The sequence below is a fragment of the Mesorhizobium sp. WSM4820 genome (assembly GCF_055811075.1).
Map to the genome: position 1 here is coordinate 56,783 of NZ_JBVVQN010000014.1, position 169,950 is coordinate 226,732.

153 protein-coding genes, 1 tRNA gene, 6 pseudogenes and 1 riboswitch (1 of these 161 running past the window's edge) are annotated in these 169,950 nt (G+C 62.8%); of the genes and pseudogenes, 67 read left to right on the forward strand and 93 right to left on the reverse strand.

The window, feature by feature from the left end:
* Positions 1 to 244, reverse strand: partial view of an adenylate/guanylate cyclase domain-containing protein gene (locus tag AC0L2R_RS22060; protein WP_473511532.1) — the start only. It extends 2,225 nt beyond the left edge of the window; only the first 244 of its 2,469 coding nucleotides appear in the window; its start codon is at positions 242 to 244; its stop codon lies beyond the left edge, outside the window.
* An 83-nt stretch (positions 245 to 327) separates the two neighbouring features.
* Positions 328 to 1,428 (reverse strand): branched-chain amino acid ABC transporter substrate-binding protein, encoded by a 1,101-nt coding sequence (locus tag AC0L2R_RS22065; protein WP_473511534.1) that lies wholly within the window; start codon positions 1,426 to 1,428, stop codon positions 328 to 330.
* Between the two features lie 297 nt (positions 1,429 to 1,725).
* On the opposite strand from AC0L2R_RS22065, the gene AC0L2R_RS22070 reads away from it, so the two are divergent.
* Positions 1,726 to 2,307 carry a glutathione S-transferase N-terminal domain-containing protein gene (locus tag AC0L2R_RS22070; protein WP_473511535.1) on the forward strand — a complete coding sequence of 194 codons (582 nt, stop codon included), beginning with the start codon at positions 1,726 to 1,728 and terminating at the stop codon, positions 2,305 to 2,307.
* Positions 2,304 to 3,166 (forward strand): annotated as a pseudogene (locus AC0L2R_RS22075) (alpha/beta fold hydrolase). Before AC0L2R_RS22070 ends, AC0L2R_RS22075 begins: the two are co-directional and overlap by 4 nt.
* Before the next feature lie 274 nt (positions 3,167 to 3,440).
* On the opposite strand, the gene AC0L2R_RS22080 reads toward AC0L2R_RS22075, so the two are convergent.
* From AC0L2R_RS22080 to AC0L2R_RS22110, 7 genes and pseudogenes are all read right to left on the reverse strand, one after another.
* Positions 3,441 to 4,547 carry a tetratricopeptide repeat protein gene (locus AC0L2R_RS22080; protein WP_473511536.1) on the reverse strand — a complete coding sequence of 369 codons (1,107 nt, stop codon included), beginning with the start codon at positions 4,545 to 4,547 and terminating at the stop codon, positions 3,441 to 3,443.
* Between the two features lie 185 nt (positions 4,548 to 4,732).
* The gene (locus tag AC0L2R_RS22085; RefSeq protein ID WP_473511538.1) at positions 4,733 to 5,158 is read right to left on the reverse strand and encodes an adenylate/guanylate cyclase domain-containing protein; all 426 of its coding nucleotides are present in this window, start codon (positions 5,156 to 5,158) and stop codon (positions 4,733 to 4,735) included.
* Between the two features lie 213 nt (positions 5,159 to 5,371).
* Positions 5,372 to 5,689: pseudogene (locus tag AC0L2R_RS22090) on the reverse strand (IS91 family transposase); the annotation flags it as partial.
* A gap of 83 nt (positions 5,690 to 5,772) precedes the next feature.
* Positions 5,773 to 6,366: pseudogene (locus tag AC0L2R_RS22095) on the reverse strand (aldose epimerase family protein); the annotation flags it as partial.
* A 26-nt stretch (positions 6,367 to 6,392) separates the two neighbouring features.
* The gene (locus AC0L2R_RS22100; protein WP_473511540.1) at positions 6,393 to 7,118 is read right to left on the reverse strand and encodes a gamma-glutamylcyclotransferase; all 726 of its coding nucleotides are present in this window, start codon (positions 7,116 to 7,118) and stop codon (positions 6,393 to 6,395) included.
* Positions 7,119 to 7,278: 160 nt separating this feature from the next.
* Positions 7,279 to 8,373 carry an alpha/beta hydrolase gene (locus AC0L2R_RS22105; protein ID WP_473511541.1) on the reverse strand — a complete coding sequence of 365 codons (1,095 nt, stop codon included), beginning with the start codon at positions 8,371 to 8,373 and terminating at the stop codon, positions 7,279 to 7,281.
* Positions 8,374 to 8,460: 87 nt separating this feature from the next.
* Positions 8,461 to 8,841 carry a hypothetical protein gene (locus tag AC0L2R_RS22110; RefSeq protein WP_473511542.1) on the reverse strand — a complete coding sequence of 127 codons (381 nt, stop codon included), beginning with the start codon at positions 8,839 to 8,841 and terminating at the stop codon, positions 8,461 to 8,463.
* Between the two features lie 243 nt (positions 8,842 to 9,084).
* On the opposite strand from AC0L2R_RS22110, the gene AC0L2R_RS22115 reads away from it, so the two are divergent.
* Positions 9,085 to 10,797, forward strand: a complete 1,713-nt coding sequence (locus AC0L2R_RS22115; protein WP_473511544.1) for a winged helix-turn-helix domain-containing tetratricopeptide repeat protein — start codon at positions 9,085 to 9,087, stop codon at positions 10,795 to 10,797.
* Positions 10,798 to 10,900: 103 nt separating this feature from the next.
* On the opposite strand, the gene AC0L2R_RS22120 is transcribed toward AC0L2R_RS22115, so the two are convergent.
* From AC0L2R_RS22120 to AC0L2R_RS22130, 3 genes are all read right to left on the reverse strand, one after another.
* The gene (locus tag AC0L2R_RS22120) at positions 10,901 to 11,932 is read right to left on the reverse strand and encodes an aldose epimerase family protein (protein ID WP_473511545.1); all 1,032 of its coding nucleotides are present in this window, start codon (positions 11,930 to 11,932) and stop codon (positions 10,901 to 10,903) included.
* 86 nt (positions 11,933 to 12,018) lie between these two features.
* On the reverse strand, positions 12,019 to 13,476 hold the full coding sequence (locus tag AC0L2R_RS22125; RefSeq protein ID WP_128246872.1) for an NAD-dependent succinate-semialdehyde dehydrogenase: 1,458 nt from the start codon (positions 13,474 to 13,476) through the stop codon (positions 12,019 to 12,021).
* Positions 13,477 to 13,794: 318 nt separating this feature from the next.
* The gene (locus AC0L2R_RS22130) at positions 13,795 to 14,742 is read right to left on the reverse strand and encodes an AEC family transporter (protein ID WP_287219327.1); all 948 of its coding nucleotides are present in this window, start codon (positions 14,740 to 14,742) and stop codon (positions 13,795 to 13,797) included.
* A 167-nt stretch (positions 14,743 to 14,909) separates the two neighbouring features.
* Between AC0L2R_RS22130 and AC0L2R_RS22135 the strand changes: the two genes are divergently transcribed.
* The gene (locus AC0L2R_RS22135) at positions 14,910 to 15,458 is read left to right on the forward strand and encodes a histidine phosphatase family protein (protein WP_023802971.1); all 549 of its coding nucleotides are present in this window, start codon (positions 14,910 to 14,912) and stop codon (positions 15,456 to 15,458) included.
* 69 nt (positions 15,459 to 15,527) lie between these two features.
* Here the strand turns inward: AC0L2R_RS22135 and AC0L2R_RS22140 are convergent, their stop codons facing one another.
* The 3 genes from AC0L2R_RS22140 to AC0L2R_RS22150 all read right to left on the reverse strand — a co-directional run bounded on the left by AC0L2R_RS22140 (position 15,528) and on the right by AC0L2R_RS22150 (position 17,379).
* On the reverse strand, positions 15,528 to 16,517 hold the full coding sequence (locus AC0L2R_RS22140) for a DUF2332 domain-containing protein (RefSeq protein WP_473511546.1): 990 nt from the start codon (positions 16,515 to 16,517) through the stop codon (positions 15,528 to 15,530).
* A 95-nt stretch (positions 16,518 to 16,612) separates the two neighbouring features.
* The gene (locus tag AC0L2R_RS22145; protein ID WP_473511548.1) at positions 16,613 to 17,002 is read right to left on the reverse strand and encodes a cupin domain-containing protein; all 390 of its coding nucleotides are present in this window, start codon (positions 17,000 to 17,002) and stop codon (positions 16,613 to 16,615) included.
* A 197-nt stretch (positions 17,003 to 17,199) separates the two neighbouring features.
* Complete coding sequence (locus AC0L2R_RS22150; RefSeq protein ID WP_473511550.1) at positions 17,200 to 17,379, reverse strand: hypothetical protein; 180 nt, start codon at positions 17,377 to 17,379, stop codon at positions 17,200 to 17,202.
* A gap of 200 nt (positions 17,380 to 17,579) precedes the next feature.
* Here AC0L2R_RS22150 and AC0L2R_RS22155 point away from each other — a divergent pair, with 200 nt between their 5' ends.
* The 6 genes and pseudogenes from AC0L2R_RS22155 to AC0L2R_RS22180 all read left to right on the forward strand — a co-directional run bounded on the left by AC0L2R_RS22155 (position 17,580) and on the right by AC0L2R_RS22180 (position 22,646).
* Positions 17,580 to 17,861: an acyl carrier protein gene (locus AC0L2R_RS22155; protein ID WP_006335407.1), complete on the forward strand. Its 282-nt coding sequence runs from the start codon at positions 17,580 to 17,582 to the stop codon at positions 17,859 to 17,861.
* A gap of 54 nt (positions 17,862 to 17,915) precedes the next feature.
* Positions 17,916 to 19,103, forward strand: coding sequence for a beta-ketoacyl-ACP synthase (locus AC0L2R_RS22160; RefSeq protein WP_473511552.1), 1,188 nt, complete (start codon positions 17,916 to 17,918; stop codon positions 19,101 to 19,103).
* Positions 19,104 to 19,121: 18 nt separating this feature from the next.
* Complete coding sequence (locus AC0L2R_RS22165) at positions 19,122 to 20,393, forward strand: beta-ketoacyl-ACP synthase (protein WP_236386415.1); 1,272 nt, start codon at positions 19,122 to 19,124, stop codon at positions 20,391 to 20,393.
* 140 nt (positions 20,394 to 20,533) lie between these two features.
* Positions 20,534 to 20,717, forward strand: a pseudogene (locus AC0L2R_RS22170) (zinc-binding dehydrogenase); the annotation flags it as partial.
* Positions 20,718 to 20,797: 80 nt separating this feature from the next.
* Positions 20,798 to 21,612 (forward strand): annotated as a pseudogene (locus tag AC0L2R_RS22175) (zinc-binding dehydrogenase); the annotation flags it as partial.
* 38 nt (positions 21,613 to 21,650) lie between these two features.
* Positions 21,651 to 22,646 (forward strand): lipid A biosynthesis lauroyl acyltransferase, encoded by a 996-nt coding sequence (locus tag AC0L2R_RS22180; protein WP_473511554.1) that lies wholly within the window; start codon positions 21,651 to 21,653, stop codon positions 22,644 to 22,646.
* Between the two features lie 129 nt (positions 22,647 to 22,775).
* Here the strand turns inward: AC0L2R_RS22180 and AC0L2R_RS22185 are convergent, their stop codons facing one another.
* A complete protein-coding gene (locus tag AC0L2R_RS22185; protein ID WP_473511555.1) occupies positions 22,776 to 23,399 on the reverse strand; it encodes a TetR/AcrR family transcriptional regulator in 624 nt (207 codons plus the stop codon).
* 120 nt (positions 23,400 to 23,519) lie between these two features.
* Between AC0L2R_RS22185 and AC0L2R_RS22190 the strand changes: the two genes are divergently transcribed.
* On the forward strand, positions 23,520 to 24,113 hold the full coding sequence (locus AC0L2R_RS22190; protein ID WP_473511556.1) for an SDR family NAD(P)-dependent oxidoreductase: 594 nt from the start codon (positions 23,520 to 23,522) through the stop codon (positions 24,111 to 24,113).
* Positions 24,114 to 24,246: 133 nt separating this feature from the next.
* Here AC0L2R_RS22190 and AC0L2R_RS22195 read toward each other — a convergent pair whose 3' ends face one another.
* Positions 24,247 to 25,143 (reverse strand): LysR family transcriptional regulator, encoded by an 897-nt coding sequence (locus AC0L2R_RS22195; protein WP_473511557.1) that lies wholly within the window; start codon positions 25,141 to 25,143, stop codon positions 24,247 to 24,249.
* Between the two features lie 95 nt (positions 25,144 to 25,238).
* Here AC0L2R_RS22195 and AC0L2R_RS22200 point away from each other — a divergent pair.
* Positions 25,239 to 26,424 (forward strand): annotated as a pseudogene (locus tag AC0L2R_RS22200) (MFS transporter); the annotation flags it as partial.
* Positions 26,425 to 26,895: 471 nt separating this feature from the next.
* Here the strand turns inward: AC0L2R_RS22200 and AC0L2R_RS22205 are convergent.
* The 3 genes from AC0L2R_RS22205 to AC0L2R_RS22215 all read right to left on the reverse strand — a co-directional run bounded on the left by AC0L2R_RS22205 (position 26,896) and on the right by AC0L2R_RS22215 (position 31,090).
* Entirely contained in the window at positions 26,896 to 27,678 is a 783-nt protein-coding gene (locus tag AC0L2R_RS22205) for an ATP-binding cassette domain-containing protein (RefSeq protein WP_473511558.1), read from the reverse strand.
* A complete protein-coding gene (locus tag AC0L2R_RS22210) occupies positions 27,671 to 29,926 on the reverse strand; it encodes an ABC transporter permease (protein ID WP_473511560.1) in 2,256 nt (751 codons plus the stop codon). The genes AC0L2R_RS22205 and AC0L2R_RS22210 overlap by 8 nt, the downstream gene beginning before the upstream one ends.
* 81 nt (positions 29,927 to 30,007) lie before the next feature.
* The gene (locus AC0L2R_RS22215) at positions 30,008 to 31,090 is read right to left on the reverse strand and encodes a substrate-binding domain-containing protein (protein WP_473511561.1); all 1,083 of its coding nucleotides are present in this window, start codon (positions 31,088 to 31,090) and stop codon (positions 30,008 to 30,010) included.
* 248 nt (positions 31,091 to 31,338) lie between these two features.
* Between AC0L2R_RS22215 and AC0L2R_RS22220 the strand changes: the two genes are divergently transcribed.
* A complete protein-coding gene (locus AC0L2R_RS22220; protein ID WP_473511668.1) occupies positions 31,339 to 32,742 on the forward strand; it encodes a selenium-binding protein SBP56-related protein in 1,404 nt (467 codons plus the stop codon).
* Positions 32,743 to 32,859: 117 nt separating this feature from the next.
* Complete coding sequence (locus AC0L2R_RS22225) at positions 32,860 to 33,408, forward strand: hypothetical protein (RefSeq protein ID WP_473511562.1); 549 nt, start codon at positions 32,860 to 32,862, stop codon at positions 33,406 to 33,408.
* Here AC0L2R_RS22225 and AC0L2R_RS22230 read toward each other — a convergent pair.
* The gene (locus AC0L2R_RS22230) at positions 33,405 to 33,833 is read right to left on the reverse strand and encodes a L,D-transpeptidase (RefSeq protein ID WP_023802989.1); all 429 of its coding nucleotides are present in this window, start codon (positions 33,831 to 33,833) and stop codon (positions 33,405 to 33,407) included. The two genes, AC0L2R_RS22225 and AC0L2R_RS22230, sit on opposite strands and share 4 nt — an antisense overlap.
* 229 nt (positions 33,834 to 34,062) lie before the next feature.
* Here AC0L2R_RS22230 and AC0L2R_RS22235 point away from each other — a divergent pair, with 229 nt between their 5' ends.
* The 5 genes from AC0L2R_RS22235 (at position 34,063) to AC0L2R_RS22255 (ending at position 40,833) form a co-directional block, all read left to right on the forward strand.
* Positions 34,063 to 35,343: an acetylornithine deacetylase/succinyl-diaminopimelate desuccinylase family protein gene (locus AC0L2R_RS22235; RefSeq protein ID WP_473511563.1), complete on the forward strand. Its 1,281-nt coding sequence runs from the start codon at positions 34,063 to 34,065 to the stop codon at positions 35,341 to 35,343.
* A 130-nt stretch (positions 35,344 to 35,473) separates the two neighbouring features.
* Positions 35,474 to 36,949 (forward strand): ABC transporter substrate-binding protein, encoded by a 1,476-nt coding sequence (locus AC0L2R_RS22240; protein WP_473511565.1) that lies wholly within the window; start codon positions 35,474 to 35,476, stop codon positions 36,947 to 36,949.
* Between the two features lie 439 nt (positions 36,950 to 37,388).
* The gene (locus tag AC0L2R_RS22245) at positions 37,389 to 38,336 is read left to right on the forward strand and encodes an ABC transporter permease (protein ID WP_473511566.1); all 948 of its coding nucleotides are present in this window, start codon (positions 37,389 to 37,391) and stop codon (positions 38,334 to 38,336) included.
* Entirely contained in the window at positions 38,333 to 39,202 is an 870-nt protein-coding gene (locus AC0L2R_RS22250) for an ABC transporter permease (RefSeq protein WP_473511567.1), read from the forward strand. The genes AC0L2R_RS22245 and AC0L2R_RS22250 overlap by 4 nt, the downstream gene beginning before the upstream one ends.
* On the forward strand, positions 39,199 to 40,833 hold the full coding sequence (locus AC0L2R_RS22255; protein ID WP_473511568.1) for an ABC transporter ATP-binding protein: 1,635 nt from the start codon (positions 39,199 to 39,201) through the stop codon (positions 40,831 to 40,833). Before AC0L2R_RS22250 ends, AC0L2R_RS22255 begins: the two co-directional genes overlap by 4 nt.
* Positions 40,834 to 40,855: 22 nt before the next feature.
* Here the strand turns inward: AC0L2R_RS22255 and AC0L2R_RS22260 are convergent, their stop codons facing one another.
* Positions 40,856 to 41,287: a TerB family tellurite resistance protein gene (locus AC0L2R_RS22260; protein WP_023802995.1), complete on the reverse strand. Its 432-nt coding sequence runs from the start codon at positions 41,285 to 41,287 to the stop codon at positions 40,856 to 40,858.
* Between the two features lie 538 nt (positions 41,288 to 41,825).
* On the opposite strand from AC0L2R_RS22260, the gene AC0L2R_RS22265 reads away from it, so the two are divergent.
* The 3 genes from AC0L2R_RS22265 (at position 41,826) to AC0L2R_RS22275 (ending at position 43,436) form a co-directional block, all read left to right on the forward strand.
* Positions 41,826 to 41,996 carry a hypothetical protein gene (locus AC0L2R_RS22265; RefSeq protein WP_023798964.1) on the forward strand — a complete coding sequence of 57 codons (171 nt, stop codon included), beginning with the start codon at positions 41,826 to 41,828 and terminating at the stop codon, positions 41,994 to 41,996.
* Positions 41,997 to 42,095: 99 nt separating this feature from the next.
* Positions 42,096 to 42,929 carry a helix-turn-helix domain-containing protein gene (locus AC0L2R_RS22270; protein ID WP_473511569.1) on the forward strand — a complete coding sequence of 278 codons (834 nt, stop codon included), beginning with the start codon at positions 42,096 to 42,098 and terminating at the stop codon, positions 42,927 to 42,929.
* A gap of 84 nt (positions 42,930 to 43,013) precedes the next feature.
* The gene (locus AC0L2R_RS22275; protein WP_473511570.1) at positions 43,014 to 43,436 is read left to right on the forward strand and encodes a VOC family protein; all 423 of its coding nucleotides are present in this window, start codon (positions 43,014 to 43,016) and stop codon (positions 43,434 to 43,436) included.
* Here the strand turns inward: AC0L2R_RS22275 and AC0L2R_RS22280 are convergent.
* Both AC0L2R_RS22280 and AC0L2R_RS22285 read right to left on the reverse strand, forming a co-directional pair.
* Positions 43,433 to 44,905 carry a cobyric acid synthase gene (locus AC0L2R_RS22280; RefSeq protein ID WP_473511571.1) on the reverse strand — a complete coding sequence of 491 codons (1,473 nt, stop codon included), beginning with the start codon at positions 44,903 to 44,905 and terminating at the stop codon, positions 43,433 to 43,435. The genes AC0L2R_RS22275 and AC0L2R_RS22280 overlap by 4 nt on opposite strands.
* The gene (locus AC0L2R_RS22285) at positions 44,905 to 45,519 is read right to left on the reverse strand and encodes a dimethylsulfonioproprionate lyase family protein (protein ID WP_473511572.1); all 615 of its coding nucleotides are present in this window, start codon (positions 45,517 to 45,519) and stop codon (positions 44,905 to 44,907) included. Before AC0L2R_RS22285 ends, AC0L2R_RS22280 begins: the two co-directional genes overlap by 1 nt.
* Positions 45,520 to 45,670: 151 nt before the next feature.
* Between AC0L2R_RS22285 and AC0L2R_RS22290 the strand changes: the two genes are divergently transcribed.
* From AC0L2R_RS22290 to AC0L2R_RS22305, 4 genes are all read left to right on the forward strand, one after another.
* Complete coding sequence (locus AC0L2R_RS22290) at positions 45,671 to 46,840, forward strand: isobutyryl-CoA dehydrogenase (protein WP_473511573.1); 1,170 nt, start codon at positions 45,671 to 45,673, stop codon at positions 46,838 to 46,840.
* Positions 46,841 to 46,864: 24 nt separating this feature from the next.
* Positions 46,865 to 47,239: a four helix bundle protein gene (locus tag AC0L2R_RS22295; RefSeq protein ID WP_473511574.1), complete on the forward strand. Its 375-nt coding sequence runs from the start codon at positions 46,865 to 46,867 to the stop codon at positions 47,237 to 47,239.
* 56 nt (positions 47,240 to 47,295) lie between these two features.
* Positions 47,296 to 48,180, forward strand: a complete 885-nt coding sequence (gene mmsB, locus AC0L2R_RS22300) for a 3-hydroxyisobutyrate dehydrogenase (RefSeq protein ID WP_027154477.1) — start codon at positions 47,296 to 47,298, stop codon at positions 48,178 to 48,180.
* Between the two features lie 807 nt (positions 48,181 to 48,987).
* Positions 48,988 to 51,012 (forward strand): ABC transporter ATP-binding protein/permease, encoded by a 2,025-nt coding sequence (locus tag AC0L2R_RS22305; RefSeq protein WP_473511669.1) that lies wholly within the window; start codon positions 48,988 to 48,990, stop codon positions 51,010 to 51,012.
* 101 nt (positions 51,013 to 51,113) lie between these two features.
* Here the strand turns inward: AC0L2R_RS22305 and AC0L2R_RS22310 are convergent, their stop codons facing one another.
* The 3 genes from AC0L2R_RS22310 to AC0L2R_RS22320 form a co-directional block, all read right to left on the reverse strand.
* Positions 51,114 to 52,493, reverse strand: coding sequence for an aspartate aminotransferase family protein (locus AC0L2R_RS22310; protein ID WP_473511575.1), 1,380 nt, complete (start codon positions 52,491 to 52,493; stop codon positions 51,114 to 51,116).
* A 70-nt stretch (positions 52,494 to 52,563) separates the two neighbouring features.
* Positions 52,564 to 52,686 (reverse strand): capsid protein, encoded by a 123-nt coding sequence (locus tag AC0L2R_RS22315; RefSeq protein WP_091599613.1) that lies wholly within the window; start codon positions 52,684 to 52,686, stop codon positions 52,564 to 52,566.
* 44 nt (positions 52,687 to 52,730) lie between these two features.
* Complete coding sequence (locus AC0L2R_RS22320; RefSeq protein ID WP_473511576.1) at positions 52,731 to 54,800, reverse strand: prolyl oligopeptidase family serine peptidase; 2,070 nt, start codon at positions 54,798 to 54,800, stop codon at positions 52,731 to 52,733.
* A 140-nt stretch (positions 54,801 to 54,940) separates the two neighbouring features.
* Between AC0L2R_RS22320 and AC0L2R_RS22325 the strand changes: the two genes are divergently transcribed.
* Positions 54,941 to 55,498 carry a hypothetical protein gene (locus tag AC0L2R_RS22325; RefSeq protein ID WP_473511577.1) on the forward strand — a complete coding sequence of 186 codons (558 nt, stop codon included), beginning with the start codon at positions 54,941 to 54,943 and terminating at the stop codon, positions 55,496 to 55,498.
* 91 nt (positions 55,499 to 55,589) lie between these two features.
* Here AC0L2R_RS22325 and AC0L2R_RS22330 read toward each other — a convergent pair whose 3' ends face one another.
* Positions 55,590 to 56,750 (reverse strand): MFS transporter, encoded by a 1,161-nt coding sequence (locus AC0L2R_RS22330; protein WP_473511578.1) that lies wholly within the window; start codon positions 56,748 to 56,750, stop codon positions 55,590 to 55,592.
* A 124-nt stretch (positions 56,751 to 56,874) separates the two neighbouring features.
* Positions 56,875 to 58,743: a phospholipase D-like domain-containing protein gene (locus AC0L2R_RS22335; RefSeq protein WP_473511580.1), complete on the reverse strand. Its 1,869-nt coding sequence runs from the start codon at positions 58,741 to 58,743 to the stop codon at positions 56,875 to 56,877.
* 229 nt (positions 58,744 to 58,972) lie between these two features.
* Here AC0L2R_RS22335 and AC0L2R_RS22340 point away from each other — a divergent pair, with 229 nt between their 5' ends.
* The 3 genes from AC0L2R_RS22340 to AC0L2R_RS22350 all read left to right on the forward strand — a co-directional run bounded on the left by AC0L2R_RS22340 (position 58,973) and on the right by AC0L2R_RS22350 (position 64,752).
* Positions 58,973 to 60,550, forward strand: a complete 1,578-nt coding sequence (locus AC0L2R_RS22340; protein WP_473511581.1) for a trimethylamine methyltransferase family protein — start codon at positions 58,973 to 58,975, stop codon at positions 60,548 to 60,550.
* Between the two features lie 178 nt (positions 60,551 to 60,728).
* The gene (locus AC0L2R_RS22345; protein ID WP_473511582.1) at positions 60,729 to 63,314 is read left to right on the forward strand and encodes a GcvT family protein; all 2,586 of its coding nucleotides are present in this window, start codon (positions 60,729 to 60,731) and stop codon (positions 63,312 to 63,314) included.
* 70 nt (positions 63,315 to 63,384) lie between these two features.
* Positions 63,385 to 64,752, forward strand: coding sequence for a M24 family metallopeptidase (locus AC0L2R_RS22350; RefSeq protein WP_473511583.1), 1,368 nt, complete (start codon positions 63,385 to 63,387; stop codon positions 64,750 to 64,752).
* A gap of 4 nt (positions 64,753 to 64,756) precedes the next feature.
* On the opposite strand, the gene AC0L2R_RS22355 is transcribed toward AC0L2R_RS22350, so the two are convergent.
* Both AC0L2R_RS22355 and AC0L2R_RS22360 read right to left on the reverse strand, forming a co-directional pair.
* On the reverse strand, positions 64,757 to 65,557 hold the full coding sequence (locus AC0L2R_RS22355; RefSeq protein ID WP_473511670.1) for a phosphate/phosphite/phosphonate ABC transporter substrate-binding protein: 801 nt from the start codon (positions 65,555 to 65,557) through the stop codon (positions 64,757 to 64,759).
* An 85-nt stretch (positions 65,558 to 65,642) separates the two neighbouring features.
* Complete coding sequence (locus AC0L2R_RS22360; RefSeq protein ID WP_473511585.1) at positions 65,643 to 66,653, reverse strand: fatty acid desaturase; 1,011 nt, start codon at positions 66,651 to 66,653, stop codon at positions 65,643 to 65,645.
* A gap of 228 nt (positions 66,654 to 66,881) precedes the next feature.
* On the opposite strand from AC0L2R_RS22360, the gene AC0L2R_RS22365 reads away from it, so the two are divergent.
* Positions 66,882 to 67,724 (forward strand): helix-turn-helix domain-containing protein, encoded by an 843-nt coding sequence (locus AC0L2R_RS22365; protein ID WP_027154489.1) that lies wholly within the window; start codon positions 66,882 to 66,884, stop codon positions 67,722 to 67,724.
* A gap of 90 nt (positions 67,725 to 67,814) precedes the next feature.
* Positions 67,815 to 68,831, forward strand: a complete 1,017-nt coding sequence (gene bmt, locus AC0L2R_RS22370) for a betaine--homocysteine S-methyltransferase (protein WP_473511586.1) — start codon at positions 67,815 to 67,817, stop codon at positions 68,829 to 68,831.
* Between the two features lie 111 nt (positions 68,832 to 68,942).
* On the opposite strand, the gene AC0L2R_RS22375 is transcribed toward bmt, so the two are convergent.
* The 4 genes from AC0L2R_RS22375 to AC0L2R_RS22390 all read right to left on the reverse strand — a co-directional run bounded on the left by AC0L2R_RS22375 (position 68,943) and on the right by AC0L2R_RS22390 (position 74,087).
* On the reverse strand, positions 68,943 to 71,033 hold the full coding sequence (locus AC0L2R_RS22375; protein WP_473511588.1) for a vWA domain-containing protein: 2,091 nt from the start codon (positions 71,031 to 71,033) through the stop codon (positions 68,943 to 68,945).
* Positions 71,034 to 71,035: 2 nt separating this feature from the next.
* The gene (locus AC0L2R_RS22380; protein ID WP_473511589.1) at positions 71,036 to 71,596 is read right to left on the reverse strand and encodes an RNA polymerase sigma factor; all 561 of its coding nucleotides are present in this window, start codon (positions 71,594 to 71,596) and stop codon (positions 71,036 to 71,038) included.
* Positions 71,597 to 71,733: 137 nt separating this feature from the next.
* Positions 71,734 to 72,405, reverse strand: coding sequence for a hypothetical protein (locus AC0L2R_RS22385; protein ID WP_473511590.1), 672 nt, complete (start codon positions 72,403 to 72,405; stop codon positions 71,734 to 71,736).
* 107 nt (positions 72,406 to 72,512) lie between these two features.
* The gene (locus AC0L2R_RS22390; protein ID WP_128166887.1) at positions 72,513 to 74,087 is read right to left on the reverse strand and encodes a trimethylamine methyltransferase family protein; all 1,575 of its coding nucleotides are present in this window, start codon (positions 74,085 to 74,087) and stop codon (positions 72,513 to 72,515) included.
* Positions 74,088 to 74,357: 270 nt separating this feature from the next.
* Here AC0L2R_RS22390 and AC0L2R_RS22395 point away from each other — a divergent pair, with 270 nt between their 5' ends.
* Positions 74,358 to 75,056: a corrinoid protein gene (locus AC0L2R_RS22395; protein WP_095494578.1), complete on the forward strand. Its 699-nt coding sequence runs from the start codon at positions 74,358 to 74,360 to the stop codon at positions 75,054 to 75,056.
* Between the two features lie 129 nt (positions 75,057 to 75,185).
* Here the strand turns inward: AC0L2R_RS22395 and AC0L2R_RS22400 are convergent, their stop codons facing one another.
* Entirely contained in the window at positions 75,186 to 75,395 is a 210-nt protein-coding gene (locus AC0L2R_RS22400; RefSeq protein WP_473511592.1) for a hypothetical protein, read from the reverse strand.
* 274 nt (positions 75,396 to 75,669) lie between these two features.
* Positions 75,670 to 75,810, reverse strand: a complete 141-nt coding sequence (locus AC0L2R_RS22405) for an EncA/B family entericidin (RefSeq protein ID WP_473491323.1) — start codon at positions 75,808 to 75,810, stop codon at positions 75,670 to 75,672.
* Positions 75,811 to 75,866: 56 nt separating this feature from the next.
* Here AC0L2R_RS22405 and AC0L2R_RS22410 point away from each other — a divergent pair, with 56 nt between their 5' ends.
* Entirely contained in the window at positions 75,867 to 76,496 is a 630-nt protein-coding gene (locus AC0L2R_RS22410) for a DUF1638 domain-containing protein (RefSeq protein ID WP_473511593.1), read from the forward strand.
* A gap of 8 nt (positions 76,497 to 76,504) precedes the next feature.
* On the opposite strand, the gene AC0L2R_RS22415 is transcribed toward AC0L2R_RS22410, so the two are convergent.
* A complete protein-coding gene (locus AC0L2R_RS22415) occupies positions 76,505 to 77,428 on the reverse strand; it encodes an NAD-dependent epimerase/dehydratase family protein (protein WP_473511594.1) in 924 nt (307 codons plus the stop codon).
* A gap of 124 nt (positions 77,429 to 77,552) precedes the next feature.
* On the opposite strand from AC0L2R_RS22415, the gene AC0L2R_RS22420 reads away from it, so the two are divergent.
* The 10 genes from AC0L2R_RS22420 to AC0L2R_RS22465 all read left to right on the forward strand — a co-directional run bounded on the left by AC0L2R_RS22420 (position 77,553) and on the right by AC0L2R_RS22465 (position 87,114).
* Positions 77,553 to 78,125, forward strand: coding sequence for a DUF4893 domain-containing protein (locus AC0L2R_RS22420; RefSeq protein ID WP_473511595.1), 573 nt, complete (start codon positions 77,553 to 77,555; stop codon positions 78,123 to 78,125).
* A 381-nt stretch (positions 78,126 to 78,506) separates the two neighbouring features.
* Positions 78,507 to 78,899, forward strand: a complete 393-nt coding sequence (locus tag AC0L2R_RS22425; protein ID WP_473511596.1) for a GFA family protein — start codon at positions 78,507 to 78,509, stop codon at positions 78,897 to 78,899.
* 332 nt (positions 78,900 to 79,231) lie between these two features.
* Positions 79,232 to 80,143: a fatty acid desaturase gene (locus AC0L2R_RS22430; RefSeq protein ID WP_473511597.1), complete on the forward strand. Its 912-nt coding sequence runs from the start codon at positions 79,232 to 79,234 to the stop codon at positions 80,141 to 80,143.
* Positions 80,144 to 80,390: 247 nt separating this feature from the next.
* Positions 80,391 to 80,693 carry a virulence factor gene (locus AC0L2R_RS22435; protein ID WP_091594457.1) on the forward strand — a complete coding sequence of 101 codons (303 nt, stop codon included), beginning with the start codon at positions 80,391 to 80,393 and terminating at the stop codon, positions 80,691 to 80,693.
* Positions 80,686 to 81,285, forward strand: coding sequence for a methylenetetrahydrofolate reductase C-terminal domain-containing protein (locus AC0L2R_RS22440; protein WP_027154500.1), 600 nt, complete (start codon positions 80,686 to 80,688; stop codon positions 81,283 to 81,285). Before AC0L2R_RS22435 ends, AC0L2R_RS22440 begins: the two co-directional genes overlap by 8 nt.
* Positions 81,282 to 82,373, forward strand: coding sequence for a methylenetetrahydrofolate reductase (locus AC0L2R_RS22445; protein WP_027154501.1), 1,092 nt, complete (start codon positions 81,282 to 81,284; stop codon positions 82,371 to 82,373). The genes AC0L2R_RS22440 and AC0L2R_RS22445 overlap by 4 nt, the downstream gene beginning before the upstream one ends.
* Positions 82,374 to 82,451: 78 nt before the next feature.
* A complete protein-coding gene (locus AC0L2R_RS22450) occupies positions 82,452 to 83,426 on the forward strand; it encodes a methyltetrahydrofolate cobalamin methyltransferase (protein WP_473511598.1) in 975 nt (324 codons plus the stop codon).
* Positions 83,377 to 85,506, forward strand: a complete 2,130-nt coding sequence (locus AC0L2R_RS22455) for an ASKHA domain-containing protein (RefSeq protein WP_128167262.1) — start codon at positions 83,377 to 83,379, stop codon at positions 85,504 to 85,506. The genes AC0L2R_RS22450 and AC0L2R_RS22455 overlap by 50 nt, the downstream gene beginning before the upstream one ends.
* A gap of 190 nt (positions 85,507 to 85,696) precedes the next feature.
* Positions 85,697 to 85,882, forward strand: a complete 186-nt coding sequence (locus tag AC0L2R_RS22460; RefSeq protein WP_091594529.1) for a hypothetical protein — start codon at positions 85,697 to 85,699, stop codon at positions 85,880 to 85,882.
* 248 nt (positions 85,883 to 86,130) lie between these two features.
* Positions 86,131 to 87,114: an alpha/beta hydrolase gene (locus AC0L2R_RS22465; RefSeq protein ID WP_473511600.1), complete on the forward strand. Its 984-nt coding sequence runs from the start codon at positions 86,131 to 86,133 to the stop codon at positions 87,112 to 87,114.
* Position 87,115: 1 nt separating this feature from the next.
* Here AC0L2R_RS22465 and AC0L2R_RS22470 read toward each other — a convergent pair whose 3' ends face one another.
* Positions 87,116 to 88,015, reverse strand: a complete 900-nt coding sequence (locus tag AC0L2R_RS22470; protein ID WP_091594450.1) for a LysR substrate-binding domain-containing protein — start codon at positions 88,013 to 88,015, stop codon at positions 87,116 to 87,118.
* A gap of 207 nt (positions 88,016 to 88,222) precedes the next feature.
* On the opposite strand from AC0L2R_RS22470, the gene AC0L2R_RS22475 reads away from it, so the two are divergent.
* From AC0L2R_RS22475 to AC0L2R_RS22485, 3 genes are all read left to right on the forward strand, one after another.
* Positions 88,223 to 88,411 carry a hypothetical protein gene (locus tag AC0L2R_RS22475; RefSeq protein ID WP_077383673.1) on the forward strand — a complete coding sequence of 63 codons (189 nt, stop codon included), beginning with the start codon at positions 88,223 to 88,225 and terminating at the stop codon, positions 88,409 to 88,411.
* Between the two features lie 314 nt (positions 88,412 to 88,725).
* Complete coding sequence (locus AC0L2R_RS22480; protein ID WP_198032808.1) at positions 88,726 to 88,872, forward strand: hypothetical protein; 147 nt, start codon at positions 88,726 to 88,728, stop codon at positions 88,870 to 88,872.
* Positions 88,873 to 89,153: 281 nt separating this feature from the next.
* Positions 89,154 to 90,155 (forward strand): GlxA family transcriptional regulator, encoded by a 1,002-nt coding sequence (locus AC0L2R_RS22485; RefSeq protein WP_128246512.1) that lies wholly within the window; start codon positions 89,154 to 89,156, stop codon positions 90,153 to 90,155.
* 53 nt (positions 90,156 to 90,208) lie between these two features.
* On the opposite strand, the gene AC0L2R_RS22490 is transcribed toward AC0L2R_RS22485, so the two are convergent.
* The 11 genes from AC0L2R_RS22490 to AC0L2R_RS22540 form a co-directional block, all read right to left on the reverse strand.
* Positions 90,209 to 91,057 carry a DUF1194 domain-containing protein gene (locus AC0L2R_RS22490; protein ID WP_473491300.1) on the reverse strand — a complete coding sequence of 283 codons (849 nt, stop codon included), beginning with the start codon at positions 91,055 to 91,057 and terminating at the stop codon, positions 90,209 to 90,211.
* Positions 91,058 to 91,267: 210 nt separating this feature from the next.
* Positions 91,268 to 93,829, reverse strand: coding sequence for a GcvT family protein (locus AC0L2R_RS22495; protein ID WP_473511601.1), 2,562 nt, complete (start codon positions 93,827 to 93,829; stop codon positions 91,268 to 91,270).
* A gap of 156 nt (positions 93,830 to 93,985) precedes the next feature.
* Complete coding sequence (locus AC0L2R_RS22500) at positions 93,986 to 94,744, reverse strand: FkbM family methyltransferase (RefSeq protein WP_473511603.1); 759 nt, start codon at positions 94,742 to 94,744, stop codon at positions 93,986 to 93,988.
* Positions 94,741 to 95,976, reverse strand: a complete 1,236-nt coding sequence (locus AC0L2R_RS22505) for a hypothetical protein (protein WP_473511604.1) — start codon at positions 95,974 to 95,976, stop codon at positions 94,741 to 94,743. The genes AC0L2R_RS22500 and AC0L2R_RS22505 overlap by 4 nt, the downstream gene beginning before the upstream one ends.
* Before the next feature lie 21 nt (positions 95,977 to 95,997).
* Entirely contained in the window at positions 95,998 to 97,470 is a 1,473-nt protein-coding gene (locus AC0L2R_RS22510; protein WP_473511606.1) for an aspartate aminotransferase family protein, read from the reverse strand.
* Positions 97,471 to 97,493: 23 nt separating this feature from the next.
* Entirely contained in the window at positions 97,494 to 98,501 is a 1,008-nt protein-coding gene (locus AC0L2R_RS22515; protein ID WP_473511608.1) for an NAD-dependent epimerase/dehydratase family protein, read from the reverse strand.
* On the reverse strand, positions 98,498 to 98,974 hold the full coding sequence (locus tag AC0L2R_RS22520) for an EamA family transporter (protein WP_473511609.1): 477 nt from the start codon (positions 98,972 to 98,974) through the stop codon (positions 98,498 to 98,500). Before AC0L2R_RS22520 ends, AC0L2R_RS22515 begins: the two co-directional genes overlap by 4 nt.
* A 119-nt stretch (positions 98,975 to 99,093) precedes the next feature.
* Positions 99,094 to 100,446, reverse strand: a complete 1,353-nt coding sequence (locus AC0L2R_RS22525) for an FAD-binding oxidoreductase (RefSeq protein ID WP_473511611.1) — start codon at positions 100,444 to 100,446, stop codon at positions 99,094 to 99,096.
* A 2-nt stretch (positions 100,447 to 100,448) separates the two neighbouring features.
* Complete coding sequence (locus tag AC0L2R_RS22530; protein ID WP_473511612.1) at positions 100,449 to 101,882, reverse strand: UbiA family prenyltransferase; 1,434 nt, start codon at positions 101,880 to 101,882, stop codon at positions 100,449 to 100,451.
* A gap of 260 nt (positions 101,883 to 102,142) precedes the next feature.
* Positions 102,143 to 102,406, reverse strand: coding sequence for a hypothetical protein (locus tag AC0L2R_RS22535; RefSeq protein ID WP_473511613.1), 264 nt, complete (start codon positions 102,404 to 102,406; stop codon positions 102,143 to 102,145).
* A 184-nt stretch (positions 102,407 to 102,590) separates the two neighbouring features.
* Complete coding sequence (locus AC0L2R_RS22540) at positions 102,591 to 105,080, reverse strand: mechanosensitive ion channel domain-containing protein (RefSeq protein ID WP_473511614.1); 2,490 nt, start codon at positions 105,078 to 105,080, stop codon at positions 102,591 to 102,593.
* Positions 105,081 to 105,296: 216 nt separating this feature from the next.
* On the opposite strand from AC0L2R_RS22540, the gene AC0L2R_RS22545 reads away from it, so the two are divergent.
* From AC0L2R_RS22545 to AC0L2R_RS22560, 4 genes are all read left to right on the forward strand, one after another.
* Complete coding sequence (locus AC0L2R_RS22545) at positions 105,297 to 106,556, forward strand: sarcosine oxidase subunit beta (protein ID WP_473511615.1); 1,260 nt, start codon at positions 105,297 to 105,299, stop codon at positions 106,554 to 106,556.
* A gap of 88 nt (positions 106,557 to 106,644) precedes the next feature.
* On the forward strand, positions 106,645 to 106,941 hold the full coding sequence (locus tag AC0L2R_RS22550; RefSeq protein WP_473511616.1) for a sarcosine oxidase subunit delta: 297 nt from the start codon (positions 106,645 to 106,647) through the stop codon (positions 106,939 to 106,941).
* Entirely contained in the window at positions 106,938 to 109,931 is a 2,994-nt protein-coding gene (locus tag AC0L2R_RS22555) for a sarcosine oxidase subunit alpha (RefSeq protein WP_473511617.1), read from the forward strand. Before AC0L2R_RS22550 ends, AC0L2R_RS22555 begins: the two co-directional genes overlap by 4 nt.
* Positions 109,924 to 110,511 (forward strand): sarcosine oxidase subunit gamma, encoded by a 588-nt coding sequence (locus AC0L2R_RS22560; protein WP_473511618.1) that lies wholly within the window; start codon positions 109,924 to 109,926, stop codon positions 110,509 to 110,511. The genes AC0L2R_RS22555 and AC0L2R_RS22560 overlap by 8 nt, the downstream gene beginning before the upstream one ends.
* Positions 110,512 to 110,548: 37 nt before the next feature.
* Here the strand turns inward: AC0L2R_RS22560 and AC0L2R_RS22565 are convergent, their stop codons facing one another.
* Entirely contained in the window at positions 110,549 to 111,253 is a 705-nt protein-coding gene (locus AC0L2R_RS22565) for a nitroreductase (protein WP_473511619.1), read from the reverse strand.
* Between the two features lie 310 nt (positions 111,254 to 111,563).
* On the opposite strand from AC0L2R_RS22565, the gene AC0L2R_RS22570 reads away from it, so the two are divergent.
* From AC0L2R_RS22570 to AC0L2R_RS22590, 5 genes are read left to right on the forward strand one after another with little or no spacing between them, the layout of a single operon-like run.
* The gene (locus AC0L2R_RS22570) at positions 111,564 to 112,151 is read left to right on the forward strand and encodes a helix-turn-helix domain-containing protein (RefSeq protein ID WP_473511621.1); all 588 of its coding nucleotides are present in this window, start codon (positions 111,564 to 111,566) and stop codon (positions 112,149 to 112,151) included.
* Between the two features lie 16 nt (positions 112,152 to 112,167).
* The gene (locus tag AC0L2R_RS22575; protein ID WP_473511623.1) at positions 112,168 to 114,621 is read left to right on the forward strand and encodes a GcvT family protein; all 2,454 of its coding nucleotides are present in this window, start codon (positions 112,168 to 112,170) and stop codon (positions 114,619 to 114,621) included.
* Positions 114,618 to 115,517 (forward strand): homocysteine S-methyltransferase family protein, encoded by a 900-nt coding sequence (locus tag AC0L2R_RS22580; RefSeq protein WP_473511624.1) that lies wholly within the window; start codon positions 114,618 to 114,620, stop codon positions 115,515 to 115,517. Before AC0L2R_RS22575 ends, AC0L2R_RS22580 begins: the two co-directional genes overlap by 4 nt.
* Complete coding sequence (locus tag AC0L2R_RS22585) at positions 115,517 to 116,698, forward strand: pyridoxal phosphate-dependent aminotransferase (protein ID WP_473511625.1); 1,182 nt, start codon at positions 115,517 to 115,519, stop codon at positions 116,696 to 116,698. Before AC0L2R_RS22580 ends, AC0L2R_RS22585 begins: the two co-directional genes overlap by 1 nt.
* Entirely contained in the window at positions 116,695 to 119,169 is a 2,475-nt protein-coding gene (locus tag AC0L2R_RS22590; protein ID WP_473511626.1) for a GcvT family protein, read from the forward strand. The genes AC0L2R_RS22585 and AC0L2R_RS22590 overlap by 4 nt, the downstream gene beginning before the upstream one ends.
* A 47-nt stretch (positions 119,170 to 119,216) precedes the next feature.
* Here AC0L2R_RS22590 and AC0L2R_RS22595 read toward each other — a convergent pair whose 3' ends face one another.
* The 7 genes from AC0L2R_RS22595 to AC0L2R_RS22625 are packed head-to-tail and all read right to left on the reverse strand — an operon-like array spanning position 119,217 to position 125,822.
* The gene (locus AC0L2R_RS22595; RefSeq protein ID WP_473511628.1) at positions 119,217 to 119,804 is read right to left on the reverse strand and encodes an NAD(P)H-dependent oxidoreductase; all 588 of its coding nucleotides are present in this window, start codon (positions 119,802 to 119,804) and stop codon (positions 119,217 to 119,219) included.
* Positions 119,804 to 120,385 carry an NAD(P)H-dependent oxidoreductase gene (locus tag AC0L2R_RS22600; RefSeq protein ID WP_473511629.1) on the reverse strand — a complete coding sequence of 194 codons (582 nt, stop codon included), beginning with the start codon at positions 120,383 to 120,385 and terminating at the stop codon, positions 119,804 to 119,806. The genes AC0L2R_RS22595 and AC0L2R_RS22600 overlap by 1 nt, the downstream gene beginning before the upstream one ends.
* A gap of 47 nt (positions 120,386 to 120,432) precedes the next feature.
* Complete coding sequence (locus AC0L2R_RS22605) at positions 120,433 to 121,833, reverse strand: FAD-binding oxidoreductase (protein WP_473511630.1); 1,401 nt, start codon at positions 121,831 to 121,833, stop codon at positions 120,433 to 120,435.
* The gene (locus AC0L2R_RS22610; RefSeq protein ID WP_473511632.1) at positions 121,830 to 123,140 is read right to left on the reverse strand and encodes a cytosine deaminase; all 1,311 of its coding nucleotides are present in this window, start codon (positions 123,138 to 123,140) and stop codon (positions 121,830 to 121,832) included. The genes AC0L2R_RS22605 and AC0L2R_RS22610 overlap by 4 nt, the downstream gene beginning before the upstream one ends.
* The gene (locus AC0L2R_RS22615) at positions 123,140 to 123,991 is read right to left on the reverse strand and encodes an ABC transporter permease (RefSeq protein ID WP_473511633.1); all 852 of its coding nucleotides are present in this window, start codon (positions 123,989 to 123,991) and stop codon (positions 123,140 to 123,142) included. Before AC0L2R_RS22615 ends, AC0L2R_RS22610 begins: the two co-directional genes overlap by 1 nt.
* Entirely contained in the window at positions 123,978 to 124,808 is an 831-nt protein-coding gene (locus AC0L2R_RS22620; RefSeq protein ID WP_473511634.1) for an ABC transporter ATP-binding protein, read from the reverse strand. The genes AC0L2R_RS22615 and AC0L2R_RS22620 overlap by 14 nt, the downstream gene beginning before the upstream one ends.
* 9 nt (positions 124,809 to 124,817) lie before the next feature.
* Entirely contained in the window at positions 124,818 to 125,822 is a 1,005-nt protein-coding gene (locus AC0L2R_RS22625; RefSeq protein ID WP_023798892.1) for an ABC transporter substrate-binding protein, read from the reverse strand.
* 255 nt (positions 125,823 to 126,077) lie between these two features.
* Here AC0L2R_RS22625 and AC0L2R_RS22630 point away from each other — a divergent pair, with 255 nt between their 5' ends.
* The 3 genes from AC0L2R_RS22630 to AC0L2R_RS22640 all read left to right on the forward strand — a co-directional run bounded on the left by AC0L2R_RS22630 (position 126,078) and on the right by AC0L2R_RS22640 (position 128,165).
* Positions 126,078 to 126,461 carry a RidA family protein gene (locus tag AC0L2R_RS22630; RefSeq protein WP_473511635.1) on the forward strand — a complete coding sequence of 128 codons (384 nt, stop codon included), beginning with the start codon at positions 126,078 to 126,080 and terminating at the stop codon, positions 126,459 to 126,461.
* A 212-nt stretch (positions 126,462 to 126,673) separates the two neighbouring features.
* Entirely contained in the window at positions 126,674 to 127,477 is an 804-nt protein-coding gene (locus tag AC0L2R_RS22635; RefSeq protein ID WP_473511637.1) for a creatininase family protein, read from the forward strand.
* A 265-nt stretch (positions 127,478 to 127,742) separates the two neighbouring features.
* Positions 127,743 to 128,165: a GNAT family N-acetyltransferase gene (locus AC0L2R_RS22640; RefSeq protein WP_473511638.1), complete on the forward strand. Its 423-nt coding sequence runs from the start codon at positions 127,743 to 127,745 to the stop codon at positions 128,163 to 128,165.
* A gap of 69 nt (positions 128,166 to 128,234) precedes the next feature.
* On the opposite strand, the gene AC0L2R_RS22645 is transcribed toward AC0L2R_RS22640, so the two are convergent.
* Positions 128,235 to 128,744: a tyrosine phosphatase family protein gene (locus tag AC0L2R_RS22645; RefSeq protein WP_473511639.1), complete on the reverse strand. Its 510-nt coding sequence runs from the start codon at positions 128,742 to 128,744 to the stop codon at positions 128,235 to 128,237.
* Positions 128,741 to 129,796, reverse strand: a complete 1,056-nt coding sequence (gene cobD / locus AC0L2R_RS22650) for a threonine-phosphate decarboxylase CobD (RefSeq protein WP_473511640.1) — start codon at positions 129,794 to 129,796, stop codon at positions 128,741 to 128,743. Before cobD ends, AC0L2R_RS22645 begins: the two co-directional genes overlap by 4 nt.
* Between cobD and cbiB the strand changes: the two genes are divergently transcribed.
* The gene (gene cbiB / locus AC0L2R_RS22655) at positions 129,795 to 130,763 is read left to right on the forward strand and encodes an adenosylcobinamide-phosphate synthase CbiB (RefSeq protein WP_128166958.1); all 969 of its coding nucleotides are present in this window, start codon (positions 129,795 to 129,797) and stop codon (positions 130,761 to 130,763) included. The two genes, cobD and cbiB, sit on opposite strands and share 2 nt — an antisense overlap.
* Positions 130,764 to 130,935: 172 nt before the next feature.
* Here cbiB and cobO read toward each other — a convergent pair whose 3' ends face one another.
* Genes cobO through AC0L2R_RS22675 form a run of 4 tightly spaced genes read right to left on the reverse strand, consistent with a single transcriptional unit; the run spans position 130,936 to position 133,031 of the window.
* The gene (cobO, locus tag AC0L2R_RS22660) at positions 130,936 to 131,550 is read right to left on the reverse strand and encodes a cob(I)yrinic acid a,c-diamide adenosyltransferase (protein WP_473511641.1); all 615 of its coding nucleotides are present in this window, start codon (positions 131,548 to 131,550) and stop codon (positions 130,936 to 130,938) included.
* A 1-nt stretch (position 131,551) separates the two neighbouring features.
* Positions 131,552 to 132,049, reverse strand: a complete 498-nt coding sequence (gene cobU, locus AC0L2R_RS22665) for a bifunctional adenosylcobinamide kinase/adenosylcobinamide-phosphate guanylyltransferase (RefSeq protein WP_473511671.1) — start codon at positions 132,047 to 132,049, stop codon at positions 131,552 to 131,554.
* A gap of 22 nt (positions 132,050 to 132,071) precedes the next feature.
* Positions 132,072 to 132,836: a CbtA family protein gene (locus AC0L2R_RS22670; RefSeq protein WP_473511642.1), complete on the reverse strand. Its 765-nt coding sequence runs from the start codon at positions 132,834 to 132,836 to the stop codon at positions 132,072 to 132,074.
* A gap of 15 nt (positions 132,837 to 132,851) precedes the next feature.
* The gene (locus AC0L2R_RS22675) at positions 132,852 to 133,031 is read right to left on the reverse strand and encodes a CbtB domain-containing protein (protein WP_023798882.1); all 180 of its coding nucleotides are present in this window, start codon (positions 133,029 to 133,031) and stop codon (positions 132,852 to 132,854) included.
* A 37-nt stretch (positions 133,032 to 133,068) separates the two neighbouring features.
* Positions 133,069 to 133,278: riboswitch (cobalamin riboswitch) on the reverse strand.
* A gap of 301 nt (positions 133,279 to 133,579) precedes the next feature.
* Between AC0L2R_RS22675 and AC0L2R_RS22680 the strand changes: the two genes are divergently transcribed.
* Entirely contained in the window at positions 133,580 to 134,572 is a 993-nt protein-coding gene (locus AC0L2R_RS22680; RefSeq protein ID WP_473511644.1) for a heparan-alpha-glucosaminide N-acetyltransferase, read from the forward strand.
* On the forward strand, positions 134,569 to 135,075 hold the full coding sequence (locus tag AC0L2R_RS22685; RefSeq protein ID WP_473511645.1) for a methyltransferase family protein: 507 nt from the start codon (positions 134,569 to 134,571) through the stop codon (positions 135,073 to 135,075). The genes AC0L2R_RS22680 and AC0L2R_RS22685 overlap by 4 nt, the downstream gene beginning before the upstream one ends.
* 12 nt (positions 135,076 to 135,087) lie before the next feature.
* Here AC0L2R_RS22685 and AC0L2R_RS22690 read toward each other — a convergent pair whose 3' ends face one another.
* Together AC0L2R_RS22690 and mgtE are read right to left on the reverse strand one after the other, a co-directional pair.
* Positions 135,088 to 135,474 (reverse strand): MerR family transcriptional regulator, encoded by a 387-nt coding sequence (locus tag AC0L2R_RS22690; RefSeq protein ID WP_023685221.1) that lies wholly within the window; start codon positions 135,472 to 135,474, stop codon positions 135,088 to 135,090.
* A gap of 136 nt (positions 135,475 to 135,610) precedes the next feature.
* Positions 135,611 to 137,023: a magnesium transporter gene (gene mgtE / locus AC0L2R_RS22695; protein ID WP_023798879.1), complete on the reverse strand. Its 1,413-nt coding sequence runs from the start codon at positions 137,021 to 137,023 to the stop codon at positions 135,611 to 135,613.
* Between the two features lie 398 nt (positions 137,024 to 137,421).
* Between mgtE and AC0L2R_RS22700 the strand changes: the two genes are divergently transcribed.
* Both AC0L2R_RS22700 and AC0L2R_RS22705 read left to right on the forward strand, forming a co-directional pair.
* Complete coding sequence (locus AC0L2R_RS22700; protein WP_091594364.1) at positions 137,422 to 138,753, forward strand: glycosyltransferase; 1,332 nt, start codon at positions 137,422 to 137,424, stop codon at positions 138,751 to 138,753.
* Positions 138,750 to 139,505: an HAD-IIB family hydrolase gene (locus AC0L2R_RS22705; RefSeq protein WP_473511647.1), complete on the forward strand. Its 756-nt coding sequence runs from the start codon at positions 138,750 to 138,752 to the stop codon at positions 139,503 to 139,505. The genes AC0L2R_RS22700 and AC0L2R_RS22705 overlap by 4 nt, the downstream gene beginning before the upstream one ends.
* A gap of 22 nt (positions 139,506 to 139,527) precedes the next feature.
* Here AC0L2R_RS22705 and AC0L2R_RS22710 read toward each other — a convergent pair whose 3' ends face one another.
* Complete coding sequence (locus tag AC0L2R_RS22710) at positions 139,528 to 141,240, reverse strand: GH32 C-terminal domain-containing protein (protein ID WP_473511672.1); 1,713 nt, start codon at positions 141,238 to 141,240, stop codon at positions 139,528 to 139,530.
* 410 nt (positions 141,241 to 141,650) lie between these two features.
* Between AC0L2R_RS22710 and AC0L2R_RS22715 the strand changes: the two genes are divergently transcribed.
* Complete coding sequence (locus AC0L2R_RS22715) at positions 141,651 to 142,580, forward strand: dihydrodipicolinate synthase family protein (RefSeq protein ID WP_473511648.1); 930 nt, start codon at positions 141,651 to 141,653, stop codon at positions 142,578 to 142,580.
* A 281-nt stretch (positions 142,581 to 142,861) separates the two neighbouring features.
* On the opposite strand, the gene AC0L2R_RS22720 is transcribed toward AC0L2R_RS22715, so the two are convergent.
* Positions 142,862 to 142,946, reverse strand: a tRNA-Leu gene (locus AC0L2R_RS22720).
* Between the two features lie 180 nt (positions 142,947 to 143,126).
* On the opposite strand from AC0L2R_RS22720, the gene lipB reads away from it, so the two are divergent.
* On the forward strand, positions 143,127 to 143,870 hold the full coding sequence (lipB, locus tag AC0L2R_RS22725; RefSeq protein WP_473511649.1) for a lipoyl(octanoyl) transferase LipB: 744 nt from the start codon (positions 143,127 to 143,129) through the stop codon (positions 143,868 to 143,870).
* Positions 143,871 to 144,204: 334 nt separating this feature from the next.
* Here lipB and AC0L2R_RS22730 read toward each other — a convergent pair whose 3' ends face one another.
* The 25 genes from AC0L2R_RS22730 to AC0L2R_RS22850 all read right to left on the reverse strand — a co-directional run bounded on the left by AC0L2R_RS22730 (position 144,205) and on the right by AC0L2R_RS22850 (position 168,303).
* Positions 144,205 to 144,885, reverse strand: a complete 681-nt coding sequence (locus AC0L2R_RS22730) for an ABC transporter ATP-binding protein (RefSeq protein ID WP_036269595.1) — start codon at positions 144,883 to 144,885, stop codon at positions 144,205 to 144,207.
* Positions 144,885 to 146,171: a lipoprotein-releasing ABC transporter permease subunit gene (locus AC0L2R_RS22735; RefSeq protein ID WP_023798872.1), complete on the reverse strand. Its 1,287-nt coding sequence runs from the start codon at positions 146,169 to 146,171 to the stop codon at positions 144,885 to 144,887. Before AC0L2R_RS22735 ends, AC0L2R_RS22730 begins: the two co-directional genes overlap by 1 nt.
* Positions 146,168 to 147,496: a proline--tRNA ligase gene (gene proS, locus AC0L2R_RS22740; RefSeq protein WP_473511651.1), complete on the reverse strand. Its 1,329-nt coding sequence runs from the start codon at positions 147,494 to 147,496 to the stop codon at positions 146,168 to 146,170. The genes AC0L2R_RS22735 and proS overlap by 4 nt, the downstream gene beginning before the upstream one ends.
* A 556-nt stretch (positions 147,497 to 148,052) precedes the next feature.
* Positions 148,053 to 148,337 carry a DUF1467 family protein gene (locus AC0L2R_RS22745; RefSeq protein WP_023798870.1) on the reverse strand — a complete coding sequence of 95 codons (285 nt, stop codon included), beginning with the start codon at positions 148,335 to 148,337 and terminating at the stop codon, positions 148,053 to 148,055.
* The gene (gene mce / locus AC0L2R_RS22750) at positions 148,334 to 148,738 is read right to left on the reverse strand and encodes a methylmalonyl-CoA epimerase (RefSeq protein WP_023798869.1); all 405 of its coding nucleotides are present in this window, start codon (positions 148,736 to 148,738) and stop codon (positions 148,334 to 148,336) included. Before mce ends, AC0L2R_RS22745 begins: the two co-directional genes overlap by 4 nt.
* 88 nt (positions 148,739 to 148,826) lie before the next feature.
* Positions 148,827 to 150,497 (reverse strand): ribonuclease J, encoded by a 1,671-nt coding sequence (locus tag AC0L2R_RS22755; protein WP_287174687.1) that lies wholly within the window; start codon positions 150,495 to 150,497, stop codon positions 148,827 to 148,829.
* Between the two features lie 117 nt (positions 150,498 to 150,614).
* Positions 150,615 to 151,436, reverse strand: a complete 822-nt coding sequence (locus AC0L2R_RS22760) for a biotin--[acetyl-CoA-carboxylase] ligase (RefSeq protein WP_091594342.1) — start codon at positions 151,434 to 151,436, stop codon at positions 150,615 to 150,617.
* Positions 151,437 to 151,440: 4 nt separating this feature from the next.
* Entirely contained in the window at positions 151,441 to 152,877 is a 1,437-nt protein-coding gene (nuoN, locus tag AC0L2R_RS22765; protein WP_473511652.1) for an NADH-quinone oxidoreductase subunit NuoN, read from the reverse strand.
* A gap of 19 nt (positions 152,878 to 152,896) precedes the next feature.
* Complete coding sequence (locus tag AC0L2R_RS22770) at positions 152,897 to 154,402, reverse strand: NADH-quinone oxidoreductase subunit M (protein ID WP_473511654.1); 1,506 nt, start codon at positions 154,400 to 154,402, stop codon at positions 152,897 to 152,899.
* A complete protein-coding gene (gene nuoL, locus AC0L2R_RS22775; protein WP_287214147.1) occupies positions 154,402 to 156,375 on the reverse strand; it encodes an NADH-quinone oxidoreductase subunit L in 1,974 nt (657 codons plus the stop codon). The genes AC0L2R_RS22770 and nuoL overlap by 1 nt, the downstream gene beginning before the upstream one ends.
* Before the next feature lie 11 nt (positions 156,376 to 156,386).
* Entirely contained in the window at positions 156,387 to 156,695 is a 309-nt protein-coding gene (gene nuoK, locus AC0L2R_RS22780) for an NADH-quinone oxidoreductase subunit NuoK (RefSeq protein WP_023798863.1), read from the reverse strand.
* Between the two features lies 1 nt (position 156,696).
* Complete coding sequence (locus AC0L2R_RS22785; RefSeq protein ID WP_091594336.1) at positions 156,697 to 157,317, reverse strand: NADH-quinone oxidoreductase subunit J; 621 nt, start codon at positions 157,315 to 157,317, stop codon at positions 156,697 to 156,699.
* Between the two features lie 121 nt (positions 157,318 to 157,438).
* Positions 157,439 to 157,930 carry an NADH-quinone oxidoreductase subunit NuoI gene (gene nuoI / locus AC0L2R_RS22790; protein WP_287198832.1) on the reverse strand — a complete coding sequence of 164 codons (492 nt, stop codon included), beginning with the start codon at positions 157,928 to 157,930 and terminating at the stop codon, positions 157,439 to 157,441.
* Positions 157,927 to 158,178, reverse strand: coding sequence for a hypothetical protein (locus tag AC0L2R_RS22795; protein WP_473511655.1), 252 nt, complete (start codon positions 158,176 to 158,178; stop codon positions 157,927 to 157,929). Before AC0L2R_RS22795 ends, nuoI begins: the two co-directional genes overlap by 4 nt.
* Positions 158,178 to 159,221, reverse strand: a complete 1,044-nt coding sequence (gene nuoH / locus AC0L2R_RS22800) for an NADH-quinone oxidoreductase subunit NuoH (RefSeq protein ID WP_023798860.1) — start codon at positions 159,219 to 159,221, stop codon at positions 158,178 to 158,180. Before nuoH ends, AC0L2R_RS22795 begins: the two co-directional genes overlap by 1 nt.
* 1 nt (position 159,222) lies before the next feature.
* Positions 159,223 to 161,304, reverse strand: a complete 2,082-nt coding sequence (gene nuoG, locus AC0L2R_RS22805) for an NADH-quinone oxidoreductase subunit NuoG (RefSeq protein WP_473511656.1) — start codon at positions 161,302 to 161,304, stop codon at positions 159,223 to 159,225.
* The gene (locus AC0L2R_RS22810) at positions 161,304 to 161,615 is read right to left on the reverse strand and encodes a pentapeptide repeat-containing protein (protein WP_473511658.1); all 312 of its coding nucleotides are present in this window, start codon (positions 161,613 to 161,615) and stop codon (positions 161,304 to 161,306) included. Before AC0L2R_RS22810 ends, nuoG begins: the two co-directional genes overlap by 1 nt.
* Positions 161,616 to 161,623: 8 nt before the next feature.
* Complete coding sequence (locus AC0L2R_RS22815; RefSeq protein WP_473511659.1) at positions 161,624 to 162,316, reverse strand: NADH-ubiquinone dehydrogenase; 693 nt, start codon at positions 162,314 to 162,316, stop codon at positions 161,624 to 161,626.
* A 198-nt stretch (positions 162,317 to 162,514) separates the two neighbouring features.
* Positions 162,515 to 163,819: an NADH-quinone oxidoreductase subunit NuoF gene (gene nuoF / locus AC0L2R_RS22820; RefSeq protein WP_128166987.1), complete on the reverse strand. Its 1,305-nt coding sequence runs from the start codon at positions 163,817 to 163,819 to the stop codon at positions 162,515 to 162,517.
* 10 nt (positions 163,820 to 163,829) lie between these two features.
* Positions 163,830 to 165,161 carry an NADH-quinone oxidoreductase subunit E gene (locus AC0L2R_RS22825; RefSeq protein WP_473511660.1) on the reverse strand — a complete coding sequence of 444 codons (1,332 nt, stop codon included), beginning with the start codon at positions 165,159 to 165,161 and terminating at the stop codon, positions 163,830 to 163,832.
* Between the two features lie 22 nt (positions 165,162 to 165,183).
* Complete coding sequence (locus AC0L2R_RS22830; RefSeq protein ID WP_236377065.1) at positions 165,184 to 165,555, reverse strand: hypothetical protein; 372 nt, start codon at positions 165,553 to 165,555, stop codon at positions 165,184 to 165,186.
* A 2-nt stretch (positions 165,556 to 165,557) separates the two neighbouring features.
* Positions 165,558 to 166,748 carry an NADH-quinone oxidoreductase subunit D gene (locus tag AC0L2R_RS22835; RefSeq protein ID WP_287235742.1) on the reverse strand — a complete coding sequence of 397 codons (1,191 nt, stop codon included), beginning with the start codon at positions 166,746 to 166,748 and terminating at the stop codon, positions 165,558 to 165,560.
* A gap of 9 nt (positions 166,749 to 166,757) precedes the next feature.
* Complete coding sequence (locus AC0L2R_RS22840; protein ID WP_473511662.1) at positions 166,758 to 167,360, reverse strand: NADH-quinone oxidoreductase subunit C; 603 nt, start codon at positions 167,358 to 167,360, stop codon at positions 166,758 to 166,760.
* Positions 167,361 to 167,365: 5 nt separating this feature from the next.
* The gene (locus AC0L2R_RS22845; RefSeq protein WP_023798851.1) at positions 167,366 to 167,947 is read right to left on the reverse strand and encodes a NuoB/complex I 20 kDa subunit family protein; all 582 of its coding nucleotides are present in this window, start codon (positions 167,945 to 167,947) and stop codon (positions 167,366 to 167,368) included.
* Complete coding sequence (locus AC0L2R_RS22850; RefSeq protein WP_023798850.1) at positions 167,938 to 168,303, reverse strand: NADH-quinone oxidoreductase subunit A; 366 nt, start codon at positions 168,301 to 168,303, stop codon at positions 167,938 to 167,940. Before AC0L2R_RS22850 ends, AC0L2R_RS22845 begins: the two co-directional genes overlap by 10 nt.
* 335 nt (positions 168,304 to 168,638) lie before the next feature.
* On the opposite strand from AC0L2R_RS22850, the gene AC0L2R_RS22855 reads away from it, so the two are divergent.
* Positions 168,639 to 169,838, forward strand: coding sequence for a winged helix-turn-helix domain-containing protein (locus AC0L2R_RS22855; RefSeq protein WP_473511663.1), 1,200 nt, complete (start codon positions 168,639 to 168,641; stop codon positions 169,836 to 169,838).
* Positions 169,839 to 169,950: the final 112 nt, after the last annotated feature.

Here is a 169,950-nt window from a genome sequence, read left to right on the forward strand (position 1 = left end):
CGTTATGCTGAGCCTTGCTGGTCGAAGCAAGTGCGGCGGGCGCAGTGGCGGCGACCCGCTCAGCCTGGCGCGACAGCTGGAGGGACGCGAGCGCCGACGGCACACGCTCCTTGGTGATGTGGTTGACGACCTCCCCCACCTCGAGGAAGGCATAAAGAGCGGCTGTTGTCGCGAGCACCGCGAAGGTGCTGATACCGAAAAAAGCGAGCAACAGACGGCCGCGTATGCCGAGACGCTTAAGCATCGCGGCGACGCATTGATTCAGGTGGCGCGGCCGATATGGTCTGCACAGATTGGCTCAAGGCGATTCGCCGGATCGGTGGTCCATTACTCCAACGGCACGTATTCGCCACCCTTCCAGACATACCATACCCAACTCTGAACAGTGAGGTCGCCTTTATTATCAAAGTCCATACGGCCCAACACAGTGTTAAATTGATTGCCGCGCAGCGATGCAATCACGGCTTGGAGTTCTAGTGAGCCTGCCTTCTCGACCGCCTGCGCCCAGGTCTGGGCGGCGCCGTAACTGTGCAGCGTCCAGGAATCGGGTTCGAAGTTCTCGGCTCGGAATCGTTCGACGACTGTGGCCGCTTCGGCGTTTCGACGCGGGTCGGGGACAAAGGTGAAGAGCGTGCCCTCGGCGGCAGGGCCGGCAATCAGCCCAAATGCCTCGGTCGCTGTATCGTCACCCGAGATCAGCTGAACCGAGTAGCCCCGGTCGCGCGCCGCACGAACCATGAGCGCGGCCTCGGTATGGTACCCGCCCAGATAGAGCACGGCGATATCCGCAGCCTGCAGCGTGGCGATCTCGGCCGAGTAATCGTCTTTCCCGGGAGCGTAGGCTTCGAAAATCGCTTCGGTCGTGCCGCGCTTGTTCAGCTGCTTCCTGGTTTCATCGGCGAGACCTTTTCCGTAGATCGTGTTGTCGTGGAGGATCGCGATCTTCTTGTCGCTCCAATGATCGGCCAAGTAGTTGCCGGCCTCGAAGCCCTGCGCATCGTCGCGACTGCAGACGCGGAAAACGTTGTCGCGGCCTTGTTCGGTCAACATCGGATTGGTCGAGGACGGCGAAATCTGCAGAATTCCCGCCGCCTCGTACACCTCCGATGCCGGAATCGAGGCTCCAGAGCAGTAGTGCCCGACGACGAACACTACACCGTCAGCCACCAGCTTTTGGGCAGCAGCCACCGCTTGCTCGGGATCGCAGAAGTCGTCGACCGTGATGAGTCGCACCGGCTCGCCGAGGACGCCGTCCGCCGCATTGATATCGGCCACAGCCACCTCTGCGCCGCGCTTCAATTGCGTGCCAGTCCATTCGAGCTTTCCGGTCATCGGGCCTGCGACCCCGATCAGCACCTCCGCCCGCGCAGGACAGCTAAGCGCCGCGGCCACGAGCGCGACAATAGCTACGGTGATGATACGGTGCATGGATGCACCCCAAAGGCCGTAGCTTACGCCAATCCCGTCAGCGCCGACAGTCTTTTTCCGCGAGCGTCGCATGCGCCCCGACAACCAGAGTCGAGGAAGATACTCGCGTCCCGTCCTGTGCCTCTGCATGTGCGAGCAATCAGCGAGCAGCTGAGGGGCATCGTGGAACCGCGTTCCCCGCCGCTCGTTTCTTGGTCAAACCGAGGTGGGAGTATCCAATTGTCGGCACGTTGTTGAGCAGATGACCTAGGATGCAACTGGTTGTGAAACCAAGCAGCAGCAGAAGGAGTTGGATCGATGAAGCTTTATTCTGCACCCGGGTTCACCAGCCTGGCCGACCATATCGCGATGCTGGAGGCTGGAATTCAGTTCGACGTGGTCACGGTCGATATCGAGACCAAGCAGATCGAAGGGGGTGGCCGCTATATCGATATCAATCCGAAGGGCTATGTGCCCGCTCTCGTGTTCGACGACGGTGAGGTGCTGACCGAGAATGTCGCGATCCTGGCTTGGGTCGCGGATCGCGCGCCGGAGCTCGCGCCGCAGGGTCATCTGGGCCGCTATCGCCTGCTTGAGATGCTGAGCTTCATCGCGACCGAGATTCACAAGCGCTTTCCCACCTACCTAATGCTTCCTGAAGACGTCAGGGAGCCGATCGCCCAGGAAATACTGCGATGGTTCCGCTTCGCCGCAGGCCGGCTGGAGCGGGGGTATTTGTTCGGAAAGACTTTCACCGTCGCGGATCCCTATCTCTTCCAGCTGGCGCGCGGCGCGGCGGAGATCGGATTTCAACTGCCCGAGCCGCTTCGCGATTACATCGCGCGCATCGAAGAGCGGCCTGCCGTACAAGCGGCTCTGCGCCGCGAAGGACTGGCATGAACGAGCTGGTGATCCGTGCCGATGGGGTCGAGCTCGCAACGCAGAGCTTCGGCAATCCGGCCCAGCCGCCGATACTTCTCATCATGGGCGGGATGGCCTGATGCTCTGGTGGCCGGAGGAATTCTGCCGCCGACTCGCCGCACGGGGCCGCTTCGTCATCCGCTACGACCAGCGAGACTCCGGTCTTTCGACCAAATATCCGCCCGGTCGGCCGGGCTATGGCTTTGACGATGCGGTCGAAGACGCCCTTTGCGTGCTCGACGGCTACAGGATCACGGCGGCGCACGTCGCGGGCTTCTCCCAAGGCGGAATGGTCGGCCAGGGTACGGCGCTCAAGCATCCAGAGCGGGTGCTTTCACTGACGGCGATCAGCACCTCGCCGATCGGGGTGGACCGGTCCAGCCTCCCCAAGAGCGGTAAGGCCTGGTTGGAACATATGGCTGTGGACGTGGACTGGTCGAACCGGGCGGAGACCGTCGCATATTGCGTCGAGGACGCGCGACTGATCGCAGGAACAGCACACCCGTTCGACGAAGCCGAGACCAGAGCCTTCATCGAGCGGGACTTTGACCGTTCTGGCGGCTATCTCAGCGCCACCAACCACAGTGTTCTCTTCGAGATCGGCAAGGCCTGGCAGGGCAGGCTCGCCGAGATCAAGGTACCGCTGCTCGTCATTCACGGCACCGCCGATCCAGTCTTTCCGGTTGAGCACGGCGCAGTACTGGCCGAGGCAGTCGCGGGCGCACGGCTCCTGAAGCTCGAAGGCGGCGGGCACGAGCTGAACCCCGGCGATTGGGACCGGATCGTCGAGGCGATCGCCGAACACACGGGTTCGAAGCGAGCCATCGACCGGCGCTGACAAGACTCTGCCATGCGGCGCGAAGCGGAAATCCAACGCGAACGCAGGGAAGACGGCAATGGGTCATCATCGTTGGTTGCGCCCAATGATAGCTATCGGGGAAGGAAATCGGCACATAAAGGTCCGGACCGGAGACAATCCTTCGCGTTCGGCAAGGACTCGGATGCGCGCCAGAAGGAGCCTTCAGTGGAAGGCAATCACGCTCAGGATGACGCACACCTCCAGACTAGGTAGTCGGGCCGGGCCACGTCGGGGTCAGGGCTACGAGACTGCGTCATATGGGCAGGCCTGCCTTGCGGTAGCCCTCAAGCCAGCGTTCGCGGTCTTCTTGATGAGCGATCATGCGCATCTGCGAAGCAATCATGGTCTTTGGGTCCGGCTTGGGGCCTGGACTTCGATGGAAAGCCGCGACAGCCGCTTTCGACTCCTCGATGCGACCCAGCTGTGCGTACGCTGCAGCTTCGATCAGGTGCATATAGGCCGGCACATCGTGCCTGTGCCTGAGGATCCCAATTACTGTCTCGTATTCTCCCAACATGAAGTGGCAGTCGCACAGCACCTCTGATCTGGCATCATCCGGCGCCAAAGGGTCGATCCTCTGCATTTGGGAGAAGATTTCGATCGCCTCGGATGGTCGACCCAGATGGGCGAGAACAAATCCGCGGCTGAAGAGAGCCGATGCATCATTCGGATTGCTCGCCGTTGCACGCGCGGAGTGAAGATCGGCAAGCTCATGCATGCCGCTCGTGATATAGGCGGAAGCGGCAGCCGAATTGACTTCGGTATCGCCGCCGTCGAGCGCCACTGCGCGCGCCGCATGATGGCACGCGCGTTCGATCGCAATCTCCGGTTCAAGGCCCAACGCATAGATGCCATAGGCAAAGGCGGTGGCGATCTGCGCGTGCGCGGCCGCATAGTTCGGATCGGCCTCGATCGCTTTCTCCAGATGAACCAAGGCACTTTGCAGACCATCAGTGGAGTGAAACAGAGCCCAACGTCCCCGCAGCAAATGGTCGAAGGCTGTGAGGTTCGCCGGCGGCCTCCGGCGCGCGTGCTCGACTGCGATTCGACCAAGATGCCCCGGTATTGTACCGACGATTGCTTGCACGACCTCGTCCTGGACCTCGAAAATGGAGTCGAGCGTGCGGTCATAGCGTTCCGCCCACACGTGCGCCCCAGTCGTTGCGTCGATTAGCTGGGCCGTTATGCGTACCCAGTTCCCGGCCTTGCGCACGCTGCCTTCGACTATCCAGCGCACGCCGAGTTCGTGCCCGACGTCCTGGATCCTAGGCGACCGCCCTTTGTATAAAAATGAGGAATTGCGCGCGATGACCAAGAGGCTCTTGAAGCGCGAGAGTTCCGTGATGATGTCTTCGGTCATGCCGTCCGCGAAGTACTCCTGCTCGGGATCACTGCTCATGTTCACAAACGGCAAGACGGCGATGGCAGGCTTCTCGGCTGTGACTCGGGGCGTCACGACCGCAACAGCCGGTGTTCCGGCGACCCGATAGATCCGAACCGGCTCGGCGATGTTCTTCAGGTTCTGCGTACCGAGATCGTCGAAGCCTACTTGGACTTTGTTCCTGATGTGGTCATGCGCGGTCCCGGAGACCAGGATGGAACCCGGTTCGGGATGCTTTCGAGCCTCGCGGCGATGTTGACGCCGTCGCCATAGAGATCACTGCCTTCGACAATGACGTCACCCAGATTGACGCCGATGCGCAGCACGATCCGCCGCTCCTCAGGCTGATCGCTGTTTGCGGCGGCCATGCCCTCCTGGAGCTCGACCGCGCATTGCACGGCGTTAACAGCGCTGGCGAACTCCACCAGCACGCCATCGCCGGCGACCTTGAAGATGCGTCCGCGATGCTTGGCAACCAGGGGCCTCAGCACCTCCTTGCGGCGGATCTTGAGGGCAGCCAGCGTGCCGGCTTCGTCGACCTCCATCAGGCGGCTAAAACCGACTACATCCACTGCCAGAATCGCGGCCAAACGGCGTTCCATGCTTATCCCTGGAAAGGCTGACCAGACGGGCACCATACCATCTAACCGTCGTGCTGTGTGCACCGATGCGGTGGGCTCTCATTCTGTTTCGATCGCCACGTCCGCCTCAGGTCACGGCCTGCCGTCGGGCGGCCGCGAAGGGAAGTAGAGAAGCGTCATATCGTCTCGTGGGACTGGTTGTGATGGATGGCGACCCGGCACCCCGGGGCGGCCGCCGATCCAGCGGGTACTATCCGGCGACAGTCCCCCGCCAGGCACGATAATGTGAACATGCGGGTGATGCGTCAGCGCCGATCCCCAGATGTGCAGCACGCTGGTCATGCCGATGCGTGCGCCGAGGCGCTTGGGATCGGCCGTGATCGTGGTCAGCGTCTCGGCCGATGCCCGAAACAGCAGGTCATAGACAGCCTTCTTGTTCCAATAAGTGATCTGCGCGATCTCGGCAGGCAGGGTGAAAACCACGTGGAAATACTCCACGGGCAGCAGGTCTTCGGCACCGGCGGCCATCCAGTCCCGCGCCGCAAAGGACGCTCTTTGAACTTTGCGCACGGTCCTGTCCGGACCGAAGGTAAGCACAGCAAAGCCGGTACCGGCTTCCGGCGTCAAGCGCCAGGCAGTCTGAACCGGTATTCCGTCACATGGTGGTAGATCTGGCCCGGCCATAGCGTGGCCTGCGGGAAATACGGCCGGTTCGGTGCGTCCGGCCAGACCTGCGGCTCCAGGCAGAAGCCCGAATAAGCCTTGTAATGAACTCCCCCGAGCCCCGGCGAAGCTGGCGCCAGATACTGGCCGGTATAGAGCTGCACGCCCGGTTCCGTGGTCCACAGCTCCATCTCGACGCCGGAATTCGCGCCTTGCGCCCATGATGCCAGCTTGAGTGACCCGCGCGTCGAGGCAAGACAGAAATTCTGGTCGTAGGGGAGCTGCCTGCCCTCGCTCTCCATGCGCAGCGGCCGCGCCTGACGGAAATCGAACGGCGTGCCGTCGACCGGCTTCACGACGCCGGTCGGGATCAGGTCGCCATCGACCGGAAGATAGGCGCCGGCGTTCAGCATCAGCCGGTGATCGAGGACATCGCCGGCGCCGCCGTCATCCAGGTTGAAATAGGAATGCTGGGTGAGATTGCACAGCGTCGGCTCCTCGCAGGTGGCGGTCAGCTCGACGCTGAGCGTGCCTGGGATTTTCAGCCTATAGGTGCGCTGTTCGCGAAGATCGGCAATGGTCAGCTTGAAATTGGTGTTACGATGGAACCCAAAATGCGTTCGGCGACCAGACGCTGTAGCCGCCATAGATTGCTGTCGTGGATGCCGCGCTCTTCCAGATGCGTGATGGTATTATAGAGATACTCGGCGCACGAGCCCAAGTGGCCGCATGCCTTGGCCATAATGTCCGCCACCTCATCAGGCGGGAGCCTGCCGGTGTATGCGCCCGCCTCTCGGTTCATCACGAAGGCTAGGGCGCGGACAGGCCCCTGATCCGTCTTGACGGCAAGCCAACGGGGCGGGTTGCTGGGTGGTTTCGCCTTCATCTCTCGGCGGACCAGCTTGCCGAGGTGCCATTCCACTGTGTTGCCGGCGAGCCTATAGAGCATCCCCCGGCACTGGCCGCCTCGGTCGAGGGCCATCATCAGGCCAGGCTGCTCCCTCGTGCCCCGCCACCGGGTCATCTTTAGGCAGAATGAACGATGCCAGCCGTGAGCCGTGCCAATGCGCTCCTCAGTGTGCTCAACTTCCGGCTTCCAAATCAGTGAGCCATAGGCGAACAACCAAAGGTCTTCGCCTCGGGGATGCGAGGCGAGCGTCTCATGCACCGCCGCATCGTAGTCCTCCTCGGTGTGGTAATCGAGACCAGGTGCCGAGCCGGGGTCCTCTAACACCCGATGAACGCGCGCAATAATCTCCGGCGTAAGCGCCATCTTCCGAGCCAGCCTGGGCATCTTCTCCCTCATATGCCGTTCCGTTCTTTTGCTGCCCCGCGCTTCTTGTAAGAGCCACGTTTCGCTGGGCTTGCTTAGCAGTCCAAGAGCGCCATGATATCATCAGTCTCCCAACGGCGAACCGTCACCAAAAGCCAGCTGGTGTCGCCCAGCTAGATTTCAAACTGACCCACTACCGAACATTGCGGTTGGGTGGATTCGCCAGTTTGGTTTCAGGTAGAAACGTGCCCCGCTCCCCGTCATCAGGTGCGCCGCGGCCAAGCATCATGAATCCAGTTTCATCAGCGCCAGCGCTGCTCGGCCGTTGGGCCAGTAGGGGTTGCCGAGCGATTCCGCCATCTCCTGATGGTGGTAATTGAGTGCCTCTATTATCCCGACCGTCTTTCCTGCCGCCTCCGCTGCAGCGGCAAAATCGCGACTTTGGTGCTGGAACTCCGGCGTTTCGTAAGTGCCGTAAGTAACAACTACCGGCGCGTTCAACTCGTTGATATGCCGCTGCGGGCTCATTTTCCTCCGCCATCTCATCGGTGAAATTGACATAGCCGCCACGCCATGAAAGTCGCACCGGCTTCATCTCAAACAGGCCACTCATGCAGAGACCGCCTTTGATCGTGCCGGTGGGCAAGCCGAATTCCTTCATCCAATCCGTAGTGAGAGCAACGCCGCACAGATGGCCGCCGGAGGAATGACCCCCAACGTAGAGGCGATCTGGATCGCCGTCGAAAGTTGCCGCGTTTTCGTGCACCCAGGCGATCGCTCGGCGCACCTGCGCAGCGAGCACGCCGAGATCGCCATTCACGTTGGTCACTGAGGCGAAATCGATCGCGATAAAGTGCGCACCGGCCTTGACGAACATTTCCGCAGCATAGGCGCAATCCCTCGCCGAGCCGCCGCGCCAAGTGCCCCCGTGAACAAACAGGAAGATTGGCGCCTTGGGGCGATCGGTACGGAAAATATCGAGCTTCTCGACTTCGCTTGGTCCGTAAGCGACGCGAAGTGGCAAGCCAATCCGGTCCCGGGCGGCTGCGCTGTTCGCGAAGATCCGATTGGTTGTCCGGCCTTCCAGCGGCTCGTAATGTACTTGGCTGTACGCTGCGTCGAGCTCGACCTGGTCATAGTCCCTGAAAACGAGCGGACCCTTCTGGTGGGATGGTGGTCCGATCTGGCAGCGCTGCGCCGCAGCTGGTGTCGCGACTGTGGCAACGGCAACCGCGAGCAGTGTCCTGCGCGTGATATTTCCATTGTATGATCCGAATCTGATCTGCATCATATCCTCCCTGTGCACGGATGGTCCGAGAGCTACGGAAGCATACTCGACAAACCCGTGCGCTCCCCTCGAACTCTACGGCAGCACTCACTCCCCCAACGCCGCCGGGGTCGGCGCCACGTCCACGAGATCGACCACCGCAGCGGGAATGGCGTCGCTGACAACGAGCGCATCACCATCGCGCAGAATCTCGAAATCGATCGACGGCTGGCCGGCCGACTGGGGCACGGAAATGGTCACGCGCTGCCCGGGGGCGAGCGTGGAGATCATCCGCAGCGGCAGCGCGTCTGCTCCCGATGCCAACGTCGTCACGATCCGGTAGCCGTCCCGCTCGACTGTATAGTAGACGATGCCGTCGAAGGCGGCGAGATGAACGCTATGCCCGTTGCCTGGCGCCAGTTCGGCCGCAGCCGAGATCCCGGTCCAGGCGAGGCCGGCGAATGCGAATGCTGCGAAAAATCTGGTCATGGTCATTTCCTCCATCGGGCGGACGCACACAGACAATCGTTGCGTTCCGCCTCTTTCTCGACTCCACGCAGGATGAGCCCGACGGCACCATTCGTAACGAGAGCAGCACGATGGGCTGACGAAATCGGACGAAATCTTCCGATCGCCGACTAAATCCTCGACGATTGCTGGAATGACGGCGGGCTTTGCTGTAGATTGACCGCAACGAGACCCAACCGGCCTCGCCCCGCGGGGAACGTTCCGATGGACAGTTCGGCGCTGACGCCGATTCGCCTGAACGGCCGCACGGTCGACCTTCAGCGCGGCTGCATCACGGACCAGAGCGGGCATGTTATAGCCCTGCGGCCGCAGGCCATCGAGGTACTGAAGGTGCTGGCCGCCCGGCCAGGAAAAATCGTCACCAAGGATGAACTGATGCAGGCGGTGTGGGGAAACCTCGCCGTCACCGATGATAGCCTTGTCCAGTGCGTCATCGAGATCAGGAAAGCGCTCGGCGACGAGCGGCACGAGATCGTCCGGACCCTGCCGAAGCGCGGCTATGTGCTAGAGGCGGAAAAGGCGATCGAAGATAGCAGGAAAGTTGCCGGCGCTCGGTTGCGCGGGCTACGCAGCAAATCCTGGCTGGGCCTCGCCGCCGGTCTCATGATCCTGATCGGTGCAGCCGCCGCCTATCTCCTTCCGACAACGAAATCTGGCGCCGAGGCACCGGCTATCGCCGTGCTGCCCTTCGAAAACATCAACGGCGACGACAGGTGGGACCGTTTCGCCACCGGCGTGACTGAGGACATCATCACCGATCTGGCCCGCTACCGCGATATATCGGTAATCGCCCGGACCTCCGCCGAATTCTATCGCGGCAAGGCCCACGATGTGCGCGAGATCGGCGAAGCGCTTGACGTCAAATATGTGCTGGAAGGCAGCCTGCAAGTAGATGGCCACCGCATGCGGGTGACGGCACAGCTGATCGATGCCGAGACAGGAGCACATGTCTGGTCGGAGCGCTACGATCGCCTCGCAGCGGAACTGCTCGAAGTTCAAGACGAGATCACGCAGAAAATTGCGACCACGCTTACCGGCTGGCAGGGTCAGGTGACGGAGGCCGAGCGCACGCTGGCGCGACGCAAGAATGCAACTGGCCTCAATGCGTATGATTACTGGCTGCTGGGCATCGAAGCGAAGCACAAGATGACCGTGGCGAGTCAGCTCGAGGCGCGGGCGTATTTCGAGAGGGGGCTGAAGCTCGCTCCCGATTTCATGCCGCTGGTGCGCGACATGGGGATCACCTATGCGATCGAGATGGAAATCGGCTCGGTCATCGACTTTCCAGCATGGGTCGATGCCCAGCGGAAGTATGCAGAAAGAGCGCTCGCCCTAGACCCGAACGACTCCACCGCAAATTTCACGATGGCGGTGGCCTACGCCTACCAGAACGACAGTGAACAGGCGGAACGCTATCAGAAGCTCGCGCTGCAGTTTGGTCCTAATAATGCCGACACAATGATGCAGCTGGCCTGGACTTACGCCGGCTGGCAGACGGAGCGCGCCCTGGAGCTTGTGGAACGGACGCTGAAGCTCAACCCGCGCTATCCCTCCTGGTGGAATTTTCCGATCACGCAAACCTATTTCGCGGCGCGCCAGTTCGATGAAGCTTACACGACGGCGAAGCAGCTCGGCGAGTCGCCCAGTCAGGCCGCCTTTGTCGCCATGAGCGCCGCGCAGATCGGAAAGAAGCAGGAAGCAGCCGCCGCCGCGGCCAAGGTGCTGCGTATGAAGCCCGACTGGACGGCGGAGAGCATGTTTCCGTATCCAGCCTTCTCGGACGAAACCCTACTGGCCGAAAGCGCCGCCAAGGCCGGACTTCCGGTCTGCATGACGGTCGAGCAGGCCAAGACCGATACCGGCATGTTCCGCATGAAGCAGTGCGAAGCGGAGCGCGTGAGGACCGCGCTGAATTAGCGCCGGTCTCGCTGTATCTGGGAAAGACTGGCCCAGACCGACACAGACGGCGGACATGACCCTTTCCAAACCGAAGGTGGAATCGAAAGACCGGCTTCCAGCGTTAGGCGTCAGGCAGTCGGAACCGGTATTCCGTCACATGGTGGTAGATCTGGCCCGGCCATAGCGTGGCCTGCGGGAAATACGGCCGGTTCGGCGCGTCCGGCCAGACCTGCGGCTCCAGGCAGAAGCCCGAGTAAGCCTTGTAATGAACCGCCCCGAGCCCCGGCGAAGCTGGCGCCAGATACTGGCCGGTATAGAGCTGGACGCCCGGTTCCGTGGTCCACAGCTCCATCTCGACGCCGGAATTCGCGCCTTGCGCCCATGACGCCAGCTTGAGCGGCCCGCGCGTCGAGGCAAGGCAGAAATTCTGGTCGTAGGGGAGCTGCTTGCCCTCGCTCTCCATGCGCAGCGGCCGCGCCTGACGGAAATCGAACGGCGTGCCGTCGACCGGCTTCACGACGCCGGTCGGGATCAGGTCGCCATCGACCGGAAGATAGGCGCCGGCGTTCAGCATCAGCCGGTGATCGAGGACATCGCCGGCGCCGCCGTCATCCAGGTTGAAATAGGAATGCTGGGTGAGATTGCACAGCGTCGGCTCCTCGCAGGTGGCGGTCAGCTCGACGCTGAGCGTGCCTGGGATCTTCAACCTGTAGGTGCAGGTCACGTCGAGCGCGCCGGAAAAGCCCATCGTGCCGTCGGGATCATGCAGCGTCAGCGTGACAAAATCCCTGCCATGCAGCGAAACCTCCCACGGCCGGTGCGAAAAACCTTGCGAGCCGCCATGCAGCGTGTGCTTGTCGAGGAAGTTGCGCTCGGTCTGGTAGCGCTGGCCGGCGATGGTGAAGCGGCCATCGCGGATACGGTTGGCATAGCGTCCGACGACGGCGCCGAAGAAGGCCGTATCCGTTTCATAGGGCTCAAAACTGTCATAGCCGAGCACCAGCGGCGCATCGTGGCCGGCCAGCCGCAGATCCTGAATGATGGCGCCAAGCCCGATGATGTTGGCGGTGAGGCCGCCGCCGCGGATGCTGAAGCGGCGGATGGCCTCGCCCGCTGGCGTCGTACCGAAAACCTCGCCGTCCTTCATCGCCATGCCCGAAACGCCAGTTGGTTGATCGATCCCCGCCCGGCCTCTCGGGCCGGTTTGGGTCCATTGGCAGTCAATGGACCCCTGCCCAATCAGAGGCCGAGGCCGCCGATGCAGACATATTTGGTGTCGAGATAATCCTCGATGCCCTGATGTCCGCCTTCCTTGCCGAGGCCCGATTCCTTGACGCCGCCGAACGGCGCCTCGGGCGTGGTGATGAGGCCTTCATTGACGCCGACCATGCCGTATTTCAGCCCTTCCATGACCCGGAAGGCGCGGCCGAGATCGCCGGTGTAGAAATAGCAGGCGAGGCCGAACTCGGTGTCATTGGCGAGTGCGATCGCCTCCTCTTCGGTTTCGAACTTGAACACGGGTGCTACCGGGCCAAAGATCTCTTCCTTCATGAAGCGCATCTTCGGCGTGGCGTCGGCGATCACCGTCGGCTGGAAGAACGAACCGCCGAGCGCATGGCGCTTGCCGCCAGCGACGACCTTGCCGCCCTTGGCGGTGGCGTCGGCGATCAGTTCCTCGACCTTCTCGACTGCCTTCTCGTCGATCAGCGGCCCCTGCTGCACGCCGTCATCGAGGCCGGAACCGACCTTCAGCCCGTCGCTGGCGGCGGCGAGCTTTTCGACGAACTTGTCGTAGACACCAGCCTGGACCAGGAAGCGGTTGGTGCAGACGCAGGTCTGGCCGGAATTGCGGTATTTGGCGGTGATCGCGCCGGCGACGGCGCGCTCGATATCGGCGTCGTCGAAGACCAGGAACGGCGCGTTGCCGCCGAGTTCCATCGACACCTTCTTGACGGTGACGGACGACTTCTGGATCAGGATCTTGCCGACCTCGGTCGAGCCGGTGAAGGTGATCTTCTTGACCAGCGGGTTGGCGCAGATCTCGTCGCCGATCTCGCCGGCTGCGCCGGTCAGGATGTTGATGACGCCCTTGGGGAAGCCGACCTCCTCGGCGAGCGCGCCCCAGGCGAGGCCGGAATAAGGCGTCTGCGACGCCGGTTTGACGACCGCGGTGCAGCCGGCGGCAAGTGCCGGGCCGAGCTTGCGGGCCAGCATCGAGGACGGGAAATTCCACGGCGTGATGGCGGCGATGACGCCGACCGGCTCCTTGGTCACAAGGATGCGGCGGTCCGCCCAGGGCGACGGCACGACATCGCCATAGGTGCGGCGGCCTTCTTCGGCGAACCACAATATGTACGAGGCCGCCGAACCGATCTCACCCTTCGATTCGAACAGCGACTTGCCCTGCTCGATGGTCAGCAGCTCGGCCAGCACATCCTGGTTGTCCATCATGGCGTCATGCAGCTTGCGCAACAGCTTCGAGCGCTCGAGCGCGGTGGTCTTGCGCCATGTCTGGAAGGCGGCGTCGGCAGCTTCGATGGCGCGGCGCGTCTCGACTTTGCCCGACTTCGGCACGGTGCCGATCTTGAGGCCGGTGGCCGGATTGTTGACGTCGACCGTCTGGCCGCTGTCGGCCTGCACCCACTCGCCGTTGATGAGATTGGCCTGGCGCATGAAATGGCTGGTTTTCTGAAGCATGGTCTAGCCTCCGTTCGGCGCGCTGACGGGCCGCTATCTGGATTTCCTTGACGGGCGTGCGCACTGGCATCGATGCCGGCACGCCTGGAGCCACTGCTCTTTACCTAGGGCAAGCCCCGCAATCAATCGCAAGATGGCATATAGGGTTTGGGCCAGCACAAGGCGAGGCCGATTTGCGCTCCCGTTGTTGCTTGGGGATGTGTGAGGAAACGACCGGACCGGTGGCTCCCGAGAACCGGAACGGATCGTAACGTTTGGGTATATGAGTACCGGAAGCACCAGGAAACCGCCCTTCGCAGGCATCAATATCGATCATACCTATCCAAACACGTGGACCACCACCGTCAGCCAAAAGGCCGTGGTGACGACCGCGCAGGCGGTGGCGATGGTCATCTGGTTCGATGCCAACGCCTGGCCGGTGTTGAACTGCGTCGCAATCAGGTACGAATTCACCCCAGATGGCAGCGCGGCGGCCACGACGGCAACTTTCGCCGACAGCGGCGGCAGGCCAAGCAGCCAGACCAGGCCGAGCGCGACGGCCGGCATCAGCATCAGCTTCAGCGCCGACAGCGCCAGCGCCGGCCGTACATTGCCGGAGATGCCGAAACGGCACAGGCCCAGCCCCATGGCAAACAGCGCGACCGGTCCGGCGATGTTGGCCAGCGCGTCGACCAGCCGGACGGCCAGCGCCGGCAATGGCAGGCCGGTGATACGCCACACCCATCCGGCCAGGATGCCGATGATCAGCGGATTGGAGAGCAACTTTCGAAAGAAGCGCCGGATGATGCGCAGCGGATGCACATGCTCGTCACCGCGGCCAAAGATCTCAAACAGGATGATCGATGCCATGATCATCGTCGGCAGATGCACGGAAATCAGCAGCGACAGCACTTCGAATCCACTTGGCCCGAATGTGCCGAGGAAGAACGGGATGCCGAGCAGGACGAGGTTGGAAAAAGCCGACGACACGCCGCCGACGACCCCGGCACGCGAGTCGCGCCCGAACACCCGGGTGATGACCAGGTGGCCTGCGGCCCACGTCACTGCGGCAGCCGTAAAATAGGCTCCCCAGAACAACCAGGGCGCGGTGCCATGGAAATCGGCGTTGACCATGGTGCGGAACAGAAGCAGCGGCATCGCCACCCCGACGGCGAATTCGGCGATGGCCCCACCCGCCTCGGCCTTCAGATAGCCGGTGAGCCCGGCCAGATAGCCGAGCGCGACAAGGCCGAAGACAAAAAGGACGGTTTCGATGAGTGGGGACATTTTTCCCCTGATAGGCGAGCCGGGATTTGAGCGCAACCGCCCCGCCTTGCAAGGCGGTCCGTTCTCGCAAACAGCCGGGATAGGTGATGCCTTGTTTTTCAGCCGGCTTTGCCGTCCCTATATGCGGTCACCGGAACCCACCTCCGGTGACCGGAAAAGGACGCCTGATGCTTCGATCTGTGCTGGCTCTATTGCTGCTCGTCATTCCCGCCGCGGCCCACGCGACCGAAGCCGGCTGGGCGCTGTTGCGCGACGGCGGACATGTCGTGCTGCTTCGCCACGCCATGGTCACCGGCACTACCGATCCGGCGAATTTCGACATCGAGAAATGCGCCACCCAGGTCAATCTCTCGGTGCGCGGCAAGCAGCAGGCACGCAAGATCGGCGCGCTTTTCGACGCCCGCGCGGCGCCGGTCGAGCGCGTGCTGTCCAGCCGCTATTGCCGCGCCCTCGACACGGCTCGCACCGCTTTCAGAGAAGAGCCCGAACCCTTCGCTCCGCTTGACCTGCTGAAGACCGACGCCAGCGAGAAAGCCGCCCAGCTCGAGGCGATCATGAACGAGATCAGCGCCTATTCCGGCTCCGACAATGTGGTCATGGTCACCCATCTGGAGAACATCATGGCGCTCACCGGCATCTCGCCGCGCGAAGGCGAAGCCGTGATCGTCGAGCCGCAAGGCGACGGCCTGCGCGTCCTCGGCCGCGTCACCTTTTGATCAGTGCTGGAGCCGGACCTATAGCTGACCTTGGGCGAGCGGTTTGAAGACGTTGTCATTGCCAGCCGCCTACGCCTCGTCCGCGATCCATTCGAGCGAGGCGCCATGCGGGTCGGTCCAAGCGACAGGGGAGCCGTTCACAGATAGGAGGAAGCGGCCTGGCGGCCAGCTTTTTCCGGCGCGTGTGGCGATGGACGGGAACACGCGAGGGAACTCGTTCGATACCCAATACGGAGAAAGACGCATCACCTGTTCTGCGAAGGCCTCTCTGTCTGCCGGATCGGAGACATAGTCGAGGACGGCCGTGTGAAAGACAACGAGGGTAGCGTCCTTTGGCGCTTCGCTGCAGAGCCGCACGAGGTGGCTTCCGCGCAGGTCGCCCTTCACCACCCGAGGCTTGACTGTGGCAGCGATCTTTAGGGCCGCCCGCAGATTGGCAAGCCGCGCCGTCTGCTCCGGCCAGACCAGCGTCTCAAGCCATGCGACTTGCGAGGGGTTTGAAGCATCGATCGGACTCAGGTCCAATCCCGCTCGCCAGACGACATGCGGCGGGGCCGTCGGCAATGGCGTTGTCTCGCTGGCCGAGCATCGGAAGACAGGCGGTTCCGAGGCCATGACGGGTGCGCGGAGCACCGTGCGCCCGTAGTCGTAGCTGTAGAGGTCGGGCATAAGGCAGAGCCCTGCGGAAGTCCCGACCTCCAGGAGGGCCAGCGGCTGCGGCAGGCGCGCCAGGACGGGCAGCAGTGTGGCGCACCTTCCCGGCTCGTTGGTTTGCGTCGAGCGCTCGAGCATGAGCGAGCGGACAAGCTCGGGGTGCGCCAGAAGCGCATGGCGAAACTCGGTCCACCCTGTCGGTGTGCCGAACAGGTGACGCACCACGGCAAGCAGAAGATTCGGTTGCCGCTTCATGTCCGGGAGGGTCGACAGGAAGCCGAGTGTCTCACGGTCCCCTGCGACAGCACGAGCCAACTCCTCATAGAGCGGTGAGCGACTGCGAGCTTCCGTGTCGGCGAAGCGAAGATACCGGGTTGAGATCTCTGCCAAGCCCTCCTCGCCCATGTCCGCTGATCCCCGATCCCGACGTCTCGTCGCAGCACACGATCCACGGATCAGATTGGAGCCAGGCGCGGGTCCCGTCGTCAAGATGGCGGGTGCTACGCTTTTGCGGTAGCCCAATGCCTCGTCACTTCCGGCTGCCCCTCGAAAGAGGCCTCGAAGGTTGGCGCGGCCAGTATGGCCTGCATGTGCAATGTCGCGCTTCCGGTATTGCGAAAGCCATGCCAGCGGCCGGCCGGCACGATGACTGATTGTCCCGTCGATACTGTTTCTCGTTCATCATCCAACCACAGCTCGGCTTGGCCTTCCAGCACGGTCAAGACTTCCTCGACGGGATGGGTGTGAGTACGTGTGCCACTTCCTGGTGCGACCCACTGTTCGAATATGCACAGCGTGGCTGCCTCGGTGACCGCAGAAACGCGCATTCTGGTCGACACGCCGGGACGCCACTCTTCTGTCGGCTGAAGGTTATGATCGGTAATCTGCATGATCCCCTCTGTTGGCAGAGTAGCACGCCGCGTCAGCCGGGTCTCCCCAGTCGGCGTGAACAGCGGAAAAACGCGGTCGACCGGCCCCGACAGCACGATGCTGTGCTGCGCTCAAGATGCTTCGTGATCCCCCTCCCCGCTCGTTTCCGCCAGACGGTGGCTGTCTGCCGCACTGAGTTCCAACCCGTAGATGCGCTTCAATTGGCCGATTGTTTCCAGGGTCGCCGGGAAAACGGCGTCTGGCCTTCGAAGGCATGCCGCACGATGCCCTCGATGAGGTCACCCAGGCTCATGTCGAGATACTCGGCCGGGGCCCTGGCCACCGTCACCAATCGTTTTTCGAGGCGCACTCCGGTCTGCACGCGTCCTATGGTCATAGATTTCTGTACCACGGGTACACCAGCGATGGGATGGTTGCGGCAAATCGCCAGGAGGGTCGCCAACGGCTCTTCTTGCGTTTACGGAGTGGGTATCCCATCTGCGCCCGGCGTTCAGGCCTTTTCCTGCTCGGAAAAACCGATTAGACAGCGCGCAAACACCAGCGGACAGATTCCGCCCGCAACCGAAGGAAAAGCCCTTGTCCACCACGTTCGACAAAGTCGCCAAGATCATCGCCGACACCAGTGAGATCGATATCGACACGATCACCCCCGAAAGCCACACCATCGACGATCTCGGCATCGACAGCCTCGACTTCCTCGACATCGTCTTTGCCATCGACAAGGAATTCGGCATCAAGGTGCCGCTTGAAAAGTGGACGCAGGAGGTCAATGACGGCAAGGCCTCGACCGACGATTACTTCGTCATGAAGAACCTGTGCGCCAAGATCGACGCGCTGGTCGCGGCCAAGAACGCCTGAAAATGGCTTGTTTTCCAGCCTGATCCACAACAGCCGCCCCATGAACCCTCGCCCATGAGCCCCCACGACGTCGTCATATCAGGCATCGGCCTTGTCTCTTCGCTGGGAGAAGGTCCGGATGCGCATTGGCGCAAGCTCGTCCAGCCCGGCCTGGAGCCGGTGCTCGAAGCCGCCCGCTTCTCGCCCTACACCGTCCACCCGCTGCCGGAGATCGACTGGAACCTGCAGATCGCCAAGCGCGGCGACCAGCGGCAGATGGAAACCTGGCAGCGGCTCGGCACCTACGCCGCCGGCATGGCGCTGGACGACGCCGGCATCAAGGGCAATGACGATCTCTGCACGACGATGGACATGGTGGTGGCTGCCGGCGGCGGCGAGCGCGACGAGGCGGTCGACGCCGACATTCTCGCAGCGTCCGAAAGCCGCAACGACCGCGACGTGCTGCTCAACGAGAAACTGACCACCGAATTGCGGCCGACGCTGTTTCTGGCGCAGCTTTCCAACCTGCTCGCCGGCAACATCTCGATCGTCCACAAGGTAACCGGCTCGTCGCGCACCTTCATGGGCGAGGAAGGTGCCGGCGTCGCCGCCGTCGAGACAGCCGCCGCGCGCATCCGCTCCGGCCAATCGACGCATATCCTGGTCGGCGGAGCGTTCCAGACCGAACATTCCGACATGCTGCTTGGCTATGAGCTGGCCGGCTACCTGCATCGCGGCCCCTGGAGGCCGGTCTGGCAGAGACAGGGCCTGGACGGCGGCGGCGTGGTGACTGGATCGGGCGGTGCGTTTCTCGTCCTGGAACAGCGCGAGCACGCGATCAGCCGCGGGCGAAAGATCTATGCCGAACTCGGCCCGGTCGTATCCGGACGCGCCATACGCCGGCAGGGCGAGCTCGATGCCGAGATTGCCGCGCTGCTCAGCCAGGCGGCATTGCCGAACGGCGAGCTGCTGACGATTTCAGGCGCTTCGGGTGCCCATGCCGCTACCGCTGCCGAGAAATCGGCGCTCGACGCCAATCCGGCGATTGCGGCACGCGGTTTTTCGACGCTGACCGGCCACATGAAGGAAGCGCAGTTTCCCTTCGCCGTGGCGCTGGCTGCACTGGCTGTCGAACGCAAGGCCGCCTACCCGGTTTTTGACGCCGCCACCGAGAAGCCGTTCAACGGCATTCCCACGACCGTACTTGCAACGGCGATCGGCTATCACCAATTCGAGGGCATGGCGTTGGTCAACGCCGCCTAGAGGGTTCGGGACAAAAATATGGCCAATCTGAACGACCACATGGGCAGGCCGATCGTTGCCGTCACCGGCATCGGCGTGGTGACGTCGCTGGGCGTTGGCAAGGCCGACAATTGGGCAGCGCTCACCGCGGGCACGTCCGGCATCCATCCGATAACCCGCTTTCCGGTCGACCATCTGAACACCCGCATCTCCGGCACGGTCGATTTCCTGCCGTCGAGCTCCAAGGGCGCTTCCCTTCTTACCTACGACCTCGCCGAGATCGCCGCGCAGGAAGCCGTGGCCGAAGCCGGCCTCGATTCGGGCGATTTCGGCGGGCCGCTTTTCCTCGCCTCGCCGCCGGTCGAGCTCGACTGGAGCGAGCGCTTTTCGCTGTACAATTCCGACAAGCACGACATCGGCGCCGAACGGTTGCTTCGCGTGGCGCGCGGCTTGAAGGGGCTCGATGTCTTTGAGACCACCCAGTTCGGTTCGATCGCCGACCGGCTCGCCGACCGTTTTGGCACGCGTGGCCTGCCGATCACGCTGTCGACGGCCTGCGCCTCGGGCGCCACCTCGATCCAGCTCGGCGTCGAGGCGATCCGCCGCGGCGAATGCGACCGGGCGTTGTCGATCGGCGCCGACGGCTCGGCGACCGCCGAAGCGCTGATCCGTTTCTCGCTGCTTTCAGCGCTCTCCACGCATAACGACATCCCCGAAAAAGCGTCAAAACCCTTCTCCAGGGATCGCGACGGTTTTGTCCTCGCAGAGGGTTCTGGCGCGCTGGTATTGGAATCGCTGGAGGCGGCACTCGCCCGTGGTGCAAACATCCTCGGCATCCTGCGCGGCTGCGGCGAGAAGGCCGACGATTTCCACCGCACCCGCTCGAAGCCGGACGGCTCGCCGGCGATCGCGGCGGTTCGCGCCGCGCTCGCCGATGCCGGCTTGGGCGAGGACGAGATCGATTATGTCAATGCCCATGGCACCTCGACGCCGGAAAACGACAAGATGGAGCATTTGTCGCTGTCGACCGTGTTCGGCGAGCGGATCGGCTCGATGCCGATCTCGTCGAACAAGTCGATGATCGGCCACACGCTGTCGGCCGCCGGCGCCGTCGAGGCGGCGTTTTCGCTGATGACCATGCGCGAAAGCGTCATCCCGCCGACCATCAATTACGACAATCCCGATCCGGCGATCGTGCTCGACGTGGTGCCGAACCAGAAGCGCAACGCCGAGGTCGGCACGGTGCTGTCGAACTCCTTCGGCTTCGGCGGCCAGAACACCTGCCTTGTCATGGCGCGGGAACCGGTCTAATGCATGTCGCCCAAAAGTGCGAAGCGGTTTTGGGACAACGACATGCATAAAAAACAAAAGCTTAAAGCGCGTCGGCTGAATCCGTTTCAACGCGGCGCGCTTTAAGCGACCGTTCTTCGCCAACAGAACCGACAGGCTCCATGCGTGCATTGCAACTTATCGAGGACCGCCGCCTTGAAACGGTGGACCTGCCGCTTCCGCCGCAGCCTGCGCTCGGCGAAGTGACGCTGCGCATCAAGGCCGTGGCGCTCAATCATATCGACGTCTGGGGCTGGCGCGGCATGGCCTTCGCCAAGCGCAAGCTGCCGCTGGTCGTGGGCGCCCCCCCCCCGGGGGGGGGGGCGGGGGGGGGCGGCGGGGGGGGGGGGGGGGCCCCGCGGGGGGGGGGGGGGGGGGGGGGGGCGCCCGCGTCTCCGGTCTCGTCCCCGGGCAGCTTGTATCGATCTACGGCGCGCGCACCTGCGGGCTTTGCCGCGCCTGCCGCGAAGGCCGCGACAATCTCTGCGAGCATGTTTCGGGCGTGCACGGCTTCCATCTCGACGGCTTTGCGCAAGAGAAGATAAACCTGCCGGCGCGCCTGCTGGTCCCTGCCCCGCCCGGCGTGACCGACGTCGGCGCCGCGGTCGCGCCCGTCACCTTCGGCACGGTCGAGCACATGCTGTTCGACAATGCCAGGCTGCAGCCCGGCGAAACCATCCTGATCCATGCCGGCGGCTCGGGCATCGGTTCCGCCGCGATCCAGCTGGCGAAGAAGATGGGCTGCACCGTGATCACCACGGTTGGCTCGAACGACAAAATCGACAAGGCGAAGGCGCTTGGCGCCGATCACGTCATCAACTATCGCGACGACCGTTTCGAAGGCGTCGTGCGCAAGCTGACGAAGAAGAAGGGCGTCGATGTCGTCTTCGAGCATGTCGGCGCCGACACCTTTGCCGCCTCGATGCTGTGCCTGAAACGCGGCGGCCGCCTGGTGACCTGCGGCTCGACCTCGGGCGTGTCGACGCAGATCAACCTGATGCAATTGTTCCAGCAGCAGCTGAAGCTGCTCGGCTCGTTCGGCTGTCGCATGCAAAACATGGCCGACGCCATGCAGAAAATGGCGGCGGGGCTGGTTTCTCCGGTTATCGACACCGAAGTCGGCTTCGACGGCATCGAGACCGCACTGAAGCGCATGGAAGGCCGCGACGTGTTCGGCAAGATCATCCTGCGCGTCGGCTAGACCATGATGCTGCTGTCTGAAAACATCATGGTCTAGGAATGGTCGGCAACGCCTTCAAGAAGCTCCGCCGGGACCTGGCGTTCCGCCACGGCAGGCGACTGCGCCAGTTCAACTACTGGCTGCTGGCGCGCCTCGCGATGACGATGATTTGGCTGCTGCGTCTGCTGCCGGTCGACAGTGCGCTCAATTTCGCCGACCGCGCCGCCCGCCGCATTGGCCCTTGGGTGGGGCGCCATAACGTCGCCATTTCCAATCTGCGCAAGGCTTATCCGGAAAAGAGCGACAAGGAGATCCAGGCCATCGCCTCCGACATGTGGGGCAACATGGCTCGCCTTGCCGCGGAATACGTCTTTCTCGATGCCCTGTTCGACTACGATCCCGCCGCGACAAAACCGGGCCGCATCGAGGTCAAGGGGGTCGAGCACTTCGTGCAAATCGCCGGCGAGCAAAAACCGCATATCATCTTCACCGGACATCTCGGCAATTTCGAGCTGCTTCCGGTGGCGGCAGCCACGTTCGGCATGAACATCACGGCGCTGTTTCGTCCGCCCAACAACCCCTACCTTGCCGACTACATCCTCTCGACGCGCCGCTCGACCATGGGCTCGCTGCTGCCCTCCGCGACCGGCGCTTCATTCGCGCTGGCGGCCATCCTGGAGAAAGGCGGCAATATCGGCGTGCTCGTCGACCAGAAATTCTCGAGCGGGCTCGAAACGACTTTTTTCGGCCGCCCATGCGAGAGCAACCGGGTCCTGGGCACCCTGGCGCGGCACTATGACTGCGATGTCTATCCGGCGCGCTGCGTGCGCCTGCCGGGCAACCGCTTCCGGCTCGAGATCGAGGACAAACTGATCTTGCCGCGCACCGCCGGCGGCAGTGTCGACGTCCATGGCACCACCCAGCTGCTCAACGACGTGGTCGAGCGCTGGGTGCGCGAGGATCCCGGCCAGTGGATGTGGTTCCACAAAAGATGGGAAATCAGCGGCCCGCGCGGGCAGCACAAGCGGGCGAGGAACCGCGGCGAAGCCGCCTGAGTAGAAGTGAGTGACAGCAATTATGCTATTGTTGGCAATGTTCTAATTGCGCCACCGACCCCGCCCGGTTGCCGAGGCGGGTTTTTGTTTAGTCACCGATCACTCTGTGGCCTGTCCTGGCAAGACCAATCAGCCAACCGAAGGGGCGCCATAGCGAAGCCCATCCACCAGCAAGCCAACCATCCGTCGTGCCTGGTCGGGGCCTCCACCATAGCGGTCTGGTGAGCAGAGCCTGGCAATCGCGAACAATAGTTCTTTCGCATCAACGTCCGAGCGAACGTCGCCCGCTTCGGTCGCGGCATCCAGCAAGGCCTGCAGCGCGGGCCGAAGTTTCTCAAGAAAATACAGCGGCAAGGACTCATATGCCGGATCGCCGGAGGAGAAGGCCGCGGCGAGTCCACGCTTGGCAGCGATAAAGTCCACGTAACGCTGCATCCATCGGGCAAGCGCTTCGCCGGGTTCATATTCGGCGGCAATGGCAGATGCAGCATTTGCGCAGGCATCCACTTCGTTACGGAAGACCGCCACGATCAGGTCCGAACGCTGCGGAAAATGCCGATAGAGCGTACCCACGCCAACGCCGGCCTTATCGGCGATCTCTCGCACCGGAGCATCGACCCCCGAAGCCGCAAACACTGCCATTGCTGCTTCGAGCAGCGCCTTGGAGTTGCGTTGCGCGTCCGCACGCACGCGTCGATCCGTCGAGTTTACGGGCTCCAAGCCACCACCCCGCTCCTCCGATTTGTCGTCCATGATTTTTCCACTTGATAAACGGAACGATGTTCCGTATAAAACGGAATGCAGTTCCGATTGGGAAAATTAGCACAGCATGGCGCCGTTGCCTACACGTCAATGCAAAAAGAGGAGATCACCATGCGGGTCAAACCTATTGCCCTGGTCACTGCGGCCAACAAGGGAATCGGACTCCAAATCGCCAGGGACCTGGCGACGCACGGCCTCACGGTGCTCGTAGGGTCGCGCAAGTTCGAGCATGCGGAGACGGCTGCAAACAGCATCGGCGCGGATGCCCGCGCCGTCCAACTCGATGTCACGAAACAGGCCTCGATTGCCGCCGCGGCAAAGCGCATCCGTAACGAGTTCGGTCGCCTCGACGTCCTGGTGAACAATGCAGGCACTTCCGATGCGGGAAAGCAGGGCATCTCGCATGCGGCGCCCCTCGAGGGACGCGCGGTGTTCGAGACCAACGTGTTCGGCGTCGTCGCCGTCACGCAGGCGATGTTGCGGCTGCTTGGTGAAGCGCCGGCGGCACGCATCGTCAGCGTCGACCCGTCCAGTCCACAGCGCGCGTTGTTCGGCCCTGTTTACAGCCCCTCGGAGACTGCCCTCGATGCGACGACGCTCGCCTTCGCCATCGAATTTGAGGATGCCGGCGCCGACGCTGCCTGCCCCGGCTTCACTTCGACGAACCTCAACAGCTTCGAGGGCACGGCCGAACGGGCCGCGTGAGTCCTTCGCCTCGCGCTCCTCGACGCTAACGGGTCCGATGGGCATGTTCCCCCAGGATCAGGCGGCGCACCCTGGCTCCGGTGCCGATCGAGCCCACGTCGTGATCTGCGATCTTGGGGCGGGTCGAAAGGGTCTATCGAGATTGATACCGGAAAGCCGCGACAAAGGCCGCAAAGGCGGGCGATTGATTGCGTCGGCTGGGGTAGTAAAGATGATAGCCCTGGAAGGTCGGGCACCAGTCGGCAAGGACTTCCTCGAGCCGACCACTCACAACATAGGGTTGAACAAGATCCTTCGGTGCATAGGCCAAACCAATGCCGTCGAGGGCCGCGTCAAGCGCCGGCGCGATATTGTTCAGGGTCAGCTGGCCGTCCACACGGACGCTGAACTCGCGTCCGTTTTTCCTGAATTCCCACGCATATAGCGCGCCTGAACTGGGAAGCCGCAGATTGATGCAGTTGTGGTCGGTCAAGTCCTGAGGGCTTTTCGGCGCAGCCCGACGAGCGAAATAATCGGGTGAGCCGACGACGGCATAACCGACATCGGGACCAATGCGAACGGCCACCATGTCACGGGCGATTGCCTCGCCAAGTCGAACGCCGGCATCGAACTGACGCTCGACGATGTTGGTGAAGCCGTTGTCGACAATGAGCTCCACGTTGATGTCCGGGTAGTCTCGCAGGAACGCTGGCAGCCTGGGGCGAAAGACCAGATTGACGGCATCATCGGGGCACACGATACGGATCTGGCCCGAGGGCTGGCCGCGCAGGGCGCTGATCGCGCTGATCCCGGCGGCAATGCTTTCGAAATGCGGCTCGATGCTTTCGACGAGGCGTTCTCCGGTCGCCGTGGGCGCCACATCGCGGGTCGTGCGAGAGAGCAGACGGACGCCAAGCCGTTCCTCCATTGCCCTGATCGTGTGGCTGAGGGCCGATCGGGTAACACCCAATTTGGCCGCCGCTCGCGTAAAACTACGCTCCCGAGCGACCTCAAGGAAGGCTCGCATCTCACTGAACTCGTCACGCGGCATTGGTGAGCTCCGTTCACTACGACATGCAGATTATAGCTGCTAGTCTGACAAGACCAGCCCGGCTACCTAGTCTGTCGACGGACAGGAGCGCACGAATGGCTATCGAACTGACACTGGATGACACGCTGGCGGCCGAAGGGGCGGTAACGCCATGGGCCGCCGTCACCTGCCTCTCGCTTTTGACCTTTCTCCTCGTCGGCCTGGAGTTCATGCCGGTGAGCCTGTTGACTCCGATTGCGCAGGACCTGGCCATCTCGGAAGGCCAGGCCGGACAGGCGATCGCCGTGTCGGGGCTCTTTGCCGTGATCACCAGCCTGTTCGGCAACGCACTCCTGGCCAGGTTCGACCGGAGAACGGGTCGTCCTGCTGTACACGGCAGTGCTGGTCGCATCGAGTTTGGCTGTTGCCCTCGCTCCCAACTTCCTGGTGTTTCTGGCCGGACGGGCCCTGGTCGGGATCGCGATCGGCGGCTTCTGGTCGCTCTCCACGGCCATTTTGGCGCGCCTGGCCTCAGGCTCCGACCTGCCCAAGGCGATCGCCCTGCTGCAGGGCGGAACTGCATTGGCGATCGTCATCGCCGCACCGCTCGGAAGCTTCCTCGGCGAATTGATCGGGTGGCGGGGCACCTTCTTCGTCACAGTCCCGGTCGGCGTCGCGGCGCTCGTCTGGCAACTGGCCATTCTGCCGAAGATGCCGCCGATGGAGGCCGTTTCGGTATCCAGCATGTTCCGTCTGCTGCGCAATCGGACATTCACCATCGGCATGGCCGCAACTGGGTTCGCATTCATGGGAATGAATTCGCTGTCGATCTATCTGCGCCCATTCCTTGAAAGCGTCACCGGCCTCGATGTGAACGTCCTGTCGCTGGTGCTGCTGGGCCTCGGCCTAGGCGGCCTGGCGGGACTGTCCATCGCCGGCTTTGTTCTCCGGCGACACCTCACCGCCGTGCTGATCGGGCTGCCGAGCGCGCTTGCGCTCCTCGCCCTGCTCCTGATCGCAGTGGGACCGGTGCTTTGGGCCACGGCTTCGCTTCTGGTTCTTTGGGGGCTGTTCAACACCCCGATTCCGGCGGCGTGGGGTACATGGATGGCTCAGATCATTCCCGACGATCTTGAAGCTGGAGGCGGGCTGCAGGTCGCATTGATCCAGTTCGCCATCGCCGGCGGCGCTTCCGCGGGCGGCATGCTGTTCGACGCTGCCGGCTGGTGGAGCGCCTTCCTGCTCGCCGCCGCCCTGCTGGCGGGCTCAGCCCTGCTCGCCGCTGCCGCCAGCCCTCGCGCTGCTGCGGTACCTTTGATCGCGGAGGGACAGCGCCCGGACAGCGCCCCCCTCTGTCCTGCCGGACAGAGGGGGGCGCGAAGGATCACTACAGAGCGCTTTTATTCTGAACCGCCGCATTGTTGGCTGGGCTGGGCATTGCTGCGCTGCCCGACTTCCTTACCGACGTGCCGAGGGTACATTGAGACAAGTGATGGCGGATTATCCCTCGCCAGAGGCGGGGATCTATGTGGTGCGGCCACCTGGCGGGATTGCGCCCAGAAAGGTGCGTGCGCTGATTGACATCCTAATCGAATGGTTCGGCGCCCGTTGAGCGCAATCATTGCGACCTTCGGGTGGTGATCGCGGCGCAACGGCGAGAAAGCGCAGCCGACACCGGTCCCTTCGCCATCTCGGGCCACAATCTCGATGGACTTAGAGCGGGTGGTTTTAGCCGCATTTCTGCGACGCCAGGAGAAAAGTGATCCTGATCGGTCAAAGCATTGCCTCATCGGCCGTAAGTGCATGCTCTCGCGTGCCGGAGACGATGATCTCCAGGACCTCATGCTCGTCGGTGTTTTTGATGTAGCGATCGCCGACGTTCTCGCCGCGCTTAAGCACCATCACGCGGTCGCCCACAGCGAAGATGTCAACGAGGCGGTGAGAGATGATGATCTGGGCAACGCCCTGCTTTTTCAGTTCCAGCATGGTTTCGAGCAGCCGCTCGGTCGCCATCACCGAGAGATTGGCGGTCGGCTCGTCGAGTATCACCACGCGCGGCTGAAAGGAGATAGCGCGGGCAATCGCCACCGATTGCTGGCGGCCCCCCGAAAGGCTCTCGACCCTTTGATAGACGGAGTTCACGTCGACCTTGAGCCGCTTCAGCACACTGTCGGCTTCCGCGTACATTTTCCGCCGATTGACGAAAAGGCCCCTGCGCGGCCAACGGCCAAGAAAGATATTCTGACCGACATCCATATTCCCGCAAAGAGCGAAATCCTGATAGATCATCTCGATGCCGGCGTCGCGGCTTTCGTGCGGGCTCTTGAAGTGCACCGGCTGCCCGGCGACGAAGATCTCGCCGCCCGCGTCGCGCTGGTAGGCGCCGGTCAGGATCTTCATCAGCGTCGACTTGCCGGCCGAGTTGTCGCCGACGAGGCCCAGGATCTCGCCTGGATAGAGCACGAGGTCGACGTTGCGGAGCGCCTGCACCGCACCGAAGGCTTTTTCGATGCCCCGCATTTCTACGATCGGTGCGGGCCTGGTCGCGTCACGCATGGGTCGTTTCCGCCGTTCTTGTGCGCCGCGCGAGGCGCGCCCGCAGGCGGCCGAAGATGTTGGCCTGGCGCACCCAGATGTCGATCAGCACCGCCACGATCAGGATGCCACCGATGAAGACGTTGATCCAGTGCTGCGGCATGGTAAAGCCTTGGACGTTGAGCTGCAGCAGCGCCCGGATCAGGGTGATCACCGCCGCCCCGGCGAGCGCCCCGATCACGGTGCCGTAGCCGCCGAAGATCGAACCGCCGCCGATGATCACCGAAGCGATGGCGTCGAGCTCGCGGAACTGGCCGGCTACCGGGTTGAAGCTGCGGAAGTAGGCGACGTTGATGATCCCGGCCATTGTCGCGCAGAGCGCCGCCAGCATGAGCGCGAAGAACCGCACCCGGTTGGTGTTGATCCCGGCATAAGCGGCGGCGCGAATGTTGCCGCCGGTCGCATAGACCTTCTGCCCGAACGGCATGTAGGCGAGCACGACGCCGGCAATGAGGGCGACCAACAGCATCCAGATAGTCTGGACGCTCACCACCTCGGCGATCGAGCGCAGCAGCCCGTCCGGCAGCGAGATGCGGTAGTGCAGCAGGATGTCGTTCACCTTGCGGCCAAGCAGGTTGTAGCCCTCGGGCCAGCCGGTGAGCTGCTGCCCGGCGACGAACCAGGCGGCGAGGCCGCGGGCGATGTAGAACATGCCGAGCGTGGCGATAAAGGCCGGCAGCTTGAAGCCGACGGTGACGATCGCGTTGACGAGGCCGGCGCACATGCCCGCCAGCAGGCCCATCGCCACGGCGGTCACGGGGTCGGCGCCGAGGACCTTGAGGAAATAGGCGGCTGTGCTGCCGGCGAGGGCAAGCACCGCCCCGACGGAGAGGTCGATATCGCCGGTGGCGATGACGTAGGTGAGCCCGATGGTGATCAGCGCAAGCTCGGTGTAGTTGAGCAAGATAGCGAAGCTGTTGGACAGGTTCCACCAGTAGTCCGGCCGGAGCGCGAGGCCGGTCAGCCACAGGAGCGCGGTCAGGATGATGGCGAGCGCGTCGCGCCGGGCGAGGAACTTGCCGAACCCAGTGGCCGACAACGCCATGTCGGTCGCCATCGCGCCCTTGGTCTGCACCCCCTCGATCGCGATGCCGCCGATCTCGTAGGCCGGTGGCGGCGGCCGGCCGCGGAGCCAGGCCCAGAGGCGCCCTGCCACCTGGCGGCGGATGAGATAGGGCTCGATGAGCACAGCGACGACGAGTAGCAGCCCGAGGAACACCGGCACCGCGCCGACCGGTAGCGAGAAAACGGCGTTGACCGTGATCTCCTCGTCGCCGATCTTGATGATGCGCGTGATCGGCCAGCCCTCGCGCAATACCTTGTCGAGCAGCACCACCAGAAGGGCGCCAAGGCAGGATCCGGCGACCCGGCCGCGGCCGCCGAGGATCGAGGCGCCGCCGATGATCACGGCGGCAATGACGGTCAGCTCACCGCTGACGCCGTAGAGCGGCGTCACGCCCTTGTTCTGCGCAGCTGACATCAAGCCGGCCAGCGCCGCGCAGAGCGAGGAGATCAGGAAGGCTCGGATGCGCACCCAGTTGGTCGGGATGCCGGCATAGGACGCCGCCTGCTCGTTGCCGCCGGTGGCGAAGGTCTCGTAGCCCCAGCGCGTCTTGGCAAGCACATAGGCGCCGATCACGGCGACAACGAGGAAGATCACGATCTGGTTGTTGAAGCCGAGGAGGTTGGTCTCGCCGAGGTGAAAAAAACCCGGATAGCCGGTCGCCTTGGCAGGGTAGTAGATCGCCTGGCCGTGAGTGAGCGCCAGCACGAAGCCGCGGCCGATGAAGAGGACGGTCAGCGTGGCGATGAACGCCGGCACCTTCAGGATGGTGACGAGCACGCCGTTGATCAGCCCGATCAGCGTGCCGAGCAGCAGGCAGAGGATCGCCGACGTGACGACGCCGAGGTCAAGGAAGTTCGGCGCGAACAGCCTGGCAAAGACGACGGCGACTAAGCCGTAAGTTGAACCGACCGAAAGATCGAGGTCCTTGTTGACGATGACGAAGGTCACTCCGACCGCGATGATGGCAACCCGCGAGGTGTCGCGGAGCAGCGAGTGAAACGCTCCTGTTGACCCGAAGAACGCGGGATTGACGAGAGCGCCGCCGAGATAGAGCAGCAAAAGCAAGGCAACGAGCCCCACCTCCCAGCCGCCGACAATCTGGGACGGCGCACGGCCGAGCGATGTGGTCGCGGTAGGCGCCATGGTCTCTTCTGGTCGATTTCCCTGCTGCCGCACCGCGGGAGAGCCTGCGCCCTCCCGCAGTGATTTCAGACGAGCGGACTCTCAGTTCTCGAAGCGCTTGCCGACGTCCTCGACGGTCTCCTTCGTCACGAGTTGGGCGCGTGTGTCGAGGTTGGCCGCCGCGATGCCGCGATCGATCTCCAGATAGAGCTGCATGACCGGCCAGAAGCCCTGCAAGAAGGGCTGCTGCCCGAGCGCGCCGGTCAGATCGCCGCTCTTCATCGCATCCTGCTGGGCCGGGCCGAGGTCGAAACCGTAGGCGCAGATCTTGCCGGTCAGTCCGGTCTGAGCGACGGCCTTGGCAAGCGCCGGCGTGAACACGTTGTTGCCGGCGAACGCGCCAACGACGTCGCCGCGCGATTCAAACAGCGTCACGATGCCGTTCACCGGATCATTCGGATTGGTGTCGATACCGGTGTTCTCCGGACCCGCGTCGACCTTGAAGGCATCAAGCTTGCCGGCATCCCTCAAGCCCTTGACGATGGCGTTGAAAGCCGAAGTGACGCGGTTGTTCACCTCGATGTTGCCCATTGCGGTCGACGACGGCAGGACGATCGAACCCTTCTCGATACCCTTGTCCGCGAGGCACTTGACGAGCGCCTCGCCGGCGATTGCGGCAGCGGAGGCGTCCTGGCCGGTGTGGCCGATGCCGCTGCGGTTGAGGAGCGTGCCGTCAAAGGAATTGGTCGTAGCGACCGGTATCCCCTTCGCCTCGGCGGCCTTGACGATGTCGTTGTAGGCGCCGACCTGGGGCGTTGTCATGATCAGCCCGTCGATCGTCGGATCCTGCACGATCTGGTTCAGGATTTCGATCTCGCGGGCAGGGTCGTCGGTCGGCGATTCCGAGCCGAGCAGCAGGACCTTGGCGCCGATCAGGTTGCCGGCGACGGTCGCGCCGACGTAGACCGGATCGAAGAAGCCATTGCCGGCAGTGTGTGTCACGATAGCGAATGTGAGGTGACCATCGGCCGAATGGAAGTCCTTGGTACCGGGGGCCTCCTTTGCGGCTTCTTCGAAGCTGTAGCCGCCGACCGCCTTGTCGACGCCGCCCGATTGTGCGTAGGCGTTCGATACGCCGAGCGATAACGCCGCGGCACATGCCGCGAGCGAGAAAATACGTTTCATGATTATCCTCCCTTGCAACCAACGGTCGGAAGCCGTTCGGGCGCATTTATTCAGGATTCCGAATGCTCCCTCCCACCCGGTATATTCTGCCCAAAGTCTGCCCACGTAAATAGTGCTAGCGCGACGCGGTGTCAGACAGACGAGGAGACTTGGTGTATTGTGATCCCTACCTGGGCCGCATTTCAAAAATGAGCGACACGGAGAGCACCAAAAATAAAGTTTCACAAACGCGTAGGGAGGATACCGCGATGAATCTGCGACCAGACCCCACATTCTATCCGTCACCTCGGCTGGCTATGGAAGGGCCGCCGGAAACTCTGGCCTACACGTTGATGCTTAGCCCGGACTTCTCGCAACCCGACGGTTTGGCTGTGGTGAATGTCGATCCAAATTCGCCGGATTTCGGCAAGATCGTCCACACTGTGATCATGCCAAACAAGGGCGATGAGTTTCATCACTTCGGCTGGAATGCGTGTTCTTCGGCGCTATCACCACTGACTGGCCACGCCTTTTTGGAGCGTCGTTATCTGATCATTCCGGGCATTCGTTCGTCGCGCATCTACATAATTGATGTGAAGGGCGGGCCGACAGCCGCCAAGATTCACAAGATCATCGAACCCGCAGAAGTCTTTGCCAAGACGGGCTATTCCCGCCCGCATACGATCCACTGCGGACCCGAGGGCATCTATGTCTCGACCCTCGGCGGCGGTGGCAAGGACGGTACCGACGGTCCTCCGGGCATTTTCATCATGGATTGCCAGACCTTCGATGTCATTGGCCGCTATGAGATAGATCGTGGCGCCCAGGATAAGCACTACGATTTCTGGTGGAACCTGCCGCGCGACTACATGGTCAGTTCCGAATGGGCCCTGCCGCCGCAGTTCGAAAACGGCATCGTCCCTGAGGATCTACTGTCCAACAAGTACGGCCACCGCATGCATTTCTGGGATCTGCGTGCGCGTAAGAACATTCAGACCATCGATCTGGGCGCCAATCACCAAATGGCGCTCGAAATCCGCCCGGCGCATGATCCAGTCCAGCAATACGGCTTCTGCGGCGTTGTGGTCGATACCACCAATCTCGAAGGCTCGATCTGGACTTGGTGGCGCGACGCAGATGGCAAGTTCCAGGCCAAGAAGACGGCGGTCATCCCGCCTCAACCGGCCAATGCCGACGATCTGCCGGATCTTCTGAAGGGTTTCTCGGCGGTGCCCCCTCTGGTCACCGACATCGACCTCAGCCTCGACGACAAGTATCTCTATGTGGCTTGTTGGGGTACGGGTGAAATGCATCAATACGATGTCAGCGACCCGATGAAGCCGGTTCTGGCGGGCAAGGTCGAACTGGGTGGGATCGTCAAGAAGACCAAGCACCCCTGTGGCAAGGACTTCGGCTATGGGCCACAAATGGTCGAGATTAGCCGCGACGGCAAGCGTGTCTATTGGACCAATTCGCTCTATTCGACCTGGGACGATCAGTTCTATCCCGGTGAGCGCGGCGGGGCGATGGTGAAGGCCGATGTTGGCGCCAATGGTGGCCTGACGCTCGACACCAACTTCTTCGTCGAGTTCCCCAAAGGCTATCGAACGCACCAGATCCGGCTTGAAGGCGGCGACTGCTCTACCGACAGTTTCTGCTACCCATCGGCCTAGGTGTCGCCCGAACTCCTTTCGACCACAGCCGGCCTCTGGCTTGCTGTGGTCGCCAGCGGGATTTACCATGGCGTAAACCCGGGTATGGGCTGGCCGCTTGCTGTTTCGGCCGCCCTGATGGAACGGCGAGCCCATGCGCTGCCGGGCGCACTCCTGGCGCTGGCGTTCGGGCATCTTGTCGCCATGACGGTGGTCCTCTTGCCCTTCGCGCTAATGACCATGCTGGTTGATTGGCAAACCGAGATCCGCGTTGGCGCAGGTCTAATTGTCGTCGCGCTCGGAGTCTGGCTGCTCTTCAACCGGCGGCATCCTAGATTTCTGGCGCGCGTGCCGCCGTCGCGACTGGCGCTCTGGTCCTTTCTCGTCGCCGTCGCGCATGGCGCCGGCCTGATGCTGGTGCCGATCTACCTCGGCCTGTGCGGCGTCGTTGAAACGGATGCCGGGCACCGTGCCGCGACCGCCCTCATTGCACGAACTGCAGCGCTCTCGATCGGCGTGGCAGCGGTCCACACCGGCGCGATGATCACTGCGGGCGGCGCTTTGGCCTTCGGCGTCTATCGGTGGCTGGGATTAAGGTTTCTTTCGAAAAGCTGGTTTGATCTGGATGTGATCTGGGCGCTAAGCCTGGTTCTGGTCGGGGCGATCGGCGTGTTTTCCGCGCTCTAGTTGGTCACCACGATCCGCGTGTTGCGAAAGCCGGCCTGCCGCACCATCGAATAGAAGGCGGCGGCATTGGACGGGTGCAGCCGCACGCAGCCATGCGACGCCGGGCGCCCGAGAGATTTTACCGCCCCTGTGCCATGGATGGCATAGCCGCCACGGTAGAACACCGAATGAGGCATCGGCGACATGTCGTATTTGCGCGAATACCACATCCGTGCCGTTCGTTGCGGCCGGTAGCTGCCGCGCGGCGTGATATAGCCTTTGCGCGCCGTGGATACGCGCCATCGGTAGACCGCCCGGCCGTACCTTACAGTCATCGTCTGCGATGACACGTCGATTCTTGCAACCAGCTTGGCTGCCCAGCCCTCGACCGAAGAACCGAACAGCATCGTTGCCAGTGCCGCTGCCATGAGAACGGTCTTTTTCATGCGATCAAACCCCTTTGATTGCCCTTGCCTGCCTGCCTTCACGCTATTCTTCATCCTTTAATCGCAAGTGAATGAGGTAACCACACACCTCTGACGAATTCACCAATCCAAAGCAGCGAATTTGAACGATTTCCCGCGATAGTTGCCGTGGCGACATGTAACCACATAACTAGGGCGCGACCCGCCAACAGGCTTGCCAAAACGCACCGTTGGCTGCTCAATTCGTCGAATGAACGAACTCCTGCTGAAAGCGGTCGATGATCGGGTCGACGACCTGGTCGCGCTGACTGCGGACCTGATCCGCTTTCCGACTATCAACCCGCCCGGCGAGGCCTATCGGCCATGCGCCGAATACGTCGGAGCGCGGCTGAAGAAGCGCGGCTTCGAAGTCGAATTCATCCGCGCCGAAGGCACGCCCGGCGACACCGACCGCTACCCGCGCGTCAACGTCGTCGCCCGCTTCGATGGCCGCTCGCCCGGCGCCTGCGTGCATTTCAACTCGCATATCGACGTGGTTGAAGCCGGCGACGGCTGGAGCCTCGATCCCTTCGCCGGCATCGTCAGGGATGGCAAGGTCCATGGCCGCGGCGCCTGCGACATGAAGGGCGGCCTCGCCTCCTCGATCATCGCCGCCGAGGCCTTCATGGAGGTTTTCCCCGACTTCCCGGGCGCCATCGAGATTTCGGGCACGGTCGACGAGGAGTCCGGCGGCTTCGGCGGCGTCGCCCATCTGGCAAAGCTCGGCTATTTCTCCAAGCCGAAGGTCGACCACGTCATCATCCCCGAGCCGTTGAACAAGGATCGCATCTGCCTTGGCCATCGCGGCGTCTGGTGGGCGGAGATCGAGACCAAGGGCGAGATCGCGCACGGCTCGATGCCGTTCCTCGGCGACAATGCGGTGCGCCATATGGGCGCCCTGCTAAGGGCTTTCGAGGATGAGCTGTTCCCGGCGCTCGACCGCAAGGTGACGCGCATGCCGGTCGTGCCCGACGGGGCCAAGCGCTCGACCATGAACATCAACTCGATCCATGGCGGCCAGACCGAGGATTTCCGGCCTGGCCTGCCCTCGCCCAATGTCCCCGATTCCTGCCGGCTGACCATCGACCGCCGCTTCCTGCTCGAAGAGGATCTTGGCACGGTCAAGCGCGAGGTGACCGATATCCTCGACCGGCTGAAGCGCGAGCGCAAGAAATTCGACTACGAGATCCGCGATCTCATGGAGGTGCTGCCGCTGATGACCGAGCGCGATGCGCCGGTGGTCAAGGCGGTGGCGCGGGGCATCATGGAGGTATTCGACCGCGAGCCCGACTACGTGATCTCGCCCGGCACCTACGACCAGAAGCACATTGCCCGCATCGGCCACATCTACGACTGCATCGCGTATGGCCCGGGCATTCTCGACCTCGCCCACAGGCCCGACGAATGGGTGGGGATATCAGACATGGTCGAATCGGCCAAGGTGATGGCGATCGGGCTCAACGTGCTGCTGAGGGGCGCGGGCGCTCGGTAGCCGGTGATGGGCGGAAAAACATTCCTGCCGGCGCCGCCGGAAAGCACGAAACGCAATTTACTCCTTGGTGAAATCACGCTTCTATCCACCGGGTTTCGAGCATGTTTTTGAGCATTTCGGGAGTTGCACGATGAAATTGTGGAAAACCATTCTCACCGCTGCGGCCCTGGTGCTGGCCAACGGCGCTTCGGCGCTTGCCGCGCGCGATCTGGTCATCGGCATCACGCTCGAACCTCCGCATCTCGATCCGACCGCAGGTGCTGCGGCGGCGATCGACGAGGTGCTTTACGCCAACGTGTTCGAGGGGCTGACCCGCATCGGTGCGGACGGCGAGGTGCTGCCGGCTCTGGCCGAAAGCTGGACCGTTTCCGACGACGGCAAGGTCTACACCTTCAAGCTGCATAGCGGCGTGAAATTCCATGACGGCACTGACTTCAATGCCGACGACGTCAAATTCTCGCTCGACCGCGCCCGTGCCGACAACTCCGTCAACGCACAAAAGGGCCTGTTCGCCGCCATCGATACGGTCGAAATGGTCGATCCGGCGACGGTCAGGATCACGCTGAAGAACCCGCAAAGTTCGTTCCTCTACAATATGGGCTGGGGCGACGCGGTCATCGTCGCGCCGGAGACAGCCGACACCAACAAGGAAACGCCTGTCGGCACCGGCCCGTTCAAGTTCCAGACCTGGGCCAAGGGCTCGTCGATCACGCTGATCAGGTCCGACGCTTACTGGGGTGCCCCGGTCTCCCTCGACAAGGCCGAGTTCCGCATCGTCACGGATGCCGCAGCCGCCGTTCCGGCGCTGCTTTCCGGCGATGTTCAGGCCTTCCCGTTCTTCGATCCCGACAGCGTCGCCCAGATCCAGGGCGACCCGCGCTTCAAGGTGGTGATCGGCGCGACCGAGGGTGAGACCATCCTTTCGATGAACAACAAGAAGCCGCCTTTCGACCGGCTGCAGGTCAGGCAGGCGATTTCGTTTGCGCTCGACCGCAAAGCGATCATCGACGGCGCCTCGGCCGGCCTTGGCGTGCCGATCGGCTCGCACATGTCGCCTGCCAACAAGGCCTATGTCGACCTCACCGGTCTCTATCCGCACAATGTCGAGAAGGCCAGGGAACTCTTGAAGGAAGCCGGCCTGGAGAACGGCTTCAAGGCGACGCTGAAACTGCCGCCACCCCCCTATGCGCGACTTGGCGGCGAGATCATCGCGTCGCAGCTTCGCGATGTCGGCATCGATCTGCAGATCGTGCCGGTGGAATGGGCGCAGTGGCTGGACCAGGTCTTCACCAAGAAGGACTACGACCTGACCATCGTTTCCCACACCGAACCCAACGACATCGATATCTATTCGCGCAAGGATTATTACTTCAACTACGACAACCCGACCTTCGACAAGATCATCGCCGACCTGAACCTCACCTCCGATGAGGCCAAGCGCATGACGCTGCTCGGCGAGGCGCAGAAGATACTGGCCGACGATGCCGTGGTCGGCTTCCTCTACGAACTGCCGAAAGTCGGCGTCTGGGACGCCAAGCTCGAGGGTTTTTGGGCAAATGCGCCGATCCAGGCCAATGATTTGACCAAGGTGAAGTGGACGGAGTGAGGGGCTGCTGGCCAAAGGGGCGAAGCTTGCAGCCGGTGGCACCCCCCTCTGTCCTGCCGGGATGCCTGGCCCGAGCCGCAGGGCAATCGCTTCAGTTCTGCGCTGCCCCTCATCGCCCTGCCGGGCACTTCTCCCCGTATAGTGACGGGGAGAAGGACGCCTTCGCAAAGGATTTCGCCAATCTCCAGCGTTGCAGAAGGGGTGCCAAGGTTGCGGCCAGCCCCCTTCTCCCCGTCACTATACGGGGAGAAGGTGCCGGCAGGCGGATGAGGGGCGGCGCCGGCATTAACAGTTGGCCGGTCGAGCGCTATCTTTTGTCTGAAGCAACTGCCCTGCCGAGACCCGTGGCTCGGGCCGGCGCGTCCGGCAGGACAGACGGGGACGTGAAAGAGCACTGTCGCCGGGTCTTTGCGTCCCGCAGCGCTGCGGTCCTCCCCCCATGACCGCCTATCTCCTCAAGCGTCTTGCCATCGCGCTCATCACGCTGGTCCTGGCCTCGATGGTGGTCTTCGCCGTGCTGGAGATCATTCCCGGCGACCCGGCGCGGCTGATGCTGGGCATGAATGCCAGCGCCGACCAGGTCGAGTTGCTGCGCAACCAGATGGGCCTCAACGCGCCGCTCGCCGCGCGCTATCTGCACTGGGCCGGCGGCTTGCTGAGCCTCGATTTCGGCCGTTCCTACACCTATTCGGTGCCGGTCATCGACCTGGTCCGCGAGCGCATCGTGGTCTCGCTGCCGCTGGCCCTGATCGCGCTGGCGCTGTCCACCATCATCGCCATTCCGGTCGGGCTGTTTTCCGCCGGCCGGCACGGGCGGGCCGGCGACACGATCGCGATGGGCGCCGCCCAGCTTGGTGTTGCCGTGCCGAACTTCTGGTTTGCGCTGATGCTGATCTACCTGTTTGCCGTCTGGCTGCGGCTGGTGCCGGCCGGCGGCTTTCCGGGATGGAGCGCCGGCGTCTGGCCGGCGCTGAAATCGCTGGTCCTGCCGGCGATCGCGCTCGCTCTGCCGCAAGCGGCGATCCTCGCCCGAGTCACCCGCTCGGCGCTGGTCGAAGTGCTGAACGAGGACTATATCCGCACTGCCCGCGCCAAGGGCCTGCCCTATCGCGCGGTGCTGTGGCGGCACGCGCTGCGCAACGCGATGATCCCGGTGCTGACCATTCTCGGCCTGCAGTTCGCCTTCCTGCTCGCCGGCACCATCATCATCGAGAACGTCTTTTATCTCCCCGGCCTCGGCCGGCTGGTGTTCCAGGCGATCACCCAGCGCGACCTGATCGTCGTCGAAAGCGTCGTCATGCTGCTGGTCGCCGCCGTCATCGCCGTCAACCTGCTTGTCGATCTCTCCTATGCGGTCGTCGATCCGCGGCTGAGAAGCCGCCAATGACGCTGCGCTTCGATATCCCGGAGGAAAATTTTGCCGACATCCTCGTCAAGGCTTTCACCAACCGCTCGTTCCTCACCGGCTTCGTCATCACTGCACTTGTGGCGGCGGTCGCCATCGTCTCGTTCTTCTGGACGCCTTTTGACGTCACCAGGCTGATCATCGCCGACAAGACCCAGGCGCCCTCGCCGGCGCACTGGTTCGGCACCGATCATTTCGGCCGCGACATTTTTTCCATGATCATGGTCGGGGCCCGCAATTCGATCGCCGTGGCGCTGGTGGCGGTCGGTATCGGCATGGGCGTTGGCGTGCCGCTCGGCGCCCTTGCCGCGGCGCGCGGCGGCGTCATCGACGAGGCGGTGATGCGGCTGAACGATCTCGTCTTCGCCTTCCCTGCCCTGCTGTCGGCGATCATGATCACCGCCATCTTCGGCCCGGGCGCGCTCAACGCCATCATCGCCATCGGCATTTTCAACATCCCGGTCTTCGCCCGCGTCGCCCGGGCCGGAGCGCTGGCGATCTGGCCGCGCGAATTCATCCTCGCCGCGCGTGCCGCCGGAAAAGGCAAAGCACTGATCACCATCGAACACGTGCTGCCCAACATCGTTACTTTGCTCCTGGTGCAAGGCACCATCCAGTTCGCGCTCGGCATCCTGGCCGAAGCCGGACTTTCTTATGTCGGGCTCGGCACACAGCCGCCGATGCCGAGCTGGGGGCGGATGCTGTTCGACGCCCAGACGCGCATGGGGATGGCGCCGTGGATGGCGATCTTTCCAGGCATGGCGATCGTCGTCACCGTGCTTGGACTGAACCTGCTCGGTGACGGTATTGCCGACATCCTCGACCCAAAATCGCGGCGGCAGCGATGAGCCTGCTCGAAATCGAGAAATTGTCGCTGACGATCGGCGACACGCCGATCCTGAGGGATGTCGAGCTCGCCGTCGCGCCCGGCGAGGTGATGGGGCTGGTCGGCGAATCCGGCTCGGGCAAGTCGATCACGGCATTGACGGTGATGCGGCTTCTGCCCTGGGCGGCGCGCGCCAGCGGGCGCGTCGTCTTCGACGGCATCGACATCCTCGCGGCCCGCGAAGACCAGATGTGCGCGCTGCGCGGCGATGATATCGGCATGGTTTTCCAGGAACCGATGACGGCGCTGAACCCGGTCAAGACGATTGGCGAGCAGGTCGCCGAAGGCATCCGCTGGCACACCAGGGCAAGCCGCGCCGACGCCGAGGACCGCGCTCGAAAAATGCTCGACCGGGTCGGCTTGCCCGCAGCGCAATTCCCGCTGTCGCGCTATCCGCACGAGCTTTCCGGCGGCCAGCGCCAGCGCGTCGTCATCGCCATTGCCTGCGCGCTGAAACCAAAACTGCTGATCGCCGACGAGCCGACGACGGCGCTCGACGTCGTGCTGCAGGCGCAAATCCTCGACCTGTTGCGCGACCTGGTTTCAGAAAACCGCATGGGTCTGCTGTTGATCTCGCATGACCTCGCGGTGGTGACCGAAATGGCGGAGCGCATCACCATCCTGCGCCACGGCGAAGTGATGGAGGCCGGCGACACGGCGCGCACCTTGTCCGAGCAGCTTCATCCCTACACAAGACAACTTGCGCAGGCCTCGATGCATGTGCCGGCGCGTGCCAGGACAAACGAGGTCGGCAACCCCATGCTCCAGGCCAAGCCTCTTCTTCAGGTAGAGAGCGTGACGCGGGACTATCAGGGACGGCGCAAATCGCTGCTGCAGCGCGCGGTTCCGACCCGCGCCGTCGACGATGTCTCGTTCTCGATCGATCCTGGGCAGTCTGTGGCGCTGGTCGGGCGTTCCGGTTGCGGCAAGTCCACGCTTGCCCGCATGGTCCTGGCGCTGGACGGGCCGACATCGGGAACGATCCGGTTTCGCGGCGAAGTCATCACCGGCAAGAGCGAGGCTGAGCTCAAGCCGGCGCGCCGCGACATGCAGGTGGTGTTCCAGGACCCTTACGGCTCCTTCGATCCGCGCCAGAAGGTGGAAAAACTGGTCGCCGAGCCACTGCATGTCCTGGAGAAAAGGCCGACCAATGCAGAGCGGCGCGAGATGGTGGCAAAGGCCTTGCACGAGGTCGGCCTTGGTCCACGCGACATGGACAAATATCCGCACGAATTTTCAGGCGGCCAGCGCCAGCGCCTGTCGATCGCCCGCGCCATCATCACCCGCCCCAAGCTGGTCGTCGCCGACGAGCCGGTCTCGGCGCTCGACGTCTCGATCCGCGCCCAGATTCTCGATCTGTTCGCCGACCTCAACCAGAAGCTCGGCGTTGCCTATCTGTTCATCACCCACGATCTGACCGTTGCCCGCGCCATTACCGACCAGGTGATGATCATGCATGCCGGCAAGATCGTCGAGCGCGGCAGGACGAGCGACGTTCTCGACCATCCGCAGTCCGAAGCCGCCAAGGCGCTGGTCGCTGCGGCCCCGGACCTGCACCGCGCGATTGCCCGGCGGTTACAGGAACAGGGGTGAACAGCCGACCGTCGGGAGAGGCTTACTCTTCGGCCTTCACCACATCGGCCGGGCTGATGTCGAGCAAGTCGAGGGTGCGGCGCAAGAGCTGCATCTCTGTCCCGGCAAGTTGCGAATCGGCCTTGGCGATCTCGGCCATATGGCGGGCAAGCAGGCTGCGCCTCTCGACGTCGAGGTCACGGAACTGCGCGATGGCTTGCGAGCCGTTGGTCTCGTAGCCGAACTCGTTGAGATACTCGATGACGCTGTCGATGCTGGCTTCCGGAATGCCGAAGGCTTCCCGGCAGATGCGCCTGAAGGCGGCCATTTCACTCTCGTTGACCGTGCCGTCTGCCAAAATCATGCGAAACAGCATCAGCAGTTCCGCCGACAGCACCGGATCGTCCGCGACCTTGCGCACGCCGGGGTCGCCGTCGAAGATCGAGCGTATCTGCTCCAGCAATGCGAATGCCATCAGCGACCCCTTTCCGATTCGTTGCAAATAGGTAGCGCGGAATCGGCCTTGCGCAAATGGTCGGCTGTGGTGGAGAACGCCATATTTTCCCACTGGCCGGAAGCCCCCTCCCGCAACCCATCGCATGTTCGATCTCGCCATCCAGACCCGTCGTCGTCCTCGGCGCCTCCTTCAACGTTCCGGAGTAGGTGCTGTCCGCAAAACTGCCGATCTCCCCCCTTGCGGGGGAGATGCCCGGCAGGGCAGAGGGGGGTGCTGTCCCTCCGACCTGTCAACCAGTTTAGCCAAGCCCTCAGGCTGTTTCCGGTTGGGATGGATAAAGCCGAAGTTGGCGATCCTTCCCACCCCCCTCTGTCCTGCCGGACATCTCCCCCGCAAGGGGGGAGATTGGATGTCGCTTCAGCTTTCGCCAACCATCAGCGCTGGAAGGCAGCGCAAACCTGAAGCAATGCCTTGAACCCGCTGCGCACGCTGATTGGTGTGTGAACGAGGCGCCTGATAGGATGCGGTTGTACGAATCATGTCGGAGGAGCCACACATGAATCTCAGTGCGCCTACGCAGCTTATTTTCATCATATCCCTTGTTATCGCCATCATCGGTCTTCTCGCCGCTCTCGGCGTTTTTGCGTTCATTCCCCTGGCCGCGGTGTGGATCGTCCTCATTGCTTATGTCGTGCTTGCCGGCGGCTGCCTGGTTCGCGGCGCTTAAGCCCTCAGATCTCTCAGGCAACTCGGAGCGCCCGGCCACAGGCGGGCGCTTTTGATTCTGAGGGTTGGTCTGCTACCATCCGCGGGCGGAGGAAAGCTCATGTCTGCCCAGAGCGAAGACGGCAGCAACCAGCACAGTCCTGGCCTCGACCGGTTCGAGATGGTTCGGCGTGCGCCTGGCCCTTGGCTCCAGGGTTCAGTCACTGACATCTGCGGCTACCGCGAAACCATGCCCGGCCGTTTCCGCAACGTCGAATACGCATCGCTGACCGTGCCGCTGGTCATCAGCTTTGCCGAACCCTTCGCCATCGGGCTCGGCAAGGAGCCGGGCGACAACGACCGCTTCGCCAGTTTCGCCGCCGGCCTCTATGCCGGTCCGGTGGTGATCGAATCCCGCGGCGGCGCCTGCTGCATCCAGGTCAATTTCACCCCGCTCGGCGCCCGACGCTTCTTCGGCCTTGCGATGAGCGAACTGACCGACCGCATGGTCGGCCTCGACGATGTGCTCGGGATCGAAGGCATCGCGCTGCGCGAAAGACTTGGCAATGCGCACGGCTGGAGCGCACGTTTTGCAATCGTCGAGACGTTCGTCGCCGCGCGGCTGACTGACGCCCGCGAAATGCAGGCCGAAATCGCCTGGGCCTATAACCGGATCATCGTCTCGGGTGGCCGCATTCGCGTCGCATCGCTCGCCGACAGGCTGGGCTGGAGCCGCAAGCATCTCGCGGGAAAATTCTCCAACGCGATCGGCGTCGGCCCCAAGACGCTGTCGCGCATCGTCCGCTTCAACCGGGCGCTCGGCCTGTCAAGGCAGGACAAATCCGATTGGGCTGATATCGCCGCCGATTGCGGCTATGCCGACCAGGCGCATCTGGTGCGCGAATTCCGCGACCTTGCCGGCGAAACGCCGACGGCGCTGGCCGCCCAGGCATAGAGGCGCAGGTAACATTTCTTCAAGACGTGGGAAAAGCCTTCGCCCAGACTGGATTATCGTCCAATCCAATTGAAGGAGATCGCCATGACCATATCAGTCGAACCGCCCAGGCTCTATCCGACCTTGCGCTACCGCAATGCCGCGAAAATGATCGACTGGCTGGGTGAAGCCTTCGGCTTTGCCGTTCATGCCCGCTACGGCGAAGGCGACATCGTCCAACACGCCGAACTGACTTTCGGCTCCTCGATGATCATGCTGGGCACCGCACGCGACGACAAGTTTGGCCAGATGGTCGGCGCACCTGGCCCCGGTGGCGGCAGATCGATCTATGTTGCCGTCGACGATGCCGATGCCGCTTATGCCAGAGCAAAAAAGGCCGGCGCCGAAATACTGGAAGAGCTCACCGACCGCGACTATGGCAGCCGCGAATTCATCTGCCGCGATCCGGAAGGCAATGTCTGGTCGTTCGGCACCTATTGGCCAAAGGCCGGTGAGCCCGCCAGCTAACGCGCCAGACCAAAGATGGCGTCGCAGTCGAGGTGGGTTTCCAGTTCGGCTGCGACCTCGTCCAATGCCCGTTCGACCTCGGCGCGATAATCGATGCCGCCGCCTTTGACGCCGAGATTTTCCAGGAATTTCGCCCGAAAAGCGTCGGCGGAAAACAGCCCGTGCAGATAGGTCCCCGACACCTTGCCGTCGGCGGAGACGGCGCCGTCATCGGCGCCGTTGATGACGGAGGACGGCCGCAGCGTGTCGGGACCGGTGGTGCGGCCGAGATGGATCTCGTAGCCCTCGAGCGGCAGGTCGAACTGGACCGAGCGCGCGCTGACATTGCGCACCGTCTTTTCCGGTTGCATCACCGTTTCGACGTCGAGCAGGCCGAGCCCCTCGGTCTCGGTGGCGCTGCCCTCGATGCCGTCGGGATCGCGCACGACACGGCCGAGCATCTGGAAGCCGCCGCAGATGCCGACGACGTGGCCGCCGCGCTTGCGGTGGGCGACAAGGTCGCGGTCCCAGCCATTCTCGCGGAATCTTAGCAGATCGCCGATCGTCGACTTCGAGCCGGGAATGACCACCAGCCCAGCGTCGGCCGGCAAATGCTGGCCGGGCGGCACGAAGACGACCACGACCAGCGGCTCGGCCTTGAGCGGGTCGAGGTCGTCGAAATTGGCGATGCGCGAAAGCATCGGCACGGCCACCTTCAGCGCGCGCTTCTCGCCGGACGCCAGGCGTTCGAGCACAACCGAATCTTCCGAGGGCAGCCGCGCCGCCGCCTTCAGCCACGGCACGACGCCAAAACAGCGCCAGGCGGTGAAGCTCTCGATCGCCTTGATGCCGTCATCGAACAGCGAGATATCGCCGCGGAACTTGTTGATGAGATAGCCGACGATCATGCGCCGGTCCTCTTCCGGCAAGATCAGATGGGTGCCGGCGACCGAGGCGATGACGCCGCCGCGATCGATGTCGCCGACCAGAATCACCGGCACGTTGGCGCGCGTCGCAAAGCCCATATTGGCAATGTCGCGGCTCCTGAGATTGATCTCGGCCGGCGAGCCGGCGCCTTCGACGATGACGAGGTCGGCACCCTCGCCGACCTTGGCCCAGGAGTCGAGCACGGCATCCATCAGCCGGGCTTTCAGCGCCTGGTAGTCGCGTGCCCGCGCCTCGCCGAACACCTTGCCCTGCACCACCACTTGGGCGCCGATATCGGTCTGCGGCTTGAGCAGCACCGGGTTCATATGGACGGTGGGCACAACGCCGCAGGCGATCGCCTGCAGCCATTGGGCGCGGCCGATCTCGCCGCCGCGTCTGTCGCCCGGTATATAGGCGACGGCGGCGTTGTTCGACATGTTCTGCGGCTTGAACGGCCGCACCTTCAGCCCACGCTTTTTCGCCACGCGGCAGAGGCCCGCGACCAGCACCGTCTTGCCGACATCGGAGCCTGTGCCCTGCAGCATGATCGCCTTGGCCGCCATTAATTCCTGCCCTGTGAAACGCTGCCGGTGATCGTGGATTTCGCGGCCAGTGGTCCGCCGCGCCAGATGTAGAGCGCCAGCAGAGGCTCCTTGCCGGTGCGCATGGCATGGCTGACATCAGAGGCATGGTGGATCACCTCACCCGCCTCTCGCTTACGAAAGTCGTCTTCGTCCATGCGCCATTCGGTGCCGCCGGTCAGCGGAATGTAGATCTCCTCGGCGACATGATGGTGGTCGGGATAGACGATTTCAGGTCCGAGGATCAGCAAGCCGGCCGCGACCTCGTCGTTGACGAAATGGCCGCGTGTGCCGAAGACCTCCAGCCAGCCGTACTTGTCGATGAATGTCTTGCCGAGATCCGCCTCGCTGTAGGTCTGCCCCCAGCGCAGCTCGCCGCGACGCTCCGCAAGCAGCCGCGCCAACGGCTGGGCGTTGGCCGGAGCGAGCTCGACGATGCGGTCGAGCTGGCGCAGGCAGGTAAGCGGACGCGGCTCGAGCGGACGCGCCGGCATGGCCCAGCCGATCCGGGCCACCGCATCGCGCACCAGCGCATCATCGAATGTTTCGAGCGTGGCGTGGAACCTTTCAAGCAGCTCATCGAAATTTGTCGTCACGCCCTGCCCCAGACACGCATTATCACACAGCCGCCCCCAGATCGTTGGATGGAGCTAGTCGGCTTGCGCGGCGGCATCATTGGTCTAGATTGAACCGCGCGCAAAGCCAAAAACGACAGGCCGGCCGGCCGAAGACATCACGGAGCACGCCATGGACGCCGCTGTCGATGCGGGCACCAGCCAGTTCGAACTCAACGAGGACCAGCGCGCCATCCAGCAAATGGCCGAGGCCTTCGCTGCCGATCGCGTTGCGCCGAACGCGCTCGACTGGGACCGCAACAAGCATTTTCCGGCGGACGTGATCCGCGAGACTGGCCCGCTCGGGCTTGGCGGCATCTATGTCAGTGACGATGTCGGCGGCTCAGCGCTCGGCCGGCTCGACGCGGTGCTGATCTTCGAGGCGCTTTCGCGCGCCGATCCGGCCTTCTCCTCCTTCATCTCGATCCACAATATGGTGGCTTCGATGATCGACCGCTTCGGCAGCGACGAACAGCGCCAGCACTTCCTGCCGAAGCTGACCTCGATGGAATGGCTGGCGAGCTATTGCCTGACCGAGCCGGGTTCGGGATCGGATGCTGCGGCGCTGAAGACGCGTGCGGTGAGGAGCGGCGGCGACTATGTGCTGAACGGCGTCAAGCAGTTCATTTCGGGCGCCGGCGACAGCGACCTTTACATCGTCATGGCGCGCACCGGCGCCGACGGTCCGAAGGGCATTTCGACCTTCGTCGTGCCGAAAGATGCGCCCGGCCTGTCTTTCGGCGCCAACGAGCACAAGATGGGCTGGCACATGCAGTCGACCCGCCAGGTCGTCTTCGAGGACTGCAAGGTGCCGGTTGAAAACCTGCTCTCGGACGAAGGCGCCGGCTTCGGCATCGCCATGGCAGGGCTCGACGGCGGCCGGCTCAACATCGCCGCCTGTTCGCTGGGCGGGGCGCAATCGGCGCTCGACAAGGCGCTGTCCTACACCGCCGATCGCAAGGCCTTCGGAGCCAAGATCAACCAGTTCCAGGCGCTGCAATTCAAGCTGGCCGACATGGAGACCGAGTTGCAGGCAGCACGGATATTCCTTTACGCCGCTGCCTCGAAGCTCGACCGCAAGGCCCCGGACGCCTCGAAATGGTCGGCGATGGCGAAGCGCTTCGTCACCGACGTCGGCTTCAACGTTGCCAACGACGCGCTGCAACTGCATGGCGGCTATGGCTATCTGCACGATTACGGCATCGAGAAGCTGGTGCGGGATTTGCGCGTTCACCAGATTCTCGAAGGCACCAACGAGATCATGCGCGTCATTATCGCGCGCGCGCTGATTGGGCGGCAGTAGGGCAGTAGGCAGTAGGCAGTAGAAATGACCGGCAAGATCAGTTCGTACAAGGATCTCATCGTTTGGCAGCAGGCGATGGATCTGGCCGTCACCACCTACGCCTTGACCAAGGCATGGCCAAAAGAGGAATTGTATGGGTTGACCAGCCAGATCCGCCGCTCGGCGACCTCTATCCCTGCAAACATCGCGGAAGGTTATGGCCGAGACAACAGGGGCTCTTATCAGCAATTTCTCCGGATAGCCCAAGGGTCGTTGAAGGAATTCGAGACGCACCTCCAGATCGCTGAACGCATTGGCCTAGCTACGCAAGATCAAGCTTGTCAGGTGCTGCTAGCGACCGAGGGCATCGGAAAAATGCTTCGCCAACTTATTAGCAAACTCGCGCCCGCGCCCGAATAGGCTGCTACCGCCTACTGCCTACTGCCTACTGCCTAACCTAACCACGGAGTGCCATCATGACCACCATCGCCTTCATCGGCCTCGGCAATATGGGCAATCCGATGGCAGCCAATCTCGTCAAGGCTGGATATGCCGTTCACGGCTTCGACCTGATCCCGGAAAATCTCGCCAACGCCAAGGAGCATGGGGTCGTCGTCATGGCCAATGCCGTTGCCGCGGTGAAGGAGGCCGATGTGGTCATCACCATGCTGCCGGCCGGCAAACACGTTCTGTCGGTCTATGAAGACATCGTGCCAAAAGCGAAAAAAGGCGCGCTGTTCATCGATTCGTCGACCATCGACGTCGAATCGGCACGAAAAGCCCACGCCATTGCCGCCAGACACAAGCTGCTGTCGATCGACGCGCCGGTTTCCGGCGGCACCGGCGGCGCCGCCGCCGGCACGCTGACCTTCATGGCCGGCGGCGCGAAGGAAGCTTTTGCCAAGGCCGAACCAATCCTCAAGCCGATGGCCGGCCGCATCGTCCATTGCGGCGATGACGGCGCCGGACAGGCGGCAAAGATCTGCAACAACATGATCTTGGGCATTTCGATGATCGGCGTCGCCGAAGCCTTCGTTCTGGCGGAAAAGCTCGGCCTGTCGCACCAGGCGCTGTTCGACGTCGCCTCGAACTCGTCGGGCCAGTGCTGGTCGCTGACCACCTACTGCCCGGTCCCTGGTCCGGTGCCGACATCGCCGGCCAACAATGGCTACAGGCCGGGGTTTGCCGCGGCACTGATGCTGAAAGACCTGAAACTGTCGCAGGAAGCCGCGCAAAGCGCCGGTGCGGTGACGCCGCTGGGCGCCGAGGCCGCCCAGCTTTATGCGCTGTTCAACGCCCAGGGGCATGCCGCTGCCGACTTCTCCGGCATCATAAATTTCCTGCGCGGCACCCCGGCGTAATGCATGTCGCCCAAAAGCGTGCCCTTCAGACGCGACGCGCTTTCAGCCTCGAACTCGACCGGCTTTCGTTTCCGGCAAGAAACGCGGAAATTTAGATTTGCTTAAACTATCGATAACCACCCGGTAACGATGTCCCTGTAGAACGGAGTGCGAGGCGGCCTATCGCAACCGCCCGGCGCTCCGGATCAGGTCTCGCGTACCGGAGCCCGTAAGTTTCGCCAAGTGTTCAGTCAGCGAAGCGCCATGCGTATCTGGCAAAGCCGCGTTCCCGATGGAGCGCGGTTTTTGCATTTCGCATTCTTCAACGACAGTGAGACGATCGCCCTGGCGCGTCTCCAGACGGTCGTCGGCCTGGTGGCGGCGGTCCTGACCGACGTCGACCCACAGATGGTCGCTGCAACGCTCCCCAGCCCGGCAGGGCTATCGCAGGTGGATGGCCGAGGTTTTCGCTCTACGACGGAACCCCCACCCCTGACCCCTCCCCACAGGGGGGAGGGAGACTTCCGCTGGCGCGGACCTTGGCAACTTGCCTGCCTTCGGCGCCAAAGGGGAGAAATAAAGGCGCGCGGCAGCTTCCCTCCCCCTTGTGGGGAGGGTTAGGGTGGGGGTCCTCTTCGCAAGAATCCAAATGCGATTGCCCTGCCCCGCGCGAGGGTTCGGTGAGCGCGATCAGAGATCTCCTGAAGCGCATCAGTCCTGTGGCAAGATTGTCGACAGGCTCACGACCGCATCCGCGCTGACGTGGAGATCAAGCGGCTTGAGCCGACATCATTGAAACCTTCTGATTTCCAAGCCGTTATCGCCGGTATGTCCGGGGCTAAATCCAAGCCGAAATCGGTCTCCAAATCACGCGATGCCGAGAAGTCGCGCCAGGAGAAGCAATCGACCGTCGAAGCCGCGTCTGAGACCGTCGGCGCGGCCCCGCCGCCGCTGGAGTTCGTCGAACCCGATCCGGAGCTGACCCCTGAGGAGGCCGAGCAGGCGCGCAAGAGATACTTGCTGAGGCGTTTCTGGATCAGCGCGCGCGGTTACTGGGGCCGCGGAGGCGATAGGCGGGCTTGGCCGTACACGATCGGGTTATTGCTCCTGATCGTCATCAATGTCGGCTTCCAGTATGGGATCAATGTCTGGAATCGCGCAATTTTCGATGCCCTTGAGCAACGCAATGCGCGCACCGTCTATGTCCTGAGCGCCGTTTTCGTGCCGCTCGTGCTCGGAAGCGGAAGCCTTGTCGTTGCACAGGTCTTCCTTCGCATGACGATGCAGCGCCGCTGGCGTTCCTGGCTCACCAACGCGGTCATCGCGCGGTGGCTTGCAAGCGGCCGCTACTTTCAGTTGAACCTCGTCGGCGGCGACCACCAGAACCCTGAAGCACGCGTCACGGAGGATTTGCGGATTGCCACCGAATCCCCGGTCGACTTCATCGCCGGTGTCATCAACGCGTTTCTGTCGGCCTCGACCTTCATCGTGGTGCTCTGGACGATCGGCGGGGCCCTGACCCTGACGATCGCAGGTTCGACGGTGACCATTCCCGGCTTTCTCGTCATCACCGCGGTGCTCTATGCGGCGATCACATCCACCTCGATGGCGGTCATTGGCCGCCATTTCGTCCACCTCTCCGAGGAAAAAAATCAGGCGGAAGCCGAATTCCGCTACACGCTGACGCGCGTGCGGGAAAACGGCGAGAGTATCGCATTGCTCGGCGGCGAGGAGGAAGAGCGCAGCGGCATAGACAAGACGTTCGCCTATGTGCTCAGGCAATGGGCGCTCCTTACAGGTCAGCACATGCGCACAGCGCTGGTATCGCAGGGGGCGAGTCTGTTTGCGCCTGTCGTGCCGGTTTTGCTTTGCGCTCCAAAGTTTCTCGAAGGCGGCATGACACTTGGCCAGGTCATGCAGGCTGCCTCTGCCTTTGCCATCGTGCAGGGCGCGTTCGGATGGCTGGTCGACAACTACCCCCGTCTCGCCAATTGGAACGCCTGTGCACGGCGCATCGCCTCGCTGATGATGTCGCTCGACGGGCTCGAGCGCGCGGAACAGAGCAACACGCTCGGACGCATAAAGCGCGGCGAAGCTGCAGGCGATGCGATGCTCAGCCTGAACAATCTGTCGGTGTCGCTCGACGACGGCACCGCCGTGGTCAAGGAAACCAAGGTCGTGATCGAATCAGGCGAGCGGGTGCTCGTCGCCGGCGAATCCGGCTCAGGCAAGAGTACGCTGGTGCGGGCCGTCGCAGGTCTGTGGCCGTGGGGCGGCGGCAGCGTCAACATCCACGCCGACAGACGGCTGTTCATGTTGCCGCAACGGCCTTATGTCCCCACCGGGACGCTTCGCCGCGCAGTCGCCTATCCAGGCGCCGCCGATCGCTGGACGCTGGACGAGATCAAGGCTGCCCTCGACAAGGTCGGGCTCGATTATCTGAACGACAAGATCGAGGACGACGCGCCATGGGACCAGACCCTCTCGGGTGGCGAAAAGCAGCGGCTCGCCTTCGCGCGTCTTCTGCTGCACAGCCCCGATATCATCGTGCTGGATGAAGCAACGTCAGCACTCGATGAAAAGAGCCAGGACAAGATGATGGAGATGATCGTTCACGAATTGCCGAAGGTCACCATCATAAGCGTGGCACATCGCGCCGAGCTGGAAGCCTTTCATAGCCGCAAGATCACCTTGGAGCGGCGCGAGGGCGGCGCAAAGCTTGTCAGCGATATCGATCTTGTGCAGCGCAAGAGAAGACGGAACTTGCTTGAGCGGTTTATGCGGCGCCGGCGCGCCGCACCGAAGCGCAGCACGACCTCGAGCAAAGCGGCGCTGCCCGAGACAAAAAAGTGAAATCCGCCGATCGGGCCTTGGTGAGCGGCTCCTCCGGCTGGCAGAATCCGGCATTCAAACGCCGGGCGTCCGGTTGCAGGACGCCCGGCGATCGTTTTATCTCACAGCTTGCGCAAATCCGCCTGCGCCAGATCAAGCGCCTTGGCGATGCGGCCGCAGGCCATATCGATCGTCTCGCGCGTCCAGATCAACGGCGGCGACAGGATCATCGTATCGCCGGTGGCGCGCAGCATCATGCCTTGGGCAACTGCGTGGTCGCGAACAGTCACGGCCGCGCTCCCGGCCGGCAGGAAGCGCGCCTTGGTCGCCTTGTCGCTGACGATCTCGATCGCCCCCATCAGGCCGATCGAGCGCACCTCGCCGACCAGATCGTGACCGCCGACGTGCTCCTGCAGCGCCTTGGCGAAATAGGGTCCGGTGTCGTTCTTGACCCGATCGACCAAACCCTCCCGCTCGATGATCTCGAGGTTCTTCAGCGCCACGGCACAGGCCACGGGGTGGCCGGCATAGGTATAGCCGTGATTGAACTCGCCGCCCTTCTCGACCAGCGTCGCGGCGATGCGGTCACCGACCAGCAGCGCCGACAGCGGCTGATAACCGGAGGTCAGCGCCTTGGCGGTGGTGATGGTATCGGGCTCGATGTCGAAGGTCTGAGCTGCGAACCATTCGCCGGTGCGGCCATAGCCGGTGATGACCTCGTCCAGCATCAGCAGTATATCGTATTTGCGGCAGATGCGCTGCACTTCCGGCCAATAGCTCATCGGCGGTATCTTCACGCCGCCTGCTCCCATCACCGGCTCGCCGATGAAGGCGGCGACCTTGTCGGTGCCGGCTTCGAGGATGGCATCCTCGACGGCCTTGGCCGCGCGCAGGCCGAAATCATGGTCGCTTTCGCCGGGCAGAGCCAGCTCATAGGCATAAGGCATCATCACATGGACGATGTTGGGAACCGCGCCGTTGAGCTGCTTGTGCATCGGCTCCATGCCGCCCAGCGACGTGCCGGCGATGGTCGAGCCGTGATAGGCGCTCTTGCGCGAGATGATGCGGTTCTTCTCCGGCTTGCCTTCCAATGCCCAATAGTGGCGCACGAGGCGCAGCGCCGTGTCGTTGGCCTCCGAACCGGACGAGCCGAAGAACACCTGGTTGACATGCTTCGGCGCCAGTTCCGCCAGCTTTTTGGCCAGCAGCACCGGTGTCGGGGTCGAGCATTTGAAAAAGGAATTGTAATAAGGCAGTTCCTTCATCTGGGCGTAAGCGGCGTCGGCCAGCTCATCGCGGCCGTAACCGATGTTGACGCACCACAGTCCGGCCATGCCGTCGAGGATTTCCGTGCCTTCGGAATCGTAGATGAACGGCCCGTTGGCGTGGGTGATGATGCGTGAGCCGGCCTCGCGCATCTCCTTGTGGTCGGTAAACGGATGAAGGTGATGCGCAGCATCGATCTGCTGAAGCTGCTTCAGCGAATAATTCTGATAGGTCATGTCTGATCTTTCCTCTTGAACCAATCCGGCAATTGCAGACAATCCGGCAATTGCAGCGGGGGCGGATTCGTCAGAGGAAGGCGGGCGGCGAATAGCCGATGCGGGCGCAAAGCCGCAAAAGCTCGGCGCGAAGCGTGCGCGGCGACGGCGTCACCGCCACCCCAAACGCGCATGATGCCTTCATCCAAGCCATGCAGCATCTTAGGCGGTCTGATGCGATCAGTTCAAGCCGTTCCGTCAAGCCGTTCCGGTCAGCGCTCGTTGCAGGAAGACATACTTCATCGCCGCCTGTGCCGCTTGCGGCCGGCGATCGCCGCGCCCGCCATGGCCGCCCTCGGTCTCCTCGAAAAACAGCGTCTTCGCGTGGCCGGCAGCCTGCAGCCGCGCCGCCATCTTGCGCGCATGGCCGGGATGGACGCGGTCGTCGGCGGTCGATGTCGTCAGCAGCACCGGCGGATAGGCGGCATCGGGCTCGACATGCTGATAAGGCGAGTAAGCCGCCAGCGACGCGGCCTCTTCCGGCTTGGCCGGATCGCCATACTCGGCCATCCAGGATGCGCCGGGCGGCAGTTCGGTGTAGCGCAGCATGTCGAGCAGCGGCACGTCGATGATCACCGCGCCGAAAAGCTCCGGATGCTGGGTCAGCGAAACGCCGGTTAGCAAGCCGCCATTCGAGCCGCCCTGGATGCCGAGCGTCGCCGGCGTGGCGATGCCGCGCTTCACCAGGTCTTGCGCGACCGCGGCGAAATCGTCGAAGGCGTTCTGGCGATTGGCCTTGAGCGCGGCCTGATGCCAGTTCGGACCGAACTCGCCGCCACCGCGGATATTGGCCTGCACATAGGCATTGCCCTTTTCCAGCCACAGCCGGCCGCGCACGCCGGCATAGCCGGGCAGCAGCGGCACTTCGAAGCCGCCATAGCCGTAAAGCAGCGTCGGCACCGGCCCGTCCTGGTCGCGCCGCCTGACGACGAAATAAGGGATTTTGGTGCCGTCCTTCGAGCGTGCCTCGAACTGTTCCGAGACCAGCGACGACGCATCGAAACGCGCCGGCTGCGATTTCACCGTTGCCAGCATCGCTGCATTGTCGTCCGACCAGATGATCGAGCTCGGCGTCAGGAAATCGGTGAAGGAGAAGGACACGCTGGAGCCGAAACGCTCGGCGTGGCTGATGCCGACACTGCCGTTTTCGGGCAGCGCCACCGGCTGCAGCGACCAGCCGCTGCCGCTGCGATCGCAGGCGACGACCTTGCCGCGCACATTGTCCATCAGATTGATGAACAACCGGTCCCGCGTGCGGGCAATGCCGGCAATCGAGACACGATCCGCCGGCTCGAGCACGGTCTCGACAGGCGCCAGCGCATTGGTCTCGATCCAGCGCGCGAAGTCCAGCGAATAGAGGCCATCAGGCTTGCACAGCGTGCCGTTCGGCGCCGTCCACGGGCTGCGCACTCCAAAGACGAACTGATCCCTGAACAGCACCGCGTCGGTCACGTCGTCCGGCAACGGGATGCGCCTGTTTTCGCCGGAAGGCAGACGCAGAAAACTGTGCGAGGCAAAGAAATCGAGCGTCCGGGTCAGCAACAGATGCCGCTCGTCGCCGTCGAATTCGAGGGAACCGCCGGCGGCGAGATCCTGCTTCTGCGCCTCGAAAATCGGCGTCGCATCCTCCAGCCTGGTGCCGCGCTGCCAAAGCTTGACCACGCGCGGATAACCGGACTGGGTTTTTTCGTCCTCTTCGAAGGCAGCCGAGACGATGACCGTGTCCTTGTCCAGCCAGTTGAAGCCCGACTTCGAGGCAGGAGCACGAAAGCCGCCCTCGACAAAGGACTTGCTGTCGATGTCGAATTCGCGCATTTCGCTGGCGTCGCCGCCATCCGGCGACAGGCTGAGCAGGCAGCGGCTGAAATCGGGGTAAAGCCGGCTGGCGCCGCTGAACACCCATTTCACACCGTCTTTGGCTGACAGACTGTCGAAATCGATGATCGCCTCCCATTCCGGCTTCTCGGTCTTGTAGGAAGCGACCGGAGTGCGCCGCCAGAGGCCGAGCACGTTGGCCTTGTCCTGCCAGAAATTATAGACGTGGCCGTTGAGCGCAGACCCGACGGCAATGTTGTCCTCGGCCGTCATCAGGTCCAGTGCGGTTTGGTAGCAGGTCTGGTAGGATGGATCGCCCTGCAACTCGGCGACCGTGATCTCGTTCTGACGGTGAACCCAGTCGAGCGTTTCCTTGCCCGTTCTGTCCTCCAGCCAGAGAAAGGGATCCTCAGTCGCCGAATTGGGACGCGTCTTTGTGTTCGAACTGGTCATGTGGTCTCCGATAAGTTCGTCAAGGCTCGGCAACGTCGTCTTGCCACTATCGGTATTCAACTTGGAACGCAAAAGGAGCCATTGCGCCGTTGGCCTCCTAAGGTGGGGCCGCCTGCCGCCCGCAGGCCACGAGGAAGTCCATGCGACATCTGTACATTGCCAAAGAGAAGTTCGGTCCTTTCAGCGGCACTGCGTGGACCATGTACATAAACTGGTCCGGCCTCACCCAATTAAGCGAGGTCGTCTCACTCGATGGAATGCTCGGGCCGGTCGCGCTGGGAGAGGTAAAGGACAGCTACTGGCCCCATATTGTTAACGAGGACTACATGCTCGATTTCTTTGTGGACCTGGACTTCCTCCTTTCGGAGTTGGCCGATCCGGGCGACTTGAATGTCCTTAATGTGATCCGAAGACCATCGCTTGACGTGCGTTCACTCGACTGGAGCGGATTTACCTTCCTGGGCTACGACTTGTTGGATCAAGACGTCTCCATAAGCGCTCTGACCAACTGCGGAGGATTTCCTGACGTGTTTGCGAACACGGAACTGTCCGATGTTGGATTGATACCCGATTTTGATCGTGCCGTTGAAATTCGAGACCTTCTACGCAGGATGCATCCCTCTGAACACCATGCCGAATGTGATTTATGGGCGATTTCCAGATGGCAAGGAAATGAAGGCACCTCGCAATTGTATTAATGCATGTCGCGCAAAAGTGTGCAGCGGTTTTGCGGTAACGACATGCATAAAAACAACAACCTAAAGCGCGTCGCATCAGACGCGACGCGCTTCAGACCGCTCGCCCCCGCAATACGGTTGTGACCGCCAACGCCAGACAAATGGCGCCAAGCGTGATCGGCAGGCCGTCCGCACCGAGAATATCCATGGCGCCGCCCGCCAGCGGCGGCACGGCGATGCCGCCGACGCCCCACATTAGCGAGAAGGCAGCGTTGCCGGCGACCAGTGCCGAGCCGGTGAACCGCTCGCCAAGCTCGATGATCGACATCGTGTAGATGCCGTAGGAAACCGCACCCCAGACAAACACGCACGGCCAGATCAGCGGCGTCTCGATGAGAACCGGCAACAGCACGCATCCAAGCACCGTTAGCGATACACAGATAAATCGCACCAGACGCGCCGTCAGCCGTTCCGCCAGCAGGCCGAGCGGCACCTGCATGGCGATGTTGCCGGCGATCATGACAGACAGCAGCGCCGACATGCGCGCCTCCGCGATGCCATAATGCGCTCCGTAGACCGGCAGCAGTGCCAGCACCCCCTGTTCGAAACCGGCGGCCACCACCACCGCCGACAGCAGCAGCCATGCCATCGGCATGAACCCCATCACCGAAACCTGGTGCCCGGCTTCATCGACCTTTGGCAGCCGTCCCAGCACCAGCGCCAGGCAGGCGCCGCAAAAGACGAATGCGGTGATGCCGACGAGAAACGGCGGCCATCCTTCGGTGCCGACCGCAAGCAGGCACAGCGGGCCGGCCGCGAAACCTGCCGAAATGACTGTAGAATAGATGCCCATCACGCGACCGCGGCGCGCCGGAGGCGCCAGCGCGATCACCCAGATCTCGCTCAGCACATAGAGCGGATTGGTCACCACGCCGATCAGGAAGCGCAGTGGAAACCAGAGATAGACATTTTGCGTCCAGCCGATCAGCGCCAGCATGATGGCGGAAAGGGCCGCGCAGGTCAGCGCCGTGCGCCCTGCCCCGAACCGGCGCGCCAGCGCCGGGATAAGCGGCGACGAGACGATAAAGCCGACCGGCGTCATTGCCGCCGACAGGCCGATCATGGCCGGCGAGACGCCCTGGCGCTGCAGGATGAAGCTCAGCAGCGGGTAGCTCAGCCCTTGCGCGATGGCGAACACCGAAACGGTGGCGATCACGCCGGTGATCGCCGCCCACTGCATTGTCTGGTCGCTGTTCTGTTCCGCCCGGTCCATGATCCGCACCACGAAGCCTGCACGATTAGCGTTTCGGCGGCGTGCCGGGAAGCACCGGCGGCAGGAACCGCTTGCGCCAGCCAGAGCATGCCTTGTTAAGGACTCCGCGGCGCCATTCAGGCCACTACGGAAAATACCGGGCAATCGCCCCCTTCCTGCCCTCCGCGTAAGGCTTCAGCCACTTGTCGTCGATGGAGAGCCCGTCATTGTCCGACGGTCCTTCTCCAATCGTTCTGCGCCAAGCGCGGAACTTGTAGTGGTCGAACACGTCGAGCATATGCACCGCAAAGGCCGCAGCGAACGTCTTGTCGCCTTCGACGATCACCATGTTCTCGTCGTTTTCATAGGACGCCTTGTAGCCAAGGTTGTGGCTGCCGGCGATGACGGTCGCGTTGTCGGCCATCGGATCGATGATCACGATCTTGTCGTGCACGATCGCATGGCCGACGGTCAGCACTTCCGCCTGGAAATCCCGCGCAACGGAGGCCCCCGTCAGGTTGGCCGCCCTGACGATGGAGACGTTCGGCGCCTCCCAGACCTTCTCCGGAAAGACGAATGGCGACTTGCCGTCCTTGTTCGATTTGTTGGTGACTGGATCCCGGGTCGGAGCAATATAGTTGGGCATGGCGGTGTGATCGCTGATTGCGCCCTGCACGATCAGCTTTGGATTCGCCGTCGCCGCCGCGACCGCCTGATCGATGACCGAATTGTTGCCAAGCCGCGACGGATTGAACACGAGAAAGAGCACCGCCTCCTTCGCCGCCTTGATCCGTGCGAAAACATCTTCGAGATCGACAGGCCGCACCGAGATGTCTTTTTTGCTGCGGTCGGGATCGTTTGGCGAGAACCAGATGGTGGTCCCATCGACATGGTTCGGTGTGCGATTCTTCAGGCGAAACGGCCTGCCTTGCTTCTGCGCCACACGTCCGGCGGCGCTATCGCTCGCCGGCGGCGGGAACACGTCGGCCTTCATCCGTTCCCAATAGGCATCGAACACTTCGGCCATGGCAGGGTCGTCGCGGATGAAGGCGTTGTTGGACTGTCCGCAAATGCCCGTCGACGTCCAATTGGTGCTGCCGGTCATGACCGCTTGCGGATTGCCCTTGATGTCGCGGTAGACGGCAAACTTGTTGTGGCCGATATGGTTGTTGTTGAACAGACGATCGGTCAGCACGACGCCGGCGTCGCGCAGCCGCTTTCTGAAGGGCGCGTTGCCCGCGTCCCACGCCTTGGTTTGTTCATCCCTGCCCGAATTCGAAAGAATGACGTCGACGACATCCTTGGCGTCGATGATCGCGTCGCACAACTCGTCATCGCCAAGCTCATAGAGGGCAAGCCTGACAGTGCCGCCCTCGGCCTTGGCCCGTTTCATCAGGCTGGTGAGCACATCCGGAACCTCGCCGTGAAGATAGGCGCGTATCTTGCTGCCGGGACGCTGAAGCTCGGCCCTGATCTTGTCGCGCTGCCCGACCTTGATGCCGGCGTCTTCCAGCGCTCGCGACAGCCATTGCGTCGAGAGCACGCCGTTGGTGAAGGCGAGCCGCGCCTTGCCGAACATCGATCCCAGGAAGATGGTCGGGCTGACGGCGCCTTGTCCGAGATAGCCGAGCGGCCGAGCCGCTCCGGTATAGGCTTTCTCGGGGCGCACCGGCACCGGATCGAGGCCGGGCCGCATGTCGCCGACCGGACGCACCCGGTAGGCGACCAATTCGCCATCCGGCCTGATTTCGACGCTGTCGCGGCGCCGCCGCACCGTAAGATCGCGCCAGAATGTCTTCTGCACCGGCCAGACGCCGGTATCCTGCGGAATCCAGTCCTTGTTGCGTTGCCCCCGGAAAGGCACCCAGGACGCCAGACAGCGTTCCTCGCCGGTGCCGGGATAGATGCGGACGATCTCGAAGCCGAGACAGCCGTCGATCATTCCGTCAATATCCCAGGCAATGAAAGCGACTTCGTTGTTGGTCGCTGCACGCACGCTGACAACATCCGACACGGAAATAGTCTCCCTCAGGACGGTTTATATTCAATGTACTTACTCAATATGACGTAATCGCAACGTGACATGTTTCACAGTTCGGGCAGCAGATCTGGATTCGCCCTGGTGCGTCCGGCTGGCGAACGTCCATGTCGCTTCCCTCGTCCTAGTGGTCGCCGCCTCCGCAATGGCGGGACCGCGGTCGGTCCATTATGCCGCCGCACCGTCGCAGCGTACGAGGACTATCATGACCGCCGCCCTTCATCCCGCCGAACCGGCATTGGCAAACGACCGCGCCCGTCGCGGCGGCCGCGCGGGCAAGCGCGCCGGCGCAGCGGCGGCATTCGAGCAGCCGCCTTTCCGTCAGCTGAAAATCCCGCTGACGCCGACCAGGCTGGTCTCCGACGACGAGCTGGAATCGATCCACCTCGCCTCGCTGCGCGTTCTCAGGGAAATCGGCGTCGACGTGCTGCACGACGAGGCAAGGCGCATCATGAAGGCGCATGGCGCGGATGTCCGCGAAGGCAGCGAGCGGGTGCGCTTCGACAGCGACATGATCCTCGAGCTGGTTTCGCACTGCCCGTCGGAATTCACCATCCATGCCCGCAATCCGGCGCACAATGTCCGCTTCGGCGGCGACAACCTGATCATCTCGATGATGGCATCGGCGCCCAATTGTTCCGACATCGATCGCGGCCGCCGGCCGGGCAACCAGCAGGACTACCGCAACTTCCTCAAACTTGCGCAGATGCACAACATCCTCAACTGCACCGGCGGCTATCCGGTCGAGCCGATCGATATCCATCCGTCCGTCCGCCACCTCGAATGCATCCGCGATCTGAGCGTGCTCACCGACAAGGTGTTCCACATCTACTCGCTCGGCAAGGAGCGCAATGTCGACGGCATCGAGATCACCAGGATCGCGCGCGGCATCAGCGACGAACAGCTTCTCGAACAGCCGTCGGTGTTCACCATCATCAACACCAATTCGCCGCTCAAGCTCGACGTGCCGATGATGGAAGGCATCATCCAGATGTCGAGCAAGGGCCAGGTCGTCATCGTGACGCCGTTCACCCTGTCGGGCGCCATGGCGCCGGTGACCATCGCCGGTGCGCTGGTGCAGCAGAATGCCGAGGCACTGTCCGGCATTGCCTTCGCCCAGATGGTGCGCAAGGGCGCGCCCGTCGGCTATGGCGGCTTCACCTCCAACGTCGACATGAAGTCCGGCGCGCCGGCCTTCGGCACACCGGAATACATGAAGGCGCAATTGGTCGGCGGCCAGCTCGCTCGCCGCTACAACATCCCCTACCGCACCTCCAACACCTGCGCCGCCAACACGGTCGACGCACAGGCCGCCTATGAAAGCGTGTTCTCGCTGTGGGGCGCCATCCAGGGCGGCGGCAATCTGATGATGCATGCGGCCGGCTGGCTGGAAGGCGGCCTGCGCTGCTCCTACGAGAAGACCATCCTGGACATCGATCTGCTGCAGATGGTGGCGGAATTTTTGACCCCGCTCGACCTTTCGGAGGAAGCACTGGCTATCGACGCCATCCGCGATGTCGGTCCCGGCGGCCATTTCTTCGGCACCCAGCATACCCAGGACCGCTACAAGACCGCATTCTATTCGCCTATCATCTCCGACTGGCGCAATTTCGAGACCTGGGCGGAAGCCGGATCGCCGACAGCTATCGAAAAAGCCAATCGGGTATGGAAGGAGCGGCTGGCCTCCTATGAAGAGCCCTACATGGACCCGGCTATCCGCGAGGAGCTCGACGCCTTCGTCGACAAACGTCGGTCCGAAGGCGGCGCGCCGACTGATTTTTGATCATCTGCATTGATTTGATGAACAGGCGACTCCCACTCCGTCGAGCTCCGCTCGACACCTCTCCCCCGATCGACGGGGTAGAGGAAGGGCGTGAGATTATTCCAGCCAGCGCCCTTCCTCGCTTTGCTTTCACGCCCCGCCCACTCGATTCAATCTCTTCAAAAACGGAACTATCTTCATGAAATCTCATGCAAAAGCGGTTGTCATCGGTGGCGGTGTCGTCGGCTGCTCGGTGCTTTACCATCTGGCCAAGGCCGGCTGGACCGACATCATGCTGATCGAGCGTTCGGAGCTCACCTCCGGTTCGTCCTGGCATGCGGCGGGCGGCTTCCATACGCTCAATGGCGATCCCAATGTCGCCAAGCTGCAGGCCTATACGGTGCAGCTCTACAGGGAGATCGAAGAGCTTTCAGGCCAGTCCTGCTCGCTGCACCTGACCGGCGGCGTGATGATGGCCGATACGCCCGAGCGCATGGACTTCCTGCGTCTTGCCCACGCCAAAGGCCGCTATCTCGGCATGGACACCGAGCTGATCACGCCGTCAGAGGCCAAGGCGATGTTCCCGCTGATGGACGAGACCAATTTCGTCGGCGCCATGTGGGATCCGGTCGAAGGCCATCTCGATCCTTCCGGCACCACCCACGCCTACGCCAAGGCCGCCAGGAAGCTCGGCGCCGAAATCGTGCTGCGCAACCGCGTCGTCGAGCTGACGCAGGAGGTCGACGGCACCTGGAACGTCGTTACCGAGCAAGGCACGGTCAAGGCCGAGCATGTCGTCAACTGCGGCGGCCTGTGGGCGCGCGAGATCGGCCGCATGGTCGGCGTCGAGCTGCCGCTGCTGGCCATGGAGCATATGTACCTGTTGACCGAGCCGATGCCGGAGGTCGAGGAATTCAACAAGTCGACCGGCCGCGAGATGATCGGCGTTATGGACTTCAAGGGCGAGATCTACACCCGCCAGGAACGCAACGGCATCCTGCTCGGCACCTATGAAAAAGCCTGCAAGCCGTGGTCGCCGGTCAACACGCCGTGGGATTTCGGCCATGAATTGCTGCAGCCCGACATCGACCGCATCGCGCCGTCGCTGGAAATCGGCTTCAAGCATTTTCCCGGCATCGAGAAGGCCGGCATAAAGCAGATCATCAACGGTCCCTTCACCTTCGCGCTCGACGGCAATCCGCTGGTCGGCCCGGTGCAGGGCCTGACCAATTTCTGGTGCGCCTGCGCCGTCATGGCCGGTTTCTCACAAGGCGGCGGCGTCGGGTTGGCATTGTCGAACTGGATGGTCCATGGCGATCCCGGCTTCGACGTCTGGGGCATGGACGTCGCGCGCTTCGGCGAATGGGCGACACTGCGCTACACCAATGCCAAGGTCCGCGAAAACTATTCGCGCCGTTTTTCCATCCGCTTTCCCAACGAGGAACTGCCGGCGGCACGCCCGGCCCAGACCACCCCGCTTTACGACACGATGCTGGGCAACAACGCCGTCATGGGCGATAGCTGGGGCCTCGAAACCCCGCTCTGGTTCGCACCGAAAGGCACCGAGCCGAAGGACATCGTTTCGTTCCATCGCTCCAACGATTTCGGGCCGATCGGCGAGGAAGTGCGCGCCACCCGCGACAAGGTCGGCGTCACCGAGATCGCCAACTTCGCCAAATACGAAGTCTCCGGGCCGGGATCGGAAGATTTCCTCAACCGGCTGATGACCAACCGCATGCCGAAGACCGGCCGCATTGTGCTGACCCCGATGCTGAACGAGTTCGGCAGGCTGATCGGCGATTTCACCATCGCCAAGGCGGGCGAAGAGCGCTTCATGATCTGGAGCTCGTCGGCGGCGCAGAAGTATCACATGCGCTGGTTCGAGAAGCACCTGCCGAAGGATGGTCCAGGGGCGTCACAGGTCCGCATTCACCGCTTTGACCAGACGCTGGTCGGCTTGTCGATCGCCGGGCCGAAATCACGCGACCTGCTGCAGAAACTGGTTGACGCCGACATCTCGACCAAGGCCTTCCGCTTCATGGATTTTCGCGAGATGGCGGTCGGCGGCGCGCCCTGCATGGTCAATCGCATCACCTATACCGGTGACCTCGGCTACGAGATCTGGATGGCGCCGGCCTACCAGCGTCTCGTCTACAAGGCGATCAAGGATGCCGGCGAAGAGTTTGGACTGGTCGATTTCGGCATGCGCGCCCTGCTCTCGATGCGCCTGGAAAAGAATTTTCCGACCTGGTTCCGCGAACTGCGCCCGATCTACGGGCCGTTCGAGGGGGCGATGGACCGCTTCGTCAAGCTGGAGAAGAACGACTTCATCGGACGCGACGCGGCAGCCAGGGAGCAGGCAGAAGGGCCAAAACTGCGCCGTGTCTCCTTCATCGTCGATGCTGCGGACGCCGACGTCATGGGCGACGAACCAATCTGGGCCAAGGTCGGCGGCAAGGACTACGGCACAGTGGAAAAGCCGCACGGCTATGGTGCGGCGCGTTTCGATACGGACGGCAAGGAAGTGCGCGGCTCGAGCGCCGCCGAAGGCGCTTCGGCCGTGCGCGGCATCGTCGACGGCGACTGGCGCGTCGTCGGCTGGGTCACCTCCGGCGGCTATGCCCATTATATCAAGGAATCGATGGCGCAAGGCTATGTGCCGGCGGGCTTGGCCGCGGACGAGACCGCCGGACTGTTCGAGATCGAGATCCTCGGAAGCCGACGACCAGCCCGCATCAATGTCGAGCCGCCTTTCGACCCGAGCGGCGAGAAGATGCGGGCCTGAAAGCATTGGACCCAAAGGCCCGCCCTCGGGCCTGACCAGTGCGGCCGATTGATATCGGGAGGATAGGAAAATGAGCGATCCGGGCGTCGAGCGACGGTTCGGTCGTCATCGCAGGATCGCGCCGTTCGAGCCAGACGAAGCAGGCTCAATCGATGCGTTGCGCCTGAAGTCGCGGCAGAAGGCCGCTGAACTCAACCAGCATGTGCTTGGCTACGGCGCACTGGCGGAAGCCGAGTGGCACGCCGCCGGCATTGCTGCTCCCGACCTGCCCGCCATGCGCCAATACCGGCTCGACCGCATCCGCGCCGAGCTGAAGCGCCGCGGCTACGCGGGAGCCCTGCTCTACGATCCGATCAACATCCGCTATGCGACCGACTCGACCAACATGCAGCTCTGGGTCGCACACAATCCGACAAGACATTGTTTCGTTGCCACCGAAGGTCCGGTGGTGCTGTTCGACTATTTTTCCTGCGAGCACCTTTCCGACCACTCCGGCGTCGTCGACGAGGTTCGGCCGGCAGTGTCGTGGATCTATCTCTACAGCGGCGAGCTCACCGAGCAAAAAGTCCGCCGCTGGGCCGCCGGGATCGCCGATCTGGTCAAGCAGCATGGCGGCGGTATCGGCCGCATCGCCGTCGATCACATCAATCCCGAGGGCGTCGGAGAGCTCGCCCGCCTCGGCATCTCGATCGGCAATGGCGAAGCGCTGATGGAAAACGCACGCCTGATCAAATCGCCCGACGAAATCCTGGCCATGCGCCGGTCGATCGTCGCCTGCGAGGCGGCGATGGGCGAGATGGAAGCAGCATTGAGGCCAGGAATTTCCGAAAACGAACTGTGGGCCGAACTCCACCGCGGCAACATCGCGCGTGGCGGCGAATGGATCGAAACCCGGCTGTTGACGTCCGGCCCGCGCACCAATCCCTGGTTCCAGGAATGCTCGTCGCGAACGATCGCAGCCGGCGATCTCGTCGCTTTCGATACCGATTTGATCGGCCCCTACGGTTTCTGCGCCGACCTGTCGCGCACTTGGCTCTGCGGCGACACCGAGCCATCCAACGAGCAACGCGAGCTGTTTCGCATCGCCGCCGATCAGATCGCCCACAACATCGGCCTGATGCAGCCGGGCACATCGTTCCGCGATCTTGTCGAACGCTCGGCGGTGCCGCCCGCAGATTGTTTCCCGGCGCGTTACGGCGTGCTCTATCACGGTGTCGGCCTGGCCGACGAATACCCGACGCTGCCGCATGCCATCGACTGGACCGACGACACGCCCGACGGCGTGCTTGTGTCGGGCATGGTGCTTTGCGTCGAGAGCTATATCGGCCGGCTTGGCGGGCGCGAGGGCGTCAAGATCGAAGAGCAGATCCTGATCACCGAAACCGGCAACGAGCAGCTTTCGACCTATCCGCTCGACGAGCAGCTGCTCGGCGACTGATTTTTTATGCGGTCGCCGCGACCGCCTCGCGCAGCGCCTCCACGATCTTTTCCGGTGTCGTTCTGGCAGTGATGAACGGCAGGCCCTTGCGCCGCGTTGTCCAGCCGACGACTGTGACCGCTTCCGCTGCCGGCTCGAAGCGCCGCGCATTGGCCCAGCTCTGGCAGTCGATGGCCGCGACATCGGCCTTGCCCTCGGCAATGGCGACGATCGAGGCGCGGTGGCCACCGCTTTCGCTGCGCTCGGAGAAGATGTCCAGGCTTTCGCCCAGCGCCTCCAGGTCACGCGTCAGCGCGATAATGCCCGACATGGAATCGAGGCTGTTGAAGGTAAAATGCTTGCCGTGCAGGACATCGAGCGGGATGAGCGGGCTGCCGTCGGACGGTGAGCCAACCGTTGGCGCTTCACCTGCACGCATCACCAGCGCGCTCGAATAGAGTTCACCCTGCCCGCCCTCGAACGCGTCGTAACGCGGCTGGCCGACCAGTTGAACATGCGTCGCCAGCCCGAGTTCCATCGGACCCCAGCAGGTCTGTGCGAACAGCAGCGCCGGATGCAGCCAGAGGCCGAAAAAATCCAACTCGTCCGGCGGCAGCGTCGCCGGATCGGGCGCCATGACCTTTCCGGCGGCGTCGCGGATGCCGCCTTCCACAGGCCGCAGATCGGCATTGACGCGAGCGATGGTCTGCGGCGCGTCGATGCCTTTTTGCCGAAAGGCATCACGCAGCCGCGCCCATTGGGCGTCGACCTCGCTCCGCATTTCAGACCAGTCGTACATCGGCAAGCCGGCAACGAAATCGCTCATGCCGGGACTTTGATCGTTACGCTGAGAAAAATTGACGAGGCCATTGACGCGCACCTGGGCATCGCTGCCGGCAATACCCATAAATTCATTCTTTCGGCGGCTCGGCCGGTACCGGCGCACTGCCAAGCCCATTGAGGCTGCGCGCCCTGACGCGCGGCTTGAACGCCCGGCCCGGTTCCGGCGTGCGCCGCAGCACCGGGTGGACGATCGGCTCCTTGGCCTTGAAGGCATATGCCTTGAGCAGCGCGAAATAGTTCGGATAGGCATAGCCATTGTTCATCCGCAGCCACTCGTCACGGCGCTCGCGAAACAGCTTCGGCAGCCGGTACCAGGCAACCGTCGGGCTCTTGTGATGAACGAAATGCAGATTGTTGTTGAGGAACAGGAACGACAGCGGCGAACGTTCGACGATCACCGTACGGCCTTCCGGATGCTCCGACCACTGATGCTCGGCGAAGGTGCGGATCGAGATCAGCGACTGGCCCAGCCACACCGGCACCAGGATGTAGAGCCATAGCGGGATGCCGAAGCCGAACTGCACGACCGGCAGCACCACGGCGAGGCCGATGGCGTGCAGCAGCCATGCCTTGCGGATCACCTTGTCGCCGGCAAGCATCTGCCTGGCATCGTCGATGAAGAAGCCGATGCATGACAGCCACGGGCCGAGAATGAGCCGGCCGATCATGGTGTTGTTGATCTTCAGCAGGAACTTCATCGCCGGCGGCAATTCGTCATGGTGCCACAGCGCCTTGTAGTAGCTTTCAGGATCGTCAAGCGGATCGGTCAGCCGTTCGTCGGCATGATGGCGCAGATGAATGGTCTTGAACCGCCGGAACGGCCAGACGAGACCAATCGGCAGGAAGACGAAAGCTTCGTTGAGCTGCGCATTGCGGGTCGGATGGCCATGCAGGACTTCATGCGCCAGCGAGGATTGCAGCGCCGCCATCAAGGCCAGGACGATGAGCGCCAGCAGCGGATAGGACGGCCACAGGAACAGGCCGGCTGCGAGCCAGGTGCCGTGACAGAAAAACGCGAGGAAGACGGTCGGCCATTCGATGGCCGGTGCATTGCGTCGTCTGCTATTCCTGCTTGTCATCGATCGACCACTGCCCTTCCAGTCGCCGGAACCGTTTTGATTCCTGACAGCATTGTGTCAGGAGCGTCGTGATGCTGCAACGCGACAAAGCGCACAAAATGTTGCGATTGCGCATTTTCAGCCGCATGTGTTATCTATTGTAAACAGGCTTGAGGATTCGTTTACGCCAAAGGTGCTATGTTGGCGGGTTCGGCGAATTTTTTTTCTCCCAATGGCTGGAATGACGATATGGACAAACGCGACCTGTCGACGGTGTTTCGGGAGCGCCTGAAAATGCTCCTGACACGGTCGGATCTGAACCAGTCCGCTTTCGCGACTGCGGTAGGCATCGACCGCTCGGCGCTTTCGCAGCTGCTGTCCGGCGCCTCGACACGCCTTCCCCGCGCCGAAACGCTGCTCAACATCGCCGCCGAATTCAAAGTGTCGCTCGACTGGCTGCTCGGCCTCAGCCAGGACGAAGGCCTCACCGGTGAAATCCGCGAGAGCCTGGAGATCGAGGAAGCGCCTGACGGCTTCGACCGCACGCTGCTGGCCAGATGGCATGCCGAGGCCGCGGGCACGAAAATCCGTTACGTGCCGGCCGGCATTCCCGATCTTCTGCGCACCGAAGCGCTCGTCGATTACGAGGCCGGTATCGCCAACAAGAGCCGTGAGGCCCAGGCCGGCGAGACGCAGTACCGCATCGACTACAACCGGCGGCCGGAAACCGACATGGAAGTCTGCATGCCGCGCCACACGCTGGAGATCTTTGCGCGCGGCCTGGGCGTCTGGGACCGTTTCCCTGAGGCCGCCCGCCACCAGCAGCTTCTTCACATGGCGACGCTGCTCGACGACCTTTATCCCACCTTCCGCCTGTTTCTCTATGACGGACGGATGCGCTATTCGATCCCCTACACCATCTTCGGGCCCTATCGCGCCGCCATCTATGTCGGCGACATGTATCTGGTGCTGAACGCGACCCAGCCGGTCCGCAAGCTGACCAGCCATTTCGACAATCTGATCCGCGCCGCCGACATCAATGCGCACGAAGCAGCCAGCTTCACCCAAAGGCTGGCGGAAATGCGATTTTGACGGCCTGCTTCCTGCACCTAACATTGACGCCATATAAAGATTTCTTTATATCCTTATCTCGACAAAGAATCCCGGAAGGCGTAATTTCCAATGACCAATCCAATTGACGCTTTGCTTGCCGAAAAGGGCGTTCTGCTCGCCGATGGCGCCACCGGCACCAATCTGTTCGCCATGGGGCTGGAGGCCGGCGAGGCTCCAGAGTTGCTGAACGAGACGGCGCCGGACATCATCACCAGTCTGCACCAGAACTTCGTCGAGGCCGGCGCCGATATCATCCTGACCAATTCCTTCGGCGGCACCCGCCACCGGCTGAAGCTGCACCATGCGCAAGACCGCGTGCATGCGCTGAACCAGCGCGCCGCCGAGATCGCCCGCGCCGTCGCCGATAAAGCCGGCCGCAAGGTCATCGTCGCCGGCTCTGTCGGCCCGACCGGCGAGCTGCTGGTGCCGCTCGGCGCCATGACTTATGACGAGGCGGTCGAGGCGTTTGCCGAGCAGATCGAGGGCCTGAAGGCCGGCGGCGCCGAAGTCGCCTGGATCGAGACCATGTCGGCGCCGGACGAAATCCGCGCCGCAGCCGAAGCCGCGATCCGCGTCGGCCTGCCCTATACCTACACCGGCTCCTTCGACACCGCCGGCCGCACCATGATGGGGCTGTTGCCGAAGGACATCCACGGCGTCGCCGATGGCTTGTCGCAGGCGCCGCTCGGTGTCGGCGCCAATTGCGGCGTCGGCGCCTCCGACATCCTCGCCTCACTGCTCGACATGACCGAGGCGAAGCCGGAGGCGACGGTGATCGTCAAGGGCAATTGCGGCATTCCGGAATTTCGCGGCGCCGAGATCCACTATTCCGGCACGCCCGAGCTGATGGCCGACTATGTCAGGCTGGCCGTCGATGCCGGCGCAAAGATCGTCGGTGGCTGCTGCGGCACCTCGTTCGCCCACCTCGCCGCCATGCGCAAGGCACTCGATGCGCACACAAGGTCGGATCGCCCGAGCATCGAAAAAATCGTCGAGCGTATTGGCCCGATGCGCAACAAGCAGGCGACAGTCAACACCGCCGAGACCAGCGAAGCCCGCCGCGAGCGCCGGCGCAGCCGCGCCTGACGCAATTGAAAAAGGCCTGCAAGGTTTTCCCTGCCGGCCTGCCTCACCGCCCATCGATCGGTTTTCCGTATCAGAACGATCCCATCTGAGGAAAACCGGCCGTCACACCCACTACCTGTTGCCGCCGAGCGCCGAGGCAAGGCGCACCAGCGAGAGGAACTCGGACCGGTAGCCAAACGGATCGGCTCCACGGGCGGCAGTGGCAATCTCGATGATCTTGTCGTAGCCGAACTTCGCGGTCGCATCCTCGTCGCGCAGCTTCTGGCCAAAAGCTGCGACGGCAACGGAGAAGCGCTGGTCGGTGCTGGCCCGGTCGAAATCAGCAACTTCGTTGGCCGATGTCACCGGCGTGGTGATCAGCTTCGAGGCATCCTCGTTCGGCAGCTTGTAGCGGATCTTGACGAAGGCATATTCGTCGGCATTGGCGACGCCGCCATTGCTCACGGACGCCTGGCCGTAGCGCAGCGGATCGATCTTCTCGCCGCCGCTGTCCTTCGGCGTGATCTCGTAGATCGCGGTAACCGAATGGCCAGAGCCGATCTCGCCGGCGTCGATGCGATCGTTGTTGAAATCCTCGCGGTTCAAGGCGCGGGTCTCGTAGCCGATCAGCCGGTATTCCGAGACTTTTTGCGGGTTGAACTCGACCTGGATCTTCACGTCCTTGGCGATGGTGAACAGCGTCGAGGACGCATCCTCGACCAGCACCTTCTCCGCCTCGGCCAAAGTGTCGATATAGGCGGCGGTGCCGTTGCCGTTCTGGGCGATGGCCTGCATCATCTGATCGTTCAGGTTGCCGCGGCCGAAACCGAACACCGACAGGAACACCCCGGTCTTGCGCTCCTTTTCGATCAACCGCTTCAGATCGTCATCGTCGGTCTGGCCGACATTGAAGTCGCCGTCCGTCGCCAGCATCACGCGATTGATGCCGTCGTTGACGAAGGATTTCTGCGCCAGCCGATAAGCTTCCTTGATGCCTGCCTCGCCGGCCGTGCTGCCGCCGGGCGCCAACGTGTCGATGGCATTGAGGATCTTGTCCTTCTCCGAAACCTTCGTCGGCTCCAGTACAGTGCCGGCATTGCCCGCATAGGTGACGATCGAAACGGTGTCGTCGGGCTTCAATTTGTTGACCAGAAGCCGGAAGGCGGACTGCAGGAGCGGCAGCTTGTCCTGCTCGTTCATCGAGCCCGACACGTCGATCAGGAAGACCAGGTTGGCCTTGGGCTGCTCGGCCGGCTTGGCGTCGAAACCCTTGATGGCGACATGCATCAGCCTGGTGTGCTCGTTCCACGGCGTCGGCATGACGCTGACGGTCGAGTTGAACGGCGTCGAGGCAACGTCCGGACCTTTCCAGTCATAGGGGAAGTAGTTGATCATCTCCTCGACGCGGACCGTGTCGGCCTGCGGCACGACACCGCCCCTGAGCGAACGCCGCACGAAGGAATAGGAGGCCGTGTCGACATCGATCGAGAAGGTCGAGACAGGGTCCTCAAGTGCTGCACGCACCGGATTGGTCCTAAAATCCCCGACGCGGTCGCGGTTTTGCTCCGGCAGCATCTGGTCGGCCGGCATGGCCTGCGGCTGTACCATCAGCTTGGATTCGGCGCCTGGCATGCGGCCAGCCCGCGTGGCTCCGTCGGCTTTCGGAGGAGATATAGACATCATCACTCTGCCAGACGGCGCAGCTCCACCATCCTGTGCGAACTCACCTTTCGGCGCAGGTGCCGGCTTGGGCGCCACATTGCGGGCCAGAGCGTCCTGCTGCGCCAGGCCGGCAGCCGATTGTGGCTTCGGCGGCGATGCCGGGGCAAGCGCCTCGGCTGCGACGCGGCTTTCGGCGTCGGCATCGGCTTTCTTCGTAGCCACTGGTTTATCGGCCAGTGTTTCGGTGATCTTCTCGTCCCCACCGGAATAGAACGGCTGCTCCTGCAGCATATAGATGGTGGCGTATCCGGCGATCGGCAGGGCGACGAGCCCGGCAATGGCCGGGGTGGCGAAGAGTTTCTTTTGCATGATTTCGCTCCAGAGCTTTTGTGCTCGCTCTGTGAGACGAAGCCCTTTCGCCGATCCTTGGGCGGCAGGTGAAGTTTTTTCGCCCATGTCGTAGGCACGCATGGCCGCCCCTAAGGCACGCCCCTTCGCGTCGTTGCCGGGTGCCGGTGCTGCGATGTCGCGCAGCCTGTTGAGTTGGTTGTCGTCGACCATGATCACACTTCCCCGGCTGAAAGCATGAGCGCCTTCAACCGTTTCTTCGCTTCATGGATGTGCCAGGAAACCGTCGTCTCCGAGATGCCCATCGCCTCGGAAGCGAGTGCGTGGCTCAGCCCTTCGCCATAGACGAGCAGCACTGCATCGCGCTGCTTGTCCGGCAGCATCCGCACCGCCGCCCAAAGCGCCTCGGCTGGATCTTCGGGCTCGGCCGGGGCCTCTCCCGAGATCAGCTCGTAAGCCCCGTAGGCTTCGGTCTTGATCGCCTCGCGGACGGTCTTGCGCATCATGTCGCGTGCCGCATTCATCGTCATGGTGTAGAGCCAGGTGGTGAAGGCGCCGCTGCCATGATAGTCGCGGATCGCCCGGCCGAGCCGGACGCAGACTTCCTGGGCGATATCCTCGGCATCGGCCTTTTTCCCGCACCAGCGATAGGCGGCGCGATAGACGAAGTCATAGTGCCTTTCGAGCAATTTGCCGAAAGCCCCCCTGTCACCGCCCTTCGCACGACCGATCAGCTCGGCGTCGGAGGCTTCGCTTTCATCCAGCATCATCGCCATCATTTGCCTGTTGGACGAAGGCTAATGGCGATTCCTTGGGATGATGGAAGGATTTTTTTGCAGGGCGGTCAGATGACCACCAGCGGGCTATCGGGGTCGCAATGCGGTGTTCAAGTTTCGTGCGGCATTCGGCGACGCTACAGGCCCGCGAACGCGACCATGTGGAAGGCTTGAACCTGTGGCGGATAGCGATAGGCCGCGCCGTAGGGACAGGCGTTGCGGTCGAGACAACCGCCGGTTCGGCAAGCCGCGCCGTTGTGCCCACGCACATGCGCCAGACATGTTCCATGCGCGAAACCATCCGCAGAATAAGCGTCGACCGGACAGGATTTCAGGCAAGGTTTGTCGACACATGCATCGCAAAGGTGAACCACTTCGCGAGTTTCCCCAAACGCAATCTCGTCCTCGAACAGCAGCGCGCCGCGATAGGCGTGCCAGAGCCCGTATTGCGGATGCATGAGGATGCCGAGCGGCGACGGTTTCAGACCCTCCGCCTGCATCGCCCATTGCTGGAACGGCAGATACGGTCTGTCGGACGGCGACACGGCGCGCGCGCCGAATGTCTTCGCCACTGCGCCGATCACTTCGCGCGACCATGCATCGAGCGGATCGGCAACAGTTTGCGATTGGCCTTCCCGCCAGCGCAGAAAATGCGGCCACGGCGCGGCGCCCGCCTGCCCGACCAGCAGGACGGATCTGGCGGCAGCGCCGGAGAGACCGGAGGGTGTTTCCTCACCGCCTGCAAAATTGAAGCCGCCGCGCAGGATGAGGCCGTGGGCGGAAAGCGCCGCCGCTATATCTTCGACCATGCTGCGCTCAAGGATCATCCCTTCCTGTCCGGCTCGGAGAAGGCGCTCCGCCAGACTTCCTTGTGGATGATTTTGGCGACTTTAGCCCCGCCTGACTCGGGCTCCTTTCAAGTGAAGGCGTCGGCCATCGACGCCTTCTTGCTGGCGATGAAGTCCTTCAGTCCGTCGTCGATGCCCTGATCGAGATGCGGCGCCTCGTAGCTTTCCAGCCAGCGGCGGGCGAGTTCGTTGGCGCGCTGCGGTGCCGACTTTTCGCCTTCGGCCAGCCACTGCTCGTAGGAATTGTTGTCGGCGATGCTGGAACGGTAGAAGGCGGTCTGGAAATTGGCCTGGGTGTGGTCGCAGCCGAGATAGTGGCTGCCCGGGCCGACCTGGCGGATGGCATCCATCGCCTGGCCGTTCTCCGACAGGTCGACGCCTTCGGAGAACTTCTGGGTCATGCCGAGCTGGTCGATGTCCATCATGAACTTTTCGTAGCAGGAAGCGAGCCCGCCCTCGAGCCAGCCGGCCGAGTGCAGCACGAAATTCGTGCCGGCGAGGATCGTCGAGTTCAGCGTGTTGGCGCTCTCATAGGCCGCCTGCGCGTCCGGGATTTTGGAGGCGCAGAGCGAACCGCCGGTGCGGAACGGCAGGCCAAGCCGGCGCGCGAGCTGCGCCGCGCCATAGGAAACCAGTGACGGCTCCGGCGTGCCGAAGGTCGGCGCGCCAGACTGCATCGAGATCGACGAGGCGAAGGTGCCGAACAGCACCGGTGCGCCCGGCCGGATCAGCTGCGTGAACGACGCGCCGGCCAGCACTTCGGCCAGGACCTGGGTCAGCGTGCCGGCGACCGTCACCGGGCTCATTGCGCCGGCGAGGATGAACGGCGTGACGATACAGGCTTGGTTGTGGCGCGAATAGACTTTCAGCGCCCCCAGCATGGTCTCGTCGAACACCATCGGCGAATTGGCGTTGATCAGGCTGGTCAGCACCGTGTTGTTCTCGACGAAATCGTCGCCGAACACGATCTTGGCCATCGCAACCGTATCTTCGGCGCGCTCCGGCGCGGTGACCGAGCCCATGAACGGCTTGTCCGAATATTTGATGTGGCTGTAGATCATGTCGAGATGGCGCTTGTTGACCGGCACGTCGACCGGCTCGCATACCGTGCCGCCCGAATGGTGGATCGACGGCGCCATATAGGCGAGCTTTACGAAATTCCGGAAATCCTCGATCGTCGCATAGCGCCTGACGCCGTCGAGGTCGCGCACGAAGGGCGGGCCGTAGACCGGTGCGAACACCGTGGCGTTGCCGCCGATCTGCACCGAACGTTCGGCATTGCGGGCGTGCTGGGTATAGACGGACGGCGCGGTTTTCAAAAGTGAGCGGCAGAGCCCCTTCGGAAAATGCACGCGCTCGCCCTTGACGTCGGCGCCGGCCTCTTTCCACAGCTGCAGCGCCTCGGCGTCGTCGCGAAAGATGATGCCGATCTCCTCGAGCACCGTGTCGGTGTTCTTCTCGATCAGCGCCAGCCCTTCCTCGTCCAGCACCTCATAGACGTTGATCTTGCGCTTGATGTAGGTGAGCTGGGTGCCGGGGCCGCTACCCGAGCGCGCCGCCCGCCGGGCAGCGGCACCACCGCTGGCGGCGCGTCCGCGCCGCGCGTTTGACGCTTCCTGGTCGACCGGCGCGTTCTCACTCATGATCGTTCTTCCCTGACTTTGTTCTGGCACAATTATTACGGCCGCATATCGCGGCTTCTGGCCGGATCGTAGTCATGCACCCTATTCGAAACGGCCCGCCAGCGCCAACGCCTGTCGCAAAATCGACAAGAATTCCAATAGATTTGCAGTCGCTTTCCTTTTGCGGGAAGTCGCAAATCAGCTATGGACGCAAGCCTGTAGCGGGTTAGGTATTGACGTGATATTTGAGGCCCCGCAATTGCATCTGTGCGGCAAGGAGCTGGATTAAAAATGGCCGACGACGAGATCATCCTTTCCGAGCTTTCCGACGACGAACTCGTGCAGCAGATGCACGACGACCTTTATGACGGGCTGAAGGAAGAGATCGAGGAAGGCACCAACATCCTTCTCGAGCGCGGCTGGGCGCCTTACAAGGTGCTGACCGAGGCGCTGGTCGAAGGCATGCGCATCGTCGGCGAGGATTTTCGCGACGGCATCCTGTTCGTGCCGGAAGTGCTGTTGTCGGCCAACGCGATGAAGGCGGGCATGTTCATCCTGCGTCCGCTGCTTGTCGCCACCGGCGCGCCGAAGCAGGGCAAGATGGTGATCGGCACCGTCAAGGGCGACATCCACGACATCGGCAAGAACCTTGTCGGCATGATGATGGAGGGCGCCGGCTTCGACGTCATCGACCTCGGCATCAACAATGCGGTGGAAAAATACCTCGACGCCATCGAACAGCACCAGCCTGACATCATCGGCATGTCGGCGCTGCTGACGACGACCATGCCCTACATGAAGGTCGTCATCGACACGATGAAGGAAAAGGGCATCCGCGACGACTACGTCGTGCTGGTCGGCGGCGCCCCGCTCAACGAGGAATTCGGCAAGGCCGTCGGCGCCGACGCCTATTGCCGCGACGCGGCCGTGGCAGTCGAAACCGCCAAGGATTTCATGAAGCGCAAGCACAACGTCCGCGCTTCGGCCTGAGCTGACGAGGAAGACACAAGAGCATAAGTACGGAGCCCGCACTTATGCTCTTGCAGACGAGGCGCCGTGTAGCGCCGGCATGTCAAGACTTCAACAAGCAACAGCGATCCGCGCAGCGGATCGAATCGCCTATTCAGACTCTTTCGCCTCTTCCTTTTTCAGGATCGGCGTGTCGGCGGTTGTATTCGCGACGCTTGCGACTGTGGTTTGCTGATCTACGCTTGCAGATTTGGTCTGCTGATCTACGGAAGCCGTCGTTTTGTTGTGGCCGACACATTCCGCTGCGGCGCCGGATACCGAAAGGCCCAGAGCGGCGACAACCAAGAGAGCGGTCTTCATTCTATGCTCCTAGCTTCGTTGTTGAGGTACAGGGAAAGACTACCGGCATGTCCCGCATTCGAAAAGTCAACTTTTTGTGCCTGCCGTGACGATAGGGAATTGCGGAGAGGTGGACACCAAGCCTGCGCTTCGGCCTCATCTCCGCCAACTCGCATGGACAACAGACCGAACCACGCCTTGCGGCGCGGCTTTGTTGCTCCCATATATTACAAGGACTTAACGCGCATCGCTTGAACCTTCTCGATAGCGATGCGCCTTGTTGATATCCGCGGGATCAGGGATTTTGGACCGTATCCTCGACCGCGTTGGCTGTCGATTTGACGTCCCTGCCGACGCCGCGAATGGTGTTGGCGCAGGCTGAAAGCGCCAGGGCGCAAGCGAGAATGGCGACGGGTGTCAGGCGCAACAGTCTCATGGACGGTGTCTCCCTCGTTCGATAGAATCGAAACCAATAGCAACGAAACCGCTTCTATGGGCGCCATGCGAAAACTACAACCCGATCAAGGTGACAGGCTGCTCGTCATCGCCTGCGGGATGATTGCGCGCGAAATTCTGGCCGTCAAGGAACAGTTGCGGCTCGACCATCTCGACCTGACCTGCCTGCCGGCGGAGTTCCATTTCTACCCGGACCGCATCGCGCCGGCCATGGACAAGGCGATCGAAAAGGCCAAGGCGGACGGCTACAGAAACATCTTCGTCGGCTACGCCGATTGCGGCACCGGCGGCCTGCTTGACCGTATCTGCGAGAAGCATGGCGTCGAGCGCATGGCCGGGCCGCATTGCTTTGCCTTCTACCAGGGCATGGATTCCTATGCGAAAATCGCCGACGACGACATGATGTCGTTCTACATGACCGATTTCCTGTGCCGGCAGTTCGACGCCTTCTTCATGAAGCCGCTCGGCCTCGATCGGCATCCGGAGCTCATCAAGGACTATTTCGGCAATTACCAGAAGCTGGTCTATATCGCCCAGACCGAGGATCCGGAACTCGACAAGGTCGCCGAGAAAGCCGCGAAAATGCTCGGCCTCGCCTATGAGCGCCGCTCGACCGGCTACGGCGACCTGACGAAGGAACTGGCCAGCGCCGCCGGACACGGCTGACCGTTCGATCAGGCCGCCCCTTCTTCCGCTGCAAGCGCGGCGAGCACAGCGGCAAAGCTCGTCTTGCAGACGAAGCCCAGCCTGTCCCGCGCCCGCGAGGCGTCGTAGACACGATCGATCGAAGAAAACATCGTCCAGCCCTTTCGCGCATAGAGCGCCGGAAATTCCGGAAAATAGCGGGCGACGACGGGCGGCGCGTCAGCGATCAATGCCTCGCAATCGTCAGGCCGGAATGGCGTTGGCGCCGAGACGATGAAGATATCGAAGCCCAGTTGCGGCACCTTCTCCAGCGCCGCGACATGGGCCTCTGCGGCATCGTCCACGGTCAGCCGGCGGAACAACAGCTCATTGGCCTTGGTGTTGGCGTCCGACTGCTCGATCGCATGCGCCATGTCGTCTGCCTCGGGAAAGAACCGGGCGGTACGCAGCACGATCACCGGCAGTCCGGACTGGACGTGATAGAGGCGGCAAAGATGTTCGGCCGAAAGCTTGGTTACGCCGTAGATGTTGCGCGGCTCGGGCGCCATGTCTTCCGTCAGCCAGGCGGCCTTGCGCGCACCGCCGGTCAGGCCGGCGCGTATGGCTTTCGAGATCATCAGCGAGGTCGTCGACGTGAAGACGAAGCGCTGAACGCCTGACAACACCGCCGCGTCGAGCAGGTTCAGGGTGCCGCGCACATTCGTCTCGATGAAATCCTCATTACGTTGGTGTTCGATGTCAGGCTTGTGCAGCGCGCCGCTGTGGATGATCGCCTCGATGCGGTTTTCCCCGACCGTCCGCATCACCAGATCACGGTCGGCGACCGAGCCGATCATCTGCGTTTGCGCCGACGGGACCGGATCCAGCCCGATGACGTCATGGCCAAGCGCCCGCAGGCGCGGCGCGAGCGCGCTGCCCAGCCAGCCTGACGACCCCGTAAGCAAGATCCGCATCGGTGAAACCCAAGAGTTTTAAGCTGACCGCTGTTAAGCACGGATGACAGGCCGCCGCGAACGGGTAAGTTGTATGCCAAACGAGAAAACAGGCTGTTCCAGCTTTCGACCAGGAAACGCCCCGATGATCGCTCGCCTCTTGATTGCCGCAAGCGTTTTCTGCTTCGCCCTGCCCGCGCTCGCCGATGGCGAGGTGCGGAAGCTGATCACGCCCGCGGACAAGGTGCGGCTGGGCAAATATGACGAGACGCGCAAGGCAGCCCTTGATGAAGCCAAGGCCGGCGAAGCCGCAGAGGTCAAGCAGCTCGACGCCTTGCTGGCAAAACCGCTGGTCGCGTTTTCCAACAAGGACCTGACCGGCAACTGGCAATGCCGTACCATCAAGGCCGGCGGACTGAGCCCGCTCGTCATCTATGGCTGGTTCAAGTGCAAGGTGAGCGACGATGGTTCGGGCTGGATGCTGGAAAAACTCACCGGTTCGCAGCGCACCAGGGGCCGTTTCTTCGACGACGGCGAAAAGCGCGCAATCTATCTCGGCTCCTTCTTTGTCAACAACGATCCCGCAAAGCCCTATGGCAGCGGCCCGCAAAGCGACCAGGTCGGCTATGCCTTTCGCAACAGCGCCAACGAATGGCGCATCGAGTTCCCGGCCCCCTATCACGAATCGAAGCTCGACATCCTTGAGCTCAGGCGCTGAGCCCGCTGTCCTGAGGCCGATCATCAGGGTTAACCCGGCGGTCCAAGCGAACCCACGCGCTGGTGGTGAAGTCCTGACGCTTGGTACCCACGTAGAAGGACGCGAGACGACCCCCTTGCAGCCGTCCACGTCAATCGCGACGAACGGCTCGATTGAGCGGATAACAGACCTCAAGTGTACGTTTGCGGCGCAATCGTAACAATCGACCCGTGTGGACCTTCGTCACGAAAGGCACCAATGTCCGGTTCGGGGTCGCTCGCCCTTCGCCATACGCAACACGAACGTCATGTGGTTGGCCAATTCCAGTCGTACAATTTAGCCTACGAATTGTGAGTACCGCCGACCTAGCGAGGACGGCGATGTCGGATGTGGAGAGGTGCCATGTTGAGGGGCGCGTGCCTATGCGGCAGTGTCAGCGTCGAGGTCACAGGTCCAATTGAACATCAGCCTGAAGCTTGCCATTGCAGGATGTGTCGGAGGCAATCTGGCCACGTCCTCGCTGCTGTGAATGTCCGGCGCGACGCGCTCTCAGTCGGGGGTGAACAGCACGTCCGATGGTTCCAATCATCCGACAAAGTCGAACGTGGCTTCTGTTCTGAGTGCGGCTCGACGTTGTTCTGGAAGCCGACGATTGAAGGCTACCAGTTCACAGCGGTCGCGATGGGTCTATTCGATGGCCCGACCGGCTTGCATCTCTCCAAACACACATTTGTCGGGGATAAGGGCGACTACTACGAGATCACAGACGGTCTACCGCAGAGCGACAGCTACTGACCGCGCTTTTTTCTGGGTGAGTGATGGCCGAAATCGGCCGCCTCCGGTCGTTCAATGCCTCCGGTGAACGACCGCTCAGTCCGCACGCCGGTCCTTCGCAAGGCGTTTAGCGGGCGGCAGTTAACCGCCCATCGCTGCGATTCGATTTGGGTATCAGCCGTCAGATTTTCACGACTAGCACTATGTCTTTGCGGGCGCCGCGCCGCGGCCTGCCTTGAAAACAATGGTGCCATCCGACGATCTGGTTCCATCGCTGGACCGGCGCAAAAACCGGCGTCTGGCAACGAGCGCCGATTTACCGGACAGCGCTCTGGCGATAAGCTTGCGCCGTTATGAGCGAAATCGATCACCGCACCATCATCGCCAGCCTTTCGGTCCATGATCGTCGCGACCTCACCGCCAAACTGGACAGGCCTGGCATTGTCCGGCTGGCCGTTCACGGCGGGCTGGTTGTGGTGCTGGGTGCGCTGATCGCCGCCCGCATTCCGTTCTGGCCGGTTCTCGTGCTGCCGCAGGGAATCCTGGTCGTCTTTTTCTTCACGCTGTTGCACGAGACGATCCACGAAACGGCCTTCAGGACGCCGTGGCTCAATCGCGCCATCGCCACTGTCGCCGGCTTCCTGATCCTACTGCCGCCGGCATGGTTCCGTTATTTCCATTTCGCGCACCACCGTCACACGCACGATCCGGACAATGACCCCGAACTGATGGCTCCGAAACCGGAGACCATCGGCCAGTATCTGCGCTATCTCTCCGGAATCCCCTATTGGAGCGGCATGGCGCGCGTGATCGTCGTCAACGCCGCCGGCCGCAACCGCGACGGCTTCGTGCCGGACAAGGGCCGCGACAAGGTGATTTCGCAAGCGCGTTGGTTTTTGATCGCCTATGCGGTGCTGCTGGCAGCCTCCCTGGCCGTGCAGTCGGCGCTGCTGTTGTGGGTCTGGATTGTGCCGGTGCTCGTCGGTCAGCCGTTTCTGCGGGCCTATCTGCTGGCCGAGCATGCGCTCTGCCCGCATGTCGCCAACATGCTCGAAAACACACGCACCACCTTTACCACAAGGCTGGTACGCTTCGTGGCGTGGAACATGCCTTACCACTCCGAGCACCATTCTTATCCGGCCGTTCCCTTTCACCGCCTGCCGCGTTTCCACCAAATTGTCGCCGAACATCTGCGCACGACCGAGCGAGGCTATGTCCGCTTCCACAGGAAGCTTGTCGGCAACTTCGATCGTCGCGCCGGCTGATCAAAACCAGGCCAAGCATCGAATATTTTCGCGTTTCCGTTGCGGCTGCCAATTGCGTCGCTTTTGAATGCGCGCGCGTCGTCCCATAACAAGCAGCCCGACAGCGCTTCCGGCAATGCTCGCACTCACTACAGCGCCGCGCGTCCCATTGGACGCGCAAAGGACGCTGTAGCACTTTGAGTCGGCGCATGATCCTTTCCAAAATCGATGCCGATTTTCGGGGTCATGCGCGAGGAGTAAGAAATTCATGGCCGATCTGATCGTCGTCTACTGGCGCGACATCCCCGCCCAGGTCATCGTCAAGAAGGGCCGGCAGAACGCCAAGCGCGAACTGCCGCTGCGTTTCACCGAGGCGATCGACATGTGCGCGATGCGCACCGGCGCCGGCGGCACCGACGACTACCTTGCCGAATGGCGCAAGGCCGACCCCGTGTCGGTCAGCGACGATCTTGAAGGCGAGGCGGAAAAAGCCTTTCAGGACATCGACGCGAAATACGACCGCGAGCGGCTGGTCGCTCTGGTCAAGGCGGGCGGAAAAGAAGATGTCTGAAACGACCCCGGCGATTACCCAGGCCACTCTGGTCAAGAAGGCAGCGCCGAAATCCGACTACAAGCCGGCCGACGTGTCGCCGCAGCGGCGCGTGCAGCGCTCCTTCGCTGTCAGGCTGTGGTCCGTCCGCCACTCGCGACTGCTCGAATGGTTCTACGCCAGGTTCTCCGACATGTTTTTGCTCCTCCATCCGCTGTGGAAGCGCATCGGTTACGGCCGCGTCGAAGGTCCGATCAAATTCGTCGAAAAACGCGTCAAGGGTTTTATGTTCGACTGCCGCATGTGCGGCCAGTGCGTCCTTTCTTCTACCGGCATGTCGTGCCCGATGAATTGCCCCAAGCAATTGCGCAACGGCCCTTGCGGCGGTGTGCGCGCCAACGGAAATTGCGAGGTCGAGCCTGATATGCCGTGCGTCTGGGTCAAGGCCTGGGAAGGTTCACGCAATATGGTGCATGGCGACAAGATCCTCGACGTGCAGAAGCCGGTCGACCAGTCGCTGCGCGAGACCTCGGCATGGCTGCGGGTGACCGCACAGGCCGCCGCAGCCCGCGAAGCCGCGCGCAACGTTCCAAAACCTGGGGCACCGGCATGATCGGCCGCCAGCCCGACGAGAACCCGGCCGGCATCCATCTGCCGCTCGACCCCCTGCCCGGCCACACCTCGCGCGGCCGGCTGGAGCGCGTCCTGAGGCGCGGCGAATTCGCCGTGACCACCGAGCTCAACCCTCCGGACAGCGCCGATCCGGAAGACGTCTACAACCGCGCCAAAATCTTTGACGGCTGGGTCGACGCCATCAACGCCGTCGACGCCTCGGGCGCCAACTGCCACATGTCGTCGGTCGGCATCTGTGCGCTGCTGACCCGCATGGGTTATGCCCCGATCATGCAGATCGCCTGCCGCGACAGGAACCGCATCGCCATCCAGGGCGACGTGCTGGGCGGGGCGGCGATGGGCGTCGCCAACATGCTGTGCCTGACCGGCGACGGCGTGCAGGCCGGCGACCAGCCAGGCGCCAAGCCGGTATTCGATCTCGACTGCATGTCACTGCTGGAAACCTGCCGCATCATGCGCGACAACGGCAAGTTCCTGTCCGGCCGCAAGCTGACGACGCCGCCGCAGCTTTTCCTCGGCGCGGCGATCAACCCTTTCGCGCCGCCGATCGATTTCCGCCCCTACCGGCTGGGCAAGAAAATCGCCGCCGGCGCGCAATTCGTGCAGAGCCAGTACTGCTTCGACGTACCGATGTTCCGCACCTACATGCAGCAGGTCCGCGATCTCGGTTTTACGGAAAAATGCTTCATCCTGTGCGGCGTCGGACCGCTGGCCTCGGCCAAGACCGCCAAATGGATCCGCTCAAACGTGCCGGGCATTCATATCCCCGATTCGATCGTCAAGCGGCTGGAAGGCGCCCAGGACCAGAAGAAGGAAGGCAAGCAGCTCTGCATCGATATCATCAACGAGGTGAAAGAAATTCCCGGCGTCTGCGGCGTCCATGTGATGGCCTATCGCCAGGAGGAATATGTCGCCGAGATCGTCGATGAATCGGGCGTGCTGAAGGGGCGCCAGCCCTGGAAACGCGAAATCCGCCGCGACGATCAGCTCGTCGCCGACCGGCTCGACCACATTTTGCACGACGAGATCACCGAAACGCAGGTCGACATGGTCAAGACCGCGCATTGATGGCGCGGACGCCACCATTCGCTTGATCGAAAACAGAAACGATATAAAGAAGTCTTTATATCACGAGGGAGAGATTGCATGACCCGGACGATCGTCGCCTCGGCGACACGAGAAATCATCATCGGCTTCGACCAGCCCTTCTGCGTGATCGGTGAGCGCATCAATCCAACCGGGCGCAAGAAGCTCGCGGCCGAGATGATCGCAGGCAATTTCGATACCGTCATCAGGGACGCGCTGGAACAGGCCGCCTGCGGCGCGACCATGCTCGACGTCAATGCCGGCGTCACCTCGGTCAACCCGAACGAGACAGAACCCGGCCTGCTGGTGCAGACGCTGGAAATCGTGCAGGGGCTGGTCGACCTGCCGCTGTCGATCGACAGTTCGGTGACCGCGGCGATCGAGGCGGCGCTCAGGGTCGCCAAGGGCCGTCCGCTGGTCAACTCCGTCACCGGCGAGGAAGAAAAGCTCGAAGCCATCCTGCCGCTGGTCAAGAAATACAATGTCCCGGTGGTTGCCATCTCCAACGACGAGACAGGCATTTCGATGGATCCGGATGTGCGCTTCGCCGTCGCCAAGAAGATCGTCGAGCGCTGCGCCGATTTCGGCATTCCGGCGCATGACGTGGTCGTCGACCCGCTGGTCATGCCGATCGGCGCGCTCGGCGACGCCGGCCGCCAGGTCTTTGCCCTGCTGCGCCGGCTGCGTGAAGAGCTCAGGGTCAACACCACCTGCGGCCTGTCAAACATCTCGTTCGGCCTGCCGCACCGCCACGGCATCAATGCTGCCTTCATTCCGATGGTGATCGGCGCCGGCATGACCTCGGCGATCATGAACCCGGTGCGTCCGCAAGAGATGGAAGCGGTGCGCGGCGCCAATGTGCTGAACGGCACCGACGAGAACTGCACCAACTGGATCAGGACCTACAAGGACTATAAGCCGGCCGAAGGCGGCCAGGCGATCGCGGCGCCCACGCAAGTCAATGCGCCGGGCGAAGGCAATGGCAATGGCGGTCGCCGGCGCGGGGGTCGTGAAGCCCGTATGGCCCGAGGATAAGCGCGCAATCGTGAACTCTCCTGCCAACATCACCGATCCACTCGTGCTGTTCATGCCGTCCGGCAAGCGCGGGCGGTTTCCGGTCGGCACGCCGGTGCTCGATGCCGCACGCCAGCTCGGCGTCTATGTCGAGAGCGTGTGCGGTGGACGCGCCACCTGCGGGCGCTGCCAGGTCGAGGTGCAGGAAGGCAATTTCGCCAAGCACAAGATCGTCTCTTCCAACGACCACATCTCGCCCAAGGGCGCCAAGGAGGAACGCTACGAACGCGTGCGCGGCCTTCCCGAACGGCGCCGCCTGTCCTGCTCGGCGCAGATCCTCGGCGATCTCGTCGTGGATGTGCCGCAGGATACGGTCATCAACGCACAGACCATTCGCAAGGATGCCGACACCAGGGTCATTGCCCGCGATTCGGCAATCCACATGTGCTATGTCGAGATCGAAGAGCCCGACATGCACAATCCATCAGGCGATCTCGATCGCCTGAAGATCGCGCTGATGAAGGACTGGGGGCTCAACAGCCTCGATTTCGATTTCCATCTGCTGCCGCAGGTGCAAGTCATCCTGCGCAAAGGCAACTGGACCGCGACCGCCGCCATCCACAAGGATGCCGACAGCGAGACCGCGCGGGTCATCTCGTTGTGGCCCGGCCTCAAGAACGAGGCCTACGGGCTTGCCTGCGATATCGGCTCGACCACCATCGCCATGCATCTGGTGTCGCTGCTGTCGGGCCGCGTCGCCGCCTCGTCAGGCACGTCGAACCCGCAGATCCGCTTCGGCGAGGATCTGATGAGCCGCGTTTCCTATGTGATGATGAACCCGGACGGCCGCGAAGGCATGACGGTCGCGGTGCGCGAGGCGATCTCGGGTCTCGTCGACAAGGTTTGCGCGGAAGGCAACGTCCAGCGCAACGACATCCTGGATTGCGTCTTCGTCGGCAATCCGATCATGCACCATCTGTTCCTCGGCATCGACCCGACCGAACTCGGCGGCGCGCCCTTCGCGCTGGCTGTCTCGGGCGCCGTGCACATCAAGGCGTCGGATATCGGCCTGAAGCTCAACCAGGGCGCCAGGCTCTACATGCTGCCTTGCATCGCCGGCCATGTCGGCGCCGACGCGGCTGCGGTGACGCTGTCGGAAGGCCCGCACCGCCAGGACGAGATGATGCTGATCGTCGATGTCGGCACCAATGCCGAGATCGTGCTCGGCAATCGCCAGCGGGTCGTGGCGGCCTCCTCGCCCACCGGTCCGGCCTTCGAGGGCGCGGAGATCTCCGGCGGCCAGCGCGCTGCGCCCGGCGCCATCGAGCGCGTCCGCATCGATCCCGACACGCTGGAGCCGAAATACCGCGTCATCGGCTCGGAACTGTGGTCCGACGAGCCCGGCTTCCTCGACAGCGTCCAGGCAACCGGCGTCACCGGCATCTGCGGCTCCGGCATCATCGAGGTGGTCGCCGAGATGTACCTGGCCGGCATCATCTCCGAGGACGGCGTCGTCGACGGTGGGCTCTGCGCCCGCTCGCCGCGCGTCACCGCCAATGGCCGCACCTTCTCCTACGTGCTGAAGGAAGGCGAGCCGAGGATCACCATCACCCAGACCGACGTGCGCGCCATCCAACTCGCCAAGGCGGCCCTCTACGCCGGCACCAAGCTGTTGATGGAAAAGCAGCACACCGATCATGTCGACCGCATCCACTTCGCCGGTGCCTTCGGCTCCTTTATCGATCCGAAATACGCCATGGTGCTGGGACTGATTCCCGACTGCGATCTCGACAAGGTCTCGGCCGTCGGCAACGCCGCCGGTGCCGGTGCGCGCATGGCGCTGCTCAATCGCGGCTATCGCCGCGAGATCGAGGAAACGGTGAGCCGGATCGAGAAGATCGAGACGGCGCTGGAGCCGAGATTCCAGGAGCATTTCGTCTATGCCATGGCGCTGCCGAACAAGATCGACCCGTTCCCGAAACTATCGGCGGCGGTGAAGCTGCCACCACGCAAGACCGTGAGCGAGGACGGCATTGCCGGCGATGCCGCCCCACGGCGTCGTTCGCGCGAAGGCCACGCCGCCCGGCGCGGCAGGGGGTAGCATCCCGCTGCTAAAAGCTGCACTCACCCTCATTCTCATTTGCATGCATATGTTTCCGGATCAGCCCAAACAGAAACAAGGCGCTGTTATCAGCGAAATCCACCCGATACACACGCGGCGCATTTAACCGGCATCGAACGGCAGGCAGGAAATAACTTTCAGCCGCCGCAGCACTCCAAGGGAGATGAAGATGTCGATGTTCGAAAGCCTCGGCCGCTTTGGTACGGCCATCAAGCATGCGCACAACAGGAACAGGTCGGTCCGGGCCATGAACAGCCTGCCGCCCGAAATTCAGAAGGATATCGGCTGGCCCGTGTCGCCGCGCAACGACCCGCAGGTCACCTTCTCGGCCCGACATCTGGGTTCGGCGCGCTGATGACCTTCGCCGACAAATGCAAGCTGCTGGCCAAGCGCCGGAACCGTCATCCGGCTCCGGCAGCAAGCGACCGTCGGCTGCGCGCCGTACTGCTGCCCAGGCGCTGAGCGATGCTGCGCTGGCCTTGATTGCCAGCCAGATCACAGGGCCGTGTTGAGACCGCGCAAATCTTGACATTCTGGGCGAAGGCACGATCTTCGATTGCGAGGGGTTCTCTTAGTCGGCTCAGCCGAAGTCCGTGTGTCCGCATGCCCAGTATCAAAAGCCACGTCGTTTCCTTCGTGCTCAGGTATAGCCGCAAGAAAGCCTTTTCCAGCCCGGAAAACCTGCAGCGCTGGATCGCTTACGCCCGCAAGACGGAGAACCATCAGCCGCCCGCATCGCTGCATCAGCGTTTCGAGATCGCGACGCGCAGCGTGGACGGCTTTCCCGTGTACGAGATCGCGCCGAAGACCGGCGAGCGAAAGCGGATCCTCTACCTGCATGGCGGCGCCTATGTCTTTCAAATCACGTCCTACCACTGGGGACTGATCGCCGATATGGCCGATCGGCTGGGCTTCGGCATCACCGTGCCGATCTATCCCATTGCTCCCGAACACGATTTCCACGCCATGTTCGGCATGGTCGGCAAGGTCTACCGTCAGATGCTCGACGAAACGGAAGCGCAGGACATCGTGTTCATTGGCGATTCCGCCGGCGGCAACATGGCCGTGGTGCTGACCATGATGGCCGCGGAAGCCGACCTGCCATTGCCGTCGCGCCATGTGCTGATTTCGCCCGGGCTCGATCTGTCGCTCGCCAACCCCGAAGTGTTCGAGGCGGAACGCTACGATCCGTGGCTGGGAATTCCTGGCGGGCTGGAGGCAGTCCGGCTCTACAGTGCCGGCATAGATCCCAGCGACTGGCGCATCAGTCCGCTTTACGGTGACCTCTCGGTGTTGCCGAAAACGCTGCTTCTGACCGGTTCGCGCGACATGCTGACCCCCGACAATCTGATCTTCGCGCAAAAGGCCCGTGCCGCCGGTGTCGCGATAGAGGTTGTGCACGAGCAAGGCATGTTCCATGCCTGGCCGCTGATCGACATGCCAGAAGCGCGGCGCGCGCGGGACAGCATCGTGACGTTTTTAGCCAGCGACACCGAAAGCTATCATGCCAATGCCGGCGAATTGGCACTGCAAAGGACAGGTCGTGAAGTCTCCACTCACAACCTGTCTGCGCCGTCGAAGTCCTGAATCAAAACTTTCCGGTTTCTTTGAACACTTCGAAGGTCGCGCGGATGTGATCGGCAACGGCGTTCACTGGCGCGCTGGCGTCCGGCGCCACGACCATGGCCAGATTGTAGGTGCCGATGTCGGGCATGCCGTCCTTCGGGCAAAGCTCGACCATGTCGCTGCCGAGGAACGATTTCGGCAGCGGCGCCACCGCGAGGTCGGACATGATTGCGGCGCGCTGGCCGGCGGTGTGCGCACTCATATAGGCGACGCGGTAGTTGCGGCCCTCACGCCCAAGCGCCTCGAGGGCGCCTGCCCGCCAGGCGCAGCCCTCTTCCCACAATGACACCGGCAGCGGTTCGCGCAGATGCGCGCAGCCGCCCTTGGCGCCGGCCCAGACGATCGGTTCGGTGAGCAGCACTTCGGCGCCGAGCGCGCTGGTCTTGTAGGAATTGGTGAGAAGCGTGATGTCGAGCGCCCGGTCGTCCATGCGCCGACGCAGATTGACGCTCTGGTCGATGGTCACGTCGACGGCGATCGAAGGATGCGACTGTGCAAAACGCTTCAGCACGTGCGGCAGCACGCGCTCTCCATAATCGTCGGGCGAGCCGAGCCGCACCACCCCGACAATGTCGGGGATGATGAACTTCGACACCACCTCGCGGTTGATCGACAACAGCCGGCGGGCGTAGCCGAGCAGCATCTCGCCATCCGTGGTCAGCGTCACCGAGCGCGCGTCGCGCGCAAACACCGAGCGGCCGAGAATGTCCTCCAGCTTTTTGATCTGCATGGAGACGGCCGACGGCGTGCGGAAGACAGCACTGGCAGCGGTGGTGAAACTGCCGGTCTCGGCGATCGCCACGAAGGTGCGCAAGACGTCGAGATCGAGCAGCGGCAACGGATGATTGAGTGGGGCGTTCATCGGGATCGACCTTCAATTTTTCTGATGCAAACTATCATTCCATTTCGTTTGATTGAACATCACTTTGGGAGGATAGTCAACTCCATCGAAGGCGGACGGCGATGACACTGATCTGCAATCGACACGAAATGAAGCTGAAACAAACCGGATGTAGCGCTTGGTCCGCCGAGCGACCGGCACCCGACCCAACCCTAAAGGAGAATTAAAATGTCCATCCTGTCATCCATCGGCCGCATCGCGACCGAATTTAGCGCGGCCCGCGCCCGCTACCAGACCGAACGCGCCATCCGCTCTCTGCCGATCGAACTGCAGAAGGATATCGGCTGGCCTGAAGCCGCCGACACCAAGACCGGCACTCGCCACGGCGTTGGATCCTGGGCTGGCGGAGCAAAATAGATCGTGTGTATCAAAAGCTGAAGGCCTGCCGCACAGACCATGTCCGGCAGGCCTTTTTATTGCAGCCATTTCCGAGCCATGCCGTCGTTGCATGGTGCCTATGACCGGGCCGCATAGCAGCTAAAATTTTGAACTAACGCCTTGTAAGTGATCATTAATCTGGCGGAATGCCCAAATACGTCGCATGCCGTGTCGCTTTTCCTATCAAGTGCTTCGCTTTTGCGATTTAGTTTCCCTTCACGTAAGCCTATATCAGCGCCAGCCAACGAGCTGCCCCACTCCATCACGCGAAGGCGACCCGTCTGAGCAACCGAATGGAGATGATGATGAAGCTTTTTGCCCGCCTTTTTGCTCGCCGCGAAATGAGCCTGACGACCGCGCTCGAGCGCCAGCGCCTTGCCAACACCATGCCGGGCCAGACCGGCGCCGTGGCCGCCGCGCGCCTCGGCTTCGTCGCCTGATCTGCCAAGCTCGCAAGCGGCGCTCGCTGCTTCGAAGTTGATCACAACGCCGCTTCGGTTTGCCGAGGCGGCGTGCCTGGTCATGCCCCGACCACATGCGGCCTATGCTCAAGCCGGCAGCAGGTTGGGTCGTCATCGCATAGCGATTGCCCATTTGCGACCCATGTCGCAAATAAAGTCTTTCCGTTGCCGCCTAGCCGATTGACAGGAAAGATTTTTCCTGATGTCGCTATGCTGATCGCGACATCCTGTTCGCGCCATTGCAGCGTGAGGGTTACCCTGTGAACGTCGTAAATCATCCGATCAGGCGATCGTTTGTATTCTTCCTGGTCCCCGATTTCACCATGATCGCCTTTGCAACGGCGCTCGATCCGTTGCGCTCGGCCAATCGGATGCTCGGCTACGAGGCCTACCGCTGGCGGCTCGCCAGCATCGACGGCAAGCCGGTGCGCGCCTCGAACGGCGTCGAATGCGCCGTCGACACCTCGCTGGAGGACGAACGCAAGAAGATGTCCGGCTCCGAACGGCCGAACATGGCGGTCGTTTGCAGCGGCATCAATGTCGAGCGCTACCAGAACAAATCGGCCTTCGCCTGGCTGCGCGAGGAATACAATCGCGGCGTCGCCATCGGCGGCTTGTGCACTGGCGCTCATATACTGGCCGCCGCCGGCCTGTTGTCCAACAAGCGCTGCGCCATTCATTGGGAGAACCTGCCGGGCTTTTCCGAAGCGTTCCCGAAGGCCAATGTCTTTGCCGACCTCTTCGAGATCGACCAGAACATCTACACCTGCGCCGGCGGCACCGCGGCGCTCGACATGATGCTGAAGCTGATCGGCGACGATTTCGACGACAATCTGGTTAACCGGGTCTGCGAGCAGGTCTTGACTGACCGCGTGCGCAGCCCGACCGATCGCCAGCGCCTGCCGCTGCGCGCACGCCTTGGCGTGCAGAACTCCAAGGTGCTGACCATCATCGAATTGATGGAAGCAAACCTGTCCGAGCCGCTGTCGTTGATCGAGATCGCCGACCATGTCGACCTGTCACGCCGGCAGATCGAGCGCCTGTTCCGCACCGAGATGGGACGATCCCCTGCCCGCTACTATCTGGAGATCCGCCTCGACCGGGCCCGGCACTTGCTGATCCAATCATCGCTGCCGGTGGTCGAAGTGGCGGTCGCTTGCGGCTTCGTCTCCGCCTCGCATTTCTCCAAATGCTATCGCGAGCTCTATGCGCGCTCGCCGCAGCAGGAGCGCGTCGATCGCAAGCAGTTGCTGGTCGCGTAGACAAGACAAGGCAATATTTTGCACGCGTACCTCTGGCGGATGGCGATTGAAGTCTAGCGGGTGTCGAACATCCAGCTTCGGTCGCGCCACATCTTCTCGCCGACCTGGCAGTCGGTGGCCGGCTTGTCCTGCGCCAGCACCACCGGCGGATGCGCTGCTTCTTCCGCCGCCCTTTGCGGTGAGGCAGGCCCGGCGAGCTCAAGCACCAGCTTGCGGCGGATCGCTTCGGGAAACTGCGTCCACTCATTGACCGGGATCATGAACGCCCCGGGCCCGCCGATGACGCAGTCGGTGTAATAGCGGTCGAGATAGTTGACGTCGTAGACGCTGGTGAAGCCGCCCCGGGTCATCAGCGGCAGGCCGTTGATGGTGATGCCTTGCCTGACCAGTTCGTCACGGATGATGTCGACGGGAGCACCTTGATTGTTGGGGCCATCGCCTGAAATGTCGATGACTCGCTTGACGCCTTGAAAGCCGCTTTCGGCGAAGAGATCGCTGCTGAATTGCAAGGCACCGGAAATCGAGGTGCGCCGCGCGCTGTTGGGCGCATGGGCGGAGAGTTGCTCGACCACCCGCTCGGCGTCGGCACGATTGGCGATCACCGTCCACGGCACGATGATGTGCTGCCATGTCGTGCCGGCCCATTCGACATAGGTGACGGCAATCTTGCCGTAGGCGCCGTCGGCGATCGCCTGCAGGACCGTGTCATGCGTCAGTGCCGCGACATAGCCGCGACGCTGAATTTCGAGTTCGGCCGGCGACATCGACAGCGAAACGTCGACCGCCAGCACCAGTTCGACGTCGACGGGTTCGGCAGCGCGGGAGTCCGGCGCCTGGACGAGCATCAGCACCAGCGCGGCGGCGCCTGAGAGGAGATGTCCTGCGCGGGGAAAAGCAGACATGCCGCAAGGTAAGCGAAAATCGTCGCGCCACAAAGCGAAAAGCCCAGCGCCGGGCTAATGCATGTCGTCCAAAAGCATGCCCTGGGTCACGACTTGCATAAAAACGAGAACTTAAGGTGCGGCGCATGACTCCCCACAAAACGTGACGCGCCTTAAGTCCTTGCATTCACGTTTTTGCGAGTCCGCCCTTCACCTTCTATTGTGGGAGGCTCAGCTGCGTGGTTTGAGGTTCTCCGGGTCGTAGAGCGGCCTGTAGCCGACGGCGGCCACTTCGACCGGGTATGTCTCGCCGAAATACTCGACGTCTAGCTTGCGGCCCTCCTGGCAATACGCCCACGGCAGATAGGCGAGCGCAATGTTCTTGCCGATGGTCGGGCCGTAGGCGACTGAGGTCGTAAAGGATCGGCGGCCGAGTTCGTCGACCAGCGTTTCACCCGTTTGCGGGTCCATCACCGGCATCGTGCCGACGGGATAGCGGGCCACGCCCCTGGAATCGACATTGTCCGTCATGACAAGCGTGCAGAGCATGGCCGGCTGATGCGCACGGGCGCGATAGTCCAGATGCTTTGCCTTGCCGCTGAAATCGGCCTCCTTGACCTTCGGGCGGGCAAGATCGGCCTCCAGCAGATTGTACTCGGTCAAAAGATCCGCATTCTGCAGGCGCAGGCTCTTCTCCATGCGGCGGCTGTTGGCATAGGTCTCGACGCCAAAAGCCATCACGCCGGTCGAACGCAAAGCATCCCATACGGCCAGGCCGTCTTCGTAGCGCATGTGCAGTTCCCAGCCCTGCTCGCCGACATACGAGATCCGGAAAGCGGTCACGTCCTTGCCGGCGATCCTGACAGGCTTGATCGCCGCAAAGGCAAAGTTCTCCGGCGTCAGGCCATCCGGGTCCTCGACGACCTTCTGCAAGGTCGAGCGCGCGTTCGGACCCCAGATGCCGACGGTCACGTATTTCTCGGTCACGTCGGTGATGGCGACATCGAACCCTTTGTCTTCTGCCGTCCGCCGCATGTAGTGGAAGTCGCGCGGGCCGGCATCGGCGCCGTCTATGACGCGGCAGCGGTCGGCCATGCGGATGACGGTCAGGTCGGCGCGCACCATGCCCTCGTCGTCGAGGAAATGGGTGTAGATGCCTTTGCCGATATTGCCGTCGCCGCCGATCCTGGCCGCGCACAGCCACTCCATCAGCGCGACATGATCAGGGCCTTCCACGTCGTACATCGCGAAATGCGACAGGTTGACGATGCCGCAATCCTCGCTCATGGCGAGATGCTCGGCATTGGAGACGCGCCAGAAATGGCGGTTGTCCCACTCGTTTTCGCGCACCGGCACCCGGTTGCCGTATTTCTCGAGCAGGTGCTCGTTGGCGGCATAGCCGTGGGCGCGCTCCCAGCCGCCGAGTTCCATGAAATAGCCGCCGAGTTCCTTCTCGCGCTCCCAGAAGGGCGAGCGGCGCACGTCGCGGGCCTTGGAGAAGGGCTCGCGCGGATGGACGGCCGGATTGTAGACCTTCATCGCCGTTTCGGTGCAGCGGTCCCAGATGAACTGCTCTTGCGTCTGGTGCGGATAGAAGCGCGAATAGTCGATGGCGTGGTGGTCGATCGACGTCCGGCCGTCCGTCATCCAGTCGGCGATGAGCTTGCCCATGCCGGGGCCGTCCTTGACCCAGATCGCGACGGCATACCAGAGGCCCCGCACCTTCTGGCTCTCGCCCATGGAGGGGCCGCCGTCTGCCGTCACCTGCAGAAGCCCGTTAAAGGAATGGCTCTCATTGTAGCCCAGTTCGCCCAGGATCGGCGTCAATTCCATGGCGCGCTCGAGCGGCGCCAGGATCTGTTCCATGTCGAGGTCGCGCTGCGAGGGCGAAAGGCGGGCCTGGTCCTTCTCCAGCAGGTCGCGCGGATGGCAAAGGCGCGGATTCGTTTCTTCGTAGTAGCCCCACTCGATCTGTCCGCCTTCGGCGGTCTTGGGATCGCCGGTGTCGCGCATGTAAGCCGAGTTGCCCTGGTCACGCAGCAGCGGCCAGCCGATCTCCTTGCCGGTGCCGGCGAACTCGGTATAGGGCCCGAAGAAGGTGAGCGGATGGTCGATCGGCATGACCGGCAGGTCCTCACCCACCATTTCCGCGATCAGCCGGCCCCAGATACCGGCGCAAACGATCACGTAGTCGGCTTCGATGGTGCCGCGATCGGTCACCACGCCCTTGATGCGACCGTTCTCCACGACGAGCGACCTGGCCGGCGTGTTGGCGAAGGATTTGAGTTTTCCGGAGGCCTCCGCCTGGTCGACCAGCTTGCCGGCGACCGTTTGCGAGCGCGGGATGACAAGACCGGCATCGGGATCCCACAACCCGCCCTGCACCATCTCTTCTTCGATCAGCGGGAATTTCTGCTTGATCTCGGCCGGCTCGATCAGGCGGGCACGCGTTCCGAAAGCCTTTGCCGAGGCGATCTTGCGCTTGATCTCCGCCATGCGATCGTCGTCGTCGACCCGGGCAACCTCGAGGCCGCCGATACGGGCGTAGTGACCCATCTTTTCGTAAAAATCGATGGAGTAGAGCGTCGTCCAGCAGGACAGGAAATCATGGCTGGTGGTGTAGCAGAAGTCGGAAGCATGCGCTGTCGAGCCGATATCGGTCGGAATCCCTGACTTGTCGATGCCGACGATGTCGTCCCATCCGCGCTCGATCAGGTGATGGGCGACCGATGCGCCGACAATACCGCCCAGCCCGACGATGACGACCTTCGCCTTTTCCGGAAACCCTGCCATTGCCCGCGACTCCAAAGTGGTAAAGCGGGCACCGGCGCCCGTTTGATCGGCGCACAATATGCAGGCGACAGCCGCCATGCTACCGCCTGTTTGCGACACGCTGCAAGTGCGACGCGACCCGCAAAAATCAGGTGCTATCGGGCTCCGGGCTATCCCTCAGGCGAAGGCCCAGATGTCCTCGGCCTGGAAGCCGACCTGGTACCCGGCGGTCTTCAACTTGACCACGACCTGGCCGATCTCGGCCGCCGGCAACGCACCAACCTCGACCTTGATCATGCCGGGACGGTAGCGCTCGAGGTCGAGCTGCTCGAAGACGATCCAGTCGGCGCCTTCGCAATCGACAAGGAAGGCGTCGATATGGGTGATGCCGTTGCGGTCGAGCAGCGTCTGCAATGTCTCCGACGGCACTTCGATATCCCTGAGGTGCGGCGCGAATTTGTTGAAGTTGGCATCGGCCTGGCCCCAGGCATTCTTGCCCGACATCAGATTGGTGTCGGTCACCGACGAGCAGCCGATGAACTCGATCGGCAGCGTGCCAGCCTCGAGTGCGGCGGCATCGAAGGTGTGGACCGTGATCGTTCCCTTGCTCTTCGTCACCGCGACCGGCTCGATGATGAAGCGGCCCGTATCGGTATAGTTGGCGCGCAACCACTTCTGGTTGTGCGGGATCGGCTCGACCAGTACGGCGCGAGCGTGCGGGATGCGGTGCAGCCACGGCGTCACATCGTCGAACAACACGCCATCGCAGGCGCCGATATTGACCATCTGGAACCGCCTTTTTGCCCCACTGAGGCGCGCCTTCAGCGCGGCCTTCGCCAGGAACTTCGTACCGCGCAGCGACGGCCCGCGATCGAGGATGCCAGCGGGGAGGCCGAGCGACAGCGCGATGCGCGCCAGGCTGGAAACGGAACTCATGACTTGTCTCCAGCAATGACGTGCAATGGCGCGGCGCCGCGCCCTTTGGTGCTCGCTGATGCCCACAACGCCATGAATGGCCCGGCGAGCAGCAGGAACGGCGGGATCAGATTGGGAAAATAGATGCGGGTGTCGTGGATCGGGAAGACCGTGAATTTAGCCAATACGCCGAGCACCAATGCCGCAAACAGAATGCCGGCGCGGCGGTCGAGCTTGAAGCCGGCACGGCTTGAGGCATACCACCCCGCCAGCGCCAGCACCGAGACGCCGACCCAGTTGTTCAGGCTGACGGCACGGATCAGGGAGGCGGCAAAAGCCCGGAGGTAGGCGACAGCCGAGAACGGCGGATCGAAGCCGGCCATATTGTAGTGCTGCTCGATCGAGGAGAACCACAGATGCGGCCACCAGCCGGGATGCTGCGCCCAGTGCGAGATGGCGAAATAGGCGACGAGCGAGGCGGCAAAGCCGGCCAGCGCGCCCCACGCCTTCTGCCGGAAGACCAACAGCAGCACGGCAAAAATAGCAAGGAAAACAATATTGTCGGGCCGAGCCATGAAAGCGAGGAAGAGCAGGATCGCGGTGGCCACTTCACGACCGCGCCTATAGGCAAAGAGCCCGCCGAGGAACAGCGCCGAGCACAGCAGGTCAGGCGTCAACGCCCGCGCCGCGTCGCCGAAATCGGCCATCATCAGCACCGCGCCGAGAACCGGCGCCAGCGCCAGCGCGCCCACTGAGCGCAGCCAGAGCAGCGTGATCGCGCCGAACAGCAGCACCGAGAACACCTGCAGCAGCCGCATCGCCGCGACCGGCAACATCGCCGAGCTCATCGTCGACAGGATCTCGGCGTAAAGGAACTTGATCCGGTACATGCCGAGCAGCGAATGGAAATCGGCGGCGTTCCCGGCCATATGACTGCGGAAGCCGCCGCCATCATCGGTCAGTGCCTTGTAGTCGCCCGCCTTCACCCCGTCCCTGACCGTGCCATAGGCATAGTCGTGCAGCGCCTGCACATCGCGATAGGTGCCCTCCTCGGCGATCGCAAGGTAGGGCAGCATGTCCCAATTGGCGTCAGGCATGAACCATGCCGTCGCCGCGGTCAGCAGGATGTAGAGCGCGAAGGCAGCCGCGCCGATCGGTGCGGCAAGACGCGCATAGGTGCCCTCGCCCCATGCCAGACCGGCCTTGGTCAGCCGGTCGAGCAGGTTTGTCGGAGCCGGAGACTTGCTCAGCATGGTCTCGCTCGGCGCACCTGGCTAACGGACCTGGCTTTTGACGAAATCCTTCACGATCGACACGATGCCGCGCGACAACAGGCTGTCGAGCGCCTCGACGAAGCGGTCGACATGTTCGCGCTGGCAGATCAGCGGCGGTTCGAGACGGATGACGTTGCGGTTGTATTCGGTGAAGGCGACGAGCACGTCGTAGTCACGCAGCAGCAAAGCACCAACAAAACCGGACAAGGATCCCTTCAGCTTGTCGTCAAGCACGCTGACCACAGGCCGCAGCACCATCGGCAAGGTCTGCGAAAAGTCGTGGAATTCCAGCCCGACCATAAGGCCTTTGCCGCGTACCTCCTTGATGATCTTCGGGTATTTTTCCCGCAACGTCTGCAGGCGTTGCAGCAGATAGTCGCCGGTGACCGCGGCGTTGTCGATCAGCCCCTCGTCGTAAAGCACGTTGAGCGCCTCGATCGAGGTGACGCAGGCCTCGCCCATGCCGCCGAAAGTGGCCATGGCGTGGATCATCGCCGTCTTCGGCGTGCCATAGGCCTTCATGTAGACCTCGCGCCTGGCGATCATCGCGCCGACCGCCGCCTTGCCGCCACCGAGCGACTTTGCCAGCGCCGTGACGTCCGGAACGACGCCGTAGTGCTCGAAGGCATAGAAGCGGCCGGAGCGGCCATAGCCGCACTGCACCTCGTCGGCGACCCACAGAACACCGTATTGGTCGCATAGCGCACGCAGCTTCTGCCAGTATTCGGCAGGCGCCTGGATGATGCCGCCGCCGCCCTGGACGGTTTCGAGCACGATGACGCCGACCTCGGGATCGGAGCGGAACGTGCGCTCGACCGCTTCGACGTCGCCGAACGGAATGCGCATGACATTGTCGGCCATCTTGAAGTCGGCGCGATAGAGCGAGCCGTCGGTGATCGCCAGCACGCCCTTGGTCTTGCCGTGGAAGGAATTCTCGGCATAAACGATTTTCGGCCGCTTCGGGCCGGCGGCGCGCTCGGCGAGTTTCACCGCCGCCTCCATGGCTTCCGAGCCGGACGAGCCCAGAAACACCATGTCGAGGTCGCCGGGCGAGCATTTGGCGAGATTGTGCGCCAGCGCCGCCGCATATTGCGACATGAAGGCGATGGCGATCTCCTGCCGCTTCTCCTCCTGGAACTTTTTGCGCGCCTCGAGAAGGCGCGGATGATTGTGGCCGAAGGCCAGCGAGCCGAAGCCGCCGAAGAAATCGAGGATCTTGCGGCCGTTCTGATCGATGTAGAACATGCCTTCGGCGCGCTCGATCTTGATCTTGTGGAAGCCGAGCAGTTTCATGAAATGCAGCTGGCCGGGGTTGAGATGCGCCTTGAACAGGTCGGTCATGCGCGCGACGTCCATCGCCTTGGCCTGCTCGACGCTGATCAGATCGGGCTTGGCGGTGGTGGCGGGCGAAAGTGCCCGCGCGCTGACCGTGGCGCGCGCTGTCGTGTGGTCTGGCTTGGTCATGACGGCCATCTCAAGAATCTCCTGCTGGCCCTTCACTCGGCGGGCACATGGTTGGCGGCGACGGCATGGCCGTCTTTCTTGGCGCGATATTCGCTGTAGGCGGCGATCAGCATGTCCTCGTCGCGATATTGCGGCACCCAGCCGAGCTGGCGTTCGGCCTTGGACACGTCGAGCACGCAGTCCTCGTCGGCGATCAGATACTGCTCCGGATCCATGATTGGCATGTTCAAGAGGTCGAGCAGGTCGAGCGTTCGCTTGACTGCCCAGCCCGGGGTCGGGATCAGGATCGATTTCGAGCCGGCATGCCTGATCAGGTCGCCGAGCAATTTCCGGACCGGCGGCGGGTTGAGCGAGCCGAGATTATAAGCCTCATCAGGCACGCCGGCCTTCCACGCAGCGCGCGCCGCCTCGGCGCAGTCGAACACCGAGATGAACTGATACGGGTTCTTGCCCGAGCCGATCGTCGGCACCGGAAGGTTCCAGTCGATCAGCTTGAACAGCTTTTCGAGGATGCCAAGGCGGCCGGGACCGATGATCAGGCGCGGCCGAAACAGCGAGATCGACATGCCGCGCTTGCGCCATTCGACGGCCAGTTCCTCGGTCTTCTGCTTCGACCAGCCATATTCGCCGAGCGGCGCGACCGGGTGCTCCTCGGTCATCGGCTGCGTGACCGTGTGGCCGTAGATCATGTCGGTCGTGTAATGGACGAGTTTGGGCGCGCCGGCTCTGTCCATCGCCTGCATGATGTGCTCGGTGCCGTGGAAATTCACCGGGAAGAAGAATTCGTGGCGCCTGGCGCGCACCTGGATCGGCGACAGCATTTTCGCCGACAGATTGTAGACCATGTCGTCGGCCTTCAGCCCAACCGAAGCGACCGAGGCCGGATCGGTGACGTCGCACCCGACATATCGGACCGAGCGGTAATGCGGCAGGTCGCTTTTGGCGATATCTGCGACGACCACCTCCCCGCCATCGGCCAGGAGTTTCGGGGCAAGGTGGCGGCCGACGAAACCGTCGCCGCCGAAGATCACATGTCTCATCGAACGATCCCACTTTGAATCTTGTCGGACGAAAAGGAGGCCGTTTCCTCGTCATGCCCGCGACCACCCAAATCCCGGCTATCCAAATCCCGGCCACCCAGATCCCTGCCACTTTGGGCGATCAGCACCGTGCCGACGCAGATGAAAGCGATGCCGGCGATACGCCAGCCATTGAGGTCTTCGCGGAAGATGAAATAGGCGAAGATCGCAACGGCGACATAGGCGAGACTGAGGAACGGATAGGCGAAGCTGAGCTCTACCTTGGACAGCACATAGATGTGCGCCGCCATCGAGATGACGAAGGTGCACAGGCCGAGGAAAACCCATGGGCTGAAGACGATCTGCAACAGCTTCAGCAACGGATTGCTGCCCTCGAAGGAAATCGGACCGAGTGACATCATGCCCTGCTTCAGCATAAGTTGCGCGGCAGCGTTGGTCATGACCGTGAACAGAATGGAGACGATGTATTTCATGTTTTTTCCATCAACCTTTTCCGTTCTACTGAAAACTTCCAAACATTTCGTGAAGCACAAAAAAGTTCGAGGAAAGCTTGAATTATCGATCTGTTTACCACGAACTATTCGAATGTTATCTATTCCGCGGCTTCGGCGGCTCCGTGTCGCGCCTCGAGCCTTTGCGCCGTTCGCGCCCAGAAACTCGACATGAAGGCGGGATCGCGGATCGCTTCGAGGCGTTGCCATTCCGGAAAGGAGGCTGCGAAAACGTCGTCGCCCATGCGGGCATCCTTGTAGGGATTGACCGCACCACCGGCCTCGACCGTGATTTGGTCGAGCTCCTTCAGCAGCGCCAGCGTCGCCCTGCCACGGTTGGGGAAATCCAGCGTCAACGTGAAACCCGGCCGCGGGAACGACAGCAGTGCCGGCGAGCGGACCCCGCCGAAGCGCTTCAGGACTGTGAGGAACGAGCCCTGCCCGGCCCGTTTTGCCGCCGCAAGCAACGCCGGCACCACTCGGCGCGCGACGTCTTCCGGCATCACGCTCTGGTGCTGGAAAAGCCCATTCGGTCCATAGAGGCGGTTCCAGTTGCCGACGCCGTCGAGCGGAAAGAAGAAACCCTGGTAGCCGACCTGACGCGCCTCCGTCGACCGGCCTTTCTTCCACCGGTAGGCGGCATTGAAGGCAGTCAGGAACGGCCGGTTGAGCACGTTGAACGGCGGCTGGAACGGCACCGAAAGATTTCCACCGGCACGCAAGGCCACATGGGAGCCATACTCGGCGTGATTGCCGGTGAACAGCAGCCCGCGCCCGCGACTGTGGCCGCCGGCAAGCTGGTCGATCCAGGCGACGACGTATTCGTTGGCCTGATCGGCCGCTTCTGCAAGTTCGAAGAACTCGCCGAGATCACGGAACGGCGTCACCTTCTCGATGATGTCGAGCGATGGCACCCTCATCAGCCGGATCGATGCGGACAGTATCAGGCCAGTCAGCCCCATGCCGCCGATCGTCGCCGCGAACTGGCGTTCATTCTCGGTGGCCGAGCTGTAATGGGCCTGTCCGTCCGATCTGAGCAGCGTCAAGGATTCGACGTGGCAGCCGAAGGTGCCGCGCCGGTGATGGTTCTTGCCGTGAACGTCGTTGGCGATGGCGCCGCCGAGCGTGACGAACTGCGTGCCCGGAACGACGGCGGGAAAGAAGCCGTATGGCGCTGCATGGGCGATGATGTCGGACAGAAGCACGCCGGCCTCGGCCTCGATCACGCCGGTCTCGGCATTGAAGGCGCGGATCCTGTTCAGCGGCCGCATATCGATGATCGTGCCGGCCCCATTCTGGCAGGAATCGCCATAGGAGCGGCCGTTGCCGTAGGCGAGCAAAGCGTTTCTTGTCGCCTTGCCGCTCTTCAGCAGCGCAACAGCGTCGTCCGCCGGGATCACATTGAGTGCCGGTGGCGTGGCAAGACCGAAGCTCTGGAACCGCTCCTGCCCCACGCCTACCAGCCTCCGACGACCAGAAACACAGCGCCGATCAGCACGACGATCTGGCTGCGCCAGTCGCGGATGATGAAGACGACCGGATCGTCATGCATCTGGTCGCGGCGGGCGAGAATCCAGACGCGCATGGTCAGGTAAAGCACGATCGGCGCCAGCGGCCAGACCAGCCAAGGATGCGGATAAAGTTCGCGCACCGCAGCGCTGTCCATATAGAGCGCCAGCACCAGCGCCGAGGAAAAGGCCGACGCCATGCCCGCCTGGGCGACGATCTCCTGGTCTTCGGTGCGGTAGCCGCGGCCGGCAATGCGCTCGCCGGCCGGAATGGCAGTCGTGCGCAGCTCGACAAACCGCTTCACCAGCGCCAGCGACAGGAAAAAGAAGATCGAGAAGGCCAGCAGCCAGAACGAGACGTCGACGCCGGTCGCCGCGGCGCCAGCCAGAACGCGGATGGTGTAGAGACCGGCCAATATCAGCACGTCGATCAGAAGCATGCGCTTGAACGACAGCGAATAGCCGGTGGTGATGACCATGTAGCCGCCGAGCACGCCGAGGAATTCGATCGGCAGCAGAAGCCCTGCAGCAACGCCTATTGCGAGCAGCACCATCATTGAACCGAGGCCGAACGGGATCGACAGCGCGCCGCTGGCGAATGGCCGGTTGCGCTTGGTCAGGTGTTTGCGGTCGAGCGCGAGATCGAAGAAATCATTGAGGATGTAGATGGCGGAAGCGACCGCGCTGAACGAGACGAATGCCAGCAGGCATTCCCAGATCATGTCGGCGTTGAAGTACTCGTGCGACAGCACCATCGGCACTGCGATCAGCGAGTTTTTCAGCCACTGATGAACGCGCAGCATCTTGACGATGGTTCTGAATGTCGGCTTCGGCGCCGGCATGATTTCAGCACTGTGCGCGGCCTGCCAGCGCGCGGCATGACGGTCGGGCGCGACGACGATTGCCGTGCGCGCGGCGTCGAATACCTTAAGGTCGTGCCGACTGTTGCCGGCATAGTCGAAGCCGCCATCGCCATAGGCGGCGACAAGCGAGGCGCGCTTTCTGCCTGACGTCATGTTGTGGGGGCCGTCAGTCGCCAGGACGCGATCGAATATCCCGAGATGTGCGGCGATCGCCTCGGCGAATTTACGCGGCGTCCCGGTCGCCAGCACGATCTTGCGGCCTTCGCCATGTTCGGTGCGAAGGCGCTGAAGCAGCGCCTCGCGGTAGGGCAGCGACGCAGGATCGATGTCGATGCGTTGAGCGATGGCCTGCTTCAACCGCGCCGGCCCGCCGGCGAGCCAGAACGGCACCAGGAAAACATAGAGCGGATTCTTCTTGAGAAGGATGAACAGACCTTCCCACAACAGGTCCGTCGCGATCAGCGTGCCGTCGAGATCGACAGCAAGCGGGATTGCGTTCCTGTCCGACCGCGCATCCATTCTTCGTTGCCCTGCCTAAAAGCGCATGATCCCGAAAGCCGACCTTTCGGAAAGGATCAGGCGCCGATCCAAAACCCCATGCTTCGGCGTCTTCGGCCCGATATAGCGGGCAACAGCGCAGCGATCGTTAAAGCGTCCGGCCCGGCCTGGCTTGCGTGACGGTATTTTCCCTTTCATCGTTAAATTTCGATAACCCGAAACGATCAAAGGCCGGGCATTTGCCCGGCCTTCTAAAAACTAGTCAACGTTTTTTGACGCGGTTACTTGATGCGGGCGACGCCGCCAGAGATTTCGATTGTTTCCGAACCGGTCAGCGCTTCGAGGTCGCCATTCGGCATGGTAACGAAACAGCCGGTCGGGCAGAATTCAGCGGTTTCGCCGGCGGCCAGCGCCAGCTCCGTCTTGCTACCGCCTTCGGTCACGACGAGTGTGCGGGTCTCGGCGTCCTTGTTGGTGGCGCTGGCGGCAAAGGCTGAACCGCCCACGGCAAGAAAAGCGATGGCGGCGACGAGCGACTTCCACATTTGCAATATCGGTGTTGCCACCGCCTCTGTTGCATCTCGCAAGGCATTCCCGCCGTTTGCATGTGAGCTTATATGAGATGCCAGCTGAACGGCAACTGAATGCCGCATTCATGCCGCAATTGCTTTGGCTGCGTCGGAAGCGCAGGTATCAGCCGTTCGCAGGCCGGCTGAATATCAATTTACCCTAATCGGGATCCGGCTTGCGGGTCTTGCGCCCGGATCTGGCCAGGCGTTTCGTCTCGGCCACGGCTTCCGCCTTTGCTTGCTCCTGTTCCGCAAAATCGACTTCGATCTTGTCGTCATCGATTGGCCACGCCTCATGCTTCTTGGTCTCGACGACGGCGCGCGGCGCCGACGGAATTTCGATATGCTGATCGGCGAACTCGTCGAGGACGGCAAACCGAATGTCGTTCTGCACGATGTTGCCGTTCATCACGTCGGCCAGGAACACACGGATTTCGAATTCGAGAGCGGCCGCCCCGAAATTGGTGAACAGCACGAAGGGTTCCGGATTTTTCAGCACCAGCGGATGGCCGCGCGCAATCTCCAACAGCACAGCATGGGCCTGCTTGACGTCGCTGCCGTAGGCGACGCCGACCTTGATGTCGATGCGACCGAGCTTGTTGCGGTGCGTCCAGTTGCCGACCGCATTGTTGATCAGGTTTGAATTGGGCAGGATCACCGACTGCCGCTGGAACGTCTCGATCTCGGTAGCGCGCACGCTGATCTTCTTGACCGTGCCGCTGATCTCACCGGCGACGATCCAGTCGCCGACCTTGAACGGCCGCTCGGCCAAAAGGATCAAGCCGGAGACGAAGTTGGAGACGACATTCTGCAGACCAAAGCCGATACCCAGCGACAGGGCGCCGGCGACAAGCGCCAGGTTGGAGAGATCGATGCCCGCCGCCGAGACGCCGACGAGGGCTGCGAGCGCGACGCCGGCATAGCCGACCGCCAGCCGGATCGAGTTGCGCACGCCGGTATCGACCTTGCCGCGCGCCATCACCGAGCCGTCGAGCCAGCCCTGGAACCAGCGCGTCAGGAAATAGCCGATGATGAAGACGACGATGCCGGTGAGGATGCCGGTCACCGAGATCGTCACCGAGCCGACGGTGAGGCCCGTCGCCAGCTTGTAGGCCCAGGCCTCGATGTCGCCGGGCTGGAAGCCCCACATCAACAGGATCAGCGGCAGGAACACCAGCACGATCATCAGGTTGATGGCGACGCTGACGACCAGGCCGAGCTGGTCGAGCGCGGACTCCTCATAACTGGAATTGGTCGATAGCCAGCGCCCGATCGACGTGTTGGCAAAGCCACCTTCCTCGCTGATCGCCCGCGCTGACAGGAAGCCGATATAGGCGGTCACCAGAATGGTACCGGTGACCACGACCTGCAGCGAGACGAAGATGGCAAGGCCGATATAGCCGAGCAGCGCCGTGGCAATGGTGAAAAGGCCGATCGCGACTGCCGTGTAGCGCAGCCACGCCGGCCAGGGGCGCCAGCTTCCGTCGGTGGCCTTGAACGGCTTCAGCAGCGCCATCAGGATCAGGATGATGCCGACGATGACGGTGGCGACAAAACTTCTGGCGATGGTCAGCGACAGCGGCGAGCCCATCGTGTCGTTGACCACCGACAGGAAATAGTTGACGCCGATCACCACCGCCATGGCGGTCGTCAGCCGCACCAGCCAGCGTGCCGGGCCTGATTCAACGGGGATGAGCCGCCAGTTCGGCAGCCGCGGCTCCAGCGTCGCATTGGCCAGTCGGTTGACGCAGAACACCACCGCGATGACCCCGACCAGCGCATTCAGGAAAACGCCAATGTCGCCGCGCAACACATTGTAGTAGTTGAAAAAGAACACGGTCGAGACCAGGAAGACGCCGACCGCCAGCGTCGGCAGCAATGTCGACCAGAACGCCACCGACAACCGGCTGAGATAGGACGGATCTTCGACCGACGGGTCCGCTTCGAAGACACGCCCGAACAAACGCCGCCCACCGACAAAAAGCACCGCCGCCAGGGAAAGCGCCGTCAAGGTCGCGGCCAGCACGGCCTGGAACTTGAACTTGAAGACGAAGCTCAGCCACGACGACACTGCCTTGTTGAAGCCGGTAAATTCACCATTGGCATCGGAAATGACCTCAGGGCTCAACGCGTCGGACAGCACGTAGCGCTTGGTGAGCAGATTGCGAAACAGCTCGCTGCGCATATTGCCGATCTTGGCGATGAGGCCGCTGATGCGGATCGACAGGTTTTGCGCCGCGGCGATGACTGCATTGATCTCGGCCTTTTCGGACGCCAGCGCCTGGCGTTCGCTGGTCACGATGTCGGGTTCGGGCGGCTGGCCCGCGGCCGGCGGCGCCCCGAGTTGATCGAGCCTTGCGTTGATCTCCGAAAGGCGTGGGCGGAAGGCAAGCGCGCTGTTCAGCGCACCTTGCGACATTTCCTCGAGCTGCAGGCGGATGTCGACAAGGCTGGCGTCGTCGTCACCGTCCTCGTGGATTTTCTTTTCGAGATTGTCGGTCTTTGTCGTCAGGTCCTGCAGGATTTTCTGCTGGTCGGCGACCACTCCGGAGACAGCCTGATCAAGCCCCTGCGCCGCCGCATCAAGCGACAGCGGCGCCGAGGCGACGATCGCCAGGACCAGAACGAAGCGGAGCAGTCGGAAAAGCATGATCGTTTGGCGACTCACAGGCGGTAAGGCGTTCTAAAGCTCGCCCTTGATAAAGACGCTCATACCGGGGAGCAAGCCGTCCCGCCCTGCCCGCCCTTCGGAGTCGGCCAGTCGAAAAGCGATGGCGCAATATTGGCTTTGCGGCAGCGGCCTGCTCTATAATGTGCCGCATCGCCCAAAACGGCTGACGAAAAGCCAGAACGGACAACAAAAAGAATGGCGGAATATTCGGCCTTCTCGCTTCTCAAAAATGCGCTGACCGGCAACAAGGACTGGAAATCGGCCTGGCGCAAGCCGAACCCGAAGGCGTCCTACGACGTGATCGTCATCGGCGGTGGCGGCCATGGCCTGTCGACCGCCTATTATCTCGCCAAGGAGCACGGCATCACCAACGTCGCAGTGCTGGAAAAGGGCTGGCTCGGCTCCGGCAATGTCGGCCGCAACACGACAGCCGTCCGCTCCAACTACCTGCTGCCTGCCAACACGCGCTTCTACGAACATTCGATGAAGCTGTGGGAGAACCTGTCGCACGACCTCAACTACAACGTCATGTTCTCGCAGCGCGGCTGCCTCAACCTCGCGCACACGCCGGCCCAGCTCGACGATTTTGCCCGCCGCGGCAACGCCATGCGCCATCTCGGCGTCGACGCCGAACTGATGACCACGGCCGAGATCGCGCGCCTGGTGCCGGCGCTGGACGTCTCCGCCACGGCGCGCTTCCCAATCGTCGGCGGCCTGATGCAGCGGCGCGCCGGCACCGCCCGCCACGATGCCGTCGCCTGGGGCTATGCGCGCGGCGCCGACCGCCGCGGTGTCGACATCATCGAGAATTGCGAGGTCACCGGCTTCCTGCGCGACGGCGACCGCATATCAGGCGTCTCGACGTCGCGCGGAGATATCCGCGCCAGGAAGGTGGCGGTCGCGGTGGCCGGCAGCACCGGGCAAGTCATGCGGCTCGCCGGCATCGATACGATGCCGATCGAGAGCCACGTGCTGCAGGCTTTTGTGACGGAATCGCTGAAGCCGTTCATCAACACAGTCCTGACTTTCGGCATGGGCCATTTCTACATGTCGCAGTCGGACAAGGGCGGCCTTGTCTATGGCGGCGATCTCGACGGCTACAACAGCTACGCCCAGCGCGGCAGTTTGCCTGTTGTCGATGAGGTGATGAGCGAGATGCTGGCGCTGTTTCCGGGTCTCGCCCGGGTTCGCATGCTGCGTTCCTGGGGCGGCGTCTGCGACATGTCGATGGACGGTTCTCCGATCATCACCACCGGCCCGCTGCCGGGCATGTATCTCAACTGCGGCTGGTGCTACGGCGGCTTCAAGGCGACGCCGGCCTCCGGCTGGTGCTTTGCCTGGACCATCGCCAAGGATGAACCGCACGACTTCAACGCGCCCTTCACGCTGGATCGCTTCCATCGCGGACTGGTGATCGACGACAAGGGCCAGGGCGCGACGCCGCGGCTGCACTAGACCATGATCCCGAACCGCAGGTCGGCGTAACAAAGAGTGGAAACCGGTTTTCGGCCAAGATCATGGTCAAACGAGAAGATACAATCGCATGCTGATTACCTGCCCCTATTGCGGCCCGCGCGACCTCATCGAGTTCACCTATCAGGGTGACAGCAACCGCGAGCGCCCTCAGCCTGCCTCGCAGGACCTCGATGCCTGGAACGCCTATGTCTATGACCGATTGAACCCGGCGGGTGACCACAACGAGATCTGGCAGCATTCCGGCGGCTGCCGTGCCCATCTCAGGGTCGTGCGCAACACGCTGACACACGAGATCTCCAGCGTCGCGTTCACGCGCGGCGACCACAAAGTGGCTGCCCGGCACAAGGCGGAGGGCAAGTCATGAGCCCGCGCCGCACCGATGCCGGTGGCCGGATCGACCGGCTGCGAACCATCCGGTTCACCTTCGACGGCGCGCCTTACACCGGCCATGCCGGCGACACGCTTGCCTCAGCGCTGCTGGCCAATGGCGTCACCCTGTTCGGACGCTCGTTCAAATATCACCGTCCTCGCGGGGTGCTGACAGCAGGCGTCGAGGAACCGAACGCCCTGGTGACGGTGTTGCGGGGCGAGGTTCGCGAGCCGAACATCGCCGCGACCATGGTCGAGATCTATGATGGGCTGACCGCCGTCAGCCAGAACCGCTTTCCATCGCTGGCCTGGGATGTCAGCGCCGCCAACCAGCTCGGCGGCAAGCTTCTGTCCGCCGGCTTCTATTACAAGACCTTCATGGGGCCCGCGATCGGCCCGCTGAAGAGCACGCGTTTCTGGATGTTCTGCGAGCATTTCATCCGCCGCGCCGCCGGTCTCGGCCGCGCCGGGACCGCTGCCGACACGGCGCGTTACGAGCGCATGAACGCCTTCTGCGATGTGCTGGTGGTCGGTTCCGGTCCGGCCGGACTGATGGCCGCCAGGGCAGCCGCCGATCAGGGCGCGCGTGTCATCCTCAGCGAGCTCGAACCGCATTTCGGCGGCTCGGCCAACTGGTCGGGCGAGACGATCGACGGGATGCCCGGGGCCGACTGGGCAGCGCGAGCCGCCGGCCAGCTCGAAGGCTATGACAATGTCCGCCTGCTGCCACGCACCACGGTCTGGGGCTATTACGACGGCAACACGCTCGCCGCGCTTGAACGGGTTGCCGACCACAAGGAGAGGCCCGGCAAGGGCGAACCACGCCATCGCTACTGGATCATTCGCGCCAAGTCGGTGGTGCTGGCCACCGGCTCCTTCGAGCGGCCGCTGGTGTTTCCGGGCAACGATCGGCCGGGAGTGATGCTGGCGCATGCCGCCGAACGCTACGCCAACGAGTACGGCGTGCTGGCGGGCAACAGGATCGCACTGTTCACCAACAATGACAGCGCCTATCGCTCCGCCCTGGCGCTGAAGAAGGCCGGTGCGGCGATTGTCGCCATCGTCGACGTGCGGCCGGAGCTTTCGAGCGAGACGCGCGAGCTCGCCGATGAAGCGGAAGCCAAGATCCTTTTCGGTCACGCCGTGGTCGCCACCGAAGGCCGCAAGGCGCTGTCCGGCGTCAAGGTGCAGCGCTTCGACATGGTCAACGGCGCGCTTGCCGGCGAGGCGCGCAGCATTCAAGCCGACTGCCTGCTGATGTCGGGAGGCTGGTCGCCGACCATCCATCTGGCCAGCCAGGCCGGCGCCAAGGCGGAATGGAATGCCGCCAGACAAGCCTACCTGCCACCGAAGCCAACCCAGCAATGGATTGGCGCCGGCGCTTTCACCGGCAGCTTTTCAACCGCCGAGGCAATCGCCGAAGGCCGCGCCGCCGGGCTTTCGGCGGCAGGTGGAACAGGCGTGCCTACGGCCCTGCCGGTCGTCGAAGCCGCACCCGGCGGTCCCGACCCGGCGCCGGTGTTCGAGATCAGGGCCAATGGAAAAAGCTTCGTCGATTTCCAGCACGACGTGACCGCGGAGGATGTACGGCTTGCACATCGCGAAGGCTTCGTCTCGGTCGAGCATCTGAAGCGCTACACCACGCTCGGCATGGCGACCGACCAGGGCAAGAGTTCCAACATACCCGGCCTCGCCATCATGGCCGAGGCGCTGGGCAAGCCGATTCCCGAAGTCGGCACGACACGCTTTCGCCCACCTTTTTCGGCCGTGTCGATCGGCTCACTCGCCGCCGAGCGTTTCGGCGACCTGAGGCCCCAACGGTTGACGCCGATGCATGACTGGCACGTCGCCAACGGCGCGACCATGTATTCGGCCGGCCTCTGGTATCGCCCGATGATCTATGGCGATCCCGGCGAGACGATCGAGCAGGCCTATGTGCGCGAAGCCAGGGCGACGCGCGAGAGCGCCGGCATCGTCGATGTCTCGACGCTGGGCAAGATCGCCGTGCAAGGCCCGGACGCGGCGGAATTCCTCGACCAGGTTTACACCAACATGTTCTCGACATTGGCCGTCGGCAAGGCCCGCTACGGGTTGATGCTGCGCGAGGACGGCCTCGCCTTCGACGACGGCACGACGTGGCGGCTCGGCGAACAGGACTTCCTGATGACCACCACGACCGCCAATGCCGGCAAGGTGATGCAGCATCTGGAGTATTTCCTCGACGTCATCTGGCCGGAGCTGAAGGTCCATGTCACCTCGGTGACCGACGAGTGGGCGGGTGCGGCGATCGGCGGGCCAAAGGCGCGAGCCATTCTTGCTGCCTGCGTCACCGGCACCGCCGTCGACAACGCAACCCTGCCTTTCATGGGCATCGTGCGCGGCAAGATATCAGGCGTGCCGGTGATGATCTGCCGGCTTTCCTTCTCCGGGGAAATGGCCTTCGAAGTCTACTCCGGCGCCGGCTACGGCACCCATGTCTGGGAAGCCTTGATCGAAGCCGGCAAGCCATTCGGACTGGTGACTTACGGGCTTGAGGCACTTGGCACGTTGCGCATCGAGAAAGGCCACGTCACCGGCGCCGAGATCGACGGCCGCACCACCGCACGAGACCTGCATCTCGACTGGATGCTGTCCAGGAAGAAGCCCTTCATCGGCTCGGCGATGATGGACCGCGAGGGCCTGATCGCGCCCGACAGGCTGGAACTCGTCGGCCTGATCTCGCTGGACAACCAGCCGCTCAACGGCGGCGCGCACATCGTCGAAGCGCTTGACGAAGCCAATCCGCACGATTCCATCGGCCACATCACCGCTTGCTGTTATTCGCCGGCGCTCGGCAAGTACATCGCGCTCGCTTTGGTCAAGGACGGCAAGGCACGACGCGGCACACGCGCCCATATCTCCGATCCTCTGCGCAACCGGTTCGGCCCGGTCGAGATCGTCTCCAATCACTTCTTTGATCCGGACGGGAGCCGCATGCATGGTTGAGCGCCAATCCCCGCTTGAGCTGGAGCTGCGCACCGGCTCGCATGGCGATTTCGAACGCGGCATCGAGGTCATCCTCTCCGAAACCAGGCCGGGATCGATCCTGCAGCTCGCTGCCTGGCCGGGCCAGGAGAAGGCGTTGATAGCAGGCATTCGCACCGTTACCGGCCTTGCGCTGCCCGACGGCGCCGGCGCCGGCAGCACCAACGGCGTGAGGTCGGTGTTCGGATTTGCACCGGGAAAATTCACCGTGGTCGACGAGGCCGAGGGCCTGGCGTCGGCCTTTGCCAAGGTCGTCACCCCTGACATCGGCACGGTGACCGACCTGTCGCACGGCCGCACCGCGATCCGCATCGCCGGACCGAAGGCGGAATGGGTGCTGGCAAAGTTCTTCGCCATCGACTTCGCGCTGCCGGCCTTCCCGGTCGGTGCCGGCCGCTCGACCATGCATCATGATGTCTTCGCCCAAATCCAGCGCACCGGCGCCGACCAGTTCGACATCTATGTGTTCCGCTCGTTTGCGCGCTCGTTCTGGAAAGCGCTCTGTCACGCCAGCGAGGAAGTCGGCTACGAAGTGCAGTAGACCGACGCGGCGCGTCGTCACCACGCTTGGCATCACCTCAACTGGCGAACGTCACCCACTCTTCCAGCGGCGCGCGGTCGGTGCGGAACGCGTTTTCGGGCTTGGATTTGTCCTCACGGCCAAGCGCCATGCCGCAGACGACGATCTCCTCGTCGGGAATGTTGAGCACCGGCCTGATCTGCTTGTGATAGGGTGCAAAGGCCGCCTGGGGGCAGGTGTGCAGGCCCCTGCCCCGCGCCGCCACCATGATGTTCTGCAGGAACATGCCGTAATCGATCCACGACCCCTTGTTCAGCCGCCGGTCGACGGTGAAGATCATGCCGACCGGCGCGTCGAAGAAGACGAAGTTGCGGTCGTGCTGCGCGCGCATCCTGTCGACCTCACGCCGGCCGATGCCGAGCACGCTGTAGAGGCCGAAGCCGTTGGCCCGCCGCCGGGTCAGATAGGGCTCGAAGAACTGGTCGGGATAGTAGCGATACTCGTCCCACTCGGCCTTTTCGGCACGGATGCCGGAGTTGAGGATGGCGTCGGTGATCCGCTGCTTGACCTCGCCCTTGGTGACGTAGACCCGCCAGGGCTGCATGTTGGTGCCCGAAGGCGCACGCGCGGCAACGGCGAGTATGGCGCGGATCGTCTCGTCGTCGACCATGTCGGGCAGGAACGCCCGCACCGAACGGCGCGACGTGATCGCCTCGTCGACGATCGCCGCGCCATCCGTAATCTTAGTCCTGTTTTCCAGCATGGGCGTCCCTTTGCGCGTGCCCCGGAAACCGGAATCGATTCCGGAAAGGATACATGCGCCGTCTAGAAATGAGAGAGCACCATTGCGGTCCAATTTGACGCATGGCGCTCTAACGCAAGCCTCGACCGGACGCCCTCACTCGCCGTTCGTGGCCGAGCCTTTGCCTGAACCGTCAAAACGGCGCAAGCAAATCTTGTGGCCTCATGAAAATTGCCTTGATTTTTTCACGAACTTGACCCCTCATGAAATTTGCCCCCAATTTTTCACCAGGGGGTATTTCACCAGAGAGATTTTCACCGAGAAAAAAGCTTTGACCTCAACCGCCGTCAGATCGGAGCAGGAAAACCGCGAACGGCTGCTGGCCGGCGATATCAGGGCGCTGCGCAGGGCGCGCGGGCTGACGCTTGCCGAGACCGGCCTGAAGCTCGACCGCTCGGTCGGCTGGGTCAGTCAGGTCGAGCGCGGCCTGTCGATACCGTCGCTCAGCGATCTCAGAGGCTTCGCGGAATTGTTCGGCGTGCCGGTCAGCCTGTTCTTCAGCCACGACGTGCCCGTCGAGAACGAGCGCGGCGTGGTCGTCCGCGCCGGCAGCCGCCGCACGCTTGGCACAAGCGATTCCGGCCTGGTGGAGGAGCTTCTGTCACCCGATCTCGGCGGTAGCTTCGAGATGCTGCGTTCGGTCTTCGCGCCGGGTGCTGAACTGAAGACCGAAGCCCGCCGGCCGACGGAGGAAGCCGGATATGTCGCTTCCGGCAGCTTCGACATCGAGATATCAGGCGTCTGGCACCGGCTTGTTGAGGGTGACTCGTTTCGCTTCGACGGCAAGCCGTTCCGCTGGCGCAATCCCGGTGCGGAGCCGGCGGTGGTCATCTGGGTGGTTTCGCCACCTGTCTACTAGAGGTCTGGAGAAGAGTATGGCCGGTTTGCCGACTACGGCACGTGTGGTGATCATCGGAGGCGGTGTCGTCGGTGCGTCGGCGCTCTACCATCTCGCCAAGGCGGGCTGGACCGACTGCGTGCTCCTGGAAAAGAACGAGCTCACCTCCGGCTCGACCTGGCATGCGGCCGGCAACGTGCCGACCTTCTCCTCGTCATGGTCGCTGATGAACATGCAGCGCTATTCGACCGAGCTCTATCGCGGGCTGGCCGATGCGGTCGGCTACCCCATGAACTACCACGTCACCGGCTCGCTCAGGCTGGCCCATACGGCAGAGCGCATGCAGGAGTTCCAACGCGCCAAGGGCATGGGCCGCTACCAGGGCATGGACATCGATGTGGTCGGCCTCGACGAGATCAAGCGCCGCTACCCGTTCATCGAAACGCATGAGTTGAAGGGCGCACTCTACGATCCGAGCGACGGCGACATCGACCCGGCGCAGCTGACCCAGGCGCTGGCCAAGGGCGCCCGCGACCTGGGTGCGAAGATCATTCGCTTCTGTCCGGTCACCGGCGTGCGCCGCGACAAGGACGAGTGGGTGGTCGAGACCGCGCAGGGCGAGATCCGCTGCGAGATCGTCGTCAACGCGGCCGGCTACCGTGCGGCCGAAGTCGGCAGGATGTTCGGCCGCGACGTGCCGATGATGGTGATGAGCCATCAATATATCCTGTTCGAGGAAATCCCCGAACTGGCCGCGTGGTCGAAGGAGCAAGGCAAGAAACTGCCGCTGCTGCGCGATGTCGACACCTCCTATTATCTGCGCCAGGAAAAGAACGGCATGAATCTCGGTCCCTATGAGCGCAATTGCCGTGCCCATTGGGTCGGCCACAACGATCCGATGCCAGCCGATTTTTCGTTCCAGCTGTTCCCAGACGATCTCGACCGGCTCGAGGACTATCTGGCCGATGCCGTCGCCCGCGTGCCGATTCTCGGCACCGCCGGCCTGTCCAAGGTCATCAACGGTCCGATCCCCTACGCGCCGGACGGCAACCCGCTGATCGGCCCGATGCCCGGCGTGCCGAACGCCTTCGAGGCCTGCGTCTTCACCTTCGGCATCGCCCAGGGCGGCGGCGTCGGCAAGGTGCTGGCCGAATGGGTGACTGAGGGCCAAACCGAATGGGACATGTGGTCCTGCGATCCGCGCCGCTTCACCGGCTTTGCCTCGGCCCCGGATTACTGCGTCGCCAAGGGCATGGAAATCTACGGCAACGAATATGCCATCCAGTTCCCGCGCCATGCCTGGCCGGCAGGCCGCGACCGCAAACTGTCGCCGATCCATGATCGCATCAAGGCGCTCGGCGCTTGCTTCGACGCCTATAATGGCTGGGAGCGCGCCACCTGGTACGCGCAGGCCGGCGACGACGTCTCGGAAACCGCGACGCTGACCTTCCGCCGCGACGGGCCGTGGCAGCATCGCGTGCGCGAAGAATGCCTTGCCGTGCGCGATGCCGCCGGCATTTTGGACCTGCCCGGGTTCTCCCGCTTCAATCTCGACGGTCCGGGCGCGGCCGACTGGTTGAGCCAACAGATCACCGGCCTGGTGCCGAAACCCGGCCGCATCGGCCTCGTCTATTTTGCCGACGACAAGGGCCGCATCGTCACCGAAATGTCTGCCGTTCGCCACGACGAGAATTTGATGACGCTGATCACCGCCGCGGTGGCGCAATGGCACGATTTCGAATGGCTGAAATGGCGCATGCCGAAGAACGCCTCGTTCAGGCTGTTCGACCGGACCGAGGAATACGCAACGCAGATCCTCGCCGGGCCCAATTCGCGAAAAATCCTCGCCGATGTCTGCGCCGCCGACCTTGCTCTGCCTTGGCTGACCCACCAGGAGACGACAATTGCCGGCCGTTGGGCAAGGCTGGTGCGCGTGTCCTTCGCCGGTGAACTCGGCTGGGAAATCCACACCAGGATCGACGACACCGCCGCCATCTTCGACGCCGTCTGGGCGGCTGGGCAAAAGCATGGCCTGAAACCGTTCGGCATGTACGCGCTGGATTCATTGCGGCTTGAAAAATCCTATCGCGCCTGGAAAGGCGACCTGTCGACCGACTATTCGATCCTGCAGGGCGGGCTGGAGCGTTTCGTGAAATGGGACAAGCCGGATTTCCGTGGCAAGGCGGCGCTGCAAAACGAGAAGCAGCAGGGCGTGAAGAAGCGCTTTGTCACGCTGGTCGTCGAAAACCCCGGCGACTGCGACGCGCCAACCATGTCGACGCTGTGGCATGACGGCCGGATCGTCGGCGAGACGACGTCCGGCGGCTGGGGTCATCGGATCGACAGGTCGATCGCGCTCGGCATGCTGCGCGCCGACCTGACTGAGCCGGGAACTGCGGTCGAGGTCGAGATCTTCGGCGAACGCTTCAAGGCGGTCGTGCAGAAGGACGAACCGCTGTGGGATCCAAACAACGAGAGGTTGCGCGCATGAATTCAGTCATTCTCACCGACGGCGGCATGGGCCAGGAACTGGTCCGCCGCAGCAGCTCCGAGCCGACGCCGCTATGGTCGGCCAGGGTGCTGATCGACGAACCGGATCTGGTGCGCGACCTGCATGCGGAGTTCATTCGGGCCGGCGCCCGCGTCATCACCATCAACACCTATTCCGCAACCCCCGAGCGGCTGGCGCGCGAGGGCGCGGAAGAGCTGTTCAAGCCGCTGCAGCAGCGCGGCATAGAACTGGCAAGGCAAGCGCGCGACCAGGCCGGCGACGCGGCAATCGCCGGCTGCCTGTCGCCGCTGTTCGGCAGCTACGCACCGGCCCTGACGATATCCTTCGAGGATACGCTCGACATCTACCGCCGCATCGTTGCCGAGCAGGCCGACGGTGTCGATCTGTTCCTGTGCGAGACCATGGCGTCGGCCGAGGAGGCGCGCGCGGCTGTCACCGCCGCGTCGGAAAGCGGCAAGCCGGTGTGGGTGTCGTGGACGCTCGCCGATCACGGCGCGCCGCGGCTGCGCAGCGGCGAAACCATAGCGGCGGCAGCAAGAGCTCTCGACGGCCTGCCGGTCGCAGCCAGGCTGATCAATTGCTGCCGGCCCGAAGCCATTGCAGCAGCGCTGCCCGAACTGATCGCTCTCGGCGGGCCGGTTGGCGCCTATGCCAACGGCTTCACCTCGGTCGAGGCGCTCAAGCATGGCGGCACGGTGGAAGTGCTGCACGCCCGCCACGACCTCGATCCGGATGCCTATGCCGACCAGGCGGTCGGCTGGGTCGAGGCCGGCGCCGACATCGTCGGCGGCTGCTGCGAAGTCGGGCCGCCTCATATCGCCGCCCTGCGTGACCGACTCGAACAGGCCGGCTACGAAATTTCGGGAGTAGCATAATGCCCAGACCGTCATCGCGCATTTCCGGCATCGTGCCTTCGGGCAAGGACGGCTGGGAGGTCCATTTCGCCGCCTGGACGCGCAAGCAGGCCGGCGAGGACATCATCATGCTGTCGGTCGGCGACCATGATTTCGACACGCCAACGGAAACGATCGAAGCCTGCGTGACGGCGGTTCGCGCCAGCAATCACCACTACACCCCGCTTGCCGGCATTCCGCGCCTGCGCAAGGCCATGGCGGCGGCCTCGACTGCGTGCACGGGCATTACGACCAACCCCGACCAAGTCATCGCCACACCGGGCGGGCAGGCTGCACTTTATGCGGCGGTGCAGGCCGTTCTCGACCAGGGCGACCATGCCATCGTGGTGGCGCCCTATTACGCGACCTACCCCAACACCTTCAGTGCGGCGGGCGCCGATTTCACCGTGGTCGAGACACCGGCCGAGGATGGTTTCCAGCCGCGCGCCGCCGACATTCGCGCAGCACTTCGGCCGAACACCCGCGCCATCCTGATCAACACGCCGAACAACCCGACGGGTGCCGTCTATTCGCGCCAGCGGCTGGAAGAGCTGGCGCAGATCTGCCGGGAGCATGACCTCTGGCTGCTGTCGGACGAGGTCTATTGGACGCTAGGCGGCGGCGAGCACGTCTCGCCGCGTTCGCTGCCCGGCATGGCGGAACGCACGCTGGTCATCAATTCCATGTCGAAGAGCCACGGCATGACCGGCTGGCGCATGGGCTGGCTGAGCGGGCCCGAACAGATGATCTCGCTGCTGACCAACCTCAATCTGGTGACCACCTACGGCCTGCCGGCCTTCATCAGCCTCGCTTGCGCCGAGGCGCTGGAAAACGGCTACGGCGTCAAGGAGATCGCCGAACGCTATGCCGCACGGCGCGGCGTCGTCCTCGATGCCATGCGCGGCATGAACAACATCACCGTGCGCGGCTCCGAAGGCGGCATGTATGTCATGCTCGACATCTCGGCTCTCGAGCCGGACGACGAGAAATTCGCCTGGGCTCTGCTCGACAAGGAAAAGGTCGGCGTCATGCCCGGCTCGAGCTTCGGCGAGGCCGCCGCCGGCCATATTCGCGTCAGCCTCTGCCAGCCTGAGGCGGTGCTTCTGGAAGCAACCCTTCGCTTGCGCCGCTTCGCGTCCAGCTATCGCCGTGAGGCCGCATGAGCGCCCTGCCCCAGAAAACCATTCTGGCCAAAACCATTCCTCCCAAGGCGAGGGCCGTCATCATCGGCGGCGGCGTCTCCGGCTGCTCGGTCGCCTATCACCTGGCCAAGCTCGGCTGGACCGACATCGTTCTTTTGGAACGCAAGCAGCTGACATCGGGCACGACATGGCACGCCGCCGGCCTGATCGGCCAGTTGCGCGGCTCGCAGAACATGACGCGGCTGGCGAAATATTCGGCCGACCTCTACGTCAGGCTGGAGGCCGAGACCGATGTCGGCACCGGCATGCGCCAGGTCGGTTCGATCACCGTGGCGCTGACCGAGGAACGCAAGCACGAGATTTATAGGCAGGCGTCGCTCGCCCGCGCGTTCGATATCGACGTGCGCGAGATTTCGCCAAACGAAGTCAAGCAGATGTACCCGCATCTTAATGTTTCCGATGTGGTCGGCGCCGTGCATCTGCCGCTCGACGGCCAATGCGACCCGGCCAATATCGCCATGGCGCTGGCCAAGGGTGCGCGCCAGCGCGGTGCGACGATCGTCGAGAATGTGAAGGTCACCAAGGTTCACACCAGGGATGGCCGCGTCACCGGCGCTTCCTGGACGCAGGGCGACGAGCAAGGCATGATCGAGGCCGACATCGTCGTCAATTGCGCCGGCATGTGGGCACGCGAGCTTGGCGCCCAGAACGGCGTCAGCATCCCGCTGCATGCCTGCGAGCATTTTTATCTCGTCACCGAACCGATCCCCGGCCTGACCCGGCTGCCGGTGCTGCGCGTGCCGGACGAGTGCGCCTACTACAAGGAAGATGCCGGCAAGATGATGCTCGGCGCCTTCGAGCCGGTGGCCAAGCCGTGGGGCATGGACGGCATAAGCGAAGATTTCTGCTTCGACCAGTTGCCCGAGGATTTCGAACATTTCGAGCCGATCCTCGAAATGGGCGTCAACCGCATGCCGATGCTGGCCAGCGCCGGCATCCACACTTTCTTCAACGGCCCCGAGAGTTTTACGCCTGATGATCGCTATTATCTCGGCGAGGCGCCGGAGCTTTCCGGCTACTGGATGGCGACCGGCTACAACTCCATCGGCATCGTCTCCTCAGGCGGCGCCGGCATGGCGCTGGCGCAATGGATCAACGATGGCGAAGCACCCTTCGATCTGTGGGAGGTCGACATCCGCCGCGCCCAGCCGTTCCAAAAAAACCGCCGCTATCTCAGAGAGCGCGTCTCCGAGACGCTCGGCCTGCTCTACGCCGATCATTTTCCGTACCGGCAGATGGCGACCTCTCGGAACGTCAGGCGCTCCCCGCTCCATGAACATCTGAAGGCACGCGGCGCGGTGTTCGGCGAGGTTGCCGGCTGGGAGCGGGCCAACTGGTTCGCGCATGAGGGTCAGGAGCGCGAGTACCGCTATTCCTGGAAACGGCAGAACTGGTTCGACAACCAGCGCGACGAACATCTGGCCGTCCGAAACGGCGTCGGCCTGTTCGACATGACCTCGTTCGGCAAGATCCGTGTCGAGGGCCGCGATGCCTGCGTCTTCCTGCAGAGGCTTTGCGCCAACGACATGGAGGTGGCGCCGGGCAAGATCGTCTACACCCAGATGCTCAACCAGCGCGGCGGCATCGAGAGCGATCTCACCGTCTCGCGGCTGTCTGAAACCGTGTTCTTCCTCGTCGTGCCGGGCGCCACGCTGCAGCGTGATCTCGCCTGGTTGAAAAAACATCTCGCCGATGAATTCGTCGTCATCACCGATGTCACCGCGGCCGAGGCCGTGCTCTGCCTGATGGGCCCGGATTCGAGGAAGCTGATTCAAAAGCTGAGCCCGAACGATTTCTCCAACGAAACCAATCCGTTCGGAACGTTTCAGGAGATTGAAATCGGCATGGGGCTGGCCCGCGCCCATCGCGTCACCTATGTCGGCGAGCTCGGCTGGGAGCTTTATGTCTCGACCGACCAGGCCGCACACGTGTTCGAGGCGATCGCTGAGGCCGGCGCCGATGTCGGCCTGAAGCTTTGCGGCCTGCACACGCTGGATTCCTGCCGCATCGAAAAGGCCTTCCGGCATTTCGGCCACGACATCACCGACGAGGACAATGTGCTGGAGGCAGGCCTTGGATTCGCAGTGAAGACTGCCAAGGGCGATTTTCTTGGCCGCGATGCCGTGCTGAGGAGACAAGAAACCGGATTGAACCGGCGGCTGGTGCAGTTCCGTCTGAAAGACACGCAACCGCTGCTCTTCCATAATGAAGCGATCCTGCGCGACGGCAAGATCGTCGGTCCGGTCACCTCGGGCAATTACGGCCATCATCTCGGCGGAGCTATCGGCCTAGGCTACGTGCCGTGCCAGGGAGAGAGTGAGGCGGATGTGCTGTCGTCGTCGTACGAGATCGAGATCGCCGGCGAGCGCTTCGCCGCGGAAGTGTCGCTGAAGCCGATGTATGATCCGAAGGCGGAACGGGTGCGGATGTAGGGCGCCCTTCCCTTCTCCCCTTGTGGGAGAAGGAGATCTCCGCCAGCTCAAAACCGCTCCAGTTTCGCCCGCACTTTCGCAAGGAAAGCAGCCCGGCTCCGGGGTGTCGACGCATCCATCAGGTAGTGCGCCAGAAAGAACGTCCTGCAGCGGGTCGCGCAGAGCGCCCGCATGCCGCGCAGGATTGTCTTGCGTCCCGGCTGGCCGACGACGACGCTCCACCAGGTCGGTGCGCCGCAGGTCGTGATCACCCCGATCTTCGTCACATGCCTCATCAGCGACTGGATCCGTCCCTTGCCGGCCGGCAGTCGGAAGGCGACTTCGGTCGCCCAGACCCGGTCGAGCCAGCCCTTCAGCATTGCCGGCAACCCGTACCACCATGTCGGATAGATGAAGAGGATTGCCTGGGCCCAGTTGAGATTTTCGAAATGCGGCTTGAGCGCCGGATCCTGCGGGGCGTGCTCGTTATAGAAGCGTCGCTCGTCGCAGCCCATGACCGGATCGAAATTTTCCGCATAGAGGTCGAGCAGCCGCACCTCCCAGCCTCTCGCCTCCAGCACCTCGATGGCACTATCCCGGATCGCGGCGCAAAAGCTTTCCGGGACCGGATGGCAATAAACCACCAGGACCCGCATCAGAAGGCATCCATGCTGGCGGCGACTTTCGCCGTAAATCTCTTCCGCGTTTCATCGGTCGACAGGTTCATCGAATAATGCGCGAGATAGGACACCGAGGCGCCTGGCTTGACCGTCGCGCGCAACACACGCTTGACCAGCTTGCGCGGCGGGTCGCCCATCAGCATGGCGTGGAGCCGGCTGCCGCCATAGGTGGTGACCGCCGCCACCTTGCGGATGTTGTGCAGCGAAGGCTGCACCTTGCCATTGACCAGCTTGAACGAGACGCCGGGCAGGAAGACGCGGTCGAAAAAGCCTTTCAGGATCCCCGGATAGCCGTAGTTCCACACCGGAAACGACAGCACCAGCGCCTCTGCCCGCAGCAGGCGCTCGACATAGGGCGCTGCCGGATCACCGACGCCGCGCTCGTCGTGATAACCGAGCCGCTCGGCCCGTGTCAGCCGCGGGTCGAAATCCTCGGCATAGAGATCGCAGTCGTCGACGGCGTGGCCGGCGGCCATCAGCCGCTCGACGATCGTCCGGTGCAGACCGGCGTTGAAGCTGGTTTCGACCGGGTGGGCATAGAGCACGAGGATTTTCACCGAAGACCTCGCAGGTCAGCGCGACAGCGCCACACGCTCGTCATCGTTCACCCCGCCTTCTGCAACCCCTTGAACAGGAACGACTTGCCCGAGCGATAGTCGTAGTCCGGGTTTTCCCAGGCGATCATCTTGCCGGGGTTGAGCAGCCCTTGCGGGTCTGTCTCGCGCTTGAAGGCGAGTTGTACCTCGTCCGTCTGCTTCATGCCGCCCTCTTCCAGCGTGTAGCGGTGCGGATTGAAGACCCAGCAGCCATTGTCCTCATGGATGCGGATGATCTCGTCGAGCCGCTCGGCCGTGGTGAAGCGGACCAGCGGCAGTCCGGCGACGCCGATCGCGCCGTCGAAGCGGATGAATTCGAGATGCACCGGCACCTCGTCGCCGAAGCGGTCGATCATCGCCTTGACGTAAGCGAGGTGATCCGGCGAAGGATAACGGGTCTGCAGATAGGTAATATTAGGGTCGACCCTGATGGCGCGCAGCGTCGTGTGGTTCCAGGTCAGCTCATAGGCCGGCGGCAAGCCCTTGAGATCGGCCTCCTTGTCAGCGCGGAAGACGATCTCGCCCTTGCTGCGCGCCGTGAGGGCGACAAAGGCGTCCATCGCCTGCGGCGCGATCATGCAGACGACGATGCTTTGCTCGCGCCGGAAGAATTTCTGGTGCCGCTTGAAATAGTCGTAAGGGATCGGCGCGGCGATCGGCGTGATCAGCTTCGCCAGGATGCCGTCCTGGATGGCGAGATCGTTGCCGAAGCCGGCCGCATCCATGAAATCGTCGAAGCCGACGATGGCGTCGATCCAGTCGTAGGATGCGGTCAGCGGCATCTCGACCTCGGTGATGATGCCGTTGGTGCCGTAGGCATGCATCACCTTCAGCACCTCCTCACCGGCAAGATCCATGATGCGAGGCTCCGCCTCCATCGTCACGGTCCTGAGCCGGATGACGTTGCCGAGGTCGCGCAGCCCGCCCCAGCGGATCGAGCCGATGCCGCCCGAGCCGCCGGCGACGAAGCCGCCGATCGAAGCGGTGTTATAGGTCGATGGCGACATCCGAAGCTCCTGGCCGGAATGGGCGCGCGCCGCCCTGTCGATGTCGGCGAGGATGGCACCGGGACCGGTCACGACGCGGCCGGGCGCGATCGCCTTGATTGCGTTCATCTCGGCGAGATTGAGCACCACGCCGCCGGACAAGGGCATCGCCTGACCGTAATTGCCGGTGCCACTGCCGCGCGGCGTCACCGGAATGCCATGCCGGTGGCACGCGGCAAGCACGCGGATCACCTCGACTTCGGTCTTTGGCGTCACGATCAGGTCGCCGGTCACATGGTCGAGCTGTTGCTTCAGCACCGGGCTGTACCAATAGAAATCGCGGCTCTTCTGCTGGATGATCGCCGGATGGTCGTCGATCTTCAGACCGTCGAGGTCGCGCTTCAGTGCCGAAATGTCCATCATCTCTCCATCAGATCGTCGAGTTCGGCATAGTCGGGCAATTGGCGCTCGATGGCGCGACCATCCCGCACCACGATGCGATCCGATTCGGGCCGCGACAGCAATTCTGTCCAGTTCCGCCCCCTAAAGACGACGAAGTCGGCGCCACCGCCGGCGGCAAGGGTGCCGAACCCGTCGAGCCGCATCACCCTGGCCGGCGTCGAAGTCACCGCTTGCGGCCAGTCGCCGACCGGGTGATCGAAATGCAGTATACGCGTCGCCATGCGATAGACTTCCAGCATGTCGAGATCGCCATAAGCGTAGAACGGATCGCGGGTGTTGTCGGAGGCGACGGCGACGGGAATGCCGCGCGCCTTCATCTCGTGCAGCAGCGTCACGCCGCGCCAGCGCGGCGTGGTCTGGTCGCCGCGCCGGTCCTGCAGATAGAGGTTGCACATCGGCAGCGACACCACGGCAAGTCCCGCCTTCGCCATCTTGTCCAGCGTGTCGAGCACGTCGAGATCGGGCTGGCGTGCCAGCGAGCAGCAGTGGCCGACGAGGATGTTTCCCTCAAACCCGTTCCACAGCGCCGCCTCGGCGATCTTCTTCAGCGAGATCGCCGAGATGTCGTCGGTCTCGTCGGCATGGAAATCGAGGTCGAGGCCATGCTTGATCGCCTGCGCGAAAACCCGATCGAGAAGTTCTTCCAGATCCGGCAGCATATAGGTGACGACGCCAAGCACGCCGTTGGCCGCAGCGACGCGTTTGGCCAGGCTTTCAAACCATTTCTTGTCGCGCACGCCTTCGATGCCGAGCAGGCAAGCGGCCTGCAGCTCGACGCGGCCACGCCATTTCTCCCGTACCGTCTCGAACACCGGCCAGGAGATCTCCTCCTGCGGTGCGACGCTGTCGAGATGGGTGCGCAAAGCCCTGGTGCCGTGCGCGTAGGCGCAGCGCAGCGAAAAATCCATGCGGCGAGCGACGTCCTCGGCGCTCCAGCGGGCAGCACGGTCGGCGCCGGTGGCGTTCAGCGCACCCATGAAGGTGCCGTCCGGATTGGGTTTTCGAGGCCAGATATGACCTTTGTCGATATGCGTGTGGCAGTCGACGAAGCACGGCATGACGATACGGCCGCCGAGGTCGAGGGCGCCTGCGGGTTTATTGGACAGGCGATTCGCGACGATGCTGGCGATTTTGCCGTCGGCGACAGCGATGTCGGCGAGCGTAAAGCCGTCGCTGTCATAGGCAGCGGCAAGGTCGGGCGTGAGCGACTGATGAACACGAACGTTAGCAAGATGGTAAGGACCAGAGGCTGGTATCTCCAACACCATCATCGCTCCTGCTTCAGCGCACTCTCGTGCCAGCGTCGCAGGATCAGGTGCGAGATCAGCGACAGCACCAGGAAAATCAAAATGCCGGTGAACGAGATCAGGATCAGCGCCGCGAACAGCCGCGGTGCGTTGAGCCGGTAACCGGCCTCGATGATGCGCGAGGCCAGCCCCGACGACTGTCCCTGGGCCCCGGCGACGAATTCCGCCACCACCGCGCCGATCAGCGACAGGCCGCCGGCGATCTTCAGCCCGCCGAGGAAATAGGGCATCGCCGCCGGCAGGCGCAGGTAGCGTAATTGCTGCCACCGCGTCGCGCCGTTAAGTCTGAACATGTCGCGCAGATTGCGGTCGACCGAGTTGAGGCCGAGCGTCGTGTTGGACAGGATCGGGAAGAAGGCGACGATCCAGGCACACAGCAGAAGCTTGGTCGTCTGGTTGTCGACATAGATGTTGATCAACGGGAAGATCGCGACGATCGGCGTCACCTGCAGCACGATGGCGAACGGGAAGAACGACATCTCAACCCATTTCGATTGCGCGAACAACACCGCCAGCCCGACGCCGCCGATGACGGCCAGAAGCAGGCTGAGGAAGGTGATCCTGAGCGTCACCAGCAGCGAGGAGAACAGCAGCCCGGCATCGTCGAACAGCGTTTGCAGCACCACACCGGGGCGCGGCAGGATATATTTCGGGATGTCGTTCCAGATGCAGATGCGATCCCATAGCCAGATTGCCAGGACCATGATCGCCAGCGGCAGCAGCCAGCGGCCGATCCGCTCGAGCCGCTCCTGGCGCACGCGACGCGCCTCCTCTGGATCCAGGGTTACGGCAGGATGATCAATGGCCGTCATGATGCGGTCCCGCGGTTGAGTTGATGGCGCCGATCAGCACATCGGACGCCTGGCGGCAGAGCGCGGCATAGTCGGGCGAAGTGCGGAAGGCCTCGTTGCGCGGATAGGACGCATCGATGGCGAGTTCTTTGAAGACCCTGCCCGGTCGCGCCGCCATGACGACGACGCGGTTGGAGAGAAAAACGCTTTCGAAGACACTGTGGGTCACGAAGACGACGGTAAAGCGCTCGTCCTGCCACAGTTCCAGAAGATCGTTGTTGAGCTTGAAGCGGGTGATCTCGTCCAATGCCGCAAATGGCTCGTCCATCAAAAGCACGCGCGGCTTGGTCACCATGGCGCGGGCGATCGAGACGCGCATCTTCATGCCGCCGGACAATTCGCGCGGCACGGCTTTCTCGAAGCCGGTCAGGTGAACCCGCGCCAGCATCTCCATCACGACAGGCGCAGCCTTGGCCCGCGACACGCCCTTCAGCCTGAGCGGCAGCCAGACATTGTCGAAGACATCGGCCCACGGCAGCAGCGTCGGTTCCTGGAAGACGAAGCCGATGTCAGAGCGATCGGCAGCGCTGTTGCCGCGCCAGTCGAGCAGGCCGGAGGTCGGCGTTGCAAGACCGGCGATGAGGCGCAAGGCCGTCGACTTGCCGCAGCCGGACGGGCCGAGAAGGCTGAGGAAGTCGCCTTCCCGGATCGTCAGGTCGACGTCGCTGAGCGCTGTCACGCCGTTGGAAAAGACTTTGCCGACGCCGCGCAGCGCCAGCAGCATCGGACCTTTGCCCGATGCGCTTGCCGGCGCTTGCGCCACTTTCTCCTGCATCATGCCCGGGTGCTATTTCTTCAGGTCGATCCCGACGCCCTTGTTGACGAAGGCCAATGTGTAGGACTTTTTGATGTCGACGTCGGCCGGCACGACCTTGGCCTTGACCATCTTGTCGTAGAAGCTCTGGATGCGCGCGTCGGTCATCGCGCCGATGCCGAGTTTTTCCGTATCGCCGGAATCGACGATGCCGAATTTCTTCATCTGCTCGATTGAGAACGCGATCTGCTCGTCGCTGATGTCGGGGTTGTCCTTCTTGATCGCCGCGTTGGCGGCAGCGTTGTCGCCGTAGAGATAGTTGTACCAGCCCTTGGCCGAGCCATCGACGAAGCACTGAACCACCTCCGGCCGCTTGTCGATCGTCGCCTGCATGGTCTCGATCGTCGTCGCATAGGTGTCGAAGCCGTAGTCGGCGAGCAGGAACAGATTGGGCTGGAAGCCGCCTTCCTTGGCGACGGCGAAGGGCTCCGAGGTCACGTAACCCTGCTGGATCGACTTCGGATTGGCGATGAAAGGTGCGGGGTTGAACGTATAGGGCACGCGCTTGGCCGGATCGAAGCCGAACTCCGTGATCATCCACTGGAAATAGCTCTGTGCACCTTCGTCGCCGATAATGTACTGGTCAGCGTTCTTCAGATCCTCCCATCTGTCGAGCCCCTGACCCGGATGGCTCATGATCACCTGCGGCTCTTTCTGGAACGAGGCGGCGACGACACGCAGCGGAATCTCCTGCTGCACGGCGTCGAAGGCCTGCAGCATGTTGCCGCCCATGTAGAAGTCGATCTTGCCGGCAAGCAGCAGCGGCCGGCCACTGACCTGCGGGCCACCTTGCATGATCGTCACGTCGAGCCCGCACGCGGCATAGGTGCCATCAGCCACCGCCTGATAATAGCCGCCATGCTCGGCCTGGGCGAGCCAGTTGGTGCCGAAGGTGATCTTCTCGTTTGCTGCCGCGTTCAGCGTGCTTGCGGCAAGCAGCACGATCGCGCCAGCCGAAATCTTGAGTTTTCCGTCCATCCGCACCACCCTCAGTTGGCTCTGGCGCGCCGCGCGCCGAGCTCGACACCATCGATCGAAGAAGCAAGACACATGCCATCGCCCGGACCGCCCGCCTTGCGCAACAGTGGCGCGCGAAAGCCGGACCGGTCATGCCGTACCGGGGGCATCGTGCCTATTTTTTGAACGCCTGTCCATAATCGCCCTGATAGTATGCACTGCATCTTGAGGGCTCGCCCGATCCGGCTTTACGCTGGCAGCAGACTGGAGATTTTCATGTTCAAGTTCCTGACGCCGAAGTCGATCAAGCCGCCCTTTGCCCGCTACAGCCATGGCGTCGAGGTGCCGCCCGGCAAGCGGCTGGTGCTGTGTTCTGGCCAGGTCGCCATCACGCCGGACGATAAGATCCCGGAGAATGCCGGCGCGCAGGCCGAGCTCTGTTTTCAAAGCATCGCAGCGATTCTCGGCGACGCCGGGCTTGGACTTTCCGACATCGTGCGCATCAACGCCTATGTCACCGACCGCGTCTTCCTGAAACCCTATATGGACGTGCGCGATCGCCTGTTCACCAGCCCGGCGCCGGCTTCGACGCTGATGATCGTGTCCGGTTTCGCGCGGCCGGAATTCAAGGTCGAGATCGAGGTCATCGCGGCAGGGTGAGGAGCCGGCTGGAATCGACAGGCCGTTGATCTCCAGTTACACGACAAAGGCTGGTGCTGCCCCTCATCCGCCTGCCGGCACCTTCTCCCCGTATAGTGACGGGGAGAAGGGAAGCGCTCCAACGCTGGCGCACCCCTCTCCCCGTCTCTATACGGGGAGAGGGTACGGGTGAGGGGCAGCGCCAACGCCGCCAGTTTGCTCGAGGTTTCAAAATGACCGTTGCAACGAAACGCGTGTGGTGGGGCGACTATCGGACCACAGAATACGCCACCATCGACCCGGAGGCGACGATCGCCGTTCTGCCGGTGGCGGCGATCGAACAGCACGGGCCGCATCTGCCGGTCTCGACTGACAGCTCGATCATGAACGGCATGCTCGAAACGGTGATCGCGCGCCTGCCCGGCGATCTCGACATCCGCATCTTGCCGGTCCAGGCGGTGGGCAAGTCGAACGAGCACCTGCACGCGCCGGGAACCCTTACATTGCCGGCGGCGACCTTGATCGAGGCCTGGACCGAGCTCGGCCTGTCGATCGCCCGGGCCGGGTTAAGGAAGCTGATCGTCGTCAACTCGCATGGCGGCAACGAGGAGATCATGGGCATCATCACCCGCGAACTGCGCGTGCGGGCAAAGATGCTGGCGGTGAAGACGAGCTGGCAGCGCTTTGGCCGGCCGGCCGGCATGTATAGCGAGCTTGAGGACCGCCACGGCATCCATGGCGGCGATGTCGAGACCTCGCTGATGCTGCATTTCCGGCCGGATCTGGTCGACATGGCAAAGGCCGACAATTTCGTGTCCAACGTCGCCCGCGCCGAAAAGCAATTTGCGTTGCTGCGCCACACCGGAACGCACGCCTTCGCCTGGATCGCCACCGATCTCAACCCGAACGGCGTGGTCGGCGACGCCAGCATTGCAACGGCCGAAAAGGGCCGGCTGACCGCCAACCATCAAGCCGACGGTTTCATCAGCCTGTTGAAGGACGTGCGCAAGGCCAAGCTTGCAGATTGGCTGACCTAGGGATCTACTTCAGGTCAAGGTGAGCCGAAATGCGGATTTCTCTACACGCCCCGCTTGAGGTTCAAGGCAGACAGCCACTTTTGTGGCGCTAGTTTCCAGACCGTGCGTAAAGTAAAGTCTCGCCGATTGTTTCTACCCTCACGTCCAGCCGGTTGTTTCTAGTCTCACATCCATGGGTGCGCGATGGTTGTCGTTACAAAGGCACTGACCCTTGCTGACTTCCATGAGGCCCGCGCACTTATCGCGGAGATGGGTCAATGGGACGTTGCACAATGCGGCGTGCACGGTCTTTCCGTCGGAAGACGTGATTTCCGCCTACTATTCTGACGATGCCGCGAGCTTGTTGGAAAAGTGCACCTTGCCCAGCACAGGGATGTACCTCGCACGGATTGGCTCTGTCGCCTTGGGCTGCGTCGGCCACGTCAGCCATGGAGATGTTGCCGAGATCGTTAAGCTCTTCGTGCGTCCGGAAGGACGAGGAAAAGGCGTAGGAGCCCGCCTCCTTGAGACGGCGCTCGATGCTATCGAGGAGTCCAAGTGCCGAAAAGTGAACCTGGTGACAGTTTCATTCATGACGAGCGCTATCGTTCTTTACCGCAAGTTCGGCTTTCAAGAGTGCGAACCATTCGAACCAGCACCGAAGGGCTTGGAGGGGGTTACGCGATACATGGAAAGGGTCACCAAATAGCTTGGACGGCTGCCGTGAAAATAAGCGCGGCCTTAGCCCGATCGGGACTGATCAGGCCTCTGACCAGAATCAGCCGTCGATCTTCAACTCGAAAGGCGTGCCCTCGAAGGCCTCGGCGCCGCGCCCGATCGCCTCGATCGCACGGGTCATGCGGCCGTTGCGATCGAGCAGCGCGTCGGCGACCGCGATCAGCCGCGGATTGGGTGTCGCCGTCGGCGACAGTGCACGCAGCGTCTCAGCCAACTCGACCTCGCAGCGCTGCGGCGCCAGTGCCGCCGCGATGATGTAGGCCGAGGCCGTCGACCGGCTGATACCGGCATAGCAATGCACGACCAGCGGCCTTGCACGATCCCACCGGCGCGCGAAATCGAGCAGGTTGCGGACATGCCCCTCGCCCGGCATGGTCATGCCCTCCTGCGCCACCGCGATATCGTGCATGACCAGATGCAGATGGTTTTCCTGGGCGATCGACGCCGGCCGCGTCACCTCGGTGCCGGCGGCCAGCAGCGAAAGCAACCGCTCGGCCCCGGTCTTCGCGACGGTTTCCTCGACTTTTGAAAGCGAACAGACATGGATCATTGCTGGACCTCGCTGGTGTTATCGTGGCGCTGTTGCGACCAGTCGGCAAGAGCCGATTCGAGCCGCTGCCATTCCTCGCCCTCGCCCGGCAGCCCGGCGCGCAGCACCTCCGGCCGGCCGGAAAAATCCCGAAGCAGGATGCCGCGCTCGCCAAGCACCGAAAACAGACCGGCGGCGTCCGCCAGCCTGATAAAGCGGAACAGGGTGGTGCCGCCGTCGACCGGGACACCGAAGCGGCCGAACAGCGCATCGAGCCTCGCTGCATCCCTGGCCAGACGGCGCCGCATCTCGGCCTGCCAGCCGCTGTCGGCAAGCGCGCGGATGCCATATTCGAGTGCCGGACCGGCAACCGCCCACGGCCCGAACTGGGCCTCCAGCCGTTCGACCGTCAGCGCGTCGGCCAATGCAAAGCCGAGCCGCAGGCCGGCAAGACCAAAAAACTTGCCGAAGGAGCGCAGCACGACGATGCCGCCACGGTCGACATCGCCGGCCAGGCTCTCGCCAAGCGGGCCGACATCCATGAACGCCTCGTCGACGACCAGCAACCCGCCTCTGGCGCGCAAACTTTCGGCAAGCGCAAGCAGTTTCTTGCGCTCGACGATGCGACCGTCCGGATTGTTGGGGTTGACGACGATGGCAAGGTCGGCTCCTGCCAGGGCATCGAAATCGTCGACCTCCATCGCCGCATGGCCGGCGATGGCCGCTGCCCGCTGATGCTCGGCATAGGTCGGCCCGAGCACCAGCGCCTTGCCGGGGCTGACCAGCGAAGCGACGCGCGGCAACAGGATCTGCGTGCCCGGCGCTGCCACCACATTGGCCGCCGATGGCGCGCCATAGGCGCTTGCCGCGACATCGGCCAGATCACGGACCCGCGCGGCTTCCGGCAATCTCGACAGGGCGGTGGCGGGCAGCTCGAAAAACGGATAGGAGTGCGGATTGATACCGGTCGAGAGGTCGACGAAGGGCTGTGGCGCATGCGGAAAAAGCGCCCTCGCCCGGCCAAGGCTTCCGCCGTGATCCACCACTGCCGCCGCTCCATCAAGAGACTTCATGTCGATCCTGATCGCTTTCCTGTCACTGCTTGTTGAATTCGCTGTCGGCTATCCCAGCTGGCTGCTCGGCGCCATCGGCCACCCCGTCACCTGGTTCGGCAGGCTGATATCCTTTCTCGACCGCAGGCTCAACCGCGATACTGATTCCGACGCCCTGCGCCGCCGGCGCGGTGTTCATGCGCTGCTGATCATCGTGCTGGTGCCGGCCACCATCGCTTTCGCGGTGGAAACCATGCTTGCGGGCATTCCAGCCGGATTGATCCTCACCGCGCTCCTGGCGACATCGCTGCTGTCGCAGAAGAGCCTGGCCGAGCATGTCGAGGCGGTGGCCGACGGACTCGACAATGGCGGACTCGACATCGGTCGTGTTGCCGTCTCGCAGATCGTCGGCCGCGATCCGGAAAAGCTCGACAGAGCCGGTGTCTGCCGCGCTGCGATCGAAAGCCTGGCCGAGAATTTTTCCGACGGCGTCGTCGCGCCGGTCTTCTGGATCGGCGTCGGCGGGCTGGCCGGCGGCGTCGCCTACAAGGCCGCCAATACCGCCGATTCGATGATCGGCCACCGCACGCCGCGCCACGAGGCCTTCGGCAGGGCGGCGGCGCGCTTCGACGATCTGATCAACCTGCCGGCGTCGCGGCTGACCGCACTGCTTATCGTGCTGGCCGCCTTCCTCGTCAAAGACGCTGACGCCGGCAACGCCTGGCGCACCGTGCAGCGCGACGCGAAAAAGCACCGCTCGCCGAATGCCGGCTGGCCGGAGGCCGCGATGGCCGGCGCGCTCGGCCTGGCGCTGGCCGGGCCGCGCTCCTACGACGGCGTCATGGTCGACGACGCGTTCATGGGCGAAGGCGGCCGCCGCGATGTCGAGAGCGTGGACATCAGACGAGCGCTAAGACTCTATCAGGTTGCCGACTTTCTGCTGATGGGACTGTTCGGCTTGCTGTCGGTGATCGTTATCGTTGCGTGACTGCGGCCTCCCCTTCTCCCCTTGTGGGAGAAGGGGGCCGCGAAGCGGCCGGATGAGGGGTGTTCCAGCTGGTACCGACGGCGCTCCGTCCAGCACCCCTCAACCGTCTTGGCGCTACGCGCCAATCCACCTTCTCCCACAAGGGGAGAAGGAAGAAGAGGCGAACGAAACCTCAAAACTCTATGCCTTGCTGCGCTTTCACGCCGGCGGAAAAGTGATGCTTCGTAACTCCCATCTCGGTGACCAGATCGGCGGCATCGACCAGCGCCGGCTTGGCGTTGCGGCCGGTGACGACGATATGCAGGTTTTCGCGGCGGCCCTTCAGCGCCGCCACCACCGTGTCGAGATCGAGATAGTCGTAGCGCAGCGCGATGTTCAATTCGTCGAGCACCAGCAGGCTGATCGATGGATCGGCCATCAGTTCGAGCACCTTGGCCCAGCCAGCCTCGGCGGCGGCGATGTCGCGCTTCAGATCCTGCGTTTCCCAGGTAAAACCCTCGCCCATCGTGTGCCAGACGACCCGATCGCCGAAAGCGGCAAAGGCGTCCTTCTCGCCGGTGTGCCATTTGCCCTTGATGAACTGGACGACGCCGACGCGCCTGCCGTAGCCGAGCATCCTCAGCGCCAGCCCGAAGGCGGCAGTGGTCTTGCCCTTGCCGGGCCCGGTGTTGACGATCAGCAGTCCCTTCTCGACCGTCTTGGCCGCGACCTCGGCGTCCTGTACCGCCTTGCGCTTGGCCATCTTGGCGCGGTGGCGTTGCTCGTCCCTGTCGTCGATATCGGTCATATCACTTCACCTTGAGCGGCAGTCCCGCCACCATCAGCAGCACCGTGCCGGCGACGGCGGCGACCTGCTGGTTGAGCCGGCCGGCGGCATCGCGAAACCGGCGGGCAAGCGCATTGTCGGGCACGATGCCCTGCCCGACCTCGTTGGAAACCACGAACCACGGCCCGCGCGGCCGCGACAGCACATCCGCCAGCCCTCGGCATTCGGCCTCAATGTCGCGTTCGGCCAGCATGTGGTTGGACAGCCACAGCGTCAGGCAGTCGATCAGGACGGGCCGGCCGTCAGGCAGCGCCTCGATCGCGCCGACGAGATCGAGCGGCGCGTCGACGGTCGTCCAACCCTCGCCGCGCCGAGCCCGGTGCAGCGCGATGCGTTCGCGCATCTCGTCGTCATAGGCTTGCGCCGTGGCGATGTAGATCCACGGCGCCGGACAGGCCGTCACCAGGCTTTCGGCATGCGCGCTCTTGCCCGAGCGTGCACCGCCGACGACCAGGGTCAGCTTGCTGCCTGGAGCAGCGCGATCAGGCAAGGCTATCGCGCAGGCCGGTTGCGGTGCCGGTCAAGCGGCCGCGCACCAAGCCGACGGCAGCGCCGAGTACCAGCCAGAACACCAGATTGGTCAGCGTCACCGCCACCACGAACTGGTGGTGCAGGCCTTCCGGGATCGGCGATTCGAAACTGTCGGGCTGCGGCGCGCCGACAATATGCGGCGCCACGATCAACGCCACGGCAATCACCGCCAGCGGCAATGACTTGCGAAAGGCGAGCAGGCCGAGACCGGCAGCGCTCGCCACCACCGTCGCCGTCCACCAGATCTGGCGCTGGGCGAGATCGGCCGGCGGCATCGCCGGCAGTTCGGGCGGCAGGCCAAGGTTCGGGGCCAGCGTGAACACGGCAAAGCCGGCAAGGCCCCAGAACAGGCCCTGTCGCCAATTGCCGATGCCGCCGGCGAATTCCGAAGCGGCGACCAGGATCAGCGCAAAGCCGATGCCGGTGACGACGTTGGCAACGACGTTGAAGGCGAAGCGCTCGAAGCCATCGGCAGGCGCCCAGCCTTCCTCTTCCGCGGTGGCTGCTTCAGCCGGCACGGCGCTGCTCATGGCATTGCTGCCTGCTGTGGCCGGCGACAAACCATGGTCATGCGTGTGACCACCGCCGGCCTGTTCGTAGACTTCCGCCTTGAGGATGAGTGGCACCGTGGCGTAGGCCTGCATGCAGGCGAGAACGACGCCGGCCACTAGCCCTGCGATCGCCGCGATGAACACGACGTTGCGAAACAGTGTCATGGTGTCAGCCCCTCGTCAGTGGCAGGGAAAGCCCATCGAATGGCGATAGTCGTGGGCGGCATTGTGGACCGCATCGATATGCGAGAAGCCGACAAAGCCCATGACGAAAACGCCGAGAAATGCAGCAAGCGCCAACTGCACGAAGCGCGACTGCGAGGAGACGGAAGCGCCGAGCGAGACGGAAGCGGTATTCATGTCTTGTCCTTTCGCCCTCCACCCGAGGGCATAGAAGTCAGTTCTCCTGTCGCCGGCAGGTCTCCTGGCTCGCGGATCAGCGCCCTTCCCCACCTTCCCGAAGAAGCTCTTCCCGAAGAAAATCTTCAGTGGCATATGGAGAGGACTACCGCACACAGTTGCGGGGGCAGCCACGGCATCGGGCGAATTTTGCCCCTACCGCATTCCCTCTTGGTTCCAAAACGGAACCGACGACGGCTGCGACTATAGGCAGAATCGCCGCGCCCGGCAAACCAAATTCCGCCAGCTAGCAGCGCGAATGCGCCGTCTCTCGTGGGCTCTTCCTTCTCCCCTTGTGGGAGAAGGTGGCCTCGCGAAGCGAGGTCGGATGAGGGGTGTTCCAGCTTGGCACCAACAGCGCTCCGGCCAGCACCCCTCTTCCGTCTTGGCGCTGCGCGCCAATCCACCTTCTCCCACAAGGGGAGAAGGAAGAAGGGCGGCGCCTGTCTTCTTTTGTCCGGGGCAACCATGATAGTCGTCTTGCAGCACTGAATCAGAATTGCGAGACCATGACCATTCCTACGCCGGCCGTTCAGGACCGATCCAGGCGCATCATCGCCATCGACGTCGCCCGCGGCTTCGCTTTGCTTGCCATGGCGAGCTACCATTTCACCTGGGATCTCGAATTCTTCGGCTACACCGATCCCGGCCTGACCGCCTTTGGCTGGTGGAAATTCTACGCGCGCTGCATCGCTTCGACCTTCCTGTTCCTGGTCGGCGTCAGCCTGTTCCTCGCCCATGGCAAGCAAATCCGCTGGAGCGGCTTCTGGAAACGCTTCGCCATGGTCGGCGGGGCGGCGCTCGCCATATCGGCCGCTACCAGGCTTGCCACCCCCGACAGTTTCATCTTCTTCGGCATCCTGCACGAGATCGCGCTCGCCAGCCTGCTCGGCCTGGCGTTTCTGCGGCTGCCGGCGCTGCTGACGCTGGTTGTCGCAGCTTTCGTCATCACCGCGCCGCTCTACCTCAGGTCCGAGATCTTCGATCATCCGGCCCTGTGGTGGGTCGGCCTGTCGGCAACCAACCCGCGCTCCAACGATTATGTCCCGCTGTTTCCATGGTTCGGCGCTGTGCTTGTCGGTATCGCGGCGGCAAAACTCGCCTTCGCCTCCGGCGTGCTGACGCGGCTGGCGGGCCTGACGCCCGGCCGCTGGACTAATCCGCTGGTCTTTATCGGCCGGCACAGCCTCGCCTTCTATCTGATCCACCAGCCGGTGCTGATCGGCTCGGTCTGGCTGATTTCGCAAGTCATGCCGGCAGCCGTCGAAACCAGGCAGGTCACCTTCCTGAAAGAGTGCCAGGCATCGTGCGAGCAATCGCGCGACACGGAGTTCTGCAGCAGCTATTGTGTCTGCATGCTCAATACGCTCGAGGGCGAGGCCACGCTTGATCGGCTCTACCGCAACGACCAGGCTGCGGAATGGAAGGCGCATCTCGACGAGCTCGCCGGCGCCTGCACCGCCAAGGCCGACGGCACTTTGATGGAGGGAGGAGCACAATGACCGACCATCAGCAGAAACCGGGCCAACAGAAACCGGGACAGCAAAAACCGGGGTTTATACCGTGGCCGCCGCTGATCTATGTCGCGGCCATCGCCGTCAGCATCGCGCTTGGCTTGCTTTATCCGCTGCCATGGATCGGCGGCCTTTTGGGCGACATCCTGTTCGCGGCCGGCTGGGTGGCATTGTTGGGCGTCGTCGCACTCTGGTTCACGGCGATCCGCATCATGATCCGGGCAAAGACGACGCTCCACCCGAACGCCGTGCCGGACCATCTGGTTACATCGGGCCCCTTCGCCGTCAGCCGCAATCCGATCTATCTGGCCAACACGCTGCTGATGATCGGCGTCGCCCTTATCTCGGGGAACGTATGGTTCCTGCCGCTGGCGATCATCGCCGCCTTCGCAACGCAGAAAATGGCGATCGAGGGCGAGGAAAAGGTTCTGGCAACGAAATTCGGCAAGAAATACCGGGATTACGCAAAAAGGGTGCGGCGCTGGATTTGAGGCGGCAACCGATCAGGTGTTGACGCCGAGTTCCACCAGCCGCTCGACGCAGGATTCCTCGGCCTGGTCCAGTTCAGCCAAGGTTTCTTCGAGGTCGCGGCGCTTCTGGCGCAGATCCTCGCGCTTTTCCTCGATGCGCTTGATCATCAGGTTGAGCTGACCGACCTCGCCGGGCGGCTCCTTGTACATCTGGATGATTTCGCGGATCTCGTTGATCGAAAAGCCGAGCCTCTTGCCACGCATGATCTGGCGGATCAGATGCCGGTCCGACGGGCGAAATAGCCGCGTGCGGCCGCGCCGCACCGGCTGCACCAGCCCCTCGTCCTCGTAGAAGCGCAGCGTCCGCGTCGAAACGTCGAATTCGCGGGTCAGTTCGGTTATCGAATAATATTCCCGCATCATCACTCCAAATTCCCGGCCGCGCTGCGGGTTCCAACCATGCGGCCTCGCTATCCGCACGCGTTTCAGAATCGGCCGGAGGCTGTTCCAAAATCTCGCATGGCATTTACGTAAAAGTCAATTGAGTAGGCGTCGCTCACACGCCGAACCACCATGTGGCGAGGCCGAGAAAGGCAAAGAAGCCGACGACGTCGGTGACCGTCGTGACGAAAACCGCCGAAGCCACGGCCGGGTCGATCTTGAACCGGTCGAGCAGCAGCGGGATCAGGATGCCGGCAAGTGCCGCCACGAACATGTTGATGATCATCGCCGCGGCGATGATGCCGCCCAGGTTGGGATCGCGGAACCAGGCGGCCGCGACGATGCCGATCAGGATGGCGAAGATGATGCCGTTGATGAAGCCCACCCCCATCTCGCGGCGGATGATGCGGCCGGCATTGTAGATGTCGAGGTCCCTGGTCGCCAGCGCCCGCACCGTGACCGTCATGGTTTGCGAGCCGGCATTGCCGCCCATGCCTGCCACGATCGGCATCAGCACGGCCAGCGCCACGATGTGCTCGATCGTGCGGTCGAACAGGCCGATCACCGAGGCCGCCAGGAACGCTGTCAAAAGGTTGACGAGCAGCCACGGAACGCGCGAGCGCGAGGTCGAAAGGATGCTGTCCGACAATTCTTCGTCGCCGACACCACCCATGCGCAGCAGATCCTCCTCGGCTTCCTGCTGGATGACGTCGACCACGTCGTCGATGGTCAGCACGCCGACCAGCCGCTCGTTCTCGTCGACGACGGCAGCGGAGAGAAGGTCGTATTGTTCGAACTCGCGCGCCGCCTCCTCCTGGTCCATCGTCGCCGGAATGGCGTGCCTGGTCTCATGCATCACCTCTTCGACCTTGATCGAGCGCTTGGTGCGCAGGATCTGGTCGAGGTCGATGGCGCCGAGCAGCTTGAAGCTCGGATCGATGACGAAAATCTGGCTGAAGCGGTCGGGAAGGTTGTTGTCCTCGCGCATGTAGTCGATGGTCTGGCCGATCGTCCAGAATGGCGGCACCGCGACGAACTCGGTCTGCATGCGGCGACCGGCGGTCTCTTCGGGATAGTCGAGCGAGCGGCGCAGCCTGATCCGCTCGGTGAACGGCAATTGCGACAGGATCTCGTCCTGGTCTTCCTTTTCGAGATCCTCGAGAATGTAGACCGCGTCGTCAGAATCGAGGTCCTGCACACCCTGGGCAATCTGGGCGTTGGGCAGGCTGTCGACAATGTCGCGGCGGATAGCCTCGTCGACCTCGGTCAGCGCGGAAAAATCGAAGTCGGCGCCCAACAATTCGACCAGCGCGCGGCGCTGTTCTGGATGAAGCGCCTCGATCAGGTCGCCGAGTTCCGATTGGTGCAGGTCGTCGACTTCACGCTTCAGCGTCAGCGTGTCGCGATCGGCGATCGCGGCGCCGATCTGGGCAAGGAACGACGACAGAATGGCGCCGTCCTCGCCATAGATGTCGGCGCTGTCCTCAGCAGTCCTGGCGCCGGTCGTCTGTTCGTCCTGGCCTTCCACCAGCGCCTCCCGCCATCAGAATTCCGGAAAAGCTGCGTGTTAGGTCTAGCGCATGACCATGGAAATCGGAATCGATTTCCAGAAAGGATCATGAGCAGCGTCAAATTGCTACAGCGTCCGTCAGATTTCGAAGTCGATGTCCGCGGGCGCAATCATCGACCAATCGCACAATGTCTTGTCCGGCTCCCATCATCGTCACGCCGAGGCTCCTCGGTATGTTCCCTATCGGCGTCTCTGGGAGGCTACCATTGCGGGCGGAGTCAATATTCTCACCGACGTGCCACCAGCCTGGCGGCCGCCCGACGCTTTCGACATTTGCGGATGGCGGCTGGAAACCTTATATAATCCAACTTGTGCATGCTGCGGCGTGCGCAGATCAATCGTAGAGAAGGATACAGATGCCGGACTCGGATGCGGCGATACCTCGAATTGCTCTCATTTCAACCCACGGCTACGTAGCAGCCAACCCGCCCCTGGGCGCGGCCGATACCGGCGGACAGGTGGTCTATGTCTTGGAACTTGCCAAAAAGCTGGCCCAGTTGGGTTATGCCGTCGATATCTGGACGCGACGATTTGAAGACCAGCCTCCTGTCGATGACGTGGCCGACGGGGTTCGCGTCCTGCGTGTCGCCTGTGGCGGACCCGATTTTATTCCGAAGGAATATCTCCACCGCCACCTTCTCGAGTGGTGTGAAAACGCGCTGCGCCTGATTCGCCGGGAAAACCTCTCCTACGACTTCATCAACTCTCACTACTGGGATGCGGGCGTGGCGGGGCAGCGACTGTCGGAAGCGCTCACTGTCCCGCACATCCATACGCCGCATTCGCTTGGCATCTGGAAGCAGCGCCAGATGAAGACGGACTACCCTGACAAGGCCGATACATTCGAGGCCGAGTTCAATTTCAGCGAGCGCATCAAGCACGAGACGATCATCTATCGAAGCTGCGCCATGGTGATCGCAACAACGCCGCCGCAGGTCGACATGCTGGTCGAGGACTACAGCCTCGAGCGCGACCGCGTGCACATGATCCCGCCCGGTTACGACGACAACCGGTTCTTCCCGGTCAGCGAGGCGTCTCGCCGGTTGATCCGCCATCGGCTCGGCTTCGAAGGGCGAACGGTCCTGGCGCTCGGCCGGCTCGCCACCAACAAGGGCTACGACCTGCTGATCGATGCGTTTTCAGTGGTGGCGCCGCGTGTGCCGGATGCGGTCCTGAGGCTCGCTGTCGGCGGCGAGAACATGGACGAGCAGGAACAGAAGATCCTCAACCAGCTCAAGCAACAGGTCGAACAGCTAGGCTTGCAGGATCGTGTCGTCTTCTCCGGCTATGTTGCCGACGAGGACCTGGCCGACACCTATCGGGCGGCGGACATGTTCGTCCTGTCGAGCCGCTACGAGCCGTTCGGCATGACCGCGATCGAGGCAATGGCCTGCGGAACGCCGACCGTGGTTACGATCCATGGTGGCCTCTATCGCGGGATCAGCTATGGCCGGCACGCGCTTTTTGGCGATCCGTTCGACAAGGAAGATCTCGGCATCACCATCGTCAAGCCGATGAAGCACCAGCGCCTCTACGGCCGCCTGGGCCGCATGGGCGCGCACAAGGCGCGCAGCCTGTTCACCTGGACCGGCATCGCCCAGCAGCTGGTCAGCCTTGTCGAAGGCCGCCCGGTGCTGAAGGCGGTCGACGATCATGACTGGGACGAGCCGTGGAACGACGGCGATTGAAACCGATCGCGCTTTTGTCGAGTGATCTCGACGGGACCCTGGCGGGCGACGCGCCGGCGACGTCACGCTTTCGGTTGAAATGGGAGGCGCTCGATCCCGAGCACCGGCCGGTTCTCGTCTACAACAGCGGTCGCCTGGCCGACGACATCTTGAACTTCGTCGACGAAGTCGGCCTGCCAGCGCCGGACTATGTGATCGGCGGTGTCGGCACGATGCTCGCCGGTCCGCGGCACACCTCTGTTCTCGGGCATTTTGCCCAAAGGTTTTCGGAAGGCTGGTCGCTTGAAAAGGTCGATGCGGTGCTCGGGTCGCTCAAAGACACCGTCCGCCAGCCCGACGGCTATCAGCACGCCTTCAAATCGAGCTGGTACCTGCTCGACGCAAGTCCCGAAACCCTTGCCAGCATCGAGCGCGCTTTGGCCGAGGCCGGCCTGTCGGTGACGATGGTCTATTCGAGCGGACGCGATCTCGACATCCTGCCGCGCTCAGCAGACAAGGGCCAGGCGCTGGCCTGGCTGTGCAATGAGCTCGGCATCGGCCTGGATGAGGTGGTCGTCGCCGGCGATACCAACAACGACCGCAGCATGTTCGAGCTGCCCGGTGCGCGCGGGATTGTCGTTGCCAATGCGCTTCCCGAACTGCTTGACATGGCGCGGGCCAACCCGCTGATCTACAGCGCCAAGGAACAGTTCGCCCTTGGCGTCGTCGAAGGCCTCGTTCATTGGTCGGTGTTTGCGGACGCCCGATCCTGAACTGGAAATATTCATCTCCTTGTCACGGTTTGAGCGCCCATACCGTCGCGTGTAGTACGGCGCCCGTTTCGGCGATGAGACGTGCCGATTGCACCGGCTCAAAACCGCTGATCCGCTTCGTGCCAGCCCAACGACCGCGATCCGCAAAAACCTCGATCGACCCGTAGTCGAGGAATATCCGCAGCCGTTTTGGACGGGCTCCCTTGGCAATATAGTGAGGGGATTCCACTGCGTCGTCTCCATGACGAATGGCAAGTCCCTCGTCGTCGACGACAACCTCGAGCCGGACAGTTGGATGTTGCAGCTTCAAGTGGAAATGGGCACCGGGCTTATCCAGCTCGAACAGGATTTCGACGGCGCCGTTGATAAAGCTTACCTGCTCTCCGGCTGCGAGGCGTGTCCGGTCCAGAATATGGCTCCGCAGGCTCTCGGCAGCGCCGATGGGCGGGGTGTGCAACTCGCCTGCAGACAGATGGATATTGCGAGGCAACGTCATGGCTGTGGGGAAATCGATTGCCGGCCCGGTGTCGGCCCAGTTGGCAAGCCAGCCTATGCCGACAATGGCATCGCCGTCGGCGAAGGCCTGGAAGGCGTAATTATCCGTCCCGAAGTCCAGTTCCTGTTCGAATTCCTTGGCAAAGGTCCGACCATCGAACCAACCGACAATGGCCATTGTCAGGTTCTTGCGCCGGGTCGACCGGTCCTCACTGTTCATCAACCCGAGAATCAGAACCCAGCGCGTCGCTGGATCGGTCGCAGGCCCGTCGAGCGGCAGCAGACAGGGACATTCGATCGCCGTCGTCCGATAGTGTTTCTCGACCAGAAGCTTGCCGACATACGTCCATCCGGTGGCTGCCGTATGGTCAAGGGTTTCGTAGAGCAGGACAACGCCGCCTTCATCGCTCTGGCTGCCCAGCAGCATTTTCCAAAGGCCATCCGGTCCCCTAAAGACGTAGGGGTCCCGAAAATCCGCTGTCAATCCCTGGTCAAGCGGGCGGTATGGCAGGATGACGTGCGCGTCTCCCGCCATGATGAGGTCGCTGGAAGTGGCCGTGAGTTGGATCTGCTGTTCCGGGATACGGTCCTGTACCTGCTCGGTGAAAAAGACGCGAATGCCCGGGCCATCGGCAAGCGGGATGGCCGAGCCGGAATAGGCGCCGCCCCGTTTGTCGGGCCTGGCGGTGAGATCTTCCGACGGAAACAGGAAGATGGGCATGTGACGCCACCGCAAATAATCCGAAGAGACGGCGTGCCCCCAATGCATCGTGTTCCAGCGAAGGCCATGCGAATAATGCTGATAGAACAGATGTGGGCGGCCTCCAAACCGGCCAAATCCGTTCGGATCGTTCATCCAGCCGAACGGCGGACGAAAATGATAGCTGTCGGGGATGTTCGGTGGGGCATTTCCCGGATTGGTGTGGAGAACTGTAATGCCCGTCTCCAGCACGTCGGCCAATGCGAACCAGTAGGCAACCGAAACCGAGGTCTGATCCGCATCGTAATCCAGTTCGACACTGCCGCCGCCGAAGACGTGAAAAATTCTGAATTCATGCTCTTCGGCGTTGATAACGCTCACCTCGCCGAACTTGCCGCGAACGTTGGAAAACGACAGCGAGCCTGGAACGTCCGGCCTGGTCGCCTTGAGCCAGATATGGAAGGTGGCGTTGACCGGCAGATCGGCATGCAGGCTTCGAATGGTGTTCCCGGCCGCAATCCTTACCTGGCTGTCACTCATAAATAGGGCTCCGTTGCGTGCGGCTTTCCCAGGCAAAACTGGATGCTCGACCTGGAATGCATTGCAGAAGGTTAAGGCTGGATTTTGACTTTGGCAAAGTCATTCCCCAGGATCGACAGTCCTTGAGGTCAATCGCCGCACGGATCACCGCCTGCAACTGCTGAACTCGCGGCGTAAGAAGGTTGGCGGCTCGCAGAGCATGATTGCATTGTCCGACGGCGTAACACCTTCTCTTTTCCGCAGGTTTCGACCCGCGGCGCAATCCCGTGCAGCCATTGTCCAGATCGGCCAACCAGTTGTCCGCATACGATGGAACGACGAACGGGACCCCGCCCGTCCGGACCGACTGCCGGGTTGGATCGGACCGTCGGTCCTGCGCTATGATTGAAAGCTGGATTTAGGAGGAGCTCATGGCCATCGGCGCTGACACCAAAGGCGTCTACACCATTGCCCCGACGCCGTTCGAGGCGGATGGCAAGATCGACTGGGAATCGCTTGATTCGATGGTCGATTTCTACGAGCGCTGCGGCGTCGATGGGATGACAATCCTCGGCATCATGGGTGAGGCCCCAAAACTCGACGCCGGCGAATCGCTCGAGATCGTCAAACGTATAGTGGCGCGCACCAGGCTGCCGGTGATCGTCGGCGTCTCCGCCCCTGGCTTCGCCGCCATGCGCAACCTTGCGCGCGCCGCGATGGAGATTGGCGCCCAGGGGGTGATGATCGCGCCGCCGCCGGCGCTGCGCACCGACGACCAGATCGTCACCTATTTCCGCAACGCATCCGAAGCCGTCGGCGAGGATGTTCCTTTCGTCCTGCAGGACTATCCGCTGACCCTGACGGTCGTCATGACGCCGGCCGTCATCCGCCGCATCGTCACCGACAACCCGGCCTGCTTCATGCTCAAGCACGAGGATTGGCCGGGCCTGGAGAAGATTAGCGCGCTGCGCGGCTTCCAGAAGGACGGCTCGCTGCGGCCGCTGTCCATCCTCACCGGCAATGGCGGCCTCTTTCTCGATTTCGAGATGGAGCGCGGTGCCGACGGCGCGATGACCGGCTACGCCTTCCCCGACATGCTGGTCGACATGGTGAAACTGTCCGCCGCCGGCGAGCGCGACAAGGCGCACGATCTTTTCGACGCCCACCTGCCCTATCTGCGCTATGAGCAGCAACCCGGCGTGGGACTTGCGGTACGCAAATATGTGATGATGAAGCGCGGCGCCATCGCGTCGGACGCCCAGCGCAAGCCGGGGAGTGCATTGTCGGCGGCGGCCAGACAAGAGGTCGACTATTTGCTCATGCGGCTGGAAAGTCGCGTCCGCAAACAAGCCTTGAGATAATGCACTAGCGGGCTATTTTGCCGCGCAATCACATCAATATACAGCCGCTTGCGGGGAAAGCGCATTTTTCGCCGAGCATTCCCACGTGTCCGTTTCGCGGCACGGTTCGGTCTTTGAAGCAGCTGGCATATGATGGCGGGTCAAACCACGCGGTCAGGGCGCGGCATTCCGCATCCAAACAGCAACGGGTTCGCGCAGTGTTCAGTTTGCACAAACAGTCTTGGAAGGACTGCAGGGAAACAAAAAACGCACAATAAAAATAATAGCTTATTGGATAAAGCTGGTGCGGTCGAGAAGACTCGAACTTCCACGGGTTGCCCCACAGCGACCTCAACGCTGCGCGTCTACCAATTCCGCCACGACCGCACGTGGTAGGAGCCGGAACGAACCGGCTCGCGGCGTGTAGCAAATCGTTTCCAGCGAAACAAGGGCGCGTCGCGCAATAATTGCCCGGGCTTCGGCATAACCCTCCAAAGAGCTGAAACGCGCTCGCAACTGGACGTTTCAGCCGATTGCCGCCATATGTGAGGCGACACGAGACACACCATGACAGAACGCAGCCAGATCGCCACGTCGTTCCTGCCCCTGCCCGGTTCGGCGCCGGTCGAATGGCGGATCGAACCCGGCCTCACCGCCTATCCGGATGCGCTCGCCGTGATGGAGGCGCGTGCCGAAGCGATCAGAAGCGGCGGCGCCGGCGAGATGGTCTGGCTGGTAGAGCATCCGCCACTCTACACCGCCGGCACCAGCGCCCGCATCGAGGACCTGATCGAGCCCGACCGTTTCCCGGTGTTCGCAGCTGGGCGCGGCGGCGAATACACCTATCATGGGCCGGGCCAGCGGGTCGCTTATGTGATGCTCGACCTGAAGCGGCGGCGCGAGGATGTCCGCGCCTTCGTCGCGGCACTTGAACAATGGATCATCGGCACGCTCGCCGCCTTCAACGTGCGCGGCGAACGGCGCGAGAACCGTGTCGGCGTCTGGGTGGTCCGGCCGGATCGCCCCGCCCGGCCCGACGGATCGCTCGCCGAGGACAAGATCGCCGCCATCGGCATCAGGCTGAGGCGCTGGGTGAGCTTTCACGGTATCGCCATCAATGTCGAGCCGGATCTCGCCCACTTCAGCGGCATAGTGCCGTGCGGCGTGCAGGACCACGGTGTCACCAGCCTCGTCGATCTCGGCCTTCCCATAACGATGGCCGATCTCGACCTCGCGCTGAAATCCGCCTTCGAGGATGTCTTCGGACCCACCGCAGCTCTGCTTGTCGAAACGGCCCGCAAGGCCGGCTGACAAGGCGGCGCAGAACCGCAGAGCTCCGACGCAGCCCCTCACCCGTGAAGAACGGGCGCGCTGCCTCACATCGCTCCGATCCAGATCGCCATGGAAATGAGAAACGTGCTCATGCACACCAGTGACACGACATCCTGAACAAGACCGGTCATAACGCTCTCCTGTTTTCAGTATGTTCGTATTTTGTTCTGATTTTGTTCGAATGTCAACGGCCTCAGTCAGAGCGTGTCGCGAAATTCGGGCGCTCAGTTCGGCACGGTTAAGGAAAGGTTGAGATCGGATTTCACTGTTTCCGCGCTGGCTGCGCGTGGGGAGATGCAGCCAGACAGCACACCTAGAGCGGAACAACCTTGCCGTCGGCCAGCGTGACGCGACGGTCCATGCGCGAGGCAAGCTCGTGATTATGGGTGGCGATCAGCGCCGCCAGGCCCGACTGCCGGACCAGCGCCCCCAGTGCCTCGAACACATAGGAGGCGGTGACCGGGTCGAGGTTGCCGGTCGGCTCGTCGGCCAGCAGCACCAGCGGCGCATTGGCGACGGCGCGCGCGATGGCGACGCGCTGTTGCTCGCCGCCGGACAGTTCTGACGGCCGGTGCTGCGCGCGCTTGCCGATCTGCATGTAATCGAGCAGTTGCGCCGACCGCTCGGCAGCCTCCTTGCGCGTCAGCCCTTTTATCAGTTGCGGCATCATGATGTTTTCCAGCGCCGTGAACTCGGGCAGCAGGTGATGGAACTGGTAGACGAAGCCGACATCGTTGCGGCGGATCGCCGTTCGCTCGTCGTCGGAAAGCCGCCCGCAGGCGCGGCCGGCCAGAATGACATCGCCGGCGTCCGGCCGCTCCAGCAGTCCGGCGGTGTGCAACAGCGTCGATTTGCCGGTGCCCGAAGGCGCCACCAGCGCCACGATCTCACCGCGCTTCAACGAAAAATCGGCGCCGTTGAGGATGGTCAGCTTGCGCGGCCCCTGGACATAATGCCGCTCGACGCTCTTCAGCTCGATAATGGCATCGGCCATCATTCGTACCTCAGCGCTTCGACCGGATCGAGCCTGGCCGCGCGCCATGCCGGAAACAGCGTCGCCAGGAACGACAGCACCAGCGCCATCAGCACCACCGAGATCGTCTCGCTGGCGTCCATGCGGGCAGGCAACTGGCTCAGGAAATAGAGCTCGGGATTGAACAGCCTTTCGCCGGCGAGCCAGGAGAAGAACTGGCGAATGCGCTCGACGTTCAGGCAGATGACGACGCCGAGGAGGACGCCGGCGAGGGTGCCCACCACGCCGATCGCCGCCCCCGTCATCAGGAAGATGCGCAGGATCGCGCCGCGCGTGGCGCCCATGGTGCGCAGGATGGCGATATCGTGGCCCTTGTCCTTGACCAGCATGATCAGCCCCGAAATGATGTTGAGCGCCGCAACCAGCACGATCAGCGTCAGGATCATGAACATGACGTTGCGCTCCACTTGCAGCGCATCGAAGAATGTCCGGTTTCGTTCTCGCCAGTCGACCATGGTTATCGGCCGCTGCGATGCCTCCTCGACCTTCGGCTTCAGCGCGTCGACATTGTCGGGATTGTCGACATAGATCTCGATCGCCTGGGCCCGGCCATCCATGTTGAAATAGAGCTGCGCTTCCGAAAACGGCATGTAGACGATGGAGCTGTCATATTCCGACATGCCGACCTCGAAGATCGCCGTGATCGGGTAGCCCTTCATGCGCGGTGTCGTGCCGAGCGGCGTGACATCGCCGTCGGGGGCGATAAGCGTGATGGTGTCGCCGAGCACAAGACCGAGATTGTCGGCCATGCGGCTGCCGATGGCGACGCCCTCGCCTGTGTCGAAGCCGGCGATCGAGCCCTGCTGGATATTGTTGGCGACGATTGAAATCTTGCCCAGGTCCTCGCCGCGTATGCCGCGCACCAGCGCCCCCGACCCGCCGCCGACATTGCCTTGCGCCAGCACCTGGCCGTCGATCAGCGGAATGGCGTATTGGACGCCGGGCACGCCGTTGATGCGGCCGGCGATCTGCGCATAGTCCTCCAGCGGCATGTCGAGCGGCTGCACGATCAGATGTCCGTTGACGCCGAGGATGCGCGTCAGAAGCTCGGCGCGAAAGCCGTTCATGACAGCCATCACGACGATCAGCGTGGCGACGCCCAGCATGATGCCAAGGAACGAGATCGAGGCAATGACGGAGATCACCGTCTCCTTGCGGCGCGAGCGCAGATAGCGCCACGCGACCATGCGTTCAAACACGGAAAAAGCTCCGGCGGCCATGGGTTTAGCTGCTGCCGCTCCACTCATCCGGCAAAACCGAAGCGTTTCTTCACGTCTTCGATCGGCAGCGTCTCACGCTCGCCGTTCCTGCGGTTTTTGATCTCGACCTCGCCGGCGGCCACGCCGCGCGGCCCGACGATCACCTGCCACGGCAGTCCGATCAGGTCGGCTGTGGCGAACTTGCCGCCCGGCCGCTGATCGGTGTCGTCGTAAAGCACGTCCTTGCCGACGGCGACAAACGCTGCATAGAGTTCATCGCAGATGCGGTCGCAGTCGGCGTCGCCGGCTTTCATATTGATCAGGCCGATGTCGAAAGGCGCCACCGCCTCCGGCCAGATGATGCCGTTGTCGTCGTGGCTGGCCTCGATGATCGCCGCGACCAGCCGCGTCGGGCCGATGCCGTAGGAACCTCCGGAAGCAAAATGATCCTTGCCGTCGGGCCCGGTCACCTTGGCGCCCATCGGCTTCGAATATTTGTCGCCGAAATGGAAGATGTGGCCGACCTCGATGCCGCGCGCCGAGACCCGGTCGCTTGTCGCGACCTTCTCCCACGCCGCCTCGTCGTGCATCTCGTCGGTCGCCGCATAGGGCGTCGTCCATTTCTTGACGATGTCGCTGATCTCGGCATCGTTGGAGAAGTCCGTGTCCGCCCCCGGCACATCAAGTGCGAGATAGTCGCGATGGCAATAGACCTGGCTCTCGCCGGTTTCGGCCAGGATGATGAATTCGTGGCTGAGGTCGCCGCCGATCGGCCCGGTATCGGCACGCATCGGGATTGCCTGCAGCCCCATGCGCGTGAACGTCCTGAGATAGGACACGAACATCCTGTTATAGGCCGCCCTGGCGCTTTCGAAGTCGAGATCGAAGGAATAGGCGTCCTTCATCAGGAACTCTCTGCTGCGCATGACGCCGAAGCGCGGCCGCACCTCGTCGCGGAACTTCCACTGGATGTGATAGAGATTGAGCGGCAGATCCTTGTAGGACTTCACATAGGCGCGAAAAATCTCGGTGACCACCTCCTCGTTGGTCGGCCCATAGAGCATGTCCCGATCCTGCCGGTCCTTGATGCGCAGCATCTCCTTGCCATAGTCGTCATAGCGGCCGCTTTCGCGCCACAGCTCGGCCGACTGGATGGTCGGCATCAGGATCTCGAGCGCGCCGGCCCGGTCCTGCTCCTCGCGAACGATCCGGCAGACCTTGTCCAGCACCCTCTTGCCTAGCGGCAGCCAGGAAAAACTGCCTTGCCCCTGCTGGCGGATCATGCCGGCGCGCAGCATCAGCCGGTGCGAGACGATTTCAGCCTCGCGCGGATTTTCTTTGAGGATAGGCAGGAAATAGCGCGACAAACGCATGGACCGGTCCGTGAGAGAGAGGATTGCCGCACCGGAATCGGCGCAGCGCAGGCTTGCTTGCCCCGGCTTCATAGCCATTTCATGACGGAATGGAAACCCGCCCCCCCAAGCCAACTGGCAGCCAACTGGGCGCCCGATGGGGCGTCGCAAAGGCGCCGCAGTGCCGCGTTCGCCTTACTGGTCGTTTCGCAAGCAACGCCTGCCATACTATTGTGCAGTGCAGCACGAGATAGCTTATTTCGGGGCAAAATTCTGCGTGACATTTTCACCCGGCTTGGTCTAATGTGCGCCGATAAACGAGAGGGCGGAAAGAAATCTGCTCTCCTACGCGGTCAAAGTCTTGGGAGGATGCGATCTAGGCGCGGTTACTCGCTGCCGCCGGATACCGGAAACAGATCGGACGCGTTTAAATTGCAAGGCCTCGTGCCTTGCATTTTTTTTGTGCAATCATTTGGTTAGCACGACAAATTGCTAAACCACTTTATTCGGAACCTGCATCGGTTTCCAGCCCGGATTGGTGCTCGCATGCAAGATGTGGCCAGCCGTACCCGGCGGTCTAGTTTTCGGGACTCCGGCTGAAATCCGGCACGATGTGCGGGATGTCGTCGATGCCGAGGCCGAGCCCCCGCGTCATGCCATAAAAGATGCCAAGCAGAACCAGCGTGACGATCGTCGTCCGCAGCACCGCGCGCAGCATATGCGGTCCGCGCGGCGCGCTGGATACCGTGCCCAGCGTCACGTCCTCATCCTCGTCCTGCGTCCTCAGGCTGAACGGCAGGATGGCGAACAGCACCACCCACCATGTGATGAAGAACAGGGCGAGAAATGAAACCCAGCTCATGCTTGCTCCAGTTCGACCAGCGTGCCGAAGAAATCCTTGGGATGCAGGAACAGCACCGGCTTGCCATGCGCGCCGGTCTTCGGGTTGCCGTCGCCGAGGACACGGGCGCCGCTGGCCTTGAGGTGATCTCGCGCGGCAAGAATGTCGTCGACCTCATAGCACAGATGATGCATGCCGCCCGATGGGTTCTTCTCGAGGAATGCCGCGATCGGCGAACCCTCACCAAGCGGCTCCAGCAATTCGATCTTGGTATTGCCGACATCGACGAACACCACCGTCACGCCATGCTCCGGCAGCGCCTGCGGCGCGGTCACCCGGGCGCCGAGCGTGTCGCGATAAGCCGCTGTGGCCGCAGCCAGATCCGGCACGGCAAGCGCGACATGGTTCAGGCGTCCAAGCATTGGTTTTCCTCAGGGCAGTAAGGCAATATGGGAGTAGGGAAAAACGACTTTCTCCCCTACTGCCGTACTGCCCTACTCCCCTATTCCCTTACCTTGTGACGAACACCGTCACCAGCGGCTTCTTGCCCCAGGCTTCATTGGCGGCGCCACGGACGGCGCGGCGCACTGCCTCCTGCACGAGGTCGAGATCTCTTCGGCGCTGACGGGGGATGGAGTCCACGGCGCCGATTGCCGCATCGATCATCAGGTCCTCCAGGCTCTCGCCGCGGCCATCGGCCTCGGCGACGCCGATGGCGACCAGATCGGGATCGCCGGCGAGCTCATATTTGTCGTCGAGCACGACATTGACCGCGACATGGCCGGCGAAAGACAGCTTGCGCCGGTCGCGAATGCCCATCGCCTGGTCGGTGCCGATCAGCCTGCCGTCCTTGTAGATGCGGCCGAACGGCACCTGGTCGATGATCGCCGCCGCACCGGGATAGAGCCGCAGCATGTCGCCGTTGCGCACCTGCGCCACCTGGCCGATGCCGGACACCGACATCAGCGATCCCTGCGCCACCAGATGCGCCGCCTCGCCATGCACGGGAACGCCGATCTGCGGCCGCACCCATTCATACATCTTGCGCAGCTCGCTGCGGCGCGGATGGCCCGAGACATGCACCAGCGCATCACCGTCCTCGATGATCTTGATACCGAGATCGATCAGACGGTTCTTGATCTCAAGGATACCCTTCTCGTTGCCGGGAATGGTACGCGAGGAAAACACCACCGTATCGCCTGCCGTCAGCGACACCGATTTCATCTCCTCGCGCGACAGTTTCGCCAGCGCCGCAAGCGGCTCGCCCTGGCTGCCGGTGCAGATGATGACGAGGTTTTCGCGCGGGATGAAGCCAAAGTCCTCCTCGGCGATGAATTCGGGCAGCCCATCCATGTAGCCGAGTTCGCCGGCAACATCGATGACCCGCTTCAGCGAGCGGCCGAGCACCAGGCACTGCCGGCCGGCATCGCGTGCCGCCTTGGCAATGGAGACGATGCGTCCGACATTGGAGGAAAAGGTGGTGACCGCAACGCGGCCCTTGGCGCTCTGGATGACGCCCTTGAGGCCCTCGCCAACCGCGACTTCCGACGGCGACACCCCTTCCCGCAGCGCATTGGTGGAATCGCAGATCAACGCCAGCACGCCCTTGTCGCCATAGGCGCGAAAGCGCGCCTCGTCGGTCAGCGGACCGATCGTCGGCGCCGGATCGATCTTCCAATCACCGGTGTGGATGACGGTGCCGGCCGGCGAGGTGATCGCCAGCGACATCGGCTCGGGGATCGAATGCGCGACCGGGATGGCCTCGATCTCGAACGGGCCGACGCTGAACTTTTCACCGGCGCGGTAGATCGTCACCGGGATCTTTGGTGCGCCCTGCTCGCCCTGCCGCTTGGCTTCCAGCAATCCAGCGCCGAACGGCGTCATCCAGACCGGCGCCTTGAGCTTCGGCCATGTGTCGAGCAGCGCGCCGTAGTGGTCCTCATGCGCGTGCGTGATGACGATGCCACGCAGATTGGCGATGTTCTCCTCGATGAAGCGCGTGTCAGGCAGCACCAGGTCGACGCCAGGCAGGCTGGCATCGGGAAAGGTCACGCCGACATCGACGACGATCCAGTCGCGCGCATTGGCCGGCCCGTAGCCATAGAGGGCGAAGTTCATGCCGATCTCGCCGACGCCGCCAAGCGGCACGAAGACGAGTTCGGCGTTTTCCGCTGTCGCCATGATCATTCCTTTCCTGGCCGGTCAACCCAAGCCCGTCAAACTCTGGGGCCAGTCAAACCTGAGCCCGTAAAAAACTTGGCCTGTCAAAACCTTGGCCTGCCAAACCTGGGTGGCCTGTCAAACCTGGGCCGACGCGACCGCACCGAAATGCACGTCGCCGGCGGCGATCGTCAGAACCGAACCCTCATCGTCGCGGATCACGAAACGGCAGTCCTCGTCAATGGTCTCGAACGTGCCGCGCACCACATTACCGTCAATTCTGACAGCAACCTGCCCGCCAAGCCCTGCCGCACGCGCCAGCCAGCGCCGCCTGACGGCGGCCAGCCCGCGCCCATCGTTCCACAGCCGCGCATTCTCGCTCCAGGCATCCGACAGCGCCAGAAACAATGTCTCGGCATCGCAAGCAGCGCCCAGCGCGCTAAGCGATGTCGCGGGATAAGGCAAATCCTTGGGGTATGCCACAACATTGACACCGATGCCGACCGCCACCGCAAAGCGATCGCCTTCGAGTATCGCCGATTCCAGCAGGATGCCGGCAAGCTTGGCGCCGGAGGCAAGCACATCGTTCGGCCATTTCAGCTCGAAACGGTTTTTTCCATCGCTGCCGCCGTCGAGGCCGATTGCGATCCTGCCCTTCGGCACGACGGCGTCGAGCGCATCGGCCAGCGCCAGCCCGGCGACGAAGCCGAGCGTCGCGGCCAGGCGAAGCTCGGCATTGGTGACCACCAGCAGCGTCGCCGCCAGATTGCCCTCGGGCGTCGCCCAGACCCGGCCGCGCCGGCCACGCCCGCTTTCCTGTTTTTTCGAAACGACCCAGAGCTTGCCCGGATCTCCCGCCCGCGCACGGTCGAGCGCCAGCGCATTGGTCGAACCGACGGTGTCATGTGCCTCGAGCCGGAACCCTTCCGAGGCCGCTGTTGGAGCCAGCCGAAATGCCATCCCGTCAGAAGAATGTCTTGGCGGCGGCTTCGGCATAGGTGCCGATCGGCCCGCCGATCAGCACATAGAACAGCACGAAGGCGCCGCAGACGCCAAGCACGATGCGAAGCTCGGTCGCCATCGGCACGAAGCCGCCGACCGGTTCGTCGAACCACATGATCTTGATGATCCGCAGATAATAATAGGCGCCCACCACCGAGGCCAGCACGCCGATGATCGCCAGCGCGTAGAGGTTGGCGTTGATGGCGGCAAGGAACACGTACCATTTCCCCCAGAAGCCGGCGAGCGGCGGAATGCCGGCCAGCGAGAACATCAGGATGGTCAGGATCGTCGCCATGATCGGATTGGTCGATGACAGCCCGGCGAGATCGCTGATCTGTTCGACATTGCCTTCCTTGCGCCGCATGGCGAGGATGAAGGCGAAGGTGCCGAGCGTCATCACCAGATAGATCAGCATGTAGATGGCGACACCGCGAACGCCGGCCTGACTGTTGGCGGCGAGGCCGACCAGGGCGTAGCCCATATGGCCGATCGAGGAATAGGCCATCAGCCGCTTGATGTTGGTCTGGCCGATAGCCGCAAAGGCGCCGAGCAGCATCGAGGCGATCGAGATGAAGACGATGATCTGCTGCCAGTCGGCGGCGATCGGCTGGAAGGCGTCCACGGTGACGCGCACGATCAGCGCCATCGCCGCCATCTTCGGCGCCGCCGCGAGGAAGGCCGTCACCGGCGTCGGCGCGCCTTCATAGACGTCGGGCGTCCACATGTGGAACGGCACCGCCGATATCTTGAAGGCGAGGCCGGCCAGCACGAAGACCAGGCCGAAGACCAGGCCAAGCTGCCGCTCGCCGCCGCCAAGTGCTGCGGCGATCTCCTGGAAGCCGGTGTTGCCGGTGTAGCCGTAGACGAGGCTGATGCCGTAGAGCAGCATGCCCGACGACAGCGCCCCAAGTACGAAGTACTTGAGTCCCGCCTCGGTCGAGCGCAGATTGTCCCGGTTGATCGCCGCCAGCACGTAGATTGCCAGCGACTGCAGTTCGAGGCCGAGATAAAGCCCGATCATGCCGTTGGCCGAGATCATCAGCATCATGCCGAGCGTGCACAGCAGGATCAGCACCGGATACTCGAACTTGTCGAAATGCTCCGCCTTGGCGAAGCGCATCGACATGACCAGCGTCACCGCCGACCCAATCAGCGCCAGCACCTTCATGAAGCGGGCGAAGGGATCCTGGACGAAGGCTTCGCCGTAAGCGTTGCCCTGCCCGGTGGAAAAGATCGTCCAGAGGCCGGCAATCACCAGGACGGCGACGGCAAGGCCGCTGACCGTGGTGGTGGTGTTGGCGCGCGAATAGGCGCCGAGCATCAGCAGCGCCAGGGCGCCGACGGCGAGGATCAGCTCTGGCGTCGACAGCGACAGGCTGGAGAGAAGGTCCGGCGTCATGGTTCGCAAACCTCTCGGGTCAGTTCGCCGCCGCGGTCTGCGCGGTGTCGATGGATGCGGTGACATTGGTAACGAGCGCCTTGACCGATGCGGCAGTCGCGTCGAAGACCGGCGCCGGGTAGACGCCGAAGAAGATGACCAGCACGGCCAGCGGGTAGATGATCACCTTCTCGCGCGTCGACAGGTCGAGCAGGCCTTTCAGGCTGTCCTTGGTCAGCGCGCCGAAGATCACCCGGCGATACAGCCACAGTGCATAGGCCGCCGACAGGATGACGCCGGTGGCGGCGAAGAACGCCACCCAGGTGTTGACCCGGAACACGCCGAGCATGGTCAGGAACTCGCCGACGAAGCCGCTGGTGCCGGGCAGGCCGACATTGGCCATGGTGAAGATCATGAACACGGTGGCGTATTTCGGCATGTTGTTGACCAGCCCGCCATAGGCGTCGATGTCGCGCGTGTGCATGCGGTCGTAGATGACGCCGACGCAGAGGAACAGCGCGCCGGAGACCAGGCCGTGCGACAGCATCTGGAAGATTGCCCCCTGGACGCCTTCCTGGTTCATCGCGAAGATGCCCATGGTGACGAAGCCCATATGGGCGACCGACGAATAGGCGATCAGCTTCTTCATGTCCTCCTGCATCAACGCCACCAGCGAGGTGTAGATGATGGCGACGACGGACAGCGCGAAGACCAGCGGCGCAAACATCTCCGAGGCGATCGGAAACATCGGCAAGGAGAAGCGCAGGAAGCCATATCCGCCCATCTTCAGCAGGATGGCGGCCAGGATCACCGAACCGGCCGTCGGCGCCTCGACATGCGCGTCCGGCAGCCAGGTGTGCACCGGCCACATCGGCATCTTCACGGCGAAGGAGGCGAAGAAGGCGAGCCATAGCCAGGTCTGCATGGAGGCCGGGAAGTCGTGCGTCAGCAGCGTCGGGATGTCGGTGGTGCCGGACTGGAAGAACATCGCCATGATGGCGAGCAGCATCAGCACCGAGCCGGCCAGCGTATAGAGGAAGAACTTGAACGAGGCGTAGACGCGCCGCTTGCCGCCCCACACGCCGATGATGATGAACATCGGGATCAGGCCGGCTTCGAAGAAGACGTAGAACAAGACGATGTCGAGCGCGCAGAACACGCCGATCATCAGCGTCTCCAGTAGCAGGAAAGCGATCATGTAGGCCTTGACGCGCTTCTCGATCGATTCCCACGAAGCCAGGATGCAGAGCGGCATCAGGAAGGTGGTCAGGATGACGAACAGCATGGAGATGCCGTCGACGCCCATATGGTAGGAGATGCCGGAATCCAGCCAGGCAAACTTCTCGACGAACTGGAAGCCGGGCTCCGCATTGTCGAAGCCGGTCCAGATGAACAGCGAGACGATGAAGGTGATACCAGTCGTCCACAACGCAATGGCGCGGATGTTGCGGCGGGCATTCTCGCTGTCGTCATTGATCAGCAGAATGAACAGCACACCAACCAGCGGCAGGAAGGTGACCAGCGAGAGGATCGGCCAGGCGGTCATCAGAGCATCATCCAGGTGACGAATGCGGCAACGCCGATCAGCATGGCGAAGGCATAATGATAGAGGTAGCCGGTCTGCAGCTTGACGACCCGGTTGGTGACGTCGACGACGCGCGCCGAAACCCCGTCCGGACCAAGTCCGTCGATCACGGTGCCGTCACCGGTCTTCCACAGGAAGTGGCCGAGGCGTTTTGCCGGCCGCACGAACAGGAAGTCGAAGAGTTCGTCGAAATACCACTTGTTGAGCAGGAAGGCGTAGAGCCCGCGATGCTGCGCCGCCAGGTTCTTCGGCATCTCCGGCGCGCGGATGTAGAATTGCCAGGCAATCGCAAAGCCGATCAGCATGGCGACGAACGGCGACAGCTTCACCCAAAACGGCACTTCGTGGATGTCGTGCAGGATGTGATTCTCCGGCAGCGTGAACAGCGACGCCTTCCAGAACTCGGCATAGCCCTCGCCGATGAAGGCGCCATGGAAGATCACGCCGGCGAACAGCGCGCCAGCCGCCAGGATGTACAGCGGCACCAGCATGACCGGCGGCGATTCATGGACGTGGTGCATGACGTCGTGGCTCGCCCGCGGCTGGCCGTGGAAGGTCATGAAGATCAAGCGCCAGGAATAGAAGCTGGTGAAGCAGGCAGCGACGACCAGCAGCACGAAAGCAAGGCCGGCGACCGGATTGTGCGCGGCAAAGGCGCTTTCGATGATCGCGTCCTTGGAGAAGAAGCCGGCGGTGCCGATGACCGTCACCGGAATGCCGACGCCGGTCAGCGCCAGCGTGCCGATCACCATCATCCAGTAGGTCTTCGGAATGAGCGTCCTGAGGCCGCCCATCCTGCGCATGTCCTGTTCATCCGAGACGGCGTGGATCACCGAGCCGGAGCCAAGGAACAGCAGCGCCTTGAAGAAGGCATGCGTGAACAGATGGAAGATCGCCGCGCCATAGGCGCCGACGCCGAGCGCCACGAACATGTAGCCGAGCTGCGAGCAGGTCGAATAGGCGATGACGCGCTTGATGTCGTTCTGGACAAGGCCGACGGTCGCCGCGAAGAAGGCGGTGAAGGCGCCGATGAAGGTGACCACGATCAGCGCCGAATGCGACAGTTCGAACAGCGGCGACAGCCGCGCCAGCATGAACACGCCGGCCGTCACCATGGTGGCGGCATGGATGAGCGCCGAGACCGGCGTCGGCCCTTCCATGGCGTCGGGCAGCCAGGTGTGCAGCGGCACCTGGGCCGACTTGCCCATGGCGCCCATGAACAGCAAGAGGCAGACGACGGTCATCGCCGCCTGCTTGTCGAGGGCATAGCCGAGGAAGGTCAGCACGGCTGCGCCCTCCGGCGCGCCTTCGGCCGGGATGAACGTCGCCGCATTGGCGAAGATGGTGCCGAGATTGACCGAACCGAACAGCACGAACACACCGAAGATGCCGAGCGCGAAACCGAAATCGCCGACGCGGTTGACGACGAAGGCCTTGATCGCGGCGGCATTGGCCGACGGCTTCTTGTACCAGAAGCCGATCAGCAGATAGGAGGCGAGGCCGACGCCTTCCCAGCCGAAGAACATCTGCACGAGGTTGTCGGCCGTCACCAGCATCAGCATGGCGAAGGTGAACAGCGACAGATAGGCGAAGAAGCGCGGCCGGTTCGGGTCGTGATGCATGTAGCCGATGGAGTAGATGTGGACCAGCGCCGACACCGTGTTGACGACGACCAGCATCACCACCGTCAGCGTGTCGATGCGCAGTGCCCATGCGGCTTCCAACCCGCCCGACTGGATCCAGCGCAGCACCGGCACGGTGAACACCTCGCCCTCGCCGAAGCCGACGGCGAAGAAGGCGACCCACGACAGCACGGCTGATATCACCAGGAAGCCGGAGGTGATGTATTCGGACGCCTTGGCGCCGAGCGACGTGCCGAACAGGCCGACGATCAGGAAGCCGAGCAGAGGAAGGAAGACGATGGCCTGATACATGGTGGTTTCCGTCAACCCTTCATCATGTTCACGTCTTCGACCGCGATCGAGCCGCGGTTGCGGAAGAAGACGACGAGAATGGCGAGACCGATCGCCGCTTCAGCCGCTGCGACCGTCAGCACGAACAGCGCGAACACCTGTCCGACGAGATCGCCGAGCGCTGCCGAGAAGGCGACGAAATTGATGTTGACCGCAAGCAGGATCAGCTCGATCGACATCAGGATGACGATGATGTTCCTGCGGTTGAGAAAAATGCCGAACACGCCGAGCGTGAACAGGATAGCCGATACGGTCAGATAATGTGCGATGCCGACGACCATCTCAGATTCCTTCGCCCGTCTTGACCTTGCGGATTTCCATTCCCGTTGCCGGCGTGCGGCCGACCTGGGCGGCGATCGACTGCCGCTTGATGCCCGGCTTGTGACGCAGCGTCAGCACGATGGCGCCGATCATGGCGACCAGCAGCACAAGGCCGGCAATCTGGAAATAGTAGAGATAGTCGGTGTAGAGGATGTCGCCCAGCGCTGCCGTGTTCGAGCGCGCGGCAAGGTCCGGAATGGGTTTTGCAACCGTTGCCGCCAGTTGCGGCGCAAACGTATAGCCGCCGAGCACGACGATGAGCTCAGCCGCCAGGATCAGCCCGACCAGCGCGCCGATCGGCGCGTATTGCAGGGCGCCTTCCTTCATCTCGGCAAAATCGACGTCGAGCATCATGACGACGAACAGGAACAGCACCATGACCGCGCCGACATAGACGACGAGCAGGATCATCGCCAGAAACTCGGCGCCGGTCAGCATGAACAGGCCTGCGGCATTGAAGAAGGTCAGGATCAGGAACAGCACCGAATGCACGGGATTGCGCGCCGAAATGACCATGAACGCCGACGCCACCGCGACAAAGGCGAAGAGGTAGAAAAAGGCCGCCTCTAGTCCATTCAGCATGGGTTCCCCCGGGTTCCTGTCCGAACAGGACGTTCGTCCTGTTCGATGTTTGCCACCGCCTCCGGTCGGCAAGTTTCGTGTTCCTTAGACGAGGCCCTTCGCCCCGTCCATGCGTCAAATGTCAGCGGTACGGCGCGTCCAGCGAGATGTTGCGCGCCAGTTCGCGCTCCCAGCGGTCGCCATTGGCCAAGAGCTTGTCCTTGTCGTAATAAAGTTCCTCGCGCGTCTCGGTCGCGAATTCGAAGTTCGGCCCCTCGACGATGGCGTCGACCGGGCAGGCTTCCTGGCAGAAGCCGCAATAGATGCATTTCACCATATCGATGTCGTAGCGCACCGTGCGGCGGGTGCCGTCGTTGCGGCGCGGGCCGGCCTCGATGGTGATCGCCTGCGCCGGGCAGATCGCCTCGCACAATTTGCAGGCGATGCAGCGTTCCTCGCCGTTCGGGTAGCGGCGCAGCGCATGCTCGCCGCGAAAGCGCGGGCTGGTCGGCCCCTTCTCGTGCGGATAGTTGATCGTCTCCTTCGGCGCGAAGAACTGGCGCATCGACAGGAAGAAAGCGCTGACGAAATCCTGCAGCAGCAGGGATTTTGCGGCTTGAGACAGCGTGCTCATTCAGCACCCCCAAACATTTGCAATGCGACCGCGGCGCCCATGACGCCACGCGCAAGCGGAGAAACCACAAGATAGAGTCTACGGATCAAATGCTCGCGCATTTGCTTTTCCTCAACGGAAACGGGCAGGCCGAGCCCTTTTGAACGCCCAAACATGTGCAGCGCAGTCGGCAACGCGAAAATAGACGTCAGCCATGCCACCAGGGCGCCAGCAGCGGCGCCAAGCACCAGGATTGCCGGATCGCCCATCACGCAAACCCCGTGATCTTGAGGAACGCGGCGACAATCACCACCATCGCCAGCGAAATCGGCAGGAAGACCTTCCAGCCGAGCCGCATCAGTTGGTCGTAGCGGTAGCGCGGCACGAAGGCCTTCACCATCGAGATCATGAAGAACACCAGGCAGACCTTGAGCACGAACCAGATCAGCCCCGGCACCCAGGTGAAGGGAGCGAAATCGAAGGGCGGCAGCCAGCCGCCGAGGAACAGGATGGTGGCCAGCGCGCACATCAGCACGATGGCGACATACTCGCCGAGGAAGAACAGCAGGAACGGCGTCGACGAATATTCGACCATATGGCCGGCGACGAGTTCCGATTCGGCTTCCACCAGGTCGAAGGGCGGGCGGTTGGTCTCGGCCAGCGCCGAGATGAAGAAGATGACGAACATCGGGAACAGCGACAGCCAATGCCAGTCGAGGAAGGTGTTGGGCAGGCCAACCCTTGTGCCAAGGCCGTCCTGCTGCGACAGCACGATGTCGGACAGGTTGAGCGAGCCGACGCAAAGCAGCACCGTGACGATGACGAAACCGATCGAGACCTCGTAGGACACCATCTGCGCGGCCGAGCGCAGCGCGCCGAGGAACGGATATTTCGAGTTGGACGCCCAGCCGCCCATGATCACGCCATAGACCTCGAGCGAGGAGATGGCGAAGACATAGAGGATGCCGACATTGACGTTGGCGATCGCCCAGCCCTCATTGACCGGGATCACCGCCCAGGCCGAGATCGCCAGCACCGCCGAAACCAAGGGCGCCAGCAGAAAAACGCCCTTGTTGGCGCCGGACGGAATCACCGGCTCCTTGAACACGAACTTCAGAAGGTCGGCGAAAGCCTGCAGCGTGCCCCATGGGCCGACGACGTTCGGGCCGCGGCGCAACTGCACCGCCGCCCAGATCTTGCGGTCCGCGTACAGGATGTAGGCGACGAAGATGAGCAGCACGACGATCAGCACGACCGACTTCAGCAGGATGAGCAGCGCCGGCAGCACGTAGAAGGAGAAGAAGGTGTCCATGCTATTCCGCCGCCTGCCTAAAACCGTTTCTCGCCAGCGCCGAGCACTCCGCCATCACTGCGGAAGCCCGCGCGATCGGGTTGGTCAGGTAGAAATCCTTGACCGGCGAGGTGAAGCTGCCCTTGCCAAGCCGCCCGCCAAGCTTCGCCACCTCAGCGATATCGTCGGCATTGCCGGCCGCGACCTGGTCGATGCGGGCAAGATGCGGGTATTCGCCATAGAGCTTTGCGCGCAGCTGCGGCAGCGAATCGAACGACAATCTCTTGCCCAGCACATCCGACAGCGCCCGCAGGATCGCCCAGTCCTCGCGCGCATCGCCCGGCGCGAAGCCGGCGCGGTTGGTCTGCTGCACCCGGCCCTCGGTGTTGACGTAGGTGCCCGATTTTTCGGTATAGGCGGCGCCCGGCAGGATGACGTCGGCGCGGTGCGCGCCGTGGTCGCCATGCGTGCCGATATAGACGACGAAGGCGCCGCCGGTGCTGGCCATGTCGATCTCGTCGGCGCCGAGCAGGAACAAAACGTCCATCTCGCCCAGCATGCCGGCGACGTTCTTGCCGCCCTCGCCCGGCACGAAGCCGACATCGAGACCGCCGACACGCGCCGCCGCAGTGTGCAGCACGGCAAAGCCGTTCCAGTCGGCTCTCGCAGCATTGACGGCCAGGCTGAGCTTCGCCGCCTGGCCGAGCACGGCCGCGCCGTCCGGGCGCGACAGCGCGCCCTGACCGACGATGATCAGCGGATGCGTCGCATTCTTCAGCACCTCAAAAAATTTGCCGTTGCCGTGGGCCAAATCCCTGAGCGATTCCGGTCCGGCGCCGAGCTGCTCATAGTCGTAGCGCGTATCGCCGACATCGCCGATGACGCCGACCGGCAGGTTGCCGAGCCGCCAGCGCTTGCGGATGCGGGCGTTGAGCAAGGAAGCCTCGAAGCGCGGATTGGCGCCGATGATAAGCACCGCGTCGGCCTGCTCGATGCCCTCGATGGTCGGGTTGAAGAGATAACTTGCCCGGCCGAGCGACGGATCGAGCGCGGCGCCATCCTGGCGGCAGTCGGTGTTCTTCGAGCCGAGCGAGGCCATCAGCAGCTTCAGCGCATAGATCTCCTCGACGGCGGCGAGATCGCCTGATATGGCGCCGATCTTGTCGGGCGCGGTTCGCGACACCGCTTCCTTGATCGCGGAAAAAGCCTCGGCCCAGCTTGCCGGGGCCAGCTTGCCGTTCTTGCGGACATATGGCCGGTCGAGGCGCTGGGTGCGCAAGCCGTCCCAGATGAAGCGGGTCTTGTCGGAAATCCACTCCTCGTTCACCGCCTCGTTGGTGCGCGGCAGGATGCGCATCACCTCGCGGCCTCTGGAATCGACGCGGATCGCCGAGCCGACGGCGTCCATGACATCGATGGATTCGGTCTTGGTCAGTTCCCACGGCCGCGCCTGGAAGGCGTAGGGCTTGGAGGTCAGCGCGCCGACCGGGCAAAGGTCGATGACGTTGCCCTGCAGTTCCGATGTCATCGCGCTTTCGAGATAGGTGGTGATTTCGGCGTCCTCACCGCGGCCGATCAGGCCGAGCTCGGAAATGCCGGCAATTTCGGTGGTGAAGCGGACGCAGCGCGTGCAATGGATGCAGCGGTTCATGATCGTCTTGACCAGCGGCCCGATATATTTGTCTTCGACCGCCCGCTTGTTCTCGTGATAGCGCGAGGAATCGACGCCGAACGCCATCGCCTGGTCCTGCAGGTCGCACTCGCCGCCCTGGTCGCAGATCGGGCAATCGAGCGGATGGTTGATCAGCAGGAATTCCATCACGCCTTCCCGGGCCTTCTTGACCATCGGCGTGTTGGTGAAAATTTCCGGCGTTTCGCCATTTGGTCCCGGACGCAGATCGCGCACGCCCATGGCGCAGGACGCCTGCGGCTTGGGCGGCCCGCCCTTCACCTCGATCAGGCACATGCGGCAATTGCCGGCGATCGACAGCCGCTCATGGAAGCAGAAGCGCGGCACTTCGGCGCCGGCGTCCTCGGCTGCCTGCAGCAGCGTGTAGTGGTCGGGTACAGTAATCTCTTTCCCGTCGACCTTGAGCTTTGCCATCAATTGTCCCCGGCGGTCTTCGCCGTCTCATATCCCTGGAACAGGTCTTCAAGGCTGATGCCGTTGATCATCATGCCCGCAACCTGCGCGTTTTCTATCTTCACGTTGCTCATGTTCACGTTGGTGAAATACGCGTTCGAAAGATTGGCGTCTTCCACCTTGGTGTTGCTCAGGTTGGTGCGGTGGATCCTGGCCGCCGACAGGTTGACGTCGTGAAACCGGGTGTTCGACATGTTGACGTCATCGAAACTGGAATTGCTGACGATGGCGTTTCGCACGTCGAGAACATCGCGCCTGTCGTGGACCTCCATCGCGTCGCCTACCTCTCGGCTTTGGCGGCCAGCGCCGCCGCCTGGCCAAGCCAGTTGTCGCGACCGATGCGGCCCTTGAACGACAGATAGTCGTCGACCCAGGCGATCTCTTCCGGCGTCCATGCCGCGATCTGGCCGTAGGTCCAGATGCCCAGGCCGTTCAGCACCTGTTCCAGCTTCGGCCCGATGCCCGATATTGCCTTGAGGTCTGCCGGGTTTTCCGGACGATCCATTGCCTTGGGCTGCTTGAAATCCTCCGGCATCAACCCGGCCGGTGCGGCAGCCGCATCCACCACGCTGCGTGCATCATCCATGCTGTTCGCGGCTATGTCATTCACGTTCCTGGCGAAGGACTGCGCCTCGGCGATCAAGGTTTTTGTCGCCGCGCGCGCCTTGGTCGAGGAGCTTGCCCCTGTCTGCGAAAAGCGTTCGACCCTGGCATCGAAATCGTCGGCGATCGGCTGGAAGAGCCGCTGCGAGGTCTCGGCGGCTCCCGAGAGCACGCCCATCCACACCCCAAAGGCATGATTGGCAAGCCCGATGCCGAGCGCCGACATCGCTGCCGCACTCGCGACAGGGTGCGCCAGGAGATTGACGGCGCTGGCCATCTCCTTCGGCATCATCCTGGTCAGGTCCTGGTTCATCTTCTCGAACGGGTCCAAATCTGGCATCAAATGTTCGGGTCTCGAATTCAGCGACATAGGTAGTCTCCTGGTCGTTTCTTCCGTATGCCCCGGCCTGTTTCCTCAAATCGGGCACTTGCCCGTATCTCAGATCGGGCATTCGCCCGTATCTCAGATCGGGCCTTGCCCGTATTTCAGATCGGGCATTCGCCCGTATCTCAGATCGGGCCTTGCCCGTATCTCAGATCGGGCATTCGCCCGTCTTTCAACTCTCGTCTATTCCGCCGCCACCATCACCGGCTCTGCCCGGTGCGCATTGCGCGAAAACTCGTCGATACGCCGCTCAACCTCGCCGCGGAAATGCCGCATCAGGCCCTGGATCGGCCATGCCGCCGCATCGCCCAGCGCGCAGATCGTGTGGCCTTCGACCTGTTTGGTCACGTCGAGCAGCATGTCGATCTCGCGCTTCTGCGCCTCGCCGCGCACCAACCGCTCCATCACCCGCCACATCCAGCCGGTGCCTTCGCGGCACGGCGTGCACTGGCCGCAGCTCTCGTGCTTGTAGAAGTAGGAAAGCCGGGCGATCGCCTTCACGATATCGGTCGATTTGTCCATGACGATGACAGCCGCCGTGCCGAGACCCGATTTCAGGTCGCGCAGCGCATCGAAATCCATCGGCGCGTCGATGATCTGCTCCGCCGGCACCAGCGGCACCGAAGCCCCGCCCGGAATGACCGCCAGCAGATTGTCCCAGCCGCCGCGAATGCCGCCGCAATGCGTCTCGATCAGCTCGCGGAACGGGATCGACATCGCCTCTTCGACGGTGCACGGCGTGTTGACGTGGCCCGAAACGCAGAACAGCTTGGTGCCGACATTGTTGGGCCGGCCGAAGGACGAGAACCAGGCCGCGCCGCGGCGCAAAATGGTCGGCGCCACCGCGATCGACTCGACATTGTTGACCGTCGTCGGGCAGCCATAGAGGCCGACATTGGCCGGAAACGGCGGTTTCAGCCGCGGCTGGCCCTTCTTGCCTTCGAGGCTTTCGAGCAGCGCCGTTTCCTCGCCGCAGATATAGGCGCCGGCGCCATGGTGCATATAGATGTCGAAATCGTATCCGGACGTGTTGTTCTTGCCGATCAGCTTGGCCGCATAGGCCTCGTCGATGGCGCGCTGCAGCGCCTCGCGCTCGCGGATGAACTCGCCGCGCACATAAATGTAGGCAGCGATCGCGCCCATGGCGAAGCCGGCGATCAGGCAGCCCTCGACCAGCGTGTGCGGATCGTGGCGCAAGATGTCGCGGTCCTTGCATGTGCCGGGCTCGGATTCGTCGGCATTGACGACGAGATAGCTCGGCCGGCCGTCGCTCTGCTTGGGCATGAACGACCACTTCAACCCGGTCGGGAAGCCGGCGCCGCCGCGGCCGCGCAGGCCTGATGCCTTCATCTCGTTGACGATCCAGTCGCGCCCCTTGGCGATGATGCCGGGCGTGTTGTCCCAGGCGCCGCGCGCCATCGCACCGGCCAGCGACTTGTCGAAGCGGCCGTAGATGTTGTTGAAGATGCGGTCTCTGTCCTGAAGCATTGTTCGTCCCTCAGACCGGCTTCTTGCCGAAGACGCGGATATATTCGGCGACCCCGCCCTTGGCCAGCGCCTTGGCCTGCTTGACCCAATCTTCGCGCTCGATGCGGCCGTGGAAACTGAGATAGCCATCGACCCACTCGCGCTCGGCCTTCTTCCATGACGCGACTTGCGCATAGGTGAAGATACCAAGCGAATGCAGGATGCCTTCGATCTTCGGGCCGACGCCCGAGATCAGCTTGAGATCGTCGACCAGTGCCGGCCTCGCGATGCCGGCCGGACGGTTCTTGTCCTCAAGCGAAGGCTTGCCCGTCTTGGCATTGGTCGTCTTGGCATTGGCCGTCTTACCGGCAGCGCCGAGCTGCGTGCCCTTGGCTTCCGGCGCCTTGAAAGCAGCCGCTGGCTCAGCCTTGACTATCGGACCGCTGCGCTGTTTCAAAACCTTTTCGACTTCCGGCGCGGCCTTGTTGGCGTTGGCCGCCGAGTGCCGCGGTGCTCTGACGCTCGCCGCCTTTTCCGTCTCCGGTGCGACCTTTGCCGGAGAAGGCGTCTCCAGCGCCGGGCTGGTTTCGGGCGCATCGGTCTTCGGCTTGCTGGCCTTCGACGGCGCAACGGGGCCGGCAGATGCCTGGGCCGGAGCCGCTGGCGCCGCGACAATTGCCGCTGGCGCGGGCTCCCTGGCGGCCTTCGCAGCCGCCTTGGCGTCCCTGTCGCGGGTCGTCTTCAGGATTGCCTTTTCGCTCTTCAGCGTCGTCAGGCCGGTGATCGGCTCGGAGGTGATGCGGCCGTTCTGCGGCCCCGGCGTCACCGAAGCGCCCTTGCCGGCATCATAGAGGTCGATGATCTCGGCAAGCCGCTCCGGCGTCAGATCCTCGAACGTATCCTTGAAAATCATCACCATCGGCGCGTTGACGCAGGCGCCAAGGCATTCGACCTCTTCCCACGACAGCGTGCCCTTGTCGTTGGTGTGGAACTGGTCGTGATGGATTTTCGAGCGGCACAAATCCATCAGCGCTTCCGAGCCGCGCAGCATGCAGGGCGTGGTGCCGCAGACCTGGATATGCGCGCGGGTGCCGACCGGGTTGAGCTGGTACTGCGTGTAGAAGGTGGCGACTTCGAGCCCTCTGATGTAGGGCATGCCGAGCATGTCGGAGATCGTCTCGATCGCCGCCTTGGTCACCCAGCCTTCCTGCTCCTGCGCCAGCATCAGCAACGGGATGATCGCCGACTGCTCGCGGCCCTTCGGATATTTGTTGATCCATTGCTTCGCCGCTGCCGCATTCGCCCGGTTGAAGGCGAAGGAGGCTGGCTGGAGACTGGCTTCTGCGAGACGGCGGACTGACATGGAGTTTCGCTTTATTTGTTTCTTACTGAATCGAGCTGGAGACGCGATAGCAGTTCTCGGATTGCCCTAACACGCACACAAACTCTTCTTTCCCGCGCTTCAGGCGGATGTATTCGTCATAACGATCGCCAACCCAGGAGACACAATAGGGCCGTGGCCGGCTGGGCACCTGGGCAACGAACGAATCCAGCTGGCACTGCGGGAAGGAATGAAGAACAATCCCTTCATCCATCGGTGCATGTCGCTCGAACGTGCGCCCCATCAATAAGTCACCTTCCGCAACCAGCTCAAACCCAATCTTCAGCAGGTCTCGTGACAGCAGCCGACCATCGGGGCCCCAAGCAGGAACTTGGGCCGCCATTGTCAGGACCGCTGCGGTGACAAGCGCGTTCATTGCTACCGGTCCACCTCACCAAACACGATGTCGAGGGAGCCGAGAACGGCGGTGACGTCGGCCAGCATGTGGCCGCGGCACAAAAAATCCATGGCCTGCAGATGCGCGAAGCCCGGCGCGCGCAGCTTGCAGCGATAGGGTTTGTTGGTGCCGTCCGAGACCAGATAGACGCCGAACTCACCCTTCGGGGCTTCGACCGCCGCGTAAACCTCGCCGGCCGGCACGCGATAGCCCTCGGTGTAGAGCTTGAAATGATGGATCAGCGCTTCCATCGAGCGCTTCATCGCCGCACGCTTCGGCGGCACCACCTTGCCGTCGAGGTTCGACACCGGCCCGCTGCCTTCCTTGCCGAGCAGCAGGTCGATGCACTGGCGCATGATTTTCGCCGACTGGCGCATCTCTTCCATGCGCACGAGATAACGGTCGTAGCAGTCGCCGTTCTTGCCGATCGGAATGTCGAAATCCATCTCGGCATAGCATTCATAGGGCTGCGACTTGCGCAGATCCCAGGCGACGCCGGATCCACGCACCATGACGCCCGAAAAACCCCAGGCCCAGGCATCGGCCAGCGAGACGATGCCGATGTCGACATTGCGCTGCTTGAAGATGCGGTTGCCGGTCAGCAGTGCGTCGAGATCGTCGAGCGATTTCAGGAACGGGTCGATCCAGTTGCCGATATCCTCGACCAGCTGCTGCGGCAGGTCCTGGTGGACGCCGCCGGGCCGGAAATAGGCCGCATGCATGCGAGAGCCGCTGGCCCGCTCATAGAACACCATGAGCTTTTCGCGCTCGACGAAACCCCACAGCGGCGGCGTCAGCGCGCCGACATCCATCGCCTGCGTCGTCACATTGAGGATGTGCGACATGATGCGGCCGATTTCGCAATAAAGCACGCGGATCAGCTGGCCGCGCTTCGGCACCTCGATGCCGAGCAGCCGCTCGGCGGCAAGCGCGAAGGCATGCTCCTGGTTCATCGGCGCGCAATAGTCGAGCCGGTCGAGATAGGGCACGGCCTGCAGATAGGTCTTGGCTTCGATCAGCTTTTCAGTGCCGCGATGCAACAGTCCGATATGCGGATCGACGCGATCGACGACTTCGCCGTCCAACTCAAGAACAAGCCTCAAAACACCATGCGCTGCAGGGTGTTGAGGTCCAAAGTTGATGTTAAAATTGCGGACGGAGGTTTCAGCCATTCTGGCGTCTCAATTCGTCTTGGCTTTCTCGTCGCCCGGCAGAACGTAGTCCGTCCCTTCCCATGGCGAGAGAAAATCGAAATTGCGGAATTCCTGCTTCAATTCCACCGGCTCGTAGATGACGCGCTTGGCTTCGTCGTCGTAGCGCACCTCGACGAAACCGGTCAGCGGGAAATCCTTGCGCAGCGGATGGCCTTCGAAGCCGTAATCGGTCAGGATTCGCCTGAGATCGGGATGGCCCGAGAACAGCACGCCATAGAGATCGTAGGTTTCGCGCTCGAACCAGTCGGCGCCCGGAAACACACCGGTGATAGACGGCACCACCGTCTCCTCGTCGGCCTGCACCTTGATGCGGATGCGAATATTCTGCTTCGGCGACAGCAGGTGATAGACGACGTCGAAGCGCTTGGCCCGCGATGGATAATCGGCGCCGCAGACGTCGATGATCGAGATGAACTGGCATTTTGGATCGTCGCGCAGGAAGCTCACCACCTCGATCAGATCGTGCGGCTCGAGCGAGATCGTGAGTTCGCCATAGGCAAGCACCGCATCGCCGATCCGGCCGCTCAGCTTCTCGCCGAGATAGGTCGAGAGTTCATTCAGGCTCATCATCGCGCTCACCGCTCGATCGTGCCGGTGCGGCGGATCTTCTTTTGCAACAGAAGGATGCCGTAGAGCAGCGCTTCCGCACTCGGCGGACAGCCGGGCACATAGATGTCGACCGGCACGACGCGATCGCAGCCGCGCACCACCGAATAGGAATAGTGGTAGTAGCCGCCGCCATTGGCGCAGGAGCCCATCGAGATGACGTAGCGCGGCTCCGGCATCTGGTCGTAGACCTTGCGCAGCGCCGGCGCCATCTTGTTGGTCAGCGTGCCGGCGACGATCATGATGTCGGACTGGCGCGGCGAGGCGCGCGGCGCAACGCCGAACCTCTCCGAGTCATAGCGCGGCATCGAGGTGTGGATCATCTCGACCGCACAGCAGGCAAGACCGAAGGTCATGAACATCAGCGAGCCGCTGCGCGCCCAGGTGATCAGCGCCTCGGTCGAGGTGACGAGAAAGCCCTTGTCGGCAAGCTCGTCGTTGATCTCGAGGAAGAAGGGATCATTCGCCCCCACCGGCTTTCCGGTGCTGGGGTCGAGAATGCCTTTTGGCTTCGGCGCGACGAGCGTGCCGGAATTGTCGCTCAATCCCATTCCAGTGCTCCTTTCTTCCATTCATAGGCAAAGCCGATGGTCAGCACCGCCAAAAACACCATCATCGACCAGAAACCGAGCATGCCGATCTGGCTGAAAGACACTGCCCACGGAAACAGGAAGGCCACTTCCAGATCGAAGATGATGAACAGGATCGACACCAGGTAGAAGCGGATGTCGAACTTCATGCGGGCATCGTCAAAGGAGTTGAAGCCGCATTCATAGGCGGAAAGCTTTTCCGGATCGGGATTGCGGTAGGCCACCAGAAAGGGTGCGGCAAGCAGCGCCAGGCCGACGACCAGCGCCACGCCGATGAACAGGACGATGGGCAGGTACGAACTCAACAATGCGTTCATGCTGCAGCTTTCCGTTGGCGGCCAATCCACTCTGATTACAGCACCGGACCCACTTGCGGAAGCGTGACAGTTTAACCACTGAACCGTTTTAGGGGGCTCTATGCTGCAACGCGGCGAGGGTTAGCGCAGGGCTTTCGGCGAAGCAAGTCAAACCTTGTTCAAAACACGGTGCTCGACGGCATATCCGGATAAACTGGTCCAATCCGCTCCTGTTTGGTTTCCTTCGCTTTTTACTCCACTTTTCTCTCCTGACATGGATGCCGCCAGAACCCTGCTAGCATGGTGGGGAATCATCTCTCCCACCTTTGGTCGAACGCCGACAGAGTGCCGTCTGCATGAAGGAAAAAATCTCGCTCGCCATGGCCCGGCGCATCGCGCTTGCCGCACAGGGGTTTGCCGATCCTCGCCCTAACGGCACGCCCGATCGCCGCCATCTGGCCCGTGTGCTTGGCCGGACCGGTCTGCTGCAGATCGATTCCGTCAGCGCGGTGGTGCGTGCTCATTATATGCCGCTCTATTCGCGGCTTGGCCCCTACCCGCTCGCCCTGCTCGACAACGCCGCCGTGACGCGCAAGCGCAAAGTCTTCGAATATTGGGCGCACGAAGCCTCCTTTCTGCCGGTCGAAACCTATCCGCTGATGCGCTGGCGCATGGAACGGGCCGAACGTGGCGAGGAAATGTATAACGGGCTGGCCAAGTGGGGCCGCGAGCGCGCCGCCTACATTGAAAACATTTATCGCGAGGTCGTCGAACGCGGCCCGATCGCCGCTTCCGCCCTGGAGGGCCAGAAAGGCTCCGGCGGCTGGTGGGGCTGGAGCGACGCCAAACACGCTTTCGAATGGCTGTTCTGGGCCGGCCGCATTACCACGGCGTCACGTCGTGGCTTCGAGCGGCTTTATGATCTGCCGCAGCGCGTGCTGCCGCCGGAAATACTTGCCCTGCCGGTGCCCTCGCCTGAGGATGCGCACCGCGAATTGCTGCGCATCTCCGCCCGCGCCCACGGCGTCGCGACAGCAGGCGACCTGCGCGACTATTTCCGCCTCTCTCCCGCTGACATCAAGGGCCGCATCGAGGAACTGGTCGAGGCCGGCGACCTCTTGCCGGTGACCGTCGAAGGCTGGAGCAAGCCAGCCTATCTTCACAAGGAAGCCCGTTTTCCGCGCAAGATCAAGGCGCGCGCCTTGCTCGCTCCCTTCGATCCGGTAGTCTTCGAGCGGGCGCGTACGGAAAGACTGTTCGACTTCCGCTATCGCATCGAGATCTACACCCCAGCCGAAAAGCGCCAGTACGGCTATTATGTGCTGCCGTTCCTGCTCGGCGAAAGGATCGTGGCGCGCATCGACCTTAAGGCCGACCGCCCGGCCGGCGTCCTGCGCGTCCATGCCGCCTATGCCGAGCCCGGCGCGCCGCCGCAAACCGCCGCCGAACTTTTTGAGGAATTGCAGCTGATGCAGGGTTGGCTCGGCCTCGAACGCATCGAGGTGACGCCCGCGGGGGATTTGGGCCAGGCTCTGGCGGAAGTCGCGGTTTCGTGAGGTCGATGTCGGCGCCGCCCCTCACCTGCCTGCCGGTGTCCAGTTGATAGATGGGTAACACTTTGAACCGGATACATGGGTTACAGTTTTCCCCCTGTAGTGTCCGCCGCAG

Excerpts from the sequence above, each read along its gene's own strand:
- cbiB (WP_128166958.1), top strand. The coding sequence starts at position 129,795 with ATGTCGATCCTGATCGCTTTCCTGTCACTGCTTGTTGAATTCGCTGTC.
- AC0L2R_RS22795 (WP_473511655.1), bottom strand. The coding sequence starts at position 158,178 with ATGGGCGATCCGGCAATCCTGGTGCTTGGCGCCGCTGCTGGCGCCCTG.
- AC0L2R_RS22425 (WP_473511596.1), top strand. The coding sequence starts at position 78,507 with ATGTTGAGGGGCGCGTGCCTATGCGGCAGTGTCAGCGTCGAGGTCACA.
- AC0L2R_RS22785 (WP_091594336.1), bottom strand. The coding sequence starts at position 157,317 with ATGCTGAATGGACTAGAGGCGGCCTTTTTCTACCTCTTCGCCTTTGTC.
- AC0L2R_RS22625 (WP_023798892.1), bottom strand. The coding sequence starts at position 125,822 with ATGGACGGAAAACTCAAGATTTCGGCTGGCGCGATCGTGCTGCTTGCC.
- AC0L2R_RS22580 (WP_473511624.1), top strand. The coding sequence starts at position 114,618 with ATGAATTCAGTCATTCTCACCGACGGCGGCATGGGCCAGGAACTGGTC.
- AC0L2R_RS22515 (WP_473511608.1), bottom strand. The coding sequence starts at position 98,501 with ATGAGACATGTGATCTTCGGCGGCGACGGTTTCGTCGGCCGCCACCTT.
- AC0L2R_RS22605 (WP_473511630.1), bottom strand. The coding sequence starts at position 121,833 with ATGATGGACATTTCGGCACTGAAGCGCGACCTCGACGGTCTGAAGATC.
- AC0L2R_RS22160 (WP_473511552.1), top strand. The coding sequence starts at position 17,916 with ATGAGCCCCCACGACGTCGTCATATCAGGCATCGGCCTTGTCTCTTCG.
- nuoI (WP_287198832.1), bottom strand. The coding sequence starts at position 157,930 with ATGAGCACGCTGTCTCAAGCCGCAAAATCCCTGCTGCTGCAGGATTTC.
- AC0L2R_RS22810 (WP_473511658.1), bottom strand. The coding sequence starts at position 161,615 with ATGGAGGTCCACGACAGGCGCGATGTTCTCGACGTGCGAAACGCCATC.
- AC0L2R_RS22700 (WP_091594364.1), top strand. The coding sequence starts at position 137,422 with ATGCCGGACTCGGATGCGGCGATACCTCGAATTGCTCTCATTTCAACC.
- AC0L2R_RS22510 (WP_473511606.1), bottom strand. The coding sequence starts at position 97,470 with ATGGCCGTCATGACCAAGCCAGACCACACGACAGCGCGCGCCACGGTC.
- AC0L2R_RS22115 (WP_473511544.1), top strand. The coding sequence starts at position 9,085 with ATGGACAGTTCGGCGCTGACGCCGATTCGCCTGAACGGCCGCACGGTC.
- AC0L2R_RS22150 (WP_473511550.1), bottom strand. The coding sequence starts at position 17,379 with ATGACCATAGGACGCGTGCAGACCGGAGTGCGCCTCGAAAAACGATTG.
- AC0L2R_RS22770 (WP_473511654.1), bottom strand. The coding sequence starts at position 154,402 with ATGACCGCCTGGCCGATCCTCTCGCTGGTCACCTTCCTGCCGCTGGTT.
- AC0L2R_RS22760 (WP_091594342.1), bottom strand. The coding sequence starts at position 151,436 with ATGGCATTTCGGCTGGCTCCAACAGCGGCCTCGGAAGGGTTCCGGCTC.
- AC0L2R_RS22145 (WP_473511548.1), bottom strand. The coding sequence starts at position 17,002 with ATGCAGATTACCGATCATAACCTTCAGCCGACAGAAGAGTGGCGTCCC.
- AC0L2R_RS22840 (WP_473511662.1), bottom strand. The coding sequence starts at position 167,360 with ATGATGAGCCTGAATGAACTCTCGACCTATCTCGGCGAGAAGCTGAGC.
- AC0L2R_RS22610 (WP_473511632.1), bottom strand. The coding sequence starts at position 123,140 with ATGGTGTTGGAGATACCAGCCTCTGGTCCTTACCATCTTGCTAACGTT.
- bmt (WP_473511586.1), top strand. The coding sequence starts at position 67,815 with ATGACCAATCCAATTGACGCTTTGCTTGCCGAAAAGGGCGTTCTGCTC.
- AC0L2R_RS22380 (WP_473511589.1), bottom strand. The coding sequence starts at position 71,596 with ATGGCGATGATGCTGGATGAAAGCGAAGCCTCCGACGCCGAGCTGATC.
- AC0L2R_RS22480 (WP_198032808.1), top strand. The coding sequence starts at position 88,726 with ATGGAGATGATGATGAAGCTTTTTGCCCGCCTTTTTGCTCGCCGCGAA.
- AC0L2R_RS22670 (WP_473511642.1), bottom strand. The coding sequence starts at position 132,836 with ATGACACTGTTTCGCAACGTCGTGTTCATCGCGGCGATCGCAGGGCTA.
- AC0L2R_RS22440 (WP_027154500.1), top strand. The coding sequence starts at position 80,686 with ATGTCTGAAACGACCCCGGCGATTACCCAGGCCACTCTGGTCAAGAAG.
- AC0L2R_RS22500 (WP_473511603.1), bottom strand. The coding sequence starts at position 94,744 with ATGAGTTCCGTTTCCAGCCTGGCGCGCATCGCGCTGTCGCTCGGCCTC.
- AC0L2R_RS22225 (WP_473511562.1), top strand. The coding sequence starts at position 32,860 with ATGGAACGGCGAGCCCATGCGCTGCCGGGCGCACTCCTGGCGCTGGCG.
- AC0L2R_RS22235 (WP_473511563.1), top strand. The coding sequence starts at position 34,063 with ATGAACGAACTCCTGCTGAAAGCGGTCGATGATCGGGTCGACGACCTG.
- AC0L2R_RS22575 (WP_473511623.1), top strand. The coding sequence starts at position 112,168 with ATGGCCGGTTTGCCGACTACGGCACGTGTGGTGATCATCGGAGGCGGT.
- AC0L2R_RS22715 (WP_473511648.1), top strand. The coding sequence starts at position 141,651 with ATGGCCATCGGCGCTGACACCAAAGGCGTCTACACCATTGCCCCGACG.
- AC0L2R_RS22190 (WP_473511556.1), top strand. The coding sequence starts at position 23,520 with ATGCGGGTCAAACCTATTGCCCTGGTCACTGCGGCCAACAAGGGAATC.
- AC0L2R_RS22495 (WP_473511601.1), bottom strand. The coding sequence starts at position 93,829 with ATGGCAGGGTTTCCGGAAAAGGCGAAGGTCGTCATCGTCGGGCTGGGC.
- AC0L2R_RS22165 (WP_236386415.1), top strand. The coding sequence starts at position 19,122 with ATGGCCAATCTGAACGACCACATGGGCAGGCCGATCGTTGCCGTCACC.
- AC0L2R_RS22470 (WP_091594450.1), bottom strand. The coding sequence starts at position 88,015 with ATGAACGCCCCACTCAATCATCCGTTGCCGCTGCTCGATCTCGACGTC.
- AC0L2R_RS22405 (WP_473491323.1), bottom strand. The coding sequence starts at position 75,810 with ATGAGACTGTTGCGCCTGACACCCGTCGCCATTCTCGCTTGCGCCCTG.
- AC0L2R_RS22535 (WP_473511613.1), bottom strand. The coding sequence starts at position 102,406 with ATGTGGAAGTCGCTCGTCGCCGCCATCGCTTTTCTTGCCGTGGGCGGT.
- AC0L2R_RS22635 (WP_473511637.1), top strand. The coding sequence starts at position 126,674 with ATGACCGTTGCAACGAAACGCGTGTGGTGGGGCGACTATCGGACCACA.
- AC0L2R_RS22430 (WP_473511597.1), top strand. The coding sequence starts at position 79,232 with ATGAGCGAAATCGATCACCGCACCATCATCGCCAGCCTTTCGGTCCAT.
- AC0L2R_RS22680 (WP_473511644.1), top strand. The coding sequence starts at position 133,580 with ATGACCATTCCTACGCCGGCCGTTCAGGACCGATCCAGGCGCATCATC.
- AC0L2R_RS22530 (WP_473511612.1), bottom strand. The coding sequence starts at position 101,882 with ATGGATGCGCGGTCGGACAGGAACGCAATCCCGCTTGCTGTCGATCTC.
- AC0L2R_RS22230 (WP_023802989.1), bottom strand. The coding sequence starts at position 33,833 with ATGAAAAAGACCGTTCTCATGGCAGCGGCACTGGCAACGATGCTGTTC.
- mmsB (WP_027154477.1), top strand. The coding sequence starts at position 47,296 with ATGACCACCATCGCCTTCATCGGCCTCGGCAATATGGGCAATCCGATG.
- AC0L2R_RS22330 (WP_473511578.1), bottom strand. The coding sequence starts at position 56,750 with ATGGACCGGGCGGAACAGAACAGCGACCAGACAATGCAGTGGGCGGCG.
- AC0L2R_RS22450 (WP_473511598.1), top strand. The coding sequence starts at position 82,452 with ATGACCCGGACGATCGTCGCCTCGGCGACACGAGAAATCATCATCGGC.
- AC0L2R_RS22290 (WP_473511573.1), top strand. The coding sequence starts at position 45,671 with ATGGACGCCGCTGTCGATGCGGGCACCAGCCAGTTCGAACTCAACGAG.
- AC0L2R_RS22590 (WP_473511626.1), top strand. The coding sequence starts at position 116,695 with ATGAGCGCCCTGCCCCAGAAAACCATTCTGGCCAAAACCATTCCTCCC.
- AC0L2R_RS22690 (WP_023685221.1), bottom strand. The coding sequence starts at position 135,474 with ATGCGGGAATATTATTCGATAACCGAACTGACCCGCGAATTCGACGTT.
- AC0L2R_RS22305 (WP_473511669.1), top strand. The coding sequence starts at position 48,988 with ATGTCCGGGGCTAAATCCAAGCCGAAATCGGTCTCCAAATCACGCGAT.
- AC0L2R_RS22545 (WP_473511615.1), top strand. The coding sequence starts at position 105,297 with ATGGCGGAATATTCGGCCTTCTCGCTTCTCAAAAATGCGCTGACCGGC.
- AC0L2R_RS22130 (WP_287219327.1), bottom strand. The coding sequence starts at position 14,742 with ATGTCCCCACTCATCGAAACCGTCCTTTTTGTCTTCGGCCTTGTCGCG.
- AC0L2R_RS22180 (WP_473511554.1), top strand. The coding sequence starts at position 21,651 with ATGGTCGGCAACGCCTTCAAGAAGCTCCGCCGGGACCTGGCGTTCCGC.
- AC0L2R_RS22070 (WP_473511535.1), top strand. The coding sequence starts at position 1,726 with ATGAAGCTTTATTCTGCACCCGGGTTCACCAGCCTGGCCGACCATATC.
- nuoK (WP_023798863.1), bottom strand. The coding sequence starts at position 156,695 with ATGGTCGTCGGCATCGCACATTATCTGACCGTATCGGCTATCCTGTTC.
- AC0L2R_RS22120 (WP_473511545.1), bottom strand. The coding sequence starts at position 11,932 with ATGGCGATGAAGGACGGCGAGGTTTTCGGTACGACGCCAGCGGGCGAG.
- AC0L2R_RS22140 (WP_473511546.1), bottom strand. The coding sequence starts at position 16,517 with ATGGGCGAGGAGGGCTTGGCAGAGATCTCAACCCGGTATCTTCGCTTC.
- AC0L2R_RS22465 (WP_473511600.1), top strand. The coding sequence starts at position 86,131 with ATGCCCAGTATCAAAAGCCACGTCGTTTCCTTCGTGCTCAGGTATAGC.
- AC0L2R_RS22105 (WP_473511541.1), bottom strand. The coding sequence starts at position 8,373 with ATGCAGATCAGATTCGGATCATACAATGGAAATATCACGCGCAGGACA.
- AC0L2R_RS22460 (WP_091594529.1), top strand. The coding sequence starts at position 85,697 with ATGTCGATGTTCGAAAGCCTCGGCCGCTTTGGTACGGCCATCAAGCAT.
- AC0L2R_RS22110 (WP_473511542.1), bottom strand. The coding sequence starts at position 8,841 with ATGACCAGATTTTTCGCAGCATTCGCATTCGCCGGCCTCGCCTGGACC.
- AC0L2R_RS22490 (WP_473491300.1), bottom strand. The coding sequence starts at position 91,057 with ATGTCTGCTTTTCCCCGCGCAGGACATCTCCTCTCAGGCGCCGCCGCG.
- AC0L2R_RS22195 (WP_473511557.1), bottom strand. The coding sequence starts at position 25,143 with ATGCCGCGTGACGAGTTCAGTGAGATGCGAGCCTTCCTTGAGGTCGCT.
- AC0L2R_RS22735 (WP_023798872.1), bottom strand. The coding sequence starts at position 146,171 with ATGAGTGGAGCGGCAGCAGCTAAACCCATGGCCGCCGGAGCTTTTTCC.
- AC0L2R_RS22350 (WP_473511583.1), top strand. The coding sequence starts at position 63,385 with ATGAGCGATCCGGGCGTCGAGCGACGGTTCGGTCGTCATCGCAGGATC.
- AC0L2R_RS22365 (WP_027154489.1), top strand. The coding sequence starts at position 66,882 with ATGGACAAACGCGACCTGTCGACGGTGTTTCGGGAGCGCCTGAAAATG.
- AC0L2R_RS22215 (WP_473511561.1), bottom strand. The coding sequence starts at position 31,090 with ATGAAACGTATTTTCTCGCTCGCGGCATGTGCCGCGGCGTTATCGCTC.
- AC0L2R_RS22400 (WP_473511592.1), bottom strand. The coding sequence starts at position 75,395 with ATGAAGACCGCTCTCTTGGTTGTCGCCGCTCTGGGCCTTTCGGTATCC.
- AC0L2R_RS22550 (WP_473511616.1), top strand. The coding sequence starts at position 106,645 with ATGCTGATTACCTGCCCCTATTGCGGCCCGCGCGACCTCATCGAGTTC.
- nuoG (WP_473511656.1), bottom strand. The coding sequence starts at position 161,304 with ATGGCAAAGCTCAAGGTCGACGGGAAAGAGATTACTGTACCCGACCAC.
- nuoN (WP_473511652.1), bottom strand. The coding sequence starts at position 152,877 with ATGACGCCGGACCTTCTCTCCAGCCTGTCGCTGTCGACGCCAGAGCTG.
- AC0L2R_RS22730 (WP_036269595.1), bottom strand. The coding sequence starts at position 144,885 with ATGGCCGATGCCATTATCGAGCTGAAGAGCGTCGAGCGGCATTATGTC.
- AC0L2R_RS22275 (WP_473511570.1), top strand. The coding sequence starts at position 43,014 with ATGACCATATCAGTCGAACCGCCCAGGCTCTATCCGACCTTGCGCTAC.
- AC0L2R_RS22675 (WP_023798882.1), bottom strand. The coding sequence starts at position 133,031 with ATGAATACCGCTTCCGTCTCGCTCGGCGCTTCCGTCTCCTCGCAGTCG.
- AC0L2R_RS22080 (WP_473511536.1), bottom strand. The coding sequence starts at position 4,547 with ATGACCGAAGACATCATCACGGAACTCTCGCGCTTCAAGAGCCTCTTG.
- AC0L2R_RS22415 (WP_473511594.1), bottom strand. The coding sequence starts at position 77,428 with ATGCGGATCTTGCTTACGGGGTCGTCAGGCTGGCTGGGCAGCGCGCTC.
- AC0L2R_RS22560 (WP_473511618.1), top strand. The coding sequence starts at position 109,924 with ATGGTTGAGCGCCAATCCCCGCTTGAGCTGGAGCTGCGCACCGGCTCG.
- mce (WP_023798869.1), bottom strand. The coding sequence starts at position 148,738 with ATGCTTGGACGCCTGAACCATGTCGCGCTTGCCGTGCCGGATCTGGCT.
- AC0L2R_RS22835 (WP_287235742.1), bottom strand. The coding sequence starts at position 166,748 with ATGGCTGAAACCTCCGTCCGCAATTTTAACATCAACTTTGGACCTCAA.
- AC0L2R_RS22390 (WP_128166887.1), bottom strand. The coding sequence starts at position 74,087 with ATGAGTGAGAACGCGCCGGTCGACCAGGAAGCGTCAAACGCGCGGCGC.
- AC0L2R_RS22520 (WP_473511609.1), bottom strand. The coding sequence starts at position 98,974 with ATGAAATACATCGTCTCCATTCTGTTCACGGTCATGACCAACGCTGCC.
- AC0L2R_RS22815 (WP_473511659.1), bottom strand. The coding sequence starts at position 162,316 with ATGTCGCTGAATTCGAGACCCGAACATTTGATGCCAGATTTGGACCCG.
- AC0L2R_RS22250 (WP_473511567.1), top strand. The coding sequence starts at position 38,333 with ATGACGCTGCGCTTCGATATCCCGGAGGAAAATTTTGCCGACATCCTC.
- AC0L2R_RS22855 (WP_473511663.1), top strand. The coding sequence starts at position 168,639 with ATGAAGGAAAAAATCTCGCTCGCCATGGCCCGGCGCATCGCGCTTGCC.
- AC0L2R_RS22100 (WP_473511540.1), bottom strand. The coding sequence starts at position 7,118 with ATGAGGGAGAAGATGCCCAGGCTGGCTCGGAAGATGGCGCTTACGCCG.
- AC0L2R_RS22240 (WP_473511565.1), top strand. The coding sequence starts at position 35,474 with ATGAAATTGTGGAAAACCATTCTCACCGCTGCGGCCCTGGTGCTGGCC.
- AC0L2R_RS22685 (WP_473511645.1), top strand. The coding sequence starts at position 134,569 with ATGACCGACCATCAGCAGAAACCGGGCCAACAGAAACCGGGACAGCAA.
- AC0L2R_RS22280 (WP_473511571.1), bottom strand. The coding sequence starts at position 44,905 with ATGGCGGCCAAGGCGATCATGCTGCAGGGCACAGGCTCCGATGTCGGC.
- AC0L2R_RS22360 (WP_473511585.1), bottom strand. The coding sequence starts at position 66,653 with ATGACAAGCAGGAATAGCAGACGACGCAATGCACCGGCCATCGAATGG.
- AC0L2R_RS22210 (WP_473511560.1), bottom strand. The coding sequence starts at position 29,926 with ATGGCGCCTACCGCGACCACATCGCTCGGCCGTGCGCCGTCCCAGATT.
- lipB (WP_473511649.1), top strand. The coding sequence starts at position 143,127 with ATGACAGAACGCAGCCAGATCGCCACGTCGTTCCTGCCCCTGCCCGGT.
- AC0L2R_RS22310 (WP_473511575.1), bottom strand. The coding sequence starts at position 52,493 with ATGACCTATCAGAATTATTCGCTGAAGCAGCTTCAGCAGATCGATGCT.
- AC0L2R_RS22455 (WP_128167262.1), top strand. The coding sequence starts at position 83,377 with ATGGCGGTCGCCGGCGCGGGGGTCGTGAAGCCCGTATGGCCCGAGGAT.
- AC0L2R_RS22385 (WP_473511590.1), bottom strand. The coding sequence starts at position 72,405 with ATGGTCGAAGATATAGCGGCGGCGCTTTCCGCCCACGGCCTCATCCTG.
- AC0L2R_RS22850 (WP_023798850.1), bottom strand. The coding sequence starts at position 168,303 with ATGAACGCATTGTTGAGTTCGTACCTGCCCATCGTCCTGTTCATCGGC.
- AC0L2R_RS22645 (WP_473511639.1), bottom strand. The coding sequence starts at position 128,744 with ATGATCCATGTCTGTTCGCTTTCAAAAGTCGAGGAAACCGTCGCGAAG.
- nuoL (WP_287214147.1), bottom strand. The coding sequence starts at position 156,375 with ATGTATCAGGCCATCGTCTTCCTTCCTCTGCTCGGCTTCCTGATCGTC.
- AC0L2R_RS22185 (WP_473511555.1), bottom strand. The coding sequence starts at position 23,399 with ATGGACGACAAATCGGAGGAGCGGGGTGGTGGCTTGGAGCCCGTAAAC.
- AC0L2R_RS22265 (WP_023798964.1), top strand. The coding sequence starts at position 41,826 with ATGAATCTCAGTGCGCCTACGCAGCTTATTTTCATCATATCCCTTGTT.
- AC0L2R_RS22540 (WP_473511614.1), bottom strand. The coding sequence starts at position 105,080 with ATGCTTTTCCGACTGCTCCGCTTCGTTCTGGTCCTGGCGATCGTCGCC.
- AC0L2R_RS22475 (WP_077383673.1), top strand. The coding sequence starts at position 88,223 with ATGTCCATCCTGTCATCCATCGGCCGCATCGCGACCGAATTTAGCGCG.
- AC0L2R_RS22830 (WP_236377065.1), bottom strand. The coding sequence starts at position 165,555 with ATGAACGCGCTTGTCACCGCAGCGGTCCTGACAATGGCGGCCCAAGTT.
- AC0L2R_RS22270 (WP_473511569.1), top strand. The coding sequence starts at position 42,096 with ATGTCTGCCCAGAGCGAAGACGGCAGCAACCAGCACAGTCCTGGCCTC.
- cobD (WP_473511640.1), bottom strand. The coding sequence starts at position 129,796 with ATGAAGTCTCTTGATGGAGCGGCGGCAGTGGTGGATCACGGCGGAAGC.
- proS (WP_473511651.1), bottom strand. The coding sequence starts at position 147,496 with ATGCGTTTGTCGCGCTATTTCCTGCCTATCCTCAAAGAAAATCCGCGC.
- AC0L2R_RS22435 (WP_091594457.1), top strand. The coding sequence starts at position 80,391 with ATGGCCGATCTGATCGTCGTCTACTGGCGCGACATCCCCGCCCAGGTC.
- AC0L2R_RS22395 (WP_095494578.1), top strand. The coding sequence starts at position 74,358 with ATGGCCGACGACGAGATCATCCTTTCCGAGCTTTCCGACGACGAACTC.
- AC0L2R_RS22755 (WP_287174687.1), bottom strand. The coding sequence starts at position 150,497 with ATGGCGACAGCGGAAAACGCCGAACTCGTCTTCGTGCCGCTTGGCGGC.
- nuoF (WP_128166987.1), bottom strand. The coding sequence starts at position 163,819 with ATGCTTCAGGACAGAGACCGCATCTTCAACAACATCTACGGCCGCTTC.
- AC0L2R_RS22135 (WP_023802971.1), top strand. The coding sequence starts at position 14,910 with ATGCTTCGATCTGTGCTGGCTCTATTGCTGCTCGTCATTCCCGCCGCG.
- AC0L2R_RS22445 (WP_027154501.1), top strand. The coding sequence starts at position 81,282 with ATGATCGGCCGCCAGCCCGACGAGAACCCGGCCGGCATCCATCTGCCG.
- AC0L2R_RS22325 (WP_473511577.1), top strand. The coding sequence starts at position 54,941 with ATGCGACATCTGTACATTGCCAAAGAGAAGTTCGGTCCTTTCAGCGGC.
- AC0L2R_RS22345 (WP_473511582.1), top strand. The coding sequence starts at position 60,729 with ATGAAATCTCATGCAAAAGCGGTTGTCATCGGTGGCGGTGTCGTCGGC.
- AC0L2R_RS22065 (WP_473511534.1), bottom strand. The coding sequence starts at position 1,428 with ATGCACCGTATCATCACCGTAGCTATTGTCGCGCTCGTGGCCGCGGCG.
- AC0L2R_RS22340 (WP_473511581.1), top strand. The coding sequence starts at position 58,973 with ATGACCGCCGCCCTTCATCCCGCCGAACCGGCATTGGCAAACGACCGC.
- AC0L2R_RS22595 (WP_473511628.1), bottom strand. The coding sequence starts at position 119,804 with ATGCGGGTCCTGGTGGTTTATTGCCATCCGGTCCCGGAAAGCTTTTGC.
- AC0L2R_RS22630 (WP_473511635.1), top strand. The coding sequence starts at position 126,078 with ATGTTCAAGTTCCTGACGCCGAAGTCGATCAAGCCGCCCTTTGCCCGC.
- AC0L2R_RS22205 (WP_473511558.1), bottom strand. The coding sequence starts at position 27,678 with ATGCGTGACGCGACCAGGCCCGCACCGATCGTAGAAATGCGGGGCATC.
- AC0L2R_RS22375 (WP_473511588.1), bottom strand. The coding sequence starts at position 71,033 with ATGGTCGACGACAACCAACTCAACAGGCTGCGCGACATCGCAGCACCG.
- AC0L2R_RS22410 (WP_473511593.1), top strand. The coding sequence starts at position 75,867 with ATGGGCGCCATGCGAAAACTACAACCCGATCAAGGTGACAGGCTGCTC.
- AC0L2R_RS22565 (WP_473511619.1), bottom strand. The coding sequence starts at position 111,253 with ATGCTGGAAAACAGGACTAAGATTACGGATGGCGCGGCGATCGTCGAC.
- AC0L2R_RS22420 (WP_473511595.1), top strand. The coding sequence starts at position 77,553 with ATGATCGCTCGCCTCTTGATTGCCGCAAGCGTTTTCTGCTTCGCCCTG.
- AC0L2R_RS22710 (WP_473511672.1), bottom strand. The coding sequence starts at position 141,240 with ATGAGTGACAGCCAGGTAAGGATTGCGGCCGGGAACACCATTCGAAGC.
- AC0L2R_RS22505 (WP_473511604.1), bottom strand. The coding sequence starts at position 95,976 with ATGCTGAGCAAGTCTCCGGCTCCGACAAACCTGCTCGACCGGCTGACC.
- AC0L2R_RS22620 (WP_473511634.1), bottom strand. The coding sequence starts at position 124,808 with ATGATGCAGGAGAAAGTGGCGCAAGCGCCGGCAAGCGCATCGGGCAAA.
- nuoH (WP_023798860.1), bottom strand. The coding sequence starts at position 159,221 with ATGGACACCTTCTTCTCCTTCTACGTGCTGCCGGCGCTGCTCATCCTG.
- AC0L2R_RS22315 (WP_091599613.1), bottom strand. The coding sequence starts at position 52,686 with ATGGCTTGGATGAAGGCATCATGCGCGTTTGGGGTGGCGGTGACGCCG.
- AC0L2R_RS22585 (WP_473511625.1), top strand. The coding sequence starts at position 115,517 with ATGCCCAGACCGTCATCGCGCATTTCCGGCATCGTGCCTTCGGGCAAG.
- AC0L2R_RS22615 (WP_473511633.1), bottom strand. The coding sequence starts at position 123,991 with ATGACGGCCATTGATCATCCTGCCGTAACCCTGGATCCAGAGGAGGCG.
- cobO (WP_473511641.1), bottom strand. The coding sequence starts at position 131,550 with ATGACCGATATCGACGACAGGGACGAGCAACGCCACCGCGCCAAGATG.
- AC0L2R_RS22245 (WP_473511566.1), top strand. The coding sequence starts at position 37,389 with ATGACCGCCTATCTCCTCAAGCGTCTTGCCATCGCGCTCATCACGCTG.
- AC0L2R_RS22825 (WP_473511660.1), bottom strand. The coding sequence starts at position 165,161 with ATGTCAGTCCGCCGTCTCGCAGAAGCCAGTCTCCAGCCAGCCTCCTTC.
- AC0L2R_RS22295 (WP_473511574.1), top strand. The coding sequence starts at position 46,865 with ATGACCGGCAAGATCAGTTCGTACAAGGATCTCATCGTTTGGCAGCAG.
- AC0L2R_RS22555 (WP_473511617.1), top strand. The coding sequence starts at position 106,938 with ATGAGCCCGCGCCGCACCGATGCCGGTGGCCGGATCGACCGGCTGCGA.
- AC0L2R_RS22255 (WP_473511568.1), top strand. The coding sequence starts at position 39,199 with ATGAGCCTGCTCGAAATCGAGAAATTGTCGCTGACGATCGGCGACACG.
- AC0L2R_RS22355 (WP_473511670.1), bottom strand. The coding sequence starts at position 65,557 with ATGAGCGATTTCGTTGCCGGCTTGCCGATGTACGACTGGTCTGAAATG.
- AC0L2R_RS22320 (WP_473511576.1), bottom strand. The coding sequence starts at position 54,800 with ATGACCAGTTCGAACACAAAGACGCGTCCCAATTCGGCGACTGAGGAT.
- AC0L2R_RS22260 (WP_023802995.1), bottom strand. The coding sequence starts at position 41,287 with ATGGCATTCGCATTGCTGGAGCAGATACGCTCGATCTTCGACGGCGAC.
- AC0L2R_RS22745 (WP_023798870.1), bottom strand. The coding sequence starts at position 148,337 with ATGAGCTGGGTTTCATTTCTCGCCCTGTTCTTCATCACATGGTGGGTG.
- AC0L2R_RS22220 (WP_473511668.1), top strand. The coding sequence starts at position 31,339 with ATGAATCTGCGACCAGACCCCACATTCTATCCGTCACCTCGGCTGGCT.
- AC0L2R_RS22125 (WP_128246872.1), bottom strand. The coding sequence starts at position 13,476 with ATGCTTCAGAAAACCAGCCATTTCATGCGCCAGGCCAATCTCATCAAC.
- AC0L2R_RS22845 (WP_023798851.1), bottom strand. The coding sequence starts at position 167,947 with ATGGGATTGAGCGACAATTCCGGCACGCTCGTCGCGCCGAAGCCAAAA.